We start from the raw sequence: 230,686 nt of genomic DNA on the forward strand, positions 1-230,686 counted from the left end.
ATGCATGTCATTCCACTCTGTATAACGCCATTCTTTTGAAGCTCTTTTTTGATAGGCTATCCAGTTTGACTTGAAGGATATAGGTATGGTGTATCCCATTTTCTCTGCTTCAATTAAAAAGTGGCCAGCATAACTTGTTCCCCAATCGTTTGCACTACCATATCCAGGCCAGTAAGAGAATCCACCACCAGAACGTTGGTAACGACCTAATTTTCTAATTGCGGCTTTAATATTCTTACTCGTTGCTGCTTGTTTAGTACTGGTCAAATCCACAACTTTACTCAAGTGTAATTGCGGGAAGGCAGCACTGGTAGTTTGCTCCACACATCCATGTGGATAACGGATTAAGTAACTCAATCTACGACCTAAATCCATAGATGGTAAACTAGAAAAACTGACTTGTGCACTGTTAGTTCCACCAGTTCCAAATGGCGTTATAGGAACGCTAACTGTTGCGCCAGCGGCAATCTCTGCCTTTTCTGATATGGTTGTATATGGATTAGGATTTACGATATCAATTTCAGTACTGTAAGCTGCTTTTTCTCCGTTACCGCTGGCTCTAAGTTCAAGTTTTGCAATACCAGCTTGTGATTTCACTTTGACATCAAAATATGCGATTTGGTCACCTGTTTCTGTAAAGCTTAGCTTTTGAGAATTCCCATTTAAAAATTCAAAGTATGGTGAGTTCTCCATGGTTACACTTACATTCTTCACTTTTTTATCCATTGCAAAGATGGTAACAGGCAACTTTACTGTTTCCCCAGGAGATAGTTTTCGCGGAAGCGAAGCCAACATCATTAATGGTTTTTTAACCGCAGTAGTTTTCTCTGCATTTCCATAAGATTCTGTATGATCATTACCGGCTACAACCATGGTGCGCACAGAACCTACATAACGTGGAGTATCGATAGTGTGCGATTTACTGCTGCCAGCTTCTAACTGGAATGGCCCTAAGTGAATGACCATAGGTGTGAAGCGATTTGCTTTTTTCCCTTTGGCATCTTGTGCAGTTCCATCACCACCTATTTCAAAGGCAGCATCGATACGGCCGCCATAAGCGCCGACTACATCATCAAAAATATCCCATGTTTTTACTCCTAAAGCCTCGCGAGCAAAAAAGGTGTCCCAAGCATTAGGCGTTTTGAAATTTGTTAAATCTAATAGTCCTTCATCAACTACGGCAATGGTATAGGTCATGGCTTTACCGTTTTTCTCACTCACTTTTATGGTCGTCTGACTTTCTGGAGCGAGCTCATCTGGCATATTGATCACTGGATATAAATGTGAAGCTTTATTTTCTACTAGAAGCGGTATCACACCATACATTCTTAAAGGAAGATCGTTTGCGGTTTGTGCATGTGGCTGTAAATAAGTGATGTGCACAAATACATTAGGAACGTAAAGGTTGTTGAGAGGTATATTTACTACAGTTTCATCTTTTGTGGTGTCTACCCATTGAGCATCGAGCACTTCTGTACCGTTTTCTATGGTGACTAGTGCACGACCACCGCTAGTACTAGGGAAAGTGATTTTTGCATTTTCACCTACTACGTATTTTTCTTTATCTGCATTAAAAATAAGCATGGAAGCGGTTTCTGGGTCTGTCTTACGACTTTTTCCAGCCCATCCTGGCCAGTCTACATAAACTAATTTACCTGTCGCATGTCCACTGGTCGGATCGTATACACGCACTAAATAACGTCCCCATTCTGGATATTCTAGATTGAATTTAAAGTCGCCTTTACCATTACTACCAGTAGATACAGTGGTTTGCATAATAAGTTCTTTATATTCTCTAGATTCATAACGTGATAAACTGTTTGAAGAGCTTTGCCACCACCAGCGCCAGTTTACCTTATAAACTTTTACTTCTAGGTTTTTGGTTGCTTTAGGTTTTCCGTTTTCATCAACAGTTACTACATCAAATTTATGGTCACGATCTGTTACTAACATTCCACGACGTTTATCTCCTGGTGGTACATCTAGACCAACATAAGTGTCATAAGGTGAATATATTTTGGTAGTTACGTTTGTACTGAAATCTCCACCGTTTTCATAAACCTTAGTCAAGAAGCTTGCTTTCAACATTCCAGGAGCTTCTGTAGACATGCCTGGTTTGAAAGTAAAACTAGCCTGTCCTTGCTGGTTAACGCTGCTATTAAATACTTCAACTTCTTCGGTATCATAATAGCGTGACGGATCGTCAAAGATGTAGCTGTTATAATCCTCAAATTTTGTAGTAGTAGGATATAACTTTGCAGTAATATCAGCTTTAAGTCCTTTTGCAGTTGCGCCATGTAACCACATGGTTTCTAGAGTTCCCGTACTTGCTTTTCCAGATTTTAAAATCTCATCTTCAAAATCGAGTTTTACCTTAAGTCGATTCGGTTTAATGGTTTCTATTTTAAGTGTTTTATTAAAAGTAGAACCACCTACTTCTATGCGTGCATTCCAGTTTCCTGTAGGTGCTTCATCATCTGTTTTTAGATCAAATTGGTAAAAATTATTCAATCCATTTTTTAAAACCTCTCGATGGGTGATTTTACCATTTGGATTGCGCAATTCTAGTTTGATAGGATGACCGTTGGGTAATTTATTATCGGCATCATTTAATACAAATGTTAGATAAATGTGATCGCCAGGTCGCCATACGCCACGTTCACCATAGATGTATCCTTTAAGGCCATTGCTTAAGTTTTTTCCAGCAGTGTCAAATTTACTTACTGGTAATGCGTTACCATCATCTAACCTGACGTATCCAAATTGATTATTATAACTCACTTGTGCAAAAAATGCTTTCTCATCTCTTAAATCGATATGGAGTAGTCCTTGCGCATTAGTACGTCCTTCATAAATTTCTTGTTGTTGAAAATTAAATAACTCAACACGGGCGCCGCCCAATGGTTTAGTCGTCAAGATATTATTGATAGCAACTAGATAGGTATTATTCTCACCACGTTTAACCGTTATTCCTAGATCGCTAGCAAGCACATTAGTACTAACGCTTTTATTGCGATAAAAAGAATTTGAACAAGGATTATCACGCTCGCTCCAGTCATAATCATAATAATAGTCATCATAGTAATAGTTTTGATAACTATCCCAGTTAGAAGATTCAAAAGAAACGTCAAAATCGATCTCTTCTTCATCTTCCGTTTCTTCTAGTGTACTGTCATCACAATTGTAGGCACTATAGGCTTTTTTATATTTAAACTCTACACGATATAGTGCACCAGGATCTGGAGCAATGATCTTGCTTAAATCTATTGAAAAGACATTCCATTTAGTAACATCTTTACCACTACCGGCTAGATCGATCACGTCGCGTGCAACCGGTCTACCTACATTGCGCAAATTACCTTTATTGCTTAAGTTATTGCTTTGTAAATATTGCAGTACATTGTTAGTATAAACTTTATAAACCCAAACATCTACCGCTTTAAGATTCACGGCTTTAAAATTGATTTTTAAGTTTTGAGAAGAAGGTAAAATAGTTCCGTTGCGCACTAATTCCACAGCAGGTTCTACCTGTTCAAAAGCAATGTAACTAGAGAAAGGAAATTTAAGGTTATACCCATCGACACTTTTTATGCCTGTAAAGACCTCAACTTTTTTACTTCCGGTAACGGTTTTATTAGGATATAATTTAACCTCATTGCCGTCAACTTCAAATTTATATTTATCAACACCTTCAATTTGTATCAACCCATCTATATTTTGTCCAGTCTGTAAAGGGTCAGAAAAATTGACCAGTATATATTGCGAATCGTTGTTAAACAGTTCTATATCTGTAACAGAAAAAGAATTCTTACCAGGTATACGCACCACATTATCACCTTTGCTATCGACACCTATCGATTTACCATTCCAGCTTACTTCTATCTCTTCATCTTCAACAGGTCGTTTTATACTATCTATTTTAAATTCAAAATACTTTCCTAATTCATTATTATCAAGAATTTTAATAGGCAACTCTTTGCCGTTTAATGTCGCTTTTAATAAAAGATCAGCATTAGTTAAAGTCATCACGTCACTACTGATTATACTACCAGAGATGAATTGGTAATTACTATCATAAGAACTTACCGGTTCTGTGCGTACAATAAAATCTTGTTTAATGGTTTTAAGCTCAAAATCAAATGTTTTAAAATCTGCTGGGACGTCTTTTACTTTTCCCAGTTTAAAACTCACTTTATATTTAGTGTCTTGTTCCAGTGGTTCATCGGGTACAAAAGCGATGGTCTGATGATCTAAGGACTTTACTATTCCATTAGCTCTAGGCGAAAGCGTCATGATATCATTCTCCAGCTGCATATCAACCTTCCAGCTTTCTACAGGCTCATTAAGTCGTATAATGATAGGTTCTCGAGCAGATATCACGTTATCAGAAACCTGTGCCACATATTCTCTAAACTTGAAGAAGGTATTGACGTTTTCTTCTGTATTGATTTGCTGGTCGTCTTTACAGGCAAAAAGAAGCATGACAGTACAAAGAGCGAGGATTAACTTTTTCATAGAAATAGGTAGTAGGTGTGGTTAGTACTAGAATTCCTATAAAATTATAGAAACTAGTTGAGCAATAAGAGAATAACGAGAAAAATTTAAAAGTATTTTTATAGAAGTAGTTGAGCGATACGACTTAAGTCCAGTGGTTGTTTTATTACTTAGTCATCATTTCCCACTATAAAACCGCATTACCATAAGGATTTAAAATATTTTTGAAGAGAATCTGTTTTAATCTTGCATGAAACACGCACTTGCATTTCTCTTTACTCTCATCATGGCAGCAGCCAGTGCACAAGAGTATGTAAATGTGAAAAAAGTGCGTCGTGCTGTGACAGACAGTATACAGTTGGATAGCATCAGTATTAATCCATCCTATTTCAAGATAGTAGATAGTCGTGGCATGCCAGTAGATTCAACCGCTTATCGAGTAGATTTTGTAAAAGCGATGCTAAGTATTAAAGATGCTACCGCGATAAAAACAGATTCTATAGATATACAGTTCTTACCATTTCCAGAATTTTTAACCAGAACTTACCAGCTATACGATCCTAAAATTATTCTAGAAAATGAAACGGCTCAAGAACGTGTAGTTGCCATGCGACAACCTACAGTGCAGCGCAATTATGTGCCATTTAATGGATTGAACACCACAGGCTCTATTACACGAGGATTGCGAGTAGGAAATAATCAAAACTCAGTTGTGGACTCAGAACTGGATTTGAGAATCTCTGGTGCGCTATCTGATAAAGTCTCTTTGCGTGCTTCCATTCAAGACGCAAACGTACCACAAACTCAGAATGGCTATTCACAACGCCTCGATGAATTTGACCAGATTTTTATAGAACTCTACAGTGATGACTGGAACATAAGAGCAGGAGATGTAGACTTACAACAATCAGATTCTTACTTCAATAATTTTACAAAACGTGTTCAAGGAATCTCTGGTCAGATCAAATTTGAAGGCGATGATTCTCAAGGCCATGTTCAGGCAGCTGGTGCTTTAGTACGTGGTATTTTTAATATCTCCAGATTCACTGGTCAAGAAGGTAACCAAGGTCCATATAAATTAACCGGTCGTAATGGTGAGTTGTTTATACTGGTCGTCTCTGGTAGTGAGCGTGTTTTTGTAAATGGTGTGCCGCTTACAAGAGGTGAAAATGCAGACTATGTCATAGATTATAACGCTGGCGAGGTGCGCTTTAATGCTACGTTTCCTATTACCAGTGAAATGCGTATTTCTATAGAATATCAGTACAGTGAACGTAATTTCACCCGTTTTGTAGGCTATGCAAAAGGTGGCTATGAGACTGATAAACTATCGGTAGAAACCTACATCTATACTGAGAGTGATGCCAAAAATCAGCCGTTACAACAAAATTTAACAGAAGATCAAGTTACCATTCTCGCTGCCGCAGGAGATAATGAAGATCTCGCTATTGCACCTAGTGCGGTAGAGGACACATTTTCTGAAAACAAGATCCTATATCGCAAGGAAACCATTGCTGGTGTAGAACGATTTATTTTTTCGCAAGATTCTAATGATGAGCTATTCAATGTACGATTCTCTTTTGTAGGTGAGAATCAAGGAGATTATGTGCTCGTAAATGACCAAGCGATTGCAAATATTTATGAATATGTTGCGCCTATCGCAGGAGTGTCGCAAGGTAGTTTTGCACCTGTAATTAGATTATTTGCACCAGAAATCATAACAATTGCAGGTGCCAAAGCCCGTTATGCACCTTCTAAAACCACTATTCTAGATACTGAAATTGCAGCCAGCAGTAATGACTTGAATCGCTTTTCAAGCATAGATGATGATGATAATCGTGGTGTTGCTGTAAAACTCGCTGTGCAACAGCAGCTATGGAAAAAGGACTCACTTACCACTTTAAGAGCTCGTGTAAAGTCTGATTATATTGACCAAAACTTTCGCAATGTAGAGCGCGTTTATAATATTGAATTTAATCGTGATTGGAACTTAGACGTCATCACCGGTAATCAACTCTTTTCTACAATTGGATTGGATTATGTGCAAGATTCCACATTACGAGCTACTTATGAATTAGAACATCTGGAGTTTTCTGATAGCTATAGTGGTAATAGACACAATTTTAATGGTTTATATCGTGATGGTGGATGGACAGCACGCTTTCGCGGAAGCGTACTCAACACAAACGCTACTACTCTAGAATCTCAGTTTTATAGAGCAAACCTAGATGTGATTAAACGATTTAATAATAAATGGATAGGTGCTCGATATGAGACAGAAGATAACCAGCAAACTGTGCTTGCAGATCGCAGTCTGACCGCATTATCTCAACGTTTTGCAGGTTATGAAGTCTATACTGGAGTAGGAGATAGTACTGCTGTTTTTGTAGAGGTAGGTTATAGAAACCGTGTAAATGATAGTTTGCGATTGGGTAATCTAGAGCGTGTGAATCGATCTAATAATTATTATATAAGATCCCAACCTATTAAAGATGAGTTGAGTAGTTTAAAGATTTATGCAAATTATCGTGTGCTTAAAAGCGAAATAGAAACCGTAGAAGATGAGGTGTCTTTTAATAGTAGACTACAATACCAGCGCAAATTTTTTGATAAAAAAGTATTGTGGAATACGACCTATGAGACCAACAGTTCTACGATACCACGACAGGATTTTACCTATGTTGCAGTTAATCCAGGTCAGGGAACTTTTACCTGGATTGATTATAACGACGATGGAATACAAGATTTAAATGAGTTTGAAATAGCGCAATTTCAAGATCAAGGGCGTTTTGTGCGGATTTTACTGCCCAATCAGGTATTTGTACCAACACATCAAAATAAGTTTTCTCAAACGCTTACCTTAAATCCCAGCTCGTGGTCGCAAAGTGATGGTTATAAAAAGTTGTTATCACATTTCTACAATCAGACCAGTTACTTGATTGATCGTATGGTAGAGAGAGAAGGAGCTACGTTTGATTTGAATCCTTTCGGTACAGGAGATAATCAGCTAGGATTAAATCTCAATTTTAGAAACAGCCTGTTTTTTAATCGTGGTAAACAAATGTATACTACTAATTACACCTACATCAGTAGTGCAAATGAAAACTTGCAAAGCATAGGTAGTCTGAGTAGTGATATAGAAAGTCATCAACTAGGTTTTATTCATAAAATTAAGGAAAGCTGGTTGTTTACCTTAGACGCTCAAACAGGTTTTAACGCTAGTGAAAGTGAGAATTTTGCAAATCGCAACTTTAAAATTAACGAGAGTTTATTCAAACCTCAAGTGTCGTATTTATTTGGTAATAGTAGCCGTGTAGATGTGTTTTATGAATTGCAGTCTAAAGAAAATGTGGTCAATGAAGAAGCTATGCTCGATCAACAAAATATTGGCGTAAGTTGGTCTTTTAATAAGGAGCAGAGCTATGCCGTTAATGGCGAGATACGTTATGTAAAAAATGATTTTATAGGACAAGCATTTTCTCCTGTTGGTTTCCAAATGCTAGAAGGATTACAGCCAGGCACAAACTTTACGTGGAATCTATTATTCCAGAAAAACATTTCTAGTTTTCTAGATTTAAATATCTCTTATAGTGGACGTGACAGTGAAACCGCAAGAACCATTCACACCGGTAGTGTACAGTTAAAGGCTTATTTTTAAGTTAGAACTTTCTTTTTAACTAGATTCTTTACCTATTTAACACAATCAACTCGTTATTTCATAGAGTGAAAACAGCTTTACGTCAATTGATTATATAATTCGTGTAATAGGATGGCTATTTTTAATACCTAATCTAGTAGTAACAACTAAAATCGATTATTATGAAGTACCTAGTTAAAGCCTCGCTATTATTTTTTATGTCCATCTTATTTTTAAGTTGTGATAATGATGATGGTATGGCAGACAATCAAAACCAATGTAATTATGAAGGACTAACCTTTGACGATGGTAGTACACAAACATTAATACCTGAAGCTCAATTACAAACAGAGCTTTTTCCTAATAATGGTGGACCTGGTGTAGCTGCTGTTGAGGTGTATGAGACATCTAATCCTGGTAATATATGGTTGCTAACAGATGCAGTTACCTTAAATGCTGTAGGGCCAGGTACATTGGGTATAAATGGTACAAATTATGCCGTGACTGTAACATGTCAGCGTGCAGGAACAGCTGTAGGTGATGAATTCCGTTTTGATGTAGTCACAGTAGGAGGACTGGAAGGTGAATTGTGTGTTGTTATTGACGCTGTAATACCTTAATTGAATTTTATACTTTTGAAAAGAGTTATATTAGAAAAACACCGTGACTATTTAGTCACGGTGTTTTTTATTTTTAAAACATATCAATAGAAATAAATTAGCGTTTATCGAATTAAATAAACTGAAAGTATAAATCAACTTGATTCATGATGTAGGAAAATCATATTCGCAAAAAATACACTTGTAATTTATTGAATTAAAGTCATGAATGTTAAAATATGAATGTGATTTAGTGTTTTTATTGTGTTTTATCTAGTGAAAGTATCTACAAAACTATTCACACTATTAAATTGAATATATTGTGCGCTAATTCTTAAAACAGCGTCATTATGAAAAAAATTTTACTTTCAATTTTCATCTTTTTAATTTATAATAGTATTTATAGTCAGGTAGTTGTACTATCTGAGGATTTTTCAGGTATTGTTAATAATCAAACAGGTAATAGTTTTATGCTTCCTGGTTGGAATCAGACTCGGGACACAGATGTGTTTTACACAGATGGCTGGTCTGTAGATAATGGCGGTGCGTGGTTGCGAGATGGTTTCAATAATAATGGTACTACAGGAGCAATAAGAATTAATATGACCAACAATGTTAAGAGAGATTTTTTGATAAGTCCAATGGTAGATTTATCAATGGTGCCTGCTACAGGTTCTTACACGGTTAGTTGGGATATGGCGTTTACTAATAATAATAATAGTGCAACTACTTTTCAAGCACTTAATCCAGGCGATGAGATTCATTTAGTGGTTTCCCTAGATGGTGGTGCAACTTTTACCTCTTTAATGTTTTTTGATAGTGCTAGTACAATAATAAATGGAGGAGAAACTTTTTCTGTTGATTTAGATAGCTCTTACTTTTCTAGTACTGTAGTTTTCGCTTTTTGGGCATATGAGGGAAATGTAACAACTCTTGCGACTAATGTGTTTGTTGATAATTTTGAAGTGGCAGAGTCAGCGCCTTTATCCATTGATGAATTATCTAGTATTGAAGAAGTGTCTATATACCCAACTCTAACAACTGATAATTTGCAGGTTGAAAATTGTGAATTGCATGAAGTAATTTTATTTACTGTTACAGGAAAGCAAATTTCTGTTGAGTTCAACGATTCAACTATTTATACCAATTACTTAGAGTCAGGCATTTATTTTGCTCAGTTAATAGATGTAAATGGAAATGTTTTTACAAGGAAATTCATAAAGAGTTAAATAATAACATATATAGATTAAAGTAAAAAGGTCGCTATTTATAGCGACCTTTTTACTTTAATGAAAGAAACTTTATTGGTATTAAGTAACAATCATCCTTGAAAATCTATTAGATTTTTTTTAACCATTCGCTCATGCTTACACGGGCTTCTAGATAGTTTTTTAGGTCTTTAATAGCAATACGTTCTTGAGTCATTGTATCGCGATCTCTAACGGTAACTGCATGATCTTCTTTAGTATCGTGATCTATGGTTACACAATACGGTGTACCGTTCAAATCGTGACGTGCATAACGCTTACCTATAGAGTCCTTTTCTTCATAAGCAACTTTCATAGACCACTTTAGTTCGTCTATAATTTCGTTTGCGATTTCTGGTAATCCGTCTTTCTTTAATAATGGTAAAATAGCCGCTTTAACTGGTGCAAGAACTGCAGGTAATTTAAGGACTGTGCGCTCGCCACCACCATCTAATTTTTCTTCTTGTAAAGAATTAGAGAATACAGCTAGAAACATTCTGTCTAAACCTATCGACGTTTCCAGTACATAAGGCACGTAACTTTTATTTTCTTCGTGGTCAAAGAATTGTAGCTTTTTACCACTATGTTCTTCATGTGCTTTAAGGTCAAAGTCTGTACGAGAGTGGATACCTTCTAACTCTTTAAAACCAAATGGGAAGTCAAATTCAATATCTGTTGCGGCATTTGCATAGTGAGCAAGCTTTTCGTGATCGTGGAAGCGATAATTTTCATCGCCCATTCCTAATGATCTGTGCCATGCCATACGGCGTTCTTTCCAGGTTTCAAACCACTCAAGTTCTGTTCCTGGTTTTACAAAATATTGCATCTCCATTTGTTCAAATTCACGCTGGCGGAAAATGAATTGACGTGCAACAATCTCGTTTCTAAACGCTTTACCGGTTTGTGCTATTCCGAAAGGAATCTTCATACGACCAGTTTTTTGAACATTTAGAAAGTTTACAAAAATACCTTGTGCTGTTTCTGGTCTTAAATATAGATCTGTAGCAGTATCTGCACTGGCACCTATTTTAGTACCGAACATAAGGTTGAACTGGCGTACATCTGTCCAGTTTTTAGAACCTGTGTCTGGATCTGCGATTTCAAGTTCTTCTATAAGTGCTTTTACACCAGCAAGATCTTCAGCCTCTAAAAGAGTAGCAAGTCTTGCAGTAGGTTCAGTAGCTTTCTTCATGTAACCCATCACACGTGGATTAGTCTGGCGATACATATCTGCATCAAAATCTTCACCAAATCTTTTAGCAGCTTTTGCTATTTCTTTATTGGCTTTTTGAAGATTTTTTTCACAATAGTCTTCTATTAACACATCTGCACGATAGCGTTTTTTAGAGTCTTTATTATCAATCAACGGATCATTAAAAGCATCTACGTGACCAGAGGCTTTCCATGTCGTAGGATGCATAAAAATAGCTGCATCTATACCTACGATATCTTGGTTTAATTGCGTCATCGCTTGCCACCAGTATTCTCTGATGTTTTTCTTTAACTCTACACCGTTTTGACCATAGTCGTAAACAGCGCTTAATCCATCATAGATTTCGCTTGATTGAAAAACATACCCGTACTCTTTTGCATGTGAGAGTACTTTTTTAAACTGATCTTGATCGTTGTTCTTTGCCATAGCTGCAAATGTAAAAAAAAGGCTCTTTGCAACGATATGATTTTGTTTATTTCGCTTTCGCGAAAGCGTAAAATAAAAAACACGCCCTAAAGCGTGTTTAAATAATTATTTGTACAAGTGTTTATCTAAGTGCCAGTTCTGAACTACTGACTCTTATACCACCATTATATAGATTGATGCGATATGTTCCTTTAACGATGTCATCCTCGTTAGATTGAACAAGTTCACAAATATCAAGTTCTTGGCCTTTGTAATTAAAAGAAACTACCTTAGAATACGTTAATTCTTGGTCTTCAAATTGTTGCTTTTTCTTGAGTCCTAACACATTGTTATCTGGGTTAATCACTTGCAAGTAAAAAGACTGAACACCAGTAGGTGCAAGTGCATTTTGAGGTAGTGTAAAGCATACTTTTAAATCATCTACACGTCGCGCACGATCGTTTTCTATTTCTTTCCCGCTACTTCTTATAATAACTCCTTTTGTCTTAAAGTTAGTAGGTAAAAGAGTGGCTGCTTTTGCCATACTTTCATTAAGGTTGTCAATTTCTGTTGATTTATTAGTACTAGCGATGATTTCTTCATTAAGTACTTGAAGCGTGCTGTCTTTAACACGAACTAGAGTCTCGTTTTCTCGTTCAAGTACATAAACACGTGCCGCAAGAACCTCACGCTCGTCTTTTATTTTTACTAATTCTTTACGCAGTCTAGCAAGTATGGCTACATTAGGTTCTAATCTGTTTACAGAGTCTTTAAGTCTAGTGATGCGTTCTTTAGCAGCTTCTAGGTCGCTAGTGATTGCAGTTCCTTTTTCGATTTCTATTAAATATTCTTTTTCGATGTTATCGAGTGCTTTTTCAATCTCTGTTTTTTCAATTCCTAATTGAGTAGTGATAGCCTCGTTTTTATGATGTGCTCTGTAGGTGTAACTTCCTAAGATTATTAACAATAGGACTGCTAGTCCTAGTAATATCTTTAATAAACGGTTGTCTTTTTGAGTTCCCATAATGTTATCTTTAGTCTTTTAACGCTATAAACGTACTAAATAATATATATGAAGCGCTGGATATATGATTTCTTTAACTTACTCTATCCAGAGTTGTGTGTAGGTTGTGAGAGCGTTCTTACTACTGGTGAGAACTTGCTTTGTACCTCATGCCGTACGCATTTGCCCTTAACTAATTTTCATAAAACAAGTGATGAAAAAATGCGAGAACTTTTTTATACTCGTATCGATGTCCAACATGTTACAAGCTTATTTTATTATGAAAAAATAGGTGCAGTACAGCAAATGATTCATCAATTAAAGTATCGTAAAAAAGAAGAAATAAGCAGTTTTATAGGCTCTTTGTTAGGGCAAGAATTAATTGAATGCGATCTTTTTATGGATGTAGATGTAGTAGTACCTGTGCCAGTTCATCCTAAACGGCTTAAAAAACGTGGCTATAATCAGGTCGCTGGATTTGGAAATGAGCTTGCACAAATTTTAAATGCAAGTTATCGCGATGACATTTTAGTGAAAACTAAAAATACAATTAACCAAGCACGATTGAATCAAACGCAACGTAGTGATGAATCTAATAATCCATATCAACTTGTAGGATCCTTACCTCAAGGTACACATGTCTTAATAGTTGATGATGTCATTACCACAGGTACGACATTAGTTTTGTGTGCTAGAGCGTTATTAAGTATTTCTGATATAAAGATCTCTATAGCCACAATGGCAATATCAGTATAAACTGCCTTGTAAGTGTAATTCATAAAACTTTTCTATCTTTTACATAATCATAGTACCTTGCAGTCGTTATACTATACTGTGAAAAAGACCATTTTAAATATAGCGTTAGTTTTATCCATTACCATTTTATTGGTTCAATGTGCAAAACGTGGTAACCCTACCGGTGGACCTATAGATGAGGAACCACCTGTCATCTTACGTGCTTATCCCGATAATTATAGTGTTAATTTCAAGGCTCAAGAGATTGAAATAACTTTTGATGAATATATCAAATTACAAGATTTACAAAAACAGTTAGTTGTTTCTCCACCTCTTAAGAACAGACCTATAGTAACACCACAAGGTAGCGCGTCTAAAAAAATGACCATTACCATTACAGATACACTAGCGCCTAATACAACTTATACGCTCAATTTTGGGCAGAGTATAGTCGATAATAATGAATCAAATCCATATCCGTTTTTTAGATATGTTTTCAGCACGGGAACTTATATTGATTCTCTACAGCTTAATGGTAAAATAACAGATGCCTACAATTATAAAGCAGACGACTTTGTTAATGTATTACTCTATAAAATGGATGAAGAGTATACGGATTCATTGGTTTTTAAAGGACCGCCGTTGTACGTGTTAAATACATTGGATAGTTTAAAAACCTTTACCATGGAGAATCTTGCTGCTGGTGAATACCGACTAGTAGGAGTTAAAGAAGAAAATAGTGACCTAAAATTCAATCCGCGTACTGATAAAATAGGTTATGTGACAGAGGCCGTTACTGTACCTAGTGATGAGGTTTATGAATTAAAAATGTTTCAACCAGAACTAGATCCTAGCGTTAAAAAAATTACTCATGAAGGTAAAACTAAGTTGTATGTAGCATATACAGGTAGGTTAGACTCTCTAAATGTTAAATCTCAAGAAAAGAACCTTTTTACTAAAACTAGAATTACAAAATTAGAAAAATCAGATACGTTACAATTTTGGTTTCAGCCAGAGATTGATAGGGATAGTGTCTTTTTAGATGTAAAGTATAAAGAATTTGAAGACTCAAAACGAGTTTTAATTAAAGAACGATTTGTAGATAGTCTAATTGTTAAAAAACAAAAAGATTTGTCGTTATCTAATCCATTAGTCCTTACCGCGAGTACACCTATAGAATCTTTTGACCTTTCTAAGTTTAAGGTTGTAGATAAAGACTCTATAGCCATTGAATTTGACGCTCAATTAGATGTATTAAAAAACGAATTGACAATAAATTTTGAGAAAAATGAAATGCAACGTTATAAGGTAGATGTCTTACCAGGTGCAATAATTGACTTTTATGGCGAGACTACCGATACATTAGCTTTTAATGGCACTACAAGGTCAACATCTGATTACGGAAATATGGAAATCACCCTATCATCTGGTACTCAATGGCCAGCAATTGTTCAAATAGTAAAGGAGGATTTAACCGTGATCAATGAGCAAATAGCTATTGATAATGGAGTATATGCCTTTGAGAATTTGGGTCCAGGAAGTTATTTAATTCGTGTCATTTATGATGACAATGCAAATGGAAGATACGATACGGGTAATTTTCTAAAAGGATTACAGCCAGAAACTGTTGTTTATTTGCCAGAAGTAATAACGTTACAAGCTAATTGGGATGTGCGTGAAACGGTTATATTAAAGTAAATGGATCTCTATCTTCTAGAAATCTCAATTTAGACCTCAACTTTAAAACGTGCTCTTTTTTAAGTAGAACTGTTTTAATATTTTGGTTTTCCCATGGATGTTCAATAGACTCTTCTCCTAAAACATTGTAAACTTGGGAATGACCATTGTAATCCATACCACTGCCATCAACACCAGTGCGGTTAACACCTATTGCATAGCACATGTTTTCAATTGCTCTAGCCTTTAAAAGTGCATCCCATGCATTAACTCTAGGAACTGGCCAGTTTGCTACATAGATAAGCACATCATAATCTTGTGTATTTCTAGCAAAAACAGGAAACCTTAAATCATAACAAATCTGTAGATTAAATTTCCATCCCAGATAGTCGGTAATAACAGGCTGTTTCCCGCTGTCGTATACTTTTTGTTCACCAGCGAGTGTAAATCGGTGTTTTTTATCATATAAAGTGTAGGTGCCATCTGGGCGCATAAAAATGCCGCGATTTACATACCTATTTCCTTCTTGAAACATGACACTACCATAGATGGCAAAGCCACCTTTTTTTGCATGAGCTTTAAGGTACTTATAAATCTTTTCATCACTGGCTAGTTCTTCAGGATGCATAGAAAAGCCAGTCGTAAACATTTCAGGTAGAATAACTAGATCTGTGATACCATATAGTTGTTCAAGCTTTCGCGAAAATTCGACAAGATTAGCCTTAGGTTTTTCCCAGACTAGATGTGTTTGTATTAAACTTACTCTTATATCTTCTTTAGATTTCATTAATCAATTTATCTTTTGTAAAAATAGTTGCTCATTTATAAGAACCGAATTATAGACTATTTAAAATTTGAGCGGCTTTTATGATTTCATGGTCTTCTTTTGCAAAGCAAAATCGTAGCATTTTTGGGTCAGTACCATTCATAAAGACAGATATAGGTATCGCAGCAATTTTGTAGTCAATGGTTAACCTTCTAGCAAAAGCGACATCATTTTCATCAGTAATGGAAGCATAATCTAATAATTGAAAATAAGTTCCCTGGGAAGCGTCAAATGAAAATTTACTGTCTTTAATCGAATTTAAAAACAAATCTCTTTTACGTTGATAGAATGATGCTAATTCAAGATATCTGCTTTCTTCTTGTATATAATTGGCTATTGCAATTTGTGCAGGATGATTAATACTGAACACAAGGTATTGATGGACTTTATAGAATTCTTTCATTAAATATGCTGGAGCGAGACAATAGCCTGTTTTCCAACCTGTGACATGAAATGTTTTACCAAAACTAGCTGTGATAAAACTGCGCTTTTTAAGTTCAGGATACCTTGCGGCACTTAAATGTGCGTTATTATCAAAAGTAATATGTTCATATACCTCATCGCTTAATACAATCAAGTTATGTTGAACCGCTAGACGTTCTAATTGTATCATATCATCATGATTTATCATCTTACCACTAGGATTATGTGGTGAGTTAATCATTATCATCGCAGTTTTATCATTAATATGATCAATTACTTTTTGCCAGTCTATATTGAAATCGGGTAATTTCATAGGTATTTCTACCACAATACCACCAGCCATTTGTATGGCAGGTACATAAGAGTCATATGCTGGTGTAAAAACTATTACCTCGTCACCCGAGTGAATTATTGCCTGTATTGCAGTGAATATGGCCTGAGTAGCACCGGCAGTTATACATATTTCATTACCTGGGTGGTAGTTAGCTTTATGAAGTTTCAACATTTTAAGAGATATTGATTCTCTTAAAAAAGTCACTCCTGCCATAGGAGCATATTGATTGTAATTATTTTTAATTGCTGCGGTATGATAATCCTTTAAAATAGTGTCAACAGGGAAGCTAGGAAAGCCTTGAGATAAATTTAAAGCATTGTTTTTATGAGCTAAGTTGCTCATAATGGAGAATATAGAATCTTTAGTATTGGGTAGTTTAGAGTTCAGCATACTCTAATATAGTTAAAATACAGACGGGTGATTTTAACCTTTGTTAATCTAACTGTGAATTAACTTTTAATTATCAGTAACGGCGTGCAAATTTAATCCATTTCATTTTAAAATCTGTTAAAACACAAAATAAATCGTTAATAAGCCATAAAATCGATGAAATGCATAATACAGCGATTACGTGATAATACTAGTTCCATGGAGCCTAAAGCATTGTTATACTGTGATTTATGGTGATTTATATTGATCAATTAGGAAAATTTTGACAGTGACTTTCAACGATTTACATTCGATTAAACTCAAAATAACTGGTTGAAGCGCTAATTTTGGATAACTCCATTTAACAATAAGATCATGAAGAACTTTACTTTACTTTTAAAATTATCTTTAATCGCCGCTTTCTTTGTTTCCTGTAGTGGAGACGAACTAACTAATGCAGACCTTTATCAAGAAGAGGTTCCTCAAAAAATTGCAGACTATGTAGGTAGCGACTCTAATTACACTATATTCAATGATGCTATATTGGGTAGTGAAATACAAGACTGGTTAGCACATCAAGAAAACATTACCTTATTTGCTCCTACAAATGTTGCTTTTGAAAATTATCTTTCTCAAAATGGAATGACTAGTGTTAATCAAATTCCTCAAGATGAGCTAGCTCAGTTGCTTAAAAATCATGTGATTCAATCAGAGATTTTAATTAGTGACTTAAATACAGTAGAGGAGCTTTTTGTAGAGACTATGGCTCAAACTTCTTTTGAATCTTCTTCTCATGTTATGTCTATCATTTCTAATCATGATGGTCTTAAGATTAATGGAGTTCCTGTAATCACACCAGATATGTTGTTTGTAAATGGAGTGGTACATTCTGTTGATCATATTGTAGAGCTGTCAACTGCGAGAACATTTATTAATGAATGCCTTGAATTCTCTAGTTTCAAATCTTTAATAGAAGCTTCTGCAGACGCTTCTACGGCCTTTACTACTTTAGAAACTAAATTTCAATCTGGTTTATCTCAAGAACTTACTGTTTTCGTTCCAGATAATGCTGCGGTAGACACTTTTCTAGCAGGATTGAATGCAGGTGATACTAATAATAATATAGCTCAATCAATCAACTTTGCGATAAGCACTCAATTGTCATTTCAAGAGAACTATGAGGTAAGTGAGCTGTCTGACGGTTTAATTATTTCAACATTAGGTTCTGATGTTTCAACTTCTATGAATTCACAAAGCGATATAACTTTTAGTACAGGTCCTTTTAGTGAAGTGGTTAAATTCCGCTCCCAAGACTTTACTTCTATTCAAACTTCAAATGGTATCTTATTATTAACAGATAAAGTATTGTTCTAGACTATAAGTACTTCATGATTTATATAAATAAAGCTCCTAGTATAAACTAGGAGCTTTATTTATGAAACAAGATTAATTAAAAAAACTCCATCTACTGATAGATGGAGTTTTTTAATACTTAAATATTTTAACTACTTACTAGATATTTGCTTTTAAATACTCTCGATTCATTCTAGCAATGTTTTCTAATTTAATTCCTTTAGGACACTCGATCATACATGCTCCAGTGTTCGTACAGTTACCAAAACCTTCCATATCCATCTGACGCACCATGTTCATAACACGATCTGTAGCCTCTACCTCACCTTGTGGTAATAAAGCATACTGAGATACTTTTGCACTAGTAAACAACATAGCACTTGCATTTTTACATGCTGCAACACACGCTCCACAACCTATACAAGTTGCTGAGTGGAATGCCTCATCTGCCTTTGCTTTTTCTACAGGAATAGAGTTAGCATCTTGTGTATTACCTGAGGTATTCACAGATACATAAGCACCAGCTTGCTGTATTCTATCAAAAGAAGAACGATCAACAATTAAATCCTTAATTACTGGAAAACCAGCCGCTCTCCATGGCTCGATAGTAATTGTATCACCATCATTAAATTTTCTCATGTGTAGCTGACATGTTGTTGTCAACCTTTGTGGACCGTGAGGCTGTCCATTAATCATCATAGAACAAGCTCCACAAATTCCCTCACGACAGTCGTGATCAAATTCTACAGGCTCTTCTCCTTTATTAATTAATCCTTCATTAACGATATCCATCATTTCAAGAAAAGACATATCTCCATCTACACCATCGATAGGGTAAGTGATCATGTTTCCTTTAGCTTCAGAATTAGCTTGACGCCATATTTTTAAAGTAAGTTTCATACTTCTATGTATTTAGTTTGTTCCGCTTTCGCGAAAGCGAGACAATTAAAATTCTATTATTTATAACTACGAGTTTTCAATTCCACATTTTCAAAGACTAGGTCTTCTTTGTGTAATTTAGCATCGCGAGGATTCTCGTTATATTCCCATGCGCTTACATAAGCAAAGTTTACATCATCACGTAATGCTTCACCTTCTTCAGTCTGGTACTCTTCTCTAAAGTGACCACCACAACTCTCGTTTCTATCAAGAGCATCCTTTGCAAACAGCTCACCTAATTCAAGGAAATCTGCTACGCGGCCTGCTTTTTCTAGTTCTTGATTCTTAGTATCTGCGCTTCCAGGAACTTTTACGTTTTTCCAGAAATCTGCTCTAAGTTCAGCTATTTCATTCATTGCAGACTTAAGGTCAGCCTCATTACGAGACATACCACACTTGTTCCACATGATTAAACCTAACTTTTTGTGATAATAGTCTACAGAATGTACACCAGCACCATTCATCAATTTCTCGATGCGTGCACGGGTATCCTTTTCTGCTTGATCAAACTCTGCTGTTTCAGTAGAAATAGCTCCAGTTCTAATCTCGTTTGCAAGATAATCACCTATAGTATATGGTAATACGAAGTAACCATCTGCTAGACCTTGCATCAATGCACTTGCTCCTAAACGGTTTGCACCGTGGTCAGAGAAGTTAGCCTCACCAGCTGCAAAACAACCTGGCACTGTAGTCTGTAAGTTATAATCTACCCAAAGTCCACCCATCGTGTAGTGTACTGCCGGATATATTTTCATAGGCATCTCATACGGATTCTCATCTGTAATGTTGCGGTACATATCAAATAGGTTACCATACTTATTCTCAATTACCTTTTTACCTAATGCAATAATTTCTGCCTCACTAGCGTCTTTATGACCACTAGTTAATGCTTCTATTTTACCATATCTTAAGAAAGATGCAGCAAAATCAAGATAAACTGCCTGACCTGTTTTATTCACACCATAACCTGCGTCACAACGCTCTTTTGCCGCACGAGATGCAACATCACGAGGTACAAGGTTACCAAATGCAGGATATCTTCTTTCTAGATAATAATCTCTATCTTCTTCTTTAAGATCTACACCTTTAAGTCTTCCTTCTTGTATAGCCTTAGCATCTTCTATGTTTTTAGGAACCCAGATACGACCATCGTTACGTAAAGACTCTGACATTAATGTCAGTTTAGACTGGTGTTCACCACTTACAGGAATACAAGTAGGGTGAATCTGAGTATAACAAGGGTTTGCAAAGTGTGCACCACGACGGTGTGTTCTCCACGCTGCCATTACATTACTACCCATTGCATTTGTAGAAAGGAAAAATACATTTCCATAACCACCAGAAGCAATTACTACCGCATGTGCTCCATGTCTTTCTATCTCACCAGTAACTAAGTTACGAGCAATAATTCCACGAGCTTTACCATCTACCTTTACAAGATCTAACATCTCATGACGGTTAAATGGAGTTACTTTACCACGGTTAATCTGTCTGTTTAAGGCAGAATATGCGCCTAACAACAATTGTTGCCCAGTCTGTCCAGCTGCATAAAATGTTCTAGAAACTAGTACACCACCGAAAGAACGGTTATCTAATAGTCCACCATACTCACGTGCAAAAGGAACTCCTTGTGCCACACACTGGTCGATAATATTTCCAGAAACCTCTGCTAGTCTATGTACGTTTGCTTCACGAGATCTATAATCACCACCTTTAATAGTATCATAGAATAAACGGAAATTTGAATCTCCATCACCTTGATAATTCTTTGCAGCGTTAATACCACCTTGTGCAGCAATAGAGTGTGCACGACGTGGTGAATCGTTATAACAAAAAGTCTTTACATTATATCCTAGCTCAGCTAGAGTTGCAGCGGCACTACCACCAGCAAGTCCAGTTCCTACAACGATAACATCTATGTTACGTTTATTTGCAGGGTTAACTAGGTTAATGTGATTTTTATGATTTACCCACTTTTCAGCAAGTGGTCCTTTAGGTACTTTAGAATCTAATACTGACATAACTTCTTATTAGGAGTGAGAAAAATGGTGAAACAATGCGATAAAGATAAATCCAGCAGGAATTATCACAGACCATGCATAAGTGAACTTTCTTAATCCATCACCTTTATTAATAGCCTTTGCTCCCATAGACTGGAACGAACTATTAAATCCGTGCCATAAGTGCATTGCAAGAAGAACATTTGCGATCACATAGATGATTGTTCTCCAGAATGGCGCAAATTTATGAACCAACTCTTCATAATATCTAGTAGGATCTTCTGGATTTGCACTGATATATTTGTATCCTATCTCTTCTGCCCAGAAATCGTACATGTGCAGTCCTAAGAATGCAAGTACAACTAGTCCAGTAATGATCATGTTACGAGATACCCATTGAGAGTTTGCGTTACCTGAAAACTTTGCATACTTGATAGGACGAGCACTTCTGTTCTTAAGCTCTAACACAATACCCATGATAAAGTGAACTATAAGTCCAATTATCAAGATAGGCTGTGCAATAAACTGTACCATAGGATTGTACCCCATAAAATGAGAAATCTCATTAAAGGTATCTGGTGCAAAGACAGATGTGATGTTGATGACAAAGTGTTGTGTTAGGAAGACAACAAGGAATAATCCTGAAAGTGCCATTACCCACTTTCTGGCAAGCGATGATTTTACTAATGCGCTCATGTGTAATTTTTTAGTTTGACGCAAAGATAACTTTCAGCCACTGGATTTTCAATCGTTATAGATAAAAGCATGTCTGCTCAGTCTTATTTGGATTGAATCTTAATAGCTTTGGAACTACTTTACTTATGCTATAGTAGTAATAGGCTCTTTTTCCTTACGTAGGATCTGTTAAGGTAGTGTTGGAATTTTGTGAGTGTTTAATTTTCACCTGTCGTATAAGATCTTAAATCAATCTTGTCTTTAAAGTGATGTGTTAAGATGTAAATCAAGAAATCTACATTTCAAAAAATCTTTAAATATAGCTACAGATTCTAGACTCTTAGCTCAACATTCTATCTACTCCACCATTTCCAAAACTTGCTCAACGCTTCCCATTGCACCACTTAATTTCACTGTGTATTTCCCAACAGGTAAATAGGTCTTACCATTATCTGCTGTGTTAGGTGTGTCTTTAAATCGCTTTATTCCAGATTTTGAAATAGAGCCATCATATTCATAGAAGTTCAAGCCTTTGTCTGCTATTGTAGTGAGTTCTTGAACCGTTTTTCCGTTTTCGTTGAGGATTTCTATTTTTACTTTTCCGGCTGCTGGACTGTAAAAAGCTAATACTATAGAAGGTTCTGGTCCTTCACTCCACATAAATCCTTTACTACCGTAACGAGAAGAAGCTCTTGTTTTATCAACTTTCGCAAAAGCGAAATCATTCCCTATAATTTCTAAGCCATTCAAATCTGCCAGGTAAATAGAACGACCATGTGTTCCTACCAGTAAATGATTTTCTTCTGGTTGGATTTTTAAATCGTGTACAGCAACTGGTGGCATACCGCCAGTGAGTAGGTTCCATGTTTTTCCTGTGTCTGTGCTTATATAAGTAGCGTTATCAGTTCCTGTAAAAAGGATATTCTCTTTTTCAGGATGTTCTATAATCACATTTACAGATGATGTTGGTATCGACGACCCAATGTTGTTCCAGGTTTTCCCATAATCTTCACTCATGTATATATAAGGTGTAAAATCATCAAAGCGATACCCATTAAGTGTTACATAAACGCGTTCTTTTTTATGTTGCGACGCAATCACTCGTGTTACCCATAGGTTTGCTGGCCAGCCGCCATTTAAAGGTTCCCAGTTGGCACCACCATCTTTAGTAACTTGCACTAATCCATCATCTGATCCTGTATAAATTAGACCAAATTGGAACGATGATTCGCTAATGGTCGTTAAGGTACCATAAGCTACATTTCCCTCTTTTCCGCCTTGTGTTAAGTCTGGTGAAATAGCCGTCCAGTCATCACCTTGGTTCATAGAACGATGTAATTTATTACCACCTAGATATAAAATATCTTGATTATGAGAGCTTAGTAAAATAGGTGTTTGCCAGTTAAAACGATATGGAGATTCTCCTAATTCATGTTTAGGCTGTATGTATTTGCGGTCACCAGTTTCACGATTAATTCTAAAGTAATTACCAAATTGGTAACCTGTATAAACGATATCGCTATTGCGTGAATCAATCTGGATTTGCATTCCGTCACCACCCATAATAGTTTCCCACGGGTAATAACCACGCTGGTGCCATTCTCTATTTTCAGGAGCATTATGAGCACCTACCCAAACGCCATTATCCTGTAAACCACCATAGATTCGATAAGGTTTTTGCAAATCATAGTTGATTGCATAAAACTGACCTACACTAGGTGAGTTGTTCTTAATCCACGTTTCACCATCGTCATATGAGATGTTAAGCCCACCATCGTTACCATTAATAAGATGACCACGTTTGTTAGGATTGATCCATAGTGCGTGATGATCTGCATGTACATTTTCACGAGAGATACTTTCCCAGTTGGCACCACCATCTACAGACTTGATTATAGGAACACCCATAATATATACATGATTTACATCGCTGGGATCTACTCGTACCTGTGCAAAGTAGTAGCCATAACTGTAAAACACGTCGTCTATTTGACCTTCATGCGTTTTTTTCCAAGTTTTCCCACCATCATTACTGCGGTATAGTTCAGCTCCTTTTACTGGTGTGTCAAAGAGTTGCGTATTTGCATTTTCAAGATATTTTGCAACATCTAATGGTGTTGCATCACCACTGCGCACCATGTTTTTTACGTTGTCTGCTCTGTATTTTTCTTGGAAACCATTTCTTTTTAGAAACTTGTTAAGTTTATCGTTATCGAGTTTTAAGAAAGCCTCTTTAGACATGGATTTAAAATCGTCTTTTGAAAGGTCATTTTTAGAGTCCGCTTTCGCGAAAGCGTTATTACCATTATCATCCTTATCTCTACGGAATTGTGAGTCATGAACTGCATAAACGGTGTTATCATCATAAACCGCAAGCCCTATACGGCCTACACCAGAACCTACCGGAAAACCGCTTGCTTGAGTTGTAATCTTGTTCCAGGTCTGACCTGCGTCTATACTTTTATAAATAGCACTTGCATCACCATCTCCATCAAAATTCCATGCTTTACGGTCTTTTTCCCAGCTAGCAGCATACATAATATTAAAATTTTGAGGGCTGTGAGCTAGATCTATAAAACCAGCCATGTCTGTTGCAAAAAGTGTTTTTTTCCACGACTTTCCACCATCTTTAGTGGTGTAAATACCACGAGCATCGCTAGTTGAATATAATGGTCCTGTCACAGCAACGATTACATGATCACCATTTGAAGGATTGATTAAAATACGTCCTATGTGATGTGAATCTGTAAGCATAGGTACGCTCCAAGTTTTTCCCCAATCTGTTGATTTTAAAACACCTATACCGGCATAACTACTACGGCTAGAGTTGTTTTCTCCGGTTCCTGCCCATATTGTTTTAGCAGTCCAATCCACAGCGATATCACCTAGGTTAATAGTCCCTGCGCTATCCATAATAGGAGTAAAACTCGTTCCGTTATTATTAGAATGCCATAATCCGCCACTAGCATAGGCTACTAACATTTCTGTAGGATCAGCAGGATTAACATCTACATCTACAACGCGACCAGACATGATAGTAGGACCTACATTTTTAAACTTTAGGTTTTTAAATGGCGAGTCTTGTTCCATTTGTTGATGTTGTTCAAGACCTTGTTGAACTTGAGTTGCTGGTGTTGCTATCGGACTCTGACTAAAGCCTATGAAACTAGAAAATATTATGGCAAAGGATAGAACTTTGTTCATGGATGTTTTTTTTGGTGCTTAAAGATAAGCAAGGCGGTTTTTATAATTCTGATTCTAACATTTTTTTACCATGACGCTAACATAATCGTGATACTCTTTTTTTACTTTTCCAACATGAAAAAAATACTTTTAGCTTTAATTACAGTCGTATTAACTATGTCCTGTAAAACCGAAAACAAAAAAGAAGTTCAATCTCCTAAAACTGTAGTTACACCAGTTGCACAAATAGATTTAACTACATATCCTCAAGCCTATCAAGATGTCCTAGCCGCACACGGTGGATTCGCGCAATGGAACGCTATGCAAAGCCTCACATTTAAAATGCCCAAAGAAAATGGTGATGAAGTCCATACTACAGATTTAAAAACTAGAGATGTAGTTATTGAGACAGAAAAGTATCAAATAGGTTCACATAATGGTAAGGTATGGCTTGCACAAGACAGTACTTATTACCCTAAGAACAGAGCAAGGTTTTATCACAATTTGATGTTCTATTTCTATACAATGCCATTCATACTTGCAGATGATGGTATAGTTTATAGTGAAACAGCTTCTTTAGAAAAAGACGGAATCTCATATCCAGGAATTAAAATTGCTTATCAGTCTAATGTAGGCGACTCACCAGACGATGAGTACATTTTATATTACCATCCAGAATCTAAAAAAATGGAATGGTTAGCTTATACCGTTACTAGAGGACAAGGTTCTAAGTCAACCGATTTTCATTTTATTAAGTACAATAAATGGCAAGAAGTAAATGGATTATTACTACCAGAAGAATTAACCTGGTATAAAACTGAAAATAATCTACCTACAGAGGCTAGAGGTAAACCTCGCATTTTTACAAATGTTGATATAGATGCTAGTCATATGGGTGCAGACTTCTACACCATACCAGATAATGGTGTCTATGTAGATGAATAATATCTCACTTATTTATAGTAACTTAAGACCATCAACCACAATCTTAAAATTATTATGGAAGTTGCTAGATATGTTATCATCGGAATTGTATTAGTTGCTATTTTACTGCTCGTAGTTACTTTTTTGAAAAATCAAAAAAAGCGTAAGAGAAGACCTTAATATTAAATGTTATAGATTTCTGTAAACCTTTGCTATCTCTTGAAGCATTGGTATCTTGCTAGCCGCTTTAAAGTACTTTAATACAAATGCTTTAAAACGAGTTTACTACCACTATTTACAACAAATTGAATTATGAAATATCATCCTATAGATCCTAAACTCTTTATTAAAAACCGCAAAAACTTTATGGCCAAAATGAAGCCATCGAGTCTAGCCGTATTTAATTCAAACGATGTTTTTACAACAGGTGCAGATAGCACCATGCCATTTAAGCAACACAGAGATATTTTTTACCTCAGTGGTGCAGATCAAGAAAATACCATTTTAGTATTATTTCCAGATAGCCCAGACCCAGCGCATCGTGAGGTATTGTTTGTTACGGAGACTAATGAGCATATCGCCATATGGGAAGGCGAGAAGCTGACTAAAGAACGCGCGACTGAAGTGTCTGGTATTAAAACTGTGTATTGGTTAAATGATTTTGACAAGAAGTTTTTTGAAATGATGACCCAATGCGACACGATTTATTTCAATACTAATGAGCACTACCGTCAGGCTGTTGAAATGGAGTCACGTGAAGATCGTTTCATTAAAAAGACTAAAGCGCAATATCCAGCACATAATTATGCAAAATCAGCTCCTATTTTACAACGCTTGCGTGCTGTAAAAGATCAGATAGAAATAGATTTATTACAACAAGCTTGCGACATTACAAATGCTGGTTTTCGTCGGGTTCTAGAGTTTACTAAACCTGGTGTCATGGAGTTTGACCTAGAAGCAGAGTTTTTACATGAGTTTATAAGAAGACGCAGCGACGGGTTTGCTTATACACCGATTATCGCGAGTGGTAATAATGCAAACGTATTACACTATATAGAGAATAATCAAGAGTGTAAAGACGGCGATTTAATTCTGATCGATGCAGGTGCGCAATATGCAAACTATGCAAGTGATATGTCTAGAACCATTCCTGTAAACGGGCGTTATACAGACCGTCAAAAAGAGGTTTATAATGCGGTTCTTAGAGTCAAGAACGAAGCTACCAAAATGCTGGTTCCAGGAACGCTCTGGAAAGAATACCATGTTGAGGTAGGTAAAATAATGACTAGTGAGTTAATAGGTCTAGGTCTACTTGATAAATCGGATGTGCAGAACGAAAATCCGGACTGGCCAGCTTATAAGAAATATTTCATGCATGGAACATCTCACCATATGGGATTAGATACTCACGATTACGGTATATTATGGGAACCTATGCAAGCCGGTAATGTATTTACTGTAGAACCAGGTATCTATTTGCCAGAAGAAGGTTTTGGAATTAGACTAGAAGATGACGTAGTTATCAATAGTAGTGGTGAGCCATTTAATTTAATGCGTGACATACCTATTGAAATTGAAGAAATTGAAGACTTGATGAATAAATAGCAACTGTCTTATTAATCACAATGCCGTTTTACTTATGTAGAGCGGCATTTTTCATTAATAGCAATTGTTGGTGTGCTGTAAAAGCTTTAAAATATTACGCTTTCGCGAAAGCATAATCCCAACACACATCGTACTTTTACAGCATGAGCAGAGATGAACAATTAAAAGAGCGATGGGCACAGACAGTTGCCTTTTTTCAAGAGCGATTCAGTGATGGAGAACAAATGGATATAGATGCTATATTGTTCATGATAGGAGTTCAAGAATTGGGACAGCTGCATCGTAAGTTTCAGAAAGATGAGAAATACCAACTGATGCATATTGCGATATGTCGTGTTCTAGAACCTTATGGCTATTATGAATTTTCACATTTTGATGATGATAAATGGCCACATTATATTGTAAAAGAGAATTTGCCACCGCTTAAAGCAGGAGAACAGTCTTTATTAATGAAAGAAGCTATAGTACAGTATATGATTGATGCTGAGGTTATCAACTAACTACCATCCACTATATCTAGGTAAGTCTACATTACACATGTTGAGATATACAATAAGTTGACCACGATGATGTGTAACATGATCTTGCAATAGGTTAAGAATTTGTAATCTAGACTTGGGTCCAGCATAAAACTCTACGACTTCTTCAAACTTTTTACTATCCATGGCTTTTACGGCATTAAAGATGTCGTCAAATCTAGATTGTAGGGCAATAATAAGATCTTCTTTAGATAAATTAGAAAGGTCTTCTGGTTCTCCTACAGTTTCTAGATTAAAGTAAGTTGTGCCCAGCCACTTCATATTACCTTCTATATGTATCAATTGAGTTTTAAAACTCATTTGACGTCTTGTAGGCTTGAAGTCGTATTTATCTTCAGGCATTGACTGTGCAATGATAATCAGATATTCTTTTGAATTATTCCACTTTTCTAAAAAAGCACTTTTAACATCAGATTGCTGTGACGTGCTTATGCTGCTCGTAAGTATAGCTAGAAGTAAAAGAATTCTTTTCATTAGTTTTATAAATTAGTACCTTGATCTGGGTTTTCAAGTCCTAAAGATTTTGATCTCTTCTCCCAGTTTTTACGTGCTAGTTGTTGCATGTCCTCAACGTTATCACTTTCATCCATGATTTCTAATCCTAGCATGGTTTCAATGACATCCTCCATAGTTACCACTCCTTGCACACTTCCATAATCGTCTACAACTAGTGCCATATGTTCTTTAGTTGCAATCATTTTTTCAAACAATTGTGGGATCGGAATATTTGCTGGTACCATAGATATTTCACGGCGTAAATCTTCAAGAGTTTCTGCTGGTTTATCGTGTATGATATCTTCTAGAATATGATCTTTAAGTACATATCCTTTAATGTCATCTCTGTTAGTTCCAAAAACAGGAATACGAGAAAAACGTAATTCTTGATTTTCTTTAAAAAAGTCTTTAATCTTCATGGATTGCGGCGCCATAAACATTACAGATCGTGGTGTCATTACATCTTTAACCTTAATTTTATTAAAGTTCATAAGACTTTTAATGTACTGTCCTTCAGATGGGTCAAAAACTCCTTCTTTCTCTGCGGTATCTGTAATGGCAATAAAATCTTCTCGAGTCATCGTATTCATATGAGCACTTTTCCCGATGGCTTTAGTCGTCAATTGAAGAATCCATAAAATACCTGTCCATTTTAAAGGAAAAATCATAAAATTTAAGGCACGAGTCGTAAAACCAGCAAGACCTTTCCAGTAGGTTGCACCTATTGTTTTAGGAATAATTTCAGAAACTACAAGGATTAAAACCGTCATAATACCAGAAACAATTCCCACAAACGGAATTCCAAAATAACTACTGTCATATCCACTACCACTTACCATATTTTCTGCTTGAACACCTACTAGAATTGCTCCTACCGTATGAGCAAGCGTATTTAAAGTCAGAATGGCAATAAGTGGTTTGTCCACATCTTTTTTAAGTTCTTTTAATGCTGGAATATAGGAAGCACCTTCTTGACCTTTTACTTTCATAAAAGTACCAGTAGTACTCAATAATACCGCTTCTAGAATAGAGCAGAGGAAGGAAAAGAAAATCGAAACTGTTGCGTAAATAAGGAGTAATCCCATGAATAGTTTTTTGTAAAGTTAATCAACAATTTTTAACCTAGTAATTTAACTACATCTTTAGCAAAATAACTCGCTATAAGATCAGCTCCAGCTCTTTTAATGGCAGTGACTTGTTCCATCATCACGGCGTCGTGGTTCAACCAGCCTTTTTCTGCCGCAGCTTTAAGCATCGCATACTCACCACTCACTTGATAAACGCTAATAGGAGCTTCAACTTCGTTTTTTAAATCACGCACGATATCTAGATAACACAATCCTGGTTTTACCATAACTATGTCTGCTCCTTCATCGATATCCATGAGTGTTTCTCTTATGGCTTCACTACGGTTTGCAGGATCCATCTGATAGGTTTTTTTATCTCCAAAACCAGGCGCGCTATCCAGTGCATCTCTAAAAGGTCCATAAAATGCACTAGCATACTTTGCGCTATAACTCATGATTCCGGTATTTTTAAAACCTTCTTCTTCTAGAGCTTCACGTATATAAAGAATACGTCCATCCATCATATCGCTAGGCGCCACCATATCTGCTCCAGCCTGTGCATGTGAGACGCTCATTTGAGCCAGCACTTCAGCAGTTTCATCATTTAGAATCTCACCGTTTTCTACTATACCATCATGGCCATAACTTGAAAAAGGATCCAATGCAACATCTGTCATAACATACATATCTGGCGCTACATCTTTGACAGTTTTAATAGCACGTTGCATTAAACCGTTTGCATTAATAGCTTCAGTTCCTTTATTGTCTTTTAGATTGTCGGGAACTTTTACAAAAAGCAACACACTTTTCAATCCCATAGACCATAGCGTTTTTACTTCATCCTTAAGTAAATCTAGACTATAACGATAGTAATCTGGCATAGAGGCGATTTCTTCCTTTATACCAGTTCCTTCTACTATAAACAGAGGAACGATAAAATCATTAGGTGATATTATGGTCTCTTGAACCATTGATCTTATAGCGTTGTTTGTTCTTAATCTTCTATTACGTCTTAATGGGTACATATAAAAAGTGTAAATCGTTTATTTGAAAATCTAAGTTTTAAAGTTGAACTATATTAAAACTATTGTTTGTAATGTTTAATGTATTAATTTGAGACCAATCTTGTCTATAACTCTTTCTTCAACACAGTACTACTGGCTTGCGCAGTACACATAACTGTTAAGTCTGCAATATTTACATGCGCAGGTCTGGTTACGGCAAATAAAATAACATCAGCAATATCTTGGGCTTGTAACGCTAGGTATCCTTGATATACTTTATCGGCTCTTTCGGAATCTCCTTTAAACCGCACCTCACTAAAGTTAGTCTCAACCAATCCTGGGTTTACAGCGCCGACACGTATGTTATAAGGGTTTAAATCTAATCGCATACCAGTAGTAATGGCGTCTACAGCATGTTTAGAGCCACAATAAACATTACCGTTAGGATATACTTCTTTTCCTGCAGTCGAACCTATGTTGATGATTTGCCCACGTTTTCTGTCTCGCATTTGAGGAATAATTGCATTACTTACGTAAAGCAGTCCTTTAACATTAATATCCATCATCGCATCCCAATCATCGATACTACCTTTATCAATAGGGTCTAGACCATGGGCATTTCCTGCGTTGTTGATTAAGATATCTATTTCATTAAAAGGTGCTTTTAAGCTTGCTATTTGAGAAGCAACCATATCTTTATCACGCACATCAAATGCTAATGTTTCTACCGGTACAACCGCACTTAATTTTTCTTTAAGTTCTGCTAGTTTTTCCGTGTTTCTTCCACATAATACGATGGCAAATCCATTTTCGGCTAGTGTTATAGCTGTTGCGAGTCCTATACCGCTGGTGGCACCTGTAATTAATACTGTTTTCATTGCGAGTACTTTGTACAAAAATAAGCAATAGTTAGGTTTGAGTACGCTTCCGCGAAAGCGTAATTCACACACTCTTATTACTTAATCAGTCCTACTTTTCTCTTATTTATCCTACAATTTGCTCGGTATTTGTTTGAATTTGATATTATTCTTAAATTTTTACGATTTTTTATGCATTTTTAACGCACGATTAACAGCATACATGATAAGAAAACTACAATTTGCGAGTTAGATTGAATGTAATAGTACATCACTTATGGATCAACAAAATACCGCTATCGATATAGCAAGTATCAATGAAAAAATAGCCCAAGAAAGTCAATTTGTAGACTTATTGGTTAATGAAATGAATAAGGTGATTGTAGGCCAGCAATACATGGTAGAACGATTGCTTATAGGTTTATTAGGTCGTGGACATATTTTATTAGAAGGAGTGCCTGGTCTAGCAAAAACACTAGCCATTACTACATTATCTAAGGCAGTTAGTGGTTCGTTCTCAAGAATTCAGTTTACTCCAGATTTACTTCCTGCAGATGTAGTGGGGACTTTAATCTATAACATGAAGGATGGCGAGTTCAATATTAAAAAAGGACCCGTTTTTGCAAATTTTGTTCTTGCAGACGAGATTAACCGTGCGCCAGCAAAAGTGCAAAGTGCACTACTAGAGGCTATGCAGGAAAAGCAAGTTACGATAGGTGACACTACTTTTCCATTGCAACGTCCATTTTTAGTAATGGCAACACAAAATCCAGTAGATCAAGAAGGTACTTATCCATTGCCAGAGGCGCAAATGGATCGTTTTATGTTAAAAACGGTAATTGACTATCCTACCATTGCAGATGAGCAGTTCATTATGCGTGCTAATCTTAAAAAAGATTTTCCTGAGCCTAATGCTGTTGTTAGCATAGATCAAATTTTGCGTGCTCAAGAAGCCGTTGAAATTGTCTACATGGATGAGAAAATTGAGAAATATATTCTAGATGTCATATTTGCAACGCGTTATCCAGAAAACTACGGTTTACATGATTTAAAACCACTTATCAGTTTTGGGGCTTCACCTCGTGGATCTATTAACCTTGCTAAAGCTGCAAAATGTTATGCCTTTATCAAACGTCGTGGATATGTCGTGCCAGAAGATGTACGTGCTGTAGTATTAGATGTATTACGTCATCGTATTGGGATCACCTATGAAGCCGAGGCAGAAAACTTTACTACTGAAGATATTGTCAATAAAATCGTGAATACGATAGAAGTACCATAGATATATAATTTTAATTATAAACAGTAATCACCATTTAAATTAGTGGTGAGTTAGCGTATAGTCTTGGTCAGATTAGAAACAAATTATCATTAATCAATAATCACCACCCATTTCAATAGTGGATACTAAAGAACTTCTTAAAAAAGTCCGTAAAATCGAAATCAAAACACGTCGTCTAAGTGATGCTGTTTTTGGTGGCGAGTACCATAGTGCGTTCAAAGGTCGTGGTATGACTTTTAGTGAAGTGCGCAAGTATCAATATGGTGACGACGTAAGAAATATAGACTGGAATGTAACGGCAAAATACAGTGAGCCATTTATTAAAGTTTTTGAAGAGGAACGTGAACTTACACTCATGTTGGTTGCCGATGTGAGTGGATCAACACTTTTTGGTACACAAGAGCAAATCAAGAAAGAAATTATCACTGAACTTTGTGCAACATTAGCGTTTAGTGCATTACAAAATAATGATAAAGTCGGGTTGCTATTGTTTTCTGACCAGGTTGAGTTGTTTTTACCGCCTAAAAAAGGGAAGTCATACATTCTGAGAATTATCAGAGAATTACTTGAATTTGAGCCTCAACATAAGACAACTAACATAGGTGGTGCACTAGAGTTTATGGCAGGCGTTTTAAAGAAAAAAGCTATTGTATTTGTAATGTCAGATTTTATGGCAACAGATTATGATAGAACCTTAAAAATTATAGGGCGCAAGCATGATGTCACTGGTGTGCGTGTATATGATCAGAGAGAAGCCGAAATGCCTAATATAGGACTAGTACAATTTAAAGATCAAGAGTCTGGTAAAAGTCAAATGGTAAATACCAGTTCAAAATCGATACGTAATAAATATGCGGCGCATCACCTAGAGTGCGCAAACTATTTTAAAAATGCGTTTACTAAGTCAGATAGTGGAGCTATTGATCTAGAAACGAAAGAAAGTTACACAAAGAAATTATTAGGATATTTTAAAACACGATGAAGCAATTGATTCAAATATTCTTTTTCGGGTTTTTAAGCATGACCCAACTATTAGCTCAACAGCCAGTACAAACTACTGTTGATCGTAATGAAATCCTGATGGGTGAAGAGGTGAAACTAGGTATTACCGTAGATGCTACAAGTACAGATTTAATTGTTTTTCCAGAACAGGCAAAATTTGGTCAGTTAGAAGTTATAGAGTCTTATCCAGTAGACACAATACGTGAAAATGATCGATTGAGATTATTTAAACAATATGGGATTACTCAATGGGATTCTGGTGATTATTATGTTCCACAATTAAGCATTCTTAAAAACGAGGCTAAAATATTTTCGGATTCCATACTTGTAAAAGTTCGCGAGGTACAAGTGGATACTGCAAAACAAAAAATGTTTGACATAAAGCCAGCTATCGATATACCAGACACAAGACCTACTGACTGGAGCTGGTTATGGTGGCTGCTATTGCTTTTACCACTAGGTGGTCTTATATATCTGCTTACGCGAAAGCGTGAAAAGAAAACCTATGAGGAAACATTACAGCCTTATGAATGGACTAGATATCGTTTATCAAAACTAGATGAACAGCAGTTGTTAGAGCAAAAACGCTCTAAAGAATTCTATACAGAGTTGACTTATATTATTAGAAAATATATTGACTCTAAGGTATATGGACATGCTTTAGAGAGCACAACGGGACAATTATTAGGTGAACTTAAAACAGTTATGGTTGATCGTGGTATGAACATTACATCAACGACAGAGACTCGACTTAAAGAAATATTAGAAAGAGCAGATCTTGTAAAATTTGCTGGTGTCGCACCAGATGCCATTACTGCAAAAGAAGATCGATTGCACACAACCGATATTATCTATAACATTCATCAGGTACTACCACCACCTACTGAAGAGGAGTTGATGATGGATGCAAAATATAGAAGAAAGCAAGAATTGAAAGCGCAAGCTAAAAAAATTGCGCTAGGTGCAGGATTAGCTTTAATTACGATAATAATTGCGTTAGGTAGTTGGATTTATATTGAAGGAGCAAATAATGTTAAGGATAAGATACTAGGAAACGAGTTACGCGAGTATTATGAGCAGGACTGGTTGCGATCGGGTTATGGTGTTCCAGAAGTAGCTATTACCACTCCAGATATATTAGTGCGTACAGATGAGGATAAACTTCCCGAAGAGTTGTCACAATATGTAGGTGCATTTGATAATTTTCAATTAGGTGAAGATGGAGATAATCTAACCATTACAGTTTCTACATATTTGTTTAAGGAAGGAGCACAGCTTAATGAGCTTAACGCACAAAATTTAATAGGTCCTGTTACTAATGGTCTAGAACAAGATGGAGCGACTAATATAGTTATGCTAGATAACGAGTTAGAGCATAAGGGAATGAAAGGATTGGAATTTACGGGAACCTTTGATTTTGATGGCTCAGCTTATGAATATGACTTGTGGATTTTTAATGAAAATAGCGGTATGCAGCAGATTTTTGTGACTTATCTAGAAGATGATGAAGAAGATAAATCGAGAGAATATGGTCGTTTGATTAAGGAACGTATTTTAAATTCGATAGAAATTGCAAAAATTGAAAATTCTAAAAAACAATCAGGTAAATGATAAACTGGTTTAATAGTATCGAGTTTCTAGATCCGCAAATGTTCTGGTTATTGCTGGCTATACCAGTTGCAATTGCATGGTATCTCTGGACACGTCGCAGGCAGCAAGCTCAAGTTCAGATTTCTAGTTTAAAAGGTTTTAAGGTAGAAACCTCGTGGCTAGCAAATCTGCGTCCATTGTTATTTATATTAAGATTGATAGTGCTTGCGCTAATTATTACAGCACTGGCTAGACCACAAACTACTGATATTACTACAAAAACTAAAAAAACAGAAGGAATAGATATTGTACTAGCAGTAGATGTAAGTGCAAGTATGCTAGCCGAGGATCTAAGTCCTAATAGACTAGAAGCTACTAAAAAGGTAGCGGCAGACTTTATTAAAGGAAGACCTAATGATCGTATAGGAGTAGTCGTCTATGCAGGAGAAAGTTATACTAAAACGCCTATCACAACAGATGAGATGATCTCGTTAAGAGCAATCAATGAAATAGCATTTGATGGTGTTTTAGAAAATGGTACTGCAATAGGTATGGGACTAGCGACAGCGGTCAACCGATTAAAAGACAGTGAAGCATTAAGTAAGGTAATTATATTAATGACTGATGGAGTTAATAATAGTGGTTTTATAGACCCTAAAATCGCTAGTGAACTTGCCCTAGAATATGACATTAAGGTATATACCATAGGAATAGGTACAAACGGAATGGCGCCATCGCCGGTAGCTCCAATCGGTAGAAACAGATTCCGTATGGCAATGATGCCAGTAGAAATTGATGAAGATTTAATGAAGCAAATCGCGGTAGACACTGGCGGGAAATATTTTAGAGCAACTAATAATAAAAAGCTTGTAGAAATCTATAGTGAGATTGATAAGCTAGAAAAAACGGAAATAGAAGAATTTAAATTTATAAATACTGAGGAGAAATATAGAATTCTAGTGCTGTTTGCACTTGGGTTTTTAGGATTGGAAATGTTATTGCGTTACACGGTATTTAGAACAGTAGCATAAACTTGATAAAAAATAGAAGTAAAAATTATTAAATGTACCTATTAGAAGAGAAAATATACTTTTGGCTGCTATGCATCATTCCGGTGCTGGTAATGCTATTTGTGCTTTTGTCGTACTGGCGTTTTACAGCACAGCGCAAGTATGCAGAAAAGCAAATGCTTTCTCATTTAATACCAGATCGCTCTTGGTTCAAACCTATTTTAAAACTAGTTACCATAAGTGCCGGGATTTTATTTTTAGTAGTTGGATTAGTAAATCTAAAAGCAGGTACGAAAATAGAAACTATTAAAAGGGAAGGCGTGGATATCGTGTTTGCAGTGGACATTTCAAAATCTATGCTTGCAGAAGATATTGCACCTAGTCGTTTAGAAAAATCACAACAGTTAGTAACTCAAATCATTAATAACCTTGCTAGTGATCGCATAGGGTTAATTGCTTATGCCGGATCTGCTGTGCCACAATTACCTATTACCACAGACTACAGCAGTGCAAAAATGTTTTTGCAATCTATGAACACAGATCTAGTTTCTAGTCAAGGTACAGCCATTGCAGAGGCGATACAACTAGCAGAAAGTTATTATAGTGAAGATACTGAAGCTTCAAAAGTGCTCGTCATCATATCTGATGGTGAGGATCATGAAGGAGAAGCTCTAGATTATGCTGAGGCAGCTGCAGAAAATGGAATACGTATCATTACCATAGGAGTAGGTACTGAAAAAGGTGGAACCATTCCTATTAAACGCAATGGTATTGTACGTGAATTTAAAAAAGATAGAGATGGTAACACCGTTATAACCAGACTTAATTCTGAAACGCTAGAAGAAATAGCAAGTGTAGGTAATGGGGTTTATATCGATGGTACAGTAACCGCTAGCGTAATTGAAAAATTAAAAGAAGAACTCTTAGGTATTGATAAAGTTGAATTTGAATCACAGCAGTACGCAGATTTTGAATCTCAATTTCAATGGTTTCTGGGCTTTGGATTGTTCTTTTTATTTTTAGATATCTTTTATTTAGAGAAAAAAACGGCGTGGCTTAAAAAATTAAACCTTTTCAATGAGTAATAGTCATAAACATATTATCTGTGTGGTTGCATTGAGCTTGTTAGGTCTCGCTTTCGCGAAAGCGCAACAAAACAAAGAATTAGATAAGGCATATGATACAGCTGTTGCAGAGGCTCAAGAATATACAGCTGAAGGCGATTTTAATCAAGCAGAAGCATCTTATCGCAAGGCCACTGCACTCAAACCTGGCGCAGCAGAATCTAGTTATAACTTAGGTACGCTATATTATAACAACGATAAAAAATTCAACTCTGTAGAGAATTATAAAAAGGCTGCCGAGGCATCTACAAGTAAAGAAGAAAAGCACAAGATTTATCATAATCTAGGGAACTCTTTTTTAGAAAATAAGCAATATGATGAAGCTGTAGAGGCTTATAAAAACGCCTTGCGCAATGACCCTACAGACGATGAAACTCGCTATAACCTTGCCCTTGCAAAACAAGAGAAAGAGAAAAATGGCGGCGGTGGCGGTGGTGGCAATGATGATCAAGATCAAGATAAGGATCAAGATAATAAAGAAGGTGATAAGGATGAGAATAGTGATGGTGATAATGAAGGTGATCAGAACGAGAAAGACGGTAAAGATCAAGAAGGCGATAAGGGCGATCAAAAAGAAAGTGATAAAGGAGAGAATAGTGAAGGAGAGAATGGTGATGGTAAACCTAAGGAACAAAATCAAGGACAGCAACCACAGCGTGTTGAAGGTAAATTAACGCCGCAGCAAGCAAGACAATTGTTAGAGGCGATGTCTAATGAAGAACAAAAGATTCAAGAAAAAGTAAACGCAAAAAAGGCTCAAGGCAAAAGCGTTAAAACAGAGAAAGACTGGTAATATGAGACATTTAATCATTTTCTGTTTGTTAATCATAACTGGCTGGACCAGTATGGCTCAAGTAGAATTTACGGCAACACCTACACGTGATAAAATTGCTATAAATGAACGCGTGCGTGTAGAGTTTAAGATGAATGTAGCAGGAGATAATTTTACGCCACCTAATTTTGAAGGTTTTCAAGTAGTTAGTGGTCCTATTCAATCATTTTCTCAACAATGGGTAAATGGTAAAAGTAGCATGAGTAAATCTTATAGTTACATTTTAAAGCCTAATAAGACAGGAAAGGTTACTATTAAACAGGCTGTTATGGAGTTTGAAGGAGCTGAGTATAAAACAGTCCCTTTTCAAATCGCTATCAACGGTGCTGTTGATGATCCTAAAGATGCAAATAGTCAAGAGATTACAGCAGATACTGATATTCACCTAGTCGCTGAGGTTTCAAAAGCAAATCCATATCTTAATGAACCTATTAAAGTGGTTTACAAACTGTATGTGGCAAATAACACTGGAGTAAGTGGATGGAATGAAATTGATAGCCCAAAGTATCCAGATTTTTGGTCTTTGAATATTGATAATCGTAATGCTCAAGTTAAAAACGGTAATTATCTAGGTCAACCGTATCGTTATTTACAATTAAGAGAAGTGGTTCTTTATCCACAGAAAACTGGCGAATTAGTTATTGAGCCTCTAACCTTAGATATTAATGTAGAAGTACCGACTAATAGGCGAGACTTTTTTGGTAGAACAGTTTTTAAAACGGTTTCAAAAACAGTAAGTGCAGGAAGTAGAAAAATAAACGTTAAGTCCATTCCGACAGCCGGACGTCCAGCAAGTTATACGGGAGCTGTAGGTGATTTTAAATTTAAGGTAGAACTTGATAAAGCGCAGTTAGATGCAGGAGAAAGTTTAAACGCTGTTGTTAAAGTGGGCGGAACTGGAAATTTAAAATTAATGGAATTGCCTAAACTTAAAGTTCCTCAAAGTCTTGAAGCTTATGAGCCAGAGCGCGGCAATGATGTTAAAACTAGTATTTCTGGAATGAAAGGAACTATAAGCGATACCTATGTAATAGTGCCGCAATATGGTGGGAAGTACATATTGCCACCGGTTGAGTTCTCTTATTTTGACCCTAAAAAAGAAACTTTTATAACTCTTAATAGTGGAGAGACTCTTATTGAAGTTAACGGTCCTGCGCCAGCATCTGGCTCTAATACTGCAGTTAATAATTCTACCGGCGCTAATAAAAATTTTATAAGCAACGATGCGCAATTTGCTTTTATCAAAACATCTACTGATTTTATAGATAAAGAATCAACCTATTTCTTTAATTCAACACCTTATTGGGTTGTTATAAGTGGTTCATTATTATTAATTCCTCTCGCCTTATTAGTAAGACGCAAACAAGAAGCTATTGCTAGCGATGTTATTGGAAATCGATTGAAAACTGCAAATAGACTAAGTAAAAAATATTTAAGTGCTGCAAAGAAAAACTTAGGAAATCATGATCAGTTTTATATCTCATTAGAAAAGTCATTACACAATTATTTAAAATCAAAGCTCAATATTCAAACTGCCGAAATGTCTAAGGATAGAGTTAGTGAGTTATTATTACAGCGTGGTGCAACGGTAGAAACTAATAAGGAATTTGTAGAATTGCTAGCCAGTTGTGAATTTGCTAGATACACACCTTCCTCAGATAGTGGTATGCAACAAGACTTTGAAAAAGCTAGTAAAGTCATTAATGAAATCGATAAACAATTAAAACGCTAATTATGAAGTGGATGACAAGCTTTTTGTTTTTGTTGATGACACTTATCGTAAGTGGTCAAGGTAGTGAAGTAGATGATCATTTTGCTAAAGCTAATCAAGCCTACACGGCTGAGAATTATCAAATGGCTATCTCAAATTATGAGGAGATACTTAAAACTGATGTTCACAGTGTTGACGTTTATTATAATCTCGGTAATTCCTATTATAAACTTAATCAGGTAGGACCTGCTATTTATAATTATGAAAAGGCATTAATGTTAGATCCTAGTAATGAAGATGTTTTAAATAATTTACAATTTGCAAAGCAAATGCGTATTGATGCAGTAGAGAGCTTACCAGAAAACGAATTTGAGTCTAAAGCAAGTTCAGTTGCGAGTTCCTTAACCATTGATGAATGGGCATATTTAAGCATTATTCTATTAATCATTTCTATACTTCTATTTGTACTATATCATTATTCTCAAACAGCTGGTAAGAAAAGGCTGTTTTTTCTATTAATGTTATTATTTGCTATTGGGGTAATTACTACAATAATAATAGGTTTTTATGCTCAAAATAACTTGGGTAATCAGCAGTATGCTATCGTATATGCTGCAGAGTTTACTGCAAGAGAAGAACCTAAGCAGTCTAGCTCAGCTAGTTTTGTCATTCATGAAGGAACAAAAGTTGAGGTGCTAGAAGAGTTCAATGATTGGGCAAGAATCTCTTTAGAAAACGGTAGTAAAGCATGGGTGACTTTAAAAACAATTAAAAAGCTCTAATTCATATTTACTTATTCAGTACAGTGAACTGTTTCTTTTGTCGTTTTTTCTTTATACATTAGTTGATAGTGTTACTATTAATTAATAATAAAGAATAATGTTTAAATATTTATCTAAGGATATACCGGCAAGTGTCGTAGTATTTTTTGTGGCTCTACCTTTATGTCTAGGTATTGCATTAGCTAGTGGTGCACCACCATTTGCAGGAATGATTGCTGGAATTATAGGAGGTATCGTTGTAGGTTCTCTTAGTGGTTCTCAAATAGGTGTAAGCGGTCCGGCAGCTGGGCTAGCAGCTATAGTAATGACAGCCATTACTACCATGGGTTATGAAAACTTCTTAGTAGCTGTAGTAATAGGAGGAGTTATTCAAATACTATTCGGTATTGGTAAATTAGGTATCATTGGTTACTTTTTTCCGTCTTCTGTTATTAAAGGTATGTTGACCGGTATAGGAATCATTATTATTTTAAAGCAAATCCCTCATTTTTTTGGAATGGATGAAGATCCAGAAGGTGATTTTGCTTTCTTACAGCTGGATGGGGAAAATACTTTAACAGAGCTTCTTAAGGCTTTTAATGCATTAATAAGTGGTAACATTAGTATCGGAGCGACGGTTGTAGCTATTATTGCTATGGCTATTTTACTACTGTGGTCCAATATATTATCTAAGAAAGGTAAATTGTTTACTTTAATTCAAGGTCCATTAGTTGCAGTTGTGATAGGAATAGTATTCTACTTATTCACTAAAGATTCTTCGCTTGCAATTACTCAAGATCACTTAGTGAAAGTTCCAGTACCTAAAGATTTTGATAGCTTCTTAGGACAATTCAGTTTTCCTAATTTTTCTTCTATTGGCAAAACAGAAGTTTGGATAACAGGATTTACTATTGCCTTAGTAGCATCATTAGAGACTCTGTTATGTGTAGAAGCTACCGATAAGTTAGATCCTGAAAAGAATGTAACTCCGACTAACAGAGAGTTATTTGCACAAGGTACAGGTAACATCCTATCGGGTCTGATAGGTGGATTACCTATCACTCAGGTTATTGTCCGTAGTTCTGCTAATATTCAATCAGGTGGTAAAACAAAACTATCTGCTATAATTCACGGTTTTTTCTTATTGATAGCAGTTATCTTAATTCCTACGTTACTCAATAAAATTCCACTATCTGTTCTTGCGGCTATTCTTTTTATTGTTGGTTTTAAGCTTGCAAAGCCTTCTACATTTAAACAAATGTTCAGCCTGGGCTGGAAGCAATGGGTACCTTTTATAGTAACTATTTTAGGGATTATATTTAAAGACTTGTTATGGGGAATAGGGATTGGACTCGTAGTAGGGATTTTTATTACCTTAATTAAAAGTTTTCAAAATTCACATTTCTTGCACAAAGAAGGTGAAGATGTAAATGATGGAAAAATAAAAATGACGCTAGCTGAAGAGGTTACCTTTTTCAATAAAGCAACCATCCTTAAAGAACTAGATAAGATTCCTGAAAACTCTGTACTTGAACTAGACGTGACTAAGACAGTTTATTTAGATAATGATATTATAGAGATTCTAGAGGATTTCTCTCATAAAGCTAAGGACAGAAATATCACCATTGATCTAATCTCTCAACGTGGTAATGTTACTAATCCTGAAAGTTTTGTAGAATTCTTTAAACTGGATTATAAAGCAAAAAAGCTTCCTTTATCAGATCTTTAAGTGTTCTGTTTTAGAAGTTGCCAGATGTGTTTGTAGAATCTATTGGTGTCTCATTCTCATCTCTATCACCTCTTATCCTACGATCTACGCGATCAGCTTCTGCAAGAATTTTAGGAAGCAAAAAAGGTGCAAGTGGCTCTATGTGTTCATAAACTAAGCTGTCTTCGGTTATTTGATCTCCTAAAAGATTAAATTCTCCAGAGGCAGTTTTTATAAACATTAATATAACGCTTGCAAGAAAAGCCATTTTTATAAGTCCAAAAGCACCGCCAGCTAGTTTATTCAAAAAGCCCAATTTTGCAGTTTTCATTAATTTAGTAATCAGCTTACCTACGTAGCTTATTACAAATATGATAACGACAAAAGTGATGATAAAGCTAGCTATCGTAATATATGTTTCTTCCCATTCAAATTGTTTGCGCAACCAGTCTCCTGCATAATTTGAGAAATAAATAGAGCCGTAAATTGCCGCAATTAAAGCGAGTAAAGATGTAAGCTCTACAAAAAAACCGTTGAGATAGCCCTTCCAAAGGCCTATCAATAAAACAATACAAATAACAATATCTAACCAATTCATAGCCGTAAATATAATGAGTTGGTAAAGAACTTAACGGTCTTGTATAAAAAAGGAGTGTAAAACTCTAGGAATTAAGTACCGACTTAATGGATTGCATTAAAGCTTTTCCGCCGTTTGCAAATACTTTTTCTGATTGCGCTTTCGCAAAAGCGACACCTAAATCAACATCTGTTTCTGTCAAGTTAATCTGATCTTTTACATCGATACGTTCCGTACCATCTATACTTAGTAGACAGCCGGTAAAATCAATTTTATTATCACGCACTTGAGCAATCGCACCTATAGGAGCGGTACAACCGCCTTCTAGTTCTCTTAGAAAACGTCGTTCTATGTCAACACATCGTTGTGTTTGAGCGTGATTAAGTTGTGAGGCCGCTTCTAATACAGCGGTATTATGTCCCATTGCGGCAATCATCATCGCGCCTTGAGCTGGTGCAGGTACAAAACTATCTAAGTCTGAATATTCAAACCCATAATTACTTCTTAATTGCGATAATAACCCGATACGGTCTAATCCTGCTTTTGCAAATATTGCAGCATTCCAGTCTTTATTACTATGTAATTTAGAAAGACGTGTGTTAACATTACCTCTTAGATCAACAACCTGATGTTGTGAGTACATATTAAGCCATTGGGCCTTGCGACGTAAACTACCAGTTGCGATAGTCATGGCTTCGTCTGGATTAAAGTTAGACTTATATACTAAAATATCTTTCTGAGAAGCGCGCTCAAGCACAGCTGCTTGCACCATACCTTTAGGTAGTTGAGTAGGAACGTCTTTAAGACTATGCACTGCAATATCAATATCACCTTTAACTAGTGCGACATCGAGAGTTTTAGTAAAGATACCTGTGATGCCCATTTCATAAAGTGGCTCATCAAGATTAAGATCACCTTGTGATTTTACAGGTAATAATTCTGTTTGAAAACCTAAAGCTTCTAATTGAGACTGAACAGTTGTGGCCTGCCACATCGCTAGTTGTGAATCTCTTGTACCTATTCTTATTTTAAGACTCATAACTGCTTAATTCTTCTAGTTTAAAGACTTTATTGAGTAAACTTATCGCCTCTTCAGTACTTTCATCTTCATTGCGTAAATGATTTGCAAAATGGCCAGCGATTTTTTGAATAATACGATCAGCTAGTACGTCTGCCTGTTCGTGATTAAAATCACTGAATTTTGTACGACTATTTTTAATTTCAGCATCTTTAAGAGTAGAGAGTTTAGTTTTAAGGGCATGCATGGTAGGTGCAAACTGTCTAGAAACCATCCACTGCTTAAAATCTGCATGAACGTCTTTAATAATAGCCTGAGCTTGAGGTATAAAATTCTCTCTATTTTCAAGTGTCTTATGAGTCACTTTAGAAAGTTCGTCTAAGTGAATAAGCTTTACATTATCTAATTCTGTCACGTTATCATCCACATTTTTAGGTATGGATAGGTCCATGATTAATAAAGGCTTATTAGTGTGTATGATCTGTTTAGAAACGGTAGGCTTTTGTGCGCCTGTAGCTACAATAATAATGTCTGATTGAGCAATTTCTTCTTCTAGTTGCGCATAATCTTTAACGATTAAGTCAAATCTTCCCGCGATACGTTCTGCCTTATCTTTAGTACGATTGATTAGTGTGATCTGCTTATTTTCTGTATGTTTTACTAGATTTTCACAGGTGTTACGACCTATTTTACCAGTTCCGAAAAGCAAAATCTTTTTTGCAGGTCCACCAGCAGGAAAGTTTTCTAAAATATATTGTGCACTAGCAAAACTAACTGATGTTGCACCACTACTTAACTCTGTTTCGGTTTTAATGCGCTTACTAGCTTGTATGACACAATTCATCAAACGTTCCATGTAGGCATTAATCAAGCCTAATTTTTTTGAGCGTTTGAACGCCATTTTAAGCTGTCCTATAATCTCAAAATCTCCTAATATCTGACTGTCTAATCCAGTACCTACGGTATAGAGATGATTACAGGCGTCTTCGTTTTTTTGAATGTAGGCTATTTTTTGAAACTCCTCTACAGTACCATGTGAATGCTCACATAATAATCGTATTAATTGAAAAGGATGCTGTGCAAATCCATAAAGCTCTGTACGATTACAGGTAGATATCACTGCTAGAGAAGGAATGCCTTCTTCTTTTGCTTCTAGTAATAAATTGTTGATCCCTTCTTCTGAAAGTGAAAAAAGTCCGCGAGTCTCGGCATCGGCTTTGCGATAACTGAGACCTATACTGTAAAATGAAAAATGTTTGGGCTGAGCTGCCGCCATATACACTTTGATAATGAAAAACAAAATTATAAGACTAATCGTTATTAAAGTAACGCTATGAGTTCCAATTTAAACGCAATGAGTTACTTTTGTAGTTAAAATGTGTATTTTGTACTGATAAATGGTGTTATAAACGCTTTCGCGAAAGCAAAACACTACTATTTAGAGTAGTTATAAATAAGAATGAAAATGGAAAATATCGCTAAAGGTGCTGCTGAGGTGACCTTAATTGAAGAAGGATTTCAAGTAGTAAGATTAAAGAATGAAACAGATGACGTGGCGCATTTTCACCACGATGTGGATAATAGTTATATTCAATTTCATTTTTGTTTAAAAGGTCAGGTAGATCTAGCGTTTAATGAAGGTAGTTATAAGTTAAGTCTTTCAGAACAAAATAGTTATCTGCTGTATAATCCTTCTCGAGATTTACCTATTAATCTAGATTTAAAGGGTCATTCTTGGTTTATATGTGTATTAGTTTCTATAAAAAAATTCCACTCGTTATTCTCTCCTGATGCACAGCATGTGAGTTTCTTAAGTGCCGAGAATAAGGATAAGAAATACTATGTTGATGGCAGTATATCGCCGTCCATGGCTGTGGCATTGCATCAGTTAATGAATTATAATTTGAACGATGCTATTAAGAGATTATACTTTAAAGGTAAGTCTTATGAATTGATGTCTTTATACTTCAATAGTCCAGAAGATGCAGATGTTGAGGCATGCCCATTTCTAGTAGATGAGGACAATATGCGTAAGATTAAAAAAGCCAAGGAAATCATTATTGAACGTATGACCAATCCGCCATCTCTTAATGAACTAGCGATGGAAATAGGATTGTCTCTTAAAAAATTAAAAGAAGGTTTTAAAGAAGTGTATGGAGATACCGTTTATGGATTTTTACTGGATCATAAAATGGATTATGCACGTCAACTCCTAGATAGCGGTCAGCATAATGTAAATGAAGTCGGTCTTAAAGTGGGCTATAGTACAGCAAGCCATTTTATAAGTGCCTTTAAAAAGAAATATGGTACGACGCCTAAGAAATATTTAACCGGTAATTAAATGATATTGATATTAGGATTGTTTTTTAAGCAATCCTAATATCTCCTTATAGGTTTTCTCATTGTCCACATGAGTACTTAAGTAATTATAAACTTTGTTAATCACATCTTGTGAAGCGCCTAGGCTTTCAAAAAGAGCAAGGTCTTGTGACCAGTTTTCAATATTCCCTACAGTCTCGCCTAATCTTTCACTCGCAATAGTGACTTCTCTGATCTCCTTATAAACATCTGCCTTTTTAAATTTTACAATCTCGGTATAGAGATCATTAAAAGTCATTTGTTCTACTTTTTTCTCTTTAGAAATACGAGCTAGCATGGTATTAAAAACGTCCATGTTACCAAAAAAATTCACATCAAATTCATCGAGGCCACATGGTCTTAATTTTGCAATTTCCTTGAAGAGCACATTCTCATTTGCAAAAGAACCATCGAGCATAAAATTTAATTTCTCATTAAGCTGCATTTCGCAAGTTTCGATTGCATTGTCTTCTGATGGACTGTGCTGTGCTTGAGCAGCTATAGCTAGGAACATTGCAGCAAAAAAAAGGATTTTCTTCAAAGTGATTTTATTTATTTTAATAACGTGTCGTGGTAATTCTTAGTACACTAGGCAAAGAAAATGCCAAAACAATCCAAATCCAACTAAACTATCACATTTTCTGATATCCTTACTTCTTCAAGCGCTTGTTTTACATCGGCAATAAGGTCATCGCTGTTTTCTACACCTATCGATAAGCGCACAAGTGAATGTGTGACGCCTATAGATTCTGCGTGATTTTCATCTACGCCTGCGTGCGTCATAGAACGTGGGTGTTCTGCAAGACTTTCTGTTCCACCTAAACTTACTGCAAGGCGTATTAATCTCAACGAATTCAAGAATTTAAATGCTTCTTTCTCTCCACCTTTAATTTCAAAACTAATCATGGCGCCTGGTCCGTCATATTGTTTTTTGTAGATTTTATAATCTGGAGCATCTGGTTGTATTAAACCTAGGTAATTGAGCTTAGTGATTTTTTTATGGCCATTTAAAAAGTTAGCAACCTCTATAGCATTGCGTTGCTGTTGCTCCATACGTATTTTTAGAGTTTCCAGACTGCGCATTAACATCCAGCCTGTATGTGGAGAAGCCATGTTTCCTAAGAAAGTTCGTAGAACCTTGACACGATGCATAATCTCTGCATTACCTAATACGGCACCAGCAATCAAGTCGCTATGTCCACCTATATATTTTGTGGCGCTGTACATGACGATATCGGCACCTAATTGTAATGGATGCTGCCATAATGGTCCCATATAAGTATTATCGACACCTACGAGGACTTTTTTATCACTTGTTGAAAAATGATCGGCAATTTCTCGACACATTTCAATATCTATTAAAGCATTAGTAGGATTTGCAGGTGTTTCAATATGGATTAGTGCCACTTTATCTGCATATCCAGCATCTTCTACCTGTTTGATAATCTCATTTTTACTCATACCTGATTTAAAACCTAGAGAATGGATACCATATTTAGGTAAAAAGTGGTTGATAAAGTGGTCTGTTCCACCATAAGTAGGTGAACTGTATAGTAAGACCTGTCCTGGCTCTAAAAACTCCATAAGGACTGTTGATATAGCACTCATTCCACTTTCAAAAACCGCGCAATCATCTGCTTTATCCCATAAACGTACTCTGTTTTCTAGAATTTCTAGGTCTGGATTATTGATACGACTGTATATCAATCCCATTTCCTCACCTGGCAATTTATCACGCTTTCCATAGGCGAGTTCAAAAAATGCTTTGCCTTCTTCTGCATTTTTAAAGACAAAGGTGGAAGTTAAAAATATAGGACATTTAATAGCGCCTTCAGATAATTCAGGTTTATAACCATAGGACATCATTAGGCTTTCGGGTTTCATAGAATCTTTCATAATATGGGCTGTTTAAAACTAATCCTAATGTACTTTTTTTTGAGGATTCAATCGATTTCGTAAGCGATTTTTTTATGAATCCTATTAGAAAGTCTTTAAAAATGATAATTCCGTAATGTAAGACCTACATTTTTGTTATTTAAGATTTTCTTAACTTTAAGGTTTCAACCTATAAAACCAATTAATTATGCCTTACAGTTCAAAACCCCAGATGTGGTTCTGGGTACTCGCTATTATCTTTTTACTATGGAATCTTATGGGAATAGGCGCATGGTCCACAGAAATGGCAGCACCCGATATAATGATGGAGCAAATGACTGAACAACAACAAGAGTTATATCAATCTAGACCTGGTTGGTATATGTATGTTTATGGAATAGCTGTATTTGCTGGACTATTAGCTTGTATAATGTTGTTATTTAAAAGAAAACTAGCGGTAATACTATCTTTAGTATCGTTATTTGCGGTTATTATAACAACTAGTTTTAATTTCTTTAATGGCTCATGGGGCATTATCAACACCTCAGATAAGTTTTTCTTCTTAAGTGTTCCTTTGTTGTCCATTTGTCTTTGGCTATTTGCTCGCAGCGCTGCTTCTAAAGCCTGGTTGCGATAGCCTAAGTAAAAATATCTCGTGCTACTCTATAGGTGTTAGCATGTGCTTCAATGATTAATTTAATATCAGGAGAGTAACCGCCGCCCATACTGCATTGTATTGGGATGCGGTTATTATTTTTTGTTCTCGCTTTCGCGAAAGCGGACAAAGCAAACTCATCCCTTTTTTTACAACCATCTAGAGTCATACCTAGCCTGCCTAACTTGTCTGTTTCTAGCACATCGACACCACACAGGTAGAAAATGAAATCGGGCTGTTCTTGAGCAATTAAATCAGGCAGAATATGATGAAGTTCATTGAGATAACTACTGTCATCAGTATGATCTGGTAAGGCGATATCTAGGTCAGACAACTCCTTTTTAAACGGATAATTACCTGCGCCGTGCATGGAAAATGTGAATACGCTATCGTCATTTTGGAAGATTTCAGCAGTTCCATTTCCTTGATGAACGTCCAGATCTACAATCAGAATTTTATCTGCTAGCTGATGATGTTGTAAGTATCTAGCAGCGATTGCCTGATCATTTAGTAAACAAAATGCTTCACCATGATCTGTGTAAGCATGGTGTGTGCCACCAGCGATATTCATTGCAATGTTGTATTCAAATGCCTTTATGCAACCATCAATTGTACCTTGAGCTATGTATAATTCTCTTTCTACTAGCTGATTGTTTAATGGAAAACCCAATTTGCGTGCTGCTTTACGGTCTAGATTTAAGGTCTTAAGGTTTTTTAAGTACTCTGAAGTATGAACACGCAATACATCTATATCACAACATAGTTTATTGGGCTCAAAAAAATCTGTCTGATTTGCGGTTCCTTCTAGTAAAAGTTGCTGTGGTAATAGCTCATATTTTACCATAGGAAAACGATGGCCATCTGGTAAAGGATGTTTATAGATAGGATGAAAGGCGATAGGGAAATTCAAGAAACCGACATTATTTAGAACACTTCAAATTTAAGCACAAGATGATTACCATATTCTTTATAATTTTTAAACTATTGTATAGGTGTTAGGTATTAAATTTGCACAAAAATTAATCATATCAAGTCAGCATTAAGTATCATATTGTTAACGCTATTCAGCTTGCGACCTGTTTATCAAGTAGGCTGCTATGCATACTATGAGATGAATATTGATATGATTATTGAGCAGTATTGTGAAAATACGGATAGGCCAGAGCTTAATTGCGATGGAAAGTGTTATCTAGCTAAAACGCTTAAACTGCAACAAGCTCAATCCAGAACGGATTCTAAAGAGCAAGCGATCTCAATGTTGATTGAAGCTTTTTGTCCGTTATATTATCAAGATGTGGTTTTGTATATCGTTCCATCTTATGAAGTTATCGTTAAGAGAGGAAATAAGCCCTATTCATATATATTAAAAATAGGATTTCAGGACGTTATAAAGCCGCCACCACGAGTTTACAATACATAAGCACTTATTCTTCTATCGCTTTAATGCGATAACATTACTTATTTATTAAGGCCACACTGTGGTCACAAAACTCAACACATTGAAAAAAATACAATTAATTATAGCATTATGTGCAAGTACTTTAATGCTTGCTCAAGATAATAACACAACCTCTTATACAACAAACAGACCAGATGGGCATGCACCTATCTCAGTTATGGGAGATCATACTCATAATAAAGGAGAATGGATGGTGTCTTATCGTTTTTCTACCACTACTATGGAAGATTTGCGTCGCGCAAATGATGACGTTACTAATGAATCAGTTTTATTGCCTAATGGTGGAGATTATATGGTAACGCCTACTGAGATGCCTATGAATATGCATATGATAGGAGCTATGTATGCGCCTACTGACCGTTTAACACTTATGGCTATGGGAATGTATATGGACATGACCATGGATCATTTGACAGCTATGGGTGGAATGTTTACTACAGAATCTTCTGGTTTTGGAGATCTATCCGTATCTGCGATGTATAAATTTATAGATACAGATTCACATAAGTGGCATGCACAGATAGGTTTATCCATACCTACGGGAACTATTGATAACAAAGATGTAACGCCTGCTAGTATGGGTAATGAGGTGATATTACCTTACCCTATGCAAATAGGCAGTGGTACTTATGATGCCATTACTGCTGTTACTTACTTAGGTCAGTCAGATTATTTTTCTTGGGGTTCTCAATTAAGAGGTGTTTTCCGTACAGGTGAAAATGAAAATGATTATAGACTAGGGAATCAACTAGGCTGGAACAACTGGATTGCGTATCGTGCAACTAACTGGTTGAGTGTTTCAGGTAGGTTGCAAGGACTTATACAAGGCGGCATTAGAGGAGCTAATCCTGATTTGAATCCGGCAATGGTTATAACTGCAGATACTTCTAACTCTGGTTACGACGCTTTAAATGCTGGTTTTGGATTTAATATTTATGCGCCAGAATTATTAAAAGGTGCTCGTTTAGGATTTGAATATGCCTTACCTTTACAACAGAATCTAAATGGTGTACAGCTTAAGAATCAAGATGTTATCACTGTAGGCTTACAATATTCTTTTTAAACAAGTATAAGATGAAATCACTTTGGACATTAATATTATTAGCTCTTTTAGCCTCATGTAATGATGAGCTCAAAGAACAACAGGTCGCTTTTGATAATTTAAAGCAACAATCTATGGAGGCGCATGATGTAATTATGCCTAAAATGGGTGACTTAATGGATTTAAGCAATCAATTAAGTAAGAAAATGGACTCTACTAACACTGATTTGATCATGTCTAAAAAAAGCGAACTTCAGAAAGCGCATGATGATATGATGACATGGATGAGAGACTATTCTGAGAAGTTTCCTTATGATTATAAGCTTCCTAAAGATGTAAATGCAGTTAATAAACAGTTAGATGTTTTAAAAGAAGAGCATGAAGAGATCGAGGAACTTAAAGTAAGAACGCTTAGAGTAATTGATGAGGCGCAAGCCATGCTCAAGTAGTAGATTTCTCTGCAATACAATAACCCTAATAACTATAGTTTATAATTCTAGTTATTAGGGTTTTTAATTTAATAATAAATCACTATTTACAGTTTTTAAATAGGAGATGCTTTTTACTAAAGCATCATTATTACGCTCTAATTTACTCATCATAATAGCTCCTTCTAAGGTTGCTATATAGACGGCAGTTAATTGATCAGAATCTACGCTAGATTTTATCTGGTTATTTTTAAGTGCCTTATCAAAAATTCTTTTAATAGTTGTTTTAAAAGTGACAAGCATACCAAATGACTGCTGTCTTAAACCAGCATCTAGATCATCGCTTTCGCAGGCACTGTTCATTAAAGGACATCCTCCAGAGTAAGGCGGATTATCTAGGTAATTCTCAAAAAAATTAAATATTACATTCATTTTTGAAGTAAAATCTGATGCATTCTTGAGATCTATGTTAAGAATATCAAACATTCTTTTGCTTAAACTACGCAAGGCTTGTTGTTCTAAGTCTTCTTTATTTTTAAAATGCTTGTAGATTGCACCTTTTGTAAAGCCTGTAGCTGTAGTTATATCGCTTAATGATGTTGCTTTATATCCTTTAGTATTGAAAAGGTCAGCGCTCTCTTTTATGATTATGTCTTTAGTAAGCTGTGGATTTCTCATGCGATAAAGATACCGCTTGGTATTTCACTTACATTAGGTTTTAAGGATCAGATTTGCACATAGTTATTAACTACTCGCATCCTAAGTCTATTTTAGATTGGACGTCTGCATTAGGAAAACAATTTCCAGATAACACGGTCTCTGGTACATATCTGGTGAGATAAGAGTCGTAGAGACTATTCTCGACAAAGAATATTAAATCTTGAATCTCTTCTTCAGTTAGTGTAACTGCTCCTTTTTCACTAGCAATTTGAGATAAAGGAACGTTATTATCCTGCAGTTGACTCGATAATTTATAACGTATAACCTCTTCAATACTATTAAATGTACCACCATGTCCATAGAAATTAGCATCTCTTAAATTGTACAGTGTAGGAGTTTTAAATTTATAATCGTCTGAAGGGTTATTAGTAAAACCACCACGACCTTTTTTTACGTTATCAAAATTAGCATCATCCAATACTACAGCGTCATTACTATCATCAAAATGACCAAAACCGAATGCGTGAAAATCTTGATCTTTTAAAGCTGGTCCTGTATGACAGTTCATGCACTCTGCTTTGCCAGTAAATAAAATAGCTCCTCTTTTTTCTCGTTCACTTAAGGCTGCATAATCACCCTTAAGATAATCTTGCCATGGTGCACGATTAGATAGTAATGTTCTATTGAATGCCGCAAGAGCAAGAGCAGCGGTCTTTCTTGAGTATCTTTCAAAAGATTGTGTATTGCTAAAGGCTCTATCAAACATTTCTTTATAGCCATAAGTATCAGCAAAATTTTCATCTATTTGCAATCTATGAGTATCCTGTCCTACCATACCTTGAATTTCTAGACCTTGAAATCCTAAGTGGTTTTCAGGAATGTCACTCCATTGAGATTGTGTGCCAGCATTAGTTCCTGATCCACCTAGCATACCATTCCATAAAGCAACATCTTGATAAGCCACATTAAGTAAAGTAGGTACTCTTATAGGTTGCAGGTCTATAGAGTCTAATGGCATGGTTAAATCAAAACCGCGACTTTCTCCTGCTGCACCAAATCCACTACCGCTTTCACCTATTCCCTGACGTCTACCAGAGTAAAAACTAGAAGCTACAGGATGACAGGATGCACAAGCATAAGTGCCAGCCATAACATCCATTTTTGGATTACCACCACTAGCTGTTTCATGTAGTAATAATCTACCTAACTCTACTTTTTCTTTGGTTATTGGGTTCAATGGGTCTTGTGGTATAGACGCATAGTCATCGCTTTCAGGTAAAATAAAAAAGTTGATTCCTTGACCTTCAGATTTTTCTAATAATAGTTCTTCCAGTCTAATATCTAGTTCAGATTTTGCGACCTGGTAATCGTCAATATCGTTTTGACACGACATGACTGTAAAACTGATTAGAAGAAGAAAATAAATTTGTTTCATCAAAGAAAAGGTATTGCTTTAGATCAGTGTAAAATTAACAAAATATTAGAAGTAGAAAGGGAACAGGTATTATATTGCATTTATGAAGAAAATGACCTACTACTATAAGTCCTCAAATAAGCCTAGGGTACTACTTTTACACGGTTTTTTAGGTAGTAAAAACCAGTGGACTACGGTGGCAAAATCATTAGAAAACAGCTATAATGTTATATATGTTGAATTACCTGGTCATGGTGAATCTCCTATGGTATCGCAATACTCTATCGATGATCTGGCTTTTGAAATCTCACAATTTTTGATGCAAAATGATATTCATAAGGTACATTTTATAGGTCATAGTATGGGTGGTTATGTAGGATCTGCTTTCGCGAAAGCGTATCCTCAACAACTTTATTCTTTAACCTTGTTGAACAGTATTATGGGACCTGATAGTGTAGCCCGTAAAATGATGCGAGATCGTGCAATCCAATTAATTGATCGCTTTCAAAATGCTTATGTATCTATGGCTATTAATAATCTTTTTACGCCTCAAGAACATGTAACTCATAAGGCTATTATTGAAAATATGAGGATTGAATCTCAAGAGATTACTCTAGAAGCTGTAATGGCGGCGTTGCGTGCTATGAGAGATCGTCCATCACAGCTTGGACATGTTGATGTGCCCGTTCAATACATCTATGGAAATCGTGATACCGTTATTGAAAAATCTATTATCGAGGTCGAGTTAAGCCAGGAGTTTTACGCTGGTGTAAGTGTTGAAGGTGGACACATGTTATTACTTACTCATCCTAGTGAAATCGTAAGTAAAATGCATTTTGTCGATTAATTTAAGTGTTTTATCGTTCATTAGAATTATTTTTTTTACATTGGTCGTAGTAAAATGAAGTTCAACCAACTTTCGTTTAAATAACTAGCCAAATGTCAAAATCTTTTTCCCCTATCAAGGCTGCAGCTATATGCTCTTTTACAGGACATAAACTACAAGTTACTCATCAAGTAAATGACCGCATACAAGAAATGTGTTGCGTAAAATGTGGAAAGCAAATGACCACAAATATTTATGGTAATATCGTTCCGTTAAATGATCAATATTCTCGTGTTAATCGTGCTCTCAATGACCTTGCGGTTAAGAAAAATAGACGTGAATTAGGTTTTTATTCTTGAAAACTATTCCAGCCCATTGCTTTAATAGGTATTTGCTCGCCTGATCTGGTGATTAAATGAATTCCTTCACCGTTGGGTACAGCATGTCCTATGATGCTTAAGCTAGGATTTGCTTTAATTTTAGGGAAGTCTTCTTGTTTTACCGTAAATAATAATTCATAGTCCTCGCCACCACTAAGTGCAATCGTTGTACTGTCTAAATTAAATTCTTCACAAGCCGCTATTACCGTAGGGTCTAATGGAAGTTTTTCTTCATAGAGCTTCATTCCTACATTAGAGTTTTTACATAAATGAATAACTTCAGAACTTAAACCATCGGATAAATCAATCATACTCGTAGGTTTCACATCTAGTTCTTTGAGTAGCTTAGGGATATCTTTACGAACTTCAGGTTTTAGCTGTCGTTCTAATAAATAGCTATAGGCTTCAACATCTGGTTGATTATTTGGGTTTGCTTTATAAACAGCTTTCTCGCGCTCTAGGATTTGTAATCCCATATAAGCGGCGCCTATGTCTCCACTAACGACTAGTAAATCATTATCTCTAGCACCTGAGCGGTATATAATATCATCTTCCTTTTGTTCTCCTATTGCTGTAATAGAGATAATCAAACCACTTTGAGAAGCAGTAGTGTCTCCACCTATTAAATCTACATTGTAGATTTTACATGCCAGTTTGATACCATTATAAAGCTCTTCAACGGCTTCTACAGGAAAACGATTAGACATAGCTATGGATACGGTTATTTGGGTAGGTACCGCATTCATCGCATAAAGATCAGATAAATTAACCATAACAGCTTTGTAACCTAAATGCTTTAGAGGAACATAACTTAAATCAAAGTGAATACCTTCTACAAGCATATCTGTGGTGACCACAGTAGATGCTGTATGATTGATAACAGCAGCATCATCGCCTATACCTTTTAAGGTAGAATCTTGATTAAGTTCAATATTTTGTGTGATGTGATCGATTAAACCAAATTCACCTAAATTTTCAATCGACGTACGTTGTGGATTTTTATCTTCTATCATGCTGCAAAATTACAATGAATTAAACATCTTAATTATAAAACAGATAGAAAAGAGTTGATGTTTTTTTAAATTTCAAAGTATAATTTGAGCTTTAAGCTATTGAAAAATAGATATGTTAGCACTTGATTGTATAAAGAACTGTTAAACTATAGATATTGGACATACAATCATGCATTTTATAAATTGAATAGGGCAAGGTTCAAAAATGGCTGTTGTATATTTGTGGTCATTTTAAATAAGGATTTTAAGCATATGATAAATGTATCAGATACGGCAAAAATTAAGCTTACTCAATTAATGAGTGAAGATGGATTTGCTATAGGTAATGATTATGTGCGCGTAGGTGTTAAAAGTGGAGGTTGTAGTGGTTTATCTTACGATCTAACATTTGATAAGACAACTACAGACACGGATAAGATTTTTGAAGCAAATGACGTGCGCATTGTGGTTGATAAAAAAAGCTTTTTATATCTCGTTGGGACGACGCTTGAATTTAGCGGTGGTTTGAACGGTAAAGGATTTGTCTTTAATAACCCTAATGCACAAAGAACTTGTGGATGTGGAGAAAGTTTTTCTCTATAAGTCTAAATAAGTAGAATAGTATTGTGAAAGCGCTACTATTCAATAATTAATAAATAAGAAGTTCAAATTATACAGTGTAGCTGTTTTATGAACTTTAAACATAGCATTATGTCTAAGTACACAGAAGAAGAATTAGAAAAAGAACTCCAGAATAAAGAGTACGAGTACGGCTTCTATACCGATATTAAATCAGACACTATTCCTATCGGACTTAGTGAAGAAGTGATACGTATCATATCTGCCAAAAAGAATGAGCCACAATGGATGCTTGACTGGAGACTACAGGCATATCGTGTGTTTATTGAAATGGAAGAGCCAGATTGGGCAAATGTAAATTACGAAAAACCAGATTTACAAGCCATTTCTTATTACAGTGCACCTAATTCTAAGCCTAAATATGATAGCCTTGATGAGGTTGATCCAGAATTATTAGAAACGTTCAAAAAATTAGGAATTTCACTTGATGAGCAAAAAAAGCTTGCTGGTGTTGCTATGGATATTGTAGTAGACTCAGTATCTGTAGCTACTACATTTAAGAAAACGCTTGCAGAGAAAGGTATTATTTTCTGCCCCATTTCTGAAGCAATACAAGAACATCCAGAGCTTGTAAAAAAATATCTTGGTACTATAATTCCACAAAGTGATAATTACTATGCAGCATTGAATAGCGCTGTATTCTCTGATGGATCATTCTGTTATATACCTAAAGGTGTTAAGTGTCCTATGGAACTTTCTACATACTTCCGTATTAATGAAGGTGGAACAGGACAATTTGAAAGAACACTAGTAATTGCAGATGAAGGAAGTTATGTTTCTTACCTAGAAGGTTGTACTGCGCCTAGTCGTGATGAAAATCAATTACACGCTGCATGTGTGGAGTTAATCGCACTAGATGATGCAGAAATTAAATACTCTACCGTACAGAACTGGTATCCAGGTAATGCCGAAGGAAAAGGTGGTGTTTTCAACTTTGTAACTAAGCGTGGACTATGTGAGAAAAATGCAAAAATCTCATGGACTCAAGTAGAGACCGGTAGTGCTGTAACATGGAAGTATCCTAGCTGTGTTCTTAAAGGAGATAACTCAGTTGGTGAGTTTTACTCCATCGCGGTGACTAATAATTTTCAGCAAGCAGATACTGGAACTAAGATGGTTCACTTAGGTAAAAACACTAAGTCAACTATTATTTCTAAAGGGATTAGTGCCGGAAAATCGCAAAACTCTTATCGAGGACTCGTAAAAATCAATTCACGTGCTACAAATGCTCGTAACTTTTCACAATGTGATAGTTTGTTAATGGGTAATGAGTGCGGTGCACATACATTCCCATACATAGAAAATAGTAACAGTACTTCAAAAGTAGAACACGAAGCGACAACGAGTAAAATAGGTGAAGATCAAATTTTTTACTGCAACCAGCGTGGTATTGATACAGAAAAAGCCATTGCACTTATTGTAAATGGATTCTCTAAAGAAGTATTAAATAAACTACCTATGGAGTTTGCAGTAGAAGCTCAAAAATTATTAGAAATAAGCCTAGAAGGATCGGTAGGATAGAACATTTCAAAAACCATTAATTATGAAACGATTACTCGTTTTATGTTTTATAATAATTGCAACAGTCTCTTGTAAAAATCAGGAGCAACCATTGGATGTTGCAACCACAGAGGACATAAGCACGTCATTTGTAGAAGATGAAAACACCTATAAAGGTGAGTTTATTTTATTAGAGGACGCCGCAGTCCTTACTAGTAAAAACGAAATTTATGCCGTACGCATAGATGATAAGTTAAAGCAGCTCCATGAACTGGCGTTACCTTTACAAAAGACAAAATTTGATATGGTAAATGTAATTCTTAAAGGAGAATTAGTACCTAATCCATTGTTGCTAGAAACAGGTGAAGGCTGGGAACAAATGCTTATCATAAAAGAAATAATAGAAGTAACACCAGCAACAAGTGCTGCCGTAGTTGCACCCATCAATTAATACAGATACAAGAAGTTAAATAACAGCTATGTTAAAGATCAAAGACTTGCATGCCTCAATAGAGGATAAAGAAATATTAAAAGGAATCAATCTAGAAGTAAAAGCTGGTGAGGTTCATGCTATTATGGGACCTAACGGTTCTGGTAAATCTACTCTAGCAAATGTGATTGCAGGACGTGAAGAGTACGAGATGACTGGTGGTTCTATTGAATTAGAAAACGAGGAAATATCTGAGCTTGATCCAGAAGAAAGAGCACATAAAGGTGTCTTTTTATCATTTCAGTATCCTATTGAAATCCCTGGAGTATCAGTTACTAACTTCATGAAAACTGCTATCAACGAGACGCGCAAGGCTCAAGGTAAAGAAGAAATGAAGGCTGGTGATATGTTAAAGATGATCCGTGAAAAGTCTGAGATGCTAGAGATAGATCGCAAATTCTTATCTCGTTCTTTAAATGAAGGTTTTTCTGGTGGAGAAAAGAAACGTAACGAGATTTTCCAGATGGCAATGTTAGATCCTAAACTTTCGATATTAGATGAGACAGATTCAGGTCTTGATATCGATGCCCTACGTATCGTAGCAAATGGTGTAAATAAATTGCGCAGTGAGGATAATGCCACTATCGTGATTACTCACTACCAGCGTTTATTAGATTATATCGTGCCAGATTTTGTACACGTACTTTATAAAGGACGTATCGTAAAATCAGGAGGAAAAGAACTAGCTCAAGAATTAGAAGAGCGCGGTTATGACTGGATTAAAGAAGAAGTAGAGGCTTAGTACTCAGCTTTAAGGTCTAGTAATTAATAGTGTAGTTTTTATTATTTCGCTTTCGCGAAAGCTGACATTAAAGAAATGTAGTTGGCAACAAATAATAAAAGCGTGAAAACAACAAATCATGAGTTTTAAAGACAAAATATTATCTTCTTTTATCGCTTTAGAAAATGAGGTCGATACAGAAACGTATGCACATCAATTGCGCAATGAGGCGCTAGCGTCTTTTGAAGAGTTAGGTATTCCGCAACGTAAAGAAGAGGCATATAAATATACATCGCTGAAATCTCTATTTAATAAAGATTACAGTCTTTTCCCAAAGAAAGAATCTGCTATTGAATATGGAGATATTAAACCATATTTAATCCATCAAATAGATGCGTATCGTGTGATTTTTATAGATGGGATTTATAGCTCGCATTTATCTGAGACTACACACGATAAATTTGACGTTTGTTTAATGTCTAGTGCCTTAAATAATCCGAAATATAGTCCTGTTATTGAGGCTTATTACAATAAACTTGCGCCTAAGGATGGATTAACATCTTTAAACACAGCATTTGCAAGAGAAGGTGCTTACATAAGCATTGGGAAAAACATAGCGGTAGAAAAACCTATAGAAGTTGTATACTTTTCTACTGGTAATGAGAGTACTTTAATGACACAGCCACGTAATCTAGTGGTAGTAGGAGAGAATTCTCAAGTGCAAATTATAGAACGTCACCAAAGTTTAAGTGATAATCAAGTATTGACTAATAGTGTTACTGAGATTTTTGCAGATAAGCGTGCCATGGTGGATTATTATAAAATCCAGAACGATCATCTTAATGCATCACTTATCGATCATACCAGTGTAGAGCAAAAATCAGATAGTGAAGTTCGTTTGCATACGTTTTCTTTTGGTGGAGCTTTAACTAGAAACAACTTGAATTTTTATCAACGTGGTGAACACTGTAATTCTATTCTTAACGGAGTTACGATTATAGAAGGAAAACAACACGTAGATCATTCTACACTAGTACATCACACAGCACCTAATTGTGAGAGTTACCAGCAGTACAAGCAAATCTTTGATGATAAAGCTGTAGGAGTTTTTAATGGTAAAGTTCTCGTAGATAAAGTAGCGCAAAAAATTAACGCGTTCCAGCAAAACAATAATATATTAGTAAGCGATAAGGCTACCATCAACGCAAAGCCACAACTAGAGATTTTTGCAGACGATGTAAGATGTTCACATGGTTGTACCATCGGTCAACTTGATGAAGATGCTCTGTTTTACATGCAATCTCGTGGAATAGGTAAAAAAGAAGCACGTGCCCTATTGATGTTTGCTTTTGCAAATAGCGTACTAGAAAGTGTAAAAATTCCTGAAATTAAATCTCGCATCACAAAGCTTATTGCAAAGAAGCTAGGTGTAGAGATTGGGTTTGATTTATAGTGATTGTCTATTTCAATTTTAAAAAAAAATGCCTTGTTTTAAAACAAGGCATTTTTTTTAGATGAATGATTTTCAAAGTATATGAATTACTCTTCTAATAATTCCTTAAATAATACCTCTTTCCCAGTCCGCATCGTACCTTTGTACCATGTTAGATATTCAAAAAATAAGAGCTGATTTTCCTATCCTTAATCGTGAGGTAAATGGGCGACCGTTAGTTTATTTTGATAACGCTGCGACTTCTCAAAAACCGCAACAGGTCATTGATAAAATCGTTGAGTATTATACCTTATATAATGCAAACATCCACCGTGGTGTTCATGCGTTAAGTCAGGAAGCAACAGATTTGTATGAGGAAGCAAGAGAAAAAGTGAGAGCTTTTTTCAATATTCCTCAAGCAAAACAGGTAATTATTACCTCTGGAAATACACATAGTATTAATGCTGTTGCGAGTGGTGCCCACGTCTTTGTGAAAAAAGATGATGAGATCATTGTAAGCGCAGTAGAGCATCATTCTAATATTGTTCCCTGGCAAATGCTTTGTGAACGAGTAGGCGCTACCTTAAAAGTAATACCGGTATTAGACAGCGGTGAGCTAGATATGCAAGCTTATGAAGGACTGCTGAATGAGAAAACAGCTTTTGTAGTTGTTAATCATGTGTCTAACGCACTAGGTGTTACTAATCCAGTAGAAGAGATCATCAAAGGAGCACACGAACATGGTGCGATGACTTTAATAGATGGTGCGCAATCATGTGGTCATATGAAGTTAGATATGCAAGCGCTTGATGCAGATTTCTATACCATGTCTGGACATAAAATGTGTGGTCCGACAGGAATAGGTATTCTATATGGTAAAGAAGAAGCATTAAACGCATTACCACCATACCAAGGTGGTGGAGAGATGATAGATCAAGTGACATTTGAGCATACAACCTATGCAGGATTACCACATAAGTTTGAAGCCGGAACACCTAATATTGCAGGTGGAATTGCTTTAGGTGCTGCTGTCGACTATCTTAATGAATTAGGAATGGATAACATCGCTGCTTATGAGCACGAGTTATTATTATATGCAACGGAACAGTTAAAGGAAATCGAAGGCCTTAAAATTTATGGAGATGTTGCAAATAAAGCTGCAGTAATAAGTTTTAATGTCACAACCTTGCATCCTTATGATATAGGAACCATAGTAGATAAACTAGGTATAGCTGTAAGAACGGGTCATCATTGTGCACAACCAGTTATGGAACGCTATTCAATTCCTGGTACGGTAAGAGCAAGTTTTGCATTTTATAATACTAAAGAAGAAATAGATATTATGGTACAAGCTTTGCAACGTGCAGTAAGTATGCTGTCTTAATGGACTTCATTATCTTTGAAGACTACTTAATGAGTATACCTTAAAACATATTAAAATGAGAATATTTACATTACTTTTTAGTCTAACGCTTTTTACATTAACCAGTTGTGATGAACAAGATGTTGCAGGTAGTTATGACGTGGTACTCGTAGGAGAGAATAATTATTCAGAACATGATATTACTTTAACCATTACGATGGGAGAAGAAAATCGCATATCTGGTAAGTCAGCATGTAATAATTACAGCGGTACATTTGAAAACTTAGGAAAAGGAAAAGTAAGCATAAGCCCTTTAATGGGAACTAAAATGATGTGTAGAGATGTGCATGAGATCGAGAGAGATTATATGAGTCATCTTGCAAAGGTAGTTGAAGTAAATCCTACTAAAGAAGGATTAGAACTTTTAAACGCATCAGGCGATATCATAATTACAGCAGTAAAACAATAATGGCTAGCATTCAAGACATACAAAATGAAATCGTAGAAGAGTTTGCCATGTTTGACGACTGGATGGATCGCTATGAATACATGATAGATCTAGGGAAAAGCGTTCCTGTTATAGATGAGCAATACAAAACTGATGATAATATCATAAAAGGTTGCCAGTCCAAAGTATGGGTACACGCAGATCTAAAAGAGGATAAAGTAGAATTTAGTGCAGACAGTGATGCAATAATCACAAAAGGAATTATTGCAATACTTATAAGAGCCTGGTCTGGTCAGAAACCAGCAGATATTATTGCTGCCGATACAGCTTTTATAGATCAGATAGGTTTGAAAGAACATCTTTCACCTACTAGAGCAAATGGATTAGTTTCCATGATAAAACAACTTAAAATGTATGCAATAGCATATCAATCTCAATTGAGCTAATTATGGAAGAGATCAACGGACAAGAAATAGGAGAAAAAGTAGTTAAGGTTTTAAAAACCATATATGACCCAGAAATTCCTGTGGACATCTATGAGCTAGGTCTTATATATGATGTCATGGTGAGCAGTGATGCTGACGTTAAAATATTAATGACATTAACTTCACCTAACTGTCCAGTAGCAGAGACGCTACCAGTAGAAGTTGAGGAGAAAGTAAAAACTCTAAAAGAAGTCAACGATGCCGAGGTGGAAATCACATTTGATCCACCATGGAACAAAGACTTAATGAGTGAAGAGGCAAAGCTTGAACTAGGGATGCTTTAAAATATGGAAGGCGAGATCATTAACAGAGTCGCAAACTCAAAACTTCAGGTCATCGACTTAGAAGATTATTATCCTGTAGGACCGCGCAGCGAGATAGATATTTCTCAATGGTTGATGGAAGGTATTGTGTTAGTAGAATCACGCTTTCGCGAAAGCTTAAAAAACACAGACTTTACTGTGTTTAAGGGTCATTATGTTGCAGTAAATTGCTCTACAGATGCGATCATACCGCAATGGGCATGGATGTTATTACAAATGGAGCTAACTGGTATAGCAGAAAAAGTCGTGCTAGGATCATTAGAACATCTAGAGACAGCATTGTATATTCCTATTATTGATCAATTAGACATCAATCCCTACATCGATATGCCAGTAATTGTAAAAGGTTGTTCTAATAAACCGGTACCAATTGGAGCATATATGAAAATTACAGAGCGATTGCACAATGTTGCAAAATCAGTAATGTACGGCGAGGCCTGTAGTGCAGTTCCCGTTTATAAGAAAAAAAGGTAGTTTATCGATAGAATTGTTTTTTGAAGGACAATCAATCCATTTTTTTAATTAAATGGTAATTTCGCGCCATAACATTTCAATTTAGTATTATGAAAAAAATTATTTTACTTTTTGCATTTGCACTTTGTACAATCAGTACTTATGCGCAAACTGAAGAAGAACTTAAGTCGTTAAAAGCGACAAAAATGGATTCTATTGCTCAAATTCAAGGTAGAGCAAATGCGATCCAAGCACAGATAGATGCACTTCCAGGTTGGAAAAAGGGAGCTTTTGGTACTATAGGAGCAAATTTATCAAGTTTTGATAAGTGGTATTCTCAAGGTTCTCCTAATGTGAACTCTGGTAACATAGGTGTTACATTAAACGGATTTGCAAACTTAAAAAGAGAGAAGTATTTCTGGAGAAATAATCTAAACGTGAATTTACAATGGGTAAAGTTTGACGATAGAGATGACGCTACAGATGATGATAGTTTTCAAGAAGCTACAGACGTTTTTAATATTCAATCATTATATGGTTACAAGCTGAGCGAGAAATTTGCTGTTTCTACATTAGGAGAGTACAGAACTACGATACTTAACAATTTTAATGATCCTGGATACCTAGACCTAGGTGTTGGTGCAACATGGACTCCTTTAGATAACCTTGTAGTTGTGATTCACCCTTTAAACTATAACTTTGTTTTCAGTAGTGGTGATGATATTTTTGAATCTTCTTTAGGTGCAAAAATCGTTGCAGATTATACAAGACAAATAGGAGCTATTAACTTTAAGAGTAATCTTTCTACATTCCAAAGCTATAAGAGCTCTAACTTATCCAACTTTACATGGATCAACTCTTTCGGTTATACACTATGGAAAAACATCGGTGTAGGTTTTGAATTTGGTTTAAGAGGTAATCATCAAGAGGCTGTAAATTTTGCGGCGACTCAGGATCCTACAGGTACATTTGATTTTGATAATGTAGATAACGATTTACAATCATACTGGTTATTAGGTTTGAACTATAAGTTCTAATTTAATTTTATCTAAAATAAAAAGCCCTTAATCCATCGGATTAAGGGCTTTTTCATGTTTTAAAAGTGTTTATTCTTCTTCTGTTTCTATTAAGTCTTCCCAATCTGGAAATAAGAAAGCATTGTAAGGAAATCTTTTTACATGAATTTCTCTAACTTGATCATAGACTTTTTTCTTAAACGTGTCTATGTTCTCTTTATTAATGGCTGATATAAACACAACGTTTTCACCCATTCTTGCCATCCAGGTGCGCTTCCATTCTTCTAGCGAGTAATGTGCACTGGTCCTTTCTTCAAGTAAATCTTCTGGATCATAGTCCTCGGCAATGTACTGGTCGATTTTATTGAAAACCATGATAGTAGGTTTATCCACAGCGTCTATCTCGCTTAATATTTTATTTACCGATGCGATGTGATCTTCAAAACTACCATGAGCAATATCTACTACATGCAATAACAAGTCAGATTCACGTACTTCATCAAGCGTTGACTTAAAGGATTCTACTAATTGAGTAGGTAGTTTACGTATAAAACCTACAGTATCTGTCAGTAAGAAGGGAAGGTTTTTTACAACAACTTTACGCACTGTTGTGTCTAATGTTGCAAACAACTTATTTTCTGCAAAAACCTCACTTTTTGAAATTACATTCATTAGTGTGCTTTTTCCAACGTTTGTATAACCTACTAAGGCAACACGTACCATTTTACCACGGTTACCGCGCTGGGTAGCCATTTGTTTATCAATAGTAAGTAATTTCTTTTTGAGTAAAGTTATACGGTCACGTACGATACGACGGTCAGTCTCAATCTCTGTTTCTCCTGGACCACGCATCCCGATACCACCTTTTTGTCTCTCAAGGTGAGTCCACAGACCTACAAGTCTTGGCAGTAAGTATTCATATTGAGCCAGTTCAACCTGTGTACGAGCATAACTAGTCTCTGCACGTTGAGCAAAAATATCTAGGATTAAGTAAGTTCTATCTATAATTTTAACTTCTAGAATTTTCTCAATATTCTTTTGCTGTGCAGGACTTAGCTCATCATCAAATATTACCGTATCAATATTATGAGCATCTACATAGGCCTTTATATCTTCCATTTTACCAGATCCTAAAAATGTTTTAGGATTAGGTTTTTGCATTTTTTGAGAAAAACGCTTGTGTATAGTAGCGCCTGCTGTATAAGCTAAGAATTCTAGCTCATCCAGATATTCTTTAAGTTTTTCTTCTGTCTGCTGTTGGGTAACCACTCCTACTAGAATGGCTTTTTCATATTCGTGTGTTTCTCTTTCTAACATTTATGGTTCTAAAACTATTTAACAAAGATAACAGATTGCCAGTGAGCTGCTCTACAATTAATAAAAGCTTAAAGTAATTCTTATTATAGTGAGAGAATTTGCGTGATGATGTATTAGATTTGAAATCCCTACAAAAATAAGAGTATTGGCAATTTCACAACAGGCATTTGAACAGTATACCGTCGCATTCTACAATTTAGAAAATTTATTTGACGTTCACAATGATGAGGATATACTAGATCAGGATTTTACAGCACAAGGTCGTAAGCAATGGACACCACAACGTTACCAGAAAAAGCTGCAAAAATTGAGTGAAGCGATATCAAAAGTAGGTGTTTTACAAACTGGTAAGTTGCCGGCAATTATAGGTGTGGCTGAAGTGGAGAATGAGAAAGTTCTTGAAGATTTAATACAACAGCCTAAACTGGTTAAAGGAGATTATGGTATCATACATTATAATAGCCCAGATGAGCGAGGAATTGATGTTGCTTTATTATACAGTAAAAAAATATTTACAGTGCAATCCTCTACACCGATAGCTGTCGATGTAACTATGCCTAATGATGAGCCAGACCGTACCCGTGATATATTATATGTAAAAGGTTTTTTATCTGGTATGCCATTACATATATATGTGAACCACTGGCCGTCAAGAAGAGATGGAGCAGACTCTACAAATGAAAAAAGAGTAACTGTAGCCAAGCAGTTAATGGATCATATCAATCATGTAGATCCACAAAATGATCGAACTAATCAAGAGAAGCATTTACTAGAAGGCACTAATATTATTGTAATGGGAGATTTTAATGATGATCCAGAAAACGATAGTATACGCAATGAAATCCTGCCACACGGTTTTCAAAATGTGACCGCGCCGCTTAAAAAATTTCATAGAGGTAGTTTGAATCATAATTTTAAATGGAATCTTTTTGATCAAATTATGGTTAGTGACAGTTTAATTAATGATGTGCCAGACGCTTTATACTTTCATCAAGCAGACATTTTTGATGACATTATGTTGAGGCAATGGAAAGGGAAATATCGAGGTCAACCAGCGCGCACATTTGTTGGTAAAACCTATAAAGGAGGTTATTCTGATCATTTTCCTGTATATATGATACTACGTAGAAACTAATTGAATCATTTCGTCTGTGAAACATTGCTTTTAATCTATAAAGAAATTGTTAAACAATATAGGCGATGTATTTTTTCTATATTCGGTCTTCTAAGTAAATAATTGATGATATAGTATAATGTTAATGTTTAGCCTTTAATAGTTGATTATCAATGGATAGGTTAAAAATTACGCTTTCGCGAAAGCAAGATATTATAAAATCAGGTCACTATGTAAGTCGCAATTGATAGCATAGTAGTATATTTAGAACCATAAAACTAACTTGTGCAACCCAAAAAACTAACTCTATAATGATGAGAAAATTACTTGCCATGGGGATTTTCCTTGTCTTGTCCGGAACCAGCGTACTTCACGCTCAACAAGATCCTCAGTACACACAGTACATGTACAACCAAAATGTCATTAACCCAGCATATGCTGGTACAAGAGATGGCTTAACTCTTACAACTCTTTACCGTCAACAATGGACTGGTGTAACTGGTGCGCCAGAGACACTTACCTTTTCTGGTAGTACTCCAATAGGCGATCGAGTAGGTGTAGGTCTTTCTGTAATTTCTGATCAAATAGGACCAGTTAAAGAGAAAAACTTCTATGGAGATTTCTCTTATAAATTACAAGTTGGAAAGAAAACAACATTATCTCTAGGTCTTAAAGCTGGTGTTACTTTCCACGATGTGAATCTTAACTTTGTGAACACTACACAGCCGGGTGATCCATTGTTTAGTGAGCAATTAAACGAACAGTACTTAAATCTGGGTGCAGGTGCTTTCCTTTATGGAGATAACTGGTATGCTGGTTTTTCTGTTCCTAATATGTTAAACAGTACTCACTTAGATGAGGACGGTTTAACCTTTGGTTCTGAAACACAACATTATTTCTTAACAGGTGGATATGTTTTTGATATTAATGAAAACATTAAATTAAAGCCACATGCAATGGTTAAAGGAGCTTTTGATTCTCCATTAAGCTTTGATTTAAACACAAACGTATTATTTAATAATAAGTTTGAAGTAGGTGTATCTTACAGATATGAAGACTCTTTCAGTGGTCTAGTAGGTATGCAACTTACTGATAATGTAAAGGTAGGTTATGCATATGACCGCGTGGTATCAGATATACAGGTAGCGGCAAATTCTTCACATGAGATCTTCTTGACTTATGACTTGAATTTCCCTCGTAAAGTGATGCAATCACCACGTTTCTTCTAATAACCAGCAAAGAAAGAATATCATGAAAAAAATATATTTACTACTCTTAATAATTATCGCTGGCTCATTTCAAGTAAATGCACAAAGCGATGCAACTAAAAAAGCAGACAAACTATATGAGCAACTGCGTTATGTGGATGCTGCAAAAGCTTATGAGAAACTCATTAAAAATGGAGAGCGTTCTCAACACGTTTATACTAACCTAGGAAACTCTTATTTCTTTAATAGTGACTTTAAAAGTGCAGAGCAATTTTATAAAAGAGCTACTAATAAGAATCCTCAAGCAGAGACTCTTTACAGATATGCTCAAACTTTAAAGGCTAATCAAAAATATGATCTTTCTAATACTATCATGAACCAGTTTGCTGGGATGGTGCCTAATGATGATCGTGCTAAAGCCTTTAAAGCAAACCCTAATTACCTAGCAGACATTACAGGAATGAACCCAGCTTATACTGCTGAGGCTTTAGGACTTAATGGTGAAGCAAGTGATTTTGCTGCACAAAAAATAGGTGATAAAATTTACTTTGCAAGTGCTCGTAATAATAAGCGTGCAAACTATGCATGGAATAAAGAACCTTACTTAGATATCTATGAAGCATCTGTTGATGAAAACGGAATGCCTGGTGAAGGAAAACTTCTTGATGGTGATGTAAATACTAAGTATCATGAAGGTACATTAGATATTACACCTGACGGGAAGTATATGTTCTTTACTCGTGTAGATTATATCGATGGAGATTATGAAAAAGCTAGTGATGGCGAGAGTAAATTGAATATTTACAGAGCTGTTAAAGCTGGTGGCGAGTGGAGAGATGTAAGAACTACTTCTCTAGAAAGTCAAGAATACGGTGTAGGTCATCCTAGTATTACTGCAGATGGAAAAGCAATTTTCTTTGCAAGTGAAGCGCCAGGTGGACAAGGTGGAACTGATATCTATAAAGCGAGTCTTAAGAATGGTAAAATTTCAAACCCAGTAAATTTAGGACCTACAGTTAATACTGCAGGTGATGATTCATTCCCATGGATTGCTGAAGATGGTACACTTTATTTCTCTTCAAACGGTCACTTAGGATTAGGTGGTCTAGACGTATTTAAATACAAAGACGGTAAAGTTTCTAACTTAGGTTCTCCTGTAAACTCTGTAATGGATGATTTTGCTTTCACATATTCAGAAGAAACAGGTAAAGGTTTTGTTTCTTCTAACCGTAAAGGTGGAAAAGGAAGTGATGATATCTATGCGGTGAATCGTATTGAAATTTGTGAAGTTGCTGTTACGGTAACCGCTGTTGATGCTCAAACTAATCAGCCTATTCCAGGTGCTATTGTTTCTTTACAAGATGCAGATGGTAATAGCTTACCTAGCCAGACTACAGATGCTGAAGGAAAGGCGATGTTTACTACAGAGTGTAATAAAGAATTTGTTGCCCGTGGTGTTAAAGATCAATATGAAAGTGCTCAATCTGACCTAAGCGTTACAGAAGAAGCTACAGCAATGGTAACTGTAAACATGGAGCCTATTATTCCTGATCCAGTTGTTGTAGATGAAAAGATCTTATTGAATATGATCTACTTTGATCTAGATAAGTCTAACATACGTCCTGATGCAGCACTTGAACTAGATCGTTTAGTTTCTTTCATGAAGAAATATCCAGAACTAGAAGTAATGGCTGAGACTTATGCAGATGTTAGAGGACCAGATGCCTATAACCTTGCATTAACGCAACGTCGTTCAGAATCTATTGTGTCTTATGTGGTATCACAAGGAGTAGACGCAAGTCGTTTAACTGCAGTAGGTCGTGGAGAAGCAAATCCAGTTGTGGATTGTTCTGGAAGACGATGTACTGAAGAAGAGTATCAAAAGTCTCGTAGATCAGAATTTACGATTACAAAAAGATAGTTATTAAGCATTACTAACTAACCAATGCTTTAGATCCCATCTCTTTATTGAGATGGGATTTTTTATTTTAGAATAATTGTATTATTTTCAATATCCTATTCGAAAAAAACAATTAATTCTTTGAATCATGAATCGTATATTTTTCCTTATATTTTTATTTCTGTTTTGTATTACAAATACTTTTGCGCAAGTAGGGATAAATACTGATACTCCAGACACGTCATCACTACTGGAAATAGAGTCTTCAGATAAAGGTATTCTTATCCCTAGGATGAGTACTAGTGATCGTGACCTTATAGCTTTACCTGAGGTTAGCTTATTAATTTTTAACTTAACTACAAATACCTATCAATACAATGCGGGGACTAAGATTTCACCGGAGTGGAATAATATATCATATAACCCGTCAGTAAAATATACCAATACTGACACTACGACAAATATTAACACTGCTGTGGCAACTGACGCACCTATCTTTGGAACACTAAACTGGAACGATGATACAATATTATACACAGTTAGTGGAAACATACTAACTATAAATAGTGACGGTAGATATAGAATAACGGTAAATATATATTACGAAGCTCCAGATGTGGCAGGTAATAATTCCGAACGTAGGCTTTCTGTATTAGCACAACTTGAAGTAGGAGGAGTGCAAACGGGAACAATAGCTGCAACAGGATATCTAAGACATGATGATAATCATGAACAAGCATCTTTGAACTTCACAGAAACACTAGATATTGCTAATGGCCAGACTGTAAGTTTAAAGTTCTTTAGAGGTGGTAATACTGCAGATGTGTTTTTAACTGCTGGCACCTCAAATATTCTGATTGAAAAGATTAACTAACATTAATTTTATTATAACTATTGTTTAACTGTGGATTCAAGTTTTCGTATAGAATAAGTAACCTTGTATTAACTCAACGTCGTTCTGAATCTATTGTGGCTTATGTAGTCTCGCAAGTCTCTTGACTGCGGTAGTTCGTGGAGAAGCAAATCTTGTTGTGGATTGTTCTGGAAGACAGACTGTATACTGAAGAAGAGTATCGAAAGTCTCGCAAATCTGAATTTACGATTACAAAAGATAATTATTAAGCATTACTAACTAACCAATGCTTTAAATCCCATCTCTTTATTGAGATGGGATTTTTTATTTTAGGGTTTTGTATAATGTTGACTAGTTTATTATTGTAAGGAAGTAGGAGATCACTGTGTTTAGTAATATAACGTCATTGCGAGCGATTTCTGAAAGATATAGATAGCGCGCTCAATTATGTTTAGAGAACACTAAAAGCTATTTCTACCTGTTTATATAGATTTCTATTGGCGTTACAAATGTTTTATTAGATCTCACGAATTACAGATGCGTGCTGCATGAGGAATAATATGAACCTAATATATAGTAGACTTGCGGATATTAGATACCAACGCACGACATGGTGCATAAATGTATGTGTTTAGTCCTTTTGACTAACTAATAGGTAACTAGTTCCTTTAAAGCTATAAAATTCTATGATAGTATTAGAACAGCTGTTAGATTTATCGAAATAGATTAATGGTTTAGATTCTTGATTGAGCTTTATATTAAAGGAGTCAGTACAATATAATATGATTTTTGCATAATCTTTTTTATCAGTGATAAATAGCTCTTCTTTTGGGTTATCATCTATACTAATTTCTATTCTATTTGTTAGTTTTTTAATTGGAAACGTGAAATGAAAATCTCTATTTAAGAAAAATGAACCTTTGTAAATCCGACCAGATGGTTCTTTAATTTCTTTCTTGTTAATAGTTATAGATTTAGGGTTGATATCAAAATTACTTCCCAAATCAAATAAAATAGTTCCATTTCTATTCTTACCATTATTATATATGGATACTATCGAGCTTTTATATTCAAAGGATTCTTTGTGCTGTGATTCTTTTTGAATTTCGGTAATTAGATTCTTATGAGGCAATGGCTGATCAACAGATTCTAAATTACTAAACCAATCAATTATATTAAATGCAAAATAGCCACCTATTAAGATTGCCAGTATGATAGGAATAAAAATCCGTTTGTTTTTCATTTTTATATTTAAGGTTTCTTTACTGGTTAGGTGTTTTTTAAAAATATAAAAGCCCATTGCAAATAGCAATGGGCTTTTCTTATATGTTTTCGCTTAAAGCGAAATAATTCTTTTACTAATTACTAGTCATAGAGATGTTATCTAACTCATAAGTACCGTCAGTACCAGAATCTCCTGATCCTTCATAACGGAAAGCAATATGACCTGTACCAGTTACACAGTCCAATGATACGTTATCAGAGAATACCCAGTTACCAAAGAACTCACCGTCATCAACGATAGTTGCGTCTGCAAGAGGTTTCCACGTTGCTGTAGCGATTCCTGCTGTTGTTCCATCCCAATCATCAGAATAAAGTACTTGCATTGTAGAACCATCAGAGAAGCTGTTAGAAGTTTCAAAAGAGAATACTTCACCTGTTTGAGCATCAAAGTCAAATTCTGGTGTGATTAACCAAGCGATTGTAGAAGCGTCATTTGAGTTAAATGATCCAACGTTAACACTTTTACCTAGTGAAGCATTTGTTCCACCAGAAGTGTATACTTCCCAAGTTTCTGTACCAGCTTCTTGGAAGTTAGTCCATCCTGCAGGCATTGCTGCTGCTCCTGTAGATTGTGTTTCAAAGTTCTCGCTTAGTAATGTATTCGGTCCTGCAGCAGCTGCGTTTCCACAAGAAACAGGTGTTAAATCACAACGGTTAGTATCTGTAAGATCGAAGTCCTCAGGAGTATTTACATATAGTACATAAACATCATCAAAGAAATCTCTAGTTAATACGGCACTAATAGAACCTTTTCCATCAGGAATGTTTAAAGCTTTAAAGTCAGAGAAAGTACTTGTCCATAAGTTTGCAGTCGCTCCAAAAGCATCATTACAGCTTTTAATACTACGCTCACCATCAAATTGGTCAAATGACTCAGCTGCAAATGATAAGTCGATTTGCTCTTCTACAAATTGTACGTTGTTCACTCTAACCCAAATAAGTTCTAGAGCATCAGAAAAGTCTGCAAATTCAACGTCCACAGGAACGATGTCTGCAACTAAGTTATCTCTTTTAATAACGTCAGCCTCACTTGATGCTGCGATACGCTCTATATCACTACCAGCACCAGCTACACCTAATGTGGTAACTCCATTTGAAGTTCCTACGGTAAGACCCGTTAACTTAACAAATACTTTTCTACCGAATTCATATCTTGTAAACAATGGGTTTACATCAATAGAAATGGCAAGACCAGCTGTAGGATTTTCTGTTTCATCTTGAATTATTAATTCTTTAAACCAGTTTCCTCCTTGATCGTCTGATATCACATATCCTGTAATATACTCATCTACTCCACTTGCTGATTGCTCAAAAGTAAAAGTATCATCACCACTTTGTGCAAGTCTAGATGCTACAGTGCTTAATGCAACAACGTTACCGTCAACAGTAATTGGTGTTGTGTCATTAAATGTAGGTACTGTAAAATCATCATCTCCTACACAAGAAAATGTGATAGCGGCGATATACGCCAGCGCTATTATTTTATGAAAAGCTCTCATATTATTTATTTTATTTTTCATCATTAATTTTATTAAAATCTTAGGTAAACGTTTAAGTAGTATGTACGACCATTTCCATAGAAATAACGTGGTGCAAACACTTCAATTGGGTTGTTACTATCGTCTAGAACATCTTGATAATTTGCAAGACGACCTTGCTCAAATCCACCAGTTCTATATTCTTTCCCTAATACATTATTGATAGTCGCAAAGAAACCTACAAACTTGTCACCTATTTTCCAAGATTTCCCACCTACTACATTTAATAGTTCATATGGATTAAATTTTTCTTGTCTTAATAAGTCTCTAGCAATGTCTTCATCATAATTTGATATTGGTAAACCGTCTAAATCAGTCACAAAGTTTTCTGATCTTCTTAGTGGAGAAACGTCCACATATGAATTAGAGAAGAAGTTTGCAGTAGCACCTACCCACCAGTAATCTGGATCACGGTATTCAAAACCTACTTGATAAGCTTGTTCTGGTCCACCAGCGATGTGGTAATCTTTTAAATTAGTAGTTCCATCACCAAATGTTAAATCGACATTAGGAAAGTCATCACTATTTAAATAGATATTAGGATTGTTGCTATAAGTATTTGTACCAAATGCAGCAGCTGCTTTTAAAGCAATTGTTGGTGTTACTTGAACTTCCAGTCCTAGTTCTCCACCGATATTGCGACGATCTATGTTAGTCATCACTTCTTGTACAAAAGCGTTACCATCTTGAGTTGGAGCACCAGATAAACCTTCTACAAAATAGAAGCCTACATCCGTACCATCTTTAAATTGTGTGAAGTAACCTGTTAATCTAGCCTTTACAATAGGAGATCTGTAGATATAAGATATATCTGTAGAATATACTGTCTGAGACTCTAGACCAGTTGTAGTATTATTGTTTTGTCTGGCATTAGGGAAAGCACTTCTTATTGTAGGAGCATCTGTTAAATAAGCTCCGTTAAAATCAATAAAGCTTTTACCGCTTAATTTATAAGTAGCACCACCTTTAATTCCAAAGTTGGTAAAATCTAGTTGTTCTCCTTTTCCAAAAGAATTGTCAGCAAAGTTACCATTACGGAATTTACCATCTCTTTGATAAGAAGTTTGAGTGATGTTACCAGCTATATAGAAGTCAACCTTTTTAGTCTTAAACTGAGCTTGAGCAAATGCATCGATCTCATCAACTAATATGTCATAATTGTACTTATAGCGATCTCCTTCGCCTACAATACGATTAGGGTTGTTTAAATCTGATTGTGCCGCTTGATCTTGTGTTATGTTAGAGGTTTCTTGTGCAAAGAAATCTACATCTAGATAACCACCACCACCTAAAAGATCATCTATTTTTGCATAGTTTTCACTTTTTAAATTACGATAGCTCACTCCACCTGTGAATAAAATATTATCTGTAATATCTGCAGTAAGAATTGAGTTTACCATTAAAAGATCGTCATCGATACGATCTTCTTGTATAGCATAAACACTAGTTCCTCCTTGTTGAGTAAATGAAGCGTTTGCTCTATAAAGTGCATCCCAATCTAACTGACCGTTACTTACAAACTCTTGTTGAGCTAGATAAGCATTAGAATAATCTAAACCATTACGTAAGAAATAACTAGGTAAATTTTGATAATAATCAGGATTAGGATTACGTGCACCACCTATGTAAGAATCTTGACCATCTAGAGTTACTAAACGAGTACCGCCATTATCGATACGAGTGTTTCCTATACGACCAAATTGATATCCTACGTTAGTATTTAATTTCACTTTCTCATTGATTTGCCAGTTATGGTTCAACATTAAAATAGGCTCTTCAATTTCTCTGATACGGCTATTGCGTTTTTCACCATCGATATAACCCCAGTTAGGATTATAAGTAATTCCTCTTAAGTTTTTTACCTCTTCAGTCATTGGCGATTGTCTACCACGACGATTAGGAGTGTACATACCTGTGAAGTTTAAGAAATGATTGTCATTAATCTTTTTCTCGACAGATAGACCTATAGAATTTGCATCATATACGGTACCATCTATAAATCCTTCTTCTCCAGCTCTACGTGAGGCACTTATTGAGTATGCCCATCCATTACTTTTCAAGCCACTATTGTAAGTTGCCATAAAGCGACCTGTGTAACTACGGTTACCAGCAGCATATGAAATACGACTACCTTCTCTTTGTTGAGAAGCACGCATATCAATACTCTGAACACCACCTAAACCACCAAATGTATTATCTGCAGCAGATAATCCCATAGTAAAGTTTTGGTTACGTTGTAAGTCATTTAATCCACCCCAATTACTCCATTGTGGTCGTCCAGAAAAAATCTTGTTCATAGTTAGTCCATTAATAAGGACACGACCATCTTCACTATTCAATCCACGAGGCCTAAAGAATGTCGCACTAAAATCAAATGCTGCCGCTCTTAAAAATATATCTCTTGAGGATTGTAAAAGTCCAGATACATTGTTTGCAGCATTCTGGTCATCAGATAGATCATTTTCTGTTAGTGAAATAACACCTGCAGTTTGTTCTTGATCACTAAAATCTACTCTTAAATAAAGTGGATCAATATTAACTGGTGTTAATTCATTTACAACAATAGGTAAAGTACGGTTGTAATGATCAGCTGCACTAACTTGCATTTTCTGATCTCCTTGTGGGATACCGCTAGCAAAATTAAAGAAACCATCAGCATCAGTAGTTGCTGTAAACTTGGTTCCTAAGATTTCAATCAGCGCTCCTTTAATAGGTTCTTCGGTTGATTCGTCAATTACTCGACCTTTTACCACTTGGGCACTCGCAATAGAGCCGCAGACCAGTAAAATCAACAAAATCAACTTGCTAATTTGTTTATTCATAAGAGTTGTTTATTAATATATCGTTATTAATGGGCTGCAAAAGTACGTTTTTCTATGGTTAACAGTACCTTTGGCGCGGCGTTTGTATAAATGTTTACATAATGTTAATCTAAGTTAATTAAAAGAAATGTATAAATATCTCATTACCAGTGCTTTTGTTTTTTTCGCTTTCGCTAAAGCGTCTCATGCACAACAAGATAACAATGACACAAAACAGTATAAAATACAAACTGTTGCGTTTTACAATCTAGAAAATCTTTACGATACAGAAGATGATCCTACAATCAATGATGAAGCCAGCCCTATGATGGAAATGGCTGAAGGATTAAGAGAAGACGTGTATCAAAAAAAATTAACAAACATGGCACGTGTTCTTAGAAAGATTGGTGCAGATAAGTCGGGAACTGCTCCTGCTTTAATAGGTGTTTGTGAAGTTGAAAACCGTAAGGTACTTGAGGACCTTGCGAGCCACGAGCTATTAAGAGACTATGATTATGGTATAGAACATTACGATTCTCCAGACAGACGTGGTATTGATGTCGCTTTATTATATAAGAAGAGTGAATTTAAAGTGATTAACTCTCAGTCGAGACGTTTAGACATATCAGATCCTGGTAGTGGTCGCCGTATTTTTACTCGTGATCAGTTAGTGGTAACAGGAGAGCTTAATGGCGATCCTATGAGTGTTATCGTTAATCACTGGCCATCACGTAGCGGTGGCGAGATGCGTAGTAGAGCAAAACGTGTTGCAGCAGCAGCCTTAAATCAGCAAATTATCGATTCCTTGCACGTAACTAATGCGATGGCCAAAATAATGACCATGGGAGATTTAAATGATGACCCTACTAATGAGAGTGTTCTTAAAACATTAAATGCACAACAAGATCAGGAAGACGTAAAGCCTCAAATGATTTATAATCCATACATCCAAATGTTGAAAGATGGTTTTAACACGCTTTCTTACAGAGATGCAGGAAATATTTTTGACCAGATCATGCTTACTTATCCTTTATTGAAAAAAGCAGATCAAGAAGGTTACTTCTATTATCATGCTGGAATTTATAATCCTAGTTTTATGACTAATAAATCTGGACGCTATAAAGGGTATCCGTTACGTAGCTATAATTATGGTAGTTTCACTAATGGTTTCAGTGATCACTTTCCTGTATATGTATATCTTATAAAGGAAGAGAAAGAATAATAATCTCATCACACTATAAAAAAAGCAGCCCAAAGGCTGCTTTTTTTATTTCTAAAAATGATAAAAAGCATTTTCTAAATGTTCGATTTTTGTTCCTGCTTTATTTTTTATAATGGCGATAATATCAAATCTAGCCTCGATATCATCACCAGCATGATGTTCAATATAATGGTCTGCAGTGGAGACCAGTCTTTTAATCTGAGCAGGCTTTAAAAAATCTTGTGGATCACCAAAATCTGGAGTGGAACGTGTTTTTACTTCGACTATGACTATGGTATTTCCTTTTTGTGCGATGATGTCGATCTCTCCTTTAAGATACACATAGTTTGTGGTAAGAATGTCATATCCATTTTTAAGCAAGTAGTTCACAGCTATTTTTTCTCCTTCTTTCCCTAGTTCGTTATGATCTGCCATAATTTAATAAGTGAAAGTGATATGATTCTTTTTAATGGAAACATGCATATCTGTGCCTAGTTTTAGGCTACGGTTATCTTTTATATGCCCAGCAGGGAAATTAAAAATCACAGGATAATGATAACTAGCAGTTATGTCTTTGATAATCTCCACCGCATTTTTACCAAACGGAATTTTGTGATCTCTCATATCAGTCATTCCACCTACGATTAAACCTTTGAGCTTATCTAAATGCCCAGCTCTTTTAAGTCCATACATCATACGTTCTATATGATATACATACTCATCTATATCTTCTATAAATAGAAAACACCCATCGGTATTTGTCAAACTTTTAGAGCCTAATAGACTGTAGAGAATAGATAAATTTCCGCCTACCACACGACCTTTAAGTTCTTGAGGTTCTATATTATTATCATTTGCAATAGATATACTTTGAGAATGACCTGTTAAGGCTTTTTTAAAACTATCTATACAAGATTGTGATTTGTCTTTAAGTTCTAATGGCATAAAGCTATGTAAACTCGTGAGATTCATCTTTTGTAAATGACTGTGTAGTATCGTAACGTCTGAGTAACCTATGATTAGCTTTTTAAAATCCGCTTTCGCGAAAGCGGAAAAATCAACATCATCGATGATCTGCACGGTACCATAGCCACCACGAGCAATCCATATGGCGTCGATATCATCATCATTTAAAGCATCTTGAAAATCAGTAATCCTTAAGCTAGTTGTACCACCAAATTGATGATTTATGGCTCCTATAGTCTTACCGCAACTCACGCGCAAACCCCATGATTCTAATAAATCACGTGCTTGCTTTAAGTCAGCCTGAAAAGCGCTTCTTGCTGTACAAAGAATTCGTACATGATCATTCTTTTTTAAACCGGTATATGTATATTCTCTCAATATCAGTGATTTAGCTTGGTGTGTTCTACGTGAATTCATACTAAAAGTCTTAAAACTAAGTTAAGGAATATATATCTTTATCATTAATACTTAATGTGCTAGCTTATGGAAACTTTTACATCTTGTAACACAGCTACCTTATCGCCTTATGTTCCTACGACAACAAAACCATGGGATATACAACGAGTAAGGCATGTAGTAAAAAGACTGGGATATGGGCTAGACGTCGCACAAGAGAATGCCATTTTATCGCAATCACCTACGGCATTTGTAGATACTTGGATTACCGATTCTATTAATTATATGAATACGCCTGCGCCGATTTGGGGCAACTGGGCACAATCTGATTATACAGATTTTAATAGCGAGGCATTTCCTCAAATGGTAGAGTGGTTAAAACAGACGTTTGATGATTCTCTTAATCTTAAATTAAGGGCTAAAATGACGCTTTTTTGGCATAATCATTTTGTGACTAAGGCAGATGATTATCAAGCGCCGTCATGGCTATATCAATATTATGATCTACTGCAAACTCATGCTCTAGGTAATTTTAAAACGCTTACTAAAGAGATCGGTAAGAATGAGGCCATGCTGGTTTATCTTAATGGAGTGCTTAACAATAAATGGAGTCCAAATGAAAATTATGCTCGAGAACTTTTTGAGTTATTCACTCTAGGAGCAAATAATAATTATACACAAACAGATATTGTAGAAGCGGCCAGAGCTTTAACAGGATATAATAGCTGGACCCAATTGGGTGCACCCATTGTATTCCAAAGTTCTACATTTGATAATACAGATAAAATAATCTTCGGTAGTGCACCTACTAATTTTGATCACGACAGTTTAATAGATCATCTTTTCAGCGTTAGGGCAAATGAGATTTCAGACTTTATCGTAAAAAAAATATATAGAGCTTTTGTGAGTCCAGAGTTGCCTTCACAGACTATAATTGATCAATTAGCGACAACATTCCGCACTGGGAACTGGGAAATTGTACCCGTTTTAAGACAGCTTTTTAAGAGTGAGCACTTTTTTGAAGATGATGCTATAGGTTCTATTATTAAAGATCCTATGGATTGCTTTTTAACTTTTATAAAAGAGGCTAATTTTCCATATACACCACAACAACTTGAAATATTGGTATATTATTCGGCAAACTTAGGTCAGGAGTATTATAATCCCGTGGACGTTGCTGGATGGCAAGGTGATCGCGATTGGATCAATAGCAGCACTATAACTGGTAGGTGGCAAGGTCTAGAATTTATTATGTGGACAACATGGAATCTAGATCAAGAGTTATTTAGAAACCTAGTTATTTCTATAGCAAGTTCTAATAATGATCCTGCGGTTATCGCTCAAGAAATGGTGGATCGATTTGTTCCAAAAACATTGCATACTACGGCAGACTATACTCTAGCAACACAAGTATTTAAAGGAGATGTGCCTCAAAATTATTATGATAATATGCAATGGAATCTTCAATGGGGTTCTGTTCCTTATCAAGTGGTTTTATTACTGCAACACATTTTTAGAATGCCAGAATTTCAACTTAAATAATTAGCGCTATGTGTGATACTCATAAAAAACATCAAGACCCTAATTCACAGGCGCATCATGAAGAGCATGAAGCCTGGAGCCGTAGAACATTTTTACAAGCCCTAGGTATTGCCGGTGCAGGAACATTTGCCTTAGGTGGAACTCAGATTTCTAGTGCGATGGCTAGCCCTATTACAGCGGCGTTATCATCTAGTACAAATGATCGTGTTTTAGTATTAATAAGACTTAAAGGTGGAAACGATGGTTTGAATACAATTGTCCCATTAAATCAGTACGGTACTTATGCTTCTCAACGACCTAACATCGCACTTGCTCAAAGCAGCCTCTATAATTTATCGACAGACTATGGGTTGCCATCATACATGACCAGTTTACAATCTCGATGGGGAAATGGAGAGATGAAAGTTGTACATGGTGTAGGATATGCAGGCCAGGATTTATCACATTTCAGATCTAGTGATATATGGGCAAGCACAGATGCTGTAAATAATGAAGAAACCGGATGGATGGGTAGATTTTTTGAAAATGAGTATCCTAATTTTTTATTGAGTCCGCCAGCAATTCCGCCGGCGATACAAATAGGTAGTTTAGGTAATCTAGCTTTTGAAGGTATACAAACAAACTATGCCTTTTCTGTGGCAGATCCACAACAGCTTTACAATCTAGCGCAAAACGGATGGCAGCACGATGCGTTGAATGTACCACCATGTACTTATGGCGATCAGTTAAGCTTTTTAAGGACTACTACTAACACCACGTTTGCTTATGCAGGTGTTATCAATACTGCATATCAAGCAAGTACAACGCAAGCCACATATGGAAATCATACCATTGCAGATCAACTCGCGATAGTTGCCCGATTGATAAAAGGTCAATTAGGAACTAAAGTTTATATGGTAACCTTAGATGGGTTTGATACACATGCAAATCAAGCTAGTACTCATGCAGATCGTATGCAAAAATTAGCAGATTCAATTGACGCTTTCTATACAGATCTTGCTGCTTATGGTAATCAGGATGAAGTATTGTGTATGACCATATCAGAATTTGGTCGTCGTGTAGAAGAAAATGGTTCTAACGGTACAGACCATGGCGCTGCGGCACCTATGATGCTTTTTGGTGGTGGATTAAACGGTAATGGTTTTATAGGAACACATCCCAGTTTGACTAATCTAGATGCAAATGGTAATATGATCTATAGCACAGACTTTAGAGATATATACTCTACTGTTATGAAAGAATGGTTGTGTATTGATCCTTCAGTGGTAGATCAGGCGATGCTTAATGGTAATTATAACAATATAAATTTAGGATTTAATTGTACTACTTTATCAAATCCATCTTTTGAAAATCAAGATTTTAAACACTTTGTGGTCAATAGACAAGACAGTGATGTACTATATCTAAAAATGGATGTAGGGCGCAAGTTGGATATTAAGGTTTACAATTTCATGGGCCAGCAAATAGGTCAATTAGCAAATGAATATTACATGCCTGGTGTCCATGAGATTGATATAAAAGCAACGCTACAAACTCGATTAGCATCTGGTAATTATATCTACAGAATTAGTTCTGGTACAGATCAGTACTCGAGCCAGTTTTTGATACGATAGCTCTCTGATTATATATTGATTTGTGTTTACGCTTTCGCGAAAGCATCATTATAACCATCAACCTGCTATAAAAACACGTGCATAGCTGTTTCATTAATCGTAAATTTGCAACTCTCAAAATAAGTTCATGAGCAGTCAACAACGATTTACGATTACGGCAGCATTGCCATATACTAACGGTCCAGTTCATATAGGTCACCTTGCAGGTGTGTATGTGCCTGCAGATATTTTTGCACGTTACCAACGCATGCGTGGTAGTGATGTAGCCTTTATTTGTGGTAGTGATGAGCATGGTGTTCCTATTACTATTAAGGCAAAAAAAGAAGGTATTACTCCGCAAGAACTGGTAGATCGTTATCATAAAATTATAGGCGACTCTTTTAAAGAATTTGGGATCACCTTTGACCATTATGGCCGTACTAGTTCTACAGAGCATCATAATACAGCAAGTGCTTTTTTTACAAAACTCTATAATGACGGTAAGTTTATAGAACAAGTAACAGAGCAATTATACGATCCAGAAGCAGACCAGTTTCTAGCAGATCGCTTTGTAGTAGGTACTTGTCCTAAGTGTGGTAATACAGAGTCTTATGGAGATCAATGTGAGAAATGTGGAACTTCCCATAATGCGACAGATTTAATAGATCCTAAAAGTGCTATTACAGGGAATACACCAGAACTTAAGGAAACTAAACACTGGTTTTTACCACTAGATGAATATAGCGACTGGTTAAATGAGTGGATTGTTGAAGGACATTCTAAGGATTGGAAAGCTAACGTTTTAGGTCAGGTAAAGAGTTGGATTACAGATGGTTTGCATCCACGTGCCGTGACGCGTGATCTAGATTGGGGAATTCCAGTTCCTGTAGAAGGAGCAGATGGTAAGGTGTTATACGTTTGGTTTGATGCTCCTATTGGCTATATCTCAGCGACTAAAGAATGGGCAGCTCGAGAAGGCAAAAATTGGGAAGATTACTGGAAAAAGGATGATACAAAACTATTGCACTTTATAGGTAAGGATAATATTGTTTTTCACTGTATTATTTTCCCTGCAATGTTAAAAGCGCATGGCGATTATGTGATGCCAGATAATGTGCCAGCAAATGAATTTTTAAATCTAGAAGATGATAAGATTTCTACTTCTAGAAACTGGGCCGTTTGGTTACATGAGTATCTAGAGGATTTCCCTGGACAGCAAGACGTCTTACGTTATGTATTAACGGCAAACGCACCAGAGACTAAGGATAATAATTTTACTTGGAAAGATTTTCAAGCAAGAAATAATAATGAGTTAGTTGCAAACCTAGGAAACTTTGTAAACCGTGTTATAGTATTGACTAATAAATACTACGACGGTATTGTTCCTGAAACGGCTAATCTTGCTCAAAGAGATCTAGATGTTTTAGAACAAATCAAAGCATTTCCTAAAACCATAGGTGATAGTTTAGATCGTTATCGTTTTAGAGAAGCATTGCAAGAATTAATGAACTTATCCAGTATAGGTAATAAATACATTGCCGAAGAAGGATTAGAACCATGGAAACTAGCTAAAACAAATCCAGAGCAAGTGCAAAACATTATGTATGTGTGTTTGCAATTAACTACTGCGCTTGCTATATTAAGTGAACCTTTCCTACCGCATACTTCAAGTAAGTTAAAAAGTATGCTCGGTTATTCTTTACTTGATGCAGAATCTGCTAGTTGGATTCGTGTAGCAAGCTCAGAAGCACTACTACCATCCAACCACAAAATCAATAAAGCCGAGTTGCTTTTCTCTAGAATAGAAGATGAACAGGTAACCGCACAATTAGAAAAATTAGAAGCTACTAAAGCTGCAAATGCGGCAACAATTCCTAACCTTATGCCACAAAAAGACGAGACTAATTACGACGATTTCATGAAAATGGACTTGCGAGTAGGAGAAATTCTTACTGCTGAGAAGATGCCTAAAACTGACAAGTTAATGGTCATGACCGTAGATACTGGAATAGATAAAAGAACTATCGTTTCTGGAATCGCAAAGCATTTTAGTGTTGAGGAATTAGTAGGTCGTAAAGTAACCGTACTGGCAAATCTTGCTCCTAGAAAACTACGTGGTGTAGAATCTCAAGGAATGATTCTCCTTGCCGAAGATCCAGAAGGAAAACTAGTCTTTGTAAATCCAGATGATGCCGTTGTGAATGGTGCGAGTATTGCTTAAGTTTAAATAATATGAAACTCATACCTTTTTTATTGATTTTTTTTGTTTCTCTCTCTATTCATGCACAGCCAGAAGGCGCGCATTATTCAGGAGATGAGTTTAGGGCTAATGAGACGTATTACACTTTTGGTAATAACGTAAATTTAAGAGAAGAGCCTAATACAGATTCGGATACAGTAATAGTCTTGACTATCAACACTTCAGTTACTTTACTAGAAATAAGTGGTGAATCTATATCAATAGATGGACATGATTCTAAATGGTTATTGGTTAAAATAGACGAACAAATCCAAGGTTATATTCCAGCTACTTTCGTTGCAACAGGTAGAATCTATCTGGATAATCCAGGTGAATATTTGCTTTATAAAAAAAGAGAGAAAGAATGGGACGGCACATTATACTTAAGATCAACAATTTCTCAAAACAATTATAAGGACTTAGGCTCTTTAAAATTAGCAAATAATAATTTCAGCATGACATTATTTGATAATCGTGGATTATCTGGAATTGATCATTTAATTGAAGTTAATTATCTAGCAGAATCTTGTGGTGAAGAATCTGGGACTCAATTCATCACGTTTGCCAAAGCAAATGGGCAAATAACGGATTTAGGTCTTTATAGCAGCGTAGGTGATGGTGGCGTTTATCACAAGTCAGAAACACTGATTTTTCCAACCGATAAAGATGGAATGAAAGATATGATCATACATAAAGGTGAAGAAGGTGCCTTTACAGATGAGGAAGAAACAGAATACCGTACTATTCAAAAGGAAGCTAATTATGCATGGAAAGACGGTAAATTAGAAAGGTCTATCAAACAATTTGAGTACAAGTAAATCGTTTTACTCACTCAAAGTAAACGATTACTCATTATGCGTTTAATTACTAGATTGACCATCTTATGTTTGAAGTAAATTCAAGCATATGTGGCGCTATTTAAAATGTCTAGTATTAGTTGTAATTATAAAAGGTTGTTCTACAATTAACTAGAATTATTTACCCAATTAATCCTTCCACTCTGCAATAAAAAGATTCGTATCGCGTCCACCACCATTATTGCGATTAGAAGAGAACGCTAGGTATTTACCGTTGTTAGAGAATACTGGAAATGCGTCAAAAGTCTCACCGTGAGTAATACGTTCTAGACCAGTTCCATCAGTATTTATCATGTAAAGGTTGAAAGGAAAACCACGTTCTGCCTCAAAGTTAGAAGAGAACAATACACGTTTCCCATCTGGTAAAAAGAAAGGCGACCAGTTAGCATTTCCTAGTTGGGTCAACTGGCGCAAGTCAGAACCATCTGCGTTACAAATGTAGAGTTCCATCTCTGTAGGCTGTACAAGTCCTACTTTCAATAAATCTTTATATTCTTTGATTTCTTCTTCAGTTTTAGGGCGTGAAGAACGGAATATCAATTGCGATCCATCAGGTGAGAAGAAAGCGCCACCATCATAACCTAATTCATAAGTGATTTGCTTCACATTACTACCATCTATATCCATAGTGTATAATTCTAGATCACCGCTGCGATCACTAGTAAATACAATTTTATCGCCTTGCGGAGAAACAGTAGGCTCTGCATCATAACCTTTTTCGTCAGTTAATTGAGCTGTGATATTTCCTTCTAGATCTGCTACAAAAATGTCATAGCTGTCATAAATAGGCCATACATATTTCCCGTTTTCTTTCAATGGAGTATCTGGACAATCATCCATCGCAAGGTGCGTACTTGCATAAATGATATGTTCATTATCTGGTAAGAAATAAGCACAGGTCGTTCTTCCTTTACCAGTAGAGACCATTTTAGGCACGCTTTCGCGAAAGCTATCTCCATTATTCATCAAGAACATTTGATCACATTCTACATCCCAACCGGTGTTGTTGCTTTGAAACACCAGTTGTTTATCATCAAAACTCCAGTAAGCCTCGGCATTATCGCCACCAAAGGTCACCTGCTGGATATCCTTAAAATGGTTTTCACCTTCCATGATCAATGGATTGTCATTGACTTTTTCTGCTTCAGTTATAGCTGCTGCTTCAGTATTTACAGAGTCTTTACAGCTTATAACAGCCATTAATGCGATTAGAAATAGGAACGTTCTCATGGATGATTTAATTTTGAGCAAAATTACAAGCTAGATATGAGAATCACGACACTTTTTATAGCCATTTGTTTATTAGTCTCTTGCAAGACAGAAGTGAAACCTTTAGAACCTGTAAAAGGTAATATGAAAGCCGATGTGGTTTATCTAGCGTCAGACGACTTGCAAGGTCGTGAGACTGGTACTTCTTATGAATTGCAAGCAGCAGATTATATTGCAAAACGCATGAAAGAATCTGGTCTAGAACCTAAAGGTAATGAAGGAACTTATTTCCAGACTTTTTCTTTTAAACCTTCAAGCGATCCACATCAAGAAGCTGCCTTTACAGATGAGAAAGGCGATGCATTTCTTACAGGAACTAACGTTCTAGGTTATATTGATAATGGCGCTGCACAAACAGTAGTAATAGGTGCGCACTATGATCATTTAGGAATGGGCGGCGAAGGTTCTTTACATCGTGAAGGAGAAGCAATCCATAATGGAGCAGATGATAATGCGAGTGGTGTTGCGGTTATGTTAGATCTAGCTTACGAATTGAAAACGAGCGATAAAAAAGGGAATAACTACTTATTCATGGCTTTCTCTGGCGAAGAAATGGGATTGTTAGGGTCTAACTATTTTACTAAAAACTCGACAATTGCCCTAGATTCTATTACCTACATGATTAACATGGATATGGTCGGCAGGCTAAATGAAGAAAACACTTTAGCAGTCTACGGTACAGGAACTTCGCCACGATGGAACCAAATCATTAACGCAGTTAATAAAGATTTTGAACTGGCATTAAGTGAAAGTGGAGTAGGACCTAGCGATCATACATCGTTTTACTTAAATGATATACCAGTTTTACATTTCTTCACTGGGCAACATGAAGATTACCACAAACCAGGCGACGATGCCGAGAAATTGAATTATGATGGGATGCAAAAAATCTCTGATTATATCTTAAGAATCACTGCAGAGTTTGATAACGCTGGAAAACTAGCCTTTAGAAAAACAAAAAACGAGAGCGAAGAAGTGCCGCGTTTTAAAGTAGGCCTAGGCGTAGTTCCAGATTATTTATTTACCGGAAAAGGAATGCGTATCGATGGAGTAAGCGAAGAGAAACCAGCACAAAAAGCAGGATTGTTGAAAGGTGATGTCGTTGTAAAACTAGGTGATAGTACTATAGTAGATATGATGAGTTACATGCGCACATTAGCAACATTTGATAATGGTGATAAGACTATGGTAACCGTTGATCGTGATGGTAAAATGGTGGAGAAAGAGATTGAGTTTTAGGCTTATGAATTATTTAGAGAGTGAGCGTTTCTAGTCTCGTTTAAATTTAATTCTCTTTTTGTTTTTCTATTTACATTTTCAGATTACTTTTGCACCCAATCTCAAGGGGTGCTTTTAGAAATAAAGGCTGAGATAATACCCAAGGAACCTGGGCGAGTAATGTCGCTAAGGGAAAAGATTTAAGTTAGTTGATTTGTGTGCTATAATTTCGCTTTCGCGGAAGCAGGCTTCGCAACTATCTTTATCAAGAGAATCCTTCAAACATTTTATTTTAATCAAACCGAATAAATGCCCCTTTTATTTGAACTTAAAAAAAGTTCTAATGAAACATTTATCTCGCGTTGTAATTGCTATGGCATTAACCGTAACCGGCCTAGCAACAGCGCAAACAACACAAAAAGCAGACACCACAAAATCTGAAAAACTAGATGCGGTGCTTGTAAAAGCTGTACGTGTAAATGCAAAATCGCCTATCACACACAGTAACCTTACTAAAGAGGAAATTGCAAAACGTAACTTAGGACAAGACATTCCTATGCTACTTAATTTTTTACCATCTGTGGTTACCACCACTGATGCTGGTGCTGGTATAGGTTATACAGGATTAAGAGTACGTGGTGTAAGTTCACAATCTACTAACGTGACCATCAATGGTATTCCTTATACAGATGCAGAATCGCTAGGTACATTTTGGGTAAATCTAGGAGACTTTTCTTCTTCTGTAGAGAGTTTACAACTACAGCGTGGAGTAGGAACTAGTACTAATGGTAGTGGTGCCTTTGGAGCAAGTATTAATGTATTAACTGATGCAGTTTCTAAAGAATCCAGCGGTGAAATCTCTAATTCTATAGGTAGTTTTAATAGTAGAAAACACACTGTAAAGTTCTCAACAGGTCTCATGAATGATCACTTTGAGATTGCAGGTAGATTGTCTAACATACAATCTGATGGTTATATCGACAGAGCGACCTCAGACTTAAAATCGTATTTCTTACAAGGTGCTTATGTAGATGATAATACCTTAATTAAAGCGGTGACTTTTGGTGGTAATAATGTTACTTATCAATCTTGGTTTGGTATCGATAGGGCAACGCTTAGAGAAAACAGAACCTTTAATCCAGCTGGTCAATATGAAGATGAGAATGGTGTCACTCAATTTTATGATAACGAGGTAGATGATTATAGACAAGATCACTATCAATTACACTGGAACCAGCGTTATAATAGAAACTGGTCTACTAACATAGGATTGAACTATACTTACGGACGTGGATTCTTTGAGCAGTTTAAAGAAGATGATGACTTTTCTACCTATGGATTTGATGAACTAACAGTTGATGGACAGACCGTAAATACAACAGATGTAATACGTCGTCGCTGGTTAGATAATGATTATTATGTTTTTAATGCGAGCGCAAATTATAAAAATAGAAATCTAGACATGATTTTCGGGACATCCATCAGTCATTATGACGGTGATCATTATGGTGAAGTGATATGGGCAAGATTTGCAAGTCAAAGCAATATTAGAGAACGTTATTATGACGGTAATGGTAAAAAGAATGACTTCTCTGTGTTCTCAAAAGCTACTTATAAGCTTAATGATAAAGTTCAATTGTATGGTGACTTACAGGTAAGAAACGTAAATTATTCTACGTCTGGGATTACATCAGATCTTGTAGAATTGTTAGTAGATGAGAATTACACATTCTTTAATCCTAAGGCTGGTGTAACGTATAAGTATAATGATAATAATGATTTATACCTATCGTATGCAAGAGCAAATAGAGAGCCTAATAGAAACGATTTTGAAAGTGACTCTTCTATCAGACCAGAACAGTTGAATGACTTTGAACTAGGATGGCGTCACAAAGAAGGCAACTTCTCCTTCAATGCAAACGGTTACTTAATGTTATATAATGAGCAATTAGTGTTAAGTGGTGAGTTAAATGATGTAGGTGCACCATTAAGAACTAATAGTGGTGAAAGCTATCGTTTAGGTCTAGAATTAGAAGCTGTAATACCAGTTAATAGTAAACTTACGATCCAGCCTAATCTAGCTTTAAGCAGCAATAAGAATAAAGAAACCAGAAGATCATTTGATGGTGAATTGCAAAATCTAGGCAGTACTGATATCGCTTTTTCACCAGAAGTAGTAGCCGCAAATGCTATTGTTTTTCAACCTATAAAAAATCTACAAGTTTCTTTACTTAGTAAGTTTGTTGGTGAGCAGTTTATGAGTAATACTGAGGCGCAAGAATCTAAATTAGATAGCTATTTTACAAATGACATCAATTTAATTTACACCATTAAGCCACGATCAGTTTTTAAAACTATTGTGCTTACTGCACTAGTAAATAATATCTTTGATGAGAAATATGAGTCTAACGGTTATTACTTTACCTATGATGACGATTTCTCTAATCCAGGCACCATCACAACTGTAGAAGGTAATGGATTCTATCCTCAAGCAGGTATTAACTTCTTAACTGGAGTAACACTTACTTTTTAAAAGTATAATAAAACTTCATTCAGGTTCTAATCTAGAAGTGATTTTAAATATCACGCTAGATTAGAGCCTTTTTTAATTAAAGACTCTAATAATATTACCACTACGTTCTACACGATAAGCTTTTAAACCATATTGTCCGCCACCTTGTGTAGGCTGGCCATTAAAGATACTGTACTCATTATTATCATCTGTACACGGACAAGATGCCGTGATACCAGAAACTGTCATTTTAGAACACTCATTAGGCGAGTGATTAGGGTCACTTAATTCATAGACAAAATATTGTGAGTTACCGGGATGGTATATGACAAAACCACGCAAGCCACCACTATTAACCACTACAAAATTGCCAGGAAAGTTTAAAGCACCATACTGTGGTAAATTGGTGTTTAAATCTACCTGAAAGGCAAGGTTAACTAGAAAAGGATTGTTGCGAGCGTCATCATCACTTGCGCATGATAATACGATAAACAGCACACTAATAATAAACGCTTTACGCATAATTAAGTTTCTTTTAAAGACTTCAAATGTATAACGATGATATTGATATTTAGTATATTTGTTTTTGAAATCCCGCAGCAATGATGGGATTTTGTTATTTATATTCTCAATTACTGGTAAATGTAGGAGTGAATTAGAGAATACGCTTTCGCGGAAGCTGTCTTAAAACAGCCAACGTGAATAATTAAAACAGCAAAACTATGAGTAACGTATCGTACTATACAGAAGAAGGGTTTAAAAAATTAAAAGATGAGCTAAAACAGCTTAAAGACATTGAGCGCCCTAGAGCATCACAGGCCATCGCTGAAGCAAGAGACAAAGGTGATTTAAGTGAAAATGCAGAATATGATGCTGCCAAAGAAGCTCAAGGAATGCTGGAAATGCGTATTTCTAAGCTAGAAGCAGTAGTCTCTAACGCTCGTATTATTGATGAGAGTGATTTAGATCTATCTAAAGTCCTTATCCATAGCAATGTAAAAATTAAAAACCTGAATAATAAAATGGTCATGAACTATAAGCTCGTGGCACAAAGTGAGTCTGACATTACTAAAGGTTTAATATCTGTCGATTCTCCTATAGGGAAAGCCTTATTAGGTAAAGAAGTAGGTGAAGTTGCCGAAGCTGTTGTGCCAGTAGGAACCATTAAGCTAGAAATCATGGAAATCTCAAGAGGATAGTTATGAGTGTATTCACAAAAATCATTAACGGAGAAATCCCATGTTACAAAGTAGCAGAAAATGAGGACTTCATCGCTTTTTTAGATATTAATCCTAATGCTCCAGGACATACCTTATGTGTTCCTAAAAAAGAGGTCAATAAAATCTTTGACCTAGATAGCGAGACTTACTTTGACCTAATGGATTTCTCTAGAGAAGTTGCACTGGCGTTGAGAGAAGAAGTAACCTGTTTAAGAATCGGGATGAGCGTTATAGGACTAGAAGTTCCTCATGTACATGTACATTTAATACCACTACGTGATATGGAAGACATGCGTTTTTCAAATAAAGTATCACTAACTGATGAAGAAATGCAAGACATCGCTACGAGAGTTAAGGAGCGATTTGACCATTAAGTATTAAAAACCACATCGATCTTTAAGACCTGTAAGGTTTAGATTAATAACATCATAAGATTTAATGATATCATTAACAGGTAGATTAACGAGATAGGTTTTACCTTTGTAAAAAATTAATATTATGTACCCAGCAGAATTAGTTCAACCGATGCGCGATGATTTAGGAAACGCAGGTTTTGAACACTTATATACCGCAGACGCTGTAAATAGCGCAATTAGTAAAGAAGGAACAACACTAGTAGTAGTAAATTCAGTATGTGGATGTGCTGCTGCAAATGCGCGTCCTGGAGCAAAAATGTCTTTAGAAAACGCAAAAAAACCAGATCATATCGTGACGGTATTTGCAGGTGTAGATCGTGAGGCAGTAGATGCAGCAAGAGCAGCTATGATTCCTTTTCCACCTAGTTCACCTAGTATGGCATTATTCAAAAACGGTGAGTTAGTGCACATGTTAGAGCGTCACCACATTGAAGGTCGCCCAGCAGAGATGATTGCTGAAAATCTCAAAGAAGCTTACAACGAGAATTGCTAATACATTTCTAGTTTAAGAAATAAAAAAGGTTGTGTAGAAATACACAACCTTTTTTATTTATACAGCACCATTCCTTTTACTATGCGTGCATATCAATTGATTCAAACATCGATGGATATGCACTTTTTGCATTATATATTTGTGCTATGCAAAAAATTATCTCGTATCCTTTAACGATACTACATTTTATACTCTTTTTTTTGATGCTGGTGATCTTTCATCCTATCCAGTTGATATGTCATAAAATATGGGGATATGACGCCCATAGAAAAAGTGTTGCCATTTTAAACTGGTTTTTAATGCAAACCCAGCTGCCGCTTTTCAACACCTTTGACTTTAAGTTTAAAGAAGAATTGCCTGTAGGGCCATCATATATATTTGTGAGTAATCACCAGAGTATGTTTGATATACCACCATTGATTTATCACTTGCGTCATTATCACGCAAAGTTTATTGCAAAAAAAGAACTAGCAAAAGGAATACCTAGTATATCTCTTAACCTGCGCATTGGTGAGAACTGTGCCATCGATCGCAAGGACGCAAGACAATCTATTGCGGCATTAATAAAATTTGCAAAAAACGTTTATGAAAAGAAACGCAGCGTTGTGATTTTTGCCGAAGGTTCTAGAAGCCGCACTGGTGTGCCTAAACCTTTTAAAACTAAAGGTTTATTAACGCTTTTTAAATATATACCAGATGCTGTCGTTGTACCAGTAACGGTAAACAACTCATGGAAAGTGGATCGCTATGGAAAATTCCCTTACGGTATCGGTAATAAGATTTCTGTATTGGTACATGAGCCTATACCTATCGCTGGTCGTGATGGAGAAGAAGTTATAGCACAGGCAGAATCAGTAGTACATGGTGCGGTAACCAGTACAGCAATAGATTCTTAAGTTAAGAAATGCTGTAAATAACTGATTATTATTGTAATTACGCTTTCGCGAAAGCGAACTAAACATTAAAACACGTACTTTTAAAGTCTATTAACATATTTATGAATATCAAGCCCCTAAAAAATATACGCATCGAGGTGATGCAATCGCTAGAAAGTAAGGTGCAGTCCTTTATGGATGAGTACTTGATTCCGGTCGACAAGATATGGCAGCCTACAGACTTTTTACCTAACTCTCAAGAAGATACTTTCTTTGATGAGGTTACAGAATTAAGAGAGCTGGCAAAGGAACTACCTTATGATTTTTGGGTAGCTCTAGTCGGAGATACCATTACTGAAGAAGCATTACCTACCTATGAGTCCTGGCTTATGGATGTAGAAGGTATTAATCAAGTTGAAGGAAAAGGTAATATATGGTCTAAATGGGTACGCCAGTGGACTGGTGAAGAGAATCGTCATGGCGATGTGTTGAACAAGTATCTTTACTTATCTGGTCGTGTGAACATGCGCGAGATAGAGATTACCACACAACATTTAATTGCAGACGGTTTTGATATAGGAACAGATCGTGATCCTTATAAAAACTTTATTTATACTAGTTTTCAAGAATTAGCCACATATATATCACACAATCGTGTCGCAAAACTCGCACGTGGTTATGGTAATAGTGCGCTATCTAAAATGTGTCGTATGATATCTGGTGATGAGATGCGTCATCACAAAGCATATAGCATGTTTGTTACTGAGATTTTTAAAGTAGACCCTAATAATATGATGGTTGCTTTTAAAGATATGATGGTTAATAAAATCGTTATGCCTGCTATGTTTTTAAGAGAAGCAGGACAATCAATGGGATCTGCGTTCGAGGATTTCTCAAACAGTGCACAACGTATCGGTGTCTACACAGCACAAGATTATATTGATATCATGCAAAAGTTGATTGATATGTGGGATATCGCAAATATGAAAGGATTGAATGAAGAGGCAGAAAAAGCACGCGATTATTTAATGAAGCTTCCTGCACGTATGGAGCGTGTTTCTCAACGTATAAAAATACCAGAAGAAATCACTCGTTTCACATGGGTAAACCCAGCCATGACTACTTAAACACAAAGTTGTAAATTATTTAAAAATCCTTAGATCTCATCTAAGGATTTTTTGTTTACAAAGTATTGAAGGACTTCGGCTTGATTATTGTTAATTCCTTACAATGTCTTATTAAGTTATTACATTTACGTATCATGAAAATCTACCAAAACAGCCTGCGCAATCGCATTTTTATAGCGATGATTTTATTGACACTTATCTCCAGTCTATTGATCGCTGGAATGTCTATTTATCAATCAAGAGAACAGGCTAAAGATTACCATTCTAAAAGATTACAACGTAAAGAACAGGCCATTAAAGAACAAATTGCCTACGAACTGCGCAAGACCGACTTTGAAGTAGTCACAGAAAATCTTCAATTCATTTTCAGAGAAGAAATTTATGGGATAAGCGATATCCACGGTATGCCTGTAAACATGTACGATTTACAAGGTCGCTTAATAAAAACTTCAAAACCGAAACTTAAAGCCGATAGTCTAGAACTACAGATCAATCATATCATTTTGGAAGGTTTGAAGACTTCTGACACCAGGCGATATGTTATTGAATTTGAAGAAGATGGGAAGAAATACCTGTCTAGTTATTCTTATCTAACTGATAATCAGTTTAAAAATATAGCGATTCTTAATTTACCTTATCTAGAGAATGATGATTTTATGAATTACGAACTCAAGGAATTTCTCACTAGACTTTCTGGGATTTATGTTTTGATGTTCTTATTCTCTATAGGGTTAGCTTACTTCTTGTCTAAATATATTACCAAATCTATTAGCCGCATCAGCGATCGTTTTAAAGAGATTAATATCGCACAACGTAATGATAAAATTGTAATAGATGAGTCTGATGCTGGCGAGTTAAACGCGCTGGTAATGTCTTATAACAATATGGTCGACCAACTAGAGGAAAGTGCCGTAAAACTGGCTACAAGCGAGCGTGAGCAAGCCTGGCGAGAAATGGCAAAACAGGTTGCGCATGAGATTAAAAATCCGTTGACGCCTATGAGGTTAACGGTGCAAAGTTTTCAACGTCGTTTTGATCCAGCAGATCCTGATTCACAAGAAAAACTCAAAGAATATAGCAACTCACTTATTGAGCAAATAGACGTGATGAGTAATATCGCCAGTGCATTTTCTACCTATGCGACCATGCCAGCGCAAAAAAGTGAAGAGACTGATGTACCTATGGTGACACAGCTTGCGCTAGATATTTTTAATGAGTCGTATATCACTTATGAAGAAGATGCGGCTTCACTGTTTGCCATCTTTGATCGCACACAGCTTATAAGGGTGGTTACTAATTTGATAAAGAATGCTATACAGGCGTTAGATACCGATAGGTCTCCAGAGATTAAAGTATCTGTCACACATGATGAATACAATGTTTACTTAAAAGTAAAGGATAATGGAACTGGTGTTCATGAAGATCATCAGACTAAAATCTTTGAGCCTAAGTTTACCACAAAAAACAGTGGTATGGGACTAGGTCTTGCGATGGTAAAGCAAATCGTAGAGAACTTTAAGGGCACGATTACCATGACTACTGAAGTAAATGTAGGGACTGAATTTACGGTTCAAATACCTAGATCTCGATAAATCCGCTTTCGCGAAAGCGATACTAGGAATTCTTATCATTTTTTTAAAGATTCAAATTCTTACTTCATTGCGGTTATGTCTATTTTTACAACAGTAAAAAATAATAGACCATGAACAATATTCTAGTTGCTACAGAAAATAAAATCACAACCATTACGATCAACAGACCTAATAAACTCAATGCGTTAAATAAAGAAACCATTGCAGAATTAAGTCAGGCAATAGATACTGCCGAGGATGATGAAAATACAAGGGTGATTATTCTAACCGGTAGTGGGGAAAAAGCTTTTGTCGCTGGTGCAGATATTGCAGAGTTTGCAGACTTCTCTCCAGAACAAGGTAAAGAGCTTGCCGCTCATGGACAAGAAATACTTTTTAATAAAGTTGAGAACTGTTCTAAGCCTGTTATCGCTGCAGTAAATGGATTTGCTCTAGGTGGTGGACTTGAACTTGCAATGTCTGCTCATTTTAGAATAGCAAGTGATAATGCTAGAGTAGGATTGCCAGAAGTCTCTCTAGGAGTCATACCAGGATATGGTGGTACACAGCGTTTACCACAATTAGTAGGTAAAGGACGTGCTATGGAAATGATTATGACTGCAGGAATGATAGATGCTGCGACGGCACATTCTTATGGATTAGTAAATCACGTTGTGACACAAGATGAATTGATTTCTACTTGCGAGAAAATCGCTGGAAAAATAATGCGTAATAGTCCAGTAGCAATAGGTGCTGCTATTGACGCGGTAAATGCAGGTTATATTGATGGAGTCGATGGTTATCAGGCAGAAATTGACTGCTTTGGTGCATCTTTTGGAACAGACGACTTTAAAGAAGGAACGACTGCGTTTTTAGAAAAGAGAAAAGCTGAGTTTTAGAAATAAAACTTTTAAAAGTCAAAAAAGGGCGGATTTATTTCCGTCCTTTTTTGATTTACTTTTTGTTGTATGATCTTTATATAAGTTGGATTTATCCTCTAAATAAGAAAAAGTCGTCCTTCATATCCTCAATTTTTTCATCCTTATTGGTGATGATGTAGTCGAGTGCTTTTTCCGTAAATTCTAATCCTTTATCTGTGAGAGAAACTATTTGATTATCGATGGTAATCATATTGTTCTTTTCGGCAAGTTGCAACACAGAATTTGCCTTTACTTTACGCCAGTTGATATGTTCTTGAAGATGTGCTACACGTCGCTCGTTTTCACTATCGTGATTGTTCAGGTGTAATAAAAAAGTAAGTAATGAAACCTCTATACGTTGCCTACTTTGTCTAAACAGTACTGCAATTAATCCTTTACTAGGTGCAAATAGATATATTAGTAAAAATAAAAGCCCTAATACCGTTGTAATAGAACCTGAAATAGAAGCGTCTAGCCAGCGAGCAAACCAATATCCACCTATCGCACTTCCTACTCCAAAAAGAACGGAAAGTATTAGCATTTTACGTAAGTCAGTCGTTAGAAGATATGCCGCAGCTGCTGGAGTTATCATCATTGCAACTACAAGAATGGCACCTACGGCGTCAAAAGCTGCTACTGTAGTTACAGAGGCAACACTCATTAACCCGTAATGTAAAATAACAGGTGAGAACCCTAAGGCACTAGATAAACCAACATCAAATGTGCTGATTTTTAATTCTTTATAGAAGGCGAACAATAATACAAGTGTAATCACTAGAATCACTGAAATAGTCCATAATCCTTTAGGTCCAAAATCGGCATTATCGATAATAAGTCTATCAAATGGTGCGTAAACCAAATCACCTAATAAGACAGCGTCTACATCTAGATGCACATCGTTTGCATTCTGGGCAATTAATATAACACCTATACTAAACAGTGCTGGAAAAACTAATCCTATTGCGGTATCTTCTTTAACGAGACCTGTTTTTTGAATTAGCTCTACGAGAACTACAGTGATGATACCACTAAAAGCGGCAAAAATAATTAACCAAGGAGATGCTAGGTCATGAGTGATAAAAAACCCAATTACAATTCCTGGTAAAATAGAATGACTAATGGCATCACTTATTAATGCCATCTTGCGCAATACAAGAAAAACACCTGGAATAGCACAGGCAGCAGCAGTTACGGCAGCTATAAGCTGTATGTCAATCATAGGACTCATGACTCTGGTAGATTATTGTTGTATAAATTTGCTGCAGTCTCAAAACCGTCTTCAGTCATGGACCAGTTTTGGCCTTGAATAGTAATCCAGTTTTTCTCTTCTAATTTAGACAGTGTTTTTTTAGTAAACCCTTGAAAGCTATTTAAAATTCTAATGGCGTGAGGTCGTGATATATCATCATGATCGCGCACAATATCATACATAAAGTACAGTGTTTTCTTGAGCTGAAGATCACGTCTGTTTTTGATCAACCTAATTTGTTTAAAAATGATACCTCTTTCTGGAGAAAATAAGAAGGAAACTATAACAAATATGGCTGCTACTAATACGATTACTGGACCTGTAGATAAATTGTTTTGACTTGCACTGATAGCGGTACCAAATACACCAGAAAAAGCACCAAATATAGCTGCAAGGATGACCATAGTACTCAGGCTATTGGTCCATTGTCTTGCAGCGGCAGCAGGTGCGAGTAACATTGCACTCATTAAAACAACTCCAACCGTTTGTAGTCCTATTACAATAGCGAGAACGATAAAAAAGCTTATCAAGCCATCAATGAATTTAGTATTAAACCCTAAAGTCATTGCATAGTTTTTGTCAAATAATAGTAGCTTAAATTCTTTCCAGAATAATAGCATCACTAAGAGGCTAATCCCAGTAACTATGACCATTAATAATACATCACTTTCTACTAAGGTTGCTGCTTGACCAAAAAGATACTTATCTAATCCTGCTTGATTTGCATTAGGCTGTTTTTGAATATAGGTTAACAACAACATCCCAAAACCAAAGAACAAGCTTAAGATAAGCCCCAAAGCAGTATCTGTTTTTAAATGAGTCTTAGTGGTAATGCCTCGTATCCAGAAAACGCCTATTAGGCCACTTACTAAAGCACCTAATAGTAAAACATTAGAATCTTTTGCGCCAGTAATCAAAAAAGCAACCGCTATACCTGGTAATGCAGCATGTGAAATGGCATCTCCTAATAGGCTTTGCTTGCGCAATACAGCAAAGCTTCCTAACATACCGCATATAGCGCCTAGAACTGCAGTTCCTAACGTAATCGTACGCAAAGTATAGTCGGTAAAGTATTGGGTGATGTCCATATTATTGTTGAACCGCTACTTTATAATTAATACCATAGGTTTTAGTCAGGTTGTCATCATTAAAAATATCCTTTACAGGACCTGTTGCGATATGTTTCACATTTAAAAAGGTTACCCAATCAAAATATTCGGGTACTGTCTGTAAATCGTGATGAACGACTATAACTGTTTTACCAGCTTTACGCAGTTCTTTTAAAATATTAATAATAGCAATTTCTGTTGTCGCATCTACACCTTGAAAAGGTTCGTCCATAAAATAGATAGCAGCATTTTGAACTAATGCACGAGCTAGAAAAATACGTTGTTGTTGTCCTCCGGAAAGCTGGCTTATCTGTCTGTTTTTAAAGGCAAGCATACCTACTTTTTCAAGAGCTTCTAGAGATAGTTTCTTTTCCTTTGCGCCAGGTCTTTTAATCCATCCCAATGAGCCATAAGTACCCATCATAACCACATCTAGTGCGGTAGTTGGGAAATCCCAGTCTACACTACCTTTTTGAGGTACATATGCTACTTTATCACGTTGCTTTGTATAAGGTTTATCATAGATTGCAACAGATCCCGCGATAGGGTCTATAATTCCTAATATAGATTTTATTAAGGTAGATTTTCCTGCACCATTAGGACCGACTATAGCCATTAAAACTCCTTCAGGAATAGATAAATCTATATCCCATAATACTGGCTTATAATTATAAGCGACCGTTAAATCATCTACAGCTACAGCTATTTTAGTTTTCATTATTTAAGTGCATTAACGATGGTGTTGACATTATGTCTATACATTCCTATATAGGTGCCTTCTTCAGTACCTGCGCTACCTAATGCATCACTAAAAAGCTCTCCACCTATTTGAACTTCATGATTTTGTGCTCTAACAGCAGCTTGTAAAGCTTCTACAGTGCGTCGTGGTACACTACTTTCAACAAAAACAGCTTTAATTTTATGTTCAATGATAAATTTTGTAATGCGTTGCACGTCTTTTACTCCAGCTTCTGTAGCCGTAGAAAGCCCTTGTAGGCCTACCACCTCAAATTTAAAAGAACGGCCATAATAATTGAAAGCATCATGTGCTGTAACTAGAATACGCTTCTCTTGTGGTAACTCATTAATTTTATCGCTTAGTTCTGTTTTAAGAGCAGAAATTTTTTCAAGATATAAATCCCTGTTTTTTTCAAAGGCAACTTTGTTTTCTGGATTGTTTTTAACTAATGTTTCAGTTACATAATGACTCATTTGTGTCCAGTAATTGATGTCAAACCAGATGTGTGGATCATAATTACTAGCAAAATAATCACTACCTATAAGAGTTGACTTATCTAGTGCATTACTGATAGCTATAGTAGCTTTACCGCGTGCATTCATTTTTTCAAATACATCTACTAGCTTGCCTTCTAGATGCAGCCCATTGTAAAAAATAATATCTGCATTTGCTAGTTTCGTCATGTCACCTTCACTAGGTTTATAAAGATGAGGATCTACACCGCTACCCATCATACCTTCAACCTCGATTAGATCACCACCTATATTTTCTACTAGATCTGTAATCATTGTTGTGGTGGTAACGACTGTTAATTTACCATTATCTTCTTTTTGTGTTCCACAGCTTATAAGCAGTATGGATAGTAGTATGTAAAAAGTGTTTTTCATAATTGTGTATTGTGATTACGCTTTCGCGAAAGCGTGATTTTTACTTTTTTAAGATTCTATAACTCAAGCCAATACTGAATAATAAATCTTGTTGAGTATTACTGTCTTGAAAACCAGTTCCTACTGTGGCATCGAGCTGGAAGTTGTTGTTGACCAAATATGTTATTCCGGCATCCCATAGATGTGCAGATTTGCCTCCTTCTGGGAAATCTCCATAAAGTTCTCCATAAACGCCTATTTTATCTGTAATAGAATGTCCATATGATACACTATAAATATATTCTAGTGAACGATTATCGCCTATACGAGTTCCTAGATTGTAACCTAGTCCAGACTGATCTGTTAATGTATGATTAAACGCAAAAATAAGCTCCATGCCTGTGTCTTCTGGTTTAAACTCGCTTACCGCCGTGAAAGGAAGACGTAAATGGGTTAATAAACCTATTTGTGGTATCCAATCTTTTTCATCTGTAATTTCAATTTTTGCACCGATTAAAAGAGGATTAAAGCCCGTAACGTCAAAAAGCTCTTGTGATCCATCCTTTGTGTTTGAATTTAAAAAATCCCAGCCTAAACGTAATTCAAAATTATTTGAGAGCCCATATCTTAAAAGTGTGGTATTATAAACGGTCTCTGTAATTTTTAATCCATTTTCGCTATTATCTACAAACGTGGCACCAGTTTCTATTTGAAAATTGCCTTTACCAACGGTAAATGGAGATTCTGTGACATCTGGTCTGTCTGTTATAAGGGCATCCTGATTGTCATCACTGGTTTGTGCAGTTGTTACGGCGATTATTAATAGATTGATAAATAGTAAAACTTTTTTCATTATAAAACTTTTAAATAAAGGTTGTCTGCAATTGTTTTTGAGATATGTAACTCTTTTAAATCTGTCTTGATAAGACATGATCCATCAAAGGCCTCTAATTCTAGAAGCTGAATTTGAGTACCTAATTCAATTTGATGTTTATCTAAATATTGTAAAAAACGGGTCGAGGTGTCATGCACACCAGCGAGAACACCTGATTGGCCTTTTTCTAATTTTGAAATAGCGGTTTTTGCTGTCTTTTCATAATTACCTTGAGCGTCTGGAATGGGATCTCCATGAGGATCATATTTAGGGTATTCTAGAAGTTTATCTAGCTCATCTATAAGTTTGCGAGACTGGATATGTTCTAATTGTTCTGCCACTTCATGCACTTCATCCCAGGAAAAATCAAGTTTTTCAACCAAAAATACTTCCCATAATCTGTGTTTTCTGATGATTTGGGTCGCACAGTTGATACCATTCTGTGTTAGTCTGGTTCCTTTATAAGGGATATACTCTGCTAGATTTTTATCTGCTAATTTCTTAAGCATATCAGTAACTGATGATGCTTTTGTATTCATCCCACCAGCAATATCGTTAGTGGAAACTAGATTTTCACCATCTTGAAGGTGATAAATCGTTTTAATATAATTTTCTTCTGAGACCGAATGCATAAGGCAAAGGTAAAGTATTTATTTGTTAAGAGTAAATTAAATTTTAGCCTTGTCTAAAAATGTAATTATTATGAATCGATGAATACCTTAATAGAATTTATATAAGAAGAGTTTATAAGATAGGATGTCTTATAAATAGTTCAACGGGAATTGAATTAGAGATGTGATGGATGGTCGTTATGCCATACCGCGCTCTTTACGAACGGTTTCATAAGCTTCTTGTACTTTGCGGAATTTTTCTTCGGCACCTTTACGATAGGCTTCATCCATATCCATTAATTTATCTGGATGATATCTTTTGGCCATGGTGCGGTACGCTTTTTTAACCTCGTGATCTGGTACACTTTTATCAATCTCGAGAATCTTATATGCGTTATCTCTATCTTTAACAAACATAGCTTTAATAGATATGAAGTCACGTTGTGTTAACCTAAGATAGCCTGCTATTTGTTCTAGAACTCTTAGTTCTGAGTCACTTATGTTACCGTCTGCCTGAGCAATGCCAAAAAGAAAATGAAGGATTTGAATACGTGATTCAATTCTCGTACGGGCATTTAAAAATTGACAAATACGAGCTGCGTTTAACTCTCGCTTTTTAACGACTTCATTAAATACTCTAAAGATCTGAGAGGCACGCTGCTCTCCATAGCTCTGTATGAAATAATTGCGCACATATCTTAATTCACTGTCGCTTACTTGTCCATCTGCCTTTATAACTATAGAGGTAAGTGATAATAAATGTAATTCAAAATCTTGTGGGCTTACAGATTGTCTCTGACCTCGATATGGATTTGCATTTCTTTGTGAGCTATTACTAGAGGTAAAGGCATTAAACAATAATCGTAAAACAAAGAAAAGAACTATATAACCTAAAAATGACATTAACTGAGTTGAGCGGTGAAAAATATGAATTTGTATTTACTTTGTAGTCAATCCTTGTGCCAATTGTGAGATATGACAAGTTGACTTTAAAGGCTTTCCATTCGTCGACACTTAAACGTCATCCGTCGATAGATACACGTGGAGTCATCGATATAATCTGAGCAAATTTATTATTCACATTAATTTGCCTTTATATTAAGAGACATGAAAGCACGTAGATTAAAGGTTTTACTCATTGAAGATGATACTATTGAAGTAATGAAAATGCATAGAGCGTTATCAACTTTAAATGAGAAACATAGTATTGTTGAAGCTAATAATGGGGAGACGGCCTTATCAATTTTAGAAAAAAAAGATCAGCTTCCTGATATAATTTTGCTAGATTTAAACATGCCTAAAATCAACGGGATAGAATTTCTATCTATCCTAAAAAAGGATGATAGGTTAAAATATATACCAACAATTATCTTAACAACGTCAAATAATCAGAGAGATTTACTAGCTTGTTATAATTTAGGTATTGCTGGATATGTATTGAAACCTTTGAAGTATGAAGAGTATGTAGAGAAGATTTCTAGATTAATGTCATACTGGAGTATTAATGAATTATTTATTGCCTAAGTAATATGAAAGGAATAGTTTTTACAGAGTTTCTTGATCTTGTTGAAGAGAAATTTGGGTTAGGGATGGTTGATCAAATTATTGAACAATCAGAGCTGCCTTCTAATGGTGTCTACACGTCTATAGGTACGTATAGCTTTGCTGAGATGCTTCAACTCATCCAGAATTTGAGTGCAAATACTGGATTAAGTATTGATCAATTACTGCTAGCTTATGGAGAACATTTTTTTAATGTTATTGAAAATAGTTATCCTGGACTTTTAGCTACTTATAAAGATCCTATTGAGATGCTTTCTTCTATAGAAAATCATATTCATATAGAGGTAAGAAAGATATATCCAGATGCCGAATTACCAACATTTGAGGTTCTTGAAAAATCTGATCAACATCTTGTTATGATTTATAAGTCTAGCCGAGCGATGCATCATTTTGGTTTGGGATTAATGAATAGAACATTTGCACACTTTGAAATGACTTCTAACATTCAAATAGAGAAAATTAAGGAAGATGGAACTGAAGTGAAATTTACTATCCATAAAACTTAATGAGTAGTTCTGATGTCGAAATATTAAAACGTGCGCTCGATAGGGAAAAAGCTGCTCGTAAACAGGCTGAAAAAATCCTGGAACAAAAGGCAGCAGAATTATATGAGCTTACTCAAAAGTTACAGCACTCCAACCAGCAATTAGAATCATTAATAGATGAAAAAACATCAGAATTAAATGGTGTTTTTGAAAATATTGTTGATGCTTATGTGGTTACTGACTTGATAGGTAATGTGTTAAAGATGAATGAGCCTGCAGTAGGATTACTTGAAGCAGACTTTGAAAAAGAGTCCATTAACATCATGAATCTTATTCATCCTACAGAGTATGATAACGTGATGGCCAGTTTTCAAGAATTGATAAAACATGGCTCCTTAACAGATGTACACGTTAAAATAAGAACCAAAAATCATCAAACAAAACTAGTTCATATTAACTGTAGCATCATTTACGATGCTCAAGGTAAAGCTAAAGCGGCTCAAGGTATTGTACGTGATATTACTAAAAGCAATGAAGATGAGAATAGACTCATTGAGTCTGAAAACAGACTTTCTACATTAATTTTAAATCTTGAAAATGCTGTTTTATTAGAAGATGAAAATCGCAAGATCGTTTTAACTAATAATAGATTTTGTGAGTTTTTTGAGATTCCTATGACACCAGAGCAAATGGTTGGTATTGACTGTTCTGAAGCAGCTGAAAATTCAAAGGAGTTATTTGTTAATTCTCAGGGTTTTATTAAAAGGGTTGATGAAGTGTTGAGTGGAAAGGAAATGGTGACCGGTGATGAGTTGATTATGGTGAACGGTAGGATTCTTGAAAGGGATTTTATTCCAATTATTGAGAGTGGTTCTTATAAAGGACATTTATGGTCTTATAAAGATGTTACTTTAAAACGTTCTTACCGTAAAAGTCTAGAGACTCAAAAGCAAAAGTATAGTAGCATTATTGCTAATATGAATTTAGGGCTGGTAGAGGTAGATACTAATGAGAATATTTTGATGGTCAATCAAAGTTTTACTGAGATGAGTGGCTATTCTGAGGAGGAAGTATTAGGAAAAAAAGCGTCATCTCTTTTTCTAGAAGAAGAAAATATCCATGTTTTTAAAGAGCAAACTAGAAAAAGAATTAAAGGAGAATCTAGTTCTTATGAGATTGCTGTAAGAATTAAAAATAATGAAGAACGCCACTGGTTGATTAGTGGTGCTCCCAACTATGATATTGAAGGTAATGTGACTGGCTCTATAGGGATTCACTTAGACATAACAGATTTAAAAAGTTTAGAGATCCAGAAAGAGTTGTTACTCAAACAATTAGCAAGGAGTAATGATGAGTTACATGAGTACGCTCATATCGTATCTCATGATTTAAAGAGTCCATTACGTAGTATATATGCTCTAGTGAACTGGTTAAAGGAGGATAATCTTGATAAATATGATGATACTAGCCTAACAAATATTTCTCTAATAGAAGAAACTTTAGAAAAAATGGAACAGCTTATCGGAGATATTCTAGATTACTCTAGTCTCAATTCAACTAATAAAGAGTTTACTAAAATTAATTGTAATGAATTATTAATTGATTTAATTAAAGTGATTTATGTGCCCAGTCATATTGAAATCAAATTGAATGGTGAGCTCCCAGAAATTAATGGAGATAGAACTAAGATTAATCAACTTTTTCAAAATTTATTAAGTAATGCCGTTAAATTTATTGATAAGGATAAAGGTCTTATTGAGGTAAGTTTTGAGGAGCTTGCTACTCATTATAAATTTAAGATTAAGGATAATGGTATAGGTATTGACCCAGCATTCCATGATAAAATATTCAAAATATTTCATGCTTTAAATAAAAACAAAGATTCAACAGGTATAGGGTTGTCAATTGTTAAGAAAATTGTCGATTTACATCAAGGTAAAATTTGGTTAGAAAGTAAGGTTGGAGAAGGAACAACATTCTTTTTTACATTAAAAAAATAACAAATGATTATTAATCAGCATTTAAAATTAAAAAATCAACCTTGGAAAAATATAGGTGATCAAAAGACTTTAAACAATCCTTTGGTGTTAGCTTTTGGAAATAGATTCCTACTAGAATCACCTACTATATTTGAAGAAGTACAATCGATGTATCCTGATGCTCATATCGTACTTGGTTCTACTAGCGGTGATATCATGGATGATAATGTTAATGATGAATCAATCTCAATAACTGCTATTGAGTTCGAGAAAAGTCGTTTCTCAATTAAAACGGCAAATGTGCTCAATGAGCAAAAAGACAGTTTTAAAACAGGAAAACATCTTATAGAACAATTTGATGCAAAAGATTTAAAACATGTTTTTATTATATCTGAAGGAAGTTTCATTAATGGAACTCAACTTACATTAGGAATGAATTCTGTTCATGGAGATGACTTATTGATTACAGGTGGCTTATGTGCAGATGATGCTAGATTTGAAAAAACGATTTGTGGATATAACTGTAATCCAAAATCAGGAGAAATAGTGGCCATAGGGTTTTATGGAGAAAGTTTTGAAGCCACATTCTCTATACATGGTGGATGGATTCCATTTGGGCCAGAAAGAATTGTTACTAAATCTAAAGGCAATATACTATACGAGTTAGATGATATGCCTGCACTAGATTTATATAAAAAATATTTAGGGGAAAAATCAAAAGAACTCCCAGGAGCAGCTTTACTATATCCTCTCAACGTGAAAATTGAAAATCAAAATCAATCTATAGTTAGATCGATTTTGAATATAGAAGAAGATGACAATGCCATGGTTTTAGCTGGCGATATTCCTGAAAACTCTAAAGTTCAATTAATGATGACTAACGTCGATCAAATAGCAAATGCTGCAGAAAGAGCTGCTAGGCAGGCAGATGATGTTAGAGAAAACACTTCTCAATTAGCGCTTTTAGTAAGTTGTATTGGTAGAAAATTAGTACTTGATCAAAGGGTAGAGGAAGAGATTGAAGAAGTGCGCAATGTATTAGGTCAAGATGTTGTGATTTCTGGATTTTACTCTTATGGAGAGATTGCTCCTTTTCATGAAGAAATGAAATGTCAATTACATAATCAGACCATGACGATTACTTTATTAAGCGAATAATGAACTCTTTACTTAAACGTCAAATTAGGAAGTATCTAGGTGAAGAGTTAGCCCAACACCCGGATTTTAAACTTTTCTTTGACGCGATTAATAGTTCTTACAATACGCATGATGATCAATTTGCTATGCTGCAAAGAGCGATGTCTATAAGTTCGCAAGAACTCTTTGAAGCAAATAAAGAATTAAAAGAAAGAGCAGATTCTCAAACCTTAGTTATTGATAAGCTTAATAATGTCATTAATACATTGAAAAGTTATGATTTAACAGACGATGGACGCTCAAGTGATGATACCTCCGACAGCTTTGGTCTAGTTAATTTAATAGAAAGGCAAACGAAAGAAATACTTGCATTTAACCAACAACGAGAAGAGTTATTAAGTGAACTCTCACATCAAAATCAGGAACTGAGCGATTATGCACATATGGTTTCTCATGATTTAAAATCCCCTTTACGTAGTATTGATGCTTTAGCATCATGGATCAGTGAAGATTATTCAGCCACGCTAGATAAGAAAGGTATTGATAATCTAGAGTTGATAAGAAGTAATGTTCAAAAAATGGATACCTTAATCAATGGTATTTTAGAGTATTCAACAATTGGAAAAACAAAGGTGTTGTTATACGATGTAGACTTACAGCTGTTAATTGACACAATCCTCAGTATTGTCTACGTTCCAGACCATGTGGAAATTGTTCTATTAAATCCATTACCTGTAGTACAAGGTGATAAATACCGATTACAGCAATTATTTCAAAATTTAATTGATAATGCAATTAAATACAATGACAAAGAGAATGGTTTAATAGAAATAAATGTTGAGGAATTATCCAGTCATTGGCAGTTTTCAATTAAAGACAATGGATTAGGAATTGATAAACCGTATTTTGAAAAAATATTCAATGTCTTTCAAAAACTTGAAAACAATGTAAACTCTTCTGGTATAGGACTTTCAATTGTTAAAAAAGTTGTAGAATTATATCAAGGAGAGATTTGGGTTGAATCTCAATTAAATCTAGGAACAACATTTTATTTTACCTTACCGAAGAAATAATGGAATTACCAAATAGGTCATATATTGATAGTTTGTGTCGTGGAGATAAAGCTTTTGAAGAGAGATTGTTGACTGTTATTAAAACAGAGTTTCCATCAGAAAAAGAGGTTTATAATAATGCTCTAAAATCAAAAAATCTTGCAGAAATTGCTGAAGCAGTTCACAAATTAAAGCACAAAATAAGTATCTTGGGACTTGAGAAAGGATACGCACTGGCTGCACAATATGAAAATGAGATTCTTGATGAAAATTTTGATCATTCTCAATCTTTTGAAAAAATCTTAGATAGTATGACAGAGTATCTTAAAACTTTATAGCAGGTAAAGAATGAAATGCATTATTATAGATGATGAAGCTACGGCTCGACTAATTATATCAAAGTATTGTGGTGATGTGAAAGGCCTTAATGTATTAGAGGAATTCTCTAATGCGATAGATGCTATGAAATATTTGAATCAAAATACTGTAGACTTAATTTTTCTAGATATTCATATGCCAGGCTTTAATGGTATAGATTTCATACAAACGATTAAAGATCCACCTAATGTTATTTTGACTACCTCAGATCCTAATTTTGCAATTGAGGCGTTTGAATATGAATGTATTGTAGATTATTTGATAAAGCCACTTAGTGAAGATCGTTTTACTAAGGCTATTAATAAGGCTTCTAATAGCATAAGTGCAACGCAAAAAGAAACAAATTCTTCTAAGAAGGAGTCGACAGAGGATGTACTTTATGTAAACATCGATAGACGTCTTATTAAGATTGATATGCCTAGCATTTATTTGGTAGAAGCAAAGGGAGATTATATCATGATTAAAACAGAAACTAAAAATTATATAGTCCATTCCACACTTAAAAAGATAGAGGGGAAATTACCCGACCATACTTTTCTAAAAGTACATCGTTCTTATGTGATTAATGTTAGTAAGATAATTGATATAGAAGATAATTGTGTTTTAATTAAAAAAGACATCATCCCAGTCAGTAGATCTAACCGCCCAATATTAATGAAAAGATTAAATTTATTATAGTGTGATATAAACACTAAACTTCATAATAACACCACTCATCTACACTTCTCTTTGATTCATCGTTTTAAATTAAAATAGCCTTTAATCTCCTTTAGTTTTGACATGAAATTAAACAATTGTCAAGATGAAAAAATTATTACTCGGTGTCTTTTTCTTAACTAATATAGTTCTTAGTCAGAGTTATCAATACTTAGGTTCTTATGATTCTATGGGAACACCTCAATACCTGGTGAATCCTAGTGATGTAGTTGATACTGCTACGATGGATATGATAGGTTACTCCTTACCAGAAGGATATCCAGTCCCTACTTATAATCCACATTATATCACTTCTGGATATGAAACAGACATAATCGTTGAAAGCCTTGCAGATGTTTGGGTGACATTTGTTAGTGAAGGTGCTGGTTACAAAAATGTGCTAGGTTTCTACACTTATGATATTACAAATCCACCAACGACCAGACCTACTGCCTCAGAAATTACTATTATCTTCCCTAATGTATCAGCGTTATATAGTGGTGGTGGTTTACAAACAGGAGACAAAGTTAAAATCGGAACTTTTCCCGCTGGAACAGGTATAGGTTGGGTGCTTCTAGCAAATGCATGGAACTCATCTACTGCTGCAGTTGGAACTGCCCAATGGGACCTCTTCTCTAATCCTAGCTTTAATCCAGAAGCTCAAGCAGATTTACAGTATCATAATGTACTATTGCAAGATCCAGAAAATGAAAGAATTATTCTAGGCTTCGAAGATATTAGAAGAGATTATGGATCCTGTGATAACGATTTTAATGACGCTATCTTTTATGTAACGGCAAATCCATATACTGCACTTAAAACTTCAAATTATGCAGACATTAGTAAATCATCTACCGTAAGTTCTGGTAATACAGGTGGTCTAGAAAGTAATGGTGATCTAGCTAGCCTTATTGCAAAAAGAAATTTTGAACGAACTAAAAGAAACTTCATATCTAATAAAGAAACTCAAACTGAATTTAATCAGTCAGAAGTGCTATTAAAATCTGGTACTAATGCAGCTCAATTAGACAGTTACTTGCCACTTACAGGTATGTATGGTACTGAAACAGCTTATGTTTCAACACCACAAGACCTTGTTAATGTTACGAATGCAACCGAAGTTTTTTCAGTAGATTATTATGAACAAAATAATAGAATTGCTGCGGTTCTAGCAACGGCTTCAACAGGTTCTATTTATGATCATTCTAAAGCTATTTGTGACAGACTTAATAATTCTGTACTAGAAGATATAAGATCAGTTACTGTAAATGGCCATAAAATAATTAGCTCTAAACTGGTTAGAGCTTCTGGTGAGACAGAATATGCTCTAGGGTTTTCAGTAAAATTAGGAGTTAATCAAAATGAGCTTTTCAGTTTTTGGGAAATAGGTCAATATCCATCAGGTGACTTTTACAATTTTCAAATTTGGGGTAGTTCTTATTCTCAAGTATTTGCGTTAACGAACAGTATTTTAGCTAACTTAAATCAAGCGACACCGGTAATCAGTACACCAGTTGCAAACAATATTCCTCCTGTTTTTGTAAGTTCAGGCTATTACCAGGATGGGCAGTTACATTTAGAGTTAACTAATAAAACGGGCGCAACTAGTATTAACTTCAATGGAGATCTTGCAACCACAGAAGTTTCTGGAAGACAGGCAATCAGTCAATCCATTAATCTATCTGGTAATTTACATGAGACGATAAGTATTCAGACAGGAAATTTATTTGACATAGGATTCTCCTTATCGATAAGCAATCAACAACAAGATGCTTTATATCTAGCAGACGGCCCATGGGGAATGGATTACCTGACTGATTATGCTAGTGTTTCTAGTTTTAACGTTCAAAATGCACAGCCTAGCACGACAGGAAATGTTCATAATATTGAACGTAATCCATCTGTTCAGGGAACGGTAAAAGGAAACTTGAATTTATTCAGACATTTATTACCTGGTGAGCAAACGTTAGATGTATCTACTTATACAGCACTACAATTTGACATTATAAATGATCAACCAGTAGAAATCATTTTGGTGCCAGAAACATCAATTCCATGGAGTGACCGCTTTAAATTTACAATACCAGCAAACACCTCTAGTACAACTTATGATATTGCGTTTGTTGATTTTGTAAACTCTAATGGGGCATCCTTTGCGCACACAGATATTAAGACGATTGTATTCTCGATTATTAGTGACTATTCAAATACAATTCCTTTTTCTATCGATTTAAATGATGTAAGACTAGGTGATTATCAGTCTACACTTTCCATAGAAAATGTTGAAGATGAGGTGTTAACTCTTAACAATGCGCCTAATCCATTTACAAACACAACGACCTTTCAATTGCCGGTTGAGAGCACTGTAATTGAAATAAGCGTTTATGACTTATATGGTCGTACCGTAGACTATAAGAGCATTAAGACCACAAATGGTAATGTAGAGTTTCAATACCATTCTCCTGACCTTAAAACAGGTCTGTATCACTTTAATGTGATAACAGATCAAGGTAGGAAATTCACAGGTAAATTCCTGATTAATTAAATATTAGAGTAGAAAAGAGTAGGAGTAGTAGGGAGTTTTGATACGCTTTCGCGAAAGCGTATCAAAACTCCCTTTTTTTATTTAACTCTAATCGTTTCAAACAAAGGTTTATTAGATAACAACCATTTAAATCTGAAACCAACCTCTGTAAATGTAAATCCAGCTGCTGTTGTAGAAGCAATATTACTTTGCTGTCCATAAATGTCAAGTGCCGTGCGATCTGAAAATTTATAGCCCAAGGATGCTTGTAATCGATAGGTAGATTGTCTGCCGTTGTCCTCTATAAATTGGTAACCGGTTGCAGCGCTTAAATCATAATACCATTGATCTTTTTTGATGCTATCTATACTTCTATTAAGGTTAAAGAAAATTTCAATGGCATTAAATCTACTAGGACTAAAGTATACCGTTGGAACTTGATTCTCAAACGTGATATATTGATAGTTCAATCCAGCTTTAAGTGATGGTTTTTTTAATAAATTATAATATAGTGATGTAAACAAAAGGTTCCTTGAATTACCATCATTTTGAGACGTATAAAAATATTGAGTGAACCATCCTAGATTAAAATTAGTACTCAAGTTATAATTGATGTAATAATTGCTTTGCACTAGTTGGCGCTCTAATAATGCGGTATTAAAACTCTCTACATTTCTCTTAAATCCAATATCTATGGATTGTAGTTTAATAGATTTAATTTGAAGTGAGATATCAGTTGTTAATTCTTCATAGCTATTATTATCTGCATTAATGCTATTGATACCAGCTATTCCTTTAAGCTTGATGTTGGGTAAAAACTCATAAGCCGCACCTATTTGAAAAAGTTGTGTTGTCGCTTGAGAAGAGAGTTGATCATTAAAAGTATCTCTATAATTGTAGCTTCCTAAAAGCGCAAATTTTATATTTAACGGAACTGTTAGGTTAACATCTAGATTGTAAGCCTCGTTGTCTCCGTTATCAAAGCTATAACTAGGTTTTACCGTCGCCACTGGTGTAAATTGCTGATCTAGGTTTTTAATAAATTGAAGTGCGTCTTTCTGGTCCTTATAAATTTCTAATGTCTTACTAGCAGATGTATAAGCATCTTTATAATTCCCCATTGCTTTTTGAGCGTTTGACTTACCCAAATTCCCATCAAATGAGGTGCTGTCTGTCATAAGAATCTGATTATAATCATTAATACTCTTCTTAAAATTACTTTTATAAATATTTAAGGTAGCTCTTAATGCTAGCAACCAGTTTTCTGGACCAGATTGTTCTATTTGATCACTTAATTTAGCTTCTGCTTCTTTGTACTTGCCATTCCATATTAGTGCTTGAATGTTGCGCTCTATAGTTTGCTGCTCAATATTTTTAGGTGTAGTTGTGTTTAGAATAGACATTGATTTTTTGGAGTATTGCAATGCTGTCTTTTCTTTGCCTTTTAAATGTTGTACTAGAGAAATCCCATTTAATGATAAAATACTATCTGTTTGAGATTTATTAATTTTTTGATAGGTGATTAAAGCACTGTCTACTTGTGTAGCTATTAAGTAGGTGTTTGCTAGAACCTGTAGCGTTTCTGTATCGTATTCTAGAAACTCTAAATTATCTTTTAATAATTGAGTTGCAGACTCATAAGATTGCGCTTGTACTAGTTGATTTGAATAGCCTAGATTGATATATTTTTTTGATGTTAATGCATTAGGATTTCCTGGATCAATTACAAGTGCTTTATTAATATAATCTTGAGCTTGTGGATATTCTTTAAGGTTAGATAACGTATTTGCATATCCCAAAACCGCTGGAAAACTTTGATCATTTTCTTTTAATAAACCTTGATAATAAGACTTTGCAGCAATATACTTTTTGTTCCATAAAAGCGATTCGGCATAGTTTAATTTGATTTCAAAATCTTGCGGATATTGCTCTAAAAGTTCTTCAAATATGGTCGTCGCTTCATCGGGATTACCGCTTAATCCGGTAGCTCTTCCTAAACATAATTGAGCTGTTTTATTATCTGGATAATCTTTAAGAATGTCTTTAAAAAAAACTTTTGCCTGTTTAAAATCACCTTTTTCAAGTAGTTCAAAACCTGCATTCATGTTTTGACTATATCCATAATGTGCCGCCAATAAGACGATGATGGCTAGATAAGTCTTCTTAAGCGCTTTTTGTAAATAAGGTTGAAAAGGTTTCATCATAAGATATTATTCATTCGTCTACACTTAATTGCTACTAAACGAAATATGCGGTTTTGACCTCAAGTTCAGAGGCATATTTGCAATGTAATTAAAATCAACTAACAATCTAAATATAAAGTTATGTCACTTACGATTAAAAAAACAGAAGGAGTATATCAATTATCAGGAGTTTTAAATGCTACTACATCTAATTGCTTAATTAACCATATTCACTTTCTTCTAGATGAAGAAGCAGAAGTTAATATCAATATCGATGGATTACAATTAATAGATCAAAATGGAGTAGCGGCTTTTATGACTATAATGTCTTATTCTTTACGTCCAGATAAAAATATTTATATTTCTGGTAAAGGATATAAAGATATTTACAATGAATACAGATTTAGATCAATAGCTTAATCAAGCTTTTAAAATACAGTTATGCAATTTATTACTTCATTGACGAGAAAAAAAATATCCCCAGAGCAGCTTTTTATGTTAAGCGTTTTGGTAGTTAATGGTGGTAATTATATCTATAATTTGGTTCTTGGTAGATTGTTAGGACCAGCACAATTTGCAGATGCTGCTATTTTAATAACCTTTTTGCTAGTTCTATCTTTTCTAGCGATGACTTTTCAACTAGTAACAGCAAAATATGCTGTGCTTTTAGTAAACACACAACTTCCTTCTTTTTTGAAAAGTATTCTAAAATCATCTCTCCTCGTAGGTATTATAGCAGGTCTTATGTTGATTTTATTTTCAGGTCAATTACAAGAAATTTTTCACACTACAAGTAAGAATATGTTTGTCATTTTTGGAGTGGCAGTTCCTTTTTATTTTTTAATGAGTGTGAATCGTGGATTTCTACAAGGTAAGAATGATTTTAAAGGACTAGCTCTTACATATCAATCTGAAATGCTAGTCAGATTAGGTCTTACTTTATTATTGCTTTTTGTCTTAAAAATAGATCCTATTCTCATAGTAGCCATTGGGATTCTGGTATCTTTAATATTAGGGTTATTTCCCTTTAAAATGTCATCAATTCTCCAGTTACCATCTGGTAACATCGATAATCATTTATCTAAACAAATCAAACGTTTTTTCTTAGTTACTCTCTTCTATGAACTAACGCAAATCATCATTAACAACAGTGACATATTATTAGTCAAGCATTATTTTGAGGACACAGAGGCTGGATTATATGCCTCACTTGCCCTTATAGGAAGAGTGGTATATTTTATGGCCTGGATGTTTGTAATGTTGTTATTGCCTAAGGTTATTACACTACAAAAAGAAGGAAAAGAGACTCAGTCATTACTTTTTAAATACGTAGGGTATATCACTTTATTATGTGCTTTTATCATTGCAGGTACTGCTTTGTTTCCTGAGCTAGTAGTAGAGATACTTTTTGGTAATGCTTATACAGACATAGCACCACTATTATGGAAGTATGCTATAGCAACCTCTTTATTTGCCATTGCAAATATCTTTTCTTATTACTTCTTGTCTTTAGGAAAATATAAGCCAGTAATTATATCTGGTGTTATGGGACTAGCACAAGTTGTTCTTATCATTTTTTATCATAAAAACTTGGAACAAGTAGTGCTCGTTCAAATATTAGCTATGACTATTCTTATGATTATGCAGGTTGTATATTTTATCGCTAGTAAAAAATCATAAAACCAATTATCTACAGATAATTGCCATTCATCTACACTTAATGACGGTCAACCTTAATATCTCTAAAACAGCTTTAATATTTACCAAATTTGCATTGTAATTAAAAACAACAATCATGAAATTAGCCATTGTAACAGCATATCCACCTAGTAAAGTAACTTTAAATGAGTACGCTTTTCATTTAGTTAAAAGCTTTAGATTGAAAGAAGAGATTACAGAAATAGTGTTACTTACAGATAAAACTGAAGACGCTAAAGATTTAAGTTTTGAGGCTAATGGTTGTAAGATATCTGTAAAAGAATGTTGGTCATTTAATAGTTACTGGAATATCAAAAATGTAACTGCAGCAATTAATGAAACTCAACCTGATAATATTCTTTTTAATCTTCAATTCATGAAGTTTGGAGATAAGAAAGTGGCAGCAGCTTTAGGTCTTATGCTTCCGTTAATATGTAAGATAAAAAAAATACCAACTATAGTTTTACTACATAATATTCTAGAAGAAGTAGATTTAGGAAGTGCTGGATTTACTAATAATAAAATTTTAACTACATTATACGGTATGGTGGGAACCATGCTGACTAAGCTTATCTTACAAGCAGATATCGTTGCAGTAACGATGAATAAGTATGTGAAGATTTTAGAAAAAAAGTACAATGCAAAAAATGTGGTTCTCATACCTCATGGAACTTTTGAAGTGGCTACTGAAGAACCTTCATATACAATTCCAGATGGACCTTTACAGGTAATGACTTTCGGAAAATTCGGTACTTATAAAAAGGTAGAATCAATGATTGAGGCTGTTGAATTAGTAAGAAAAAGAACAAGTCTTAATATAGAAATTGTAATTGCAGGAACGGATAATCCAAATGTTCCAGGATATTTAGATCAAGTGAAAAAACAATATGCTAATGTGAGTCAATTGAGATTTACTGGTTATGTAGAAGAAGTTGAGGTTCCGGTTTTATTCAACGAAAGTGCAGTAGTTGTTTTTCCTTATACATCTACAACAGGTAGTTCAGGAGTTTTACATCAAGCAGGTAGTTATGGTAAAGCTGTTGTAATGCCAGATTTAGGAGATCTTGCATTACTGACACAAGATGAAGGTTATAGAGGTGAATTTTTTGATCCTACAAGTGTTGAAAGCCTAGCGCTTTCAATAGAAGCAATCTTAACTAATGAAGCTCATAGAATAGCTATAGCCAAAGCTAATTTTAAAGCAGCAACATCTCATCCTATGAGTAGAATAGCTGAAATGTACCTAACTACGTTTGAGCAAATCAATCAACGTAAAAATAAAACAGCGATGTCTTTTAATGCTGGCTAATATATTTAAAAGAAGATTTTTTCTTTCCCCTGGAATCTAGAAATCCATAAAATTTTTGTGGGTTTCTACGCCATGGATATGTTCCTGTAACATTTTCTGGTACAGATTCAAAGTCATAAAGAGTCCAAGACATGAACGCAAGTTTATTCTTATCGAGTAGTTCTTGGGCTTCTTTGTGATAATTTGCTTGACCTTCTTCACTAGATCCCATTAGATTCCATATGCCCGAGTAAGAGCTTACACCATACTCCGTAACGGCTATTTTTTTAAGACCAGTAACTGTTTTTAATTCAGTTAGAGCAGTTTCAAGCTCATTTAATGGCTCGTAATAATGAAAGGTGACAAAGTCTACTTGATCAACCAGAGCTGCTGCACTGGAAGTGTTAGACCAACCGATAGTTATGGGATGCGCGTCGTCGATCAATTTGATTCTATAAATCATATGCTCTAGCCACGATTCCACAACATCTTTATTTCTAGAGCTATAATCTAGGTCAGGTTCATTTTTTATATCCCAACCTAGAAGTGCATCATGATCCTTAACTGTTTGTACTATCTGTAATAAATGCTGTTGTGTCATAGTCCAATCGCTTACTGAATAGTTGCCATAAAAGTCAAAAAGTGTGACTAACACCTTTAAATCTGCTAGTTGTGCTTGATCTAATAATACACGCAACTTCTCAAGCTTGTCTGCAGAAACATGCTCTTTCCCAAAATCCTCATATCCTACAAATATTCTAATACTGTTAAGACCAGCGTTCTTAATAATTTTAAAATCTGTTACTATAGTGTCTTTATTAAACTGAGTACCAAAAGTGTCCCAAGGTGAACTTTTCGGATAATAATTGATGCCTTTTAAATTTAAATTTAAAGGGTTTGAAGAAAGTTCCTTAAGTCTATCTTTTGAAGATACTTTTACAAATTGTCTGATGCGCCAGTATCCATCTTCTAACAGTAAAATGATTTTGTAAGTGTTTAAGCTGCTGGTTTTATTTAAAAAGACTCCTTCCTTATAAAGTTGTTCATGCTCGAGTACATCTGTGTCAGTAAGTACGATTAACTGGCCATCTTCACTAAAAAATTCCACCTTGGGATGATGCTCTAGAGAAGTCATCGCTACAGATATTTGATTACTTAAGTTGAAATTTATAAGTTCAGTCACTTTTGTAGTAGCACTTGCGGTATAATAATCTTCAATACCAGTAAGTGTATTATTTTTTAATGCTCTAGCTCTTACGTACCATGCATTTAAATAATCTTCTTCAATAGACTTTAAGGTGGTAGCATCTAGTGGCCTTCCTTTAATACTTGTAGTGTCCCATTCTATAATGGGAATATAATACCGCTCCTGTATTTGCTCGGTATGTAACATTGTACTGCGATCTGCTCCAGTATTCAGATAGCTGTATAGACTGCTTATACCTAGTGTAATTAAGGCGATTATGAATATATAAAATACAATAAGCCCACCACGCAATATGTTTTTATTGGTTCTATTCACAGTTTTACATTTTTAATTTTACGTGAGATACCACCAGTGATAACTTCAATATTGTAAATACCGTTCGGTATCAAATCTGGATTTAATTTAAATTGTACCTGACCATTGTAAGATTGTTTCAAGTAATTCTCATTGATGTTTTTACCTTTAATCTTTAATTCTACGGTCACACCATCAGGTATGATTTGTCCCATAAAACTTTTTAAGGGTCCTACGGTAATGGTTCTATTACCATCATTAAGTTGAATATCATAATTATCAAACACCTGTTCAAATTCCATGGTTATCGTATCGCTACTCGCTATACCAGCAACTGCTGCGGTTACAGACCATTTTTCAGCCTTTTCAGGATGAATCATACTAGCCGTTGCGATGCCTTTAATGGTTGTTCCAGTCGTTTGTAACACGGCACCTGAACTATTAGTTATGTAAAATGTAACTAAAGTACCATCACTTGCGATATTGTTATAACGATCCTTGAGAATCGAAGTATAAAAAGTAACTAGTTGATTTCCGTCTGCATATGGGTGATTACGCTTTCGCGAAAGCGTAAAATCTACTGGCAATCCGGCTTTAATTTCTACCGTAAATTCTTTACTGAACTGTTCATCAACGTTTGCAGCAAATAAAATGTTTCCTGTCTTTTCTGTGCTGTATATATAATCGAAGGCGATTAGATTATCCACTGTGGATAGGTTTTGTGTGCGAGTAGTTTCTTTATTATAATTGAATAAAACTGCGGTGTCATCTTTTTGAACATTATCTAGTGAGTCTAATGGTATAGAAACTGCCATACTATAATCAGAATTACCGGCTATGATGCTAGGTGGACCTATGTAGGTCTCCATTTTTACAGTTTGGGATACCGGTGTGATGGTAAAACGGCCACGTTGTGTGGTGTTCCCTAACTGCCACTTAACCATACCAGACATATTGCTTATAAACTGAGGGATTTTATAATTAACAAAGCTGCCTTTCATCTGCGGATTTACTATTGTACTACCTAGATTGTAAGATAATAATAAGTCATGTGCACTGGTATTATTTCCCTTAAACTTCAAGTTGATTTTATGACCTGCTGTATAGGTAAGCTTATGATTTAAAGGTGATATACCCAATTCTGGAGTAGCGGCATCCTGTATCATGCTGTTTGATAAAATTAACAGCATGATTATTAGCAGAGATGTAGCTTTAATTCTCATTATTTCGGGTTCCCTATATAAGCGTTAGTTTCTAATTTGATGTAAGGATAAAGAGCGTTGTCCGTTTTTTGAAAAGCACTAAATGTGGCATTTCTAGTTGGGACTACTTTTTTTGCAACGTCTTGATTAGGTAATCCATTTACATAGCAGTTGCTCATGTCATTATTGAGTACATTAATCTCTGCATCGGTAAGCAGGTTGAATTCAAAATTTTGTTTGCGTTGTGGTCTTACTGCATCTTTTACAAAATTATAATCTACCCAAACTAAATTTTTATTTTGGTCAAAGTAGGAAATGATAAGTTGAGGTATCGTCAATTCTTGTGTGCCAGAATTGAATAGTTGTCCTTTTATTTTCCCGTTATCTATATTAAGGTCACTAATCGATAGGCCTTTGTAGAGGTCTGTGTTTGCTACATTCCCAGCTGCTTGAATATTGAAAATGGCAGGTTTGTTTTTAAAATCGACAGGTGTATATTGATCGGGATCAAAAGATTTAGGTATAGAATCGTTAATACTGGTCCATGCTATACCTTCAAAATTGATTTTAAAACTACTTATTTCTTTAGGCATTAACTTATGTTTTACCACAAATTTTGCATTATGGCTGGCTAATAGGTTGTTTTGATTATCATAAAGAGAGCCATTTAATACTACGTCTGCCGGAACGGTATCGATATTTTGAACTTCTCCTATGATATAATAATGATGATCAAACTCTACTAGTCGTGCGTTTAAGATTTCTAAAGATGGTTGTTTCAGAATATCTTCATGATAAGTTTGCTCTGTGCTGATGCGTCTTCTACCTTGATTAAAAAACACTGTTTTATTTTCTGTAAAAAGCTGGTCAGGTGGTAGGTCGGTTTCAACTTCTTCTGGTTCAACATACCATTTACCATTATGTTTTATAGCAGTAAGATAATCTGTTTTCTCTACTTTTTCAAGTGGTGTAATCCATTCTGTATCTACTTTAAGACTTACAGTATTTTCTGTTGATTTTAATGTGATAGTTTCTATGTTGTCTAGCTTTGCATAAGAGCTTAATAGGCCATCTGTTACAGATATTTGTAACATGTACTGGTCTAAAGGAAGGTCGCTTTCAGGATTAATGAAGCTATGAGCTTTTTCAAATTCTTTAAAATCTATGGCATCGTAATAAGCAAGTACTACATTATCTGGACTGTGTTGCGTATTATTTTTAAGGTAAAAAATATACATTCCATAACAAGTAATGATTAATAGTAATAATGACCAGGCGTGAATGACGTGGAGTAGATTACTTTTAAATGGCGTGTATGGATCTGGAATTTTAAGATATGCTGCCGGTGCTGTTTCTTTATATTTAAGCATCCTAGTAATTAAGAGCTGAATATTTAAAATAAACGCTACTAAAATGGTAAGTATAGGTATAGTTCCCCATAATATTTTTTGCCACTGTGCTACATCAACTAGTGGCAAGATATTAGATAATGGTGGGACGTTCATTTTTTCCCATACCATGATTCCATTTTCTAATTGTTCTAGTCGCTGCCAGCCACAGAAATATAGCATGGGATCATAGAACTTATCATTTGAAAAAATGTATTTGAGATTATATTTTTCTGGAACGGTTAAAAATTGCTGTAACGAACCTATGCCTTCAACACCTTTAAATTTTGAGTTTTCTAGTCTTTCTATAGGTCTAGTTGTTAGTTCTGGTAGCCTTCTAGCAGAATGGTAGTTACCATCTACACTCAATGCCTTAGTTTGTGCTGCGAGCCACGCCATTTGATCTCCAAATCCTAGTGTTAAGTATCGCCAGTGATCATGCTGGTCCTGACTTAAGAAATTAACAATAGGAAGCATTTTTATTTTTGCTGGTTGCGATGGCCTAAAATAACCCAAGGTCATTGTAAAGATGGTCATAAAAATAAATAGACCAGCCAGAACAGCGCCAGCGAGTCTATGATAAACGGCACCTATTTTTTCTTGTATTAAAATCTTAATATCTCCTTGAATAAAACGATAGGCAAACTCACCTAACATAGGTAAAGACATTATAGAAGCCCATAATGTAAAGCGATCTAGGGTTAGTATGTTAAAGGCATTTTCACCTAAAAACATCTTAGGAATAGGTGTGGTTCCTCCAGTACCTAGCACAGTGAGTATAGTTATCGATAAGCCAAAAAACAAATATCGTTTACTATAATACCTATAAAATATATAAGGCAAGATAATTAATAGAATACCCCAAGGGATTAAGAAGAACACTAATCCCGATGAAGTGACTTCTAAAAAATTATCTCTAGAGCCGTGTGGTATAGGAACTTGAGTTATAGGGTTATTCTTGGTATTAATCCAATAAGGTAAAATACATCCTATAATAATGACTAGAGATGACATCCCAAATCCTACTATACGTTTAAAGAGTTTTAAGAAGCTTTTTAAAAAAACGCTAAAGGTAATCTCCTTAATAGAATCAACTTGTTCTCTAGCATGGTCCATAATAACCATACCTATTAGTGGGAAAATAAAAAATACCATCCCAAATATAGGAGTGACATGATGTGAAGTTACTGTTACAGCGATAAGAGAAAGTGAGGTAAAGTAATATCTATAACTACCTGTTTTGAGCCATAAGTATATTTCAGGCAAAGAATGCATTAAAATAGAAATCCCGATTATACTAGGTAATTGACCAAATATGTGAAGCGTCTCTACAAATGAAGATGAGAATACCGCTAGTAATGCTGCATACCCAGCAGCCGTTCTACTAGAGGTTATGAGTAAAGAAAATCGATAAACTCCAGTAATAAAAAGAATGATGGCAATAATAGCAACGGTAAACATTCCAAACTTTAATCCACCTACATAGCTTAGTAATCCTATACATTGATGTACTAGCGGTGGATAGCTCATCACTGTAAAGCCGGTATACCATTTATAATTCCATGGTTCAAACCAGCTGGTCGCATAATGTTCTGCAAAGAACAAATGTATTAAAGCATCATAGGTGGTCTCTAATGTGAAAAATATAGCACTACCATGAAAAGCAATCCCTATAAATAGGGCTGCGATTAAAAGTTTATTAGTGGTTTTTTTCAATTTCAATATTACTCAATTAATGATGTGATAAAGATATGACAACCGCAGCATCCGTTCACTGGCATTGAACTATAGTAAATTACTATTCGTCTACACTTCTTTCGTACCTAACGAAAATAGCCGATTTGAGGCCTCTTCTACAAGTAATTTTGGGTCATAATTAAACATCAATTATTATGAAAACTGGAATAATCATCCCTTGCTACAACGAAGAAAAAAGAATAGATACAGCTGCGTTTAACGCCTTTATTCAATCTCATGAAGACTATCATTTATGTTTTGTAAATGATGGAAGTAAAGATAATACTCTAGACGTATTAAATACAATGCAAAGAGAAACTCCTAATAGAGTAAGTATTGTGGATGTGAAAAAAAATGCAGGTAAAGCGGCAGCGGTAAGATCTGGTGCTAGATACTTATTTAATCGTGAAGATATCGATTACATAGGCTTTATCGATGCAGATTTATCTACCGACTTTAAAGATTTTAAAAAGTTGGTAGATACTCTTCACAATAATGATGAGTTAACAATGGTATATGGATCTAGAGGTAAAGGTGAAGGTCAGATAGAGCGTAACGTATTGAGAAAACTATTTTCTCAAATCGTAAAACTATTCATTTTCATGATTTTAGGATTACCTATTGAGGATACGCAATGTGGTGCAAAAGTGTTTAAGAGAGACATCATTCCACTAGCATATGATAAGCAGTTTTTAACGAGATGGTTGTTTGATGTAGAGATTTTCTTGAGAATGAAGAAGCATTTTGGTAGAAAAGCAATTATGAATAAAATGTATGAGCAGCCATTAGAAAGATGGGTACATATGGATGATTCAAAATTAGGATTCAAAGACGCAATTCAAATCCCGTTAATGTTAATGAGTATCTGGTATTCTTATAATTTAACCGCACAATTTGCAGCTACAGCACCACAATTTCAATTAGCAGTCAATGATGGTTTTGAAGTATTTGCAGGAGACGTAAATTGGGAAGGTCGTATGGCAGCATAATTACTCCTCATAACTAGCTTTAAGAATGTATATGTCCTCAATGAGAGCTTCAATTTCTTCCATTTTAGTGCCATCATAAGAGCGGCTGCGCAGTCTACCTTCTTTGTCTACTAATAAAAAGTTCTCGGTATGTACCATGTCATACTTACCACCATAAGGAGCGTCCTTTACGGCTAGATAAGATTTGCGTGCTAGATTATAAATTTGTTCTTTTTCACCAGTTACAAGATTCCATTTATAATCCAGTACTCCTTTTTCAATTGCATAAGCTTTTAAAATAGCAGGAGTGTCATACTCAGGCGTTACACTATGTGAAAGAAAAACGACCTCTTCATCATCTTTAAACTCTTCTTGCAATACGGTCATGTTTTTAGTCATGGTAGGGCAAATGGTAGGGCAAGTGGTAAAAAAGAAATCTGCTACATAGATTTTGTTCTTATAATTTTCTTCTGTAATCGTGTCACCATTTTGATTAATCAACTTAAATGGAGCGACTTTATGATATTTTTTCACAAAAAGCATGCTGTCGTCTACCAGCGTTGGGTCAAACTGGTCTGGTTGTAATATTGCAAGTGTTTTTTTAGGAGTCAAGGCATGCTGGATTGCCAGAAAAATAACCGTACTCAATACGAGCATGAATAGTGCTCGCCATTTATTTTTATTCAGAAATTCAAGCATTAGTAATACTTTTTTACAAAATTACGACCTAATTGTGAGCTGTTCTAGTCTTTGTCGGACACTTTCGTAAAGGCTTAAAAATTATTACATTATTTATAAAGCTTTTTTAAAGTTAAGGGGTTTTAGTTCTCGCTTTCGCGAAAGCGTATTCTCAAAAAATCACAACCTTTCCTATTCAGTAGTTATTCACAACAACAGTATTACTTATATGTTGAACGCTGCAATTGCTTTACCAATTAACCTTATAGATTGTGTAAAATGAGTGCAAAGGCCTATTTTTGCGCTCGTTAAATTAGAACAGCAATGCATCCATATCTGGTAATAGCCATAAATTTTTTACTGAGTCTTTCATTACTTATCGTTTTACACGAGTTAGGACATTTTATTCCGGCACGTCTATTTAAAACGAGAGTTGAGAAATTCTTTTTGTTTTTTGATATTAAATACTCTTTGTTTAAGAAAAAAATAGGCGAGACTGAATACGGTATTGGATGGTTACCATTAGGTGGTTATGTAAAAATAGCGGGAATGATCGATGAGAGTATGGATAAAGAGCAAATGGCCGAAGAGCCTAAGCCTTGGGAATTCCGTTCAAAGCCAGCATGGCAACGATTAATTATAATGCTGGGTGGCGTCGTTGTTAACGTGGTTGTAGGGTTTTTTATTTATATCATGATTTTTTTCACTTATGGTGGACAGCAAGCAACGGGAACAGATTATAAGTTTGGTTTTGGAATGCCACCTGTATTACAAGAAATAGGTTTTAAGAATGGAGATCAAGTATTGCTTGTTGATGGTGATACTTTACAAATCGCAGATAATCTCGTGAATAGACTTGTTTTTAGAGACGTAGAGACAGTCACTGTTATCAGAGATGGAAGTCCAGTAAATATCGGTATACCAGAAGATATCGGTAAACGTGTTTTTTATGCAGACATCATGGGGCCGTTAGAGGCTAGATTCCCATTTGAGGTAGGTGATGTTGAGCCTGGTACCATTGCAGACTCTATAGGTCTTAAAGAAGGTATGACTATCGTAGAGATGGCAGGTTATCCTATTTCTTATAATACAGACTATACCTATGCAATCAATCATGTAGTTAATGATAGTACTCCATTTGAATTAAAAATTCAGAATGAAAATGGAATGGTACAAACTAAAACTATCGATTTTAAAAATAATAAGAGACGTATAATAGGCTTCAGAAAAAAGCCTACGGTTGATTATGCGAGTGCAACCCAACTGGATTATAGTTTTGGGGAAAGTATTAATAAAGGGATTTCTCATGGGTACTGGACCATGCAGGATTATGTAAAACAATTTAAATACGTTTTCACTAAAAAAGGAGCTAGTCAACTAGGTGGTTTTGGAACCATTGCAAAATTGTATCCAGATACTTGGGACTGGCGTAAATTTTGGGAACGTACGGCATGGATTTCTTTTGTACTTGCTATAATGAATATTTTACCTATACCAGCTTTAGATGGTGGACATGTGATGTTTTTACTGTATGAGATGGTTACTGGGCGCAAGCCAGGAGATAAATTTTTAGAGCGTGCACAATTAATAGGGATATTTATTTTACTCGCTTTAATGCTCTATGCAAATGGAAATGACCTGTATAAGGCGATTTCTGAAAATTTCTTTTAAAGTATTTTCAATTATTCGCTAAAAAACTTGGCGGCAAATAAAAAAACGTTTTATATTTGCGCTCGCTAAAGCAAATAGCTTTAGTGTTGTGTATATCACATTCCTCTTTAGCTCAGTTGGTTAGAGCATCTGACTGTTAATCAGAGGGTCCTTGGTTCGAGCCCAAGAAGAGGAGCAAAAAGCCGTTCAGCAATGAGCGGCTTTTTTTATGTTGTATAGTTAACCATTAGAGTTTGATGCTTTTACACGATGTCATTAAATCACTTCCTTAAAAGCAGCTTATTTCCCTATACTTATTTCCCTATATTTACGTTTAATAACAATGATTCAATCCAGTGAGTTAATCGCTTGGATTTCAATATATATACGTAGGATTAATGAGCTGTAATAGTTGTGGAACCGGTGGGGGAACTCCAGGCGGTTGTAAAAATCATGGTACTTGTGGTACTAGTGGATGTAATAAGTTAACGGTTTTTGACTGGTTAGCAAATATGGAATTGCCAGACGGTCAGGCACCTTTTAATTATGTAGAAGTAAGGTTTAAAAATAGCCGTAAAGAATATTTTGTTAACTCTGAAAATTTACAATTAAAAATAGGTGACATCGTTGCCACACAAACTGAGACAGGTCACGACATAGGTATAGTTACACTTACTGGTGAGTTAGTACGTGTACAGTTGAAGAAAAAGAAGATACGTTATGAAACAGATGATATACCTAAAGTATATCGTATTGCATCACAGACAGATGTAGATAAATGGAAAGCAGCTCGAGAAAGAGAAGAGCCTATGAAGGTGCGTGCTCGTGAGATAGCAATACGTTTAAACCTTCAAATGAAGATTTCTGACATAGAATTTCAGGGAGATGGGTCTAAAGCTACTTTTTATTACACGGCAGAGGAACGCGTTGATTTCCGTCAACTAATCAGGGAATACGCTACAGAGTTTAAGACGCGTATTGAAATGCGTCAGATAGGTTTGCGTCAAGAAGCCGCTAGATTAGGTGGTATAGGGTCTTGTGGTCGCGAGCTATGTTGTTCAACTTGGTTAACAGATTTCCGTTCAGTAACTACTAGTGCTGCACGTTATCAAAATCTATCTTTAAATCCACAAAAACTTGCTGGACAATGTGGGAAATTGAAGTGTTGTTTAAATTATGAATTAGATTCATACATGGACGCACTTAAAGACTTTCCCAAACAAAACCAGAAATTATACACTGAAAAAGGAACTGCTGTCTGTCAGAAAATAGATATTTTTAAAGGACTGATGTGGTATTGTTATGAAGGAGAATGGATGAACTGGCATACATTAACTACAACACAAGTACATGAAATTGTTTCTAAAAATAAGGCCAAAGAAAAAGTAGCTAGCATAGAAGAATATGCAGCAGAGCATGTTGTCATTGAAGAGGTTAATTTTGAGAATGTAGTAGGTCAGGATAGTTTAACTCGTTTTGATCAAACCACCACTAAAAATAAAAAACGCAAAAAGCGTCGTAATAATCGCGGTCCTAGACCAGCTGGTGCTAATCAAAAAAATACTCAGAGTAATAACAAAAAAACTTCTCAAAATAAACAGACACCGTCTAAGGCATCTCATTCTAAAGATGCAAAGCCAGAAGCAAAAGGTCAAAAACCAAAGCCTAAGCCTAGAAGAAAGCCGGCAAATCAAAATAAGCCCAAAAATGGGGCTGACAATAAGCAAGCAAAACCTAAACCAGCAAGTGACGGTACTGCTAATAAACCGCGCAAAAAAAGACCTAATAATCGCAATAGACCACCAAAGAAAAGCGAGTAATGAGAATCACTTTACTTTTAATTTTAAGCTGTATAACCTTAATATCTTGCGATCACAATATTGTAAAAACGCAATCGGTAGCTTTTAGTGACGCTCAATGGAGCCTTACAGAAGCGCCTGTTTTTAAAATTGAGTCTATAGATACGGTTAACACATATGATATGTTTCTTAATATGAGAAATAATCACGATTATGCATATAGCAATTTGTATTTAATAGCTGAAATGAAATTTCCACAAGGAAAAATCGTTACAGACACATTAGAGTACGACATGGCCACACCGCAAGGGCAGTTCCTAGGCACAGGCTATAGTGATGTTTATGAAAATAAATTATGGTATAAGGAAGGAGTACGCTTTCGCGAAAGCGGAACATATCTTCTCACCTTACGTCATGCAATGAGAAAAAATGGTTCTGTAGACGGTATTGCTCAGTTAGAAGGAGTACTCGATATAGGTTATAGTATAGAAAAACAAGTGCAATATGGCAGCAACTAAAGCACAAAAAGCTCAAAAAGAGCAAGAGACTAAGAAGAATGTTAAACTATTCTGGAAACTAGTATTTGTAGGTATAGGAATGGTAATTCTATTGTTTTTACTTACCGCCTGGGGAATCTTCGGTTCTTTACCAGATCACACCATATTAGAAAACCCACAATCTGAACTGGCAACAGAAATCGTTACGGCAGATGGTAAAACGCTAGGTAGCTTCTATACAGATAATCGTAAACCAGTAAAATACGACGACTTACCACAAAATCTTATCGATGCATTAGTCTCTACAGAAGATGAGCGCTTCTGGGATCATAGTGGTATTGATGGATATGGTACCGCTAGAGCATTTGCCTTTTTAGGACAGAAAGGTGGTGCAAGTACCATCACGCAACAGCTCGCAAAACTGTATTTCACTGAGCAGCGCAGTAGTAATAAAATTGAACGTGGAATTCAGAAAATCCGGGAATGGATTATAGCGACACGTTTAGAAAAGCAATACACTAAAGAAGAAATCATCACGCAGTATTTAAATCAGTTTGATTTTTTAAAACAAGCCATAGGTATACGATCAGCGTCTAACATTTATTTCGGTAAAGAGCCTAAGGAATTAACTGTAGAAGAAAGTGCGGTTTTTGTAGCCATGCTCAAAAATCCAAGACAATACAATCCTTATAGAGAAATATCTAAAGAAAAATCATTAGGTCGTCGTAATCAGGTTTTTGTTCAAATGGTGCGCAATGGAAAAATGACTGAGGCTACTAAAGACAGCCTTAGAGAACAACCAATAAAATTAAACTTCTCTCCAGAAGGTCACAACGACGGTATGGGGACTTATTTCCGTGAGTACTTAAGAGACTGGTTAAAGGATTGGGCAGCTAGTAATACTAATCCAGAGACTGGAGAGAATTATAACCTCTATAATGATGGATTAAAAATCAATGTAACTATCGATAGTCGCATGCAAGAATATGCAGAAGACGCTATGGTAGCACATATGGCAAACCTACAGCTTGAGTTTGATTCCCAAAACGAGAAATTGAAAACGGCTCCTTTTAGAGACATCACAGCAAAGCAAGTAGAATCTTCTATTAATCGCGCGATTAAAGTTTCTGAACGATGGAAGTTAATGAAGAAAGAAGGTAAGTCAGAAAAAGAGATTCTTGCAAGTTTTGATAAAGAAACAGAGATGACTGTCTTTGACTGGCAGGCTCCAAGAAGAGAACGCGATACCGTAATGACGCCTCGCGATTCCATCTATTATTACAAAAAATTCTTACAAGTAGGTATGATGTCTATGGAGCCACAAACAGGTTATGTAAAAGCTTGGGTAGGTGGTATTAATCATAAGCATTTTAAATTTGATCATGTTAAAAAAGGAGTACGTCAGGCTGGTTCAACCTTTAAGCCTTTCTTGTATGCGACTGCGATAGATTTATTGAAGTATTCTCCTTGTAAAGAATTACCAGATGGAGAATATACGATACCAGCAGGTAAACACGGAAACACAAAGGACTGGACACCTAGTAACTCCGATGGGAAGTATGGTAAAATCAGAACTTTAAAAGATGCTTTAGCTCATTCTGTAAATACAATATCTGCACGATTAATGGATGATGTAGGACCACAGCCAGTTATAGATCTTGCAGGTCGCCTAGGTATAAATACTAAAGATATGGCGCCAGTGCCGTCACTAGCATTGGGTACTGCAGATGTAAGTCTATTTGAGATGGTAGGCGCATATGGCGTTTTTGCAAATGAAGGTATCTATAATACGCCTGTACTTGTTACTAGCATACAGGATAAAAATGGTACAGTACTTTTTCAGTATGTTCCAGAAACACGGGATGTAATGAATCCAGAAACTGCTTATACGACACTTAAGTTAATGCAAGGTGTTACACAATCGGGTAGTGGTAGTCGCCTGAGAGGTAGTTGGGCAAAAAATAATAAATTCTATAAGAGTGTTGTGACAGGTTATCCTTATGATTTTAAAAATGAAATAGCTGGTAAAACAGGTACTACACAAAACAACTCTGATGGATGGTTTATGGGTATTGTTCCTAATTTAGTGTCTGGTGTATGGGTAGGTGGAGAAGATCGATCCGTTCATTTTTCTAGCACTCGTTATGGTCAAGGAGCGACTATGGCATTACCTATATGGGGTTCTTACATGAAAGCTGTTTATGCAGATGAGAATCTGGACATATCAAAAGCAAATTTCAATGAACCAGAAAATTTATCTATTATAGTAGACTGTGATGAATATAAAAATGGCGATGAAGGTTTAGAAGATGAAGATGACGCTGGAGATGAATTAGGAATGTAAATAGTAACTGATATGCTAGATGCCATTAAACTCGAGAATGTTCTGTTTCTAGACATAGAAACAGTTCCTTTACACCCATCGTTTAATGAACTGGATCATGTAGATCAGCAGCTCTATGCAGACAAAACTAAATATCAACGTAAAGAAGAGTATACACCTGATGAGTTTTATGATCGTGCAGGTATCTGGGCAGAATTTGGTAAAATAGTATGTATTTCTGTAGGGTATTTTGTAGATCGTACATATAGACAGTTCAGAGTACGTAGCTTTACAGGAACTGAGGTGGAATTGCTTGAAGAGTTTAGTACGCTTTTAAAAGATCATTTCTCTGGGCGACATCATTTGCTTTGTGCTCATAATGGTAAGGAATTTGACTTTCCTTATATCGCACGTCGCATGATTATTAATGGAATTGCTATACCTGCAAAGCTTAATCTCTTTGGTAAGAAACCATGGGAAGTACCACATTTAGACACTATGGAATTGTGGAAATTTGGCGACTATAAACATTTCACATCCTTAAAATTAATGACACGTGTTTTAGGTATTCCGTCTCCTAAAGATGATATAGACGGATCCCAAGTACGCAATGTATATTATGAAGAAAATGATGTGAACCGCATTGCTAGATATTGTGAAAAAGACGTTATCGCTGTAGCTCAAATACTTCTTAAATTGCGATTAGAACCTATACTTAAAGATGACCAAATCATCACAAAATAAGCCATTAGCGATTATCAATAACCTTAATGTTTCTTTTAGAAATGGAGATCTAAAAAATCAAGTGTTATTTGATGTTAATTTAGAGCTTTTGGAAAATGAAATTCTTGCTGTAGTAGGAGAATCGGGTAGTGGTAAATCAGTTACTTCTAAAGCTTTGATGGGACTATTGCCTGTTAAAAATGCAATTATTGATGCTACAGAGCTATCTATACTCGATAATGATTTGCAAATCTTTAATGGTAAGGATTGGTCACGCTTTCGCGGAAGCGTGATAAGTATGATATTTCAAGAACCTATGAGTTCTCTTAACCCTACCATCACATGCGGTTATCAAGTTGCCGAAATACTGGAAACTCATACCAAATTATCTAATAAAGAAATTAAAGCAGAAGTACTGCGACTTTTTAAAAAGGTAAAACTGCCTATTCCTGAGCAAACTTTTAATAAATATCCGCACGAGATAAGTGGTGGACAAATGCAGCGTGTGATGATTGCAATGGCTATAGCTTGCAAGCCTAAAATCCTAATAGCAGACGAGCCTACAACAGCACTAGATGTGACCGTTCAAAAAGAGATCATTTTATTGCTTAAAGAACTACAGGCAGAGTATGGAATGAGTGTTTTATTTATTTCTCATGATTTAGGTCTAGTCCACGAAATAGCTGACCGTATTGCTGTCATGTACAAAGGTCGTATTGTTGAAATGGGAACACCTGATCAACTTTTTGAAAATGCACAAGAAACTTATACAAAAGCTTTAATCGCTGCAAGACCAGATACCGAATCGAGACTTAAGAGATTACCTACTATAAACGATTTCATGACAAACGCTGTTCCTTCTGAGGTAGTAGCTGATGAAGAAAGAGCCAAAGCTCATAGCGTTTTATATACTCAAAAGCCTTTACTAGAATTAGTTAATGTAGTCAAGAAATATCCACTTAAAAAAGAACTTTTTAAGGAGCAACAATTTTTTACCGCCGTTAACGGTGTGAACCTCAAGTTGTATGCTGGTGAGTCATTGGGATTAGTAGGTGAAAGTGGTTGTGGTAAAAGTACACTAGGTAACATGATACTAGGACTACAAAATATCACTAGTGGTCAATTGATTTATAAAGGAGAAGATATCACAAATCTTAAGGGTCGTAAAATGCGATCTTTAAGAAAGGAATTACAGATTATATTTCAAGATCCATTTGCTTCACTAAATCCTAGATTAACCGTCGGACAGGCTATTATGGAACCTATGAAATGGCATGGAATAGGTAATAGTGATGCAGATCGTAAGAAACGAGTAATGCAATTACTAGATCGAGTAGGTTTAACTCAAGAGCAATTTAATCGTTATCCACACGAGTTTAGTGGTGGACAGCGACAGCGCATAGGTATTGCGAGGACAGTAGCATTAGAACCAGAATTAATTGTTTGTGATGAGTCTGTAAGTGCTCTAGATATTTCTGTACAAGCACAAGTATTAAATTTATTGAATGAATTTAAAGATGACTTTGGATTCTCTTATCTATTCATTTCACACGATTTAGCCGTGGTCAAGTATTTCTGTGATCAAGTGATTGTGATGAATAAAGGTCGTGTTGAAGAACAAAATGAAGCTGATGTGCTTTATAGTAATCCACAAACTGATTATACTAAAAAATTGATCAGTGCTATCCCTAAGGGCTAGTTTTTGAGTTTGTCACACTAAGCCTGTCGAAGTGCTTTTAAAACTATATCTATTTTTGTTTAGCCATGCTTTTTTAAAGTTCAATTAACCACGTTATTCCATCTTTATTAGCCATACATATCCCAAAGCCATTTTTAGATTCCATATAACTTAATACAAATGTTGGATTAATGTAGTTTCGAAAATTCTTGAAACTTGGAATTATGCCAATCCAGTGTGAATAGGTATTCTTAAGCTCATTAATTTCTAAAAGAGCTGATTTTTTCGATATCATATCAAAATTTTGCGATTTACTGAATCCAGTAATAATTAAATCTTTATTAGAATCAATAGATATTTTAATATTTTGAACTAATAAAACTTTATTTATGTGCGCAAACTTAATTGCAGATTCTAATCTGATAATTAGATTATTTACTTGCTTTTGAGAGTATACATTCAACAAGTTTTTATTGAAAATATTCGTTATTCTACCTGTGCCAATTACATTTTTACCTTCGCTAAATGTAAAGGTATCGACCAAATTTAAATTACCAACAATTCCATAATATGTAGCAATCGCAATCTCTGCTTTCACAATTTCACCAGCACCAATTTCTTCCTGATCTAAAAATCTTTGGGCACCAGAAGTTAAAAAACCAGGAATATGATCAAATTCTATATGTGGTCTATAACCTGTAATAGCTTTAGTTGTTCTTCCACCTTGATCTATCGGTTTATAAGTTAAAAGAGCTTCAAAATCCATTTCTTGATTGCTACTAAACTTACATCTTCACTTTAGGTAATTGTTTTTCAATACCATTGTTATCACCAACACTTACAGAACTTGCTCCGGTAATAGTTACTTGCCCAGTTGTGAAGTCGCTTTCTGTCGCCTCAAATATGTTATCTACATATTTTTGAGGATTGCGGTCTATGTATGGAAACCAAGTGCTGTGTATTTGAATCATTACTCTATGACCTTTTTTGAAAGTGTGTAATACGTCTTGTAGAGGAAAGTTTACGCTAGTCTTTTTACCTTCTTTAAAAGGCTCTGGCTTTGAGAAATCATTTCTAAAACGACCTCTAAAAGTTTCTGCACGCACTAATTGTTGATAGCCTGCAAGAGTTACATGCTCTGGTGTATGTTCTTCATTTTTCATGTCGTCTGGATATACGTCTATTACCTTAACGATAAAGTCGGCATCAGTGATTCCCTTAAGAATTACTTCTAGATTTGCCTGTATTTCTCCAGCAAGTGTCATGTCATCAGTAAGAATATCTGTTTGAAAGGTTAGCACGTCTGGTCTTCTAGAAGCGTGACGCTGATCGTCTGTCATGTAAGCACGTGGTGTGAATGTAACTGGTGTTATTTCACTTCTAAAAGGCACTGGTTTTGATGGATCACTCATGTATGAGAAAGTTTCTTTTTTATCGCCTTTTTTATTAATCAACAACTCTCCATTTTTACCAAAACTAAACACGATTTCATCTTGCTGTGGCGGCCATTGCATAAATTTCTCCCATTGCTTTAATCCAGTATCAAACATATATGCCTCTGGTAGAACCGGATTTTTTTCTCCTTTTAAGTGATGTTCAAAGAAAGGAGTTTCTATTTCTCTGTGATAAAAAGTCGATAAACTATCACCAAAATGGATATGGTTCACCATCTGATGACCAGGTTCTCTCGCCCAGTTACCATGACTCCATGGTCCCATGACAATGATGTTGTTCTTATTATTAGGATTGTTGCGTTCTACATTTTTATAGATATTTAATGGGCCATAAAGATCCTCTGCATCAAACCAGCCACCTACGGTCATAACTGCGTGATCAACATTATCTAAATGTGGTATAATAGAACGTTTTTGCCAGAATTCGTCATAGTTAGGATGTGAAGCAACGTCTTTCCAGAAAAAATTATCAGGATATATATTTTCTGTTACATTCTTTAATGGACCTATACCCATATTAAATGCATAAGAATCATCCATACTACCTGCTGCTCTCAATTGATCCCATTTATCATTATACCAGCTTTCGGTGGTAGGTTCAGTTTGATGACCAAAAACTGGATAAGCAAAAATATAGCTCTGTAAAGTAGCTCCCATATGATGAAAGTCGTCAAAGAAAAAGTCTCCTATAGGAGCCTGTGGCGAGCTAGCTACAAGTGCTGGATGTGCATCTGGTAAAGCTGCTGCGGTGTAAAATCCTGGATAAGAAATTCCCCATTGACCTACTTTTCTATTATTGTTAGGTAGGTTGTTTATTAACCACTCTACAGTATCATAAGTGTCTGAACTTTCATCAATGTCTTGCTTGTTGTTCACGTCATTTCCAGGTATGTTAGGACGCATGTTGTCAAAATCTCCTTCACTCATCCATCTACCGCGTACATCTTGATAAACAAATATGTAACCTTCTTTCATCAGGATTTCATTGGGACCTAATCTACTCGGATACTTGTCTTCTCCATAAGGTCGTACACTATAGCATGTGCGTTGCATCATTATCGGATATTCCTTAGAGGTGTCCTTTGGGCTATAAACTTGAGTGTATAATTTAACTCCATCACGCATCTCAATCTGGTGGATGGTTTTAGTATAATTTTCTTTTATATACTCTTGTTTTGATGAGGATTGCGCTTTCGCGAAAGCGGAACCTAACACCACTAACGCAACTAATAAAAATTGTTTCATAAAAAAAGCTTTAATGCTGGCTTAAATATAATTCAACGACATAAAAAAAGGCTCTCTATTAAGAAAGCCTTTTGATTTTTTACAAAATTACTGTTACCAGATTTTAATACGATTCTCTGGTGTGAGATACATTCCATCTGTTTCTGTAATTTCAAATGCATCATAAAATGCATCGATATTTTGAAGCGGTACATAACCACGATACATACCTGGTGAGTGTGTGTCACCTTTAATACGTTGCTTTAAGGCCTCTTCACGCATTTTAGTGCGCCATACTGTTCCCCAACTTAAAAAGAAACGTTGTTCGGGTGTAAATCCATCAATCGCTTCTGGGCGACCTTTATCTTTCATCCATAATTGATGAGCATCATATGCGGCATTAACACCTCCTAAATCACCAATGTTTTCACCTAATGTAAATTCACCATTGATATTAACACCAGGTAATACTTCGATAGCACTATATTGATTTGCAAGATCTTTACCTAAGTCTTCAAATTGTGTTTTATCATTTGCAGTCCACCAGTCAGTCATATTACCGTTTGCGTCAAATTTTGCGCCGCTATCATCAAATCCATGAGAAATTTCATGTCCAATTACAGCTCCCATACCACCAAAGTTGAAGGCAGCGTCTGCTTCATAGTTATAAAATGGCGGTTGTAAAATAGCTGCTGGGAAAACAATTTCATTATAGTACGGATTGTAGTATGCGTTCACGGTTTGTGGAGACATGAACCATTCTGTCTTATCTACTTTTTCTCCCAGTTTATTAAGATTATCGCGGTAGTTCCAAGATTGTACAGCTAGCATATTATCAAATAAAGTACCTCCGTTTGCAGGACTTTTGATTTCCATTTCTGAATAATCTTTCCATTGGTCTGGATAACCTATTTTAATAGTCATACCGTTAAGTTTTTCAATAGCCTTAACCTTAGTCTCAGGACTCATCCAGGCTAATCCATTGATGCGTACTTCATATGCTTTCTTTACATATTCAATCATCTCTTTGGCTTTGGCTTTTGCCTCTGCAGGAAATTTTTCACTTACATATAGTTGACCTAGAGCTTCACCTAAAGTTCCGTTCACGGTTCCTAGTGCGCGCTCATCTCTAGGACGTTGTTCTTTTGCACCACGCATCGTTTTACTGTAAAAGTCCCAGTTTGCATCCTCTAATTCTGTAGATAGCATAGTAGCTGCTGCATCTACCATAGTCCAGCGCATGTAAGTTTTCATAGCATCTAGATTACTATTATCCCACATATTATTTAATGCAGCCATATATGCTGGTTGAGAAACAATAATTCTATCAAAATCTTTAACCTCTAATTTTTCAAAATATTCATCCCAGTCTATAGATGGTACTAGAGTTTTAAATTCATCTAAACTCATTGGATTGTAGCTTAATTGCGGGTTTCTACGAGCTACTTTATCTAAACGTGGTTGTGCCATTTGTGTTTCTATGGCAATGATCGTTTTAGCATCATTTGCTGCTTGTGCTGCATCAGTACCTGTTAATGTCAGCATACGTGCAACGTGCTTTTCGTAAGCAGCTAGTTTTTCAACATTATCAGCATCATCTAGATCTACATAGTATTCACGCTGCATTCCCAAAGCACCAGGACCCATTTGAGCTACGTTTATATCTGTGTTCTGAGCGTCTGGACCTACACCAAATCCATAAAAGCCACGTAAGCCTTTTGAAGAAAGCTCAGCAAGTAGAGCAGGTATTTCATCGACTGAATTAATAGCCTCAATTTGCTCAAGATATGGTAATAAAGGTTCATAACCAGCTTTATCTCTAGCTTCTGTATCCATTATACTTTGATATACAAAAACTGCTTTTGCTTGATCTGAAGATTGATCAAGGTTTTTATCATTCATGGCTTTGTCTAGGATAGCAAGCATGTCTGCATCAGTATCTTTTCTAAGTTTATTGAAGCCACCCCAAACTGTTTGATCTGCAGGTATCTCAGTAGAATCTATCCATTTTCCATTTACATAACGATAAAAATCGTCTTTAGGAGAAACGCTAGTATCCATTGCGGTCATGTCCAGACCAGGATAGTCTTTTGCCGGTTCTTTACAAGATGTGACTGCAATAGCCACCGCGCAAGAAGCAAGTAAGGTTTTTTTTAAGTTCATGTTTATATAGTTTGAGAGGTTAGTAAACTCTGTTTGATAAATGTTACACAAGATAATAATTGTTGGGTTTTAACTCTAGTATTTAGTTTATAATTAACTAGTTTTCAATTAAAAAAGCCTGCAATATTGCAGGCTTTTTTAATTGAAAAATGATACGTACTCTGTTTAATTAACGATAAGTTTTTCAGTTACAGTACCTGTAGCTGTAGAAATGTTTAAAAAGTACATTCCTTGTGCGACATTATTAAGATGAATAGAGTGTCTTTCTCCCGTATTGTTGAGTCTAGAACTTATCAGTTTACCAGTTACATCATAGATGCTGTAATCAAAAGCGTCTTTACCATTCCATGATAGTGTGAAGTCACCTTTTGACGGGTTAGGGAAAACTTTATAAGAATCTAAAAGTGTATTGCTATCGCTGCTTAATGTTCCAGTTACGACTACATTATCAAGGACTACACCTTCTTCAGTGACTGCTTGGTCAGAAATAAACACATATCGAAAAGTGATGTTACTCTCTGAATTAAATTGGCTCAAATCATAAGAATAGGTTTTCATAACGGCATCTGTTCCTGTCCATTGCGCTCCTACACAATTAAAGCAATTTACGCCATTGGGACTTCTGCTAGAATTATACCAGCCAGAATCAGTTGCGCTACCTAAAATATTCCAGTTACTGCCGCTATTGATGGTGTATTCTATATACATCAAATCCCAATCTTGTTCTAACTCAAATGCCATATCAAATTGTAGTGTAGGATTGATGACTCCATTGAGATTGTAACAGCCTGTATACAAATATGCTACTGTATCATTTGAGTGCTCACCAGTTAGATTAGTTGCATATACTTGTGTACCACTTACGGCTTGATTAAGAATAGGTCCTGCTGGTATGCCACGTTCCCATTGATTTGTTCCGCCAGTTTCATTAAATGTTAATAGATTCCTATTTTCAAATTGGTGAATATCATTAATGACACCACTATTATTTTTAAGTATTGTTGTGGTTTCATTATTGTTACTGGCAAAAGCGTCATTTGTTGTATTCACCGTTACTGATATGTCGTTTGTACCTAGATTGAGTGACAATCCTGTTAGGCTTACGGTGGTTTGACTTTGTGCAGGTATTGCAGTGCTGTAAGTGCTATTAACAGAAGAACCACCATTAATAGTATAATCAAGGTTGAAACTATTTATAGCTGTTGTTCCTCCATTTTCAATTACAATATCAATGTCCGTATCTCCACAAGAAAAACCAGTATTGGAAGAGTTTATGCTTACCAACTCAATATCTGTAGGTGGTGGACCGGCAGTCACGGATGTTTGCCAGATACCTCTACCATAAGTCCCAGCAGTAAGCACATTGTCTACTCCATTGATTTCAAGATCTCTGATGTTTGCATTTGGCAAATTGTTATTGAAAGTTGACCATTGAGCAGTTACGTCATCATATTTATAGACTCCTAAGGTTGTTCCTAAAAATATTTCTCCATCTACACTCATCGGTAAACTTGCAATGGTATTTTTACCTAGGCTAGGTAGGTTTGCTGTTATATCGGTAAAACTACTTCCTTGGTTCAAACTTTTATAAACGCTACCAAATGATTCTTCTGTCGAAAGGTAAACGATATTATGATCTGTATTACTAACTTCAATTGCTGCGATGTCTTGTGGGAAGTTAGAAACCAATGAAAAATTGGAACCGGCATTTATACTTCTATAAAGAAGATTGTTGATGGCTATGTAAATTGTGTTATCGTCATTTGGATCTATTTCAATTAAATCGATATTAGAACTAAATGGAGAGGAAACAGCAACAAAACCGTTGTTTTGTACTTTATACAAAGCAGTATACCCTACATAAATTGTACCTTGACTATCCACTTTTAATGGCGTGATCCAGTTACCACTTTCACCATTAGGACGATTGATAGAGTTAAGAATTGAGTTTCCGCCATTATTTGTAAAGTAAAGCCCACCACCATTTTGAGTAAACCCGTAACGTATATTTGAATCTAATGGATCTATACCACCATCCATTCCGTCGGCACCATAAAAGTTTTTCCATTGATTACCGCTTCTAGCTTGTCCACCATTATCTTGTAAACCTCCTATCACTTGTGCGCTTGATTGTGTGCTAACGGCAATTCTATAAAATTGTCCTATTTGAGCTCCAGCTGTTAAATCTGTAAAAGAACCACCATTATTATTACTTCTATAAATTCCGCCATCAGACATTACAAATAGTTCAGAACCAAATTGTCTAATTTGATGAATGTCTGCATGAGTATAAGTGCTACCGGTAGGGTTGCTCCATGAGTTTATTTTTGTAAAAGAGCTGCCACCACTAAAGGATTTCCATACATTTAAACAACCAGTGTAAACTATTTCTGCATTAGTCGTAGATACTTCTAGGGCAAGATCATAGTTCCCTTGTCCGCTTTCTAGAATGTCTGTACCATTATCTCGACGTGTAAAAGTTAATCCACTATTAATAGATCGATATAAACCCATTAAATTAGCACTGCCGTCAATAATTAATAAGTAAACATAATTAGGGTTAGCAGGAGAAACACCTATAACGCTTCTTCTCATACCATTAGGTAAACCTGTAGATGGCTGAGTGAATGAGACACCATTATCAGTTGATACAAAAAAGGAATTGTTTGTACTAAGGTATATGGTGTCTGGTGATCCGGGCTTTAATTTGATGTCTTTCACGTTTGCGGGAAAAGTTCTTGAAAAGCTCACACCACCATCAACAGATCTGTAGAAACCAAAATTTGAAGAGACAAATATTTTGTTACTATCTCTCGGGTCTAAGTATACCTCACTAATATTTGCAGTTGCACCTATAAATGTTAATCCAGTACTATTCCAAGTAATTCCTCCATCGACAGATTTCATTAATCCTATACTGCTTGAGTCTCTAGCGTCATCATCACCTGTACCTATATAAATAACGTCAGAATCTGTCGGGTCTACGGCTATGGCACTTACTCCTATCTGGGATAAGAAATCTGAAATAGGTGTCCATGAAACTCCAGCATCAGTAGATTTCCATATTCCTCCACTTGGTGAACCTAAGTAATAAATATTTGGGTTGTTAGGGTCTATAGTCACCGTGTTTGCTCTACCAGTTCCTGTAGACCATGATCCTGTACCTTGTATAGAAAAGGGACCTATTGCACTCCAGTTAGAGTTGTCAGAAAGGCCACTTTTTCTAAAATCTCTTTCGATTAGAATTGTTTCCAGTTCTTCTGCTCCTTGTATCGTGCCATCTTCTTTTACATAAGCCTTTGCAGCATCTAACCATCGCATGAATGGTTTGTAACCACTTCCTTTAGCATTTTTATCATGGGTTTCCCAATAGGCTTCTCCTGCATTTTTAATATCCTGGTAGGTAATTTCATTTTCAGATTTTATTTCTCTTAATTGCTCCATCCATGGATTATCGAGTCCTGGTTGAGCTGTTGAAAAAGCAAATCCTAAAAGGATTAAAAAAGATAATAACTTCATAAAGCGGTTTTAATGGTGGCGCAATATAATGGACAGAAGTCACGATTTGATAACATCTTGTTAAATATGTCCTAATTACCTTGAAAGCTAACAGGTTTTTGTAAGGTTTAATCGACAAAAAGTAGTTCTTACCGTCGTAAAAGGCTATAACAAGGCTATTACCGCAATTATCATAATGTATAATAGCCAACTTGTCATTTATTTAAGGAACCTTTTTAAGTGCTAATTCCTTTTTGTAATTATCATCCCATAGCTTTTTGAGCTCCGTGAGTGACGCAACATTTTCATTAGGTACGGCTATGGATAGCACATAATGAGCAATTTTATAAACTCCATCTTCTTTTTTCAAGACACCACTACCACGACATATGCCCATTTGTGTATCTAATAGTTCGTCAAAATAAATTACACGATTGTGTTTATAAATATGACGTTCGAGAGATGTAAAAGACCAGGCTTTACCTTTATCAAAGTATGGTTTTGAGAAAGCTTTAAATTCTTGCAATTGCCAGTTTTCAGTTGCGTCAGTTCCTATAAAAACAGCATCACTGGTCATTAAATTAAAATAGTCATCATAGCTAGCAGTCGCTGCCGCAAGGTGCCAGTTATCTATTGTACGATCTAATTGGTCAGTAGCTATAGTTTTTTGAGAACCGCAAGAAGAAATTATGATAGCGGTTAAAAGTAGAAGTGTTCTTTTCATAGTTGTTAAAGATAAAACAGAAAAAATAAAGTGAATTCTAGTGTGGTCAGGTTTGGTCGACGCTCACAGTGTTCTTAAATTCGATGTATGGAAAAACATAAATGTGGCTGGTGCTTAGGCGATAAGTTGTATGAATCATATCACGATACGGAATGGGGAAAGCCAGTCTATGATGATCAGACACTTTTTGAGTTTCTTATTCTCGAAACTATGCAAGCTGGCTTGAGTTGGATTACTATCTTAAAAAAGCGTGCAAATTACTACGATGCATTAGATCAATTTGATGTTCAAAAAATTGCAAACTATAATCAGAATAAGCAGGATGAATTATTAATGAATGCTGGGATTATCCGCAATAAATTGAAAATCAAATCTATAATTACTAACGCTCAACTTTTTATGGAGATTCAAAAAGAGTTTGGTAGTTTTTCTCAATACATGTGGAATTATGTTGATGGTAAGCCTATTAAAAATCAAGTTTTAGATTACAAGACTGCACCGGCAAACACGGCGCTTTCTGACCAGATCTCCAAAGATTTAAAAAAGAGAGGTTTTAAATTTGTAGGTTCTACAATTATGTACGCATTTATGCAGGCTACAGGAATGGTTAATGATCACGAGATAAATTGTCATCGATATGATGAGGTATAAAATTATACTCTTTTTAGTATTCGCTTTCGCGAAAGCGGAATTTACAATAGCTCAACAAGGCCATAATTATAAAATTGAGCAAGAGGAACGAATTGATATTGATGATTTTCCGGCAGATGCGAGAAATCTCGTTTACACCATAAGTAAGGCGCGCAGGAGGATTAAATATTATAAAGAAACAGATGGCTCTTTAATTACCTATGAAGCTAAATACAAACTAAGTGGTTACAGATATAGTGTAGAGTGTGATCAAAAAGGTAATGTAATAGATATAGAGGTGCTTATTAAAAAAAGACAAATAGAGTCTAGCATTTTCACCATAATTACTGATAAGCTTAAGGGAATATCAACTCGTTTTAAAGTTGAAAAAATTCAAAAACAGTACGTTATAGATGATCAAGACGCCTTGCTGATATCTAATCGATTAGAAAATGATGATTTTGATAATTTTGAATTGATTGTTGCTTTTAAAGAAAATGATAAAATCTACCGTAAAGAATTACTTTTTAGTAAAGAAGGAATATTACTAAAGCATCGCGCAGTAAAAAAACTAAAATATGACTTCATACTATTTTAGGATTTTTGCCTTTTTGTTCATGCCGTTAATCTCAACAGCTCAAGTTGTAAATAATTATATTGTACAACCATCAATAAATGTGCGCTGGGATAATAGTGGTAGGTGGAAATTTAATAGTGCCTTAGAACATCGTAGTATTGTTAATAATGGATGGAACGCCTTACATGTTCAAGCTGTGCAATTTGCCAGCTATGAAGTAGGTTTCTATTCACAGATAGGAATGGGCGTGATGTATCGAGAGCTTTTTGATGATCAACGTCCTGAAGAACTCAGATTTACAGAGCAATTTGTCTATGCACGGAAATATAATAATCTCAAAATCGCTCATCGTTTGCGGTGGGATCAACGCATTAGAGGCGAAAATCTAACTTACCGATGGCGCTATCGACTTTCTGGATCCTTCCCGCTAAATGGTGCAACCGTTGATGCGACCGAATTTTACTTAACATCTAGCATAGAGACCATTTTTATTGCACAGGCAAATGAAAAGCCAGGATATGATCAAAGAGTAGCTATAGGCCTAGGTAGAGCACTGAGTAATAATATAAAATTACAGTTGGTAAATGAATATCGCTGGGAAAATTATACTAACCTTATAAATCGCTCTTTATTTATAAACTTGGGTGTTTTTTATTCTTTATAAATAGCTTAAAAAAACTTCGCGATCTATTTCAATAGCGCCTAAACTGTGTAAATGATCATTATATAGCTGTGCATCGATGAAATGGTAGTCTTTAGATTTAAGGGATTTCACTAAATGTAATAGAGCAATCTTACTAGCATCAGTTGCTAGAGTAAACATAGATTCTCCACAAAAAATCTTTTTTTCAGGTAAATCAATTCCATATAAACCACCTACTAATACGTCCTCTTTAAAAACCTCAATACTTTTTGCATGACCTAATTCATGTAATCTTGAGTATGAACTTATAAAATCATCATTTATCCAAGTTCCAGTTTCATCCTGACGCTTTACTAGGGCACAATGATGCATCACTTCTGTAAAGCAAGTATTTTCTTTGATTATATAACCTTTGTTGCGTTGACTTTGTTTTAATGACTTTGTGACTCTCATAGGTTCATCACTTTGTAGGTCAAATACCATTCTAGGATCAGGGCTCCACCAGCAAATAGGGTCACCATCGCTATACCATGGAAAAATGCCTGACTGATAAGCCAGTAGTAGTCTTTCTACACTTAAATCGCCACCTATAGCAAGTAAGCCATGGTCTGGAGCACTGCTAGGATGCGGAAAAATGAGATTATGATCTAGAGTTTGCACGATTTTAGACGATTAAGTTTGCAATTTGAGATAAAAATGTTAATCTTTGAGAAGCCTTCTTATCTAATTTATTTCATCATTGCTTTTTTTGAGTTTGTTTGAAGGCTAACCTATTAAGAAAGAAAATCCCAACTGTAATGGTTGGGATTTTTTAATTTATAGAGTTAGCTGATTCTTTTTTCAAAGCATAAACTGTTTAATGCATCTCTATAAGGTTCATAATTATCAATAATTTGATAACCATTACTTTTATATAAACCAATAGCTTCCAGCTGACGTGTGCCTGTTTCTAAAATACATCTATTGTAGGACAGTTCTTTAGTCCATTGTTCTATTTCTTTTAAAATACTAGATGCAACTCCCGTATTACGGAAACCGGTGACTGTATACATTCTTTTAACCTCTACGGTTTGAGAATCATATTCTTTAATCGCTCCACAACCGGCTAGAATAGAATCCCTGTAATAACAGAGAACGACATGTTTAATATGGTTTAATTTATTAAACTGGTCATAGAATTCATGTTCTTCACCATCAGTAATAGCTAGATATGCATCTAATTCTTCTACTAACTTTTTAAAATCGATATTATGAGAATCAGTTCTTACTAATCTCATTTGTCTTTTTTTTAAAAAGGTAGGTCGTCGTGATCTTCATTTTTTGAATTTGAAATAGGATCAAATTCATCAAACGGCGGTATTTCCTGTGATGGTGCAGCTGGAGTAGCTCCTACACGTTCTATTCTCCATCCTACAATAGAGTTAAAATATTTAATCTCTCCTTGTGGGCTTTGCCATTCACGACCTCTCAAGTTGATACCTACTTTTACTGGTTCACCTACTTGAAAACTATCTAATAAGCTAGTTTTATCTTGAACAAATTCTAACATTAAATGCTGTGGATATTGTTCTTCAGTAGTGATAACTAGTTCACGTTTTTGAAATCCACTAGCACCAAAAGATTTGGTTTCACCTATTACTTTAATTTTTCCTTGTACTTCCATGTTATAATAATATAATTTTCCATGCGTCGATTATGTTGCCTTCTAGGATCAACTCTTGTGCACGTATATGTTTTTCTTTATTATCTAAAATTGATAATTTTTCCGCTTTCGCGTAAGCGATAACAGATTCTCTATCTGGTATAGCCTCAATATTCCCTAATTTTCCTAAATCGTTACCTGTGAGTATGGTACTATTTCTTGCGTGATCAGGTAGTGCGTCAACACCTACACCTAGCGTTGCCAATGGTTTAGGTACTTCAAACATCGCGTCTTTAGAACGGCAATACCAGTTGCCACCCATACGGGCAACCGTGTCGATTTTAACTTGGTCTATCTTACCATCTTCATCTAGGACCTCATCATTAACGTGAACCATGACTACCTCGCATATAATCAAATTACCAGCGCCACCTTCCTGTCCTAGCTCTACAATTTCTTTTACTTTACATTCAAATTGAACAGGACTTTCTGCAACTCGAGGTGGTGCAATCATGTCTGATGCTACTGCAGTTAAGCCAGATTTTACAAATTCATCAACATCAGCACCGTACTCAGTACTACTCAACGACATTTGTTGTACTATATCATAGTTTACTATATTGATAACGACCTCACCTGTTGCTCTAGCATTAATTAACGTATGCTTTATAGAATTATCTCTTACCCGACGTGCAGGTGAAAAAATCATGATAGGTGGATTTGCGCTAAAAACGTTGAAAAAAGAATAAGGCGATAAGTTTACATTACCATCCTCATCAATTGTACTCGCAAATGCGATAGGTCGAGGTTGTACCGCGCCCAGCATAACGCTGTGTAAATGAGCTGTTTTTGTATCTTTTGGATCTAGTTTCACCGTGATTTTTTAAGGATGGTAAAGGTATGGATTTTAAAGCGTTTATGTAAAGTAGAAATAAGAATTAAACAAGACCTTTTCCTTGATATCATAAAACCATGTTAAGCGCGTTTGACTTATTATACTATATTTAAATTTCTTAAAAGCTTTCATGAATTTTACAGCAAATCGTAATGTGTTGAGATGGGTGATCATAGCCTTTGCAATGATAATCACAGCTCTTATTCTTTGGAATACGTATGAGTTTTTTCAACAACTCAAAGAAAGTGAGCAAAAGAACATGAAAGAATACGAGATTGCCATTGATGATTTAGTCAATCAATCTTTAGAGGCCGAAATGGGAAATCTTGGGTCTACCGTGACAGAAAACACCACGACAATTCCTATGATAGAGGTGAATTATAAGGGCGATATGAAGGCTCGTAATTTACCAGAGCATATCATGAACGATACTATAAAATTAAGATCTTTAATTGCAGAGTATGCTTCTGAAAATGAGCCGATTCGTATTAACTATGATGGCGCGCCTTTTCAAACTATTTACTATGGTGAAAGTCCTATAATTACTAAAATGAAGTATTTCCCAATGGCTTTGTTGTTGATATTGGTGCTGTTTGGTGCGGTTATTTGGTTTTTCTATCGCTCTACAAAAGCAAGTGAGCAAAATAAACTCTGGGCCGGTATGGCTAAGGAAAGTGCTCACCAGATAGGAACACCGCTATCATCATTAGTAGGTTGGACCACATTACTTAAAGACACTGATGTCGACCCTAGTTATATAGCCGAAATGGAAAAAGATATCGTCAGGTTGCAAACCATTACAGAGCGATTTTCTAAAATAGGTTCGATCCCTACATTGTCTGAAATGGATATAGTAGATCAGACAGATAAAGCTGTTCATTATATTTCTTCACGCAGCTCAAAATTGGTAGTTTTTGACGTTGATTTACCTAGTCAACCGATTATGGTAAAACTTAATGAGCAACTATATGCTTGGGTTATTGAGAATTTAATAAAAAATGGTATTGATGCCATGAAAGGTAAAGGAGCTATAAAAGTTTATCTGCGTGCAGATGCTCATAATGTTTTTATAACGGTTACTGATACAGGAAAGGGTATTCCTAAAAATCAATGGAATCAAGTTTTTACTCCAGGATTTACGACTAAAAAGAGAGGTTGGGGATTAGGTCTGTCTCTAGCGCATCGTATTATAAGAGATTATCATAAAGGCACGATTAGGGTTTCAGAGAGTAAAAAGGATAAGGGAACCACTTTTGAAATCATGATTAATAGATTAAAATAATCTACCTAAGTATAAATGTTATTTTGACGACAACAAAAGTTTAGGATTCTAAATTTTTTCATTCCTACTTCTTAACTTACTTTTGCTTATTCAAATTTATTCTAAATAAGCTTTGAGCGATACTATAGCACATCTAAAACGTGGCGAACAAGCCACAATCGTTTCCTTTAATGAGGAACAGGTACCTCTTAAACTCCTTGAAATGGGTTGCTTACCGGGTAATGTAGTGATGATGATGGAAAGTGCTCCTTTTCAAGATCCAATTTATCTTAATATAAATGGTACTTATCTGGCTATAAGGCGTGAAACTGCTCAGCAAATAATAGTGAAACGTCATGGGTAAATCGATTAATGTTTCACTTATAGGTAATCCTAACACAGGAAAAACATCCCTTTTTAACAGACTTACTGGTTTAAACCAAAAGGTAGGAAACTATCCAGGTATTACTGTAGAGAAAAAAGAAGGGATTTGTAAACTAGATCGCAGTTTAAAAGCTCATATACTAGATTTACCTGGTACTTACAGTCTCAATACCTCTAGTCTAGATGAAAGTGTCGTCGTTGAGACGTTGCTCAACAAAAACTCAAAAGACTATCCAGATGTTGCTGTGGTAGTTTCTGATATTGAGAATCTTAAACGTAATTTGCTTCTGTTTACACAGATTAAAGATCTAGAAATACCTACCATATTAGTGATTAATATGGCTGATCGCATGCAACGCAAGGCTATTTCTCTAGATATAGAATTAATGGAGCAAGAACTCAATACTCGTGTAGTGTTAGTGAGTGCTAGAAAAAATATAGGTGTCGATGACCTTAAAAAAGCTATTTCAGAATATAAAAACCTGAAATCTGTACCTTGTGTAAACGCCTCTACTATAGATCCAGAATATTTTGAAACTTTAAGAAAAGCCTATCCTAAACAGTCAATATATAAGTTATGGTTGGTGATTACTCAAGATGTAAATTTTGGTAAAATAGATAGGAATAGGGATTTAGAAGATTTAAAATCGAGTTCATTTGCTGTTAAGTCTGAAAGTGACTTAAAAAAAATGCAACACAAGGAAACAGTCGTCAGATACCAGTTTATCAATGGTCTATTGACTAAGGTATTGAATGTAGATAAATCGCAAGCAAAAGATTTAAGGACTAGATTAGATAGAGTTTTACTTCATAAAGTTTGGGGTTATCTTATTTTCTTTGTGATATTACTACTGATATTTCAAGCGATCTATGATTGGTCTACCTATCCTATGGACTGGATAGATACCTTTTTTGCAAAAGCAAGTTCATGGGCGCAAACATCGCTTCCCGAAGGTCCTTTTACTGATTTAATATCTGAAGGAATCATTCCAGGACTTGGCGGTATCGTCATATTCATTCCTCAAATAGCCTTTTTGTTTTTATTCATTGCCATCCTTGAAGAGAGTGGTTATATGAGTAGGGTAGTTTTCCTTATGGATCACATTATGAAAAAATTTGGCTTGAGTGGTAAGAGTGTCGTGCCATTAGTATCTGGTACTGCTTGTGCCATACCTGCAGTTATGGCAACACGTAATATAGAGGACTGGAAAGAACGTTTAATTACCATCCTAGTTGTCCCTTTTACTACATGTTCTGCAAGATTACCGGTTTATTTAATAATTATAGCCTTAGTAATACCAGAGCAAGAAGTTTGGTGGATTTTCAATATGCAAGGGTTAACCTTGATGTTATTATATATGTTAGGATTTGGAGCAGCAATATTCTCTGCTTGGGTGCTCAATAAGATATTACCTATCAAGCGCAAAGCCTTTTTTGTAATGGAAATGCCTGCCTATAAGTTGCCCATGTTAAAAAATGTGGGTATCACAGTTCTTGAAAAAACGAAAAGTTTTGTATTAGGTGCAGGTAAGATAATTATGGCAATATCAGTGATTTTATGGTTGCTAGCTAGTCATGGAATCGGTGAGCAGTTTACTAATGCAGAAGAGATTGTTAAAGAGCAATATGCAGGTCAGAATTTATCAGAAGAAGAATTGACTAATAAGATAGCATCACAACAGTTAGAGCACAGTTTTATAGGCTATATAGGTAAAGGGATAGAGCCGGCAGTAAGACCACTAGGTTATGATTGGAAAATAGGTATCGCTATTGTAAGCTCATTTGCTGCAAGAGAGGTTTTTGTAGGTACACTTGCTACAATTTATAGTGTTGGAAGTGATGAAGAGGAGACAATTAAAAACCGTATGAGAGCCGAGGTTAATCCTATTCTAGGCGGACCGTTATTTAATTTTGCTAGTGGTATATCGTTATTGCTATTCTATGCATTTGCTATGCAATGTATGAGTACGCTAGCTATAGTAAAAAGAGAAACTAATAGCTGGAAATGGCCAGCTATACAATTTACAGCTATGACGGTTATAGCTTATTTTGCAGCTCTTGCAGCATATCAAATTCTCAAATAATGGAATTATTACAATATATATTAGTTGCTGTTGTCGTTTTAGTAGCACTAGGTTGGTTATTTAGAAAATCATTATTTCCATCTAAAAAAACGAGTGACTGTGGTGATGGCAACTGTGGCTGTCATTAATTAAAACAATAATAGAAATAAAAAAGCCCTTTCAATTTGAAAGGGCTTTTGAATACAAAAAAATATGACTTTATTACTGTACAACTCTTACGTTTACAGCATTCATTCCTTTTTTCCCTTCTTTTTCTTCATACTCAACGCGGTCACCTTCTCTTATCTCATCGATAAGTCCAGTTACATGCACGAAGCATTCGTTTTGTGATCCTTCTTCAACGATAAATCCAAATCCTTTAGACTCGTTGAAAAACTTTACAGTACCTTCTTTCATTGTAATAAAATGTAATAATTAATAATAACAAAGGTATAGGGATTATTATTTCTAAATTGTTAATACCCAGATTATTTTAGTTTTTTGAGTATTTATAGGAGCTTGCAGGCTACTTAGGTGTGCCTTTTAAATAAATATGACTGCCTTTAATTGATCTATCATACATAATTATACTGCCTGCCACCGCTACATTCAAGCTTTTAGGAGTATTAAACTTTATTAAATGATGAGATTTTTCAATAGCTTCATTGGTAAGTCCATGATCTTCAGCACCTAGTAGATAAACACAATTACGAGGATGTTTAAATTTCTGAAGATCTATTGCTCTCTCGTCAAGCTCGACACCTATAATCATGGCGCCTTTAGGTAGGTGATTATAAAAATCTTCAAAAGTATCATAATGAAAATAAGGCATTGCTTTAACAATATCATGTGTGTCACAGGCCTGTTTTGCATATCTTTTTCCTACTGTAAATACAAAGCTAGCACCTAGATTTTGAGCACTACGCCATAAGACACCTAGGTTTTCAGGAGTTTTACCGTGCTGTATGCCTATACCAAAGTAACCTGGTTCTAATTGGTCTATTTTCATGTGTAGATTATTTTACAGTGGTTGTAGCTTCTATTAAATACATGGCGAGACGCAATTTTCCATAACTGTATTTTCCATTGAATTTTTCAAATATGGGCTTGAGTGCATTCTCTTTCTCATAACTTTCATATAATGGTTCAATCTCTGCAAGTTCTTCTGGTAAAATATGTGCGTTTAAATCAACATCTTTATGACTTACATATCGTTTTCCTAGATGAGATAGTATTGTGTCTACTTTAAGTGATCTAATTTCAGATATTTCTTTAAGTGTTTTTCCAGCCCAGTAGAGCTTTACACTTTCCATTACAGTGTCTTTTTTTGGACCGCTCTTTTTTTTCTTCTTAGGTTTTGAAATCACTACACGATATATAAAATCGCCCTCGCGCATCATCTTAAAACCTTGCGTGAGTTTTAAAAATGACTCTCCATAGGTATCTAACTTGTGTTTTCCGACACCAGTAATATCTTCAAACTCATCAATTGTTAGTGGAATTCTAGAGGCGATGTCTTTTAATGTGGCGTCACTAAAAACCATGTACGGTGCCAGATTCTCTTGGGACGCAATTTGCATTCTTAACTTGCGTAATCCTGCATACAAATCTTTATTAATATCAATAGGCAAGGCTTCTTGTGCTGCTTTTGCATTTCTTGCAGCAAGCTCTTCGGGTTTAGGGATAACAGCTAGTTGTACTTTTTGTTTTTCAAAAAGTACAGCTTGTGCCTGCGGTGTTAATTTAAGATGGTTAAATTCATGAAAGGCGATCTCTAGCAATCCTTGATTAATCATTTGTATGATATATTGTTGCCAGTTATTCCATGATATATCACGTCCTGCGCCATAAGTTTTTATAGATTGAAAACCACTATCGAGCACACTTGCATTTTGTGCACCGCGCAATACATCGATTAATAAATTGAGTGATGCCCTTTCTTTCATTCTATAAACAGCACTTAGTGCTTTTTGAGTTATTAATGTTGCATCAAAGAAGTCTGGTTTATTAAGGCATACGTCACAGTTACCGCAATCATTTTCTAGATATTCATTAAAATAAGATAGTAACATACGACGGCGACAGGTGAGTGCTTCGGCAAATTGTTTCATGCGCTCTAGCTTTGCAATTTGCACTTCACTATTACCACTATCTCCTGCAAAATTGCGCAATTGAATCATGTCTGCATAGCTATGGAATAGTAGGGCATGAGCATCAATACCATCGCGCCCAGCACGACCGATTTCTTGATAATATCCTTCAATGTTTTTAGGCATATTATAATGAATCACAAATCGCACATTAGATTTGTCTATTCCCATACCGAATGCGATGGTCGCACATACTATCTTAATTTCATCTTTAATGAATTGTTCTTGTACGCTTTCGCGAAAGCGATGTTCTAACCCAGCGTGGTAAGCAGCAGCAGAAAAACCTAGACTGGACAGCTTATCTGCTAGTTTTTCACATGATTTTCTACTCAAGCAGTAAATAATACCAGAGTCGTCTTTATACTTTTTAAGAAAACGACGAACTTGAGCTAACCGGTCGTTACCAGGTCGTACTTCTAGAGTTAAATTAGGTCTATCAAAGGATGCTACATATTCCTGAGCGTGAGATATGGCAAGTTGCTTTTTAATATCGGCACGTGTAGCGCGATCTGCAGTAGCGGTTAGTGCTATTAAACTAGCCTGTGGAAACGATTGTTTAAGATAAGCCAGTTGTGTGTATGCTGGTCTAAAATCATGACCCCATGTAGAAATACAATGTGCTTCATCTATCGCAATTAAAGAGACGTCTGTAGGCTTTAAATGTTTTAATAAAAGTTGAATACTTTCTGGTGCTACATAAAGTAATTTTAGTTGATTCTCTTTTAATAGTTGTAGCATCTCTTGCTGCTCTGTACCGACTTGAGAGCTGTTAAAATAACCAGCTGTAATGCCATTTGCTCTTAGAGAATCAACTTGGTCCTTCATTAAAGCAATAAGTGGAGAAACGACTAAGGTAATACCATCTAGCATTAATGATGGTAACTGGAAACACATAGACTTACCACCACCGGTAGGCATAACTACCATAAGGTCTTTGTGATCAAGAACATCATTTATAATTTGCTCTTGTAAAGGACGGAAACTGTCGTAGCCGAAATGCTTTTTAAGTAAATCGTGTTTATTCATTTTAATTAGTTTGTATGGCTTGTAAAATCTTAGACGACAAATTTATTCTATTTTAGCAAAGGATACAATTAGACAAATTTTCAAGATGAAAGGATTACTAGTTTTTATATCGATTTTTTTAACGGTTATATGCCAGGCACAAGATCTCAATGACTTTAAATATGTCATTGTCGATAATCAATATGATTTCCAAAAAGAACCTAATGAGTATAGACTCAATGAGATGATGGTTTTTGAAATAAAAAAACGTGGAATTAGTGCTTTTAGAAACCTTGAAGTCCTGCCACAAGATTTGAATAGAGGAACCTGTAATGCGCTTTCTTTAAGAGTAAATGTTAGTACAGGCTTAAGAGTAAAAATGACCTTTGAATTTGTAGATTGTAATGGACAAATTGTGTTAATCACAAAAGATGGTATAGGTCGCACAAAGAATTTTGAAAAGGCATATCGAGAAGCCATACGAGATGCGATGACATCACTGGATGGTCTTAATTATTCTTATGCTGCTTCATTAGATGATCGTCCATCTGGCATAGAAAAACCTATTCAAGTCATGCAACCTAGCGCTGTAAAACCATCATTAGAGATTACACCATCAAATGGAATTGAGAAAGATGAGCCTCAAACGATTCCAAGACCTGAAATGGTTGAGTTAATAGATGATGAAGTCTACACTACTAACTCCAAAGAATATAAAATTCATTCTACAGATTCTGGATTTAATATGTATAAAAACAACAGTCTCATCGGAACTCTTAAAAAGAGTGCTTCAGGCTGTTACCTTACAGTAACTACTGAGTTTATTGGGATAGGTTATAAAGAAGAGAATACCATTATTATCGAGTATGATAAAAATGGTACTCAATTTCTTGTTTTCCAAAAGAAATAAGGAGACTAAACGTGTTTCCCTACTTCAAAACCATGTTTACCTAGATACTGATCACCACTATCTATAGCATCTTGTTCTAGGGTTGTTCCCATAGAATCGTTCCATCTATTAAGATAACCGAATAAAGAAATTACACCTAGCATTTCTACAATCTCTCCATCATCCCAATGTTGGTGTAATCGATCTTGTATATCTTGATTTACGGCATTAGGCACTTGACTAGCGGCTAGTGAGAAATCTAGCGCAGCACGTTCAGCATCATTAAAAGCTGCATGCGTGCGGTATTCCCATATGTTATCAAGTTGTTCTTGCTCTGCTCCATAACGTTCTGCAGCTCTTATGGCGTGCGCTTGACAATATCTGCAACCTGTTGCATTACTAGAAACCCAAGCAATCATACGTTTTAAAGCGCTGGTCACACGACCTTCATTTGCCATAACTGCTTTATTAAGATTGATAAATGCTTTTGAGATTGCTGGTCTGCGCTGCATGGTCAGTACAGAATTAGGACAAAAACCTAAGGTTTCATTAAAAAAGGCAGCTAGTTCACGTGTTTCAGGATCATGACTAGCGTCTAATGGAGTTACTAATGGCATATTAAAAATTGTAAGTTCTAGGGCAAGTTAATAATTATCTATCACAGAAATTGTGATACTAAGAACCAAATCATATTTTGGTATTACATTTGAAACTATGCGCTGGACCTTAAAACCTCAACCCGATATAGCAACACAAGAGAAACTGGCTCAAGAGCTAGGTATAGACTCTTTTCTTGCTGGTTTGCTGGTGCAACGTGGTGTGGACGCTTTCGCGAAAGCGAAATCCTTTTTCAGACCAGATCTTAATGAATTACATGATCCTTTTTTAATGAAGGATATGGATGTGGCTGTAAAACGCATCCAAAAAGCCATAGGGAACAATGAGAATATATTAGTTTATGGGGATTATGACGTTGACGGAACTACTAGTGTTGCATTAATGTCTACCTTTTTATTGAGTTTTTATGATCGAGTAGCTACTTACATACCAGATCGATATGGTGAAGGTTATGGAGTGAGTTATCAAGGAATAGATTTTGCCGCAGATAATGATTTTTCTCTAATTATAGCACTGGATTGTGGTGTGAAAGCTATTGATAAAGTTGCTTATGCAAGTGAAAAAGGCATTGATTTTATAATTTGTGACCACCATAGACCTGGAAAGCAATTACCAGCGGCTGTTGCTGTTCTAGACCCGAAGCGTAATGATTGTTCTTATCCATTTGATGAGTTGTGTGGTTGTGGTGTTGGATTTAAATTGTGTCAGGCGCTGGTAGAGGCAAATGATTGGGATTTTGATATTTTAATTCCGTATTTAGATTTAGTTGCTACGGCTATAGGTGCAGATATAGTTCCTATAGTAGATGAAAATAGAATATTAGCTTATCACGGATTGAATGTGATTAATACGAGCCCACGTGCTGGTTTTAAAGCAATCATTCATCAATTAAAGAAAGATACTTTAACAATCACTGATGTTGTTTTTATTATAGCACCACGCATCAATGCGGCTGGTAGAATGAAACACGCTCTACATGCGGTGGAGTTAATGGTGACTGATGATTTTAAAGAGGCACAACGTATTGCCGCAGAAATTGAAGAGTATAATGCAGATAGACGAGAGGCAGATCAGTCGATAACAGAAGAGGCAAAACAGCAAATTATTAATAATAAAGGGGAAGAACTTTTTACTACTGTAGTCTTTCAGGAAGACTGGCACAAAGGAGTTATAGGGATAGTTGCGTCTCGATTAATTGAAACTTATTACAGACCTACTCTAGTCTTTACAAAAAGCGGTGAGTATCTAGCAGCTAGCGCACGTAGTGTAAGCGGTTTTGATGTGTATAACGCGCTTGAGCAATGTAGTGAGTTTATAGAGCAGTTTGGTGGTCATAAATATGCTGCTGGTTTAACATTAAAACCTGAAAATTATCGGTCTTTTAAGGCTCGATTTGAAGAGGTAGTTTGTGCTACTATTGAAAAGCAACACCTAACACCAGAAATAAAAATTGATGCGGTATTACCACTGGGAAATATAACGCCGAAATTTTATCGAATTTTACAACAAATGGCACCATATGGGCCGAGTAATATGCGACCTGTTTTTATGACTGAAAAGGTTATGGATACAGGATATGGTAAGTGCGTAGGGAAATCAGAAGATCATTTAAAGATCAAAGTGGTAAAAAAACAGAATGACAGACATGCCATTGATGCTATAGGTTTTAATCTGGGTAAAAAGATTGACCTTATAAAAAACGATGACAAATTTGATATTGCTTATACCATTAGTGAGAACGAATGGAATGGTAATGTTACTTTACAATTAATGCTTAAAGATATTAAAGCTTAATAGTTGAGCATGTTTACCAGGTGATCTAATCTTAAAGGCTTTTTGTTTAAAGAGTAAAGAGGTGCTGTTTCAGCAAATTTTTTCAGATCTTTTTCTGAGTATTTTTCACTAGTCATGTGAAATTTCAAATTGAGTTTTCCTTTTTGTTCTATTATTTTATTAGATACTTTTTTAATTAATTTCCATCCATTTACAGCGTTCGTTTTATTCTCTGTAATGATATGAATAGAATCAGTTGAATCACTTTTATCCAGTTCTTCTAAACTTTCTAAGGCCTCTTTATTATTTGAAAAAACATGAATATCTTTTGATAATTCATTTAACTCTAGCATCGTTTTAATAACGTATGAGTCGATAGGATTATCATCTATGATCCAAATTTTAGAAGTCTTCATAATATTTTATTTTCAGAGATCTAAAGTTGCGATTTATTGATCAATGTGACTATAAATAAATTGAAGTAAGAATGAAAATCGTTAAAGAGTTTTATTTTAAGTTAAACTGTAGGAAATGGTAATTAAATTTTAATAGTGAAAGTACTGCCGATTCCTACTTCACTTCTTACAGAGATAGTGCCGCCCATGGCTTCAACTTGGTTTTTAGTCATAAATAATCCTAAGCCATTTGCATTCTCGTGATTATGAAAAGTCTTATACATTCCAAATATTTTCTCTTGATGTCTGGATAGATCTATACCTAATCCGTTGTCAGAAACACTTATCGTACATACCCCATTATCTTGTGTTGCGGTAATAATAATGGATAGAGATTTATTTAAATCTCTATATTTTATACTGTTGGTAATAAGGTTTGATAAAGCACTCTCTAAATATGCAGGAAAAGCATCAATTTTTAATTGATCTTCTATATCTAATGTTATTGAGTAATCGCTATTTAAAAGTTCTAACGATATACTACCTAATACTTTTTGTACAAACTCACATAATGAAATAGAATCAAAATTAATATGAGTGGTTTGTATAGAAACTACTTGATTAAGGTCTTCAATAGTTTGGTTTAGGTTGTCACTAGAGTTGTTGAGCATGGACATGATTTTAGATCTAATCTCTTCATCATCATTTTCTAAATAGAAATTTATTAACCCTTTAAAATTACTTGAGTGAGATCTTAAATTGTGAGATACTATGTAAGCAAAGTTTAATAGTCGATCATTCTTTTGCATGATTTCATCAATAAAAACTTTACGTTCCTGAGCAGCCTGTTTTTCTTTGGTAATATCAATGATTTGAATTACTAAGTTTTCTGGCTCGCCATATTCATCTTCTAGTACATTACAAATTGTTTGTGTATAAATAATGGATCCATCAGGTCCTTGAAACTTGATAGGTTGTTTGATGTGATCTCTTTTACGATTTAGTAATTTTTGTAACTTATCGAACCAAATGCAGAAGTCTTTCTTATCAATAAGCTCTTCAAACGATGAGTTTAACAAGTCTGCGTTATTGATTTTAGATATGGATACTAAGGCATTGTTTACATCTAGTAGCTGAAGAGTAGTTGCGTCCATAATAGCAACACCAACTTTTGAGTTTCTAAATAATTTTTGAAACTTCTCAGAATTTAATTTAGACTGATGTTCTTTCTTCTTACGATCACTAATGTCTTCAAATGTTCCATATTGTCGATGGCATACACCATCTACAAAATCACTTTGACCTATTGCTCTTACCCAAATTGAATTTCCTTTTGCGGTTATTAATTCTAATTCTAAATCATAGGACTCATTCTTAGTAAGAGAATTAATGAAGGCTTGTGTAATCTTATTTCTAGAGTCACCTTCTTTATAGAATAAAATTGCATTTGAGGCATCAGGTTGATAATCCTCTGGTAATTCATGTAGTGCCTTTGTTGCGCTAGACCAGTATAGTTCTCCATTAATATTGTTATAATGCCAGGTGCCAATGCTTGCTTTAGTACAGGCACTTAATAATATTCTATAATCTAACTGGTCTCGTTTTCTTAAGATTACTTGAGAGGTAATATCTTCACTTACGATAATCATTCCAGCAATTTCGTTATCATAGTCGTACCACGGTTTGACATTCCATTTAAGCCATTGCTCTGTGCCATCCTTTCTTGAAAACAATTCTTCATCACAGTATTCTTCAGCATCTTTTAAAACATTTTGAAGCTTTACTTTCCATTCTTTAGAAACTTCTGGAAATAAATCATAATGATGCATTCCTTTAATATCGGTGTATTGAAGTTTATAATCTTCGCACCATTTAGCAGAGTGCGCAACATAACGCAAATTGTTGTCTAAAAAAGCAACTGCAATAGGAGCTTGTATCAAAATGTTAATTTGATCTGTGATGTTTGTATTGTATTCTTGAGCCATGATTCAAATTTAGTTCAGAATCATGTTCAAATGCTTTTAATTAAGATGAATTACTTATAATAATTAAAAAACATCGATTAAGCGCATATTAAACAGGTTAGATGTGTTTATTCTTTCTTGAGTTGAAAAGTGTCTCCGTCAAAAACACCATACGTGTAATGATGAATCCAATCTCCTATATTGTAGTAAGTGCTATGATCACCTACAGGAATTTCCATGGGCATGTGTCGATGGCCAAAAATAAAGTAGTCGTAATGCTTTGTTTCTAATTTACGTTTGGCATATTGTGCTAGCCATTCATTTTCCTCTCCTAAGAATTTTGCATCCTCATCACCAGAGATTAGTTTGTTTTTAACTGAAAGATATCTAGCAATTCCGACTCCTATGTCAGGATGCAGCCATTTAAAGCACCATTGAAAAAAAGGACTTGTAAACACTTTTTTCATTCGTTTATAACCTTTATCACCTGGTCCTTTTCCATCACCATGTCCTATAAAGAACTTCTTGTCGTTAAATTCAAATGTTTTAGGTTCGTGATAAACTTTAATCCCTAGCTCATCTTCAAAATACCCAAACATCCATAAATCATGATTCCCTACAAAAAAGTAAATTGGGATACCACTGTCAGCGATCTCGGCAAGTTTTCCCAATACTCGTACTTGATTTTTAGGAACAACATGTTTGTATTCAAACCAGAAATCAAATAAGTCTCCTAATAAAAATATAGCTGCTGCATCTTTTTTAACCATATCTAACCAGTCTAGAAACTTACGTTCTCTAGGCTTACTTAACTCTTGAGTTGGAGCACCTAAATGATTATCGCTGGAAAAATAAATTTTTTTGCCTTGTGGTAATTGCATGTAGACAAAGATAGTATTCTTCACATGATTATAATTTTAATTCTATGAGGTTAGAATTCTTGTTTTTAAAAATGGACTATTATCTATAGATTCATTTAATCCTATTTAACTTATAGAATAATTGATCAGGATGTACAGTTTTATGTAATGTATTATTAATAACAAAATCACTTAACTTAAGTTTAATTGGATTTTCTACATATTATTTTCTTTTGAAACTATCTTAGGCCACATGATCAATAAACGACTTCTAATTAAAAACTTGCTCGCGCATAACGATGAGAACAGTTTCTATGATAAGAAGTTGAAATTAAACTTCAGTAATAAAGAAGGCAAAGCAAAGTTTCTGAAGCATATTTGCGCTTTGTCTAACTCAAACCCTGCAAATAATAGCTACATAGTCATAGGAATAGATGATGCCACTAACGAAATTATAGGTGTTGACTTTTATGATGATTCAAAATTGCAAAATCTTGTAAATGCTTATTTATATAATCCACCTATAATACAATATGAAAACATTCCTTTCCCACATTTACCTGTTGGTAAAGTAGTAGGGTTAGTGACGATTAGACCTCAAAATAGTATTACTTCTTTACGTAAGAACATCTGGAAATATTATGGTGGTGCAGTATTTTTTAGAGATGGTAGCATCTCTATGCCTAAGAATTTTGATATTTCAGTAAAAGATGTGAATTCAACTCTTGTAGCTCAAATAGAAAAACAAGCCAGCAATAATATAGAACTGACTTTAGATCGGGTTATGGAATTCATGGCTCATAAAAATCGCGGTCTAGAGGCGCATTATAAAGTTTTTAAAGAACAATTTGTACTATGCTGGTCCGGAAAACTAAAAAGTAAAAATGGTCAACAGTATTATTCAAGAGTAGACATCGAATTAGTTAATGAGCAAGTTAGATTGTTCTATAGTGCGTTAGATGAAGTTCAAATTAATTATGATAACGATAGTTTCAGTATTTTAGAGTTTGTAGAATTAGGAATCGGTAAGCAACAAAAATATCATCCTTTAGAACGTCAGATTTTCAGGTTTTCACCTAATGGTACTTACACACTGGAAACAAAAATTTTATTTAATCCACCTTACTATGATAGGCGCACGTTGCATCATATTTATAATACAAATCTGGCGTTATTATTCAAAATATCTAACGACTTAGCACTGTCAGAACAAGAGTTGGTAGATCTTAGAGCATTACCAGAGACGATGCTGATTTGCCATTTTAACAGCATAGGAGAACCTATCGATAAAATGAAATTACACAAATTAAAACTTAAAAAATATCCTGATACTTATGCAGCTTACAAAGAGGCTTTAAGAGTATTAAGAAAAGTAACATACAATTCATGAGAACTATAGCAATAGGAGATATCCACGGCGGTTACAAGGCGCTAGAGCAACTAATAGAAAAGATTGATTTACAAGAAAGAGATTTAGTAATATTTTTAGGTGATTATATAGATGGGTGGTCTCAAAGTTTTGAAGTCATTGAATTTTTAATTTCGCTCAAGCGAAAACGTATTCAAAACAATCAAAAAGCTCCTATTTATTTAAGAGGTAACCACGATGAGTTATTCTTAAATTACTTAAAAACTAAAACTCAAAACAGCATGTGGTTACACCATGGTGGCCAAAGTACCATAGATAGTTACAAAAATAGATCTTCTAAAGATTTTGAAAGACACGTTGAGTTTTTTGAAAAAGGATTAAAAAACTATTATGTCGATAAATCTAATAATGGCTTTTTTCATGCAGGCTTTCATAACTTAAAAGGGCCTGAATATGAATATTATGATAATATGCCTTATTGGGACCGTACACTTTGGGAGCTTGCATTATGTTTAGACCCTAACTTATCTATAGATGACGATCGGTATCCTAATAGGTTAAAGCTATATAAAGAGATCTTTATAGGTCATACACCAACATCTCGATTAGGTAAATTAGAACCTGTAAATGCTGTTAATGTTTGGAATATTGATACCGCTGCGGCATACAAAGGACCACTCACGGCATTATGTGTAGAAACCAAAGAAGTGTGGCAAAGTGATCCTGTACACACATTTTATCCTGAAGAAAGTGGGCGCAATTAGTAAAAAGTTTTTAAGTATCTATTCACGTAAACATTTATAGCAAAAACAAGCTTTATTAATAAGGCATATATTAATAGTCGGTGGGATCATTTAATGCTTTTCAAAAATACCTTTTGGCGCATGCAGATTCATCTAAAATTTTGCTAACTTGAAAAACCAATTTTAATACAGTAATTATCATGAGCATATTTGATAAAATAAAAGAAAAATTAAGTCACGAGTTTATAGATATAGTCGAGTGGCTGGACTATACTGATGATACCATTGCGCATCGCTTTGAACGTTACCAAAACGAAATAAAGAATGGTGCAAAACTTATCGTGCGAGAAGGACAGACAGCAGTCTTTATAAACGAAGGGCAACTAGCAGACGTTTTCACACCAGGAACCTATGATTTAACTACTCAAAACCTACCGATTCTTTCAACCTTAAAAGGATGGAAATATGGGTTTAACTCACCATTTAAGGCTGAGGTTTATTTTGTGAATACGCATTTATTTACTGATGAAAAATGGGGAACTAAAAACCCGATTACTTTAAATGATGATCGATTTGGTCTGGTAGAGATTAGAGCTTTCGGTACCTATGCATTTAAAATTGCTGATGCTGGAAAATTTATTGTCGATATCGTTGGAACAGATAACAATTTTACCAATTTTGAGATTAATGAGCATCTTAAAAGCTTAATAGCAACTCGATTTACAGATACTGTAGGAGAAGCAAATCTGCCTATTGAATTATATGCTGCAAATACCACTGAACTTTCAGAAACATGTCAAGCGGTAATGCAACCAGAATTTATGGGCGTAGGTATTTCTTTAGAACGTTTCTACATCGAGAATGTATCGATGCCAGAAGAACTTAAGAAAGAGATTTTTGAATACAGCCGTATTGATAAACTAGATCTAGACAAGCTTACTAAATTTAAAACTGCCAAAGCGATTGAAGCAGCTGCTGTTAATGAAGGAGGAACAGCCGGTGCTGGAATGGGTATGGGAATGGGATTTGTCCTTGCACAGCAAATGGGTGGTATGATGTCGCCACAAATGGGTGGACAGCAATCAATGCCACAACAACAGCAACAAGCTGCTCAAGTGCCGCCACCTATGCCACAAGCCACTCAGTACTATTATGCGCATAATGGTGCACAAGCTGGTCCAGTAGGCTATGCTCAATTACAATCTTTATTTGCCAGTCGTACGATTAACAAGGAAACTTTAATTTGGAAAGCTGGTATGGATGGCTGGAAACCATTAAATCAAGTAGAAGAGTTGAAAGGTTTTCTAGGCAGTAATACGCCACCACCATTGCCGTAATAGTATTTTTAGTTGGCATTTTTTAAACTGTCATTTAGCATGATATACGGTATTTGACAATTTGAATACACCATTTATTTAGTGATTATTTTTATTTAGAAATTCATTTGAACTCAACAAATACATCTTCGCAAACTTCAGAGCGTAAAAAGTCTTGTGTCAATTGTGGTGCAGAGCTTACCTATGAGCCCGGTACAGATTTGATAACCTGTGATTATTGTGGACATCAAGAAACGATTGAACAAAGTGAACAGCTTTTTCAAGAACTTGAGTTACATAAATATTTGCAAGAAATGGGTGCGCAATCGCATTCTATGGAAATATCAATGTTGCACTGTAAAAATTGTGGGGCAAACCAGCACATTGAAGAAAGCTATAAGTCATTGCATTGCGTTTACTGCACTATGCCACTTATTATTGAGGATAGTTATCAAGAAGATTGGATTGTGCCTGGAGCGGTTTTACCATTTAAACTAGATCAAAAAAAAGCACATCAGATTTTTAAGAAATGGGTCGATGGGTTATGGTGGGCACCTAATAATTTACAACGCGCTACTGTCAATCCAGAATTTACTAAAGGACTTTATGTCCCTTATTGGACCTTTGATGCTCAATTAGTTGCGGACTATGAAGGTCAACGAGGAGATTATTATTATGTTACCAAAACCGTAGGTTCTGGTAAAAATAAACGTACAGTTCAAGAACGTAGAACTAGCTGGTCACCTGCTGCGGGAACTATTAATGGTTTTGTTGATGACACACTTGTAAAAGCTACAAAACAACGTGGTAGTCAAATTCCTCGAGAAGTAAGCAACTGGAATCTCGATGGGTTAAAAAACTTTGATACTAAGTACCTAGCCGGTTATGTAACTGAAAAGTATACCATACCTCTCAGAGATGGTCATTTAGTGGCCAATAAAGAGGCAGAAAAGATAGCTCAGAATTGGATACGTCGTGACATTGGTGGTGACACTCAGCGTATAAGCGATATGGATATGCGACTATCAGAAGAGACGTTTAAGCATATTTTATTGCCAGTTTACATTAGTTCTTATAATTTTAATGGCACAAAATATAACTTCTTTGTAAATGGCCAGACTGGTGCTATTTATGGTAAACGACCTTATTCCTTCTGGAAAATTTTCCTCGCTATTCTCGCAGTGATTATTATTATCGTGCTTATTACTTTGGTAGCGCAGTATAGTGGTTAAATTGCTGGTATTAAGACTTAAAAAAAAGCCTAGTAAATATTTACTAGGCTTTTATTGTTTACACGATGGAATTACATGCGTCCACCTTTGTGTTCATCTTGCCATTTAGCTAGTTCTTTCCATTTACCGTCAAATGCCATACCTGCTTGTAAAGCCCAGCTCTCAGGATTGTGGATTTCAAACCTTTTACCACCTGAGTTAAGGACATTCCTTCTTTCTTCTATGCTAGATGTAGATAATGAATGCCATGTTTTGATATTATTGTTATGAAATAACTCTGCAATTTTAGGACCTATTCCTTCTACAGTCGTTAAGTCATCTGCTTTTATTTTTTTACCCATGGCGGTTTTTGCAGCTGCAGCATCAAAATTGAGAACTGCGACTCCTTGGCTTTTATGTAAATTATTTGATTCATTATTGCCTTCTTGAGCGGTGCCAGCAACAAATCCGGATGCCATTCCTGCAGTCATACCAGTGGTAGTAGAAACTTTTGCACTAACTGCAGCTTCTTTATCTTTAATACAATTGTCTAATCTGGTTTGACATGATTTTAAATCTGCTTTTAGATTATCATGAGCAGATTGTAATTGACGATTCTTATCAATCCATTCATCACAATTGTTTGTTACTACAGAATTTGATTTTCCCCAGTAGTAACCTATAATTCCTGCTATAATACCTGTAAGGAGTGGACATAGCCAGCACCATATATTTGAAATATCCATATTTATTTAATTTTTTGTTTTTATTTTAAAGTTACGACTACACGTCTATTTTGTTCTTTTCCTTCTTCTGTATCATTTGTAGCAATAGGTTCATCAGGTCCTTTACCACTAGACTCTATGCGAGAAGAATTAATTCCATTCTTGACTAAATAGGATTTAGCAAATTCTGCTCTTTTTGCACTTATGGTTGTATTTGTTGATCTTGACCCAGTATTATCAGTGTGACCTACAGATATTAAACTGGATTGAGGTCTTGCATCTAGATAGTGGACCATTTTTGATATTTTCTCGCGCTGCTCGGTGGATAAGTTTATCGTTGAAGCACCGGTTGCAAAATGAAGTACTAAAGGGTTTGCTCTAATATCTGCAGCAAGATTATCTAATTCATTTTCTAGTAAGGCTGCGCTCTTACCACTAGGAAAGTCACTCAAATGATAATTAACAGGTCCGTAAACTACTCCATTTCTCGTGACTAATTGATCAGATAGTTTGCCTTTAATTCCCATATGAGTTGTGTCATACCCTAATGAGGAAAGATAATTTTTTACATCATTTGCTCTTGCTTCTCCTAAGTTAGTGAAAGCAGAGTTGTTTTTCTCCTCAGAACTGTAAAGCCCAGTGATATTAAACTTTTGATCGGGATGTTTATCAAGGTAGGTTTTGATTTTTCCATAGCTCTTAACAACATCAGCCTCGATAGGTTCTAAATGTTTATAATCACTAATATTAAAGTTGAGGTGGTTGGTTGCTTCTTCTATTAGATTTCCGTCCTGATCTTTAAGCATTAAATAGCTAACAGCAGTTGCTGTAGTGCCTACGTTTTTGATCTGTTCCGTTTGCTCGATGACTACAGGTGCAGTTTTATCATTGTCTTTAGCATTGTCATTGCCCCAGCAATTACAGCACCATAGCATGTTAAGTAGCATACCTATAATTATGGTAAGCAGTATCCCTAAAGGATATTTAAGTTTTCCCATTTTAATTATTTGATTTTGATTATTCTCATTAAAGTTATGTTGATTTTAACAAAATCCGAATAATTTGCCCAAACAATAATTAATACTGGTTATTTAACGTTAAAAGTAAACGTTTTAAGGATTTATTTATGTTATGCTTTCGCGAAAGCGCATAAAAAAAGCCTAGTAACTAATTACTAGGCTTTTTATGAAATTTACATTAATACTATTTAGTAATCGTTAAGGTTCCTAGATGTGCACCTTCTTTATTAGATCCATATATTAAATATTTTCCAGCGCCCTTTTGATAGGTTACAGAAGGTCTAACTACTAACTGGTTTTTCTCATAGTCTGTAGGGTCAATACGTTCCATATCACCAGTAGAATCGTCAAAAGTGAAAATTACCGGTATCATTTTTTTAATGTTTCGTACTTTTCTAACGTCATCGATATCTGTAGTTCCTATGTTTTTAGGATCATCATTCACTAATAGGCTTAGTTTTCCATTTTCATATAATGCTACACTGCTTAAATATTCAGGTCCTTCACCTAGTATAGCTAGTGGGAATAATACTCCAACACCTACACTTACAGAACCATTTGTCATTCCGCCAGCGAGACCTATTGAAAATTGAGTTACAGTAACCTGTTGCTCTTTAGGTACTACATTACTCCAGTCCATAGTACCATCTTGATTTAAAGCGGTAACGATGATTTCATTTGTACTGTATGTAATAGGAGTAAAGGCTAGTGGACCTATACCAGATGTATTTCCTACATAAGTAGTGTACCATTCTGATAATACAATAACACCACCATTTTCTCTTTCAATAAGGTGTGTAATGCGATAAAATGGCTTTAAATCTTTTCCTTTTTTGGCGCGTCTTTCACCTATCAATTTAGTTTTGGTCTCAACACTGAATTCATTAAAAGTCTCCTTTACTACACTGTTATCACTGGTTTCAACGGCAACGTCGAAAATCCCTTCTAATCTCCAATCTGCTCGTCCACTTTTTCTAAGATTAGAATAGAACCCTATTAATTGTAATCTGCCATCTGCAGTATTAATTACATTACAGTTGAGTACTTTTTTACCTTTTAAATCGATGTCTATGTCTTCTTTAGCATACCCTTTTGAGGCATAGTAAGCATGAACAGTTAAGTTGGTCTCAGTTGTTTTTTTTGCCTTGTTACGGTAGCTATCGCTTACCACTACAAAAATGTCTCCTTTTTCATTTACCTCAAAATCGTCTAGACTAAACTCTAGATCTTTGCGATCTTTAAATTGTAAGTCTACGGCTTCATTATGTACCGCAGCAAGCGTCTTATCTAATAATGCGATTTCATATCTTAGTTTTTCATCTCTTTCAAAAATCCCTACGTGCATCACTAGGTAATTAACGCCATCATAGGAAGGTTCAAAAAAGAAAGCCCCTTTTTGTGATCTTTTAGGAACGTCTACAGCTAGAACTGTTTTAGGTTTACCTAAAACTAGCTTTTCATCAATAGAGTATGCTGCAAAAACACTTTTCTTTGCTTTTTTATCATAGTATGATCCAAAAAGAAAGACCTCACCATCAATAATAGCCAGGTCTTCTATGGTTACTTTACCTCCATTTATTTTATCAAACTTGATTTGTTTACTTTTTAAAAACTTGTTTGAGCCAGATTCAAATGTTTGTACATAGAACATTTTCTTTTGTCTCGCGAGTGTGTAGATGGTACCATTTTTTTCTCCAGCGATGTAAGTAACATCACCTTTTTTGGCAGTAATCTTTGGACCGAAATCCAGAGTTACATTTCCGACTTGCATTTGAGCATGAGCTTGAAAACTAATCACAGTGATTAGAAGGGTAAATAATAGTTTTTTCATTGGTTGGTTTTTATCAAGTTTGCAATATAAGCACTTCTTGTATATATTTTCTTTACTCTTTTGTAAAGCAAAAAAAAATCCGCTTAAGAATCACATCTCAAGCGGATTTTATATCTAAATAATATGATTTCTATAAATCAAATTTGATTCCTTGTGCCAGCGGTAACTCATCAGAGTAGTTGACCGTATTGGTTTGTCTACGCATATAAGCTTTCCAGGCATCACTACCAGACTCGCGGCCACCACCAGTCTCTTTTTCACCTCCAAAAGCACCGCCTATCTCAGCTCCAGAAGTTCCTATATTTACATTTGCAATACCACAATCAGAACCTGCAAATGATAAAAATTTCTCTGCTTCTTTCATCTCATTAGTCATAATAGCACTTGATAATCCTTGTGCTACACCATTTTGTTTTCCGATAGCGTTTTCTACGTCACCAGAATATTTCATTAAATATAAAATAGGAGCAAAGGTCTCATGTTGTACAATTTCAAAATGATTCTCTGCTTCTATGATAGCTGGTTTTACATAACAACCGCTTTCATATCCTTCACCTTCTAAAATGCCACCGTCGACTAGTACGTTTCCACCTTCAGCCTTTGCTTTCTCAATAGCTGCTAGATAAGTGTTTACTGAATCCTTATCAATTAATGGTCCTATGTGATTCTGTTCATCTAGTGGGTTTCCTATAGTTAACTGACCGTATGCTCCAACGATTGCATCACGTACTTTATCATAAACAGATTCATGGATAATCAATCTTCTTGTAGAAGTACAACGCTGTCCACAAGTTCCTACAGCACCAAATACAGCACCTGGTACAACTACTTTTAAATCTGCAGTAGGTGTGATGATAATAGCATTATTACCACCTAATTCTAGTAAAGATTTTCCAAAACGTTGAGCAACAGTTGCTCCTACGATTCTTCCCATTCTAGTAGATCCTGTAGCAGATATTAATGGAATTCTAGAATCTGTAGTCATCATTTCACCTACTTTATAATCTCCATTAATGATACATGAAATACCTTCAGGTAAATCATTTTCTTTTAAGATATCTGCAATAATGTTTTGACAGGCTACTGAGCATAATGGTGCTTTTTCACTAGCTTTCCACACACATACATCTCCACAAATCCATGCTAGAGCTGTGTTCCATGCCCAAACGGCTACTGGAAAATTGAAAGCTGATATGATACCAACTATACCTATAGGGTGCCATTGTTCTCTCATCACGTGTCCAGGTCTTTCCGAAGGGATAACTTGACCATTAAGTTGTCTCGATAAACCTACTGCAAAATCACAGATGTCGATCATTTCCTGAACCTCACCATAACCTTCTTGTAAAGATTTCCCCATCTCATAAGAAACCAATTTCCCTAGAGGTTCTTTAAGGTCTCTTAGTTTATTACCAAATTGTCTAACTATTTCTCCACGTTGTGGAGCTGGCATAGCTCTGAAAGATATAAAAGCCGCTTGAGCTTTATCCATGACTTTATCATAGTCTGCTTGTGTAGTAGTGGTAACTTTACCTATTAACTGACCATCTACAGGTGAGTATGATGAGATCTCTGGTCCACTACCAAAGTTGTCACTTCCTGTAGAAGTTCCATGGTTTACATCTTTAATACCTAGTTGTTTGAGAGCCTCATCCATTCCGAAGCTGTTTGCAATATTTGACATATCTGTTGTTAGTTTAGTCCAGCTTATCAGCCAGTTTTTTAAATACCTTTTTAGGGTTTTTATTGTCATACAGGATGCTATAGACGGCATCTAGTATAGGAGTACGAGCTCCTTTTTCGCTGTTTATTTTATAGGCACTATTTGTGGCATAATAACCTTCGGCAATCATACTCATTTCTAGTTGTGCACTTCTTACAGTATATCCTTTACCCAGCATATTCCCGAATAATCTATTTCTAGAAAAAACAGAATATCCCGTTACTAGTAGATCACCTAAGTAAGCGCTATCATTAATATTACGTTTCATTTTGTGCACTTTCTTAATGAAACGTTTCATTTCTCTAATAGAATTGCTCATTAACACGCTTTGAAAGTTATCTCCATAGCCTAGTCCGTGAGCTATTCCTGCAGCTATTGCATAGATGTTTTTAAGTACTGCTGCATATTCAGTTCCTATAATGTCGTCTGTAGTTTTACAGTTGATATAATCACTGCTTAATTTTGAGGCGACATAGTCTGCCTTTTCTTCATCTGCACAGGCTATGGTTAAATAGGAAAGGCGTTCAAGGGCAACTTCTTCTGCATGACATGGTCCTGTTAAAACACCTATATCCTCTAGAGGTATGTCATAATGCTCGTGGAAATGCTCTCCAACAATAAGTCCTGTTTCTGGCACAATTCCTTTTATAGCACTAAAGATGATTTTACCTTTTAAATCAACTGTTAAGTTCTCTAACTCAGTATATAAAAATGCACTAGGAATAGCAAATATGCATACATCTGCTTCTGCAACGATTTCGTTGATGTCGTTTGATAACTTCAATTGATTGACATCAAACTCTACTGAGCTTAAATAGCTAGGGTTGTGATCGTTACGTTTTATGTGTTCAATAGCATATACACTGCGCATGTACCATCCTACTTGATCTAGGTTTTCACAAAGCATTTTTACGATGGCTGTAGCCCAGCTTCCGCCGCCTATTACCGCAAATTTTTTGTTATTCTCCATAAGTTAATCTTGGACTGTAAAAATACCATTTTTTAAGTGGATAGCTCAATACAGCCTTAAAGCAGTTGTTCACTAAAAGGTTATGAATATGATTGTATAGATGGATTTGAGCTACGCTTTCGCGAAAGCGTAATTGTAAAAACATAAATACTTGAAAATAAGTATGTTATAAAAATGGCACACTTTTCGCAAACGTTGTAGTAACTATTAAATATTACGATTATGAGAACATTTTACAAAATTTTAGGAAGCCTGTTGATTGCGGTGACTATCGCAAGTTGTGAAACAGAAGTAGTGATAGGAAATGGTTTTGATAATCGTCCTACACTTAATGAAATCTTGAGTAATCAAGAATTATGGTATGTTGATTTAAATGATACGCAAGGAAATCCAGATATTCCATTTATGACCAAAGCTTTTACGATGAGTTTTGATTTTGGAACATTGTATGCAAATAATAACCTAGTAGGCGTAGGTAGTGCTGGAGCTGGTCTAGGCCTAGATGTAGGTAGTTATCAGATATTAAACAATCAAGTTTCTATCCTACATGACATTGATGGATTGCATGATTTTACAGTTGTTGTTTTAAACTATAATAGAATTAAGATGATTGATATGCATCGTGGAACGGTTTATTATCTAGACGGTTATAATCGTAACAATTTTAATTATGATCAGTTGTTTTATGATAACATTCAGTACTTCTTGCAAGAATATAGAGCATGGGAGAAAGTGTATACTAGTAATGTAGGAGCGCTTAATGATTTTGATGAAGAGAATTATTTACAATTTACTCCTGGTTTTAATGGAGACGAGTTTAAAAGCTCTACAGACGTGAATGGTCTTAATTACAGTAGTTTATTCTGGGATTATACAGGAGAATATTGGGTAGAAGATGAGACACCTGGATCAATTAACAAGCATTTAACTATGGATTATGATTTTATAGGCAATGATTATTTCGATCTTTACGTTATTAATGACAACACTGTTGAATTGTATCATTCTGCGTCTGGAACGACTTATGAATTTAAAGGGCGAGGATATATTCAATTGAAAAATACTACTGGAAAGTCTAGATTAATAGATGCTAGTAGAGTAATTGAAAAAGAAAAGTAAAAAATTGGTTGGTTGAAAACCGTCTGTGGATCTCTTTGATTACAGGCGGTTTTTGTTTTTATAAAACAGCGATAAGAATAACAAGAAAGCTCTTATTTGTAAAAATTCATTTCTTCAATATACTCTTGTACTTTGTGGTGCATGAAGTAACGCAGGTCTTTCCCTTCTTTAATCCCATTACGTATCATGGTTGATGAGATTTCCATTATAGGCGCATCGATTTTAGTTACACTTTTGTGTTGAAGTAAATCTTCAGGGATGTCACCATGTGAAATTCTAGGGTAAACTATAATATGATAATCTTCTAATATCACTTGATAGTTTTTCCACTTATGAAGACTTTTTAAATTGTCTTCTCCCATAATGAGTGTAAAGTTATTATTGGGATATTTTTCAGATAAGTGTGCTAGTGTATTTACTGTATAATTGGGCTGTGGTAGGCTGAACTCTGCATTGCTAGCTTTAATTTTTAAGTAATCTTCTGTAGCAATATATACCATATGTAAACGCTGATAGTCGTCTAGTAGCGTTGATTTTTTTTTATGAGGATTGTGCGGTGTTACCACCATCCATATTTCATCCAGATCACTGTTTTCAATCAGGTAATTTGCGATGGCAAGATGACCTATGTGAACTGGATTAAATGTGCCAAAATAAAGTCCGATGTTACTCTTCTTCATCTGGACCTACTTTTTTATGAATAAAATTTCTGACGATGTCCTCAGCTTGTTGTTTTGCTAGTTCAAGGTCATCATTTTTAATAATAACATCAAATTGTGGTGCTGTAGCCATTTCGGTACTAGCTTTTGCGACTCTCATTGCTATTTTTTCTTCAGACTCTGTTTTGCGATTTTTAAGTCTTTTTTGAAGTTCATTAATAGATGGTGGTTTTACAAAGATTGAAATACAGCGATCTGGAAATTTATTTTTTAAACGTAATCCACCCACAACATCAATGTCAAAAATGACGTTTTTGCCTTGTGCCCATAAGCGTTCTACCTCACTTTTTAATGTCCCATAAAATTGATCTTTATACACCTCTTCAAATTCAATAAAATCATTTGCTCTGATTCTATTTTTAAATTCAGGAATTCCTAGAAAGTAGTAGTGTATACCGTCAATCTCTCCTTCACGAGCTTCTCTAGAAGCTGCCGAAATTGAAAAAGCTAAATTTAAATCTTCAATTTTTAAGAGATGTCTTACTAACGTGGTTTTTCCAGCACCAGAAGGTGCACTGAAAACAATAAGTTTGGGTTGCGCAGTCATTACAATACGTTCAACATTTGTTCTTTTACTTTCTCCAGCTCGTCTTTCATCTGTACAACTAATTGTTGCATTACAGCATGATTTGCTTTACTACCAATGGTGTTGATCTCTCGACCTATTTCTTGACTTATAAAGCCTAGTTTTTTTCCTTGAGAAATATCATTATCTAGTGTTTCTTTAAAATAATCTAAATGATTTTTAAGGCGCACTTTTTCTTCAGTGATATCATATTTTTCTAGATAAAAGATTAGTTCTTGTTCAAAACGATTTGCATCTACCTTTTCTTTAAGATCACTAACAGCTTTCTCTAATCGCGTGCGGATATCTGCAAGACGAGTTTCATCTACTGCTTTTATTTGCTCTAGAAGTTGATTGATGTTGTTTATTCTTAAAATAAATTCTTCCTTAAGGCCTTTTCCTTCATCGTGTCTATATTGATTAACCGCCTTTAGAGCTTCAATAGCCGTTTGATGAATAGCATCAAAATCTTCTTGAGAGACTTCTTCAATTTGAGTAGCAAATACATCTGGAAACTTTGAAGCAATTTGTAACAAGCGACTATCGTCACCTTCATTGTTAAGATTAATGCTTTGTACGGTTCTCAATTGCTCCACATAAGATTGTAGTACTTGTGTGTTTAATTGCGCCGTGTTATCAACTCCAGTTTTCTCTACGTGAATAGCAAAATCAATTTTACCACGAGAGAGTTCACTTGCAGCAAGTTGACGTAATGGTAATTCCTTTTCTTTATAGGCATTAGATAAACGCATATTAAGATCTAGATTCTTACTATTAAGTGTTCTTATTTCTACAGTAATCTTTTTCTGGGCAAGTTGGGTAACGCTTTTACCGTATCCAGTCATGGATAGTATCATACTATTCTATAATTTAGAATAGCAAAGATAAGTTAATCTCAAATCAAGCTTAAAGCTTACTCATCAATTTTACTACGTAACCTACTTAATGATTGTTGCCTAATCCCTAGAAAGGAGGCAATCTCCTTAAGAGGTAGTCGTTCTGCAATGGCTGGATAAAGCTCTATGAATTTCAGGTATCTACTCGTTGCATCTCTACTTATCATTCTAGCTTTTTCATCTAAAAGGCCATGATACCTGCGCAACATAATTTTATGAAAGGCAGTCGCTAGACCAGGATAAAGTTTACTCATGTATTGAAAATCATCATATTTAAAACACAATACTTCGGCATCTTCTACACAATCAATTTGTATGTTTGATGGTTGTTGCTCTATATAACTAACCATTGCTGTGACAGCATCATTTTCTGCAACAAATCTAGTGGTATGTAAGTTGCCGCTGTCATCCATGATACTGCACTTTAAAATCCCTTTTTTTACAAAGTAAATTTTTGTGGCTGTATCTCCTAGATAAAGAATGGTCTCTTTTTTACGTACTTTTCTGACTTCCAAAAGATTAAAAACTTCCTGCGCATATTCTAGGCTGGGCGTGTTTTCATCTTCTGTAAGTTCATGAAGGAACGATGGTAATTCCATAATAACTCAATTTTACTCTTTTCAAGGTTAAAGATGCTGCAAATAAATTAGAACACCTACTGATTGTAAAAACTTTAATATCTTGAATGTTGCTTAAAAGGTTTTAGTTCAGTTGATTAATGCTGTTATTTTTTTGTAATATTTTTTAAAATAAGCATCCGATTAAGTGTATTTTAAATTAAATAATTTATCAAAATTTCAAATTGTCCGTAGTTTCTTCCACCTTAAAGAGGTAGTCTTAAAAATAGACATGTATATAGAGAACTACTTATCTTTATAAATTAAAATCGACATTCAATTCTGTCTATAAAATAAGAAATTGACCATTAATAAACGCATACTTTCTACTAAAAAACTATCTGTGACACAGTCAGAGTTGCTTCTGGCTACTGGATTATCGCTAGTACATTATGACGTGCTTGCCATTGATAAGGTTGCCTATGATATCACTGGGGTAAAATGTGAGCATATCATTGTGACCAGTTCAAATGCTATTAATACTATAATCTCACTAGATTATCGTGTTGAAAACCTATTTGTAGTAGGTGAAAAAACGGCTAATCGTTTAAGAGAGAAAGGATTTAATATCGTGGAACAGGCAACTAATGCCGCACAGCTTGCACAGATTATAGTTAATAACTACAGTCATTTGAGTTTTGTCTATTTCTGCGGTGTGCATCGTCGTGATGAGCTACCACAGGCACTTTTATCGACACAAATAAGTTTTATAGAGGTAAAAGTGTATGATTCTGTAGCGGTGGAAAAGTCATTTGATTGTATTTTTGATGCAATTATGTTCTTCAGTCCTCGTGGTGTACACGCTTTCGCGAAAGCGAATCCTGAAAATATTCATCTAGCTATATGCATAGGTGAAACAACCGCAGAAGCGGCAAGAATATATACTCAAAATGTGAAAGTGGCACATAAATCCACAGTAGAAAACACGATAGTCACCGCTGTAAAAGCATTACAAAATGATTAAAAACGATTTATTTTTAAGAGCACTAAAAGGAGAAACTGTAGATAGACCACCAGTATGGATGATGCGTCAGGCAGGAAGATACTTGCCTGATTTCATGAAGTTAAAAGAGAAGTATGATTTTTTTACACGTTGTCAGACTCCAGAGTTAGCTACAGAGATCACTGTGATGCCTATCAAGCAAATAGGAACAGATGCCGCAATTCTTTTTTCTGATATCCTTGTGATACCACAGGCGATGAACATTGATGTAGAGATGAAGAATGGTGTCGGACCATGGTTGCCTAATCCCATAAGAACAGCCGAGGATTTAAATAGAGTAGTAGTTCCAGACGTGGCAGATTCTTTAAGTTATGTCATGCAGGCTATAGATTTAACTAAACAAGAGCTTAATGATGAGGTGCCGTTAATAGGTTTTGCGGGATCGCCATGGACCATATTATGTTATTGTGTACAAGGCCAAGGCAGTAAAAACTTTGATAAGGCAAAAGAGTTTTGTTTTACGCAACCAGAGGCTGCTCATGAATTACTACAGCGTATTACAGATACTACCATTGCTTACTTGAAGTTAAAAGTACAACATGGTGTTAATGCGGTACAAGTTTTTGACTCATGGGGTGGAATGTTATCTCCCGTAGATTATCAAGAGTTTTCATGGAAGTACATTCAGCAAATTGTGGATGCGTTAAAACCACATACTGAGGTAATCGTTTTTGGGAAAGGATGCTGGTTTGCGCTGGGTGATATGGCAAAAAGTGGTGCTGCGGCACTAGGTGTGGACTGGACTTGTAGCGCCCGTAATGCTCGTTACCTATCTGGCGGGAATATAACCTTGCAAGGTAACTTTGATCCATCACGATTGTTCTCTCCACCAGCGACCATTAAAAAGATGGTGAAACAAATGATAGACGAATTTGGTAAAGATAAATTTGTAGCAAATCTAGGTCATGGTATTTTACCAAATATACCTGTGCCTAATGCACAAGCATTTGTAGATGCAGTAAAAGAATACTAGACGTGTTTAAAAACATCATAAAAGGATTAAAAGCTTATGCTGACGGGTTTTCTCTCATTGGTAAGTTAAAGCTATGGCAATTCTTTTTAGTTCCTATGGCTATTAGTTTTATAATAGCTGGTATTGTTGGGCTAGCTGCATATGGGCTTTCAGATAACCTAGCAAATCTTATATCTAGATTATGGATATGGGAATGGGGAAAAGAAGGATTTTATACGGTAGCAGAGTGGATTAGTGGTTTAAGCATCTTATTGTTAGGGTTTATATTATATAAACATCTAGTAATGGCATTGAGTGCACCATTTATGTCACCTGTTTCTGAACGTATAGAAAAACACTTTTATCCTAATGCTCGTAATCATGTAGAACATCGTGATACTAGTAATATGGAGCAATTATGGCGTGGCTTACGTATCAACCTGCGCAATATAGCTTACGAATTTGCTATAACAATTCCTTTATTATTGTTAAGTTTTATACCGGTTGTAGGTATCGTTTTTACGGTGTTAGCTTTTATAGTCCAAGCTTATTATGCCGGTTTTGGAAATATTGATTATACGCTTGAAAGACATTTTACTTATCGAGATAGTGTCAATTTTGTAAAGAGACATAGAGGTATTGCGATAGGAATAGGAATTGTGTTTATGGGGATGCTTTTTATTCCTATAATAGGTGTGATACTAGTATTGCCGTTTTCGGTAACAGCAGCATCTCGAGTCACCTTAGAACAAATGATTAATGAAGAGAATCTGAAACTGCCGGATCCTCACAAGACTCAAATTAACGCTTAATGATTAAGACACAGTTTTATAATTTTATAAAAGAACTTCAAGAAACTATTACTAGTCGTCTAGAGGAAATAGACAATAAAGCTAGTTTTAAAGAAGATCAATGGCATCGTGAAGAAGGTGGCGGCGGTTTTACAAGAGTTATTGAAAATGGGTCTGTATTTGAAAAAGGTGGCGTTAATATTAGCGAGGTTCACGGGCCATTACCACTTGCAATGCAGTCTTATTTTAAAGTAGGCGATGTAGATTTCTATGCCACAGGCTTAAGTCTAGTAATACATCCCGTAAATCCACATGTGCCTACTGTTCATGCAAATTTTAGGTATTTTGAAATGTATGATAAGCAGGGAACTGTTGTAGATTCATGGTTTGGTGGTGGATTGGATTTGACTCCATATTATTTATATGATGAAGATGCGACTCACTTTCATCAAATATGTAAAACAGTATGTGATCGTCATGAGGTAGCAGATTATGCATTATTCAAAGAAAAATGTGATGCTTATTTTCATAATTCTCATCGTGGTGAAGGTCGTGGTATAGGTGGTTTATTTTATGATTATTGTAAGGCTAGTGAGAGTCATTCTATGGAAGACTGGCTAGCTTTTCAAAAAGATATGGCATCTCATTTTCTAGATGCTTATACACCTATTGCAGAAAAAAGAAAAAATAAAACGTATACAAAAGAGCAGCGCGACTGGCAAGAAATACGACGTGGACGCTATGTAGAATTTAATTTAGTACACGATAAAGGAACTTTATTTGGTCTCAAAACTAATGGCCGTATAGAGAGCATTTTAATGAGTTTGCCACCACATGTTCAATGGCGTTATGATCACCATCCAGAACCTGATACACCAGAGGCTCAATTGATTGAAGTCTTGAAGAATCCTAAAGATTGGGTATAACCTTGAAAAGTCAGGATATCTTATAAATAAAAGCCTCACAGATCATTAAAATCTGTGAGGCTTTAAATTAATATTCACTAATACGTTATTATAGTTGATCACTCGCATGCCACTCTGCATAACTAGTTTCAGTCTCGCGCAGTCTTAAAGAGAATAATTCAATATTTTCTGGCAATCTGTTTCTAATTTTATCGGCAAAATCTAGAATCATCATTTCGCTAGTAGGTTGATAATCTGCTAGAATTACTTCATGCCCACGTTCTCTAAGTTCTTGAGCTAGCTCAACGTGAGGTGTGTTTTTATTAAAGACTGTTGCATGATCAAATGGGTCTACGATCTCTTCTTTTACAATCTTTTTTAGGTCTGTAAAGTCTATCACCATACCATGCTTTACATTGTTAGCATCATTTATAGGAGCTCCTATTACAGTTACAGCTAGTTTGTAGCTATGCCCATGTACATTGCGGCATTTACCGTCATATCCATAGAGTGCATGACCAGTTTCAAAAGTAAATTCTTTAGTTATTCTTACTTTTTTCATCTTCTAGATTTCCATTTGTTATATCCTACTACGATAAGTAGAATAATTGCAATCACTAAGAAAATTCCAGATCCACCCATGAATTGAGAGATTCTGATAAACCAATTATCTTCCATAATTAATAGAATCATTTATAATTATTAATGGCAAAGATATTAGAAATATTATGCATTCTTTGACTATGCTTTCGCGAAAGCGAGATATAATAAATCTAGTTCTGCATTGTTTTAATCTTTAAGTGAAATTTTATAGCGAGAATGGCTGCTCTGCCTAGCATCCATAATCCAAAGGCTATCCAAATAGCGTTTAATTGAAAATTAACATAATCTAAGATAAGAAGAGCTGGGATGAACACAAATGCTGTAAGGCCAAACAGTAAATTACGTAAATAAGAAGCCTCGCCCCAACCTTTAAAAATTCCGTCAAATACAAAGGCCACAGCATTAATAGGCTGCATAATTAACACAATCCAGAATGTACTTAGGAATAATTCAAATACAGTCTCATTATCTGTGAATTGATGGCCTATAATTTTGTAAAAAAGTCCACAAATAGTTATTAATATTAGTGCTACGATAATGCCATAGGTGGTGGTAGTTTTACCTAGATATTTAAGTCCTTGAACATTTTTAGATCCCAAAAGTTTTCCACCTATAGCGTTACCGGCACTCGCAAATCCATCAATGAAAAAGGAAAAGAAGAGCCAGATATTCATCAATATGGCGTGTGTGGCACCATATTCATCTCCATATCCAGAGGCATAGCGGTAAGACAAAAATATGGCAACATTTATGGCAACGGAGCGTAAAAAAAAGTTAGCCGTTAAAATTATGTGTTTTCTAAGTTTAGGGTGTGGTTTCCAGGTTAATTGATGTAGTCGAAAAGGTGTTTTTTGATTTAAAAAATACAATGCTATAATAAGCATAACAATTTGTGCCGCTAGACTAGCATATGCTGCGCCCATTACACCATATGCCGGGATAAGACTATCGATTCCATAAACTAAAGTGTAGTCTAATATGACATTCACTATAGCGCCTGATATGCTTGCTATCATTGCCCAAGATGTATTTTGTATACCTCTAAAAACGCCAAAAATAGCAAAGGCGCTAAGGGTAAGTGGAAATCCTAGGGCTCTAACCTGATAATAAGAAATCGATAAATTTAGTGTTGTACCTTTTGCATTATATAATGTAAATATCCATGTTGCTAGTGGTGCGGTTACCAAATAGATTAATATGCCTAAGGTGATGTTAATCCAAATGACTTGAGGTATAAGAGAATGAATTTTATTTAATTGATTACTTCCTAATGCGTTAGACACTATACTAGATATAGAAGTTTTAGTTTGTGCAAGAGTCCAGATAATAGCACTTAAAAAAGAACCGACTAGACCTACTGCAAGTAAACCTTCAACAGCGTTATCCTTCATATTACCTATTACAGCCACGTCTGTTAAACTGATAAGAGGTTCTGCTATACCAGCGATAATAGCCGGAATGGCAAGACTTAAAATGTTTCTAGGTGTTATCGAATTTGTGGAAGGCATTTTTCGAAAATATAGTTTTGAAAATTTATTAACAGCAATTCTGATGCTTTATATTTGAATTGATTTTTTGGGGGATTAGCTCATTTGGCTAGAGCGCTTGCCTGGCAGGCAAGAGGTGACCGGTTCGAATCCGGTATTCTCCACAGATGTATTCTGTTTTTTATAAAAATTGATACAACATTGTACAGCTTGTCTTAAGTGTTGAGGTAAATAGATGGATTTCCATGGGTGCCTCGCTCCTAAAGTGTGATTTGCTTCCCTTATCACAACTAATTCTGATTTTTTACTCCATTGATGTAATTGATGTCCTTCATGAATCATAACTGTTTCGTCGCTGGCTCCATGAATAATTAAATGTGGTATTTTAAGTTTTAGTGCAGCATTCTTAATAGATAGTTTTTCTTCATTCTGAATGTAATCCTCAAAGAATTGATAATAGTGAGGCATTTCTTGCTGAGTGCGTCCATTTTTAACATAGAAAACACCATCGTTTTTCCATTTGAGCAATGCTTCTCCATGAGGGAATCTAGACTTATAATCACTGACCGATGCAAGTGTAACTAGTTTTTTAACTATTTTGTTTTGTGAAGCAACAATGGTTGTTATTCCTCCAGCTCTTGAATGACCTAATATGTTAATACTAGTGGGATCTATTATTTCTGATAAGCTTGATATAGACCAGTTGATCACATCATTCAAATCTTGAACCTCTTTACTATAATTATTATAACCAAATGATTCTAAATCTGGAAAATCCAAAGGATTATTTATAGTTCCGCCATTATGTGAGAAGTTGAATTTTATAAAGCAAAACCCGGCATTTGCAAATGCCTTACCCATTAATTCCCAAGCGCCCCAATCCTTAAATCCTTTGTAGCCATGAGCAAAAATAATCACAGGCAATTTAGTTTGAGATGGTACGTGATAATGATCTAGCAATATAGGTTTGCTATGATCTCTATCAATGATGTTGTTCAAGACAATTTTCATTTAATGATCCTTTGCGGTTAGTGCTATATCTTTATTGTATAACTCTATGATTATTTGATGTAATTGTTCTTCAAATTTCTCTAGTTCAAACACATCGATAGGTCGTGGCTGAAAAGACCTGCCATTTTTAACCGAGTAGGGTATAAATCCTTCTTTAAAATTCTTAAAACTTATGATGCCTGCGACACATTCTGTAAACTCATTGTTTTTTGAATATAGAAAAGCATACATCAAAACTTGAAAAGCTTTTGATTTATCATAATCTGTAATTAATGCTTGATAGTTATCTGGCTCAACACCAACATTTGATTTACCAACCATTCCAGATTTGTAGTCTATTATTCTAATTTGACCATTGAGCTCATCAATACGGTCTACCTCACCATGAAGTTTTACACTTCCTATCGAGTTAATTTCAATAGTTGTAGAATAACGAACTTCTAATTTTCTTATAATTAATATGTTTCCATTTTTTACAAGCTCTTCATCATAAGCAATCATTTTACTGACGTAATGTCTAGCCACCTCATACATAATAATATTTTTCCCTTGTGGATCATGTATGGTATTGTAGCTGTCCAGATAGGCTTTATTAATGGCATTATTTAATCTTTCTCTTATGTCTTTAAAATGAATTTTATCTAATACTTTATCGATATATGGTAGGTATAAGTACTCAAGAGTTTTATGAATCATGGTTCCCATAGTATTAGCCGCCATATCTTCTTCTACCTCTTCTATATCATTAATTTTTAAGATCTTAGATTTGTAAAAATCAATTGGATTATAAATATAGCTTGTGATACTAGATGGTGAAAAGCCAGATATTGCTATTTTACCTAGTCTGTCAAAGTAGTGATTGTCTTTGTTAATGGAAAGAGTATCTGTTTTTTCAGTAGTAATTTTATTGGCATACAGACTATGATTGATAGTATGATTTTTAATACCACTAGTTTCTAATTGCATTAAAAATCTGCTTTTTTCTCCACCGCCTAAACTATTTGTTTCTGAGTTGTATATGAAATTAGCGTTATTGCATCGTTGTAATAACCTATAAAAATGATATGCATAAACGCTGTCTTTGTCTGTGTAAGTCGGTAAACCAAACTTGATTTTCATATCATAAGGTATGTACGATGCAGTAGATTTTCCTGCTGGTAATATGCCTTCATTAACCGATAGCATAATGATGTTTTCATAATCTAATGCTCTAGTTTCAAGCAGTCCCATTACTTGAAGCCCTTTAACAGGTTCGCCTATAAAGTCTAATTTCTTTTGAGGTAAAAATTGCCTAAATAAATATTGAATAGTTCTTAAATCGGTAATACCTGACTGCTTATCTATGATTGACTTTATTTGTTCAATGACACTGTGTATACCTAATAGTTGTTCGAGCTCTAATCTCTTGTTTTCATTTTCAATTAGTTTCGATTGTAAAGCATCAGAAATATTACTGAGATAGTTAATTAAGTTTGTTGTCGTAATAACTTCCGACCTTAATTGATTAATGTATAAGTTAGCAGTATCCTGATTAGCCTCTAGGAAGGGTATATAAACTAGATTTTCTTTATGAATTGTGTTTGTAAGTTCTTTTACAGCTGTCTGATCTAAAAGAGAGCTAAAGTGAGATTCTAAAACTGCTATTACATTCTTATAATAAAAACCTTGATCTGTGGCTTCAACTTTGAGTTTGATGAGCTGATTAAAGAAACTGGCAAGCGGTGTTTTATCTAAGGTTAATCCCATAGTAATATTGAGGTGCTTAGCACTTTCGGGAATAGCGCTTAAAAGAGGTAATAGAAGAGCTTCATCTGCTAGAACTATAGCTGTGGTGTCGAGATTAATCGATTCTAGATTGAGCTTATTGATAAGTTTACCTGCCACCTGACACATACCTATAGGGCCAGATGTTCCTATGATATTTATACTTTTTGGCGCGTTAAAATTATTACTAGTTATATTTAAATTGTACCGTTCAAAATAATTCCAGTGACTTTTATATCGTCTTATAAAACGACCAGCTTCGTGATATTCATTCTCTTGAAAATAGAGATCACTGTCATAAAAAATTTTGGCATTATTGCTATCTAGAAATATCTTAATAATTTCCTCTTCTGCCTTGTTGAGAGCATTGAGCCCTAAAAAAATAATTGGTGTTTCTTTAGTGTACTGGGTGGATTGATATTCCGCTTTCGCGAAAGCGAGTCTATAAGCTAGACCTTGATAAACTATCCCATTTGTGGTACAGTCTTTTGTAAACTGGCTATAGTATAGTTCTAACCGTTTCCAGAAATGAAGATATTTTTCAATCATCTCTGTCTTGGGTTCTAGGATGGACCAATGTCCTTGCTCGAGTTCTTTTAAATTCCCTAAATAATTAAAAAAATCTGAAGGTGGTACTAGAAAACGATCTATCTCATTAAAATCTTTAAGAATAGTTGGTGCCCAGGTTATAAATTCATCTAATGAGTCTGCTGTATTATTTCCTTCTATTTTTAGATAACTGTTATAAAAATCAAATAATAAATCTACATCGCTTGCAATTTCAACTTGTGCTGTGTGACTAATGAAGTCTTCAACACTATATACAATAGGCTCGAAAATAGGTTGTTCTAAAAAAGCAGCAATGGTCTTATTGAGAAAGGTTGCAACTCTTCTACTAGGAACTACATAAGTAAGTTTACTGAGGTTGTAGTTTTGAGAATAAAGCGAGCCAATAACGTCTTGTAAGAATGTATTCATATGTACAAGATATTGATAAACTATGACGTCTTAAAAATTTAGACATAAAAAAAGCGCCACTGAGAAGTGGCGCTTTTACTATTGTTTAAAGATCAATTAGTTTACTAAGTTGATTTCCACACGTCTGTTTTGAGAACGACCTGTTTTAGTGCCATTATCAGCAACTGGGCGAGCTTCACCATAACCTACTGAAGAAAGTCTGAATTCATCAATTCCATTTGCAACTAAGTAATTTTTCACTTCGTTTGCACGAGAATCAGATAATCTTTGGTTCAATTTAGCAGATCCAACACTATCTGTGTGACCGTCAATTGAGAACTTTGCAGTTGGGTATTTCTTAAGAATCGCAGTAATATCAGCAAGAACTTTTGCAGATTCAGCTTTAATAGTAGCCTTACCTGTATCAAATAAGATTGTTTTTGCGTACTGGTTTAACTTTTCTTGCTCCTCAACTGTAGGCGCAGCTGGTTTAGGACAACCTGCTAGTGACGCAATACCTGGAGTGTCTGGACACTTATCATCAGCATCTAGTACACCATCATTATCTCTATCTGTAGGACAACCATTGTTAGAAGCAGGACCTTTAACTGTTTTACAGTTGTCTTTACTATCTACAACACCATCACCATCAGTATCAGGATCAGGACAACCATTGTTATAAGCTGGACCAGCTTCATTAACACAGTTATCATCTTTATCTAAAGTTCCATCACCGTCAGTATCAGGACATCCCATAGACTCAGCAGGACCTGCAGCGTTAGGACAGTTATCTTTACTGTCTTCAATACCGTCACCATCAGAATCAGGACAACCCATAAATTGCTCTAAACCAGCAACAGATGGACAAGCGTCTTTATCATCATAGATTCCGTCACCGTCAGTATCAGTACCACCCCAAGTAAACTTTAAGCCAGCTGTATGTTGGAAGTGTTTTGGATTAGCATCTTCAAAAGCATGCTTATATGTTGTTTGTAAATTGAAAGCTATGTTGTCAGAAATATAAAAATCGATACCTGCAGTACCATTGAAAGTACCAAAGCCATTTTCATCTAACCATACATAACCACCACCTACACCAACGAAAGGAGCAATAACGCCATCTTCTTTGATAAGATTGCGGAAATTATATTCTAATCCAGCATCCAAAGAGTAGTAAGAGATGTCATCTATACTAGTATCGCCTATTTTATCAATCTTGTTTACAGAAAAGGCTCCTGTGGCTACAATACCATCACCTATGTAATATCCAACTTGTACACGGCTAGGTGCTGCTAGTATATTGTAGTGGTCAGTGTCAAAGAAATCTTCAAAATAATCTCCTAAACCTTGGTCAGCTTCTCCTACTGGATATAGGTCAATAGCATTTACACCTACCGAAATAGCCCATCTATTACCTTCGTCTTGTGCATTAGCAGATGATGCTCCTAAAAGAACAGCACATGCTACTAAAATTTTAAATATGTTTTTCATGTTGGGGTTTTTTATTAATCAACAGAACAAAATTACTCTGTTATTGCGCATTCACAAGACTTTAACCTATAAATTTTCGTAAAAATGTCGATTAATTGTTAATTTCTCTTAATTTAACCGATAACTCCTAGTTCAAGTCCTACTTTTTTGAATGCGTTTATAGCTTTGTCTAAATGTTTTTTATCGTGAGCCGCGCTTAATTGTACTCTTATTCTTGCTTTTTCTTTTGGTACCACTGGATAAAAGAAACCTATAACATAAATTCCTTCTTTTAAAAGCGCATCTGCCATTTGTTGAGATAGTTTTGCATCATATAGCATTACAGGAACTATAGCGCTTTCTCCATCTACAAAATCAAATCCTAATTCTTTCATTCCTTTTTTAAAGTAAGCTGTGTTAGCTTGCACTTTATCGATAAGGTCTGTACTAGAATCTATAAGCTCTAACGCTTTTATAGAAGCGCCTACTATTGAAGGAGCTAAGGAATTACTAAATAAATATGGTCTAGATCGTTGTCTTAAGATCTCAATAATTTCTTTTTTTGCAACGGTGTATCCACCCATTGCTCCACCTAAAGCTTTTCCTAAAGTACCGGTTATGATATCTATCCTTCCTAAAACACCCTTAGCCTCTAAAGAACCGCGACCAGTATCGCCTAAAAATCCTGCTGCATGACATTCATCTACCATGACTAGAGCGTCATACTTATCTGCCAAATCACATATTTTATCTAATGGTGCTAAAATACCATCCATAGAAAACACACCGTCAGTAACAATGACTTTAAATCGTGCTCCATTCTCATTTGCTTGAATTAACTGCTTTTCTAAATCAGCCATATCTGCACTTGCGTACCTATATCTAGCAGCTTTACATAAACGGACACCATCAATTATGGATGCATGATTTAATGAGTCAGATATGATGGCGTCTTCTTTACCTAACAAAGGCTCAAATACTCCACCATTTGCATCAAAACATGCTGCATAAAGTATCGTGTCTTCACATCCGTAAAAATCTGCTAGCTTTTGTTCAAGCTCTTTGTGTATGTCTTGTGTACCGCAAATAAATCTTACAGAACTCATCCCAAAACCGTGAGAGTCCAAAGTGTCTTTTGCTGCTTGAATAACTTCAGGATGTGATGATAATCCTAGGTAATTATTAGCACAAAAATTGATCACCTCACTGCCATCGTCTAATGTTATCATTGCATCTTGTGGAGAGGTTATGATTCGTTCTTTCTTATATAATCCTTGATCTTTAATTTCTTCAATTTCTTTTTGAAGATACTCTTTCATACTACCGTACATAGTTGCGTTTTTTTGTGTTTCAAAGGTAATAAACTATACTTGTTTTAATTCCAGACGAGTTCCTTTAACTCATCGGTGTATATCAATACCTTTTCTTTTATTTTATAATCCATTTGTAGTAATAAGGCAGCATAATAATCTAGCTGATCTCTATGTTTCTCTAGTTGTGCGCCTGTTTTGTAATCAATAATCGTTACCTGACCATTGTCTATTATAAGTCGATCTGGAATAAACTTCTTGCCTTCTGGTGTTAAAATTCCACGTTCATTTAAGATATTTAAATCAGGTTTGAAGTACTTTTCAAAATATTGTGGACTTATTAATAGATTGAGAGTTTCAATTAACTCTGATTTTACCTGAGAAGAAATGTAATCATCATTTTGAATCTTTAACAGAACCGCAGGTAAGTCTTCAATAGACTCAATTTGTGACATATAATCGTGAAGTAAATTACCTTTGTTAATAGCTTCTTGAACACCACTTGCCCATAACATTCCACGTCTGGTAGAAAAGTCTGTGCGAGATCCTGTAGAGTAAACCTGGTAATTGCCTAATGGTAGAGTTGGTGTGCTAGATTTACTAGTGGCTAATTGAATAGGTGTACCTTTTTGAAAAGAAGTCACTAGATCCATTTCTTCTTTGTTCCACGCCGTATCACGTTCCAGGAATCTTTTCAGTAGCTGTCCATGTCTTAGTGAAGATTCCTTTTGAGTTTTGGATTCTGTTTTATCAATACTGCACACATATAGTTGTTCTACTGCACGAGTAAAAGCAACATAAAGTCCATTAATATGGTCCATTTGTGTTTTATGAAGATGGGTTGTATATACTTCTTGTGCATGAATAGGATAAAACTTGGCCTCACTTGCTAGCGACATATAAAGGTGTTCAAAACCTTCATAAGCTGTAGGGCTTACAGAAACCCAATCTGTAGGTTTAATTGAAAAGTCTGCTTGTGTGTCGGAATAGGGGACAATTACAACCGGAAATTCTAAACCTTTGGACTTATGAATGGTCATGATTTGCACAGCTTGCGGATCTGGCGTTGCTGGAACACTCAATTTTTCTTTTTTCTTTTCCCAGTGTTCTAAAAATCTGGACAGGGAAACATCTTGACTATTGGAAAATTCAAATACTAATTCTAGAAATGATTGTAATCTTAAATCTTGCTCTTTAAATAGCCCTAATGCATGAGCTGTTTGTTCTGTTGCTTTGAATAAAGGCGCTTTCGCGAAAGCGGACTCCATAAACGATATATCGTCATTAAATACAACCTCTAAGATCTCATTGAATGATAAATTAATATGATTAACGATAAATGTGTTTTTGTCTTCAAGTTGATAATATTGCACATATTCAAGAAGAAATGCTAGTTTAAGAGCTTGCTGGTCAGGTTGATGTGACATTTTCATGAATTCGACTAATAAACGTACACGCGGTGACGCTTCAACAAGAAGGCTATCACCAGATACTACAGTAATGTCTTGTTTTACTAAATATTGAGCAAGCTCATGACCTTGTGTGTGCTTGCGCACTAGAATGCATATATCACCTAGTTCAAATCCTTGTGAAACAATTTTCTTGATTAAACTGTGCACGTGTTGCGGATATGGAGTTATTATATCTTCATCATCGTCAAATGAAAAATCTTCTTTGTTTAAAAAGTCAACCTGAACATATCCACCTTTTTTATGTGTTGCATTTTGATGCAGATAATTTTGATAAAGATTTTTATAAGTATCGTTATTTAAGTAATCACCATAAAATTTAAAAAAATCATTGTTGAATTCAATAACGTTGTCATAGCTACGCCAGTTATATTCTAGGGTTTCATTACTTTTATTAAGTTCAAATAATTGATCTTCTTTTAATAAATCTAAAAACTGGTTAGCGTCACTACCACGCCATCTATATATGGATTGTTTTGCATCACCGACAAGCATTAAGGTCCCGCTATCTCCATAATCGTCGATACTTTGGATTGCATTACTAATTAAGGGCGTCATGTTTTCCCATTGCATGCGAGAAGTATCTTGAAATTCATCAATAAAGTAGTGACGATATTTTTCCCCTAGTCGTTCATATATGAAAGGTGCAGGCTGATCTTTTATTTGATTTCTAAGAAGACCATTGAACTCATATATAGGTACAATTTGTTCTTCTTTTTTAATAATGTTTATTTCATGCATCAACTCGTTAAGAAGTGACAATGGAACAATACTTTTAATGATATTTTCATGAAATTTTATATGTCCATAAGTGGCCTTGTAAGCATTACCAAAATCTGCAATATCTGACCTTAAAATATCGATGCTATCTTTAATAGATTGTTTTTGACTTTTTGAATATAAATCGCCAGCTATCAAGTCTCTAATAGAGGCAGTATCTGGTTTAACCGAAATGTCCTCTCTAGAAGTCTTTATTACTGTGTTAAAAATACTGCGAGAACCACCTTTAAAATCAGTAGGCTCTAGACCTTGCTGAGCTGATTTATCAATTAAAACTTGAGCTAGTTCAATTAATTGTGTTTTTAGGTCTTTGTTTTTAAGCTTCAGATTTTGAACAAGTCTATCAAAATCTTCGCTGGTCTTGCCTTCAAGAGATTTTAGATATTTAAAATGGTTTTCATTTTTTATCAATGCAGATATTTGCATCAGATCATAAGCGACATCCCAACTTTTATTATTATCAATTTTGGAAAGTGAGAAGCTTACTAGTTTTTTAGTAAGTTCCTTATCCCTACCTGCACGAGCGAGTAAATTTTGAATTGCTTTATTAATTAAAGAATCTGTGTCTAATTCTACTTCAAATCCAGCGGGCAAATCAATATCTTTTGCAAAAGTGCGCAAGATGCGGTGATTGAAAGCATCAATTGTAACTATGTCAAAAGCAGAGTAGTCGTGTAAAAGGCGTTGATGGATGATGGTTGCTCTCTTTGTGAGCTGATCATTATTTAATCCTGTAACTTTTTTTATATGGTCAAAGATGCCTAGACTACTATCCGGAACTGATTGTTTTCCAAAATTGTATAGATGCTCTAGTACACGTTCTTTCATTTCGGCAACAGCTTTGTTAGTAAAAGTTACTGCTAGAATCTTGCGATAATGATTATTAAATTGAGATTTAAAAAGAAGCGTGAGATAGTCTCTCGCTAGTGTATAAGTTTTACCAGAACCAGCACTGGCACTATAAAAAGTAGTAGGAGATGAGGTCATACTCAAAGGTATGATGAAAAACTGAAACGTAATTGAACTTAATCCTTAATTTGAGGTCTAGATTAATTGTCAATTAGATATCGATGAGGTTATTAGGATCTCTTTTTATTATGATAAACTCCTTGAAGATGACTCTTTTACAAGATTAAGTATATTATAACATCAGAAATTTTAACATATCATCGTTTGTGTTTAAATTTATCCTTTATAAATAAAACAATTAAAACCAATATATTATGGCTTTTGAATTACCTAAACTCAACTATGCGTATGATGCGCTAGAACCACATATTGATGCAAGAACAATGGAGATTCACCATTCAAAACATCACAATGGTTATACTACTAAATTAAATAATGCCATTGAAGGTACTGACCTAGAAGGAAAGTCTATTGAAGACATTCTTACGAATCTAGATATGAACAACAAAGCGGTTAGAAATAATGGTGGTGGATTTTACAATCACAGATTATTCTGGGAAGTAATGTCACCTAATGGTGGTGGAAAACCTACTGGAGATCTTGCTGCTGCAATCGATAGTGCTTTTGGTTCATATGATGCATTTCAAGATAAATTTGCTACAGCCGCAAAAACACAATTCGGTTCAGGATGGGCATTTTTATGTGTTAAAGACGGTGCTCTAGAAGTGTGTGGAACTCCTAATCAAGACAATCCATTAATGCCAGGTGTAGGTTGTGGAGGAACTCCTATCCTAGGACTAGATGTATGGGAACACGCATATTATCTAAACTATCAAAACCGCAGACCTGATTATGTAACTGCATTTTTTAATGTAATTAACTGGGATGCTGTATCAGAGAAATACAACGCTGCTAAGTAGTAAGTTGCAAATAGTCAACTGCCATTGTTGACTGCAAAATTCAAAAGCCCTTAAGTTTTTATTGAAACTTAAGGGCTTTTTATTTAATATTATTTCTTAGCCTAGCTATTGGTTTGAATAACAAATTTGTTATGTAATCAAAGGTTTTTGTACTTATTATTTAATAAGCTCGCTCATCATTCTTTTCAAAGAAGTTGATGTAAGCACGATTCACCACACGATTTCCACCATTAGTTGGATAATCACCAGTAAAATACCAATCACCTAAGTTTTTAGGGCAGGCTTTGTGTAAATTATCTACGGTTTGGTAAACGATTTTCACTTCTGCATTTAAATCATCGTCTGAGAGTAACTCACCTATCTTGTTGGACACTTCTTGATCTGTAAACGGTGCATAGAGTTCCTTCACATAATTGACAACATCCTTATCCTTAAAGTTTATCTGTGATTTACATTTTTTATAAATGTCCTCTACAGTGTCATAGGTTCCACGATCTTCATGTAAAGCAAGTGCTGCTCTAAAAGCAACTAGTCCTTCTAATCTGGCCATATCTATCCCATAACAATCTGGATATCTGATTTGTGGTGCACTAGAAACAACTACAATTTTCTTCGGTTTCAAGCGGTCCATCATTTTAAGAATGGATTTTTTAAGCGTTGTTCCACGTACGATAGAATCATCGATGATTACTAGGTTATCGTTTTCTTTTACAACACCATAGGTTACATCGTAAACGTGTGCCACGAGATCGTCTCGAGAAGAATCCTCTGTGATAAAGGTTCTTAACTTTGCATCTTTAATCGCAATCTTTTCAGTTCGCAGCTTTCGCGAAAGCGTATCCTCAACTTGCTGTGCGGTCAGTTTACCTTCTCCAGCAATAATAGCATCTCGTTTTTGCTCATTTAAAACGGCATGTGCCGCTTCTACCATACCATAGAATGAAGTTTCGGCCGTATTTGGAATGTATGAAAAAACAGTATTATCGATATCATGGTCAATAAATTCCATGATTTTAGGGAATAATAAATGCCCCAGTTTTTTACGCTCTTGATAAATCTCGGCATCGCTACCACGAGAGAAATAAATACGTTCAAAAGAACAGGCTTTACGTTCTAGTGGTTTCAGTATTTGTTCAATACTTACTTTACCATTCTTTTTAATGATAATAGCTTTACCTGGATCCAGTTCTTTTACTTCTTCAAACGGTGCGTTAAACGCAGTTTGAATTACTGGACGTTCACTAGCTACGACAACTACTTCATCATCTTGATAGTAGTATGCTGGTCTAATACCAGATGGATCTCTTAGAAGGAAAGCGTCACCATGTCCCATAAGTCCACCCATGGCATAGCCACCATCCCAATCTTTTGCACTTTTCTTTAAAACTTTGGCAACGTTAAGTTGTTCAGCTATTTTAGGTGAGGATTCCATTTTAGAAAGTCCTTCAGCCTTGAATTTTTTATATAATTTAGAAACTTCACGATCTTGAAAATGACCTACCTTTTCCATAACGGTTACGGTGTCTGCCATGTCTTTAGGATGCTGTCCTAGTTCTACTAATTTGTCAAATAACTCAAACACGTTAGTCATGTTAAAATTACCAGCCATGATAAGGTTGCGATGCATCCAGTTGTTCTGACGTAAAAACGGATGTACTGATTCAATACTATTTTTACCAAAGGTACCATAACGCACGTGTCCCATCATCAATTCACCGATGTAAGGGATTTGTGCTTTTTGTGCAGCGACATCATCTTTTATTTCTGGATTTTCCTCTAATTCTGAATTAATACGCTCATTAATTTGTGCAAATATATCCTGTATAGGTTGTGCCTCATTACTGCGCACACGAGAGATGTATCGTTGACCAGGTTTTACATCTAATTTTATGCTTGCAAATCCAGCACCATCCTGACCGCGATTGTGCTGTTTTTCCATCATTAGGTACATTTTATTGATGCCATAAAATGCCGTACCATATTTCTCTTTATAATATTCAAGAGGTTTAAGAAGTCTAATAAGTGCTATACCACACTCGTGTTTTAATGGATCGCTCATGATGAATTCTAAAAGTCAAAAGTAAATAAAAAGCCCTCAAAATATTTGAGGGCTCTATCGATTTTTATTATGCGTTTATTTCAAATTTAGTCAGTGCTTTAAACTGCTCTAAACGTGTATTGATCTCTTCAGGCGTGATAGATTGCATACGTTCTGTTCCAAACTTTTCAACACAGAAAGAAGCAAAGTTAGAGCCGTAAATAATAGCTCGCTTCATATTGTCAAAACTGTAATCTTCACTTGAAGCTAAGAAACCTGCAAATCCACCTGCAAATGTGTCTCCTGCTCCTGTAGGGTCAAAAACTTCCTCTAGTGGTAAGGCTGGTGCAAAGAAAATTTGTTCTTCATGGAATAATAAAGCGCCATGTTCTCCTTTTTTAATGACCACATACTTAGGTCCCATAGTATGAATCTTGCGTGCTGCAGCAACTAGTGAGTATTCACCAGACAATTGTCTAGCCTCTTCATCATTAATAGTAATGACATCTACCTTGGCAATGACCTCATGTAACATATCCAATGCGCTATCCATCCAAAAGTTCATCGTATCTAAGATGATTAGCTTTGCTGCTGGCGTTTGCTCGATAACTCCTAATTGTACTGCAGGATGTAAGTTTCCTAGCATAACAACCTCTGCATCTTTAAAAGATTCAGGAACTACAGGATTAAATTCAGCAAGAACATTTAATTCTGTAGCAAGTGTGTCGCGAGTATTCATATCGTTATGATACTTACCAGACCAGAAAAATGTTTTACCATCTTTTACAATCTCAACGCCTTCTATATTCATGCCTCTATTAGAAAGCATGTCTAGGTATTCTTGTGGAAAATCTCCACCTACTACACTTACTAATCCAACTTCTGTGTTGAAGTGAGAAGCGCTTAGGCCTATAAAAGTGGCTGCACCACCTAATATTTTATCTGTTTTTCCAAAAGGTGTTTCGATAGCATCAAAAGCTACTGTACCTACAACTACGAGTTTGCTCATTCTTGATATTTTTTTGCAAAAGTAATGAATTAGTCAGTCCTTAAAGAACAATCATCATGAGTTAATTGATCACCTGTTGTCGAGATTCTGTTATGTAGTATGTAGTCATTAGATAGTCTTTTATCGTTTAAATGATTGAAAACTAGGTGAAGCAGGTTATAGGTTCTAATTTGCAAAACTTAACATTTATGATAATTAGGGATTTCATGAAAAATTTATTTTTAACGTTAACGCTATTAGCAACTACGCAATGGATACAAGGTCAGGTTGGGATTAATACCGTTACACCAACTGCTGAACTAGATATTGCCGCGAGCACAACCAATTTACCGGCACTAGAGCTAGAGCCGCAAGCAGTACCTTCAGGTGTCGCCACAGGACAGATGGCGGTAATAGGTGATCAATTATACATGTATGATGCGTCTCGAGGAAAATGGTTAACCATTGCCGCAACGCCACTTGTTTTTTCACGTGGAGGTGATATAGGTAATCAAAGTTTAAGAATGGCTGGTAATTTAACTACCGCTAACTCTGGTGTTTTGTTGCCTTTTGATGGGACTATTATTGCTATTACGTCAAATTCTAACACAGTAAGCGGAACAGCTACTAATAATCTCGCAGCACCTTTTAATGTTAGGATTAGGCAAGGTAACACTACAATAGTAGGAGGTGATATCAATTTTAATCTTTTTGGAGGTACTTATAATGATAATACTGCAAATATTGACTTTAGCGCTGGAAACCATATTCACGTAAGAACCCAAAATACAGGTACAGATACTATAAGTAATCCAACTGTCACAATTTGGGTGAAATGGCGAGCAAATTAAAATAGGCCTTTCTCACTAGCTTCAAATCCTTCATCTACGAGATGATTACTTTTATTTAAAGCAGCACCTACAGCCAGTGCATCACATCTTTCATTAATCGGGTGGTCATTATGACCTTTTACCCATTGCATTTTAGGTTGTGTGCGATTAAAGGCTTTAATAAAACGCTTCCATAAATCTGGGTTCTTTACATTTTTCCACTTGCGTTTGATCCATCCAGCAATCCAGTTTTTATTAACCGCATCACTTACATATTTACTGTCTGTAAAAACGGTTATTTGCACATGATCCATTTTAATCTTTTCTAGAGCCTCTATAACAGCGAGCAATTCCATCCTGTTATTAGTGGTGCGTCTATAGCCTTGAGAAAATTCTTTTTTATATTTTTTCCCTACCCATATCATCACAATCCCATAGCCACCAGGTCCTGGATTACCTCTTGAAGAGCCATCAGTATATATGTGTACTTGTTCCATTAATCAAGCAATTCTTCAATGACCATTGGGAAATGTAAGTGTTCTAACTCATGTATGCGTGCGGCTAGATCATCTGCTGTATCATTTTGATAAATAGGACACGTGAACTGTTCAATAATGGCACCTTCATCATAATGTTCATTTACATAATGGATGGTAATACCACTTTTTTCTTCTTTATTTTCAATGATAGCACGATGCACATTCATACCATACATGCCTTTTCCGCCGTAATTTGGCAATAAAGCAGGATGAATGTTAATAATTTTTTTTGGAAATAATTTTACGAGACTTTCTGGGATTTTCCATAAAAAGCCCGCCAGCACTATTAAATCTGGGTTTTCTGCCTTTAATAAAGATTCTACTTTTCCCGCTTTCGCGAAAGCGAATTTATTAAAACTCATCGCCGGAATATTATTTTTTTGCGCTCTTTCTAGCACATAGGCTTGTGGTTTATTAGATAAAACCAATGAGATTTCTACAGATTTTTTTTTGCTAAAATGATTTATAATCGCCTGAGCATTAGTACCATTACCTGATGCTAGAATTACTATTTTTTTCATATTTTTTTATGGCAAGCTTGTTGTAAACCACCTGATAGAGTTGAGTAAAATAACATTATCAAATGCGATGGCAAGTTAACTCAAATAACTAAAAAGTGGTTTTATCACAAAGTTTGTTATTTTTGCCATTCATTTAAAATTAAAATTAGAAAATTATGTCAGACATTGCATCAAGAGTAAAAGCGATAATCGTTGACAAATTAGGCGTTGACGAAAATGAAGTTGTAACAGAAGCAAGTTTCACAAACGACTTAGGCGCGGACTCACTAGATACAGTTGAGTTGATCATGGAATTCGAAAAAGAATTTGATATCCAGATACCAGATGATCAAGCAGAAAACATTGCGACTGTAGGTCAAGCTGTTTCATACATAGAAGAAGCAAAAGCTTAATTTACTTCACATGGAATTAAAGCGAGTAGTCATAACAGGAATGGGAGCTCTTACACCGATAGGTAATAATCTAACGGAGTATTGGGATGCGTTAAAAACAGGTAAGAGTGGTTGCGCTCCTATCACATATTTTGATACAGAACATTTCAAGACTAAGTTCGCTTGTGAGATCAAGAACTTTAATGTGACTGATTTCATAGACCGCAAGGAAGCTAGACGCATGGATCGCTTTGCCCAGTATGCACTGGTTGCAGGTGATGAGGCGATAGCAGACTCAGGATTAGATATCGACTCTATAGATAAATATAGAGTCGGTGTTATCTGGGGCGCAGGAATAGGTGGTCTAGAAACTTTTCAGGAAGAAGTTAAAGCGTTTGCTGCTGGAAATGGTACGCCTCGATTTAACCCTTTCTTTATTCCTAAAATGATTGCTGATATAGCGCCGGCTCATATTTCTATAAAATATGGATTTATGGGACCTAACTATACGACAGTATCTGCTTGTGCCTCTAGTGCAAATGCGATGCTGGATGCAGTTAACTATATTAGATTAGGACATTGTGACGTGATTGTAACTGGTGGCTCTGAAGCTGCGGTTGCTCAAGCAGGAATGGGTGGTTTTAATGCCATGCATGCCTTATCAACACGTAATGAAAGTCCAGAAACCGCAAGTCGCCCATTTGATGCGACACGTGACGGTTTTGTTCTAGGAGAAGGCGCTGGTGCGCTGGTTTTAGAAGATTATGAGTATGCAAAAGCTCGTGGAGCAAAAATCTATGCAGAGGTTATAGGTGGTGGTTTCTCTAGTGACGCATATCACATTACTGCACCGGATCCAGAAGGACGTGGTGTTATAGCAGTAATGAAAAATACGCTACAAAATGCAGGCATTAATCCTGAAGATGTAGATCATATTAATACACATGGTACATCTACACCGCTAGGAGATGTGGCAGAGTTGAAGGCGATAAAAGCTGTTTTTGGCGATCATGCGCCTAACATTAGTATTAATTCTACAAAATCTATGACTGGTCACCTTTTAGGTGCTGCTGGTGCTATAGAGTCTATTGCAAGTGTTATGGCTATCAATGAAGGGATAATTCCTCCTACCATTAACCATACTACCGTAGATGAGAATATTGATCCATCATTAAGATTAGTATTGAATAAACCAGAAAAACGAGAGGTAAACATTGCTTTGAGTAACACATTCGGTTTTGGTGGTCACAACTGCTGTATCGCATTTAGAAAAATCTAAGCGATACCTTTTTAATGAATCGATTTAAAAAAATATTCTCCTCTCGAATCTCTACAGATGACGAGGCGCTATCGCGTGGAATAAAAAAAATTACTGGGATAACTCCTAAGGATATCGATGTTTATCGTAAAGCGTTTACTCATAAATCCATGAGCTTAAAAGATGCAGATGGTAATCCTATTAGCTATGAACGATTAGAGTTTCTTGGTGATGCTATTTTAGGAAGTGTCATTGCAGAATATATTTATAATGAAGTGCCGCATGGCGATGAAGGTTACTTGACCAAGATGAGGTCTAAGATTGTAAGTCGTGAACATCTCAATGAGTTAGGAGTGGACTTTGGGCTTATTAATTTTGCAAAAACACAAGTTCCAGAACGTAATTTCGGAGCAAATATTCATGGGAATTTATTTGAGGCATTAGTAGGTGCTATTTATCTTGATAAGGGCTATAAGCGAACTCAAAACTTTATTAGTCGTCGGGTAATTGAACCTTATGTTGATATCGAGAAATTAGAAGGTAAGGTTATTAGTTACAAGAGCATTTTAATAGAATGGTGCCAAAAAAACAAGAAGACTTTTAATTATCATACCTATGAGGATACTGGTGTTAATGAAATCAGACACTTTTCTGTGAAGTTATCTATAGATGATAGAATTCTTGCAAAAGCACGTGCAACATCAAAGAAAAAGGCTGAGGAAAAAGCAAGTAAAAGAGCTTTTTTTGCCTTACAAGATAAAATAAGTACCCAATAATTCTTTATTACGCACCTTGCATAATTCTTAATCGTACTAGAATCCAGTAACGACAACCATTTCGTAGAAAATATCAATTTATTAAAGATTTTTAAAGACTAATTTGTAGTTTGTCTTCTTAAATTTGTTAGTAAAGTTGATGATATGGCTACTTACAAGTTAGATGGATGGGATTGTGACGATGAGCCATATACCCTTGTAGGAATACATTCTACAATTGAGCCTTATAGAATGGCTTATATGGTTAATAAGTATTTAGGGTTGTCTTTCAAGAGAACGGATGTAGATCAAGATGTGACCATGCCTAACTTTACAGTAAGGTATCCAGTTTATAAATATGATGATGTTATAAACTATAACACTTATTACTTAACACCTAATAAATTTTGGGCTAATCTTAATACCGTTACCAGTAGTGGCGGTCTTTTTGAAAGTCAAGAACAAACCGAAGTAAAAACAGTGTTAATTAAGGAGTATGCAAGAGTAGACTTCATTATCAAAGTAGAAAAGGATCCTGAGTTTTTTCCTTTGAAAAAGCTAATTAACGAGTTAACCAAAATACCACATGTGATATCTGCATACCAGCTAGATGAACATGTTATCAAACAAAAAGATTATTTAATTTTTGAATAATGCCAAAGACAAAAAAGACTAAAATCGTAGCTACATTAGGACCTGCAACTTCTTCAAAAGAAGTATTGTTAGGTATGATGAAGGCTGGCGTGAATGTATTTAGAATTAATTTTTCACATGCAGATCATGAGGATGTAAAAGAACGTGTTCAAATGATACGTGACCTTAATGAAGAACACGGATTTGCAACAGGTATATTAGGAGATTTACAAGGTCCTAAACTACGTGTAGGTGTCATGAAAGAAGAAGTGGTTGTAAATCCTGGCGATATTATTACTATTTCTACTGGAGAGCCATTTAAAGGTACTGCAGAGCGTGTTTACATGAATTACGAGCATTTCCCTAGAGATGTAAAAGCCGGTGAACGTATTTTACTAGACGATGGTAAATTAATGTTTGAAGTAGTTTCTACTGATGGTGTTAAAGATGTAGTTACTAAAGTAATTCAAGGTGGACCACTACGTTCCAAAAAAGGAGTCAATTTACCGCAAACAGATATTTCATTACCGGCACTCACAGAAAAGGATGTCGTAGATGCCATATTTGCTTGTGAGTTGCAAGTAGACTGGATGGCACTTTCATTTGTACGTCATAGTCGTGATTTGATGGAATTACAAGATTTAATTAAGGAACACTCAGAGCATAAAATTCCTATTATCGCTAAAATAGAAAAGCCTGAAGCTGTCACTAACATTGATAAAATTGTAGCTTATTGTGATGGTTTAATGGTGGCTCGTGGTGATCTAGGTGTAGAGGTTCCTGCACATGAAGTACCTCTTATTCAAAAGCAATTGGTCTTAAAAGCAAAACAAGCACGTATTCCTGTTATCATCGCTACACAAATGATGGAAACAATGATTACTAGCCTTACACCTACACGTGCAGAGGTTAATGATGTAGCAAACTCTGTAATGGATGGTGCAGATGCTGTAATGTTATCTGGTGAAACATCAGTAGGTCAGTATCCTATTCAAGTAATAGAAAAAATGGCCAGCATTTGTTTATCTGTTGAAAACAGTGACTTGATTAAAGTACCACATAGTGCGCCGCATATTAAGACAAAGAGATATATCACTAAATCGATTTGTTATCATGCTGCAAAAATGGCTGACGAGATTGATGCAAAAGCGATCACAACAATGACCAACAGTGGTTATACAGCGTTTCAAATTAGCGCCTGGAGACCAGATGCACATATTTTAACATTTACTAGTAACACACGTATACTTACTCAATTAAGTCTCTTATGGGGTGTTAAAGCCTTTTTATACGACCGTTTTGTAAGTACTGATGAAACTATTGAGGATGTGAATCAATTTGCAAAAGACAAAAAGTTTGTCAAAAAAGGAGATTTCTTAATCAATCTTGCAGCAATGCCAGTTACAGATAAAGGAATGGTAAATACACTAAGAGTTACTGAGATAGAATAGCTAAACAAAATATTCTTTTTCAAAAGCAATAAAGTGAGAGACTTTAGAAGTGCCATTGAAAATAGGGAAAGCAATAATTTCACAACCATATAACTCACCGTTCTTACGGTAATTTACTAAGCGAGTATTAAAAGGCAACTCATCTTGAGTTGCTTTTTTTATGAGCCTTTTTGAATTCTGATCCGTTTTTTCACCTTGTAATAGTTTAGGTGAATGACCCGTTAATTCATGACTTTTATAGCCAGTCATTTTAAAGATATTTTCAGAACAACACTGGATTTTAAAATTATGATCTGTAATGACTATAGAGTAACCTTTATAATGGGAATAGCTGTCTAGAAAATAATTAAAATGCCAGTTATATTCTTGTGCCAGATGGTTCATGTGCTCTAACATCTCTTTATCAAGATTCCATAAAAGCTTTTTAATTAATTCCCATGATAACATGGGTAGCGAGTTGACGTGGCTATTGATAACAGTATATTGGGAGTTTTCTAAGGTCATATACTAACAAAGCTATAAGAAACGTGACTTTTATTCCTACAACTACTAGTTAATGTTTTAGAACATAAATTTTAACTGAACTTCAACAAAATCAGCTTCCTCAACATCAGTATTGAGATTAGAAAGTGTGATACCTAGCAAACGCACACTTTCACGGAAACCTTCTTGTTCCATTAATTCAATAGCAGTAGCCAGTATTAAATCTTTAGTTCTTATAAAATGAGGTAGGGTTTTGCTACGTGTTTGCGTTTTAAAATCGCTATATTTTATTTTTAAAGTAACCGTTTTACCAGCGACATCATTTTTTGCGAGTCGTTTTTCAATTTCTTCAGCGATTTGAGTAAGACGCTCTTTCATAAATATCTCGCTCGATATGTTTTCAGAAAAAGTACGCTCTGCACCTAGGGATTTTCTAATACGATCTGGTTTTACCGGACTATGGTGTACACCTCGCACAATATTATAATAGTGAGCGCCACTTTTACCAAAATGCTCTTGTAAAAACTCTAGACTGCGTTCTTTTAAATGAGCTCCTGTAAATATGCCTTGCAAGTACATTTTCTCTGCAGTGACTTTTCCTATACCGTGAAATTTTCTAATCTCTAATTCTTCTAGAAATGGAATCACCTCTTCAGGTGTTATTGTTTTTTGTCCGTTAGGTTTGTTATAATCACTAGCAATTTTTGCAACAAATTTATTGATAGAAATCCCGGCGCTGGCAGTTAATCCAGTAGTTTCATAAATGCGTCTTCTTATATCATATGCAATAACAGTAGCACTAGGATAGTTCAACTTATTCTCTGTGACATCTAGGTAAGCCTCATCTAGTGATAAAGGCTCTACGAGGTCTGTATAGTCTAAGAATATATCTCTAATTTGAGAAGATACCTCTCGGTATTTATCAAATCTATGTTTCACAAAAATCAGATCTGGACATAGCTTTTTGGCCGTGACACTAGGCATAGCACTACGCACACCATATTTGCGCGCTTCATAACTTGCCGCTGCTACTACACCTCGATTATTTCCACCACCTACGGCAATAGGTTTTCCTTTTAATTCTGGAAAATCACGTTGCTCTACGCTCGCATAAAATGCGTCCATGTCTACGTGTATAATTTTGCGATCATCCAATTCGTGCATGGTGCAAAATTACTACCTTTAACTCTAGAAATATGTTAATGAAATATACTGCTGTTGTTATCGGTGCCACAGGACTTACGGGAAGTAGGTTAGTGAATTTATTATTTGATAATGAACAATATGAGCGTGTGATTACGCTTTCGCGAAAGCGTACTAAACTCAACCACCGCAAACACGAATCACATATCGTGGATTTATTTGATCCGGCTACTTATACTGATTTCTTAAAAGCTGATCACTTATTCATTTGTACCGGAACAACCCAAGCCAAAACGCCAGATAAGGAGGAATACTATCGAATCGAACATGATTTACCAGTACAGGTTGCCGAGGTCGCTTTGCATAACGGCGTGCAAAAAGTCATTGCCATATCTGCACTAGGAGCAAATGCAGACAGTAAGTTTATGTACAATCGAGGCAAAGGAGAAATGGAACGTGATATTGAAAAACTAGATTTTAAAGAAACATACTATGTCCAGCCGGCATTAATAGGTGGCGAGCGAGAAGAGCAACGCAAATTTGAAAGTGCGTGGAAAAAATTTCAAAAGCTTATTGATCCTTTACTCATAGGTTTTCTTAAAAAATACCGTACTATCGAACCAGAAACAATTGCTCAATCTATGATTTATGTAGCCATTAATGGTTATGAAAATTCAAGAATAGAAAGTGATGAGTTAAAGGTGATTGCGTCGCTTTAGGATATAGTCTCAGTTTCAGTCTAATGGTTCGAAACGAAAAGCTGTAGTATGTCAGTTCGAGCGAGAGTCGAGAACGGTTTTAGTTTTTTACTTAAACTTGAACCTCAAACTTAAACCCTGAAATTCCAATCATAAGGATCAAATCATATACTTGTAACTAATTACTTATTATTACATTTTCAATAAATAACCATGCTAGAAATAGAACGCAAGTACTTAGTCAAACATACAGATTTCTTAAAAGAGCTTAAAGGAATACGTATCACACAAGGTTACCTTTCTATAGATCCTGCACGTACCGTACGAGTGCGTATCAAGGGAACGCAAGGATTTATCACCATAAAAGGACAATCTACAGACAGCGGCTTGACTCGATATGAATGGGAAAAAGAAATCTCTATAGTAGAAGCAGAGGAACTGCTGGAACTTGCATTACCTGGCGTCATAGATAAAACGAGATTTGAAGTCGCTATAGAAAAGCACATCTGGGAAATAGACGTTTTTCATGCTTCCAACAAAGGTTTAGTGGTTGCCGAGATCGAACTTGAAACTGAAGAAACTCAGTTTGCGCTACCTGAATGGATTGCTCAAGAAGTTACAGGTGATCAACGTTATTATAATTCTTATTTAAGTGAGAAGCCTTTTAGTGAGTGGTAGTTACTTAAATTTCAAACTTATTTTCACGTCGTTCCCATCATCATCTACAGCAGTAATGATATGTTTTCCAGGTGATGCGCTTAGTGCTATTTCATGAAAATCTTTAGTGCTAGTGATATAGTCCTCGTCGAGATACCAATAGACCGTTGTGTTAGGAATTTTATGGGCAAGCTCAAAAACGGTCTCGTTTGTTTTTCCTTCTATGTTTTTAGTAAGCGTGATCGTGGTTCCTGCATTAGGTCTTATAAACGTCATGACATTTTCTACAGGTGATTCACAATCTGCTCGATAGGGTGGAAGTGGTTCATAATCGGGATGTGTTCTACGGTAGTACCATGCCATGACTGGTGGTAAATTAAAATAGGATTTAGTCACCATTTGAGAAACTGGTTCGCAATCTGCGTTTACCTGATAGGATTGTGTAGCATCGAGTTGCACGAGTTTGTGGTATGGGCAAGAATCATAGCGTTCTCCTACGGCTGGAATCCATTGTTTCTCGATCTCACATTCAGGTGTGGCGAGATAACCTGAGTTTTTACAAATATCGATTTCTATCATATCATCATACGGCGGCGCAAACCACTCTTCTTGTGGCAATCTATTGAATAAGTCAAATAGCACTGGCGCCGCACTTTTGATTCCGGTCATTTCGGCACGTCCTTCACCATCGGCATTTCCGGTCCATACGCCTATGACATATCGTGGAGTAACGCCTATCGCCCAGGCATCTCTATTTCCATAGCTGGTTCCTGTTTTCCAAGCCATGTTGTGATTGGGATTAAAAAAGTGCCATATCTCTTCACCTTCGGGTCGGTTGACATTTTTCATGGCTTCAAATGTGTGGTAAATACTTCCTGCACCGTAAATATTAGGTGTTGTTTTTAAGTCCGCTTTCGCGAAAGCATTTCCATCATCCTCCACATAGTGCAATCCGTCCATGACGTTGTGATTGTATTCACTACTCGTTTGAGTGTAGTCTTTTAAAATGGTTGCCATAGATAGATAAGCATGGCTCATGTCCCATAAACTGCTCTCGCCACCACCTATAATCAAACTCAGTCCATAAGTTCCCGCACCACGATTGATGTGTGATTGACCTAAATCTTGCAATTTGTCATAGAAACGAGTAACACCATGATCGCGTAGCATGCGCACCGCAGGTACATTGAGTGATCGCGATAAGGCTTGTGAAGCCGGAACAGCACCGCTATAATTCTTGTCAAAGTTTTGTGTGTTATAACCATTGATAACCGTAGGTATATCTTTTACGAGGCTGTGAGGTAGCAGTTCGCCATTATCCAGCATGGTGGCATATAAAAAGGGTTTTAAAACGCTGCCAGTACTACGTGGAGCGGTAATAATGTCCACATCTTTCTGGTGTTCTCTGGTAGTAGGAGCATTTCCCACATAAGCAGATACCGATTGGTTTTCAATGTCCAGAACTAACATGGCGAGGTTGTTAATACCGTTTTGCTTCAGAATATGATGATGATTTTGTACGATGCGGTTGACCGTTTCTTGCATTTGATAATCAATCGTGGTTCTGATTTTTTGAGTGCCGTATTGCTTATTTGCTCTATTCAATAAATGAGGTGCCAGTTGCGGTACTCTAAAATCTCGAGTAGGAACAAATTCTGAAACAGCCAGTTCATAATCCATATCATCAATGATGTTTTCCTGTTTTAACTTGAGCAGTAATGCATCTCGTTTTTCTCTAAGCTGACTTTCTCTTTTACCAGGATAAATTAAACCTGGTGCATTAGGCAAAACAGCCAGCGTGGCACTTTCTGCCCAGCTGAGTTCGTGTGGTTTTCTTCCAAAATACCGCCATGACGCCATATCGAGTCCTGTCACATTACCACCATAAGGCGCATGAGAAGCATAGAGTTCTAAAATTTCTTCTTTAGATAATCTCAACTCAAGCCTTGTTGCCCAGATAAGCTCTATAAATTTCTCATAGTATTTTCTATCCTTTTTTCGCGCAAGCCTAATCACTTGCTGTGTAATTGTACTACCACCACGCACGACTTTGCCAGCGTTCATGTTTTCTTTAAAAGCCTTAACAATAGAAACTGGATTGAATCCTGGATGCGCGTAAAAATGCGCATCTTCATATTGCAACAAACACTTTTTATATTTATAGGGAACACTATCTACCGCGGGAAATCGCCACTGATCATCACTGGCGATATGCGCATCTAACAAACGCCCATCGCTACTTTCTATTACCGTCGAGTACGGAACATCAAATAATTGCTTTGGCAAGCACAACGTATACCACACGAGTAGTATAAAAGCGATGCTTAATTTGATTTTATTCTTAAAAAGAAATTTTTTCACTGTTGAAAGCTAAGAATAGTTTTATAATGATTTTATTTTTTGAACAGCTTTGTTACTTTTTCGCATTGCTCGAAAACTTAACCAAATAAATCTACGCTTCATTACTTTTTAAACTTAAATACATCTAATGGTATAAAGACTTCATTTTTTTCCCAACCGATTTACCATTTTCAGCAAACTGTGGTGGTTCTACACCAAATTCTTTGGCTTTTTGAGAATAGTAACTTTTTCTAGATTCATGTGGTTCACTAATTGCGTGAACTATAGAAGTTTTTAATTCTTCAGTTATGAGCTTCTTTACTATATCAATTACATGTTGTCTATGAACAAGATTTATTGGTGCATCTGGATTTGAAACGCCCTTACGACCAGCGAGCATTTTTATAGGATGTCTATCGCCGCCTATTAAACCACATGGTCTTAAAATCGTCGTGTTGGCAAAGAAGTCTTGAACTAGCAACTCTGCTGCATAGATATTTTTGCCATTACGACTCGTGCTGTTAGGTCTGCTGTTTTCATCATAAACTGGAATATCTTGCGCATCTTCAAAGACAGAAGTGCTCGATACAAAAATGACATATTCAACAGTTGCCGTATTTACAAATGTCATGAGCAATTTCATGCGCTGGGCAAAATCACTTTCTGGATTTTTACGCAATCCCGGCGGAATGTTGATGAATAGCACATCTATATTTCTTAGAAAATCGGCTACATCTCCGTAGAGTTTATCTTCTTTTAAATCAAGGATATAGCCATCTATTTCAACTTCTTTTAAGTTGGCTAGTTTATCTTTATGACGTACGGTTCCTTTTACGGGAAATCCTTCTGAAACAAGTTGTTTTCCCAACTCTAGACCGAGCCATCCACAACCTAAGATACCGATTGTTTTCTTATTCATTTGACGGTATTGAATCGGTTACTACAGTAGGTCTATTAAGTGTTACATAGCGTTTTCTTAAAATAGCATCGTTAAGAACAAACGGCATACTCATTTGCTCTAATGGTCTAGGTTTTACATCTAGCGCCTCGGTTTTAAGTAGGTTAAATGACGCTGCATAGAACTGAAATTCTGGCTCGACATCAGCTTTAAAAGTAAGTTCTAATTCTAGTGGTTCATTGTTAGTTACATAGTAGCTCAACATGCGATTTCCCCATCGATTAGGTAAAGCCTTTTTAGAGACTTTGGCCTTATAAACTTCTCTGCCGTTTACTTTACCGTCTTCAAATACATAAGTCGTATCGCAAAACACTTCTAGACGCTGGATGACAGATTCACTGTAGATTTTCATTTTTACTGTTCTTAAATCTGCGTGTAAACTATCAATTAATGTTTCTACTCTTACAGGAGCTAATTCTTTATAAGGTGCTGTGGCTGCATAGCTGAAACCGGTTCCGTATTTTGAATCGATCGTGTTTTTATTAAGCTCGCTGGCTGCTGCCGGCGATTCTCCCAGTTTTGCTTTGGTCCAGTCTGTCAGGACTTCGTCATATGTGGCCCATTGTGCGGTCTGGTCGTCTTGGTTTTGTATGTAGACTAGACTAGTTGATTGTGGTTGTGATGGTGTGAATTCCGCTTTCGCGAAAGCGTATCCCACACAAACTAACGTTGCTATCAATCCTATGAAGGATAGTAGGTCTTTCCTGCGATAATGTCCAATAATAGGAATTAATAAACCAATCAATAGTGTGGTAAGAATAGCGGCTACAAATAAAATTCCCATACCTAGTGCCACTGGAAATGCTTTGACAAACGGTGTGAAAATGAACAAGGCAGGTACCGCGAGAATAACGAGTAAAATGTAACTAGGTCTGCGCTGGTTGATATTGAGCCATACCATAAGTAATCCTGCTATGAGCGGTACTAGAAAGAATCCGGCACCTGGTAAAAATACACCTGGTATTAAACCACCATCACCTACAGGGAATGCTATTAATAAACAAACCAGCCACAAAATAAATAATGGCGCGATACTTAAACTAGCTACATTATCTTTCTTATAATATTTATGATACAAAAAGAAACACAAGGTTGCTGCTGTCATTGCCGCTGCTGCGATAAGCCAATAACCGTTGTATGGAAAACCATGTTGCTGATCGACATAAAAAGAGCCACTTTTGATTCCTACCCAACCATAGTTACTTAATAAATACCCTATGATTAAACTACCTAAAAACGGAACAAATCCTGCCAGAATCTGACCAAAGGAAATGCGTCTTTTTCTAATACCATAAACAATGAGTACTACTAATAATAAACCGCTACCTATAATTAAAAATGGCAGCCATTTAAAGGGAAAACTCACCATTTTAATGATGGGCATAGGGAAATAAACGTAATCATCACCTTCAGGAACTTTGAGCTCATCACTAAGGTCGATGTTTGATAAATGATTCATCAATGGCATTAAATAGGCGCCTTGATGAGCTAGTGTGTTACGATCTAGGCGTTCATAGTTATCTAATTCTGTATGGTAGTCATAATGATCACCTATGAAGGCAAAATTAAGTCCATTGATATCGCCATCTTTTCTAAAAACGGTGAGGTCAGTATCATTAGGAATCATTTTATATATACTGTAGGCAAGTGAGTTGGCCACTGGATATTCTACTCCAGCATTTGAAAATTCTTCAATAATCTTGCGGTTACCACCATTAGTTTCTACAAGCATATAACTAGGTCCACCGCTACCACGAGCTTCAAAGTTAAGAACCATCGCAACGTCTTGTGCCCATGGATGTTCATTCACAAAAAGTTCTGCACCGTTAAGCCCTAGTTCTTCAGCATCAGTAATACAAATTATAATGTCATTAAGAGGTTGTTTATTTTGAGCAAGAAACGTGCGCACACCTTCTAAAATGGTAGCGACACCACTAGCAGCATCGCTGGCACCTTTACTAGAATGTGGATCGCTGTCATAGTGACTTAATAATAAAAGAGCTTTACTGTTTTCTTGAGAACCTTTAATACGTGCCAGAATATTTTCTGGATTTGCCAGGTTTCCCCATGGATCCATGGTGTAGCCTTTTTGGGTAGTAACTTGCAATCCCATTGCTTGCAGTTGAGTAACTACATAGTCTCTTACATCATCATGGGCTGCACTACCTACATGGTGAGGCTGTACAGACATCGCCTTAACGTGTTCTAACGCTCTTGCCGTAGACCACTCAGTTGCTGGCAAACTATCTTCTACTGCTGCAGATGGTGTCTGACTATAAAATACATACCATATGATGGCAATAATTGTTAGAAACGATAATGCTGATGATAAATGGGATTTAGGTTTAAAGGATCTCATTTTTTTGAATTTGGTGGTTTGTTGTATCTCACACTTTAAAAAGATAATGGATAAAGATACTTATATGGGTTTTTATTTAATAATGGCTGATACTTAGGTAATGACGATGATATAAAAATCAAGTCTCTCTTTTGACAATTAAATAAGAATCATCATCCATAGGTAAGTAACCTTGATCATAAACAAAGTAATACACCGTACCTTTCTTTGTGGTGTAAATACTGGTAAATAGGGTGAAATCAAAACCGTTTGCTAGTAACTTGTTGCGTGTAGTTTTAGTCTTGTCTTTAGGGTTAAGTTCACTAAGGATTCGCCAGTTTTTACGCAGTCTGTTGTTAATATTGCGCATGAGAGCATTACTGTCTCTGTTGAGTTTATTGTTTGCCACGTTGCGACAATAATCGCTGCAAAAGCGCTTATCTGCACGACCTCTTATCTCTTCATCGCATTCAGGACATTTTCTTTGAGATGTCATAAAAATGGTTTTGTTAAAGATACTAAATGTTTACAAATGGATAATTGTCAATACTTTTAATCAGTGGTGAATTGAGTTACTATCAATATCTTTTATTTTATTATTACAATTAGGTAATTATCTAAAAGGTATACCGACTATAAAACTTCTATTTTTGCACAAAGCAGTACTATGAAAAAAGGAGTTTTACTGGTAAATCTGGGATCACCAGATAGCCCTAGCCCTAAAGACGTTAAAAAATATCTAGACGAGTTCTTAATGGATGAGCGCGTTATAGATTTACCATATATTTTGAGAGCAATTTTGGTAAAGGGAATTGTTTTAAATACAAGGCCTAAGAAAAGTGCTGAAGCTTATGGAAAGATCTGGTGGGATGAAGGAAGTCCTTTAATTGTACTATCTGAAAGGCTACAAGAAAAAATAGACGAGTTTACCAGTGTGCCTATTTCTTTGGCAATGCGTTATGGTTCTATGTCTATAGAAAGTGGTTTAAAGGAATTGAATGATAAAGGCGTAGATGAGGTGTTGATTATTCCTTTATATCCTCAATTTGCGATGGCAACTACAGAGACCATTTTAGTTCTAGCAGAAGAATTACGTCAGGAACATTTTCCTCATATGTCTTTTACTACAATGCCACCTTTCTACAATCATCCAGATTATATAAGGGTGCTTTCTGAGTCGATAAAAGAATCTCTAGAAGGAAAAGATTATGAGCATTTATTATTCTCATATCATGGGGTTCCTAAAAGGCATATTAGAAAAAGTGATATTACTAAAAGTCATTGTAAAATGGATGGTAAGTGTTGCTCAACACCATCGCCAGCACACGAGTTTTGTTACAGTCATCAGTGTAAAGAAGTTACTCGATTAGTAGGTGAGTATCTAGGAATGGAAGATGGAACATATTCTACTAGTTTTCAATCACGACTAGGGTTTGATCCATGGTTAACACCATATACGGATCGAACTATTGAAAAAATGGGTCTGGGCGGTACTAAAAAAATGGCTATTGTAACTCCAGCATTTGTTAGTGATTGTCTAGAAACATTAGAAGAAATTGCTATGGAAGGTGAGGAGATTTTTCACGAGGTAAATGGAGAACAATTTCATGTTATTCCATGTTTGAATACTAGAGCAGATTGGGTTAAAGTATTATCGCGATGGATTGATGAATGGGCGATGAGTGAAGTAACTGCTTAGATGGTTAATCTCGCTTTCGCGAAAGCGTATCTTAAATATTAATTGAAAAATTATTAAAAAAAGACCTTTGAAAACAAAGGTCTTTTTTTTGCTATACATTTACCAGATATGAATTCTAAACAACCTACAAAATCTCAATTATTAGGTACAGATTCTATACCGGCGTTACTTATACAGCAAGCGTTACCAGCTTCTATAGGTATTTTAGTGATGTCATTAAATATTTTAGTAGATACTATTTTTGTAGGTAACTGGATAGGTTCTATTGCGATTGCTGCCATAAATGTTGTTTTACCAGTTTCATTTTTTATTGCTGCACTAGGAATGGCCATAGGTATAGGTGGTTCAAGTATTATATCTAGAGCTTTAGGCGCAGATAATTATGAGAAAGCTCGCAAGGTATTTGGCAATCAAATAGCTGTTACGTTAGTTATTACCATTCTTTCAGTTGTATTTGGGCTGTGGTTTATGGATTCATTGGTGTATTCTTTTGGTGGTAAGGGAGCGATTTTTGAGCCAGCAAAAATTTACTACCGCATTGTACTATACGGTGTTCCCGTTTTAGCATTGTGCATGATGGGTAATACGGTTATCCGTGCAGAAGGTGCACCTACACATGCGATGATTGCCATGTTAATCCCATCAGTCGGTAATTTATTATTGGACTACATTCTCATTAATAAATTAGAAATGGGAATGGAAGGCGCAGCATGGGCAACAACTTTAAGTTATGGATTGTGTTTTGTTTATGTCGCTTGGTTCTTTGTCTCAGGGAAAAGTGAGTTAGTAGGGACATTAAAAGACTTAATACCTGACTGGTTAATTTTAAAAGAAATAGGTGGATTAGGTTTTGTGACTCTATCTAGACAAGCCATGAGTAGTGTTCTTTATTTAATTTTAAATAATGTGTTGTTTGAATTAGGTGGAGAAGAGAGTGTTTCTGTGTTTGGGATCATCGGTCGTATGATGATGTTTGCGCTATTTCCAGTTATGGGAATAACACAAGGATTTTTACCTATTGCAGGTTATAATTATGGAGCACAAAAATGGGAACGTGTGCGAGAAGTGATCTTTACATCTATTAAATTTGCCTGTGGTTTAGGAGTACTCATATTTTTAGGTCTCTTTTTCTTTACTCTTGAAATAGCTAGCATTTTCACAGACAATACCGTGGTCATAGAGGAAACTTCATTTGCATTGAAATTAGTATTTATAGCAGTACCTATAATTTCTATTCAACTTATAGGAGCAGCATATTATCAAGCTATAGGAAAGGTGATACCAGCTTTATTACTTACCCTACTGCGCATGGGGTTTATTTTAATACCGTTGATTTTAATATTGCCTAGTATATATGGTGAATTAGGTGTTTGGATAAGTTTTCCTATTGCTGATGTACTTTCTACAGTCATTACAGCTTGGTACCTTTGGGTAGCAATGAAGAAATTGAAGCTTGAAATAACAGTATAGTTGATTTTGTTTCGCTTTCGCAAAAGCAAAACAATTAAATTTTCTTCAAACTTATTTTTTGCTATGCGTGCATATAATATCTTTACCCTAAATAAAGATGGCAATGTATACTAAAGAATTTGACGTGCGCTGGAGTGATCTAGACGCAAACAGACATATGGCAAATAGTGCTTACCAAAACTTCATGAGTCATACACGTATGGCGTTTTTAATTGATAACAATTTTGGGCAGCGAGAAATGGCACATTATGAGACTGGTCCAGTGATTTTTAATGAGAACATTTTCTATTTTAAAGAAATTCACCAAGGAAGACCTATTACAGTTAGTTGCGAGGTGACTGGTATGAGTGAAGATGGTAGCCTTTTTAGTTTCAGACATAACTTTTATGACTATAAAGGGCGCAATGTAGCGCGTGGTTTAATGACCGGCGCATGGATGAATTTGAGAGAGCGCAAAATCACATCACTGCATCCAGAACTACATGAGAAGATAAAACACTTTCCGATGTCAGATGACTTTAAAGTGCTCAATAAGTTAGATACTAGAGTACACGGAGAATTCCCGCAAGACCGATAGGTCTACTTTTCCTACGTCAGGATGTTTGTAGGATGGTTTTTAAAGTAGTTAATCGATTTTAAGTAATTATCTATTAAGTTAAATTCTTAGAGATTAACTATTTGTTAAATTTCAATATGAATTCAATTAGGGAATCTGTTTTCTATCCAGAGGCGTTAAAAGAAATAAATATGCATTATGGCAATTTTTATTTCTTTGATGGTTTCATTGTTTCTGAGGTATTTAAGGATGTAGTTTTTGGATGGGAAGAAGCTAAGCCTATAGTAAACGCAGCAACATCCTTTTATAATACAGATGGTAGCAAACTAGTTTATATTTCAAATAGAATTAATAAATACTCTGTTAGACCAGTAGATTGGTTTCATTTTGCAAATTACTCTTTTAAATTAATGGGATATGGAGTTGTAAATTATACAGATCCAGGTTTAATTAATTCTAAATTAGAATCCTTATTTGTTAAATCTAAATTTAAATCTTTTACAAGTCTAATGGATGCTTTGCAATGGGCAGCAGCATTAAAGAATACAGTAAGGAGTTAACCTGCTTTTTTAGGTATACTAGTTATAAATACTCCTGTAAAAATAAGTCCACCAGCAACTAATTTATATCCAGTAATCTCATCTTTATCCAATCCAATAGCGATTAAAGTCGCTAGTAATGGTTGTAGATATACAAATACAGCAACAACACTAGGTTTAAGCGTCCTTATTGCTATAATATTAAGCATATAAGTCCCGAAAGTAGCAAAAAGCACCACATATCCTATATATAATAAGGTGTCTGTATTTGCTGTGCTAAAATCAAAAGCTAAACCTTCCATCATACCAAAAGGTGTTATGAATATGACACCAAATAGATATAACCATTTCATTAAAGTAAAAACATTATATCGCGTGGTCAGTTTCTTTGCCAAGATGATATAAAATGAATAAGAAATTGCATTAATAAATACCAAAAAATTACCCAAAGTTGGATTTGTAGCATTCTCACTACCACTGCTGTTAGATAATAGAATTAATAATGCAGCACCACTGAAACCTATTAGAATACCTAATATACGACTTGCATATAGTCGTTCTTTTAAGAAAACAGCACTTAATACTAATACGATTATAGGAGTAGTTACCATAAGTACTGATGCGCTTATAGGAGAGGTAAGTGATAAGCCTTTCATAAAGGTTATCATGTTAAAACCTACCCCACAAAAGGCAGCAAGAGCAAGTAGAGGTAATTCTTTAAGAGGTACTTTTTCCTTAGGTCCTACTATGGTTGCTATTATCCAAAAAATGACACAGGTAACCACAACTCTATACCAAACGAGACCAAAAGGCCCTACAAATTCTGGTGTTACTTCTTTTGCAGCGGTAAAATTAAATGCATAAAAAAGCGCTACTAAAAAGCCACATATTATGGCGACCGACCTTTTGCTCATTATGAAATAGCCTCTTTAGCTGCAGCAACTACTTTCTTAGAATTACCTATATAAGCTTGGTTATTATATATAAGAATCGGTCTTTTTAAGAACGTATAATGATCCAGTAAAAGGTTTTTATAATCATCTTCTGTTAAATCTTTTTCATGAAGACCGCGACCTCTGTACAATTGCGCTCTTCTGTTAAAAAGTGATTCATAAGAGCCTGCTTGCTGTTTTAAAAATTCAACCTGCTCTATAGTTGCAGGTTCTTCTTTTGTGTTTTGTAAAGCGATGTCGTCAGTAAGTTCTAACTCACCTTTAATGCGTTGACAAGTATTACAGCTATCTAGATAAATGAATAGATTTTTCATATAGCAAAATTACGATAGCTTTTTTGATAAGGAATATCTTTAGCCTTAATATTAATTAATTTGCCTGTTTCGCTTTCGCGAAAGCGGAATAAAATCAACTGTAATTAAAATACAAAATCATATGAATCACTTATTTGAACATAATCTAACCACTAGAAAGATCTTTCTAAGCCTTATAGACCAGCTTACCGTAGATGAATTAAATCTGATTCCAGAAGGTTTTAGAAATAATATCATCTGGAATATTGTGCACAGCATCACAGCGCAACAAGGTCTGGTTTATGGACTGTCAGGTCTAGAAAAATCTGTAACCAAAGAATTAGCAGATAAATACGGTAACGGGACCACTCCAGATAGTAAGGTAAGTAAAGAACAGATAGAAGAGTATAAAATCATGCTAGTGGACCTTGTCGAAAAAACTAAAGCAGACTATGAAAACGGTGTTTTTAAAGAGTTTAAAGAATATACAACCAGTACTGGTTACACAATGCGCAATGTAGAAGAGGCGTTGAGCATGAATAATATTCACGAAGGCATACATCTAGGTTATGCTCTTGCTATTAGAAAGGCGATTAAGAACAATTAAATAAATTTTAAAAGGCAAGCCGTTTTTAAAACTAGCTTTTACCTTTATAATGTAGAAAAGAAGAATATGAAGTTCAATACCAAAACCATACACGGCGGTCAGGAAAATATAGACCCAGCCTATAATTCTGTAATGCCGCCCATTTATCAGACAACTACTTTTAAACAAAGCACGCCACATGGACATAAAGGTTTTGAATACTCACGTAGTGGTAACCCGACTCGTGATGCCTTAGAAAAATCTATGGCTAGTTTAGAGAACGGCGCTTATGGAATTGCTTTTGGTTCTGGTCTTGCCGCGATTGATGCGGTGCTTAAATTATTAAAATCTGGTGATGAGGTAATTTCTACTAGCGATTTATATGGTGGTTCTTACCGATTATTTACACAGATTTTTCAAGACTTCGGTATCAAGTTTCATTTTGTAGGAATGGAGAACGCAAGTAATATTGAGAAGCACATTAATGATAACACAAAACTTATTTGGGTAGAAACGCCTACTAACCCTATGATGAATATTATAGACATAGAAGCTGTTTCAAGAATATCTAAAAAGCACCAATTACTTCTTGCTGTAGATAACACATTTGCAACACCATATTTACAGCAGCCCATAGATTTAGGCGCAGACATTGTTATGCATAGCGCTACTAAATATTTAGGTGGTCATAGCGATGTTGTTATGGGTTCTCTAGTCGTAAATGATGAAGCGCTGGCAAAGAGATTGTACTTTATACAAAATGCAAGTGGTGCTGTTCCTGGACCACAAGATTGTTTTTTAGTGTTGCGAGGCATTAAAACACTACATGTACGTATGCAACGACATTGCGAAAATGGTAAAGCTGTTGCGCATGCTTTAAAATCAAATCCTAATGTAGATAAGGTATACTGGCCAGGTTTTGAAGACCATCCTAATCATGAAATTGCTAAAAAGCAAATGAAGGATTACGGTGGTATGGTTTCTTTTAGTACAAAAGCTGGTACATTAGAAAGTGCAGTTAAGGTTGTGGAGAATTTAAAGGTTTTTACTTTAGGAGAATCTCTAGGTGGTGTGGAGTCTCTCGCAGGTCATCCCGCAAGTATGACACATGCTAGTATTCCTAAAGAAGATCGCGAGAAAACAGGTGTTGTGGATTCATTGATACGATTAAGTGTTGGAATAGAAGATATTGAGGACCTTATAGAGGATTTAAGACAAGCTTTTGCTTAATTAGGAGGCACATGTTAACAAAAAAGGCAGCCGATAGGCTGCCTTTTTTATATTAAATACTATAGTGTTTATAGATAATAAATGTATCCAACATTAAACCACCATATAAAATCAAATGAGCGGTTATTAACATTGCGTGGACTTAATCCATCTACATAATTACTATCATAATAATGCCATGCGCTAGAAACTAAAAGGTCACTTAATTCACTAATCTTATATCTGAATCCTATGTCTCCTACTAAAGCAAATGTGCTACCTTGTGACGTGTCGATGCGATCTATAAATGTAGGATAGGTTGTTACCGGATTATTAAGAGGTCCTAATGTTGATGTAGCTTCAGGTCTGAAGTTTACATAATGAGCTCCTATACCGAAATAAGGGGCAAACTTAGGCTGACCTTCTTGAAAATCTCTAATACTTAAAGGGAACCATTCTAGGTGAGTTCCTATTTCAAAAACTTTTGCTTTACCAGTCATCGATCTTAATTGAAGACCAGCTAGACTAGGCCTATCAGCGAGTTCACTTAAGTGATCTAGTGTGGTCACATGATAAGCTAATTGATTTCGGATTTTAAAGTGATCATTCCAGTAGGTGTCTTGTGTATAACAATTACAATTTGCTTTATATGCAAAGTTGATATAATGTACTAAACCTATACCGGTTCCTACGTTACCTTTATTAGTAGGCCAATCAAATCGCTCACCATAATCTGATTGAAAGGCAACAGGTCCAGCGATAACACCTATTTCATGAGAGATACCTAACTGTGCATCTACCGTTTGTACAGTGCAAATTACTGCTATAAAAAATCCAATAAAGCGAAGGGTCTTAATCATGATTATGGAATTGATAAAGCGACAAATATAATAAAATGTTAAGGATACTTATAATAGTATAACTTCTTTAAAACATGAAGTTTATATTAATCTCATTTTATCTATAACGAAAAATCAACTTCACTATTCTTAAACTACTTAAATAAATGACAAAATTTATATCACTATTGTACATTAATATATATTTGCATTATCAACGAAAACGTTTTCTTTAAACGTAATTATTATCATAATAATGGAAAAAAACATTGAAAGTTTTATCGATTTGATAAAAAGTAAGAACTCTAACGAGCCAGAATTCATTCAGGCAGTTAGTGAAGTTGCAGAAGCTGTAATACCTTTTATCGAGAACAATCCTCAATATGCTAGCGATAAATTGCTAGAACGCATGGCTGAGCCAGAACGTGTAACTATGTTCCGTGTGCCTTGGACAGACGATAGTGGAGAGGTTCAAGTGAATCGCGGTTACCGTATACAAATGAACAGCGCTATAGGTCCTTATAAAGGTGGATTAAGATTTCATCCATCTGTTAATTTAAGTATTCTTAAGTTTCTTGCCTTTGAACAAGTTTTTAAAAATAGCTTAACAACATTGCCTATGGGTGGTGGTAAAGGTGGTGCAGACTTCAATCCTAAAGGTAAATCAGATCGTGAAGTAATGCGTTTTTGTCAATCATTTATGGTTGAATTGCAACGTGTTATTGGAGCAGATACTGATGTGCCTGCTGGAGATATAGGAGTAGGTGGTCGTGAGATAGGCTACTTATTTGGGTACTATAAAAAATTAAGAAATGAATTTACAGGTATACTTACTGGTAAAGGACGTTCTTACGGTGGTTCTTTAATAAGACCAGAGGCAACAGGTTACGGTAACGTATACTTTGCTGAAAATATGTTAAAGACTCGTGGTGAATCTATTAAAGGTAAAACGACAGTTATTTCGGGATCTGGAAATGTAGCTCAATTTGCCGCAGAAAAGATTTTACAACTAGGTGGTAAAGTAGTAACAATGTCAGATTCTGGTGGATATATTCACGATGCAGATGGTATTGATGCAGATAAGCTTGCCTTTGTTATGGATCTTAAGAATAACAAACGTGGTCGTATATCTGAGTATGTAGCACAATATCCTAGTGCAACATATTATGAAGGTGAACGTCCATGGTCTGTAAAGTGTGATATCGCATTGCCGTGTGCTACTCAAAATGAGTTAAACGGTGATGAAGCAAAAGCTTTAGTTTCTAACGGTTGTATTTGTGTAAGTGAAGGAGCAAACATGCCTAGTACTCCTGATGCTATCGAGCATTTCATCGATAACAAGATTTTATTTGCGCCAGGAAAGGCTTCTAATGCAGGTGGAGTAGCAACATCTGGTCTTGAGATGTCACAAAACTCTATGCGTTATAGCTGGACCGCAGAGGAAGTAGATAATAAATTACACGGTATAATGAATGATATTCATGAAGCATGTGTTGAGTATGGTAAGGATAGTGATGGGTTTGTAGACTACGTTAAGGGTGCAAATATTGCTGGATTTGTAAAAGTAGCAGATGCTATGCTAGCACAAGGAATTGTATAGTATCGCTTTCGCGAAAGCGTAATCATAATTATTAAAACCTCTGAACTATGCTTCAGAGGTTTTTTTATGGCTCATTATTAAAGGTTATTTTTGACCTTACCGTATATTATTCATTCTTAAAAGACGTTTGCTTTATATGAAGCGATTATTGATAGTGTTTTTAATTCTGTTGTCTCAATGGTCAGCAGCTCAAGATTTTTCTAATGAATGGGAAGCCTTTTTTTCCTATTCAAACATAGTGGACTTAGAGCAAGCAGGCGATTTGATCTATGCTGCTAGTGATAACTCCATTTTTGTTTATGATACAACGTTAAACACTTTAGAAACAATCACTACTATTAATGGTTTAAGTGGTGAAGCCATTTCTCAAATACATTACAGTGAAGACAAAAACTTATTAGTGGTAGCTTTTGAAAATGGTTTATTACAAATTTTACCAGATACTGGAGATGTCATTAATGTCGTGGCCATAAGAGACAAGCAAACCATAGCACCAGACGATCGTCGAATTAATGAGTTTCTAGAACAAGGAGATTTATTATTCATGGCAACCGACTTTGGTATCGCATTATACAATCTAGATTTGTTAGAATTTGATGATACATATTTTATAGGTGACAATGGAGCACAATTACAAATTAATTCTATAGATGTTTCAGGTGGTTTTATTTATGCGGCAACTACTGGTGGCGGAATAAGACGAGCGAGCATAGCAAATCCGTTTTTGCTTGATTTTATGAACTGGACGCAAATTAATTTAGATAACTGGGATGAAATTACTTCATTTAATAATACTGTCTATACGGTTACGCAAGGTAGGTTTGCGGCTACTCTTAATACGAGTGGAACTTTTAGTGGTTTAGGATTTCAAATACCTTCTCGTGCTAGAGATGCTTTCGTAACGGTTGATAGGTTCACTTATGCGACAAGAGATTTTATTCTAATTTATGATACATCATTTAATGAGGTATATAGACTTGCAGATATAAATGGAGAAAGCTTTAATTATACTAGTGCTATCCTTTTAGGAGATGATTTATATATAGGAACAGAGACTGCTGGAATGATCAGACAAAATATTCAGGATTTGACTGATTTTGAATTTATCATAGCTGATGGTCCTTCATTCAATTCAATCTTTTCAGTGCAGACTTTACCTAATGAGCTATGGGTAACTTATGGTTCACATACCGTTTTTTATACGCCTGATAATGCACGTCTAGGGATAAGTCATCTCATAGAAGAAGGCTGGATCAACTACACCAGCGCTGAGGTAAATAGTTTACGTAGTATTCCTAAATTAACGATTAATCCAGATGATCCTAATGATGTTGTATTACATTCCATGAACGATGGTTTATTAGATTTTGAAAATGGAATGGCTGGAACTCTATATAATATTAATAACAGTACATTACGTGGTATTGAACCACCATTTAGTGCCTCAGTAAGAACTCCAGATGGTGCTTATGACTCACAAGGTAATTTATGGGTAATACAATCTCAAGTGGATAATGCTTTACATAGAAGAAACCCTTCAGGTCAATGGACTTCCTTTGATGTTGGATCTGTATATGAAGAGGTTTCTAGCGGTTCTAGTACAACTAAAATTCTAGTAACTAGCGATGATAAAATTATTTTTGGCTCTACAGATGGTGGGCTTATAGGTTATGATCCGTCTTTAGATCAATACTCTAGACTTACAGAAGGTCTTCAAGAAGGTGATTTGATTAATAATTACATTAGTACGATAAGAATAGATCAACGCAATCAATTATGGATAGGTTCAAACCTAGGATTAAGGGTGCTTTCTAGTGTAAATAGTTTATTCTCTGATGATATACAGGATACTAGAGCTATTATTATTGAAGATATTAATGATATACCTAGGGAATTATTAAGAGATGAAGCTGTACTGGATATTGAGGTGGACGGTAACAATAATAAATGGGTGGCGACAGGTAGTTCAGGTGTTTTTCTATTTAATCCCAGTGGTAGTGAAACTATTTTTCAGTTTACAAAAAACAATTCTCCTTTACCGGATAATGAAGTAAGAGACATCGCAATAGATGAAACAACAGGACTTATTTATTTTGCAACTAAAAATGGTTTAGTTGCTTTTAAAGGAGATAGAGCCAGTAAGCCACAAGAAGATCTTGAGAATGTTTATGCCTTTCCTAATCCGGTGCGTCCTGGATTTGATGGTAATGTTACTATAGATGGATTAACTAATAGAGCGCGTGTAAAAATTACTGATATAGAAGGTAATCTGGTATTTGAAAAAGTTTCTCAAGGTGGAAGTATTCAATGGGATACACGTAGTTTTTCTGGAAATAAAGTAGCTAGTGGTGTTTATATGTTATTTATTTCTACTGATGATAATATAGAGACTACAGTTTCTAAATTAATGATTGTTAGGTAAATGCTTACTCGCACACCAGCAATAGTATTATCTACTGTTAAGTATGGCGAGGCAGATTTAATCGCTCGATTATATACTAAAGAATTAGGTACACAATCATACATGCTTAAAGGGGTACGTAAATCACGTAAAGGGAAATTGCGCATCGCTTTTTTTCAACCTTTAACCCAGTTAGACATTGTCACACAACACAAAGGAAAAGGATCGCTAGAGTATATTAAAGAAGCTCACGTCACACCAGCATATGATACTATTCATACAGATATTATAAAAAGTAGTATAGTCATGTTTTTTTCTGAGATCTTAACGCAGTTGTTGACAGAGCAACAGGCAGATGAAGACTTATTTGATTACGTATCTAGTATTTTTCAATTTTTAGATCAAACAGATACTGTAGCCAATTTTTCTATCAAGACATTATTAGACCTCACTTCTCATATGGGTTTTCAACCTGATATGGAGACTATCGATTTACCGTACTTTAATTTATTAGATGGATCATTTGATAACAACGGTGTTTTACCTCATCACGCAACTATAGAAGAAAGTATCTTAATTAAGCAATTTCTGGGCACGAATTTTGCTGCAATAAATGAGATTAAAATGAATAGAGAAGAGCGCAATAGCCTATTAAATTTGGTCATTGATTATTTTCAGATACATTTGCACGTCTTTAAAAAACCTACATCATTAACGATTTTAAAACAGCTATTCGATACGTGAAAAAGTTACTATTGATATTTATAATATTAACTACTTTTCCTTCCATAGCACAGGTGGTTACGATTGTAGATATAGATACTAATGAGCCGTTAGTTAATGTAGCTGTTTATAATAAATCAAAGTCAAAATCTGCTGTGTCAGATATTGAAGGTCAGGTAGATTTAAAAATTTTTACAGATCAAGAATTTATTTATTTTCAGAGCATATCATATGCTACCATTAAAATAATAAAGACAAACATTTCAAAAGATAAATTCATCAGGTTACAACAGCAATCAGATTATTTTAATCCTATAATTTTATCAGCTTCAAAATTTGAGCAAAGAGCACAAGATATTCCTCAAAAAATATTTGCTGTAAATAAAGAAGAAATTACTTTCAATAATCCACAAACTAGTGCAGATTTGTTACAGCAGTCTGGTCAGGTCTTTGTTCAAAAATCTCAACAAGGTGGTGGTAGTCCTATGATAAGAGGATTTTCTACTAATAGGTTGTTGATAACTGTTGATGGTGTGCGCATGAATACGGCCATCTTCCGTAGTGGTAACCTGCAAAATGTTATTTCTATCGATCCATTAAGTGTAGATCGTAGTGAGGTGATTTTAGGTCCTGGTAGTGTTGTTTATGGTAGTGACGCAATAGGTGGAGTGATGAACTTTTATACACTTAAGCCACAGTTTCAAAAAGATTCAGTTCAAATAACAGGTAGTGGTTTATTGCGATATGCAAGCGCAAATAATGAGAACACAGGTCATTTAAATTTTAATATCGGTGGCGAGAAATGGGCCTCTGCAACCAGTATAACGGTTAACTTTTTTGATGATTTACGGATGGGTACTCATGGTCCCGATGATTACTTAAGAGAAAGCTATGTCGTGCGTCGTGATGATCAAGATATTTCTATAGTAAATGATAATTCTTTAATCCAGCGTCCTACAGGATATGACCAACTTAATATTTTACAGAAACTTAGGTATCAACCTACTCAAGATTTTGAATTTGGACTAGGTGTTATTTATTCTGGTACTGGTGATTTTCCTAGGTATGACTCTTTAGATCGCTTTCGCGAAAGCGGTGAACCTAGAAACGCAGAGTGGTTTTATGGTCCACAAAAATGGTTAATGACTAATTTTAATGTGACTCATCGTGGTGATGGTAAGTGGTATGACAAAGCAGTTTTAACACAGGCATATCAACATTTTGAAGAAAGTCGTATAACAAGGGATTTTCAAGATTCAGAACGCTTTGTTAATGAAGAACAGGTTGATGCGATATCCACTTCGTTAGATTTTGAAAGACGTGATAGAGAATCTAACGCATTATTTTATGGTGGTGAATTTATTCATAATCGAGTACGTTCTAATGGATATATTCAAAATATAGATACTAACGTATTCTCGGCAAATGCGACCAGATATCCAGATGGTTCCTCATGGCGATCACTTGCTGCTTATGCAAGTTATCAATGGAAAGTGTCTTCTCAAATGATTGTAAATACTGGTTTAAGGTATAATCATATATGGATTGATGCAGATTTCACGGCGAACAATGCATTTTTTAATTTTCCATTTGAAGAAGCTACCATTAATACCGGAGCACTTACTGGCGGAATAGGAGCGACTTATGTTACTAATAATAAATGGGAATTGAGAAGCAATCTTAGTACGGCCTTTCGTGCGCCTAATATCGATGATTTAGGTAAATTGTTTGATCCTAGTCCTGGCACAGTCATAGTTCCTAATCCAGATCTGGAATCAGAATATTCATATAATAGTGAGATAGGTTTCAAGAAAACATGGAATGATAAACTCACACTAGATGCAAGTGTTTATTATACTTATTTAAAAGACGCACTGGTCGCTCAAAATGATGAACTCAACGGGCAATCTATTATAGAATATCAAGGAGAGCAAAGTCAAGTGCAATCCATACAAAACGGTGAAAAAGCAAACATTTATGGACTAGAATTAGGCCTTAATTATAAACTTAATGATCAATTCTCTTTAATAGGGCATTATAATATTACAAAAGGAGAACAAACAGAAGTCGATGGTAATAAAATCCCAGTAAGACATGTTGCTCCGGCTTTTGGAGATTTACAATTAAATTATGAAAAAGAGTCTTTGAAACTTGGTTTGTTTGCTCAATTTAATGGTCAATTTGATTTTGAAGATTTAGATCCTAGTCAACAAAGTCGTCCTTATCTATATGCTTTAGACTCAAATGGCAATCCATATGCACCGTCATGGTACACTCTTAACATAAGATCTAGATATAGTCTCAATGAGGCACTTTCTTTAAATGTGACACTAGAAAATATGACAGATCAACGATATAGAACATACTCATCTGGTGTAAGCGCTGCTGGTAGAAATTTAATTCTAGGTGCTAGATACCTATTTTAAAAACTGATAATTATAAAGTGTATCTAACGATTTCTCTTGCTCAGCAAACTTTTCAGCTTCACGCTAGTGGAGCAGCATATTGGGTAGAACAAGACACTATATTACTTGCCGATGTTCACTTAGGTAAAAGTGCTCATTTCCGTAAAAATGGAATGGCTATTCCTGCCAGTGCAGATGATATGGAGTACGATAAACTTAATGAGGTTATTGAGCTATTTAATCCATCGCGATTATGGTTTCTAGGTGATTTATTTCATTCTTATATAAATGCAGAATGGCACTTCTTTGAGCAATGGGTGCGTTCTCAAAACATAGAGTTAGCATTAATTATGGGTAATCACGATGTTATAGGTAAAGAAATCTTTGAAAAAATTGGCATAAAAACCTATGAGCAACTCCATATGGGCGATGTGATTTTAACACATCATCCGCAAGAGATTAGTGGTAAATTCAATATCGCTGGTCATGTTCACCCATCGATTAAAATGAAAGGTGTCGGACGACAAAGAGTTAAATTACCGTGTTTTTTCAATAATGAATTTGGTTTAATTCTAGCGGCTTTTGGTGATTTTACGGGAACTTATACTTTAAAGCCTAAAAAAGGTAATCGCATATTTGCAATTGTAGAGCAAGAAGTGATGGAACTACATTAGTTTTATAAAACTCTTAATGTGATTGTTGTCAATAGTCCAGTATCTTTAAGACATGAAAAAACTAATCGCAGTACTCAATCTTATCAGTATTATTTTTCTAATTGCATGGAATGGCTTTGCAAATACAGGAAATTATAACGGTAAAACAGTAGGAGAATTAAGTGCCGAATATAATAACTTATTCACACCAGCTAGTTATGCATTTTCTATATGGGGTTTAATTTTCTTAATGCTATTAGTGTTTGTTATATATGGTGTTTATATCGCTTTCGCGAAAGCGAAACAATCACAGCCCACAGATTATAGAGAAGATTTTTTGAAAACGACTGCTCCATGGTTTTTACTCGCAAATATATTTTGTAGTGCTTGGGTAGCATTTTGGTTAGATGAAATGGTAGGTCTTTCTGTAATATGTATGCTGGGTATTTTAGTTAGTTTATTGATTTGTGTAAAAAAATTAGACATGGAGATATGGGATGCGCCTTTTCCTATCATCGCCTTTGTTTGGTGGCCATTGTGTCTCTATGTGGGATGGATTAGCGTAGCTACTATAGCAAATATAGCGGCATGGTTGAATGGCAACTTTGACTTTGCAATAACTACCCAAGTTTATGCAACTATGGTCATGATTTTTGTAGCATTTATTGTGAATATGGCGATGGTAGTTTATCGCAATATGCGAGAATTTGCTCTAGTAGGTGTATGGGCACTGGTTGCAATTTTCGTGAGGTTTAACGAGCCTATGGATGGTCTGAGTAAACTGGCAACTAATCAGATTGCCTATTTGGCATTAGCGCTGGCATGTGTGCTAACTATCGCAATAGCAATACATGGTTCTAGAAATAAAAAGACGAACCCATATAGAAAGTGTATGGAATGGCGTGACTCTAATAAGTAATTAAAAGCTTTTAATATCATTTCCCCACGTAGGATAATTAAATATCACGTCCTTCAATTCTTCAAAGGTCATGTTTGCTTTCATGGCTATAGCAAACATATTAATTTGCTCTGCAGCTTCAGGTCCTACGATGTGTGCTCCTAATATTTTGTTACTGTCGTTTTCTAAAATAATTTTATAGCCATAAAGCGGTGCGTTGATACGCTGGTTGTTGAACCATTCACTAGCCTCGCTTTCAATTGTATGATATGTTTTCTTTGCTTCAATTGCTTGATTCTCTGTAATCCCTATGCCAGAGCATTGTGGTATGGTGAATACGGAGCTAGGTATTGCAGGGATATTTAATTCTCTCTTTTTACCATTAAGATTATCAGCGACTACCTTAGCTTCTATGCTACTTAAAGGTGTAAGAGGTAAGCTTTTACTTGAAATGTCTCCACATGCATATATGTGAGCTTGAGAAGTACTTTGTAGGTTACTGTTAACTAATACGCCATCCTTATCAGTCACCACATTAGCCAGTGCAAGATTTAATTTATCAATTGATGGTACACGTCCAGCAGTGTTAAAAACACAATCAGTAGTCACTTGATGTATTTGATTATTTATAGCATAGTGAACGCAATAACGATTTTCTATTTTTTCTATGCTAGAAACCTGAGCGTTTTTAATAATCTTTATACCCATTTTAATAGATTCTTCTTCTAGTAAATTAGAGGTAAAAGTTTCAAATGGGCTTAAAATTTGATCTCCTTTATCAATAATAGTCACATTAGATCCAGCCCTACACAGCATATGGCCAAATTCCATTCCGATGTATCCGCCACCTACAAATACTACTTTTTCAGGTACTTCTGTCAGGTTAAAAAAATCTACTGAAGTCAGTGTGTATTTTTCTCCTGGAATACCTAGACTTAAAGGTTGCATTCCTGTAGCGATTACAAAATACTCTGATCTGATTTCCTTATCATCTAAGATAATGGTATGAGCATCTTTAAAACTTGCTTTACCGTGATAGCAAATTAAACCTTTCTCTTTTAAGTTTTTTTCTGTGTTTTTGGGAATATTGCTGGTATAGCGTTTTGCATAATTAAATGCATCTTTCCAGTTTATTTTAATTTTTCCTGTGATACCATCTCCATTCATATTCTTGGATGATTCAAAGGCTTCACTAGAGGCGAGTAATAATTTTTTAGGATCACAACCACGTTGTGAACAAACGCCACCATATTCTTTTATATCTATTATGCCTACTTTTTTGCCAGCGGCAGCACATTCCTGAGCAACTAATTGACCAGCAGTACCAGTTCCAAATACAAATACATCAAATTTATCCATTGCATAAAGGTATCTTCTATGTTACAGTTTCTATATTAAAGTATTCTCAATATTCTTGAGCATGCTGGTTTCTAGGCTTATCTTTGTGATTCTATTATGAGTTTTAACAAGATTCTTAAGCAATATGCACAAGCCCCACAAACGCAAAGTTTGCGAGAAGTGGTGTCCCAATCCCAAGGTCATACACATTTAAGTGGTTTGCAAGGTAGTGCGTTCACCATCGCAGCGAGCTCTATTTTTGATGAGGTAGAAAAGCCTTTCATGGTCATTGCAAATGATAAAGAGCAAGCTGCCTATATTCTCAATGACTTTGAAAAAATGTTGGGAGATGATCGAGTTCTTTTTTATCCCGGAAGTTATAGACGTCCTTATCAAATAGAAAAGACCGATAATGCAAATGTGCTTTTACGTGCCGAAGTACTTAATCGAATCAACTCTCGTAAAAAGCCTGCGGTAATTGTAACTTATCCTAATGCACTTTTTGAAAAAGTTGTTACTCGCAAAGAATTAGAAAAGAATACTCTTAAAATTGCCGTAGGTGATCAAATTTCCATTGATTTTGCAAATGAGGTCCTTTTTGAGTACGAATTTAAAAGAGTTGATTTTGTTACAGAGCCTGGAGAGTTTTCAGTACGTGGTGGAATTTTAGATGTGTTCTCTTTTTCACACGATGAGCCTTATCGTATTGAATTTTTTGGTAATGAGATTGATACCATTCGTGTGTTTGATGTCGAAACACAATTATCCAAAGAGCAAATCAAAAAAATCTCAATTATACCTAATGTTGAGCATAAAAAGCTAGAGGAGAATCGAGAGAGCTTTTTGCAATATTTATCTAATAAAACGGTGATTTTTGCAGAGAATGTTGAGTTGCTATATAGTAATTTAGATACTCTTTTTGCCAAGGCAGAACAGGCGTATAGCGAGTTGCAGGGTGAAGTCAGACAACTATTACCTTCAGAAATATTTTGTGACTCTTCCATTATTAAAAAGCAACTTGTAAAATATAATCTTATTGAATTAACTACTCAATCTGGTAATATTGCTTATCAAACAACGCCTCAACCAGCATTTAATAAGCAATTTGATTTACTGGTTGAGAACCTTAAAGAGAATGAGGAGAATGGATATACCTCATATCTTTTTTGTGGTACAGCGCAGCAGGCAAAAAGATTTAAGGACATCTTTGATGATATGGGAGCGCAAGTACAGTATGAGACTGTGGTTATGACTCTTTTTAAAGGTTTTATTGATCATAATTTAAAAATAGCTTGTTATACAGATCATCAAATTTTTGATAGATACCACAAGTTCAAACTAAAAAATGGATATGCCAAAAAGCAAGCCATAACGCTGAAAGAACTTAACACCTTAGAAATAGGTGATTATGTAACACACATTGATCATGGAATTGGGAAATTTGGTGGGCTACAGAAAATAGATGTGAATGGTACTCAACAGGAAGCTATTAAATTGGTTTATGGCGAGCGTGATATTCTATATGTGTCCATACACTCTTTACACAAGATAACTAGATATTCTAGTAAAGATGGAAAAGCTCCTAAAGTATATAAATTAGGTAGTCCTGCCTGGAAAAAGCTAAAAGCAAAAACAAAAACAAAGGTGAAGCAAATCGCCTTTGATTTAATCCAATTATACGCAAAAAGACGTGCTAAAAAAGGTTTCCAATTTGAGCCCGATGGATACCTTCAAAATGAACTTGAAGCTAGTTTTATTTATGAAGACACACCAGATCAAAGTTCTGCAACAGCAGATGTAAAAGCAGATATGGAAAGTGATCGACCTATGGATCGATTAGTTTGCGGTGATGTTGGTTTTGGTAAGACAGAAGTAGCGATTAGAGCCGCCTTTAAAGCAGCAGTTAGTGGTAAACAAGTTGCTGTTTTAGTGCCTACAACAATTCTCGCGTTTCAACATGCAAAAACTTTTAAGGAGCGATTAGGTAATTTACCAGTGACTGTAGATTATCTAAATAGATTTAGAACGGCAAAGGAGCGTAAAGGTGTGCTAGAAGGTCTTGCAAATGGTCAGGTTGATATCGTGATAGGAACTCATCAATTAGTTAGTAAGTCGATACAGTTTAAGGACCTAGGATTACTCATTATAGATGAGGAACAAAAGTTTGGTGTTGGAGTAAAAGATAAACTTAAGACTCTTAAAGAGAACATCGATACACTCACGTTAACAGCAACGCCCATACCACGTACATTACAGTTTTCATTGATGGCGGCCAGAGACTTAAGTGTTATTAAAACGGCACCACCCAATAGGCATCCTATAGAATCGAGAGTGATTCGATTCTCAGAAGAAACCATTAGAGATGCGGTGAGTTAT

General features: G+C 35.4%; 198 protein-coding genes, 2 tRNA genes and 2 pseudogenes (2 of these 202 cut by a window edge). 113 read left to right on the plus strand and 89 right to left on the minus strand.

From position 1 onward, the window contains the following. Window positions 1–4,515, minus strand: partial view of an alpha-2-macroglobulin family protein gene (locus R1T42_RS12140; protein WP_317290508.1) — the 5' portion only. 1,002 nt of this gene lie to the left of the window's left edge; the window shows 4,515 of its 5,517 coding nt (coding positions 1–4,515); it begins with the start codon at window positions 4,513–4,515; its stop codon lies beyond the left edge, outside the window. Between the two features lie 229 nt (window positions 4,516–4,744). Here R1T42_RS12140 and R1T42_RS12145 point away from each other — a divergent pair, with 229 nt between their 5' ends. The 3 genes from R1T42_RS12145 to R1T42_RS12155 all read left to right on the plus strand — a co-directional run bounded on the left by R1T42_RS12145 (window position 4,745) and on the right by R1T42_RS12155 (window position 9,959). Next, a complete protein-coding gene (locus R1T42_RS12145) occupies window positions 4,745–8,152 on the plus strand; it encodes a hypothetical protein (RefSeq protein ID WP_317290509.1) in 3,408 nt (1,135 codons plus the stop codon). Window positions 8,153–8,313: 161 nt separating this feature from the next. After that, window positions 8,314–8,751, plus strand: coding sequence for a hypothetical protein (locus tag R1T42_RS12150; RefSeq protein ID WP_036583183.1), 438 nt, complete (start codon window positions 8,314–8,316; stop codon window positions 8,749–8,751). Window positions 8,752–9,080: 329 nt separating this feature from the next. Then, entirely contained in the window at window positions 9,081–9,959 is an 879-nt protein-coding gene (locus tag R1T42_RS12155; RefSeq protein WP_317290510.1) for a T9SS type A sorting domain-containing protein, read from the plus strand. Between the two features lie 109 nt (window positions 9,960–10,068). Here R1T42_RS12155 and R1T42_RS12160 read toward each other — a convergent pair whose 3' ends face one another. Beyond that, window positions 10,069–11,616, minus strand: coding sequence for a glycine--tRNA ligase (locus R1T42_RS12160; RefSeq protein WP_317290511.1), 1,548 nt, complete (start codon window positions 11,614–11,616; stop codon window positions 10,069–10,071). A gap of 121 nt (window positions 11,617–11,737) precedes the next feature. Next, complete coding sequence (locus R1T42_RS12165) at window positions 11,738–12,619, minus strand: hypothetical protein (protein WP_042245265.1); 882 nt, start codon at window positions 12,617–12,619, stop codon at window positions 11,738–11,740. Window positions 12,620–12,667: 48 nt separating this feature from the next. Between R1T42_RS12165 and R1T42_RS12170 the strand changes: the two genes are divergently transcribed. Together R1T42_RS12170 and R1T42_RS12175 are read left to right on the plus strand one after the other, a co-directional pair. Next, complete coding sequence (locus tag R1T42_RS12170; protein ID WP_317290512.1) at window positions 12,668–13,354, plus strand: ComF family protein; 687 nt, start codon at window positions 12,668–12,670, stop codon at window positions 13,352–13,354. Between the two features lie 78 nt (window positions 13,355–13,432). Further along, complete coding sequence (locus tag R1T42_RS12175; RefSeq protein ID WP_317290513.1) at window positions 13,433–15,031, plus strand: Ig-like domain-containing protein; 1,599 nt, start codon at window positions 13,433–13,435, stop codon at window positions 15,029–15,031. On the opposite strand, the gene R1T42_RS12180 is transcribed toward R1T42_RS12175, so the two are convergent. Together R1T42_RS12180 and R1T42_RS12185 are read right to left on the minus strand one after the other, a co-directional pair. After that, window positions 15,018–15,797: a nitrilase family protein gene (locus tag R1T42_RS12180; protein ID WP_317290514.1), complete on the minus strand. Its 780-nt coding sequence runs from the start codon at window positions 15,795–15,797 to the stop codon at window positions 15,018–15,020. The two genes, R1T42_RS12175 and R1T42_RS12180, sit on opposite strands and share 14 nt — an antisense overlap. Before the next feature lie 49 nt (window positions 15,798–15,846). Further along, a complete protein-coding gene (locus R1T42_RS12185; protein ID WP_317290515.1) occupies window positions 15,847–16,983 on the minus strand; it encodes a methionine aminotransferase in 1,137 nt (378 codons plus the stop codon). Window positions 16,984–17,337: 354 nt separating this feature from the next. Here R1T42_RS12185 and R1T42_RS12190 point away from each other — a divergent pair, with 354 nt between their 5' ends. After that, window positions 17,338–18,336, plus strand: a complete 999-nt coding sequence (locus R1T42_RS12190) for a fasciclin domain-containing protein (RefSeq protein ID WP_317290516.1) — start codon at window positions 17,338–17,340, stop codon at window positions 18,334–18,336. A gap of 138 nt (window positions 18,337–18,474) precedes the next feature. On the opposite strand, the gene R1T42_RS12195 is transcribed toward R1T42_RS12190, so the two are convergent. The 4 genes from R1T42_RS12195 to R1T42_RS12210 form a co-directional block, all read right to left on the minus strand. Continuing rightward, the gene (locus tag R1T42_RS12195) at window positions 18,475–19,215 is read right to left on the minus strand and encodes a succinate dehydrogenase/fumarate reductase iron-sulfur subunit (RefSeq protein ID WP_317290517.1); all 741 of its coding nucleotides are present in this window, start codon (window positions 19,213–19,215) and stop codon (window positions 18,475–18,477) included. A gap of 56 nt (window positions 19,216–19,271) precedes the next feature. Next, complete coding sequence (locus R1T42_RS12200; RefSeq protein ID WP_317290518.1) at window positions 19,272–21,275, minus strand: fumarate reductase/succinate dehydrogenase flavoprotein subunit; 2,004 nt, start codon at window positions 21,273–21,275, stop codon at window positions 19,272–19,274. Window positions 21,276–21,284: 9 nt separating this feature from the next. Then, window positions 21,285–21,950, minus strand: a complete 666-nt coding sequence (locus R1T42_RS12205) for a succinate dehydrogenase cytochrome b subunit (RefSeq protein ID WP_104514296.1) — start codon at window positions 21,948–21,950, stop codon at window positions 21,285–21,287. A 336-nt stretch (window positions 21,951–22,286) separates the two neighbouring features. Next, complete coding sequence (locus R1T42_RS12210) at window positions 22,287–25,133, minus strand: WD40/YVTN/BNR-like repeat-containing protein (RefSeq protein ID WP_317290519.1); 2,847 nt, start codon at window positions 25,131–25,133, stop codon at window positions 22,287–22,289. A gap of 114 nt (window positions 25,134–25,247) precedes the next feature. On the opposite strand from R1T42_RS12210, the gene R1T42_RS12215 reads away from it, so the two are divergent. The 3 genes from R1T42_RS12215 to R1T42_RS12225 all read left to right on the plus strand — a co-directional run bounded on the left by R1T42_RS12215 (window position 25,248) and on the right by R1T42_RS12225 (window position 28,141). After that, on the plus strand, window positions 25,248–26,057 hold the full coding sequence (locus R1T42_RS12215; protein ID WP_317290520.1) for a DUF6503 family protein: 810 nt from the start codon (window positions 25,248–25,250) through the stop codon (window positions 26,055–26,057). 291 nt (window positions 26,058–26,348) lie between these two features. Further along, a complete protein-coding gene (locus tag R1T42_RS12220; RefSeq protein WP_317290521.1) occupies window positions 26,349–27,641 on the plus strand; it encodes an aminopeptidase P family protein in 1,293 nt (430 codons plus the stop codon). 143 nt (window positions 27,642–27,784) lie between these two features. Continuing rightward, window positions 27,785–28,141 (plus strand): hypothetical protein, encoded by a 357-nt coding sequence (locus tag R1T42_RS12225; RefSeq protein ID WP_036583154.1) that lies wholly within the window; start codon window positions 27,785–27,787, stop codon window positions 28,139–28,141. Here the strand turns inward: R1T42_RS12225 and R1T42_RS12230 are convergent, their stop codons facing one another. The 4 genes from R1T42_RS12230 to R1T42_RS12245 form a co-directional block, all read right to left on the minus strand. Continuing rightward, entirely contained in the window at window positions 28,142–28,654 is a 513-nt protein-coding gene (locus tag R1T42_RS12230; protein ID WP_317290522.1) for a DinB family protein, read from the minus strand. It abuts the gene before it with no gap. A 5-nt stretch (window positions 28,655–28,659) separates the two neighbouring features. Next, window positions 28,660–29,760, minus strand: a complete 1,101-nt coding sequence (locus R1T42_RS12235; protein WP_317290523.1) for a hemolysin family protein — start codon at window positions 29,758–29,760, stop codon at window positions 28,660–28,662. Window positions 29,761–29,792: 32 nt separating this feature from the next. Then, window positions 29,793–30,767, minus strand: coding sequence for a porphobilinogen synthase (hemB, locus tag R1T42_RS12240; RefSeq protein WP_317290524.1), 975 nt, complete (start codon window positions 30,765–30,767; stop codon window positions 29,793–29,795). Between the two features lie 104 nt (window positions 30,768–30,871). Further along, window positions 30,872–31,624: an SDR family NAD(P)-dependent oxidoreductase gene (locus R1T42_RS12245; RefSeq protein ID WP_317290525.1), complete on the minus strand. Its 753-nt coding sequence runs from the start codon at window positions 31,622–31,624 to the stop codon at window positions 30,872–30,874. Window positions 31,625–31,880: 256 nt separating this feature from the next. On the opposite strand from R1T42_RS12245, the gene R1T42_RS12250 reads away from it, so the two are divergent. From R1T42_RS12250 to R1T42_RS12290, 9 genes are all read left to right on the plus strand, one after another. Continuing rightward, window positions 31,881–32,885, plus strand: coding sequence for an AAA family ATPase (locus R1T42_RS12250; RefSeq protein ID WP_317290526.1), 1,005 nt, complete (start codon window positions 31,881–31,883; stop codon window positions 32,883–32,885). Window positions 32,886–33,003: 118 nt separating this feature from the next. Next, a complete protein-coding gene (locus R1T42_RS12255; protein ID WP_036583140.1) occupies window positions 33,004–33,867 on the plus strand; it encodes a DUF58 domain-containing protein in 864 nt (287 codons plus the stop codon). 38 nt (window positions 33,868–33,905) lie between these two features. Continuing rightward, on the plus strand, window positions 33,906–35,498 hold the full coding sequence (locus R1T42_RS12260; RefSeq protein WP_317290527.1) for a hypothetical protein: 1,593 nt from the start codon (window positions 33,906–33,908) through the stop codon (window positions 35,496–35,498). After that, on the plus strand, window positions 35,495–36,508 hold the full coding sequence (locus R1T42_RS12265) for a vWA domain-containing protein (RefSeq protein ID WP_317290528.1): 1,014 nt from the start codon (window positions 35,495–35,497) through the stop codon (window positions 36,506–36,508). Before R1T42_RS12260 ends, R1T42_RS12265 begins: the two co-directional genes overlap by 4 nt. A gap of 32 nt (window positions 36,509–36,540) precedes the next feature. Continuing rightward, entirely contained in the window at window positions 36,541–37,572 is a 1,032-nt protein-coding gene (locus tag R1T42_RS12270) for a VWA domain-containing protein (RefSeq protein WP_317290529.1), read from the plus strand. Beyond that, entirely contained in the window at window positions 37,565–38,404 is an 840-nt protein-coding gene (locus R1T42_RS12275; RefSeq protein ID WP_317290530.1) for a tetratricopeptide repeat protein, read from the plus strand. The genes R1T42_RS12270 and R1T42_RS12275 overlap by 8 nt, the downstream gene beginning before the upstream one ends. 1 nt (window position 38,405) lies before the next feature. Further along, window positions 38,406–40,175, plus strand: a complete 1,770-nt coding sequence (locus tag R1T42_RS12280; RefSeq protein ID WP_036583128.1) for a BatD family protein — start codon at window positions 38,406–38,408, stop codon at window positions 40,173–40,175. A gap of 2 nt (window positions 40,176–40,177) precedes the next feature. Further along, window positions 40,178–40,936 carry an SH3 domain-containing protein gene (locus R1T42_RS12285; protein ID WP_317290531.1) on the plus strand — a complete coding sequence of 253 codons (759 nt, stop codon included), beginning with the start codon at window positions 40,178–40,180 and terminating at the stop codon, window positions 40,934–40,936. A gap of 97 nt (window positions 40,937–41,033) precedes the next feature. Beyond that, a complete protein-coding gene (locus R1T42_RS12290) occupies window positions 41,034–42,644 on the plus strand; it encodes a SulP family inorganic anion transporter (protein WP_317290532.1) in 1,611 nt (536 codons plus the stop codon). A 10-nt stretch (window positions 42,645–42,654) separates the two neighbouring features. Here the strand turns inward: R1T42_RS12290 and R1T42_RS12295 are convergent, their stop codons facing one another. From R1T42_RS12295 to hemA, 3 genes are all read right to left on the minus strand, one after another. After that, on the minus strand, window positions 42,655–43,221 hold the full coding sequence (locus tag R1T42_RS12295) for a CvpA family protein (RefSeq protein ID WP_317290533.1): 567 nt from the start codon (window positions 43,219–43,221) through the stop codon (window positions 42,655–42,657). Window positions 43,222–43,285: 64 nt separating this feature from the next. Next, the gene (gene hemC, locus R1T42_RS12300; RefSeq protein ID WP_317290534.1) at window positions 43,286–44,239 is read right to left on the minus strand and encodes a hydroxymethylbilane synthase; all 954 of its coding nucleotides are present in this window, start codon (window positions 44,237–44,239) and stop codon (window positions 43,286–43,288) included. Beyond that, complete coding sequence (gene hemA / locus R1T42_RS12305; protein WP_036583110.1) at window positions 44,229–45,494, minus strand: glutamyl-tRNA reductase; 1,266 nt, start codon at window positions 45,492–45,494, stop codon at window positions 44,229–44,231. The genes hemC and hemA overlap by 11 nt, the downstream gene beginning before the upstream one ends. A gap of 189 nt (window positions 45,495–45,683) precedes the next feature. On the opposite strand from hemA, the gene R1T42_RS12310 reads away from it, so the two are divergent. Then, window positions 45,684–46,559, plus strand: a complete 876-nt coding sequence (locus tag R1T42_RS12310) for a helix-turn-helix transcriptional regulator (RefSeq protein WP_042245303.1) — start codon at window positions 45,684–45,686, stop codon at window positions 46,557–46,559. Between the two features lie 12 nt (window positions 46,560–46,571). Here the strand turns inward: R1T42_RS12310 and R1T42_RS12315 are convergent, their stop codons facing one another. Further along, window positions 46,572–47,117, minus strand: coding sequence for a hypothetical protein (locus R1T42_RS12315; RefSeq protein ID WP_152556219.1), 546 nt, complete (start codon window positions 47,115–47,117; stop codon window positions 46,572–46,574). Window positions 47,118–47,200: 83 nt separating this feature from the next. Then, window positions 47,201–48,472 (minus strand): cystathionine gamma-synthase family protein, encoded by a 1,272-nt coding sequence (locus tag R1T42_RS12320; protein ID WP_317290535.1) that lies wholly within the window; start codon window positions 48,470–48,472, stop codon window positions 47,201–47,203. 187 nt (window positions 48,473–48,659) lie between these two features. Here R1T42_RS12320 and R1T42_RS12325 point away from each other — a divergent pair, with 187 nt between their 5' ends. Next, on the plus strand, window positions 48,660–49,088 hold the full coding sequence (locus tag R1T42_RS12325) for a hypothetical protein (protein ID WP_036583105.1): 429 nt from the start codon (window positions 48,660–48,662) through the stop codon (window positions 49,086–49,088). A gap of 1 nt (window position 49,089) precedes the next feature. On the opposite strand, the gene R1T42_RS12330 is transcribed toward R1T42_RS12325, so the two are convergent. Continuing rightward, on the minus strand, window positions 49,090–50,016 hold the full coding sequence (locus R1T42_RS12330) for a histone deacetylase family protein (RefSeq protein ID WP_317290536.1): 927 nt from the start codon (window positions 50,014–50,016) through the stop codon (window positions 49,090–49,092). A 141-nt stretch (window positions 50,017–50,157) separates the two neighbouring features. Between R1T42_RS12330 and R1T42_RS12335 the strand changes: the two genes are divergently transcribed. From R1T42_RS12335 to R1T42_RS12345, 3 genes are all read left to right on the plus strand, one after another. Continuing rightward, entirely contained in the window at window positions 50,158–50,526 is a 369-nt protein-coding gene (locus R1T42_RS12335; protein ID WP_317290537.1) for a hypothetical protein, read from the plus strand. A gap of 79 nt (window positions 50,527–50,605) precedes the next feature. Continuing rightward, window positions 50,606–51,628, plus strand: a complete 1,023-nt coding sequence (locus tag R1T42_RS12340) for a transporter family protein (RefSeq protein ID WP_036583102.1) — start codon at window positions 50,606–50,608, stop codon at window positions 51,626–51,628. An 11-nt stretch (window positions 51,629–51,639) separates the two neighbouring features. Continuing rightward, window positions 51,640–52,056 (plus strand): hypothetical protein, encoded by a 417-nt coding sequence (locus R1T42_RS12345; protein WP_036583100.1) that lies wholly within the window; start codon window positions 51,640–51,642, stop codon window positions 52,054–52,056. 63 nt (window positions 52,057–52,119) lie between these two features. Here R1T42_RS12345 and R1T42_RS12350 read toward each other — a convergent pair whose 3' ends face one another. Then, window positions 52,120–52,713 (minus strand): TetR/AcrR family transcriptional regulator, encoded by a 594-nt coding sequence (locus tag R1T42_RS12350; RefSeq protein WP_317290538.1) that lies wholly within the window; start codon window positions 52,711–52,713, stop codon window positions 52,120–52,122. Between the two features lie 70 nt (window positions 52,714–52,783). Further along, the gene (locus R1T42_RS12355) at window positions 52,784–54,130 is read right to left on the minus strand and encodes a cytochrome-c peroxidase (protein WP_317290539.1); all 1,347 of its coding nucleotides are present in this window, start codon (window positions 54,128–54,130) and stop codon (window positions 52,784–52,786) included. An 82-nt stretch (window positions 54,131–54,212) separates the two neighbouring features. On the opposite strand from R1T42_RS12355, the gene R1T42_RS12360 reads away from it, so the two are divergent. Continuing rightward, the gene (locus tag R1T42_RS12360; protein WP_317290540.1) at window positions 54,213–54,956 is read left to right on the plus strand and encodes an alpha/beta fold hydrolase; all 744 of its coding nucleotides are present in this window, start codon (window positions 54,213–54,215) and stop codon (window positions 54,954–54,956) included. Between the two features lie 92 nt (window positions 54,957–55,048). Further along, on the plus strand, window positions 55,049–55,294 hold the full coding sequence (locus R1T42_RS12365; RefSeq protein WP_317290541.1) for a hypothetical protein: 246 nt from the start codon (window positions 55,049–55,051) through the stop codon (window positions 55,292–55,294). Here the strand turns inward: R1T42_RS12365 and thiL are convergent. Then, entirely contained in the window at window positions 55,285–56,328 is a 1,044-nt protein-coding gene (gene thiL, locus R1T42_RS12370) for a thiamine-phosphate kinase (RefSeq protein WP_317290542.1), read from the minus strand. The genes R1T42_RS12365 and thiL overlap by 10 nt on opposite strands. Before the next feature lie 252 nt (window positions 56,329–56,580). Between thiL and R1T42_RS12375 the strand changes: the two genes are divergently transcribed. From R1T42_RS12375 to R1T42_RS12425, 11 genes are all read left to right on the plus strand, one after another. Continuing rightward, entirely contained in the window at window positions 56,581–56,910 is a 330-nt protein-coding gene (locus R1T42_RS12375) for a HesB/IscA family protein (RefSeq protein WP_036583087.1), read from the plus strand. 108 nt (window positions 56,911–57,018) lie between these two features. Beyond that, on the plus strand, window positions 57,019–58,467 hold the full coding sequence (gene sufB / locus R1T42_RS12380; RefSeq protein WP_042269346.1) for a Fe-S cluster assembly protein SufB: 1,449 nt from the start codon (window positions 57,019–57,021) through the stop codon (window positions 58,465–58,467). Window positions 58,468–58,489: 22 nt separating this feature from the next. After that, on the plus strand, window positions 58,490–58,897 hold the full coding sequence (locus tag R1T42_RS12385; RefSeq protein ID WP_042245327.1) for a hypothetical protein: 408 nt from the start codon (window positions 58,490–58,492) through the stop codon (window positions 58,895–58,897). Between the two features lie 28 nt (window positions 58,898–58,925). Next, a complete protein-coding gene (gene sufC / locus R1T42_RS12390) occupies window positions 58,926–59,678 on the plus strand; it encodes a Fe-S cluster assembly ATPase SufC (protein ID WP_036583083.1) in 753 nt (250 codons plus the stop codon). A gap of 118 nt (window positions 59,679–59,796) precedes the next feature. Beyond that, on the plus strand, window positions 59,797–61,110 hold the full coding sequence (gene sufD / locus R1T42_RS12395; RefSeq protein ID WP_036583082.1) for a Fe-S cluster assembly protein SufD: 1,314 nt from the start codon (window positions 59,797–59,799) through the stop codon (window positions 61,108–61,110). Between the two features lie 148 nt (window positions 61,111–61,258). Next, window positions 61,259–62,473: an aminotransferase class V-fold PLP-dependent enzyme gene (locus R1T42_RS12400; RefSeq protein ID WP_317290543.1), complete on the plus strand. Its 1,215-nt coding sequence runs from the start codon at window positions 61,259–61,261 to the stop codon at window positions 62,471–62,473. Between the two features lie 55 nt (window positions 62,474–62,528). Beyond that, window positions 62,529–62,921, plus strand: coding sequence for an META domain-containing protein (locus R1T42_RS12405; RefSeq protein ID WP_317290544.1), 393 nt, complete (start codon window positions 62,529–62,531; stop codon window positions 62,919–62,921). Continuing rightward, window positions 62,921–63,346, plus strand: coding sequence for a SufE family protein (locus R1T42_RS12410; protein WP_042287028.1), 426 nt, complete (start codon window positions 62,921–62,923; stop codon window positions 63,344–63,346). Before R1T42_RS12405 ends, R1T42_RS12410 begins: the two co-directional genes overlap by 1 nt. A gap of 2 nt (window positions 63,347–63,348) precedes the next feature. Continuing rightward, on the plus strand, window positions 63,349–63,669 hold the full coding sequence (locus R1T42_RS12415) for an iron-sulfur cluster assembly protein (protein ID WP_006796533.1): 321 nt from the start codon (window positions 63,349–63,351) through the stop codon (window positions 63,667–63,669). Window positions 63,670–63,672: 3 nt separating this feature from the next. Further along, window positions 63,673–64,182, plus strand: coding sequence for a DUF2480 family protein (locus R1T42_RS12420; protein ID WP_042291231.1), 510 nt, complete (start codon window positions 63,673–63,675; stop codon window positions 64,180–64,182). 89 nt (window positions 64,183–64,271) lie between these two features. Next, window positions 64,272–65,198: a DUF3078 domain-containing protein gene (locus R1T42_RS12425; protein WP_317290545.1), complete on the plus strand. Its 927-nt coding sequence runs from the start codon at window positions 64,272–64,274 to the stop codon at window positions 65,196–65,198. 69 nt (window positions 65,199–65,267) lie between these two features. On the opposite strand, the gene hflX is transcribed toward R1T42_RS12425, so the two are convergent. Further along, window positions 65,268–66,494 (minus strand): GTPase HflX, encoded by a 1,227-nt coding sequence (hflX, locus tag R1T42_RS12430; protein ID WP_036583065.1) that lies wholly within the window; start codon window positions 66,492–66,494, stop codon window positions 65,268–65,270. Between the two features lie 145 nt (window positions 66,495–66,639). Here hflX and R1T42_RS12435 point away from each other — a divergent pair, with 145 nt between their 5' ends. The 4 genes from R1T42_RS12435 to R1T42_RS12450 all read left to right on the plus strand — a co-directional run bounded on the left by R1T42_RS12435 (window position 66,640) and on the right by R1T42_RS12450 (window position 71,590). Then, window positions 66,640–67,629 (plus strand): endonuclease/exonuclease/phosphatase family protein, encoded by a 990-nt coding sequence (locus tag R1T42_RS12435; protein ID WP_042245342.1) that lies wholly within the window; start codon window positions 66,640–66,642, stop codon window positions 67,627–67,629. A gap of 293 nt (window positions 67,630–67,922) precedes the next feature. Then, window positions 67,923–68,837: a PorP/SprF family type IX secretion system membrane protein gene (locus tag R1T42_RS12440; RefSeq protein WP_036583061.1), complete on the plus strand. Its 915-nt coding sequence runs from the start codon at window positions 67,923–67,925 to the stop codon at window positions 68,835–68,837. Window positions 68,838–68,859: 22 nt separating this feature from the next. Then, entirely contained in the window at window positions 68,860–70,737 is a 1,878-nt protein-coding gene (locus R1T42_RS12445; protein WP_317290546.1) for an OmpA family protein, read from the plus strand. Window positions 70,738–70,864: 127 nt separating this feature from the next. Continuing rightward, window positions 70,865–71,590: a hypothetical protein gene (locus tag R1T42_RS12450; protein WP_317290547.1), complete on the plus strand. Its 726-nt coding sequence runs from the start codon at window positions 70,865–70,867 to the stop codon at window positions 71,588–71,590. Between the two features lie 610 nt (window positions 71,591–72,200). Here R1T42_RS12450 and R1T42_RS12455 read toward each other — a convergent pair. The 3 genes from R1T42_RS12455 to R1T42_RS12465 form a co-directional block, all read right to left on the minus strand. Next, window positions 72,201–72,812 carry a hypothetical protein gene (locus tag R1T42_RS12455; RefSeq protein WP_317290548.1) on the minus strand — a complete coding sequence of 204 codons (612 nt, stop codon included), beginning with the start codon at window positions 72,810–72,812 and terminating at the stop codon, window positions 72,201–72,203. Window positions 72,813–72,927: 115 nt separating this feature from the next. Next, window positions 72,928–74,373, minus strand: coding sequence for a DUF5689 domain-containing protein (locus tag R1T42_RS12460; protein ID WP_317290549.1), 1,446 nt, complete (start codon window positions 74,371–74,373; stop codon window positions 72,928–72,930). A gap of 11 nt (window positions 74,374–74,384) precedes the next feature. Beyond that, entirely contained in the window at window positions 74,385–77,213 is a 2,829-nt protein-coding gene (locus R1T42_RS12465) for a carboxypeptidase regulatory-like domain-containing protein (RefSeq protein WP_317290550.1), read from the minus strand. 127 nt (window positions 77,214–77,340) lie between these two features. Here R1T42_RS12465 and R1T42_RS12470 point away from each other — a divergent pair, with 127 nt between their 5' ends. Further along, the gene (locus R1T42_RS12470; RefSeq protein WP_317290551.1) at window positions 77,341–78,414 is read left to right on the plus strand and encodes an endonuclease/exonuclease/phosphatase family protein; all 1,074 of its coding nucleotides are present in this window, start codon (window positions 77,341–77,343) and stop codon (window positions 78,412–78,414) included. A 51-nt stretch (window positions 78,415–78,465) separates the two neighbouring features. On the opposite strand, the gene R1T42_RS12475 is transcribed toward R1T42_RS12470, so the two are convergent. Together R1T42_RS12475 and R1T42_RS12480 are read right to left on the minus strand one after the other, a co-directional pair. Then, entirely contained in the window at window positions 78,466–78,828 is a 363-nt protein-coding gene (locus tag R1T42_RS12475; protein WP_317290552.1) for a YraN family protein, read from the minus strand. 3 nt (window positions 78,829–78,831) lie between these two features. Beyond that, window positions 78,832–79,776 (minus strand): S66 peptidase family protein, encoded by a 945-nt coding sequence (locus R1T42_RS12480; RefSeq protein ID WP_317290553.1) that lies wholly within the window; start codon window positions 79,774–79,776, stop codon window positions 78,832–78,834. A gap of 66 nt (window positions 79,777–79,842) precedes the next feature. On the opposite strand from R1T42_RS12480, the gene R1T42_RS12485 reads away from it, so the two are divergent. From R1T42_RS12485 to R1T42_RS12500, 4 genes are all read left to right on the plus strand, one after another. Further along, window positions 79,843–81,297 carry a DUF1800 domain-containing protein gene (locus R1T42_RS12485; protein WP_317290554.1) on the plus strand — a complete coding sequence of 485 codons (1,455 nt, stop codon included), beginning with the start codon at window positions 79,843–79,845 and terminating at the stop codon, window positions 81,295–81,297. An 8-nt stretch (window positions 81,298–81,305) separates the two neighbouring features. Further along, complete coding sequence (locus tag R1T42_RS12490) at window positions 81,306–82,910, plus strand: DUF1501 domain-containing protein (protein WP_317290555.1); 1,605 nt, start codon at window positions 81,306–81,308, stop codon at window positions 82,908–82,910. Between the two features lie 127 nt (window positions 82,911–83,037). After that, on the plus strand, window positions 83,038–85,110 hold the full coding sequence (gene metG, locus R1T42_RS12495; protein ID WP_317290556.1) for a methionine--tRNA ligase: 2,073 nt from the start codon (window positions 83,038–83,040) through the stop codon (window positions 85,108–85,110). An 11-nt stretch (window positions 85,111–85,121) separates the two neighbouring features. Further along, on the plus strand, window positions 85,122–85,946 hold the full coding sequence (locus R1T42_RS12500; RefSeq protein ID WP_317290557.1) for an SH3 domain-containing protein: 825 nt from the start codon (window positions 85,122–85,124) through the stop codon (window positions 85,944–85,946). A gap of 168 nt (window positions 85,947–86,114) precedes the next feature. On the opposite strand, the gene R1T42_RS12505 is transcribed toward R1T42_RS12500, so the two are convergent. Further along, window positions 86,115–87,215, minus strand: a complete 1,101-nt coding sequence (locus tag R1T42_RS12505) for a TolB family protein (RefSeq protein WP_317290558.1) — start codon at window positions 87,213–87,215, stop codon at window positions 86,115–86,117. 36 nt (window positions 87,216–87,251) lie between these two features. On the opposite strand from R1T42_RS12505, the gene R1T42_RS12510 reads away from it, so the two are divergent. Both R1T42_RS12510 and R1T42_RS12515 read left to right on the plus strand, forming a co-directional pair. Further along, a complete protein-coding gene (locus R1T42_RS12510) occupies window positions 87,252–88,493 on the plus strand; it encodes a M28 family peptidase (protein ID WP_042269366.1) in 1,242 nt (413 codons plus the stop codon). 322 nt (window positions 88,494–88,815) lie between these two features. Further along, window positions 88,816–91,005 carry a TonB-dependent receptor gene (locus tag R1T42_RS12515; RefSeq protein ID WP_317290559.1) on the plus strand — a complete coding sequence of 730 codons (2,190 nt, stop codon included), beginning with the start codon at window positions 88,816–88,818 and terminating at the stop codon, window positions 91,003–91,005. Window positions 91,006–91,077: 72 nt separating this feature from the next. Here the strand turns inward: R1T42_RS12515 and R1T42_RS12520 are convergent, their stop codons facing one another. Continuing rightward, a complete protein-coding gene (locus tag R1T42_RS12520; protein ID WP_317290560.1) occupies window positions 91,078–91,506 on the minus strand; it encodes a Rieske (2Fe-2S) protein in 429 nt (142 codons plus the stop codon). A 200-nt stretch (window positions 91,507–91,706) separates the two neighbouring features. Here R1T42_RS12520 and greA point away from each other — a divergent pair, with 200 nt between their 5' ends. From greA to R1T42_RS12555, 7 genes are all read left to right on the plus strand, one after another. Beyond that, window positions 91,707–92,183: a transcription elongation factor GreA gene (gene greA, locus R1T42_RS12525; protein WP_036583012.1), complete on the plus strand. Its 477-nt coding sequence runs from the start codon at window positions 91,707–91,709 to the stop codon at window positions 92,181–92,183. A 2-nt stretch (window positions 92,184–92,185) separates the two neighbouring features. Then, complete coding sequence (locus tag R1T42_RS12530) at window positions 92,186–92,578, plus strand: HIT family protein (RefSeq protein WP_317290561.1); 393 nt, start codon at window positions 92,186–92,188, stop codon at window positions 92,576–92,578. A gap of 124 nt (window positions 92,579–92,702) precedes the next feature. Continuing rightward, window positions 92,703–93,113: a BrxA/BrxB family bacilliredoxin gene (locus R1T42_RS12535; RefSeq protein WP_006796555.1), complete on the plus strand. Its 411-nt coding sequence runs from the start codon at window positions 92,703–92,705 to the stop codon at window positions 93,111–93,113. A 146-nt stretch (window positions 93,114–93,259) separates the two neighbouring features. Further along, the gene (locus R1T42_RS12540) at window positions 93,260–94,009 is read left to right on the plus strand and encodes a lysophospholipid acyltransferase family protein (protein ID WP_036582999.1); all 750 of its coding nucleotides are present in this window, start codon (window positions 93,260–93,262) and stop codon (window positions 94,007–94,009) included. A gap of 101 nt (window positions 94,010–94,110) precedes the next feature. Beyond that, on the plus strand, window positions 94,111–95,115 hold the full coding sequence (locus tag R1T42_RS12545) for an acyl-ACP desaturase (RefSeq protein ID WP_036582997.1): 1,005 nt from the start codon (window positions 94,111–94,113) through the stop codon (window positions 95,113–95,115). 134 nt (window positions 95,116–95,249) lie between these two features. Further along, complete coding sequence (locus tag R1T42_RS12550) at window positions 95,250–96,707, plus strand: sensor histidine kinase (protein ID WP_036582995.1); 1,458 nt, start codon at window positions 95,250–95,252, stop codon at window positions 96,705–96,707. A 110-nt stretch (window positions 96,708–96,817) separates the two neighbouring features. After that, window positions 96,818–97,585 carry an enoyl-CoA hydratase/isomerase family protein gene (locus R1T42_RS12555; protein ID WP_317290562.1) on the plus strand — a complete coding sequence of 256 codons (768 nt, stop codon included), beginning with the start codon at window positions 96,818–96,820 and terminating at the stop codon, window positions 97,583–97,585. Between the two features lie 91 nt (window positions 97,586–97,676). Here the strand turns inward: R1T42_RS12555 and R1T42_RS12560 are convergent, their stop codons facing one another. The 7 genes from R1T42_RS12560 to R1T42_RS12590 all read right to left on the minus strand — a co-directional run bounded on the left by R1T42_RS12560 (window position 97,677) and on the right by R1T42_RS12590 (window position 103,957). Further along, on the minus strand, window positions 97,677–98,834 hold the full coding sequence (locus R1T42_RS12560; RefSeq protein WP_036582991.1) for a metal ABC transporter permease: 1,158 nt from the start codon (window positions 98,832–98,834) through the stop codon (window positions 97,677–97,679). Beyond that, entirely contained in the window at window positions 98,831–99,943 is a 1,113-nt protein-coding gene (locus R1T42_RS12565; RefSeq protein WP_036582989.1) for a metal ABC transporter permease, read from the minus strand. The genes R1T42_RS12560 and R1T42_RS12565 overlap by 4 nt, the downstream gene beginning before the upstream one ends. Before the next feature lies 1 nt (window position 99,944). Beyond that, window positions 99,945–100,682, minus strand: coding sequence for a metal ABC transporter ATP-binding protein (locus R1T42_RS12570; RefSeq protein WP_317290563.1), 738 nt, complete (start codon window positions 100,680–100,682; stop codon window positions 99,945–99,947). Next, complete coding sequence (locus R1T42_RS12575) at window positions 100,682–101,590, minus strand: metal ABC transporter solute-binding protein, Zn/Mn family (protein WP_317290564.1); 909 nt, start codon at window positions 101,588–101,590, stop codon at window positions 100,682–100,684. Before R1T42_RS12575 ends, R1T42_RS12570 begins: the two co-directional genes overlap by 1 nt. Before the next feature lie 40 nt (window positions 101,591–101,630). After that, window positions 101,631–102,422 (minus strand): transporter, encoded by a 792-nt coding sequence (locus tag R1T42_RS12580; protein WP_317290565.1) that lies wholly within the window; start codon window positions 102,420–102,422, stop codon window positions 101,631–101,633. Further along, window positions 102,422–103,075: a metal-dependent transcriptional regulator gene (locus tag R1T42_RS12585; RefSeq protein WP_317290566.1), complete on the minus strand. Its 654-nt coding sequence runs from the start codon at window positions 103,073–103,075 to the stop codon at window positions 102,422–102,424. The genes R1T42_RS12580 and R1T42_RS12585 overlap by 1 nt, the downstream gene beginning before the upstream one ends. A gap of 177 nt (window positions 103,076–103,252) precedes the next feature. After that, on the minus strand, window positions 103,253–103,957 hold the full coding sequence (locus R1T42_RS12590; protein WP_036582980.1) for a molecular chaperone DjiA: 705 nt from the start codon (window positions 103,955–103,957) through the stop codon (window positions 103,253–103,255). Window positions 103,958–104,161: 204 nt separating this feature from the next. Between R1T42_RS12590 and R1T42_RS12595 the strand changes: the two genes are divergently transcribed. The 8 genes from R1T42_RS12595 (at window position 104,162) to R1T42_RS12630 (ending at window position 112,889) form a co-directional block, all read left to right on the plus strand. Beyond that, window positions 104,162–104,578: a response regulator gene (locus R1T42_RS12595; RefSeq protein ID WP_036582979.1), complete on the plus strand. Its 417-nt coding sequence runs from the start codon at window positions 104,162–104,164 to the stop codon at window positions 104,576–104,578. A gap of 5 nt (window positions 104,579–104,583) precedes the next feature. After that, complete coding sequence (locus R1T42_RS12600) at window positions 104,584–105,123, plus strand: heme NO-binding domain-containing protein (protein ID WP_042269383.1); 540 nt, start codon at window positions 104,584–104,586, stop codon at window positions 105,121–105,123. Beyond that, entirely contained in the window at window positions 105,123–107,102 is a 1,980-nt protein-coding gene (locus R1T42_RS12605) for a PAS domain-containing sensor histidine kinase (protein ID WP_317290567.1), read from the plus strand. The genes R1T42_RS12600 and R1T42_RS12605 overlap by 1 nt, the downstream gene beginning before the upstream one ends. A 3-nt stretch (window positions 107,103–107,105) precedes the next feature. Next, entirely contained in the window at window positions 107,106–108,239 is a 1,134-nt protein-coding gene (locus R1T42_RS12610; protein ID WP_036582965.1) for an FIST signal transduction protein, read from the plus strand. Then, on the plus strand, window positions 108,239–109,291 hold the full coding sequence (locus R1T42_RS12615; RefSeq protein WP_317290568.1) for a sensor histidine kinase: 1,053 nt from the start codon (window positions 108,239–108,241) through the stop codon (window positions 109,289–109,291). The genes R1T42_RS12610 and R1T42_RS12615 overlap by 1 nt, the downstream gene beginning before the upstream one ends. Beyond that, complete coding sequence (locus R1T42_RS12620; RefSeq protein WP_317290569.1) at window positions 109,291–109,608, plus strand: Hpt domain-containing protein; 318 nt, start codon at window positions 109,291–109,293, stop codon at window positions 109,606–109,608. The genes R1T42_RS12615 and R1T42_RS12620 overlap by 1 nt, the downstream gene beginning before the upstream one ends. Before the next feature lie 10 nt (window positions 109,609–109,618). Further along, window positions 109,619–110,326, plus strand: a complete 708-nt coding sequence (locus R1T42_RS12625; protein ID WP_317290570.1) for a LytR/AlgR family response regulator transcription factor — start codon at window positions 109,619–109,621, stop codon at window positions 110,324–110,326. Between the two features lie 124 nt (window positions 110,327–110,450). After that, window positions 110,451–112,889, plus strand: a complete 2,439-nt coding sequence (locus R1T42_RS12630) for a DUF4114 domain-containing protein (protein ID WP_317290571.1) — start codon at window positions 110,451–110,453, stop codon at window positions 112,887–112,889. 77 nt (window positions 112,890–112,966) lie between these two features. Here the strand turns inward: R1T42_RS12630 and R1T42_RS12635 are convergent, their stop codons facing one another. Then, window positions 112,967–115,069 (minus strand): tetratricopeptide repeat protein, encoded by a 2,103-nt coding sequence (locus tag R1T42_RS12635; protein WP_317290572.1) that lies wholly within the window; start codon window positions 115,067–115,069, stop codon window positions 112,967–112,969. A 123-nt stretch (window positions 115,070–115,192) separates the two neighbouring features. Between R1T42_RS12635 and R1T42_RS12640 the strand changes: the two genes are divergently transcribed. The 3 genes from R1T42_RS12640 (at window position 115,193) to R1T42_RS12650 (ending at window position 118,058) form a co-directional block, all read left to right on the plus strand. After that, complete coding sequence (locus R1T42_RS12640; protein ID WP_042245409.1) at window positions 115,193–115,471, plus strand: STAS domain-containing protein; 279 nt, start codon at window positions 115,193–115,195, stop codon at window positions 115,469–115,471. A 21-nt stretch (window positions 115,472–115,492) separates the two neighbouring features. After that, a complete protein-coding gene (locus R1T42_RS12645; protein ID WP_317290573.1) occupies window positions 115,493–116,731 on the plus strand; it encodes an oligosaccharide flippase family protein in 1,239 nt (412 codons plus the stop codon). 115 nt (window positions 116,732–116,846) lie between these two features. Then, the gene (locus R1T42_RS12650; RefSeq protein ID WP_036582946.1) at window positions 116,847–118,058 is read left to right on the plus strand and encodes a glycosyltransferase; all 1,212 of its coding nucleotides are present in this window, start codon (window positions 116,847–116,849) and stop codon (window positions 118,056–118,058) included. Here R1T42_RS12650 and R1T42_RS12655 read toward each other — a convergent pair. Genes R1T42_RS12655 through R1T42_RS12665 form a run of 3 tightly spaced genes read right to left on the minus strand, consistent with a single transcriptional unit; the run spans window position 118,045 to window position 123,844 of the window. After that, window positions 118,045–119,559 carry a cellulase family glycosylhydrolase gene (locus R1T42_RS12655; RefSeq protein ID WP_317290574.1) on the minus strand — a complete coding sequence of 505 codons (1,515 nt, stop codon included), beginning with the start codon at window positions 119,557–119,559 and terminating at the stop codon, window positions 118,045–118,047. The two genes, R1T42_RS12650 and R1T42_RS12655, sit on opposite strands and share 14 nt — an antisense overlap. Then, window positions 119,556–120,728, minus strand: a complete 1,173-nt coding sequence (locus tag R1T42_RS12660) for a hypothetical protein (protein WP_317290575.1) — start codon at window positions 120,726–120,728, stop codon at window positions 119,556–119,558. The genes R1T42_RS12655 and R1T42_RS12660 overlap by 4 nt, the downstream gene beginning before the upstream one ends. A gap of 32 nt (window positions 120,729–120,760) precedes the next feature. Next, on the minus strand, window positions 120,761–123,844 hold the full coding sequence (locus tag R1T42_RS12665; RefSeq protein ID WP_317291871.1) for a hypothetical protein: 3,084 nt from the start codon (window positions 123,842–123,844) through the stop codon (window positions 120,761–120,763). Between the two features lie 176 nt (window positions 123,845–124,020). Here R1T42_RS12665 and R1T42_RS12670 point away from each other — a divergent pair, with 176 nt between their 5' ends. Next, complete coding sequence (locus tag R1T42_RS12670) at window positions 124,021–124,854, plus strand: dolichyl-phosphate beta-glucosyltransferase (protein WP_317290576.1); 834 nt, start codon at window positions 124,021–124,023, stop codon at window positions 124,852–124,854. Here the strand turns inward: R1T42_RS12670 and R1T42_RS12675 are convergent, their stop codons facing one another. Continuing rightward, entirely contained in the window at window positions 124,855–125,532 is a 678-nt protein-coding gene (locus tag R1T42_RS12675; protein WP_036582934.1) for an SCO family protein, read from the minus strand. A 303-nt stretch (window positions 125,533–125,835) separates the two neighbouring features. Here R1T42_RS12675 and rseP point away from each other — a divergent pair, with 303 nt between their 5' ends. The 7 genes from rseP (at window position 125,836) to R1T42_RS12710 (ending at window position 134,202) form a co-directional block, all read left to right on the plus strand. Next, on the plus strand, window positions 125,836–127,182 hold the full coding sequence (gene rseP / locus R1T42_RS12680; protein ID WP_317290577.1) for an RIP metalloprotease RseP: 1,347 nt from the start codon (window positions 125,836–125,838) through the stop codon (window positions 127,180–127,182). 101 nt (window positions 127,183–127,283) lie between these two features. Next, a tRNA-Asn gene (locus tag R1T42_RS12685) sits at window positions 127,284–127,357 on the plus strand. 202 nt (window positions 127,358–127,559) lie between these two features. Then, window positions 127,560–128,981 carry a PSP1 domain-containing protein gene (locus tag R1T42_RS12690; protein WP_317290578.1) on the plus strand — a complete coding sequence of 474 codons (1,422 nt, stop codon included), beginning with the start codon at window positions 127,560–127,562 and terminating at the stop codon, window positions 128,979–128,981. After that, window positions 128,981–129,478 (plus strand): gliding motility lipoprotein GldH, encoded by a 498-nt coding sequence (locus tag R1T42_RS12695; RefSeq protein WP_317290579.1) that lies wholly within the window; start codon window positions 128,981–128,983, stop codon window positions 129,476–129,478. Before R1T42_RS12690 ends, R1T42_RS12695 begins: the two co-directional genes overlap by 1 nt. Beyond that, on the plus strand, window positions 129,465–131,801 hold the full coding sequence (locus R1T42_RS12700; protein ID WP_317290580.1) for a penicillin-binding protein 1A: 2,337 nt from the start codon (window positions 129,465–129,467) through the stop codon (window positions 131,799–131,801). The genes R1T42_RS12695 and R1T42_RS12700 overlap by 14 nt, the downstream gene beginning before the upstream one ends. A gap of 12 nt (window positions 131,802–131,813) precedes the next feature. Continuing rightward, the gene (locus R1T42_RS12705; protein WP_042269405.1) at window positions 131,814–132,524 is read left to right on the plus strand and encodes a 3'-5' exonuclease; all 711 of its coding nucleotides are present in this window, start codon (window positions 131,814–131,816) and stop codon (window positions 132,522–132,524) included. Next, a complete protein-coding gene (locus tag R1T42_RS12710; protein ID WP_317290581.1) occupies window positions 132,502–134,202 on the plus strand; it encodes an ABC transporter ATP-binding protein in 1,701 nt (566 codons plus the stop codon). The genes R1T42_RS12705 and R1T42_RS12710 overlap by 23 nt, the downstream gene beginning before the upstream one ends. A 73-nt stretch (window positions 134,203–134,275) precedes the next feature. Here R1T42_RS12710 and R1T42_RS12715 read toward each other — a convergent pair whose 3' ends face one another. The 5 genes from R1T42_RS12715 to R1T42_RS12735 form a co-directional block, all read right to left on the minus strand. Then, the gene (locus tag R1T42_RS12715) at window positions 134,276–134,947 is read right to left on the minus strand and encodes a hypothetical protein (RefSeq protein ID WP_317290582.1); all 672 of its coding nucleotides are present in this window, start codon (window positions 134,945–134,947) and stop codon (window positions 134,276–134,278) included. Window positions 134,948–134,966: 19 nt separating this feature from the next. Further along, window positions 134,967–136,880 carry a CocE/NonD family hydrolase gene (locus R1T42_RS12720; protein WP_317290583.1) on the minus strand — a complete coding sequence of 638 codons (1,914 nt, stop codon included), beginning with the start codon at window positions 136,878–136,880 and terminating at the stop codon, window positions 134,967–134,969. Between the two features lie 93 nt (window positions 136,881–136,973). Next, window positions 136,974–139,022, minus strand: coding sequence for a M13 family metallopeptidase (locus R1T42_RS12725; protein WP_317290584.1), 2,049 nt, complete (start codon window positions 139,020–139,022; stop codon window positions 136,974–136,976). A 165-nt stretch (window positions 139,023–139,187) separates the two neighbouring features. Next, window positions 139,188–142,541 (minus strand): T9SS type A sorting domain-containing protein, encoded by a 3,354-nt coding sequence (locus tag R1T42_RS12730; RefSeq protein ID WP_317290585.1) that lies wholly within the window; start codon window positions 142,539–142,541, stop codon window positions 139,188–139,190. A gap of 202 nt (window positions 142,542–142,743) precedes the next feature. Further along, window positions 142,744–143,244, minus strand: a complete 501-nt coding sequence (locus R1T42_RS12735) for a nuclear transport factor 2 family protein (protein WP_317290586.1) — start codon at window positions 143,242–143,244, stop codon at window positions 142,744–142,746. Window positions 143,245–143,331: 87 nt separating this feature from the next. Here R1T42_RS12735 and R1T42_RS12740 point away from each other — a divergent pair, with 87 nt between their 5' ends. From R1T42_RS12740 to R1T42_RS12750, 3 genes are read left to right on the plus strand one after another with little or no spacing between them, the layout of a single operon-like run. Further along, on the plus strand, window positions 143,332–143,895 hold the full coding sequence (locus R1T42_RS12740; RefSeq protein WP_317290587.1) for a DNA-3-methyladenine glycosylase I: 564 nt from the start codon (window positions 143,332–143,334) through the stop codon (window positions 143,893–143,895). Then, window positions 143,882–144,472, plus strand: a complete 591-nt coding sequence (locus R1T42_RS12745; protein ID WP_317290588.1) for a hypothetical protein — start codon at window positions 143,882–143,884, stop codon at window positions 144,470–144,472. The genes R1T42_RS12740 and R1T42_RS12745 overlap by 14 nt, the downstream gene beginning before the upstream one ends. Then, a complete protein-coding gene (locus R1T42_RS12750; RefSeq protein ID WP_317290589.1) occupies window positions 144,453–145,115 on the plus strand; it encodes a DUF2490 domain-containing protein in 663 nt (220 codons plus the stop codon). The genes R1T42_RS12745 and R1T42_RS12750 overlap by 20 nt, the downstream gene beginning before the upstream one ends. Here the strand turns inward: R1T42_RS12750 and aat are convergent. The 4 genes from aat to R1T42_RS12770 all read right to left on the minus strand — a co-directional run bounded on the left by aat (window position 145,110) and on the right by R1T42_RS12770 (window position 147,610). Next, window positions 145,110–145,754: a leucyl/phenylalanyl-tRNA--protein transferase gene (aat, locus tag R1T42_RS12755; RefSeq protein ID WP_317290590.1), complete on the minus strand. Its 645-nt coding sequence runs from the start codon at window positions 145,752–145,754 to the stop codon at window positions 145,110–145,112. The two genes, R1T42_RS12750 and aat, sit on opposite strands and share 6 nt — an antisense overlap. A 164-nt stretch (window positions 145,755–145,918) precedes the next feature. Further along, complete coding sequence (locus R1T42_RS12760; RefSeq protein ID WP_317290591.1) at window positions 145,919–146,371, minus strand: GNAT family N-acetyltransferase; 453 nt, start codon at window positions 146,369–146,371, stop codon at window positions 145,919–145,921. A gap of 11 nt (window positions 146,372–146,382) precedes the next feature. Next, window positions 146,383–146,757 carry a DUF3127 domain-containing protein gene (locus R1T42_RS12765; RefSeq protein ID WP_036582897.1) on the minus strand — a complete coding sequence of 125 codons (375 nt, stop codon included), beginning with the start codon at window positions 146,755–146,757 and terminating at the stop codon, window positions 146,383–146,385. Window position 146,758: 1 nt separating this feature from the next. Continuing rightward, entirely contained in the window at window positions 146,759–147,610 is an 852-nt protein-coding gene (locus tag R1T42_RS12770; protein WP_036582895.1) for a flavin reductase family protein, read from the minus strand. Window positions 147,611–147,761: 151 nt separating this feature from the next. Here R1T42_RS12770 and R1T42_RS12775 point away from each other — a divergent pair, with 151 nt between their 5' ends. The 3 genes from R1T42_RS12775 (at window position 147,762) to feoB (ending at window position 151,360) form a co-directional block, all read left to right on the plus strand. After that, window positions 147,762–148,913, plus strand: a complete 1,152-nt coding sequence (locus R1T42_RS12775; protein ID WP_317290592.1) for a sensor histidine kinase — start codon at window positions 147,762–147,764, stop codon at window positions 148,911–148,913. A 112-nt stretch (window positions 148,914–149,025) separates the two neighbouring features. Continuing rightward, on the plus strand, window positions 149,026–149,256 hold the full coding sequence (locus tag R1T42_RS12780; RefSeq protein ID WP_036582889.1) for a FeoA family protein: 231 nt from the start codon (window positions 149,026–149,028) through the stop codon (window positions 149,254–149,256). Next, on the plus strand, window positions 149,249–151,360 hold the full coding sequence (gene feoB / locus R1T42_RS12785) for a ferrous iron transport protein B (protein WP_317290593.1): 2,112 nt from the start codon (window positions 149,249–149,251) through the stop codon (window positions 151,358–151,360). Before R1T42_RS12780 ends, feoB begins: the two co-directional genes overlap by 8 nt. Before the next feature lie 201 nt (window positions 151,361–151,561). Here the strand turns inward: feoB and R1T42_RS12795 are convergent, their stop codons facing one another. The 3 genes from R1T42_RS12795 to recQ all read right to left on the minus strand — a co-directional run bounded on the left by R1T42_RS12795 (window position 151,562) and on the right by recQ (window position 154,515). Continuing rightward, window positions 151,562–151,756 carry a cold-shock protein gene (locus R1T42_RS12795; protein WP_036582883.1) on the minus strand — a complete coding sequence of 65 codons (195 nt, stop codon included), beginning with the start codon at window positions 151,754–151,756 and terminating at the stop codon, window positions 151,562–151,564. Between the two features lie 109 nt (window positions 151,757–151,865). Next, window positions 151,866–152,348, minus strand: coding sequence for an RNA methyltransferase (locus R1T42_RS12800; RefSeq protein WP_036582881.1), 483 nt, complete (start codon window positions 152,346–152,348; stop codon window positions 151,866–151,868). Window positions 152,349–152,355: 7 nt separating this feature from the next. Continuing rightward, window positions 152,356–154,515 (minus strand): DNA helicase RecQ, encoded by a 2,160-nt coding sequence (gene recQ / locus R1T42_RS12805; RefSeq protein WP_317290595.1) that lies wholly within the window; start codon window positions 154,513–154,515, stop codon window positions 152,356–152,358. 85 nt (window positions 154,516–154,600) lie between these two features. On the opposite strand from recQ, the gene R1T42_RS12810 reads away from it, so the two are divergent. After that, complete coding sequence (locus R1T42_RS12810) at window positions 154,601–155,404, plus strand: hypothetical protein (RefSeq protein ID WP_317290596.1); 804 nt, start codon at window positions 154,601–154,603, stop codon at window positions 155,402–155,404. A 5-nt stretch (window positions 155,405–155,409) separates the two neighbouring features. Here R1T42_RS12810 and R1T42_RS12815 read toward each other — a convergent pair whose 3' ends face one another. Beyond that, window positions 155,410–156,000: a carboxymuconolactone decarboxylase family protein gene (locus R1T42_RS12815; RefSeq protein ID WP_317290597.1), complete on the minus strand. Its 591-nt coding sequence runs from the start codon at window positions 155,998–156,000 to the stop codon at window positions 155,410–155,412. A 97-nt stretch (window positions 156,001–156,097) separates the two neighbouring features. Between R1T42_RS12815 and recJ the strand changes: the two genes are divergently transcribed. Continuing rightward, window positions 156,098–157,795 (plus strand): single-stranded-DNA-specific exonuclease RecJ, encoded by a 1,698-nt coding sequence (gene recJ, locus R1T42_RS12820; protein WP_317290598.1) that lies wholly within the window; start codon window positions 156,098–156,100, stop codon window positions 157,793–157,795. Here the strand turns inward: recJ and R1T42_RS12825 are convergent. From R1T42_RS12825 to R1T42_RS12835, 3 genes are all read right to left on the minus strand, one after another. Continuing rightward, window positions 157,792–158,190 (minus strand): response regulator, encoded by a 399-nt coding sequence (locus R1T42_RS12825; RefSeq protein ID WP_317290599.1) that lies wholly within the window; start codon window positions 158,188–158,190, stop codon window positions 157,792–157,794. The genes recJ and R1T42_RS12825 overlap by 4 nt on opposite strands. A gap of 122 nt (window positions 158,191–158,312) precedes the next feature. Beyond that, a complete protein-coding gene (locus R1T42_RS12830) occupies window positions 158,313–160,154 on the minus strand; it encodes a PAS domain-containing sensor histidine kinase (protein ID WP_317290600.1) in 1,842 nt (613 codons plus the stop codon). A gap of 107 nt (window positions 160,155–160,261) precedes the next feature. Further along, window positions 160,262–161,014 (minus strand): UDP-2,3-diacylglucosamine diphosphatase, encoded by a 753-nt coding sequence (locus tag R1T42_RS12835; RefSeq protein WP_042295264.1) that lies wholly within the window; start codon window positions 161,012–161,014, stop codon window positions 160,262–160,264. Between the two features lie 232 nt (window positions 161,015–161,246). Here R1T42_RS12835 and R1T42_RS12840 point away from each other — a divergent pair, with 232 nt between their 5' ends. From R1T42_RS12840 to R1T42_RS12855, 4 genes are all read left to right on the plus strand, one after another. Further along, entirely contained in the window at window positions 161,247–162,383 is a 1,137-nt protein-coding gene (locus R1T42_RS12840; RefSeq protein ID WP_317290601.1) for an ATP-binding protein, read from the plus strand. Next, window positions 162,380–163,126 carry a metallophosphoesterase family protein gene (locus tag R1T42_RS12845; protein WP_317290602.1) on the plus strand — a complete coding sequence of 249 codons (747 nt, stop codon included), beginning with the start codon at window positions 162,380–162,382 and terminating at the stop codon, window positions 163,124–163,126. Before R1T42_RS12840 ends, R1T42_RS12845 begins: the two co-directional genes overlap by 4 nt. Before the next feature lie 179 nt (window positions 163,127–163,305). Next, a complete protein-coding gene (locus tag R1T42_RS12850; RefSeq protein WP_036582864.1) occupies window positions 163,306–164,442 on the plus strand; it encodes an SPFH domain-containing protein in 1,137 nt (378 codons plus the stop codon). Window positions 164,443–164,549: 107 nt separating this feature from the next. Then, entirely contained in the window at window positions 164,550–165,653 is a 1,104-nt protein-coding gene (locus R1T42_RS12855; RefSeq protein ID WP_317290603.1) for a DNA helicase PriA, read from the plus strand. A gap of 71 nt (window positions 165,654–165,724) precedes the next feature. Here R1T42_RS12855 and R1T42_RS12860 read toward each other — a convergent pair whose 3' ends face one another. The 5 genes from R1T42_RS12860 to R1T42_RS12880 form a co-directional block, all read right to left on the minus strand. Next, window positions 165,725–166,378, minus strand: coding sequence for a helix-hairpin-helix domain-containing protein (locus R1T42_RS12860; RefSeq protein WP_317290604.1), 654 nt, complete (start codon window positions 166,376–166,378; stop codon window positions 165,725–165,727). Window positions 166,379–166,398: 20 nt separating this feature from the next. Beyond that, the gene (locus R1T42_RS12865) at window positions 166,399–167,355 is read right to left on the minus strand and encodes an OmpA family protein (RefSeq protein ID WP_317290605.1); all 957 of its coding nucleotides are present in this window, start codon (window positions 167,353–167,355) and stop codon (window positions 166,399–166,401) included. Between the two features lie 205 nt (window positions 167,356–167,560). Beyond that, window positions 167,561–169,207 carry a hypothetical protein gene (locus R1T42_RS12870; RefSeq protein WP_317290606.1) on the minus strand — a complete coding sequence of 549 codons (1,647 nt, stop codon included), beginning with the start codon at window positions 169,205–169,207 and terminating at the stop codon, window positions 167,561–167,563. Window positions 169,208–169,337: 130 nt separating this feature from the next. Next, entirely contained in the window at window positions 169,338–170,891 is a 1,554-nt protein-coding gene (gene amaB, locus R1T42_RS12875) for an L-piperidine-6-carboxylate dehydrogenase (RefSeq protein WP_317290607.1), read from the minus strand. A 13-nt stretch (window positions 170,892–170,904) separates the two neighbouring features. Continuing rightward, window positions 170,905–171,900, minus strand: a complete 996-nt coding sequence (locus tag R1T42_RS12880) for an NAD(P)H-dependent glycerol-3-phosphate dehydrogenase (RefSeq protein WP_036582853.1) — start codon at window positions 171,898–171,900, stop codon at window positions 170,905–170,907. A 222-nt stretch (window positions 171,901–172,122) separates the two neighbouring features. Here R1T42_RS12880 and R1T42_RS12885 point away from each other — a divergent pair, with 222 nt between their 5' ends. Continuing rightward, window positions 172,123–173,019: a nicotinic acid mononucleotide adenyltransferase gene (locus R1T42_RS12885; protein ID WP_317290608.1), complete on the plus strand. Its 897-nt coding sequence runs from the start codon at window positions 172,123–172,125 to the stop codon at window positions 173,017–173,019. A 92-nt stretch (window positions 173,020–173,111) separates the two neighbouring features. Here the strand turns inward: R1T42_RS12885 and nadD are convergent, their stop codons facing one another. Genes nadD through R1T42_RS12905 form a run of 4 tightly spaced genes read right to left on the minus strand, consistent with a single transcriptional unit; the run spans window position 173,112 to window position 175,798 of the window. Further along, the gene (gene nadD, locus R1T42_RS12890; RefSeq protein WP_042295281.1) at window positions 173,112–173,699 is read right to left on the minus strand and encodes a nicotinate (nicotinamide) nucleotide adenylyltransferase; all 588 of its coding nucleotides are present in this window, start codon (window positions 173,697–173,699) and stop codon (window positions 173,112–173,114) included. Further along, window positions 173,686–174,285, minus strand: a complete 600-nt coding sequence (gmk, locus tag R1T42_RS12895; protein WP_036582845.1) for a guanylate kinase — start codon at window positions 174,283–174,285, stop codon at window positions 173,686–173,688. Before gmk ends, nadD begins: the two co-directional genes overlap by 14 nt. Beyond that, on the minus strand, window positions 174,285–175,160 hold the full coding sequence (locus R1T42_RS12900; protein ID WP_042245470.1) for a YicC family protein: 876 nt from the start codon (window positions 175,158–175,160) through the stop codon (window positions 174,285–174,287). The genes gmk and R1T42_RS12900 overlap by 1 nt, the downstream gene beginning before the upstream one ends. A 56-nt stretch (window positions 175,161–175,216) precedes the next feature. Further along, window positions 175,217–175,798 carry a Crp/Fnr family transcriptional regulator gene (locus R1T42_RS12905; RefSeq protein ID WP_317290609.1) on the minus strand — a complete coding sequence of 194 codons (582 nt, stop codon included), beginning with the start codon at window positions 175,796–175,798 and terminating at the stop codon, window positions 175,217–175,219. A 319-nt stretch (window positions 175,799–176,117) separates the two neighbouring features. On the opposite strand from R1T42_RS12905, the gene R1T42_RS12910 reads away from it, so the two are divergent. The 4 genes from R1T42_RS12910 to hemF are packed head-to-tail and all read left to right on the plus strand — an operon-like array spanning window position 176,118 to window position 179,488. Beyond that, window positions 176,118–176,780, plus strand: coding sequence for a uroporphyrinogen-III synthase (locus R1T42_RS12910; RefSeq protein ID WP_317290610.1), 663 nt, complete (start codon window positions 176,118–176,120; stop codon window positions 176,778–176,780). After that, a complete protein-coding gene (gene hemE, locus R1T42_RS12915; protein ID WP_036582838.1) occupies window positions 176,773–177,792 on the plus strand; it encodes a uroporphyrinogen decarboxylase in 1,020 nt (339 codons plus the stop codon). The genes R1T42_RS12910 and hemE overlap by 8 nt, the downstream gene beginning before the upstream one ends. 2 nt (window positions 177,793–177,794) lie before the next feature. Continuing rightward, window positions 177,795–178,583: an EI24 domain-containing protein gene (locus R1T42_RS12920; protein WP_317290611.1), complete on the plus strand. Its 789-nt coding sequence runs from the start codon at window positions 177,795–177,797 to the stop codon at window positions 178,581–178,583. Window positions 178,584–178,585: 2 nt separating this feature from the next. Next, entirely contained in the window at window positions 178,586–179,488 is a 903-nt protein-coding gene (gene hemF, locus R1T42_RS12925) for an oxygen-dependent coproporphyrinogen oxidase (protein WP_317291872.1), read from the plus strand. Between the two features lie 88 nt (window positions 179,489–179,576). Here the strand turns inward: hemF and R1T42_RS12930 are convergent, their stop codons facing one another. The 3 genes from R1T42_RS12930 to R1T42_RS12940 form a co-directional block, all read right to left on the minus strand. Beyond that, the gene (locus tag R1T42_RS12930; protein ID WP_317290612.1) at window positions 179,577–180,029 is read right to left on the minus strand and encodes a 6-pyruvoyl trahydropterin synthase family protein; all 453 of its coding nucleotides are present in this window, start codon (window positions 180,027–180,029) and stop codon (window positions 179,577–179,579) included. Beyond that, window positions 180,026–180,160, minus strand: coding sequence for a hypothetical protein (locus R1T42_RS12935; protein WP_262496445.1), 135 nt, complete (start codon window positions 180,158–180,160; stop codon window positions 180,026–180,028). The genes R1T42_RS12930 and R1T42_RS12935 overlap by 4 nt, the downstream gene beginning before the upstream one ends. Before the next feature lie 80 nt (window positions 180,161–180,240). Continuing rightward, on the minus strand, window positions 180,241–181,578 hold the full coding sequence (locus tag R1T42_RS12940; RefSeq protein WP_317290613.1) for an MATE family efflux transporter: 1,338 nt from the start codon (window positions 181,576–181,578) through the stop codon (window positions 180,241–180,243). Window positions 181,579–181,647: 69 nt separating this feature from the next. On the opposite strand from R1T42_RS12940, the gene R1T42_RS12945 reads away from it, so the two are divergent. Next, a tRNA-Ala gene (locus R1T42_RS12945) sits at window positions 181,648–181,721 on the plus strand. A gap of 106 nt (window positions 181,722–181,827) precedes the next feature. On the opposite strand, the pseudogene R1T42_RS12950 reads toward R1T42_RS12945, so the two are convergent. The 5 genes and pseudogenes from R1T42_RS12950 to R1T42_RS12970 all read right to left on the minus strand — a co-directional run. Further along, a pseudogene (locus R1T42_RS12950) lies at window positions 181,828–182,568 on the minus strand (alpha/beta hydrolase family protein); the annotation flags it as partial. After that, on the minus strand, window positions 182,569–185,310 hold the full coding sequence (locus R1T42_RS12955) for a PD-(D/E)XK nuclease family protein (protein WP_317290614.1): 2,742 nt from the start codon (window positions 185,308–185,310) through the stop codon (window positions 182,569–182,571). Window positions 185,311–185,406: 96 nt separating this feature from the next. Then, entirely contained in the window at window positions 185,407–186,780 is a 1,374-nt protein-coding gene (locus tag R1T42_RS12960; RefSeq protein ID WP_317290615.1) for an OmpA family protein, read from the minus strand. Between the two features lie 113 nt (window positions 186,781–186,893). Further along, window positions 186,894–188,090: a glycine C-acetyltransferase gene (gene kbl / locus R1T42_RS12965; protein WP_317290616.1), complete on the minus strand. Its 1,197-nt coding sequence runs from the start codon at window positions 188,088–188,090 to the stop codon at window positions 186,894–186,896. A gap of 44 nt (window positions 188,091–188,134) precedes the next feature. Next, on the minus strand, window positions 188,135–191,305 hold the full coding sequence (locus R1T42_RS12970) for a UvrD-helicase domain-containing protein (RefSeq protein ID WP_317290617.1): 3,171 nt from the start codon (window positions 191,303–191,305) through the stop codon (window positions 188,135–188,137). A 236-nt stretch (window positions 191,306–191,541) separates the two neighbouring features. Here R1T42_RS12970 and R1T42_RS12975 point away from each other — a divergent pair, with 236 nt between their 5' ends. Further along, entirely contained in the window at window positions 191,542–192,147 is a 606-nt protein-coding gene (locus R1T42_RS12975) for a superoxide dismutase (RefSeq protein WP_317290618.1), read from the plus strand. A gap of 160 nt (window positions 192,148–192,307) precedes the next feature. Here the strand turns inward: R1T42_RS12975 and R1T42_RS12980 are convergent, their stop codons facing one another. Both R1T42_RS12980 and R1T42_RS12985 read right to left on the minus strand, forming a co-directional pair. Beyond that, complete coding sequence (locus R1T42_RS12980) at window positions 192,308–194,206, minus strand: amidophosphoribosyltransferase (RefSeq protein ID WP_317290619.1); 1,899 nt, start codon at window positions 194,204–194,206, stop codon at window positions 192,308–192,310. Between the two features lie 67 nt (window positions 194,207–194,273). Next, complete coding sequence (locus R1T42_RS12985) at window positions 194,274–195,194, minus strand: PfkB family carbohydrate kinase (protein ID WP_317290620.1); 921 nt, start codon at window positions 195,192–195,194, stop codon at window positions 194,274–194,276. 206 nt (window positions 195,195–195,400) lie between these two features. On the opposite strand from R1T42_RS12985, the gene R1T42_RS12990 reads away from it, so the two are divergent. Further along, on the plus strand, window positions 195,401–196,024 hold the full coding sequence (locus R1T42_RS12990) for a hypothetical protein (protein ID WP_317290621.1): 624 nt from the start codon (window positions 195,401–195,403) through the stop codon (window positions 196,022–196,024). Here R1T42_RS12990 and rnhA read toward each other — a convergent pair. Both rnhA and purN read right to left on the minus strand, forming a co-directional pair. Beyond that, complete coding sequence (rnhA, locus tag R1T42_RS12995; protein WP_317290622.1) at window positions 196,021–196,500, minus strand: ribonuclease HI; 480 nt, start codon at window positions 196,498–196,500, stop codon at window positions 196,021–196,023. The genes R1T42_RS12990 and rnhA overlap by 4 nt on opposite strands. Continuing rightward, window positions 196,500–197,063, minus strand: coding sequence for a phosphoribosylglycinamide formyltransferase (gene purN / locus R1T42_RS13000; protein ID WP_317290623.1), 564 nt, complete (start codon window positions 197,061–197,063; stop codon window positions 196,500–196,502). The genes rnhA and purN overlap by 1 nt, the downstream gene beginning before the upstream one ends. A 155-nt stretch (window positions 197,064–197,218) precedes the next feature. On the opposite strand from purN, the gene R1T42_RS13005 reads away from it, so the two are divergent. From R1T42_RS13005 to pyk, 5 genes are all read left to right on the plus strand, one after another. Next, window positions 197,219–197,455, plus strand: a complete 237-nt coding sequence (locus R1T42_RS13005) for an acyl carrier protein (protein ID WP_015361896.1) — start codon at window positions 197,219–197,221, stop codon at window positions 197,453–197,455. 10 nt (window positions 197,456–197,465) lie between these two features. Beyond that, window positions 197,466–198,713, plus strand: coding sequence for a beta-ketoacyl-ACP synthase II (gene fabF / locus R1T42_RS13010; protein WP_036582803.1), 1,248 nt, complete (start codon window positions 197,466–197,468; stop codon window positions 198,711–198,713). A 14-nt stretch (window positions 198,714–198,727) separates the two neighbouring features. After that, window positions 198,728–199,468 carry a ribonuclease III gene (gene rnc, locus R1T42_RS13015; RefSeq protein ID WP_317290624.1) on the plus strand — a complete coding sequence of 247 codons (741 nt, stop codon included), beginning with the start codon at window positions 198,728–198,730 and terminating at the stop codon, window positions 199,466–199,468. A gap of 144 nt (window positions 199,469–199,612) precedes the next feature. Further along, entirely contained in the window at window positions 199,613–200,101 is a 489-nt protein-coding gene (locus tag R1T42_RS13020) for an IPExxxVDY family protein (RefSeq protein WP_317290625.1), read from the plus strand. Next, window positions 200,101–201,531, plus strand: a complete 1,431-nt coding sequence (pyk, locus tag R1T42_RS13025; protein ID WP_317290626.1) for a pyruvate kinase — start codon at window positions 200,101–200,103, stop codon at window positions 201,529–201,531. The genes R1T42_RS13020 and pyk overlap by 1 nt, the downstream gene beginning before the upstream one ends. Here the strand turns inward: pyk and R1T42_RS13030 are convergent, their stop codons facing one another. Further along, a complete protein-coding gene (locus tag R1T42_RS13030; RefSeq protein WP_081866574.1) occupies window positions 201,532–202,035 on the minus strand; it encodes a PAS domain-containing protein in 504 nt (167 codons plus the stop codon). Window positions 202,036–202,092: 57 nt separating this feature from the next. Continuing rightward, on the minus strand, window positions 202,093–203,178 hold the full coding sequence (gene dinB, locus R1T42_RS13035; RefSeq protein ID WP_042295303.1) for a DNA polymerase IV: 1,086 nt from the start codon (window positions 203,176–203,178) through the stop codon (window positions 202,093–202,095). Between the two features lie 38 nt (window positions 203,179–203,216). On the opposite strand from dinB, the gene R1T42_RS13040 reads away from it, so the two are divergent. Both R1T42_RS13040 and R1T42_RS13045 read left to right on the plus strand, forming a co-directional pair. After that, window positions 203,217–203,876, plus strand: a complete 660-nt coding sequence (locus R1T42_RS13040; protein ID WP_317290627.1) for an NAD-dependent epimerase/dehydratase family protein — start codon at window positions 203,217–203,219, stop codon at window positions 203,874–203,876. A 192-nt stretch (window positions 203,877–204,068) separates the two neighbouring features. After that, window positions 204,069–204,533 (plus strand): CYTH domain-containing protein, encoded by a 465-nt coding sequence (locus R1T42_RS13045; protein WP_317290628.1) that lies wholly within the window; start codon window positions 204,069–204,071, stop codon window positions 204,531–204,533. On the opposite strand, the gene pbpC is transcribed toward R1T42_RS13045, so the two are convergent. From pbpC to R1T42_RS13065, 4 genes are all read right to left on the minus strand, one after another. Continuing rightward, on the minus strand, window positions 204,534–206,873 hold the full coding sequence (gene pbpC / locus R1T42_RS13050) for a penicillin-binding protein 1C (protein WP_317290629.1): 2,340 nt from the start codon (window positions 206,871–206,873) through the stop codon (window positions 204,534–204,536). A gap of 124 nt (window positions 206,874–206,997) precedes the next feature. Further along, entirely contained in the window at window positions 206,998–207,771 is a 774-nt protein-coding gene (locus R1T42_RS13055) for an NAD(P)H-binding protein (RefSeq protein WP_317290630.1), read from the minus strand. Beyond that, window positions 207,764–210,169 (minus strand): M28 family peptidase, encoded by a 2,406-nt coding sequence (locus R1T42_RS13060; RefSeq protein WP_317290631.1) that lies wholly within the window; start codon window positions 210,167–210,169, stop codon window positions 207,764–207,766. Before R1T42_RS13060 ends, R1T42_RS13055 begins: the two co-directional genes overlap by 8 nt. Before the next feature lie 118 nt (window positions 210,170–210,287). Beyond that, window positions 210,288–210,644, minus strand: a complete 357-nt coding sequence (locus R1T42_RS13065) for a hypothetical protein (protein WP_006796657.1) — start codon at window positions 210,642–210,644, stop codon at window positions 210,288–210,290. A 171-nt stretch (window positions 210,645–210,815) separates the two neighbouring features. On the opposite strand from R1T42_RS13065, the gene hemH reads away from it, so the two are divergent. The 4 genes from hemH (at window position 210,816) to R1T42_RS13085 (ending at window position 214,433) form a co-directional block, all read left to right on the plus strand. Further along, window positions 210,816–211,847, plus strand: coding sequence for a ferrochelatase (gene hemH, locus R1T42_RS13070; protein WP_317290632.1), 1,032 nt, complete (start codon window positions 210,816–210,818; stop codon window positions 211,845–211,847). Window positions 211,848–211,955: 108 nt separating this feature from the next. Then, entirely contained in the window at window positions 211,956–213,317 is a 1,362-nt protein-coding gene (locus R1T42_RS13075) for an MATE family efflux transporter (protein WP_317290633.1), read from the plus strand. 103 nt (window positions 213,318–213,420) lie between these two features. Beyond that, complete coding sequence (locus R1T42_RS13080; RefSeq protein WP_317291873.1) at window positions 213,421–213,894, plus strand: acyl-CoA thioesterase; 474 nt, start codon at window positions 213,421–213,423, stop codon at window positions 213,892–213,894. Between the two features lie 116 nt (window positions 213,895–214,010). After that, window positions 214,011–214,433, plus strand: coding sequence for a hypothetical protein (locus tag R1T42_RS13085; RefSeq protein WP_317290634.1), 423 nt, complete (start codon window positions 214,011–214,013; stop codon window positions 214,431–214,433). Here the strand turns inward: R1T42_RS13085 and R1T42_RS13090 are convergent. Next, window positions 214,430–215,326 (minus strand): DMT family transporter, encoded by an 897-nt coding sequence (locus R1T42_RS13090; RefSeq protein ID WP_317290635.1) that lies wholly within the window; start codon window positions 215,324–215,326, stop codon window positions 214,430–214,432. The two genes, R1T42_RS13085 and R1T42_RS13090, sit on opposite strands and share 4 nt — an antisense overlap. Beyond that, window positions 215,326–215,679, minus strand: a complete 354-nt coding sequence (locus tag R1T42_RS13095; RefSeq protein WP_317290636.1) for an arsenate reductase family protein — start codon at window positions 215,677–215,679, stop codon at window positions 215,326–215,328. The genes R1T42_RS13090 and R1T42_RS13095 overlap by 1 nt, the downstream gene beginning before the upstream one ends. Window positions 215,680–215,800: 121 nt before the next feature. On the opposite strand from R1T42_RS13095, the gene R1T42_RS13100 reads away from it, so the two are divergent. Both R1T42_RS13100 and R1T42_RS13105 read left to right on the plus strand, forming a co-directional pair. Next, on the plus strand, window positions 215,801–216,265 hold the full coding sequence (locus R1T42_RS13100; protein WP_317290637.1) for a DinB family protein: 465 nt from the start codon (window positions 215,801–215,803) through the stop codon (window positions 216,263–216,265). Window positions 216,266–216,328: 63 nt separating this feature from the next. Continuing rightward, a pseudogene (locus R1T42_RS13105) lies at window positions 216,329–217,474 on the plus strand (trans-sulfuration enzyme family protein); the annotation flags it as partial. Between the two features lie 68 nt (window positions 217,475–217,542). Here the strand turns inward: R1T42_RS13105 and R1T42_RS13110 are convergent. Further along, complete coding sequence (locus R1T42_RS13110) at window positions 217,543–218,310, minus strand: THC0290_0291 family protein (protein ID WP_449589571.1); 768 nt, start codon at window positions 218,308–218,310, stop codon at window positions 217,543–217,545. A 238-nt stretch (window positions 218,311–218,548) separates the two neighbouring features. Here R1T42_RS13110 and gdhA point away from each other — a divergent pair, with 238 nt between their 5' ends. The 6 genes from gdhA to R1T42_RS13140 all read left to right on the plus strand — a co-directional run bounded on the left by gdhA (window position 218,549) and on the right by R1T42_RS13140 (window position 226,993). Further along, window positions 218,549–219,892, plus strand: a complete 1,344-nt coding sequence (gdhA, locus tag R1T42_RS13115; protein WP_317290639.1) for an NADP-specific glutamate dehydrogenase — start codon at window positions 218,549–218,551, stop codon at window positions 219,890–219,892. A 136-nt stretch (window positions 219,893–220,028) separates the two neighbouring features. Beyond that, window positions 220,029–222,314, plus strand: coding sequence for a type IX secretion system anionic LPS delivery protein PorZ (gene porZ / locus R1T42_RS13120; protein WP_317290640.1), 2,286 nt, complete (start codon window positions 220,029–220,031; stop codon window positions 222,312–222,314). Further along, complete coding sequence (recO, locus tag R1T42_RS13125; protein WP_317290641.1) at window positions 222,315–223,037, plus strand: DNA repair protein RecO; 723 nt, start codon at window positions 222,315–222,317, stop codon at window positions 223,035–223,037. Further along, complete coding sequence (locus R1T42_RS13130; protein ID WP_317290642.1) at window positions 223,034–225,442, plus strand: TonB-dependent receptor; 2,409 nt, start codon at window positions 223,034–223,036, stop codon at window positions 225,440–225,442. Before recO ends, R1T42_RS13130 begins: the two co-directional genes overlap by 4 nt. A gap of 17 nt (window positions 225,443–225,459) precedes the next feature. Continuing rightward, window positions 225,460–226,095: a ligase-associated DNA damage response endonuclease PdeM gene (pdeM, locus tag R1T42_RS13135; protein WP_317290643.1), complete on the plus strand. Its 636-nt coding sequence runs from the start codon at window positions 225,460–225,462 to the stop codon at window positions 226,093–226,095. Between the two features lie 52 nt (window positions 226,096–226,147). Next, entirely contained in the window at window positions 226,148–226,993 is an 846-nt protein-coding gene (locus R1T42_RS13140) for a hypothetical protein (RefSeq protein ID WP_317290644.1), read from the plus strand. Here the strand turns inward: R1T42_RS13140 and R1T42_RS13145 are convergent, their stop codons facing one another. Further along, window positions 226,994–228,331, minus strand: coding sequence for a dihydrolipoyl dehydrogenase family protein (locus R1T42_RS13145; protein ID WP_317290645.1), 1,338 nt, complete (start codon window positions 228,329–228,331; stop codon window positions 226,994–226,996). 96 nt (window positions 228,332–228,427) lie between these two features. On the opposite strand from R1T42_RS13145, the gene mfd reads away from it, so the two are divergent. Further along, window positions 228,428–230,686, plus strand: the 5' portion of a protein-coding gene (gene mfd / locus R1T42_RS13150) for a transcription-repair coupling factor (RefSeq protein WP_317290646.1). Its footprint extends 1,080 nt past the window's final position; 2,259 of the gene's 3,339 nt are visible here — the first part of the coding sequence; it begins with the start codon at window positions 228,428–228,430; its stop codon lies off the right edge, out of view.

Origin of the sequence: Nonlabens ulvanivorans (assembly GCF_032922765.1) — a bacterium.
GTDB lineage: Bacteria > Bacteroidota > Bacteroidia > Flavobacteriales > Flavobacteriaceae > Nonlabens > Nonlabens ulvanivorans.

Excerpts from the sequence above, each read along its gene's own strand:
- R1T42_RS12145 (WP_317290509.1), top strand. The coding sequence starts at position 4,745 with ATGAAACACGCACTTGCATTTCTCTTTACTCTCATCATGGCAGCAGCC.
- R1T42_RS12150 (WP_036583183.1), top strand. The coding sequence starts at position 8,314 with ATGAAGTACCTAGTTAAAGCCTCGCTATTATTTTTTATGTCCATCTTA.
- R1T42_RS12155 (WP_317290510.1), top strand. The coding sequence starts at position 9,081 with ATGAAAAAAATTTTACTTTCAATTTTCATCTTTTTAATTTATAATAGT.
- R1T42_RS12160 (WP_317290511.1), bottom strand. The coding sequence starts at position 11,616 with ATGGCAAAGAACAACGATCAAGATCAGTTTAAAAAAGTACTCTCACAT.
- R1T42_RS12165 (WP_042245265.1), bottom strand. The coding sequence starts at position 12,619 with ATGGGAACTCAAAAAGACAACCGTTTATTAAAGATATTACTAGGACTA.
- R1T42_RS12170 (WP_317290512.1), top strand. The coding sequence starts at position 12,668 with ATGAAGCGCTGGATATATGATTTCTTTAACTTACTCTATCCAGAGTTG.
- R1T42_RS12180 (WP_317290514.1), bottom strand. The coding sequence starts at position 15,797 with ATGAAATCTAAAGAAGATATAAGAGTAAGTTTAATACAAACACATCTA.
- R1T42_RS12185 (WP_317290515.1), bottom strand. The coding sequence starts at position 16,983 with ATGCTGAACTCTAAACTACCCAATACTAAAGATTCTATATTCTCCATT.
- R1T42_RS12190 (WP_317290516.1), top strand. The coding sequence starts at position 17,338 with ATGAAGAACTTTACTTTACTTTTAAAATTATCTTTAATCGCCGCTTTC.
- R1T42_RS12195 (WP_317290517.1), bottom strand. The coding sequence starts at position 19,215 with ATGAAACTTACTTTAAAAATATGGCGTCAAGCTAATTCTGAAGCTAAA.
- R1T42_RS12200 (WP_317290518.1), bottom strand. The coding sequence starts at position 21,275 with ATGTCAGTATTAGATTCTAAAGTACCTAAAGGACCACTTGCTGAAAAG.
- R1T42_RS12205 (WP_104514296.1), bottom strand. The coding sequence starts at position 21,950 with ATGAGCGCATTAGTAAAATCATCGCTTGCCAGAAAGTGGGTAATGGCA.
- R1T42_RS12210 (WP_317290519.1), bottom strand. The coding sequence starts at position 25,133 with ATGAACAAAGTTCTATCCTTTGCCATAATATTTTCTAGTTTCATAGGC.
- R1T42_RS12215 (WP_317290520.1), top strand. The coding sequence starts at position 25,248 with ATGAAAAAAATACTTTTAGCTTTAATTACAGTCGTATTAACTATGTCC.
- R1T42_RS12220 (WP_317290521.1), top strand. The coding sequence starts at position 26,349 with ATGAAATATCATCCTATAGATCCTAAACTCTTTATTAAAAACCGCAAA.
- R1T42_RS12225 (WP_036583154.1), top strand. The coding sequence starts at position 27,785 with ATGAGCAGAGATGAACAATTAAAAGAGCGATGGGCACAGACAGTTGCC.
- R1T42_RS12230 (WP_317290522.1), bottom strand. The coding sequence starts at position 28,654 with ATGAAAAGAATTCTTTTACTTCTAGCTATACTTACGAGCAGCATAAGC.
- R1T42_RS12235 (WP_317290523.1), bottom strand. The coding sequence starts at position 29,760 with ATGGGATTACTCCTTATTTACGCAACAGTTTCGATTTTCTTTTCCTTC.
- hemB (WP_317290524.1), bottom strand. The coding sequence starts at position 30,767 with ATGTACCCATTAAGACGTAATAGAAGATTAAGAACAAACAACGCTATA.
- R1T42_RS12245 (WP_317290525.1), bottom strand. The coding sequence starts at position 31,624 with ATGAAAACAGTATTAATTACAGGTGCCACCAGCGGTATAGGACTCGCA.
- R1T42_RS12250 (WP_317290526.1), top strand. The coding sequence starts at position 31,881 with ATGGATCAACAAAATACCGCTATCGATATAGCAAGTATCAATGAAAAA.
- R1T42_RS12260 (WP_317290527.1), top strand. The coding sequence starts at position 33,906 with ATGACCCAACTATTAGCTCAACAGCCAGTACAAACTACTGTTGATCGT.
- R1T42_RS12265 (WP_317290528.1), top strand. The coding sequence starts at position 35,495 with ATGATAAACTGGTTTAATAGTATCGAGTTTCTAGATCCGCAAATGTTC.
- R1T42_RS12270 (WP_317290529.1), top strand. The coding sequence starts at position 36,541 with ATGTACCTATTAGAAGAGAAAATATACTTTTGGCTGCTATGCATCATT.
- R1T42_RS12275 (WP_317290530.1), top strand. The coding sequence starts at position 37,565 with ATGAGTAATAGTCATAAACATATTATCTGTGTGGTTGCATTGAGCTTG.
- R1T42_RS12280 (WP_036583128.1), top strand. The coding sequence starts at position 38,406 with ATGAGACATTTAATCATTTTCTGTTTGTTAATCATAACTGGCTGGACC.
- R1T42_RS12285 (WP_317290531.1), top strand. The coding sequence starts at position 40,178 with ATGAAGTGGATGACAAGCTTTTTGTTTTTGTTGATGACACTTATCGTA.
- R1T42_RS12290 (WP_317290532.1), top strand. The coding sequence starts at position 41,034 with ATGTTTAAATATTTATCTAAGGATATACCGGCAAGTGTCGTAGTATTT.
- R1T42_RS12295 (WP_317290533.1), bottom strand. The coding sequence starts at position 43,221 with ATGAATTGGTTAGATATTGTTATTTGTATTGTTTTATTGATAGGCCTT.
- hemC (WP_317290534.1), bottom strand. The coding sequence starts at position 44,239 with ATGAGTCTTAAAATAAGAATAGGTACAAGAGATTCACAACTAGCGATG.
- hemA (WP_036583110.1), bottom strand. The coding sequence starts at position 45,494 with ATGGCGGCAGCTCAGCCCAAACATTTTTCATTTTACAGTATAGGTCTC.
- R1T42_RS12310 (WP_042245303.1), top strand. The coding sequence starts at position 45,684 with ATGGAAAATATCGCTAAAGGTGCTGCTGAGGTGACCTTAATTGAAGAA.
- R1T42_RS12320 (WP_317290535.1), bottom strand. The coding sequence starts at position 48,472 with ATGAAAGATTCTATGAAACCCGAAAGCCTAATGATGTCCTATGGTTAT.
- R1T42_RS12325 (WP_036583105.1), top strand. The coding sequence starts at position 48,660 with ATGCCTTACAGTTCAAAACCCCAGATGTGGTTCTGGGTACTCGCTATT.
- R1T42_RS12345 (WP_036583100.1), top strand. The coding sequence starts at position 51,640 with ATGAAATCACTTTGGACATTAATATTATTAGCTCTTTTAGCCTCATGT.
- R1T42_RS12350 (WP_317290538.1), bottom strand. The coding sequence starts at position 52,713 with ATGAGAAATCCACAGCTTACTAAAGACATAATCATAAAAGAGAGCGCT.
- R1T42_RS12355 (WP_317290539.1), bottom strand. The coding sequence starts at position 54,130 with ATGAAACAAATTTATTTTCTTCTTCTAATCAGTTTTACAGTCATGTCG.
- R1T42_RS12360 (WP_317290540.1), top strand. The coding sequence starts at position 54,213 with ATGAAGAAAATGACCTACTACTATAAGTCCTCAAATAAGCCTAGGGTA.
- R1T42_RS12365 (WP_317290541.1), top strand. The coding sequence starts at position 55,049 with ATGTCAAAATCTTTTTCCCCTATCAAGGCTGCAGCTATATGCTCTTTT.
- thiL (WP_317290542.1), bottom strand. The coding sequence starts at position 56,328 with ATGATAGAAGATAAAAATCCACAACGTACGTCGATTGAAAATTTAGGT.
- R1T42_RS12375 (WP_036583087.1), top strand. The coding sequence starts at position 56,581 with ATGATAAATGTATCAGATACGGCAAAAATTAAGCTTACTCAATTAATG.
- sufB (WP_042269346.1), top strand. The coding sequence starts at position 57,019 with ATGTCTAAGTACACAGAAGAAGAATTAGAAAAAGAACTCCAGAATAAA.
- R1T42_RS12385 (WP_042245327.1), top strand. The coding sequence starts at position 58,490 with ATGAAACGATTACTCGTTTTATGTTTTATAATAATTGCAACAGTCTCT.
- sufC (WP_036583083.1), top strand. The coding sequence starts at position 58,926 with ATGTTAAAGATCAAAGACTTGCATGCCTCAATAGAGGATAAAGAAATA.
- sufD (WP_036583082.1), top strand. The coding sequence starts at position 59,797 with ATGAGTTTTAAAGACAAAATATTATCTTCTTTTATCGCTTTAGAAAAT.
- R1T42_RS12400 (WP_317290543.1), top strand. The coding sequence starts at position 61,259 with ATGTTAGATATTCAAAAAATAAGAGCTGATTTTCCTATCCTTAATCGT.
- R1T42_RS12405 (WP_317290544.1), top strand. The coding sequence starts at position 62,529 with ATGAGAATATTTACATTACTTTTTAGTCTAACGCTTTTTACATTAACC.
- R1T42_RS12410 (WP_042287028.1), top strand. The coding sequence starts at position 62,921 with ATGGCTAGCATTCAAGACATACAAAATGAAATCGTAGAAGAGTTTGCC.
- R1T42_RS12415 (WP_006796533.1), top strand. The coding sequence starts at position 63,349 with ATGGAAGAGATCAACGGACAAGAAATAGGAGAAAAAGTAGTTAAGGTT.
- R1T42_RS12420 (WP_042291231.1), top strand. The coding sequence starts at position 63,673 with ATGGAAGGCGAGATCATTAACAGAGTCGCAAACTCAAAACTTCAGGTC.
- R1T42_RS12425 (WP_317290545.1), top strand. The coding sequence starts at position 64,272 with ATGAAAAAAATTATTTTACTTTTTGCATTTGCACTTTGTACAATCAGT.
- hflX (WP_036583065.1), bottom strand. The coding sequence starts at position 66,494 with ATGTTAGAAAGAGAAACACACGAATATGAAAAAGCCATTCTAGTAGGA.
- R1T42_RS12440 (WP_036583061.1), top strand. The coding sequence starts at position 67,923 with ATGAGAAAATTACTTGCCATGGGGATTTTCCTTGTCTTGTCCGGAACC.
- R1T42_RS12445 (WP_317290546.1), top strand. The coding sequence starts at position 68,860 with ATGAAAAAAATATATTTACTACTCTTAATAATTATCGCTGGCTCATTT.
- R1T42_RS12450 (WP_317290547.1), top strand. The coding sequence starts at position 70,865 with ATGAATCGTATATTTTTCCTTATATTTTTATTTCTGTTTTGTATTACA.
- R1T42_RS12455 (WP_317290548.1), bottom strand. The coding sequence starts at position 72,812 with ATGAAAAACAAACGGATTTTTATTCCTATCATACTGGCAATCTTAATA.
- R1T42_RS12460 (WP_317290549.1), bottom strand. The coding sequence starts at position 74,373 with ATGAAAAATAAAATAAATAATATGAGAGCTTTTCATAAAATAATAGCG.
- R1T42_RS12465 (WP_317290550.1), bottom strand. The coding sequence starts at position 77,213 with ATGAATAAACAAATTAGCAAGTTGATTTTGTTGATTTTACTGGTCTGC.
- R1T42_RS12470 (WP_317290551.1), top strand. The coding sequence starts at position 77,341 with ATGTATAAATATCTCATTACCAGTGCTTTTGTTTTTTTCGCTTTCGCT.
- R1T42_RS12475 (WP_317290552.1), bottom strand. The coding sequence starts at position 78,828 with ATGGCAGATCATAACGAACTAGGGAAAGAAGGAGAAAAAATAGCTGTG.
- R1T42_RS12480 (WP_317290553.1), bottom strand. The coding sequence starts at position 79,776 with ATGAATTCACGTAGAACACACCAAGCTAAATCACTGATATTGAGAGAA.
- R1T42_RS12485 (WP_317290554.1), top strand. The coding sequence starts at position 79,843 with ATGGAAACTTTTACATCTTGTAACACAGCTACCTTATCGCCTTATGTT.
- R1T42_RS12490 (WP_317290555.1), top strand. The coding sequence starts at position 81,306 with ATGTGTGATACTCATAAAAAACATCAAGACCCTAATTCACAGGCGCAT.
- metG (WP_317290556.1), top strand. The coding sequence starts at position 83,038 with ATGAGCAGTCAACAACGATTTACGATTACGGCAGCATTGCCATATACT.
- R1T42_RS12500 (WP_317290557.1), top strand. The coding sequence starts at position 85,122 with ATGAAACTCATACCTTTTTTATTGATTTTTTTTGTTTCTCTCTCTATT.
- R1T42_RS12505 (WP_317290558.1), bottom strand. The coding sequence starts at position 87,215 with ATGAGAACGTTCCTATTTCTAATCGCATTAATGGCTGTTATAAGCTGT.
- R1T42_RS12510 (WP_042269366.1), top strand. The coding sequence starts at position 87,252 with ATGAGAATCACGACACTTTTTATAGCCATTTGTTTATTAGTCTCTTGC.
- R1T42_RS12515 (WP_317290559.1), top strand. The coding sequence starts at position 88,816 with ATGAAACATTTATCTCGCGTTGTAATTGCTATGGCATTAACCGTAACC.
- R1T42_RS12520 (WP_317290560.1), bottom strand. The coding sequence starts at position 91,506 with ATGCGTAAAGCGTTTATTATTAGTGTGCTGTTTATCGTATTATCATGC.
- greA (WP_036583012.1), top strand. The coding sequence starts at position 91,707 with ATGAGTAACGTATCGTACTATACAGAAGAAGGGTTTAAAAAATTAAAA.
- R1T42_RS12530 (WP_317290561.1), top strand. The coding sequence starts at position 92,186 with ATGAGTGTATTCACAAAAATCATTAACGGAGAAATCCCATGTTACAAA.
- R1T42_RS12535 (WP_006796555.1), top strand. The coding sequence starts at position 92,703 with ATGTACCCAGCAGAATTAGTTCAACCGATGCGCGATGATTTAGGAAAC.
- R1T42_RS12540 (WP_036582999.1), top strand. The coding sequence starts at position 93,260 with ATGCAAAAAATTATCTCGTATCCTTTAACGATACTACATTTTATACTC.
- R1T42_RS12545 (WP_036582997.1), top strand. The coding sequence starts at position 94,111 with ATGAATATCAAGCCCCTAAAAAATATACGCATCGAGGTGATGCAATCG.
- R1T42_RS12550 (WP_036582995.1), top strand. The coding sequence starts at position 95,250 with ATGAAAATCTACCAAAACAGCCTGCGCAATCGCATTTTTATAGCGATG.
- R1T42_RS12555 (WP_317290562.1), top strand. The coding sequence starts at position 96,818 with ATGAACAATATTCTAGTTGCTACAGAAAATAAAATCACAACCATTACG.
- R1T42_RS12560 (WP_036582991.1), bottom strand. The coding sequence starts at position 98,834 with ATGAGTCCTATGATTGACATACAGCTTATAGCTGCCGTAACTGCTGCT.
- R1T42_RS12565 (WP_036582989.1), bottom strand. The coding sequence starts at position 99,943 with ATGGACATCACCCAATACTTTACCGACTATACTTTGCGTACGATTACG.
- R1T42_RS12570 (WP_317290563.1), bottom strand. The coding sequence starts at position 100,682 with ATGAAAACTAAAATAGCTGTAGCTGTAGATGATTTAACGGTCGCTTAT.
- R1T42_RS12575 (WP_317290564.1), bottom strand. The coding sequence starts at position 101,590 with ATGAAAAACACTTTTTACATACTACTATCCATACTGCTTATAAGCTGT.
- R1T42_RS12580 (WP_317290565.1), bottom strand. The coding sequence starts at position 102,422 with ATGAAAAAAGTTTTACTATTTATCAATCTATTAATAATCGCCGTAACA.
- R1T42_RS12585 (WP_317290566.1), bottom strand. The coding sequence starts at position 103,075 with ATGCATTCGGTCTCAGAAGAAAATTATATTAAAACGATTTATCACCTT.
- R1T42_RS12590 (WP_036582980.1), bottom strand. The coding sequence starts at position 103,957 with ATGTCATTTTTAGGTTATATAGTTCTTTTCTTTGTTTTACGATTATTG.
- R1T42_RS12595 (WP_036582979.1), top strand. The coding sequence starts at position 104,162 with ATGAAAGCACGTAGATTAAAGGTTTTACTCATTGAAGATGATACTATT.
- R1T42_RS12600 (WP_042269383.1), top strand. The coding sequence starts at position 104,584 with ATGAAAGGAATAGTTTTTACAGAGTTTCTTGATCTTGTTGAAGAGAAA.
- R1T42_RS12605 (WP_317290567.1), top strand. The coding sequence starts at position 105,123 with ATGAGTAGTTCTGATGTCGAAATATTAAAACGTGCGCTCGATAGGGAA.
- R1T42_RS12610 (WP_036582965.1), top strand. The coding sequence starts at position 107,106 with ATGATTATTAATCAGCATTTAAAATTAAAAAATCAACCTTGGAAAAAT.
- R1T42_RS12615 (WP_317290568.1), top strand. The coding sequence starts at position 108,239 with ATGAACTCTTTACTTAAACGTCAAATTAGGAAGTATCTAGGTGAAGAG.
- R1T42_RS12620 (WP_317290569.1), top strand. The coding sequence starts at position 109,291 with ATGGAATTACCAAATAGGTCATATATTGATAGTTTGTGTCGTGGAGAT.
- R1T42_RS12625 (WP_317290570.1), top strand. The coding sequence starts at position 109,619 with ATGAAATGCATTATTATAGATGATGAAGCTACGGCTCGACTAATTATA.
- R1T42_RS12630 (WP_317290571.1), top strand. The coding sequence starts at position 110,451 with ATGAAAAAATTATTACTCGGTGTCTTTTTCTTAACTAATATAGTTCTT.
- R1T42_RS12635 (WP_317290572.1), bottom strand. The coding sequence starts at position 115,069 with ATGAAACCTTTTCAACCTTATTTACAAAAAGCGCTTAAGAAGACTTAT.
- R1T42_RS12640 (WP_042245409.1), top strand. The coding sequence starts at position 115,193 with ATGTCACTTACGATTAAAAAAACAGAAGGAGTATATCAATTATCAGGA.
- R1T42_RS12645 (WP_317290573.1), top strand. The coding sequence starts at position 115,493 with ATGCAATTTATTACTTCATTGACGAGAAAAAAAATATCCCCAGAGCAG.
- R1T42_RS12650 (WP_036582946.1), top strand. The coding sequence starts at position 116,847 with ATGAAATTAGCCATTGTAACAGCATATCCACCTAGTAAAGTAACTTTA.
- R1T42_RS12660 (WP_317290575.1), bottom strand. The coding sequence starts at position 120,728 with ATGCTGTTAATTTTATCAAACAGCATGATACAGGATGCCGCTACTCCA.
- R1T42_RS12670 (WP_317290576.1), top strand. The coding sequence starts at position 124,021 with ATGAAAACTGGAATAATCATCCCTTGCTACAACGAAGAAAAAAGAATA.
- R1T42_RS12675 (WP_036582934.1), bottom strand. The coding sequence starts at position 125,532 with ATGCTTGAATTTCTGAATAAAAATAAATGGCGAGCACTATTCATGCTC.
- rseP (WP_317290577.1), top strand. The coding sequence starts at position 125,836 with ATGCATCCATATCTGGTAATAGCCATAAATTTTTTACTGAGTCTTTCA.
- R1T42_RS12690 (WP_317290578.1), top strand. The coding sequence starts at position 127,560 with ATGAGCTGTAATAGTTGTGGAACCGGTGGGGGAACTCCAGGCGGTTGT.
- R1T42_RS12695 (WP_317290579.1), top strand. The coding sequence starts at position 128,981 with ATGAGAATCACTTTACTTTTAATTTTAAGCTGTATAACCTTAATATCT.
- R1T42_RS12700 (WP_317290580.1), top strand. The coding sequence starts at position 129,465 with ATGGCAGCAACTAAAGCACAAAAAGCTCAAAAAGAGCAAGAGACTAAG.
- R1T42_RS12705 (WP_042269405.1), top strand. The coding sequence starts at position 131,814 with ATGCTAGATGCCATTAAACTCGAGAATGTTCTGTTTCTAGACATAGAA.
- R1T42_RS12710 (WP_317290581.1), top strand. The coding sequence starts at position 132,502 with ATGACCAAATCATCACAAAATAAGCCATTAGCGATTATCAATAACCTT.
- R1T42_RS12715 (WP_317290582.1), bottom strand. The coding sequence starts at position 134,947 with ATGGATTTTGAAGCTCTTTTAACTTATAAACCGATAGATCAAGGTGGA.
- R1T42_RS12720 (WP_317290583.1), bottom strand. The coding sequence starts at position 136,880 with ATGAAACAATTTTTATTAGTTGCGTTAGTGGTGTTAGGTTCCGCTTTC.
- R1T42_RS12725 (WP_317290584.1), bottom strand. The coding sequence starts at position 139,022 with ATGAACTTAAAAAAAACCTTACTTGCTTCTTGCGCGGTGGCTATTGCA.
- R1T42_RS12730 (WP_317290585.1), bottom strand. The coding sequence starts at position 142,541 with ATGAAGTTATTATCTTTTTTAATCCTTTTAGGATTTGCTTTTTCAACA.
- R1T42_RS12735 (WP_317290586.1), bottom strand. The coding sequence starts at position 143,244 with ATGAAAAGAACACTTCTACTTTTAACCGCTATCATAATTTCTTCTTGC.
- R1T42_RS12740 (WP_317290587.1), top strand. The coding sequence starts at position 143,332 with ATGGAAAAACATAAATGTGGCTGGTGCTTAGGCGATAAGTTGTATGAA.
- R1T42_RS12745 (WP_317290588.1), top strand. The coding sequence starts at position 143,882 with ATGATGAGGTATAAAATTATACTCTTTTTAGTATTCGCTTTCGCGAAA.
- R1T42_RS12750 (WP_317290589.1), top strand. The coding sequence starts at position 144,453 with ATGACTTCATACTATTTTAGGATTTTTGCCTTTTTGTTCATGCCGTTA.
- R1T42_RS12760 (WP_317290591.1), bottom strand. The coding sequence starts at position 146,371 with ATGAGATTAGTAAGAACTGATTCTCATAATATCGATTTTAAAAAGTTA.
- R1T42_RS12765 (WP_036582897.1), bottom strand. The coding sequence starts at position 146,757 with ATGGAAGTACAAGGAAAAATTAAAGTAATAGGTGAAACCAAATCTTTT.
- R1T42_RS12775 (WP_317290592.1), top strand. The coding sequence starts at position 147,762 with ATGAATTTTACAGCAAATCGTAATGTGTTGAGATGGGTGATCATAGCC.
- feoB (WP_317290593.1), top strand. The coding sequence starts at position 149,249 with ATGGGTAAATCGATTAATGTTTCACTTATAGGTAATCCTAACACAGGA.
- R1T42_RS12795 (WP_036582883.1), bottom strand. The coding sequence starts at position 151,756 with ATGAAAGAAGGTACTGTAAAGTTTTTCAACGAGTCTAAAGGATTTGGA.
- R1T42_RS12800 (WP_036582881.1), bottom strand. The coding sequence starts at position 152,348 with ATGAAAATAGACCAATTAGAACCAGGTTACTTTGGTATAGGCATACAG.
- recQ (WP_317290595.1), bottom strand. The coding sequence starts at position 154,515 with ATGAATAAACACGATTTACTTAAAAAGCATTTCGGCTACGACAGTTTC.
- R1T42_RS12810 (WP_317290596.1), top strand. The coding sequence starts at position 154,601 with ATGAAAGGATTACTAGTTTTTATATCGATTTTTTTAACGGTTATATGC.
- R1T42_RS12815 (WP_317290597.1), bottom strand. The coding sequence starts at position 156,000 with ATGCCATTAGTAACTCCATTAGACGCTAGTCATGATCCTGAAACACGT.
- recJ (WP_317290598.1), top strand. The coding sequence starts at position 156,098 with ATGCGCTGGACCTTAAAACCTCAACCCGATATAGCAACACAAGAGAAA.
- R1T42_RS12825 (WP_317290599.1), bottom strand. The coding sequence starts at position 158,190 with ATGAAGACTTCTAAAATTTGGATCATAGATGATAATCCTATCGACTCA.
- R1T42_RS12830 (WP_317290600.1), bottom strand. The coding sequence starts at position 160,154 with ATGGCTCAAGAATACAATACAAACATCACAGATCAAATTAACATTTTG.
- R1T42_RS12835 (WP_042295264.1), bottom strand. The coding sequence starts at position 161,014 with ATGCAATTACCACAAGGCAAAAAAATTTATTTTTCCAGCGATAATCAT.
- R1T42_RS12840 (WP_317290601.1), top strand. The coding sequence starts at position 161,247 with ATGATCAATAAACGACTTCTAATTAAAAACTTGCTCGCGCATAACGAT.
- R1T42_RS12845 (WP_317290602.1), top strand. The coding sequence starts at position 162,380 with ATGAGAACTATAGCAATAGGAGATATCCACGGCGGTTACAAGGCGCTA.
- R1T42_RS12850 (WP_036582864.1), top strand. The coding sequence starts at position 163,306 with ATGAGCATATTTGATAAAATAAAAGAAAAATTAAGTCACGAGTTTATA.
- R1T42_RS12860 (WP_317290604.1), bottom strand. The coding sequence starts at position 166,378 with ATGGATATTTCAAATATATGGTGCTGGCTATGTCCACTCCTTACAGGT.
- R1T42_RS12865 (WP_317290605.1), bottom strand. The coding sequence starts at position 167,355 with ATGGGAAAACTTAAATATCCTTTAGGGATACTGCTTACCATAATTATA.
- R1T42_RS12870 (WP_317290606.1), bottom strand. The coding sequence starts at position 169,207 with ATGAAAAAACTATTATTTACCCTTCTAATCACTGTGATTAGTTTTCAA.
- amaB (WP_317290607.1), bottom strand. The coding sequence starts at position 170,891 with ATGTCAAATATTGCAAACAGCTTCGGAATGGATGAGGCTCTCAAACAA.
- R1T42_RS12880 (WP_036582853.1), bottom strand. The coding sequence starts at position 171,900 with ATGGAGAATAACAAAAAATTTGCGGTAATAGGCGGCGGAAGCTGGGCT.
- R1T42_RS12885 (WP_317290608.1), top strand. The coding sequence starts at position 172,123 with ATGAGAACATTTTACAAAATTTTAGGAAGCCTGTTGATTGCGGTGACT.
- nadD (WP_042295281.1), bottom strand. The coding sequence starts at position 173,699 with ATGAAGAAGAGTAACATCGGACTTTATTTTGGCACATTTAATCCAGTT.
- gmk (WP_036582845.1), bottom strand. The coding sequence starts at position 174,285 with ATGACTGCGCAACCCAAACTTATTGTTTTCAGTGCACCTTCTGGTGCT.
- R1T42_RS12900 (WP_042245470.1), bottom strand. The coding sequence starts at position 175,160 with ATGATACTATCCATGACTGGATACGGTAAAAGCGTTACCCAACTTGCC.
- R1T42_RS12905 (WP_317290609.1), bottom strand. The coding sequence starts at position 175,798 with ATGGAATTACCATCGTTCCTTCATGAACTTACAGAAGATGAAAACACG.
- hemE (WP_036582838.1), top strand. The coding sequence starts at position 176,773 with ATGATTAAAAACGATTTATTTTTAAGAGCACTAAAAGGAGAAACTGTA.
- R1T42_RS12930 (WP_317290612.1), bottom strand. The coding sequence starts at position 180,029 with ATGAAAAAAGTAAGAATAACTAAAGAATTTACTTTTGAAACTGGTCAT.
- R1T42_RS12935 (WP_262496445.1), bottom strand. The coding sequence starts at position 180,160 with ATGATTCTATTAATTATGGAAGATAATTGGTTTATCAGAATCTCTCAA.
- R1T42_RS12940 (WP_317290613.1), bottom strand. The coding sequence starts at position 181,578 with ATGCCTTCCACAAATTCGATAACACCTAGAAACATTTTAAGTCTTGCC.
- R1T42_RS12955 (WP_317290614.1), bottom strand. The coding sequence starts at position 185,310 with ATGAATACATTCTTACAAGACGTTATTGGCTCGCTTTATTCTCAAAAC.
- R1T42_RS12960 (WP_317290615.1), bottom strand. The coding sequence starts at position 186,780 with ATGAAAAACATATTTAAAATTTTAGTAGCATGTGCTGTTCTTTTAGGA.
- kbl (WP_317290616.1), bottom strand. The coding sequence starts at position 188,090 with ATGTACGGTAGTATGAAAGAGTATCTTCAAAAAGAAATTGAAGAAATT.
- R1T42_RS12970 (WP_317290617.1), bottom strand. The coding sequence starts at position 191,305 with ATGACCTCATCTCCTACTACTTTTTATAGTGCCAGTGCTGGTTCTGGT.
- R1T42_RS12975 (WP_317290618.1), top strand. The coding sequence starts at position 191,542 with ATGGCTTTTGAATTACCTAAACTCAACTATGCGTATGATGCGCTAGAA.
- R1T42_RS12980 (WP_317290619.1), bottom strand. The coding sequence starts at position 194,206 with ATGAGCGATCCATTAAAACACGAGTGTGGTATAGCACTTATTAGACTT.
- R1T42_RS12985 (WP_317290620.1), bottom strand. The coding sequence starts at position 195,194 with ATGAGCAAACTCGTAGTTGTAGGTACAGTAGCTTTTGATGCTATCGAA.
- R1T42_RS12990 (WP_317290621.1), top strand. The coding sequence starts at position 195,401 with ATGAAAAATTTATTTTTAACGTTAACGCTATTAGCAACTACGCAATGG.
- rnhA (WP_317290622.1), bottom strand. The coding sequence starts at position 196,500 with ATGGAACAAGTACACATATATACTGATGGCTCTTCAAGAGGTAATCCA.
- purN (WP_317290623.1), bottom strand. The coding sequence starts at position 197,063 with ATGAAAAAAATAGTAATTCTAGCATCAGGTAATGGTACTAATGCTCAG.
- R1T42_RS13005 (WP_015361896.1), top strand. The coding sequence starts at position 197,219 with ATGTCAGACATTGCATCAAGAGTAAAAGCGATAATCGTTGACAAATTA.
- fabF (WP_036582803.1), top strand. The coding sequence starts at position 197,466 with ATGGAATTAAAGCGAGTAGTCATAACAGGAATGGGAGCTCTTACACCG.
- rnc (WP_317290624.1), top strand. The coding sequence starts at position 198,728 with ATGAATCGATTTAAAAAAATATTCTCCTCTCGAATCTCTACAGATGAC.
- R1T42_RS13020 (WP_317290625.1), top strand. The coding sequence starts at position 199,613 with ATGGCTACTTACAAGTTAGATGGATGGGATTGTGACGATGAGCCATAT.
- pyk (WP_317290626.1), top strand. The coding sequence starts at position 200,101 with ATGCCAAAGACAAAAAAGACTAAAATCGTAGCTACATTAGGACCTGCA.
- R1T42_RS13030 (WP_081866574.1), bottom strand. The coding sequence starts at position 202,035 with ATGACCTTAGAAAACTCCCAATATACTGTTATCAATAGCCACGTCAAC.
- dinB (WP_042295303.1), bottom strand. The coding sequence starts at position 203,178 with ATGCACGAATTGGATGATCGCAAAATTATACACGTAGACATGGACGCA.
- R1T42_RS13040 (WP_317290627.1), top strand. The coding sequence starts at position 203,217 with ATGAAATATACTGCTGTTGTTATCGGTGCCACAGGACTTACGGGAAGT.
- R1T42_RS13045 (WP_317290628.1), top strand. The coding sequence starts at position 204,069 with ATGCTAGAAATAGAACGCAAGTACTTAGTCAAACATACAGATTTCTTA.
- R1T42_RS13055 (WP_317290630.1), bottom strand. The coding sequence starts at position 207,771 with ATGAATAAGAAAACAATCGGTATCTTAGGTTGTGGATGGCTCGGTCTA.
- R1T42_RS13060 (WP_317290631.1), bottom strand. The coding sequence starts at position 210,169 with ATGAGATCCTTTAAACCTAAATCCCATTTATCATCAGCATTATCGTTT.
- R1T42_RS13065 (WP_006796657.1), bottom strand. The coding sequence starts at position 210,644 with ATGACATCTCAAAGAAAATGTCCTGAATGCGATGAAGAGATAAGAGGT.
- hemH (WP_317290632.1), top strand. The coding sequence starts at position 210,816 with ATGAAAAAAGGAGTTTTACTGGTAAATCTGGGATCACCAGATAGCCCT.
- R1T42_RS13075 (WP_317290633.1), top strand. The coding sequence starts at position 211,956 with ATGAATTCTAAACAACCTACAAAATCTCAATTATTAGGTACAGATTCT.
- R1T42_RS13080 (WP_317291873.1), top strand. The coding sequence starts at position 213,421 with ATGTATACTAAAGAATTTGACGTGCGCTGGAGTGATCTAGACGCAAAC.
- R1T42_RS13085 (WP_317290634.1), top strand. The coding sequence starts at position 214,011 with ATGAATTCAATTAGGGAATCTGTTTTCTATCCAGAGGCGTTAAAAGAA.
- R1T42_RS13090 (WP_317290635.1), bottom strand. The coding sequence starts at position 215,326 with ATGAGCAAAAGGTCGGTCGCCATAATATGTGGCTTTTTAGTAGCGCTT.
- R1T42_RS13095 (WP_317290636.1), bottom strand. The coding sequence starts at position 215,679 with ATGAAAAATCTATTCATTTATCTAGATAGCTGTAATACTTGTCAACGC.
- R1T42_RS13100 (WP_317290637.1), top strand. The coding sequence starts at position 215,801 with ATGAATCACTTATTTGAACATAATCTAACCACTAGAAAGATCTTTCTA.
- gdhA (WP_317290639.1), top strand. The coding sequence starts at position 218,549 with ATGGAAAAAAACATTGAAAGTTTTATCGATTTGATAAAAAGTAAGAAC.
- porZ (WP_317290640.1), top strand. The coding sequence starts at position 220,029 with ATGAAGCGATTATTGATAGTGTTTTTAATTCTGTTGTCTCAATGGTCA.
- recO (WP_317290641.1), top strand. The coding sequence starts at position 222,315 with ATGCTTACTCGCACACCAGCAATAGTATTATCTACTGTTAAGTATGGC.
- R1T42_RS13140 (WP_317290644.1), top strand. The coding sequence starts at position 226,148 with ATGAAAAAACTAATCGCAGTACTCAATCTTATCAGTATTATTTTTCTA.
- R1T42_RS13145 (WP_317290645.1), bottom strand. The coding sequence starts at position 228,331 with ATGGATAAATTTGATGTATTTGTATTTGGAACTGGTACTGCTGGTCAA.